The sequence below is a fragment of the Allobosea sp. CS1GBMeth4 genome, from assembly GCF_900185715.1.
In the GTDB taxonomy this organism is placed as follows: domain Bacteria; phylum Pseudomonadota; class Alphaproteobacteria; order Rhizobiales; family Beijerinckiaceae; genus Allobosea.
In genome coordinates this window covers 111083-329241 of record NZ_FYAS01000025.1, presented here as the reverse complement: position 1 = coordinate 329241, position 218159 = coordinate 111083, and the positions used below count along the sequence as shown (strand labels likewise).

Below are 218159 nucleotides of genomic sequence, written 5' to 3'. Positions count from 1 at the left end.
ACGAGACCATCCGCGACGGTGCGGTCGTGCCCGACGGTCTCGCCCGCGTGCTGGCGGCGCATCGGCCGCTGCCGGTCGCGGCGATGGCGGCGCTGGGCTGACGTTATTCCGGGGGGGCCCCTAGGGCCGCCTCCCTTCTCCCCTTGCGGGAGAAGGTGGCCCGAAGGGCCGGATGAGGGGTCGTCCAGGTCTTGAAGGTTCTGGCCATGGCCCGTTGGGATTGCGGCAGTCGTCGCGAGACCCCTCACCCTAGCCCTCTCCCGCAAGGGGAGAGGGGAGAGCGCGCGCCGGCCCATTCACGATCACTCGCTGGAAACGGACTTTTCACACCGGCGGCGGGTTCGCCTTGCGGATGCGCTCGCCGATGGCGTGAAAGAGGCCCTCGAGCGGGCGGAAGACGAAGCGCACCGTCGAGCGGCCGGGCGGCACCCTGACGGCGCGGAAGATCACGTTGGCACGCAGGAGCTCGGCCGGCCCGCCGTCGACCTCGACCTGCCACCAGGGCTGCCAGACATCGTTCAGCACGACGAAGCCGCCGCGCGGCGCGTCGACGTCGAGCAGCACCTCGGTGGTGCCGTAATTGCGGATGCGGACGCTGCCGGCCTGGGCCGGGCCGGTGGGCACGGGCGGCGGCGCCTTGTCGAGGAGGATCGTGCGGCGCGGGTCGAATCCGGCAGGCCATTGCCCGCTCGTCAGGATGGCGCCGAAATCGGCCGCCTGCGCCTCGGTGACGAGGAGCACGCGCGGCAGCGCACGCGGGTTCTCGTAGACATAAGCATCCTTCGTCCGGGCGATCTGGACGAGATCGCCCGGCTTCAGCCGCTTGTCGATCTGCTCGACGGGAACGCCGGTCGCGATGAAGCGCAGGCCGAGCATGTCGGCGAGCAGCGAGCGGTAGGACGGCATCAGCGCCGAGAAGGTCCGCTGGTCGGGCAGGGCGACATGGTCGCCGGCGCCGGTCGCGGTACTGTAGAGCCCGAGCCGCAACGGGTTGTAGCCGAGCGTGTTGTCGAGCCCGTGGACGAGGCTGGCGTTCGGCCAGTGGAAATCGATGCCGGCGAGCTCGATGCGGTCGCGCCGGTCGGGACCGGCGGTGCGGGCGGTCTCGCGCTTGAGCAAAGCGATGGTCTCGTTGCCGCTGTCGGCGCGCAGCACCTCGTAACGGCCGGCCGGCAGGGCGGTGGACTCGCTCGGGCCGTTGTTGACCGCGAGGTCGACGATCATCGCCACGGCGAGGACGATGGCCGCCGTCATGCCGGCGCCCTGCAGGGCGAGCCCGCGCGCCGCGACCAGCGCGCCCGCGACCAGCATCAGGCAGAGCCCGGCGGTGACCAGGGGCACGAAGGCGACATGGAGGCGCCCGACCGTCCAGGCCAGCCAGATCGCGAGGCAGAACGCCGCCAGCAGCAGCAGGATCTCGAGCGCGATCTGCCAGCGGCGTGGGCGGGGCGCCGTGTCGGTCAGGACGAGATGGGTGAGGTAGCCGCCGAGAATCGAGAGCAGCGCGCCGAGGATGAAGAGCGCGTCGGCCGGGCGGCGGTAGAAATCGATGCCCGGCAGATGGAAGAGCAGCGCGAAGCCCGGCGTATAGCGGCCGAGCGCATAGACCAGCACGACCAGCGCCGCGGCGCTGAGCGCGACGATCTCGCGCCGCAGCAGGGCGCCGCGGACGATGCCGACGCCGACGACGAGCAGGAACGGGAGGAGGCCGAGATAGAGCTCGCCCATATTGCGGGCGAGATAGAGGTCGAGCGGGCCGAAGCGCTTTTCCCAGGCCGGGCTGGGCGGGCCCCAGAAATTCTCCAGCGGCCCGGAGGCGCCATAGAGATTGGCGATCAGCCCGGTCAGCAGCGAGCCCGGATGCAGCGAACCCTTGCCGGCGCCGGCGAGATCGATCGCCGGCCGGTTCGATGCCTCTGCCAGCGCGGCGGTGAGCAGGATGGGCACCGTCGCGATCAGGGCGGCGCCGAGCGCGCCCAGCAGCAGCGGCATGAAACTCGCGCGCAGCGCCGCGAGCGGCTTGTCGGCCATGGCGATGGCGGCGAGCACCAGCCCCGTCAGGACGTAGACGCCGAGCAGCGCGACCTGGTCGCGCCCCAGCACCATGAAGCCGGCGGCGAGGCCGGCCGCGAAGCCGTAGCGCCAGGACCCGCGCTCGAGCGCGCGCGAGAGCAGCAGCAGCGTCACCGCGAAACAGGACAGGCTCAGCACCTGCCCGACATGCTGGATGCGCCAGGCGGCCGCGGCGCCGAAGGCGAAGGAGAGGGCGCAGACCACGGCGCCGGCGGGGTGCCAGCCGCGATCGCGGAAAGTGAGGACGAGGCAGAGCGCGCCGACGAGCAGCGAGCCGAGCAGGGCGCCGTCGCTCCAGCGGAAATCAGGCGCCGGGTTGACGAGGGCGATCAGGAAGAAGGGCGGCGAGAAGATCAGGGATTGCGGATCGGCGACCTGCGGCGAGCCCGAGAAGACGAAAGGCGTCCAGAACGGCGACAGTCCCTTGTGCAGGGCACTGGCGAGGAACTGCAGCTGCGGATGGAAATGCGCCTTGGCGTCCCAGGGCACGGTGACGGTGCCGGAGAGCCAGGGCCAGGACAGAGCGAGCCAGGCGGCGCAGACCAGCAGCGCCACCCTCGCGGTCGGCCAGGGCTGCGGCGGGGCGGTCTCGCGCCGGTCCCGATCTGGCATGGGAGCGTCGGACAGGTGAGCGTCGGACATGGAGGCTTCCTGCCCCAGGTCCGGGGCGCGATCAATCCTTCGGCGCGGCGCGCGCCATCAGCGCGTCCATGTCGATGAAATGCCCGGCGCGATCGCGCTTCGAGGCGAGATAGCGGACATTGTGGACGTTCGGGCGGCCGAGCACGCGCTGGGTCGCGGCGACCTCGAGCCCCGCCGTCCTGATCGCGCCGATCTTGAGCGGGTTGTTGGTCAGGGCCGTGACACGGCTGACGCCGAGCTGCTTCAGCATGGCGGCGGCGAAGTCGAAATGGCGCTGGTCGAGATCGAAGCCCAGCACCTCGTCGGCATCGTAGGTGTCCCAGCCCTGGCTCTGCAGCTTGTAGGCGCGCATCTTGTTGGAGATGCCGTTGCCGCGGCCTTCCTGGTCGAGATAGAGCAGGATGCCGCCCTCGTTCTCGGCCATCCACTGCACGGTCTCGCGCAGCTGGTCGCCGCAATCGCATTTCAGCGAGCCGAACAGGTCGCCGGTCAGGCAGGCCGAGTGCAGCCGGACCGGCACGGCGGCCGCGAGATCCGGCTTGCCGACGATGATCGCGACCTGGTCGCGCAGGCCCTCGCCGCCGCGGAAGACGACGAATTCGGTGTCCGGCGCGCCCTCGAGCGGCACCGGCGCACGGCCGACGATGGACAGGCGCGCGACCTGGGCCGCGCGGTAGCCGTTGATCGCCTCCGTCGTGACCGTGACCAGCGGCTCGCCGGCGACCTGCCCGGCCGCAACCGGGACGAGGATCACCGCCGGCAGCACCAGTGCGAGACGGGCCAGTTCGAGCGCGGCATCGTCGAGCGGGCCGGCCGGCCCGACCGGGGCATCGACGCGAGCATCGAGCTTCAGCGCCAGGGCCTCGACCCGGGCGAGATCGATCACCGGCATGGCGAGTACGCCCGTCTCGGTCCGGCCGGTCTCGGCGCGGCCCTTGGCGCCGAGCCGGCGCAGGCGCGCGGCGCTCAGGACGAGGTGGGCGTTGCCGGCGGAAAGACCGTCGAGCCGCCCGGCGAAGTCGGCGTCGGCGAGCTCGGCAGACAGCGCCAGTCCGAGTTCCTCGCCATGGCGCAGCAGCACGGGACGGGCCGCACGGAATTCCGCGATCGCGCGGTCGACGGTGACGAGATCGGTTTCACCCGGCCGGTCGAAGAGCTTACGCGACTTGGGCATGGGACAGTCCGTCAGATTGCGCCGGGGAGCGGCGGAGGAATTGAACTTGTTACGCGTGTCTCACCCGGACGGATGCATCCGACGCAATACAGCGCTTCTACAACGTGTCCGTTCCTGCGTGGTTCCCAGTTCTACGTGCGCGATCGGAACGCCAAGGCGGCCGGGCAACGGCCATGCGACCGGTTGCATTCTGGCCTATAAGAGCGCGAGATTGAACACCAGATGAATGCTCTCAGCAACGGACCCTGGCCTATATGGTGATCGGGAGCGCCGAAGCGCCATGACGCAGAGACATGCCCCCGGAACGACTGCGGCAGAGCGCGGTGCCGTCTATAGCCCGACGGCGCGGCGCCTGCACTGGATCACGGCCGCCGCCGTGGCCGTGATGGTCCCTCTCGGGCTCGCCATGGCCTATCGCGGCAACGTCCTCGACATCTGGGATGGCGTGACCGACGCGCTCTACTCCACTCACAAGCTGACCGGCTTCCTGCTGCTCTGGCTGAGCGCGGGCCGGTTGGTCTACCGGCTGGTGCACGGTGCGCCGCCGGACGAGCCGACGCTGGAATGGTGGCAGAAGGCCGGATCGCACCTCGTTCACTGGCTGCTCTACGGGCTGCTCCTGGCCGTGCCGCTGCTCGGCTGGATCGGCGTCTCGCTCTTCCCGGCGCTGACCCTATTCAACCTGTTCGACCTGCCGGCGCTGACCGCGCCAGACGAGGCGGCAGCCAAGCGCGTGCTGTTCGTCCATGGCGCGCTCGCCATCCTGCTGGCGCTCCTGGCCTGCGGGCACATCGCGGCGGCGCTCCTCCACTATTTCATCCGCAAGGACGGCGTGCTGCGGCGGATGCTGCCCGGGGTGAACTAGTGCCGGACGCCTCGCCTCTCACCAGTCCTGCGTTGGCGCCGTCCCGTCGATGATCTCCGTGAGGCGGCGGCGGGTGCCCGGCGTCGTCCTCTCCGGCAGGGCCGCGAGCGGGAAGAAGCGCGCCTCGGCGATCTCGCGGTCAGGCTGCTTCGGCGCGAGCTGGGTGAAGGCGCGCACGACGAAGACCGCGACATGATCGCGCACCGAGACGTGGCGGTTGAGGAAAACGCCATGCAGCGTCGCAGGGCCGCTCAGCGCGATGTTCGCCTCTTCGCGCAGTTCCTTCGTCAGCGCGTCGGCCAGGGTCTCGTTCGGCTCGACGCCGCCGCCCGGCATGTGCCAGCCGGGCGTATAGGTGTGGCGCACGAGCAGAACCGCACCGTCTTCGCCGAGCACGGCGGCGCGGACGCCGAGCGTCATGCCGCGGCTCAGGCGGAAATAGAGGTGCAGGCCCCGCCCGGCCAGGCGGCGCAGCCCGCGCGGCACCCGCTCGATTGCCGTTGCGCCGGAGCGCGGGCCCGAGAGGTCCTCTTCGCTCACGGCCGGGACGAATCCCAACAGCCGGTTAATTGTCTATGCAATGGACGCATAACAGAGCTCTGTTTGGCCTCTCGATATAACACAGGCGCGCCTTAAATAAGGAGCACAAGGATCATGTTGCCGCTGGGGAAATTACCATGCTTCTCGCCTTCATCACTGCCCGCCTGAATGCCAAGCCCCGCTTCGTCTGGAAGCCGGCGGTCACCCTGACCGATCCGCGCATCGTCTCGGAGCTGACGGGATCGGCGAACTGAGCCGATCGGCCTGCGTCATCTTCGCCCTCCGCCGCCGTCGCGCTTGACGGCGCGCGGGCGTTGAAGGCAAGCGCTGGGGCGTGTTCACGCTCGCGCATCTCTCCGACCCGCATCTGGGGCCGCTGACGAAATTCTCGCTGCGCGAGCTGATCGGCAAGCGCGCGACCGGTTATGTCAACTGGCGCCGCAAGCGACGCCACGCGCATGACATGGAGATTCTCGGGCTGATCGTCGCCGACATGCTGGCGCACAAGCCCGATCACATCGCCTGCACCGGCGACGTCTCCCATATCGGCCTGCCGACCGAGTTCAAGACGGCGCTCTCCTTCCTCGACACCCTGGGCCCGCGCGACGCCGTCAGCTTCGTGCCGGGCAATCACGACTGCTATGCCCGCTCGTCCCTGTCGGCGCTGGCGCGCGAGCTCGCGCCCTGGTGCGCCAGCGACGATGGCGAGGCCGGCTATCCCTGGTACCGCAGGCGCGGCCACGTCGCGCTGATCGGGATGAACACCGGCATTCCGACCATGCCGCTGATGGCGACCGGGCGCGTCGGCACGGCCCAGATCGCGGCGACCGAGCGACTTCTGGTGCGGGCCAAGGCAGAAGGCCTGATCCGCGTCGTGCTGATCCATCACCCGCCCTATGTCGGCGGGGCGCGGCGCACCCGCGAACTGCTCGACGCCGCCGCCTTCGAGGCGATGCTGCGCCGGGCGGGGGCAGAGCTCGTGCTGCACGGCCACAATCATCGCTTCTCGCTGGCCTGGCGGCCGGGGCAGGGGCACGACGTGCCGATCGTCGGCGTACCGTCGGCCTCGATCGGCCCGCGCGGCGGCCATGGCGAGCTCGCGAGCTGGCATCTCCTGCGCATCGAGGGGCGGCCGGCGGCGCCTCACATCAGCCTGGAACGCCGCGCCTTCGATCTCGACGGCACGGTCAAGCAGCTGCAGCGGATGCCGCTGACGGGTGGCGGGATCGTCTAGCCGCCACCTTCCCTTCTCCCCTTGCGGGAGAAGGTGGCCCGCAGGGCCGGATGAGGGGTCGCGCAGGTCTGGAAAGGTTCGGGAAAGCGCGGCGACGAGCTGACGATCAGCGTCGCGCGACCCCTCACCCCAGCCTTCTCCCGCAAGGGGAGAGGGGGCAGGTCGCGCTTCTCAGACGCAGCGGCCGCCGTCGACCGCCAGCACCGAGCCGGTCACCATCTCGGACTCGTCCGAGCACAGGAACAGGGCGGCGTTGGCGATGTCCTGCGGCGTCGAGAAACGGCCCCAGGGGATCGTCGCGGTGAAGGCCTTGCGCTTCTCCGGCGTGTCCTCGCCCATGAAGGTCGCCAGCAGCGGCGTCTCGCCGGCGACGGGGGCGATGGCGTTGACGCGGATCCGGTCGGGCGCGAGCTCGACCGCCATCGACTTCGAGATCAGGTTCGCGGCGCCCTTAGAGCCATTATACCAGGTCAGGCCGGGCCGCGGCCGCACGCCGGCGGTCGAGCCGATATTGAGGATGACGCCGCCGCCATGCTCGCGGAAATGCGGCACCGTCGCCCTGGCCATCAGGAAGATCGACTTCACGTTGACGTCGAAGACGCGGTCGAACTCGGCCTCGGTGACGTCGAGCATCGGCTGGTTGCGGTGGCTGATGCCGGCATTGTTGACGACGATGTCGAGCCGGCCGAAGCGCTTGATCACCTTGGCCACGGCCGAATCGACGCTCTTGGCCTTGCCGACGTCGCAGGCGACGGCGATGGCCTTGCGGCCGATCGCCTTGGCCGCTTCACGAGCCTTGTCGCCGTTGATGTCGAGCACCGCGACCCGCGCGCCCTCGCGCACGAAGGTCTCGGCGATGCCGAAGCCGAATCCCTGCGCCGCGCCGGTGATCAGCGCCGTCTTGCCCTTCAATCTCATGGTGCTTCCTCAAGCCTGATGTGCCCGCCGACTGTGGGATGATTTGGCGGGCCGGATAAATACGCTTTCGCGATTGGCAGGATAGCGGAATTGTATGGGCGGGGCGGCCGATCGCGCAGTTTGGCATTGTCGTCATGGTCGGGCTTGTCCCGACCATCCACGTCTCCGTCCATCGGGGGCGGTGTTCAAGACGTGGATGCTCGGCACAAGGCCGAGCATGACGGAGAGAGCGCTTGCGGCTTTACGCCCCGATCTCCTCGCGCAGCATCTCGAGCTCGAGCCAGCGCTCCTCCGCCTGCGCGATCTCGCGCGCCACCTCGTCGAGCCTGGCCGTCGCCCTGGCGAAGAGCTTGGGATCGCGGGTGTAGAGGTCGCCGGCGAGCGCGGCGTTGAGCTTGCCGGCCTCGGCCTGCAGCGCCTCCAGCTTCTTCGGCAGCGTTTCCAGCGCGTGCTTCTCGTTGAAGGAGAGCTTGCGTCTGGCGGCCGGAGCCGGCGCGGCCGCGGGCTTCGGCGCCGCTTCCGCCGGCCGCTTCTCCGGCACGGCGCGGCTCCTGGCGCCGACGCCGCGGCCGCGCTGGGCCAGCATGTCGGAATAGCCGCCGGCATATTCGGTCCAGACGCCGTCGCCATCCGAGATCAGCACCGAGGAGACGGTCCGGTCGAGGAAGTCGCGGTCGTGGCTGACGAGCAGGACCGTGCCGGCATAGTCGGCGACGAGCTCCTGCAGGAGATCGAGCGTCTCGATGTCGAGGTCGTTGGTCGGCTCGTCCAGCACCAGCAGGTTCGACGGCCTGGCCAGGGCCCGCGCCAGCATCAGCCGGCCGCGCTCGCCGCCGGAGAGGGCGCCGACCGCGGTGCCGCGCTGCAGCGGCTGGAACAGGAAGTCCTTCATGTAGCTGACGACATGGCGCGGCTCGCCGCCGACCATGACCTGGTCGCTGCCGCCGCCGGTCAGCACGTCGCCGAGTGGCGTCGCCGGGTCGAGGCTTTCGCGGCTCTGGTCGAGCGTCACCATCTCCAGGGCCGTGCCGAGCCTCACCGTGCCGGAATCGGGTTCGAGCGCGCCGGTGAGCAGGTTGATCAGCGTGGTCTTGCCGGCGCCGTTCGGCCCGACGATGCCGATCCGGTCGCCGCGGGCGATGCGCAGCGACAGCGGCTTGACGATCGCGCGCTCGCCAAAGCTCTTGGTGATCGCGACCGCCTCGATGACCAGCTTGCCCGAGGCCTGCGCCTCGCTGGCCTCGAGCCGGACGCTGCCGACCGCCTTGCGGGCGGTCCGGCGCTGGTCACGCAGGGCGTGCAGCTCGCCGAGGCGGCGCTGGTTGCGGGTGCGCCGGGCGCTGACGCCGTAGCGCAGCCAATCCTCCTCGCGGGCGATCTTGCGGTCGAGCTTGTGGCGGTCGAGCTCCTCCTGCGCCAGCACCTCGTCGCGCCAGGCCTCGAAATCGGCGAAGCCGCGCTCGATCCGGCGGGTGACGCCGCGGTCGAGCCAGACGGTGGCGCGCGAGAGATTGCTCAGGAAGCGGCGGTCGTGGCTGATCAGCACCATGGCCGAGCGCAGCGATTTCAGCTCCTGCTCCAGCCATTCGATCGCCGGCAGGTCGAGATGATTGGTCGGTTCGTCGAGCAGCAGGATATCGGGCTCGGGCGCCAGCACGCGGGCGAGCGCGGCGCGGCGGGATTCGCCGCCGGACATGCTGGCCGGGTCCTCCTCGCCGGTGAGGCCGAGCTCCTCGACGAGATAGCGGGCGCGATAGGGATCGTCGCCGGGGCCGAGACCGGCCTCGACATAGGCGAGGGCGGAGGCAAAGCCGGTGAAGTCCGGCTCCTGCGGCAGGTAGCGGATGGTGCAGCCGGGCTGGACGAAACGCTCGGCGCGGTCGGGCTCGACCAGGCCGGCGGCGATCTTGAGCAGCGTCGACTTGCCCGAACCGTTGCGGCCGACCAGGCAGACCTTCTCGCCGGCGGAGACGGCGAGCTCGGCCGCTTCCAGCAGCGGCTGGCCGCCGAAGGTGAGCGCGACGTCGCGGAGATGAAGCAGAGGAGCCATGAGGCGCGGGATAGACCGCGGCGGCGCGCCTGTCACCATGCGGGGCCTTGCGGGGCGGTCAGGCTTCGTCCACTATGAGATGCGATTTGTATCTTATGTGAGATGGCTTCGATGAGACAGCCCGCTCCGCGCAAGCCGCGCCCGGCGCGCATCGGCGACAATGGCGGCCCGCCGCTCGAGGAGAAGAAGCGCCGGCCGGACGCCGGCAAGGGCGAGATCGGCCGGATCTTCGATTGGCGCTTCGCCCATCGCAAGGCCTGGAAGAAGCCCCGCGAGATCGCGCTCAGGCGGCAGGAGCGGGCCGAGGCGCTCGGCCTGACCTATGAGGAATATACGCTCGAAGTGCTCGAGCGCGGCTATTTCCCGCAAGCCGAGCATGTCGAGACGATCGTCGCCCGGCGGCCGGAGCGCCGGCGCGACGGCGGCGTCGTCGGCCGGTCGCTGAAGGGAATGCGGCTGAAGAAAAAGTGAGCGTCGTTCTCGGACGGAGCGAAGCGCAGATCCGAGAATCTCAGGACGAGCCAGCTGGTTTCCGAGATGGTCGGGGCAAGCCCGACCATGGCGGCCTTACGCCCGCAGCGCCCGCCGCAGCATCTTCGTCATCGGCCGCTCGAACCCGTGGTAGACCACCAGCGCCGCCAGCACGGCGGCCAGCAGCGCGAGGACGATGAAGAGGCCGGTCGCACTCGGAGCGGTGTGCGCGAAGACCTCGCGCAGCGCCCGCATCGCGAAGGGGTGGACGAGGTAGAGCGCGTAGGACGCATCGCCGAGGAGCGCCAGCGCGCGCACCAGCGCCGAAGGCGCGGTGACGTTGCGGCCGCAGGCCGCCGCCGTGACCAGCAGCAGCGCCGCCGGTCCGCGCAAGGCGACGGCGCCCCAGGAGGTCTGGGCCCAGCCCTCGCCGGAGGCGATCACGAACAGGGCGATCCCGGCCGCCGCCATCAGCCAGCGCAGGCGGCCGTCGAGCCTGAGACCCTTGCGGCGGAGCAGCCCGGCCGCCATGCCGGCGGCGAATTCGAGCACGATCGGCTGGCCCCAGAAGCCGAAGGGCAGGGGCAGCGGCCCGGCCAGGAGCTGTGCTGCGACCAGGCCGGCGAGGGCAGCGCAGACGAGCGGCACCACGAGCCGTCCGGGTGCGAAGAGGGCAAGGCCGAACAGCGCGTAGAACAGCATCTCGTAATTCAGCGTCCAGCCGAGCGAGTAGATCGGCTGCAATTCGCCGATCGCGTTCGGCATCGGCCAGAACAGATAGGAGGCGGCGATCTGCGCGAAGCTCGGCGCTCCGGAGTTGACCAGCGCGGGCGAGGCGAGGAGCACGGCGAGGAACAGCGTGGTGGCGGCCCAGTAGAGCGGCACGATCCGCGCGACGCGTCGGGCGACGAACAGCCGCGCCCCGTCCGGCCGGTCGAACAGCCCGGCCGAGGAATGCACCATGATGAAGCCGGAGATCACGAAGAACAGGTCGACGCCGGCGGTCCAGGGCAAGGCGTGCGACGGCGTGAAGGCCGTTCCGGCGCGCGCGGCGAGGAAGCCGGCATCGGCCTGGACGTGATGGATCGCGACCATCAGCGCAGCAATGGCGCGCAGGACCTGGATGCCGTAGAGCTGGGGCAAGGGAGGACGCGATCTCGAAAGGGAGAGAAAGTCAGCTGATCAGGCGGCGCGAATCGCGCCGTCACTCCGTGACTTCGCGGAGCGAAGGGCCCGGGAACCCCTGAACACGACGATTTTCCAGAGGACACGGTGCTCGCCGCGCCCACTTTAGGAAGGACGTGTTCATGGGTTCCGGGCTCGACGCTGCGGGGCGCCGCGGAACGATGCTTTGTTCCCTAGCAAACGCGGGCGCTCACGCAAACCACAAGCGCGCGGGATCGTCGAGGCCGAAGCGGTGCGGTGCGGCGGCGATGGCGGCGAGGCCCTGCTCGGCTGGATCCTCGGCGGTGATCACGCTGAGCGCGAAGCGGGCAGCGAGGTCCTCGACCGGCGGCTTGCCGCAAAACACGGCGTGGATCGTCGCCTTGTCGGCGAGCGGCAGGATGCGCGGCGCGATGCCGCCGGCGAGGTAGACCCCGCCGGTCGCCTTGAAGCCGAGGGCAAGGTCGCCGGCGACGCGCGCCAGCAGCCGCCAGAAGCAGATCACCGCCATCAGCGCGGCCGGGTTGCCGTCGAGCGCGAGGGCGGTCACGTCGGCGGCGCTGACATCGGGTTCGGCGAGCTGCGACTGCCGCATCACCGCCCGGTGGAAGCGGACGAGGCCGCTGCCGCTCAGCAATTCCTCGATGGTGACGCGCGGGATGCCCTCGGCCAGAACGGGCCAGAGCTTCACCTCGGCCGGATCCTCGGGGCCGATGCCGATATGGCCGGATTCGGTCGGCACCAGCATGCCGGTGTCGCCGCGCCGCAGCAGGGCGGCGGCGCCGAAGCCGGTGCCGGGGCCGAGCACCAGGCGCGGACCTTCAGGCTCCGGGCGGCCACGGACGAGGTTGGCGAGATCGCCATCCTTCAGCACCGCCAGCGAGGCGGCGAGCGCCTCGAAATCATTGACCAGCAGGCCCTGCTCGAGATCGAGCACGCGGCCGAGCACCGGGCCGTCGAAATGCCAGTTGGCATTGGTCAGCTGCGCCCTGCGCCCGTCGAGCGGGCCGGCGACGGCGAGGATGGCCGAGCGCGGCCTGACCGTCAGCGTCGACAGCACCGCGCCGAGCGCCGCCTCCGGCGTCGGATGCGCCCCGGTGCTGATCCGCGCCAGCGGCTCGTGCGGCGCGCCGCGGGCCGGCACCAGCGAGAGCCGGCAATTGGTACCGCCGATGTCGGCGACGAGCACGGGATGGGGGAAGCCCGGGCCGCTCACGCGTGCTTCTTCCAGGGCGAGAACCAGCCGAGGCCTTCGAGCGTGCCGGCGCGCGGGCGATATTCGCAGCCGACGAAGCCGGCATAGCCGAGCGAGTCGAGCTGAGCGAACAGCGCCGGGTAATCGGGCCGCGTGCCGTCGGGCTCGTGCCGGCCCTCGGCATTGGCGATCTGGACATGGCCGACGAGCGGGTAGAGCGCCTCCAGCCGGGCGCCGACATCGCCATGGATCAGCTCGCAATGATACATGTCGAACTGCAGCTTCACGTTGGGGCGGCCGGATTCGCGGACATAGGCGGCCGCCTGGTCGAAGTCGTTGAGGAAATAGCCCGGCATGTCCTTGCCGTTGATCGGTTCGAGCAGAAGGTCGAGCCCGTGTTCGCCCAGCCTGTCGGCGGCATAGGCGATCGCGGTGCGATAGGCCTTCTGCGCGGCGGGATCGTCGGGATCGGCGTGGCCCGCCATCATGTGCAGGCGCTTGACCCCGGTCTCGTGGACATAGGCCAGGGCGGTCTCGATGCCCTTGCGGAATTCCTCCTCGCGGCCGGGCAGGGCCGCCATGCCCCGCTCGCCCCTGGCCCAGTCGCCGGGCGGGAGATTGAACAGCGCCTGCTCGAGCTTGCCGCCGGCGAGCGCGAGCCCGACCTGTTCGGGCGCGTGCTCGTATGGGAAGAGGAACTCCACCGCCTCGAAACCGGCTTCGGCGGCCGCCCTGAAGCGGTCGAGGAAGCTCCATTCGGTGAACATCATCGAGAGGTTGGCGGCAAAACGCGGCATGGGCAATCTCGTCAGTCAGGGCTTGCAGGCGCAAGCTAGCCCGTCGGGGCCGGCGCGTCATCGGTAACATGGAGAGGCGCGGCACGGTTCCGCGGCCGCAGCCCGCCCGACGACCGCTCCGCCTCGCGCGCCATCCGCTCGCGGCGCGACCACCGGAAGGATCGGCTATTTCTTCGCCTCCGGCCTGGCCGGCAGGGTCGGGTCCTTCGAGAAGTTGCGGAACACCATGTCGGGCGAGGAGGTGTTGTGCTGGGAATGGGTGGTGCGGCCCATCCAGATGTCGGTCGCCTTGCCGCCGGCGAAGGGCATCAGCCGCTCCTCGCGCCAGCCCTTGGCGCCGGGCTCGCGGATGGCGATGCGGGCGACGTCGTTGTTGAACTCGGTGACGTACATCGAGCGCAGCGCGACGAAGCCCTTGCCTCCGGTCACCGGCCTGTCGAGCACGGCGTCGAGGACCATGCGGTTCTCGTCGACGCTGCCGAGCCTGAGCGTGCCGGAGGAGCCGTCCTTGAAGCTGAGCTTGAAGGAGGTGGTCTTCGGGTCGAATTCGATCTCCCTGATGTTCACCACCGGCCGGGCGCCGTCCTGCTCGATCGGCCCGAACAGGAAGGAGGAGCCGTAGGAGGAGAAGCCGAGATGCTGCGGCGGCATCGGCCGGGCGCGCCAGTAGCCGTCCTGCGGATAGACCACGAGGACCTCGTAGGACTTGTCCTTGCCGAGCTTCCAGAGCTGGACGAGGTGCAGGCCCTTCTCGACGCGGTCGCCGACCTTGAAGGTGGCGTCGGCCGGGCGCCAGAAGGTCTCGAAGGTGTAGCCGACCAGCCAGTACTCGATGCTCTCGTAGAAGGTGACGCGGCGCGGCGGCACCGGCGCCTTGAAGACCGGATCGCCGGTCATGTCGCAGGCCGTCCAGTCGGCCTCCCAATTGTCCTTGACCAGGCCGGAGATATAGGCCGGATGCGCGGCCTCGATCTGGAAGCGCCGGACCTCGGGCGAGATCGCCTTGATGGTGACGTTGTCCTTCTCGGCGCAGAGCACCGGCTCGGATTCGTTCTTCACCTCGACGGCGATGTCGCTGGCGGCGTGGGCCGCGCCGGCGGCGAGAAGGGCGAGCGGGAGGAAGAGGGCGCGCAGCCGCGCGGTCAGGGACGTCGTCATCGTCGGTCAGCCTTGCAGAAGGGCGTAGACATCGCCCGAGTTCGCATCATGCGGCAGCTCGCGGATATAGCGAGCCATGGCCGCGGCGGGAACCGCGTCCGGGAAGCCGAGCGCCTGGCTCTCGCCGAGCGCGACGTTGAAGCTGTAGGGGCCGAGCGCTGCGAGCCGGGCGAGGCAGGCCTGCGCGACATCGCGCTGGATCGTGGTGAATTCGAAGGAGAGGGCGGGCGGCGCACGGGTGAGGCCGGCGAGGACATGCGCCTCGAAGCCCTCGACGTCGATCTTGACGAAAGCGGGGAGGCCGTATTCGCCGATCAGCGCGTCGAGCGTGGTGCAGGGCACGCTGAGCTCGCGATCCCAGACCTGCTCGCGCCAGCCCTCCTCGCCTCTCGCCGCCTCGACGAACGCGGCGGAGAGGGTGGAAACGGTCGGGTTGGCGCTGTTGATCCTGAGGGTCGCGCTGCCCGGGCTTTCGCCGCAGGCGGCCTCGACCAGGGTCACCTTCGGATCGCGGCCATGGATCAGGCGCAGCGCCCGCGCCGGCCCGGGCTGCGGCTCGAGCGCGACGACATGGGCGCCGAGCCGGCGGAACGAGGAGATGCGGTCGCCGACATGGGCGCCGATGTCGAAGGCGAGGTCGCCCGGCCGCAGGAAGCGGGCATAGAGGCCGTCCATCGCGGCCTTGCGGGCATGGTCGCCATGATAGACGCGCAGCGAGCGCGAAAGGCTCCTGGCCGTGCCTCTGGGATAGGCGACCGGCTTCATCGCGCCGCGCCTCCCTGGATCGCGACGATCTCGGCCGGCGGGTGGAAATCCTCGGGAATACCGCAGAGACCCGCACGGACGAGGAGGGCGCCGAGAGCCGGCGCCGCCGTCAGCATCGCGAAGGGGATGGCGAGCAGATAGCCGGCGGTCAGCGGCAGCGACCAGATCAGCACGGTCGGAGAGAGCAAGGCGAGCGTGCCGACGACATAGAGCCCGAAGAGGAGATGCGGCCAGAGGCCGGCGAAGGCGGTGGCGAGGGAGAGAGCGTGGGCGTCGCGCGCCTGGCCATTCCAGCCGATCCTCGCCTTGCCGAAGGCGAGGCCGATCATGAACAGCGTCGTCCGGAAGCTCGAGACCGCGCCCTGCAGGAAGGCGAAGACGATCTCGACCAGCGAGGAGGCGATGAAGCGGGCGCTGCCGCCATAACGCAGCGTGCCGCCCTTCGTCAGCAGGATGTCGGCGAAGCCGGCGAGCTTGGGCGAGAGATACATCGCGAAGAACAGCACGTAGAGGAAGGCGGCGAGACCGGCCGGATAATCGGCGATGGCACGGTCCTCGAGAGCCTTGAGCGGCAGCAGCGCGATCATCAGCGTCCAGGCGGGCAGGCCGATGAACATCAGGATCGCCCAAGCGAGCTGAAAGCGGCTCATGATCTTCAGCCCCGGGATATCGAGGATCTTGAGATATTGCAGGTTGCCGAGGCACCAGCGCAGGTCGCGCCGGGCGAATTCGAGCATGGTCGGCGGGTTCTCCTCCCAGCTGCCGGCCTCCACCGGCAGGACGCGAACCTCGTAGCCGGCGCGGCGCATCAGGGTGGCCTCGACCTGGTCGTGGCTCATGACCGGCCCGCCCAGCGGGGGCCCGCCCGGCACGACGGGCAGATGGCAATGATCGCGAAAGGGCGCGATCCGCACCATGGCGTTGTGGCCCCAGAACGGGCCGCAATCGCCGATCCACCAGGCCGAGCCCATGGTGTAGGGCCGCATGCCGTGGCGCATGCCAAACTGGAAGATGCGGGCGAAGGCCGATTTGCTCGGCATGCCGACGACGAGGCTCTGCAGGATGCCGAGCTTCGGATGGGCCTGCATCATCCGGGCGAGCTTCACGATGGCATCGCCCGACATCACACTGTCGGCGTCGAGCGGCAGCATGAGCTCGTAGCGGTCGCCCCAGCGCTCGCAGAAATCGCGGAGATTGCCGGCCTTGTAGCCGGCATTGTCGCTGCGGCGGCGATAGGTCAGGCGGCCGGGCTCGCCGATGCGTGCGGCGAAGGCGGCGGCCAGTTGGTCCTCGGCCGCGGCGACGGCCGGGTCGTCGGTGTCCGAGAGCACGAAATAGTCGAACCAGGCGCCTTCGCCGGTGGCGTCGAGGCTCTGCTTGACCACTTCGAGCCGCCGGAAGGCCCGGGCCGGAACCTCGTTGCGCAGCGTCATCAGCACCGCGGTGCGGACCGTGAGCGGGGTCGACGCGTCGCCAGCGGTGGCGAAGGGGGCGACCCGGTCGAGTCCATCCGTGACGCCGTGCAGCAGCCAGAGCCCGATCGCGGCGTTCCAGAAGCCGAGCACGGTCCACGGCGCGCCGAACAGGAAGGCTATCAAGATCGCGATGTCGGCCAGGCTCCAGCCGCCGGCCGAGAGCACATGCGCGAGGCCGCAGAGCAGGGCCGCCAGCGTCAGGAGATTCAGCGTCGCGACGAGCCAGCGCCGCGCCCGCAGGGCCTGGACCGATTGCAGCCCCGCCGGCGTCAGCCGGAAGTCCTCTTGCGCCACCGCTTCGAACGTGGTCGGAGCGGGGCGCTGGTTCATGGCGGTTTCCGTCATGGGCTCGTCAGGGCTGGCGGGGAACGGCGCGGAGGGCGATGCGTGGTAAAGCCGGCAAATGCGAATGACGCAAGGGTACAGGCGAAGGCGCTCTGGTATGCCGCCCCGCGTGAATGCGTCCTGAACGCGGAGGAGCTGGCAGGGCCCGGTCCGGGCGAATGCCGCGTCCGCACGCTCTGGAGCGGCGTCAGCCGCGGCACCGAGCGCCTGGTCTTCGAAGGCCGCGTGCCCGAGAGCGAATATGAGCGCATGCGCGCGCCTCTCCAGCAGGGTGCGTTCCCCTATCCCGTGAAATACGGCTACTGCGCCGTCGGCACCGTGGAGGCGGGGCCGGCGGACCTGCTGGGCAGGACCGTGTTCTGCCTGCATCCGCATCAGGACCGCTTCGTGGTTCCGGCCGAGCGCGTGACGCCAGTTCCCGAGAGCGTCCCGGCAAGGCGGGCCGTGCTCGCCGCGAACATGGAAACCGCGCTCAACGCGCATTGGGATGCGGGCTCGGGCCCCGCTGACCGGATCGTCGTGGTTGGCGGCGGGGTGCTCGGCCTGCTGACGGCCTTCATCGCCGGCAAGCTGCCGGGGGCGGAGGTGATCCTGGTCGATCTCGATCGAAGCCGCGCCGGGCTCGCGGAAGCGCTGGGCTGCCGCTTCGCGCTGCCGGCGGATTGTCCGCGGGATGCGGACCTCGTCTTCCATGCCAGCGCGAGCGCTGCCGGCCTCGCCACAGCGATCGGGGCGGCCGGGCTCGAGGCCCGGATCGTCGAGCTGAGCTGGTACGGCGCGGGCGACGTCGCCGTCGCGCTCGGCGGAGCCTTCCATGCCCGGCGCCTGCAACTCGTCTCCTCGCAAGTCGGGCAGGTCTCGCCTTCGCGGCGAGCGCGGTTCGGCTATGCGCGCCGGATGCAGGCGGCGCTGGCCCTGCTGGCGGATGAGCGGCTCGACGCGCTGATCACCGACGAGATCGCGTTCAGCGATGCTCCGGCGCGCCTGCCGGCGCTGTTCGCCGGCGCGGGGCTGACGGCTGTCCTGCGCTATTGACGTCGCGCACCGGCCTTCGCCAAGACTGCGCGCGCTGAAGGAGATCGCCCATGTTTTCCGTCGAAGTCCGCGACCGCATCATGATCGGCCATTCGCTGCCCGACCCGTTCTTCGGCCCGGCGCAGGCGCTGCATGGCGCGACCTTCGTCGTCGACGTCGCCTTCTTCCGCGAGAGCCTGACGCGCCAGAACGTTGTGGTCGACATCGGCGCGGCGCTGAACGTGCTCAACGAGACGCTGAAGCCGCTGAACTACAAGAATCTCGACAGCTTGCCGCAGCTCGAGGGCGTGCTGACCACCACCGAATTCCTCTGCAAATACGTGTTCGACGCGATGGCGGCCGCGGCCCGCTCCGGCAAGCTCGGCGCCGACGCCGCCGATCTTGCGAAGATCCGCGTCACCCTGCACGAGACCGACCTGGCCAGGGCGAGCTACGAGGGCGCCCTCGCGTGAGCGAGATCGTCTTCGCCATTCCCGGCGATCTGTCGCTGCCGACCGGCGGCTATGCCTATGACCGGCGGCTGCTGAAGGAATGGCGCGAGATGGGCGTCGCGGCGCGGCACCTGCCGCTGCCGGGCGGCTTTCCGAAGCCGAGCGCGGCCGATCTCGCCGAGACCGGCCGGGCGATCCTGTCGCAGCCTTTCGACAGCGTGCTGCTGATCGACGGGCTCGCCTATGGCGCCTTCCCGGAGAGCATCGCCGCCGGGCTGGCCGGGCGGGTGGTCGCTCTGGTGCATCACCCGCTCGGGCTGGAGACCGGGCTCTCGCCGGACGAGGCGGCGCAGTTCGTCAGGCGCGAGGCCGCGGCCTTGCGCCATGCGGAGGCTGTCGTCACCTCCAGCGAGACGACGAAGCGGCTGCTGGTCGCCGACTTCTCGGTGCCGGCGGAGCGGATCACCGTGGCCGAGCCGGGTGTCGACCCGACGGCGAGGGCCGCCGGCTCCGGCAGCGAGACGGTCGCGCTGCTCGCCGTCGGCTCGCTCGTCCCGCGCAAGGGCTATGACGTCCTCGTCGCGGCGCTGGAGGCGCTGGCCGACCGGCCGTGGCGACTGACCATCGTCGGCGCCGACGACCGCGCGCCGGACACCACGGTCGCGCTCAAGGCGCAGATCGCCGCGGCCGGCCTGTCCGGCCGGATCAGGCTCGCCGGCGTGCTCGGACAGGCCGAGCTCGACGCCGCCTATGCGAGCGCCGATCTGTTCGTGATGCCCTCGCTGTTCGAGGGCTACGGCATGGTGCTGACCGAGGCGCTGGCGCGCGGCCTGCCGATCCTGTGCACCACAGGGGGCGCCGCGGCCAAGACGGCCCCGGACGCAGCCGCGCTGAAGGTGCCGCCGGGCGATGTCGCGGCGCTGCGCGCCGGGCTGGCACGGTTGTTGGATGACGGGCAGGAGCGCTCCCGGCGCGCCGACGCCGCCTGGCATGCAGCCGGCGCATTGCCGCGCTGGCGCGAGACTGCGACGATCGTCGCCGAGGTGTGTGCGAAGGTTATGCCATGAGCGGATTCTCCCCCGATTGGCTCGCTCTGCGCGAGCCGGCCGACCATGCCGCACGCAATCCGCAGGTGCTGGCGGCGGTCGGCTCGGCCTTCGCGGACCGGCCGTCGCTGTCGATCATCGATCTCGGCAGCGGCACCGGCTCGAATCTGCGCGGCAGCTACGGCGCATTGCCGGCGCGCCAGCACTGGACCCTGGTCGACGCCGACCGGCGCCTTCTCTCCGTGGCGCGGCGCAAGCTCGCCGCATGGGCGGACGAGGCGCAGGAGCAGGGCGAGGAGCTGGTGCTGCGCAAGGCGGACAGGACGCTGACGGTCGATTTCCGCCAGGCCGACCTGACCAGGGAGCTCGAATGGGTGCTGGGCTGGCAGCCCGACCTGGTCACGGCCGCGGCGCTGTTCGATCTCGCCTCGCCGCGCTGGCTCGAACGCTTCGTCGCCTCGCTCGTCAGCACGGGGCTGCCGCTCTACGCCGTGCTGACCTATGACGGGCGCGAGACCTGGGAGCCGGCGCATGCCGAGGACCCGCGCATGCTCGCCGCCTTCCACCATCACCAGCGTGGCGACAAGGGCTTCGGCCCGGCCGCCGGGCCTGAGGCGACCGAGTTGCTGGCGCAGGCCTTCCGCCGGGCCGGCTGTGCGGTCACGGTCGGCGAAAGTCCCTGGCGGCTCGGCGCCGCCGAGGCCGACCTGATCCGCGAACTGGCGAGCGGGATCGCGGCCGCCGTCGCCGAGACCGGGCATATCGCGCCGGAGACCGTCGCGGACTGGCTGGAGGCCAGGCGCGCCGCGGCCTCGGTGCGCGTCGGCCATCAGGACCTCTGGGCGCGGCCGGTGTGAGGCCGGCGCCATTGCCAAGCGCGCCGAATTCGGCCATGCCGCGACCCCGACCATGACTTCGCTCCCCCTCACCATCCGCCAGGAACTGCCGGGCGATGCCGCAGCGATCGAACGGCTGCACGAGCGCGCCTTCGGGCCGGGCCGCTATGCCCGCACCGCCACGCGCCTGCGCGAAGGCGCGCCGCACGATCCGGCGCTTTCCTTCGCCAGCCATGTCGGCACCTTCCTGGTCGGTTCGGTCCGGGTGACGCCGATCGTCGCCGGCGGCGGGCCCGGCCTGATGCTCGGGCCGCTGACCGTCGATCCCGCCTTCGAGGGGCGCGGCATCGGCGCTGCGCTGATGAATACGGCGATCGAGGCGGCGCGCCGGCACGGCCACGCGCTGATCCTGCTGGTGGGCGATGCGCCCTATTACGCCCGCTTCGGCTTCAGGCCGGTGAAGCCGGGCCATCTCGTCCTGCCCGGCCCGGCCGATCCGGCGCGCTTCCTGGCGCTGGAGCTCGAGGAGGGGGTGCTGGCGCAACGCCGAGGCCCGGTGGCGGCGCTACGCTGACGATACGTCATTCTCGGCGGAGCTAAGCGCAGACCCGAGAATCTCTGGAAAGAGGGCGTCGATCGACGCCTTTTCCCGCCTGAGATGGTCGGCTCGAGGCCGACTATGACGTGCGCTCTGTCACGCCTCGCGCCTGAACTTGCGTCCGCTCTCGCCGATCCAGCCGGCGACCAGCGCTCCGAGCAGGATGGCGAGCCCGATCAGCCCGACGAAGAGCGGCGAGATCGAGACGCCGCGGACGATGCCGGAATCGCTGATGCGCAGGCCGATCCAGTCGGCGCCGGCGAATTGCCGTCCCGAGCGCACCGGCACGATGCGCGGGATGCCGACGCCCGAGCCGTTCTCCTGGCCGATCCGGCGCGAGGAGCCGCCGGTGGCCTCGGCGAGCGCCTGGAGCTTGCCGGGATCGCTGACGACCTCCATCAGCTCGCGCGGGTTCTCCGGGCCGACATTGGCGAAGGCGGTGAGGTTCTCGGTGGTGATCTTGTGCAGGCCGAACTCGCTCGCGGCCGCGCGGGCGACGAAGAGGCCGGGGCGGCCGGCCTCGAAGGGCAGGGTGCGGGTCGAGCCGTCGGGCGCGGTGACGATCGCGGGAGCGGGATTGTCGCCGAGCGTCTGGCGCTCGATCTCGATATTGCGGCCGCGGGCGCTGGCGCGCAGCGCCTCCTCCTCCAGGTCCGGCTCCTTCATCAGCCAGTGGCCGAGCCGGCGCAGCAGGTCGAGATGCGGGCCGCCGTCGCGGAAGCCGCGGGCCCAGAGCCAGGCATGGTCGGAGAGGAAGAGCGCGACGCGGCCCTTCTGCTCGCGCGCCAGCAGCAGCAGCGGGCGCTCGCCCGGCCCGGTCATCACCGCCGAACCCGAGCGGCTGCGGGCGCCGACCAGGCGCAGCCATTCGCCCCAGCGCGGCGGCTCGGTCTCCGAGCCCGGCAGGTCGCGGGTGACCGGGTGGCGCTTGCCCGGCTCGCTCACCCTGGCGCGATAGGCCTCGTCGAAGACGCTGCCATCGGGCTGCGCCGGCAGGATCTGGCCGAGCGGGGTGCGCGCCAGCGACTGGGCGCCGGAATATTCCGGCCCGGCCGCGATCAGCAGGGCGCCGCCGTCGCGGACATAGCGGACGATGTTGTCGAAATAGACCAGCGGCAGGATCGACTGGTTGGCGTAACGATCGAAGATGATCAGGTCGAAATCCTTGATCTTGACCTGGAACAGCTCGCGCGTCGGGAAGGCGATCAGCGAAAGCTCGTTGATCGGCGTGCCGTCCTGCTTCTCCGGCGGGCGCAGGATGGTGAAATGGACGAGGTCGACATTGGCGTCGGCCTTGAGCAGATTGCGCCAGGTGCGCTCGCCCGGATGCGGCTCGCCGGAGACCAAAAGCACGCGGAGCTTGTCGCGCACGCCCTCGATGGTGATGACCGCGCGGTTGTTGGCGAGCGTCAACTCGTCGTCGAGCGGCGCCGCCTCGATCTCGATCACGTTCGGGCCGCCGCGATCGATGCGGACCGGGACCTGGACCGTCTCGCCGGTGATCGCCTCGCGCCGCGCGATGATCTCGCCGTCGCGGCGCACCGTGATCGCGGCGCGGCCGGGGCCACCCTTCTCGACGACGCGCAGACGGACGTTCTGCTCCTTGCCGACGATGCCGAAGCGGGGCGAATCGACCAGCACGATGCGCCGGTCGATCTCGCGCTCGCGGCCGGTGGCGAGCACGTGCAGCGGCGCGCGCAGGCCGAGCGCCTCGGCACTGGCGGGAGCGTCGTGCGCGAGCCCGTCCGTGAGCAGGATCGCGCCGGCGACGCGCTCGGACGGGACGTCGGCGAGGCCGGAGGCGAGCGCCTCGAACAGGCGGGTGCCGTCGCCGGCGCCCTGCTGGTCGGTGACCTCGATCGTCCGCGTCTCGACCCCGGAGACGCCGCGCAATTGCCGCTCGACCTCGGCCTGGGCCGCTTGGGTCTGCTGGCTGCGGTCGGCGAGGCGGTTCGAGGCGGATTTGTCGACGACGACGGCGACGACATCCTTGACCGGCTCGCGATCCTCGAAGACGAGCGAAGGGTCGGCCAGGGCGATCGCGAGCACGGCGAGCGCCAGCGCGCGCAGGATCGCGCCGCGCCCGGCCAGCACCAGCGCGATGCCGGCGGCGACCGCGGCCAGGACGGCGAGGCCGATCAGCAGCGGCAGCGGGACGAGCGGTGCGAAGGTCAGGCTCCACATGGGTTCAGGGTCTCCTTGCCCACGGCCTGTATCCGGTCACGACGCGCGCGAACTCCCTGCAACGATGTTGCGGAAAGGATCGGTTTGCATTCTTCGGAGCGCGGGAGCCCTCCCCCCTTGTGGGAGGGGGTATCGCACCCGCAAACGCCCCTGCGCTCAGCTCGCCCAATGTCGAGGGTGGCATACCCCCCTCTCTAGCTCTCCCCCACAAGGGGGAAGAGGACAGGTCGTGGCTCCTCGTTTCAAAGCGAAATGCGGTCACTGCCCCAACCTCTCCAGAAGGGCGGGGACATGGACCTGGTCGGCCTTGTAGTTGCCGGTCAGCGCGTACATCACGAGGTTGACGCCGGCGCGCAGCGCCATCTCGCGCTGGCGCGGGTCGGAGCCGGTCATCGGCACCAGCGCCTCGCCTCTTCGCCCGACCGCCCAGGCGGCGGCGAGATCGTTCGAGGTGATCACGATCGGCGAGACATTGTCGCCGGCGCGGGCCGGGCGGCGGCCGTCCTCGCTGGCCGGCGGCAGCACCTCGACCCAGGTCGTGCCGCTGTCGTAGCGGCCGACGAAGCCGTCGAGGATGTAGAAGGTCTTGGTCAGGACGTGGTCGCGCGGGATCGGCTCGAGCTCGGGAATGTCGAGCGTCTGCAGCATGCGGCGAAGCTGGTCGCCCTCCGGCGTGGTGCCGCCGCCGGGCCGGCTGCTCATCGCGTCGCGCGTGTCGAAGATCACCAGCCCGCCGCCCTTCATATAGGCCTCGAGCTTGCGCAGCGTCTCGGCCGGGGGGATCGGCCGGCCGGCGACCACCGGCCAGTAGAGGATCGGATAGAGCGCGAGCTCGTCGCGCGCGATATCGATTCCGGCGGCTTCGCCCGGCTCCAGAGCGGTCCGCGCGCCGAGCACGATGTTGAGGCCGGCCATGCCGGCCTTCGACATGTCGTCGACCGCCCTGTCGCCGGTGAGCACATAGGCGAGCCGCGTCGCGCTCGCGGCGGTGACGAGGTCGCGTGACACCGGCGGACGCTGCTCGGCCGGCGGGGCAGGAGGCGGCGTCTGCTGCTGCGCCCTGGCGACATCCGGCGACGAGAGCGTCGCGGCGGCGAGGGCGATGACGAGCGCTGCCGGCGCCGCCCGGCGGAAGCGGGCGAGGTTCATCCGGCCGCCGAGCCACAGCGTCGCCAGCGTGTCGGCGACGAGGAGAAGCAGCGCCAGCACCAGGAGCTGCGGGCGGATGTCGCGGGCGACGGGCTGGTCGATCGGCAGCAGGGCCGCGCCGACCCCGGCGAGATCGAGCGCCGCCAGCGTGTCGGCCGGTGCCAGCGTGTTGACCGCCATGGCGCCGTCGGTCGGGCCGTAGATGCCCGGCGGATGGGCGAGCGTGGCCCGGCCCGTGAAGTTGCGGGCCACCGGCTGCGCCGTCGCCGGCGGCGAGCGGAAAGCGCCCTGGCCGTCGAGCACGCGCGTCGGCGACAGGGTGTCGACCCGGATCTCGCCGCCCTCGCCCTCGGCGGCGCTGGTGCCGGACATGGCGACGACCTTGCGCAGCATCTCGACGAAGAGGCCGGAGAGCGGCAGGCTCGACCAGGTGGTGTCGGCGGTGACATGGACCATGGCGAGCACGCCGTCGCCGCGGCGCTCGCCAGTGACCACCGGCGTGCCGTCCTCCAGCGCCGCCCAGGTCTTGCGGGCGAGGTCGGGCTCCGGCTCGGCCAGGATCTGGCGGGTGACGCGGACGTCCTCGGCGATCTGCGAACCGAAGAAGGGGCTCTCGCGGGTGAAGGGGGCGAGCTTGCGCGGCGTCTCCCAGGAGAGGCCGCCGCCGAGCGTGCGGCCGCCGCGGCGCAGGCGCACCGGCGTCAGATCGTCGGAGGACGCGGCGAGCCGGGCTCCGGCGAAGCGCAGCAGCACGCCGCCGCGCTCGACGAAGGCCGAGACCTTGGCGGCGGTGTCGCGGTCGAGCGCGCCGATATCGGCAAGGATCAGCACCGAGAGGTTCTGTGCCAGAAGCTCGCCGACCGGGTCGGTCGAGCCGGCGCGCGGCTCGCGGATCTCGGCGAAGGGGGAGAGCGCGCGCGAGACGTAATAGGTCGGCGACAGCAGCGGCTGGGCCGTGTCGGCGGTGGCGCCGGAGACGATGCCGACGCGCCGGCGCTTGGCCCGATCGTCGAGCAGGGCGACGGCGCCGGCGCTGCGTTCGCCGACGATCTCGAGCCGGGAGACGGCGTTGCGGACCTCGATCGGCAGGGTCAGCCGTGCGGAGGTCTCGCTGTCGCCGCCGCCGAAGACGAAGGGTGCGTCGCCGAGCGGCAGGCCCTTGAGATCGAGGGCACGAACCTGGCCGCTGGCCGGGGCGCTCGCCATGGCGCGCAGCACCTTCACCGTGAGGGCGCCGGCGAGGTTTTCCGGCGCGGCGAGCGCGCGCTGCCAGGCCGGGCCGGCATGGATCGAGAGACGATTGGCGCCGGCCTCCTGCTTCAGCCGGGCGAGGAAATCGGTGTCGCCGCCGCCGATGCCGAGTCCGTCGGCGACCCAGACCGTCTCGGCCTGGGGCTGGGCGCGCCAGAAGGTCTCGAGCCGCTGCAGATGGGCGCCGCGATCGGGAGCGTGCGGCTGCAGGCCGAGCGCGCGCAGACGTTCGAGCGCGGCCTGCGGCTCCGACAGGGCGATCTCGGCCGGGGCCTCGGCGAGGCCGACGACGGCGACCGGCCGGCCCTCGCGCCCGGCGGCGGCGATGCGGCTCTCGGCGATGGCCTGACGCTCGGGCCAGTCGGCCGCCGCGCCGAAGCCGTTGTCGACCAGGAGCAGCAGCGGGCCGCGCAGCGCGGCCGCGTCGCGGACCGGATTCCAGACCGGGCCGGCGACGGCGAGGATCGCCAGTGCCGCCACCGCCATGCGCAGCGCCAGCAGCCACCAGGGCGTGTGCGCCGGAGTCTCGCGCTGCGGGATCAGGTCGCGCACGATCTTCAGCGGCGGAAAGTCGATGCGCCTCGGCCGCGGCGGCGTCACCCGCAGGATCAGCCAGAGCACGGGCAGGACCGCCAGCGCGATCAGGGCCAGCGGCGCGGAGAAGGCGATCGGCAGCGATGACAGCATCGTGCTCTCCCTCAGCCGCCGCCGCGCGAGGCGGCGATCAGGCTGGCGACGCGCAGCACGCCCTCGCTCGCCGGGCGGTCGGTCCGGTGCAGGGTCAGCGTCCAGCCGGCATGGCGGCAGGCCTCGCGGATGGCGTCGCGATGCGCCTGCAGCCGGTTGCGATATTCCTCGCCCCATCGGCCGGCGTCGCCGACCCGCAGCGACAGCCCGTCCTCGAGGTCGAAGAGCTCGGCCTGACCGGAGAAGGGGAAGGTCTCCTCGATCGGGTCGACGATCAGCAGGATATGGCCCTTGGCGCCGCTGCTCGCCAGGGTGGCGATGCGCCTGGCCAGGGCGGCCGCCGGCGTCAGCCCGTCCGTGATCAGGATCGCGTCGGCGAGGCGCGGCAGGGGCTCGCCGGGCGGCAGGTCTGCGTCGCCGCTGCGGCGGTCGGCCAGGATCGCCTGTGCCAGCAACTCGACGATGCGGCGCGACGCCATCGGCCGGGTCAGGCCGAGATGGCCGACGCGCTCGCCGGCCTCGACCAGCGCCTCGGCCAGGGCGAAGCCGGCGACCAGCGCGCGGTCGATCTTGCTGGCCTGGGCGAGGGAGGAGGCGAAGCCCATCGAGGGCGAACGGTCGATCCAGAGCCAGATCGCATGCGAGGCTTCCCATTCGCGCTCGCGCACGAAGAGATGGCCGTCCCGGGCCGAGCGGCGCCAGTCGATGCGCGAGGCGGATTCGCCGGTGACCAGCGGCCGGTACTGCCAGAAGGTCTCGCCGGGGCCTGAGCGCCGCCGGCCATGGATGCCGTGCACGCTCGCCGAGACCCGCCGTGCCTCCAGCACCAGCCGGGGCAGGCGCGCGGCAAGGTCGAGCGAGGCCTTGAGGACCGGCTGGCCCGGCTGGCGCTCGGTCGGGCCGAGGACGCGCGTGCGCAGCATCAGATTGTCCTCAACCCAAGCGCTCCACCAGCCTGGCGACGATGCCCTCGACCGTCTCGCCGTCGGCGCGGGCGGCGAAGGTCAGCGCGATGCGGTGCTTCAGGACGGGAGCCGCGAGCGCGGCGACGTCGTCGACCGAGGGGGCGAGCCGGCCCTCGACGAGGGCGCGGGCGCGGCAGGCGAGGGTCAGGGCCTGGCTGGCGCGCGGGCCGGGCCCCCAGGCGAGCTTGTCGGTGATCGCCTTCTCGCCCTCGCCGGGCCGGGCCGAGCGGACGAGGTCGAGGATCGCCTCGACCACCGCCTCGCCGACCGGCAGGCGGCGCACCAGGCGCTGCGTCGACATCAGCGTCTCGGCCGTCATCGCCTGCACCGGCTTGTGCTCGCTGGCGCCGGTGGTCTCGAGCAGGATGCGGCGCTCGGCCTCGCGGTCGGGATAGCCGACGTCGATCTCGAGCAGGAAGCGGTCGAGCTGGGCTTCCGGCAGCGGGTAGGTGCCTTCCTGCTCGATCGGGTTCTGGGTGGCGAGGACATGGAAGGGCGCGGGCAGGTCGTGGCGTTCGCCGGCGACGGTGACGTGGTGCTCCTGCATCGCCTGCAGCAGGGCCGACTGGGTGCGAGGCGAGGCGCGGTTGATCTCGTCGGCCATCAGCAGCTGGGCGAAGACCGGGCCCTTGATGAAGCGGAAATGGCGCTTGCCCTCGGTACTCTCGTCGAGCACCTCCGAGCCGAGGATGTCGGAGGGCATCAGGTCGGGCGTGAACTGGACGCGGCGGGCCGAGAGGCCGAGCACGGTGCCCATCGCCTCGACCAGCTTGGTCTTGGCGAGACCGGGCACGCCGACGAGCAGGCCGTGGCCGCCGGCGAGCAGGGTGATCAGCGAGAGATCGACGACCTTCTGCTGGCCGAAGATGACCTGGCCGATTTCGGTGCGGGCGGCGCCGATGGCGGCGAGCGCGGCCTCCGCCGCCTCGACCACGCCGGAGTCGAGGTTGATCGGGGCGTTGGCATCCTGGGCACGGGCTTGCGCCACCATTGCGATCTCCTTCAGCCTCGCCGCCGCGCGGCCTTCCTGTCCGATTCGAAACTGTGGCCCCCGGATCGGACCGGCTCAAGGGGCGCAGGACGGCGGTGCACAACAGTCGGCTTCACGATTATGTAGAGTTCAAGGCGAGAGGGCGACGCAACCGGCATGCCGATGACGATAACGAGAGGTGGGCGATGAGCGGCGGCGCCATGGACCGGCTGCTGAGCGCGCTCGGCGGCGGCCAGGGGCGCGGATTGCCGCCCGTCGAGCGCTGGAACCCGCCGTTCTGCGGCGATCTCGACATGCGGATCGCGAGCGACGGCACCTGGTTCTATCTCGGCACGCCGATCGGCCGGCCCGCGCTGGTGAAGCTGTTCTCCTCGGTGCTCGTGCGCGACGGCGAGGACTACTTCCTGGTGACCCCGGTCGAGAAGGTCCGGATCACCGTCGAGGACGCGCCGCTGCAGGCGGTCGAGATGGCCGTGGACGGCGGGGGCGCGGGGCGCGGCATCGCCTTCCGGACCCGTACCGACGATCTCGTCGCCGTCGGACCGGACAATCCGCTGCGCTTCGCCCGGGCTGCAAACGAGGGGGTGAAGCCCTATGTGCATGTGCGGCGCGGGCTCTGGGCCCGGCTCACGCGGGCGCTGAGCTACGATCTGCTGGCGCTCGGCGAGATGCGCGACATCGATGGACAGGCGCAGTTCGGCATCGCGGCCGGCGGCGCCTTCCACGTGGTCGCGCCGGCCAGCGAGATCGAGGGACTGTGATGCGGCATCCGGCGAAGCGGTTCGCCCCGGCGGCGTTCTGGAACGGGAGCGAGCTCGAGGCGCTGCTGCTCGACAGCCTGCGCGCCGAGCCGCCGGCGCTGGGCGACCTGATCGCGCGGCCGCGCGGCGACCACGACCTGCAGCCGGAACCGGTCGAAATTCCGGACGAGGCGAGCGCGATCGAGGCGGCGGTGCTGGTTCCGATCGTGCTGCACCCGGACGAGCCGACGGTGCTGCTGACCCAGCGGGCCGCGGCATTGCGCAGCCATTCGGCGCAGATCGCCTTTCCCGGCGGGCGCATCGACGCGACCGACGGCTCGCCGCTGGTCGCGGCGCTGCGCGAGGCGGAGGAGGAGGTCGGGCTCGCTGCCAGCAAGGTGAGGGCGGTGGGCTATCTCGACGCCTACGTCACCGGAACCGGCTATCGCGTCACGCCGGTGGTCGGGCTGGTCGAGCCGCCGCTGGCGCTCACCATCAACCCGCACGAGGTCGAGGAGGCCTTCGAGACGCCGCTCGCCTTCCTGCTCGATCCCGCCAACCACCAGCGCCATGGCCGCGAATGGAAGGGGCGCTACCGCACCTACTATGCGATGCCGCATGGCGATCGCTATATCTGGGGAGCGACGGCCGGCATGATCCGCAATCTCTACGAGCGATTGGCCGGGCGCTGAAGACTGGACGGATTGGACACGCCCGATGCTGCGCACGCTGATCGAGGAGTTCCTGCTCTTCGTCCTGCCCTTTTGCCTGTTCGCCGGCTACTTGGTGATCCGCCGGCGCAATCCGTTCGATGTCGAGCACTGGAGCGGCCACCTGTTCTGGCTGTCGGTGACCGGGCTCGTCTTCGGCATCGCCTCGCTCATCTATGCCGGGCTGGTCGCGCCGCGGCATACCGGCGCGTTCGTGCCGCCGCATGTCGAGAACGGCCGGCTCGTCCCCGGCGAGTTCGACGATCGGCCCAGGCGATGACCGGGGTCGACCGCAGCCGCCTCGCCACGCTGCTGGCGCGCGCCGACATCATCGCGCTTCTCTCGGTGCTGAACCGCGACGGCGACGAAGCCCGCATCATCGGCGGAGCGGTGCGCAACGCGCTGATCGGCGAGCCGGTGGCGGACATCGATATCGCGACGACCTGCCTTCCGGACGAGACGGCGCGGCGGGCGAGGGACGCCGGCTTCAAGGCGGTCCCGACCGGGATCGAGCATGGCACCGTCACCATCGTGATCGGCGGGCTGCCTTTCGAGGTGACGACGCTGCGCTGCGACGTCGAGACGGACGGGCGCCGCGCCGTCGTCGCCTTCGGGCGCGATTTCCGGGAGGACGCGCTCCGTCGCGACTTCACCATCAACGCGCTGGCGCTCGACGGCGCGGGCGTGCTGCACGACTATGCCGGCGGGCTCGCGGATCTCGAGGCGCGGCGCGTGCGCTTCATCGGCGCGGCGGGAGAGCGCATCGCCGAGGATTACCTGCGCATCCTGCGCTTCTTCCGCTTTCATGCCCGCTACGGGGCCGGCGAGCCTGACCGGGCGGCGCTGCATGCCTGCATCGCCGGCCGCGCCGGCCTGGACGGGCTGTCGCGCGAGCGGGTCCGCGCCGAATTCCTCAAGCTCCTGGTGGCGCCGCGGGCGGCGGCGACGCTCCGGGCCATGGCCGGGGCCGGGCTGCTGATGCCGGTGCTCGGCGGCGCCCCGCATCTGTCGCGCTTCGCGGCTATCGCCGATGCGCGGGGCGAAACGGTGTATCCCGCCTTCCGCCTGGCGGCGCTCGCCGTCAGCGTCCGCGAGGACGCGTTGCGGCTGCGCGAGCGGCTGCGGCTCTCCAATGCCGAATTCGAGCGGCTGTCGGGCATCGCCGCGGCGCTGGAGGCGCTGTCCGGGCGGGAGGCGCGGCCGGGGCTCGCGACGCTGCGTCGCCTGGCCCAGCGCATCGGAACGGACGCGGTCGCGGGCGGGCTGGTGCTGCTCGGACGGGGCGATGCGGCGGCGGACATCCAGGCGCTGATCGCCGAGCTGGCGCGCACGCCGCCATTCCTGCCGACCGGGCGGGACGTGCTGGCGCTCGGCGTCGGGGCCGGCCCGAAAGTGGGCGAGGTGATCGAAGCCGCGCGCGCGGCCTGGATCGACGCCGGCTGCCCGGCCGGCCGGGAGGCGCAGATTGCATTGTTGGCCGAGGCTGTGGGGCGGGAAGCCAGGCGCGAGCCCGCTCGAACCTCGTGACACTCCCGGCGGAACCGCAAGGCAAGCGGGCGGCTACGGCCAGCGCACCGTCGGCGGCATCGAGGACAGGATCGAGGCGACGTTGCCGCCGGTCTTCAGGCCGAAGATCGTGCCGCGGTCGTAGAGCAGGTTGAACTCGACATAGCGGCCGCGGCGGACCTGCTGTTCATGACGCTCGGCCTCGGTCCAGGGCGTGGCGAGATTGGCGCGCAGGATGCGCGGATAGATGGCGAGGAAAGCCTCGCCCACGGCCCTGGTGAAGGCGAAATCGGCGTCCGGGTCGCCCGACCACAGATAGTCGTAGAAGATGCCGCCGATGCCGCGCGGCTCATTGCGGTGCTTCAGGAAGAAATACTCGTCGCACCAGGTCTTGAAGCGGCCGTAGTCGGCGACGCCGGCATGGGCCTCGCAGGCGCCGCGCATCGCGGCGTGGAAGGCGAGCGTGTCGGGATCGTCCTGGCTCCGCCTGCGCTCGAGCACCGGGGTCAGGTCGGCTCCGCCGCCGAACCAGGGCTTCGTCGTCACGACGAAGCGGGTGTTCATGTGCACGGTCGGCGCGTGCGGGTTCCAGGGATGGGCGATCAGCGAGATGCCGGTCGCGTGGAAACGCGGGTCCTCGGCGGCGCCGGGGATCTGGGCGGCGAATTCCGGCGCGAAGCTGCCATACACGGTCGAGACGTGCACACCGACCTTCTCGAAGACCCGCCCCGACATCAGCGCCATCACGCCACCGCCGCCGGGAGCGCCGTCATGGTTGGTGCGCTGCCAGGGCGTGCGGACGAAGCGGCCGGGCTCGCCGGCCTCGGGCGGGAAGGGGCCCGCCGCATCGGCCTCGATCTCCTCGAAGGCGGCGCAGATGCGACCGCGCAGGCTCTCGAACCAGGCGCTCGCGCGTGGCTTGAGGGCCTCGACGGTGGTGAGGTCCGGAGAGGGGTCGGCGGGTTTGGCGTCGGTTGACATGAGCTCTAATCGAGTTTCAGGGATGTTCTGGCGAGGTCCATATCGTCCTTGTAGTAGGACTTCGTGCAGTTGCCGTTGAAATCTGCAATGCCTGCGTTGTGGTTATCGACCTTGGTGTTGTAGGCCGCTTGGTCCGCTTTCAGGTTCTGCAGCCGGGTGTTGTACGCGGTGATGTCCTTGTTGTAACGGTCGACTTCGCTTTTCCTAGAGCGGTTGAGCTTGGCCTTTTTCTGCTCCAGCTCTCTCTCGCCCGCCTCCAATTCCGTTTTCGCCGCGGACAGCCTGACCTGTTCGGTCGACAGGCTTTCGCTGTCCTTGTCGAGTGTGGCAGCCTTGGTCAGGCAGGTCTTCAACTGCTCGACCGTCAGGACGTTGGGGCCATAGCTCTTGATGGCGGTGCCGCCCACGCTACGTGCGGCCGCACGCCCCGCGCCGCCGATGAGGCTGCCCAGGAAGCGGCCGCCCTTGGCTTGCGCCGGCAGGGTGATCCATGGCTCGAGCGCAAGCAATGCGATCAAGATCGACGAGACCCGTTTCTTCATAGCGTCCCCCCTTCGACTGGAGGGCATAGTAGCTACTCGCCAGCCGCCGGATAGCCGTGCAGCTGGCGCAGCGCCTCGCCCACTACCATCGCTGCGGCGACGGCGACATTGAGTGAACGCAAGTCGCGGCGCATCGGAACGTGCACGCTCGCCTCGGCCGCCGCATAGACCTCCGGCGGCACGCCGGCGGATTCACGGCCGACCATGACGATGTCGCCCGGCCGGAAGGCGAAGCCGGTATGGGTGCTGGCCCCGTCCGTCTCGGCGAGGACGAGGCGCCGGCCGGCCTCCCGCCGCCAGGCCTCGAAGGCGCGGAAGGAATCGTGGCGCGTCACCGCCGCGCGCTCGATGTAGTCCATGCCCGACCGGCGGAAGTGGCGGTCGGAGACGTCGAAGGCGGCGGGCTCGACGATGTCGACGGCGACGCCGAGGCAGGCGGCCAGGCGAATCATGGTGCCGGCGTTCTGCGGTATGTCGGGTTGGTAGAGGGCGAGGCGCAGCATGGCTGGCGTCATGTGGCGAGCGCGCGACGGCCGTCAAGCCGGGGCGCGGCCATGCTCTGGCCTTCACCCGGCGGCGGACCCATATAGCGAGGCGTCAGTCGTCGCCGCGCGGCCCGAGGAGGGCGATCACAGCTCCATGTTCGCCCCGCTCTTCCGCTTCCTCGAGAGCCGCATCGACGTATTCGCGCCCTTCGACGAGCGCGAGACGCCGCCGACCGGCGTGTTCCGCTTCATGTGGCACCACATCAAGGGCGTGAAGGCCTGGATGGCCCTGATCATGCTGACCGGCCTCGGCTTCTCCGGCATCGAGGCGGCGATGTACCTGATGGTGGGCTGGTTCGTGGACCTGCTGTCCCGGAACTCGCCGGAGCAGGTCTTCGCCGAGCAGGGCTGGCTGCTGATCGGCGCCGCGATCCTGGTCACAGTGGTGCGGCCGCTGATCTATTTCGCCAACCACGCCATCGTCGACCAGGTGGTGGTGCCGCAGATCACCAACCAGATCCGCTGGCGCAACCATGTCTACACGCTCGGCCACGCGCTCTCCTACTTCCAGAACGATTTCGCCGGCCGGCTCTCGGCGCGGGTGATCCAGGCCGGGCAGGCGATCCGCGGCGCGACGATCGAGGTGATCGACGACCTCTGGTACGCGCTGGTCTTCGCCTCGGTCGCGATCGGCTTCTTCGGCGGGGTCAGCCCCTGGCTCGCCATGCCGGTGGTGCTGTGGCTGGCGGCCTATGTCGCGCTGCTGGTCTATTTCGTGCCACGCGCCAAGAAGCGCTCGGAGGCGAACTCGCTCGGACGCTCCAGCACGACCGGCCGGATCGTCGACGCCTACACCAATATCCTGACGGTCAAGCTCTTCGCCCGCGCCGATGCGGAGCGCTCCGCGGTGCGCGACGCGCTGACGCGCTGGAATGCGTCCTTCCTCAGCCTGTCGCGGCTCATCACCGGCGTCAGCGTCATCCTGCAGACGATGAACAGCCTGCTGGTGGTGGCGACGGCCTGGCTCTGCCTGCATCTGTGGGCCCAGGGCGAGATGACGCCCGGGGCGGTCGCCGCCGCGATCGGCCTCGTGCTGCGGCTCGTGCAGATGTCGAGCTGGCTGATCCATCTGGTGCGCGGCATCTTCGAGAACATCGGCTCGGTGCAGGAGAGCATGGAGACGATCGCCAAGCCGCACGACCTGCCCGACGCGCCGGATGCGCAGCCGCTGAAGGTGACGCAGGGCGGCGTGCGCTTCGAGCATGTCCGCTTCAACTACGGCAAGCCGCTCGGCCTGTTCGAGGACCTCGACCTCGAGATCCGGCCGGGCGAGAAGGTCGGGCTGGTCGGCCCGTCCGGCGCCGGCAAGTCGACGCTGGTCAACCTTCTGCTGCGGCTCTACCCGCTCGATGCCGGCCGGATCCTGATCGATGGGCAGGACATCGCCCGCGTGACGCAGGAATCGCTGCGCAGCCAGATCGGCATGGTGACGCAGGACAATTCGCTGCTGCATCGCTCGATCGGCGACAACATCGCCTATGGCCGCGTCGGCGCGACTCCGGAGGAGATCGCCGCGGCCGCCCGGCGCGCCGCGGCGCACGAATTCGTCCTCGGCCTCACCGACCAGGATGGCCGCCAGGGCTTCGATTCGCGCGTCGGCGAACGCGGCGTGAAGCTGTCCGGCGGCCAGCGCCAGCGCATCGCGATCGCCCGCGTGCTGCTCAAGGACGCGCCGATCCTGATCCTCGACGAAGCGACCTCGGCGCTCGATTCGGAGGTGGAGGCCGAGATCCAGGCGCAGCTTTCCACATTGATGGAGGGCAAGACGGTGATCGCCATCGCGCACCGGCTCTCCACCATCGCCGCGCTCGACCGGCTGATCGTGCTCGACAGGGGCCGGATCGTGGACATGGGCAGCCATGACGAGCTGGTCCGGCGCGGCGGGCTCTATGCCAGGCTGTGGGCGCGCCAGTCCGGCGGGTTCCTGGCGCTCGCCGACAGCGACAGAATTCCGGCCTGAGCCGGCTGCACGGCGGCTTTGCTGCGATGCAGTGGGCTGCGGCACGCGCGACAGTAGACTTCGTCAAAACTGCATGCCAAAGAGCGCGGCAGGCGACGCGCCGCCGGAAGGCGGTTCCACGCCCGCGTCCCCGTCAGGGCGCGTGATTGTGTTTCAGCCGGCCAGGCCGGCAGCCGAGCAGGGAACTGGATCGTGGCGCACGCGACCGATACGACTGGCACCGAACCCACCCGCCGCGACTTTCTGATGCTGACCACCGGCGCCTTCGGCGCCGTCGGCGCCGCGGCCGTCGTGATCCCGCTGATCGGCCAGCTGGCGCCGGACGCGCAGACCGTCGCCGCCGGCGCGCCGATCGACCTCGACCTCGCCCCGATCGCGGAAGGCCAGGCGATCAAGCTGTTCTGGCGCGGCAAGCTGATCTTCGTACGTCATCGCTCCAAGAAGGAGATCGACGAGGCCAAGGCCGTCAACGTCGCGACGCTGCGCGATCCGCAGAGCGACGAGCAGCGCACCAAGGCCGGGCACGAGCAGTATCTCGTCGTCTACGGCAGCTGCACCCATCTCGGCTGCGTGCCGCTCGGCAGCTCGCCGGGCGAGCCGAAGGGCGAGTTCGACGGCTGGTTCTGCCCGTGCCACGGCTCGCACTACGATTCCTCCGGCCGCATCCGCAAGGGTCCCGCGCCGCTGAACCTGCCGGTGCCGCCCTATGCGTTCACCGCGGACACCAAGATCAAGATCGGCTGAGCCTCTCTGGAAGCAGGCGAAGACGGCATCGGGCGGATTTGAGAGAGCTTGAGGCGAGCAGCATGAGCGGTCACAGCACCTACCAACCGAAGACGGGGATCGAGCGCTGGCTCGATGCGCGCCTGCCGATCGTGCGGCTGATGCACGATGCGGGCGTTTCCTACCCGGTGCCGCGCAATCTCAACCTGCTGTGGACCTTCGGCGGCATCCTCGTGTTCATGCTGGTGGCGCAAATCATCACCGGCGTGATCCTGGCGATGCACTACACGCCGAACGCCAACATGGCGTTCAACTCCGTCGAGCACATCATGCGCGACGTGAACTTCGGCTGGCTGCTGCGCTATCTGCACTCCAACGGCGCCTCGATGTTCTTCGTCGCCGTCTACGTCCACATCTTCCGCGGCCTCTACTACGGCTCGTACAAGGCGCCGCGCGAGGTGCTGTGGATCCTCGGCGTGATCATCTTCCTGCTGATGATGGCAACCGCCTTCATGGGCTACGTTTTGCCCTGGGGCCAGATGTCCTTCTGGGGCGCGACCGTCATCACCAACCTGTTCTCGGCGCTGCCGGTGATCGGCGAGACGATCGTCACCTTCCTGTGGGGCGGCTACTCGGTCGACAACCCGACGCTGAACCGCTTCTTCTCGCTGCACTTCCTGCTGCCGTTCATGATCGCGGGCGTCGTCGTGCTGCACATCTGGGCGCTGCACCATGTCGGCCAGAACAATCCGACCGGCGTCGAGGTGAAGGACGTGCGCAAGGATACCGTGCCGTTCACGCCTTATGCGACGATCAAGGACCTGTTCGGCATGGTCCTGTTCATGCTGGTCTTCGCCTGGTTCGTGTTCTACCAGCCGAACTTCATGGGCCATGCCGACAACTACATCCCGGCCAATCCTGCGGCGACGCCCGCCCACATCGTGCCGGAATGGTATTTCCTGCCCTTCTACGCGATCCTGCGCGCCATTCCCGACAAGCTCGGCGGCGTCCTCGCCATGGGCGGCGCGATCGTGATCCTCGCCTTCCTGCCGTGGATCGACACCTCCAAGGTCAAGTCGATGACCTACCGGCCGATCGCGCGCCAGTTCTTCTGGATGTTCGTGCTGGTCTGCATCGGGCTCGGCTATCTCGGCGCCATGCCCGCGGACGAGCCCTATGTCACCATCTCGCGCATCCTGACGGTGCTGTATTTCGGCTTCTTCGTGGCGCTGGCGCTGATCGGCATCTTCGAACGGCCGGCCCAGCTGCCGACCTCCATCGCCGACTCGGTGCTCGGCGGCTCGGGCGCGCGCCTCGCCCACGCCACCGCTTCGGAACCGCAGGCCAAGGGCTGAACGAGACCATGACCAAGATGTCCCTCCGCCTGTCGCTCGCCGGCCTCGCCGCAGGCCTCGCGCTCGCCGTCGGCCCGGCCTTCGCGGCCGGCGACGTGGTCAAGCCGCCGGCGCAGAGCTGGTCCTTCTCCGGGCCGTTCGGCAAGTTCGACCAGGCCCAGCTCCAGCGCGGCTTCAAGGTCGTCAAGGAAGTCTGCGCCAACTGTCATGCGATGAGCCTGATCCGGTTCCGCAACCTGGCGCAGCCGGGCGGGCCGGGCTTCACGACCTCGCAGGTCGAGGCGCTGGCGCAGACCTACCAGATCAAGGACGGGCCGAACGATTCGGGCGAGATGTTCGAGCGCCCCGGCCGCCCGGCCGACGCCTTCCCGTCGCCGTTCCCGAACGAGCAGGCGGCGCGCGCGGCCAATGGCGGCGCCTATCCGCCGGACATGTCGGTGCTGGCCAAGGCGCGCACCTATGAGCGCGGCTTCCCGAAGTTCGTCTTCGACATCTTCACCCAGTACCAGGAGCAGGGGCCGGACTACATCACCGCGCTGCTGACCGGCTACGCCGAGCCGCCGCAGGGCTTCCCGCCGCTGCTGCCGGGGCAGAACTACAACACCTACATGCCGGGTCACCTGATCGCGATGCCGAAGCCGCTGAACGACGGCCAGGTCGAGTATCCGAAGGGGCCGGACGGCAAGTCGCCGGTGCCGGAGACCGTCGAGCAGTATGCCAAGGACGTCTCCGCCTTCCTGGTGTGGATGGCCGAGCCGCATCTCGAGGCGCGCAAGCGCATGGGCCTGCAGGTGATGATCTTCCTCGCTCTCTTCGCCGGCCTGCTCTACTTCACCAAGAAGAAGATCTGGTCGCGCCTGCCCGACCACGCCTCGGCGCACTGAGCGGCACGTGAGTTCGAGAGGGGCCCCGGAAACGGGGCCCTTTTTCGTTCGTGCGCGGAACTCTCCCGTCTTTCCGGGGCTGGCCGAGCGCCTGAGCCCGGAACCCGTGAACACTGCCTTTGCCGAACACAGCACGGCGACTACTGCGCCTTCAGGGGCGATCGTCGTGTGCCTGGGTTCCGGGCTCGCCGCGCGGCGCCCGAGAATGACGATATGGTTCCACGGCCCGGGACGACAGCGTTCGATCGCGTGCGCTGCCGTGTTACGGCTGTCACGAATCGCGATCCTTATCCGGCAATCATCGGAGACCCGACATGGCTGAAGCGGTTCTGGGCATCATCGGCGGCTCCGGCATTTACGACCTGCCGGGGCTCGCCGATTTGCGCGAGGAGCGGATCGAGAGCCCCTGGGGCGAGCCCTCCGACGTGCTCAGGATCGGGCGGATGGGAGAGACGAAGATCGTCTTCCTGCCGCGCCACGGCCGCGGCCATGCGATCCCGCCCGACGCGATCAACTACCGCGCCAATATCGACGTGCTGAAGCGCGCCGGGGTGACCGACCTCGTCTCGCTCTCGGCCTGCGGCTCCTACAAGTCCGAGCTCTATCCCGGCCTGTTCGTCCTGGTCGACCAGTTCGTCGACCGCACGGCCGGACGCGCCGGCTCCTTCTTCGGCAGGGGCTGCGTCGCGCATGTCTCGGTGGCGCATCCGGTGGGTCCCGCCTTGCAGGAGCGCATCGCGGCCGCGGCAGTCGCGGAGGATCTGCCATTCGTTCGCGGCGGCACGCTCGTCACCATGGAGGGCCCGCAATTCTCGACGCTGGCTGAATCGCTGACCTATAAGAACCTCGGCTACGACCTGATCGGCATGACAGCGATGCCGGAGGCCAAGCTCGCGCGCGAGGCCGAGATCACCTATGCCACCGTCGCCATGGTGACCGACTATGACTGCTGGCACGAGGAGCATGGCCCGGTCGACGTCGCCGCGGTCGTCGCCGTGCTGCACGCCAATGCCGACAAGGCGCGCCGGCTGGTGGCGCGGCTCGCCGCCGACTTCCCGCGCGAGCGCGAGCCTTGCCCAGCGGGCTCGCACAACGCCCTCGACTTCGCCATCGTCACCGCGCCGGAATTTCGCAATCCGGAGCTCGTGGCGAAGCTCGACGCGGTGGCCGGGCGGGTGCTGAAGATGCAGGGCTGAGCGGATCTCCCCGGCATTCCGGGGCAGGCCGACAGGCCTGAGCCCGGAACCCATGAACACCGATTTTCCATATAGGTCATAGCGATCGCCGCCTCTTCATGGGTGGCTGTCGTGTTCATGGGTTCCGGGCTCGGCGCTTCGCGCCGCCCCGGAATGACGATGTGGTTCCGTGCGCCGAGCGCTTGCGCTAAGACGGGCCGCCACAGCCTATGGACGTTTCGCGATGGACCGCAGCGCGCTCGCCGATCTGAAGAATGCGATCCGGACGATCCCCGATCATCCGGCGCCGGGAATCCAGTTCCGCGACATCACCACACTGCTCGGCGACGCGCGCGCCTTCCGCCGCGCGGTCGACGAGCTGGTGCAGCCCTTCGCCGGGCTGAAGATCGCCAAGATCGCCGGCATCGAGGCGCGCGGCTTCATCCTCGGCGGCGCGGTGGCGCACCAGCTCTCGGCCGGCTTCGTGCCGGTGCGCAAGAAGGGCAAGCTGCCGCACGCGACCGTCGCCATGCCCTATTCGCTCGAATACGGCTCCGACGAGATCGAGGTGCACAAGGATGCGGTCTCGCCGGGCGAGCGCGTCCTGCTGGTCGACGATCTCGTCGCCACCGGCGGTACGGCCGAGGCGGCGGTGAAGCTGCTCTCGCAGCTCGGGGCCGAGGTCGTCGCCGCCTGCTTCATCGTCGACCTGCCCGATCTCGGCGGCGCCGACAGGATCAGGCGGCTCGGCGTGCCGGTGCGCACGCTCGTCGCCTTCGCCGGGCATTGAGGCGATGAGGATCGGCGGGCGCCATTACCGGACGATCTGGCTCGACGCGGATGGCTGGGGCGTCGTCGTCATCGACCAGACGCGGCTGCCCTTCCACTTCGAGACGGTGAGGCTGGCGACCGCGGATGAGGCGGCGGATGCGATCCGCCGGATGACGGTACGCGGCGCGCCGCTGATCGGCGCGACGGCGGCGTATGGCGTGGCGCTGGCGCTGCGGGCCGACGCCTCCGACGCCGCCCTGGAGCAGGCGCTGGCGCTGCTGGGTGCCACCCGCCCGACGGCGGTCAACCTGCACTGGGCGCTGGCGCGGATGCGCAGGCGCCTGGCCGATCTGCCGCAGGCCCGGCGGGTCGCGGCGGCCTATGCCGAGGCGGGCGCGATCTGCGACGAGGATGTCGCGCTCTGCCGCGCCATCGGCGAGCACGGCCTCGGCCTGATCCGCGAGATCGCGGCGCGCAAGCCAGCGGGGCAGCCGGTCAACATCCTCACCCATTGCAATGCCGGCTGGCTCGCCACCGTCGACTGGGGCACGGCGCTGGCGCCGATCTACCTGGCGCATGATGCCGGCATCCCGGTCCATGTCCTCGTCGACGAGACGCGGCCGCGCAACCAGGGCGCGGCGTTGACGGCTTACGAGCTCGGCAGCCATGGCGTGCCGCATGCCGTGATCGTCGACAATGCCGGCGGCCATCTGATGCAGCACGGCGCGGTCGACATGGTGATCGTCGGCACCGACCGCACCACCGCGACGGGCGACGTCGCCAACAAGATCGGCACCTATCTCAAGGCGCTGGCAGCGAAGGACAACGGCGTGCCGTTCTATGTGGCGCTGCCCTCGCCGACGATCGACTGGACGCTTCGGGACGGGCTGGCCGAGATCCCGATCGAGGAGCGCGGCGAGCGCGAGGTCACGCATCTGTTCGGCCAGGGCGAGGACGGCCGCACCGGCTTCTTCCAGGTCGCGGCGCCCGGCAGCAAGGCGCGCAACCCGGCCTTCGACGTCACGCCGGCGCGGCTCGTCACCGCGCTGATCACCGAGCGCGGCATCGCGCCGGCGAGCGCCGAGGGGCTGGCGAAACTCTTCCCCGAACGGTCGAGCGGTATGGCGGCATGAGCGAGTTGAGACTGCGTGAAGAGATCGTCGCCGTCGCGCAGGCGATCGACAAGGCCGGCTTCTGCCCGTCGAAGTCAGGCAATGTCTCGGCGAGGTTCGGCGACGGGCTGCTGATCACGCCGTCGGGACTGCCCTATGCGCAAACGAAGGCCGAGGACCTGATCCATCTCGCGCTCGACGGGACGGTGCTGAGCGGCAGCCGCAAGCCGTCGTCCGAATGGCCGTTCCATGTCGCCATCTACAAGGCGCGGCCGGACGCGCAGGCGATCGTCCACACGCATTCGCCGCGCGCCACGGCGCTCTCCTGCGCGCGGCGCGGGATCCCGGCCTTCCACTACATGATCGCTCTCTGCGGCGGCGCCGATGTGCGCTGCGCCGACTACGCCACCTTCGGTTCCCCCGAGCTGGCGGCGAACGCGGTCGCGGCGCTGGCGGGCCGCAAGGCGGTGCTGCTCGCCAATCACGGCGTGATCGCGCTCGGTGCGACGCTCGCGGGCGCCCACACGATCGCGGCCGAGGTCGAGAATCTCGCGGGGCAGTATCTCGACCTGCTCGCCAGCGGGCTTGAGCCCGTCATTCTGGACGCAGCCGAGATGGAGCGGGTCTCGGCGAAGTTCGCCGGTTACGGAAAGGTCGGCTGATCTTGGAAACCGATCTCACCGGTTGTTAACGGCTCTCCGGCATGACCTAAGGATGAAGCTCTCGCGCTATCTGCTCGATTCGCTGGACGCCCTCGGTATCGGCGCTTGCGAATACGATGCGCAGATGCGGACCCTGTGCTGGAACCGGACCTTCCTGCAGTTCTTCCCCGAGGACGACGGCGAGATCTATGTCGGCGAACCCTATGCCGACAATCTGCTGCGCTTCTATCGCCACCGTCTCCCGCCAGAGGACATGCCCGAGATCGCACGCCATGTGGCGGAAGGCGTGGCGCGGCACGAGAACCAGACCCAGCCCTTCGAATTCATCCACAACGGCCGCAAGCTGCGGGCGTTCTCGCTGCCGTCCCCGGATGGCGGGCGCGTGCGCCTGTGGCAGCGGCAGGAGTTCGAGAGCGACGCGGACGCCGCTGCCGAGCCGGCGCTGCCGGTGATGGATGCGTTGCGCTTCATTCCGGACGGCGCGACGATCCTCGATGCGAAGGAGCGGGTGATCGCCGCCAACAACGCCTTCCGGCGGCTCTACGATCTGCCGAGCGGCACTCCGGTCGTCGGCCGTACTCTGGACGAGATCATCAGCTGGTGCTGGCGCGGGGCGCCGCCGGCCGGCGCCTGGCGCGCGGCGATCAGCAACGGACTGCGCTATGACGGCGTGCCCTTCGAGATCGAATTGCCGGGTCAGCGCTGGCTCAGGCTGATCGCCCGGCACAGCACGGGCGGCCTCAGCTTCTTCACGCATGCGGACATCACCCTCGCAAAGCGTCAGCAGATCGAGCTGCTCGAAGCCCAGGAGGCGCTGCGGCGCGCCAATGCGGCCCTGGCGGAACTCGCCGAGACGGACGGGCTGACCGGACTCGCCAATCGCCGCCGCTTCGTCGCAGGCCTTGCGGAGGAGGCGGCGCGCCGGCAGCCGCTGACGCTGATGATGATCGACGTCGACCACTTCAAGACGATCAACGATCGCTTCGGCCATCTCGTCGGGGACGGCTGCCTCAAGACCATCGCCGATGTCGTCGCCGCCCAGGCGGCGCCTGCCTCGGCGCTGGTAGCCCGGATCGGGGGCGAGGAGTTCGGCATCCTGCTCGCCGGCGTTCAGGTCGGGGTTGCCGACGAGATGGCCGCCGCCATCCGCCGGGCCCTGGCCCTGGTGCCGTGGCGCACGCTCCATGCCGACCTCACCGGCGTGACCGTATCGATCGGGATCTGCGCCGCGGAGGGACCGGTGGACGATACCGGGCTCTATGCCAGCGCCGACGCAGCGCTCTATGCCGCCAAGCGCAATGGCCGCGATCGCATCGAGAGGGCGGACCCGCCGCCGGCGATCCGGCGCATCGCCGGCTGATCAGCTGCGGCGCTCGATGAAGACGCAGCCATCGAAGCTCAGCACCGTCTCGCCCTTCTGGTTGACGCCGGTGTTGTGGTGGAAGAACAGGCCCCATTCGGGCCGCGAGAAGCTCGGGCGCTTGTCGGCGACGGCCGAGTAGTAGGTGATGCGGTCGCCGGCATAGACCGGCTTCAGCCAGCGCAGGTTCTTGAAGCCGGGCGAGGGACCGAGCCGCGGCGCGGCGCCGGGCGCGAGCGCCGCCTCCTGGCGTCGCCGGTGGCTGACCATCGCCGCCATCCAGCCGGCGGCCGTGTGCCAGCCCGAGGCGCAGAGGCCGCCGAAGGAGCTCCTGCGCGCGGCCTCCTCGTCCATGTGGAAAGGCTGCGGGTCGAAGGAGCGGGCGAAGGCGACGATCTCCTCCGGCGTGAAGACGAGGCTGCCGAGCTCATGGGTCTGCCCGATGACGAGGTCCTCGAAGAAGCGGGCAGGGGCCGTCTGCCCGGCGGGGGGCTCGACCGCGGAGGCCGCCAGCGGCGGCTCATAGGCGGCCTCGTGCTTCAGCCAGTCGCCGCGCGCCGCCTCGAAGCCGGAACCGCGACGGCCGAACATCACCCAGTTGTTCTGCTCGACCACCGGCTCGCCGCGCTGGTTCAGCAGTTCGAAGCGGAATTTCACCAGCCCCATTTCCGGGCGGGAGCGCGATTCCTTGGTCTCCAGCACGCTCCAGCGCAGGCCGAGCACATCGCCGGGCCGTACCGGGCGCAGCCATTTCACCTCCTCGACGCCCGGCGAGCCCATCGAGGTGGAGTCGAGGAGGAAGGCCTCCGCCACCAGCCGCATCAGCAGGGCGCAGCTGTGCCAGCCGGAGGCTATCAGCGAACCGACGAAGCTGGCCTTCGCCTTGTCCGGATCGATGTGGAAGTCCTGCGCGTCGAAGCGGCTCGCATAGGCGACGATGTCGCTCTGCGGCACGGCGATCGAGCCGTAGTCCGAGACGGAGCCGGTGGCGAAGTCCTCGAAGTAGAGCATCGGTCCCATCTCGTTGCCCGGGTCCGCATTCTGCTCGCCGGCTTCCGCGCGATCGAGCCGAAAACGCGCACAGTCCGGAAGCCGCCGGCGCAGGACCGGAGCGTGTCCGCTCCGGTGCCGCGGGCTCAGTTGGCGAAGCGGAAATGCAGCACGTCGCCATCGGCGACGACATAGTCCTTGCCCTCGAGCCGGAACTTGCCGGCCTCGCGCGCGCCGCTCTCGCCCTTGTGCGCGACGTAGTCGTCGAAGGCGATGGTCTCGGCGCGGATGTAGCCCTTCTCGAAATCGCTATGGATCACGCCGGCGGCCTGCGGCCCCTTGGTGCCCTTCTCGATGGTCCAGGCGCGGGCCTCCTTGGGCCCGACCGTGAAATAGGTCACGAGGTTGAGCAGGGCATAGCCGGCGCGGATCACGCGGTTGAGGCCGGGCTCGGCGAGGCCGACGGCTTCCAGATAGTCCCTCTGGTCGGCAGCCGGCAGCACGGCGATCTCGCTCTCGATCTTGGCCGAGACGACGACGGCGACCGCGCCCTCCTGCGCGGCCCGCGCCTTGACCTGGTCGGAGAAGGCGTTGCCCTTGTCGGCGCTGGCCTCCTCGACATTGCAGACATAGAGGACGGGCTTCGACGAGAGCAGGCCGAGCATCTCGAAGGCGCGGCGCTCCTCGGCGGCGAGCTGGACGAGGCGGGCGGGCTTGCCCTCGCGCAGCAGCACGAGGCAGCGGTTCATCAGGTCGACCGCCTCCTTGGCTTCCTTGTCGCCCGACTTGGCCTTCTTCTCCAGCGGCAGGACGCGCTTTTCCAGGCTTTCGAGATCGGCGAGCATCAGCTCGGTCTCGATCGTCTCGATGTCGGCGATCGGCGCGATCTTGCCCTCGACATGGGTGATGTCGCTATCCTCGAAGCAGCGCACGACATGGGCGATCGCGTCGCATTCGCGAATATTGGCGAGGAATTGGTTGCCGAGGCCCTCGCCCTTCGACGCGCCGCGGACGAGGCCGGCGATGTCGACGAAGGTCAGCCGCGTCGGGATGATCTCCTTCGAGCCGGCGATCGCGGCGAGCTGCTCCAGCCGCTCGTCCGGCACCGCGACGTCGCCGACATTCGGCTCGATCGTGCAGAAGGGATAGTTGGCCGCCTGGGCGGCCGCCGTTTGCGTCAGCGCGTTGAACAGGGTCGACTTGCCGACATTCGGCAGGCCGACGATTCCGCATTTGAAGCCCATGGTGGTCTTTCGTTCTCGAAGGTTGATCGGCAGATAGCCCGGCCCTCGCCGTGCGACAATCCCGTGATCAATCGGTCGCCTTCTCGCCGAGGCGCTTCACGGCGCCGTGGCCGCGCGCCTCCATGAACAGGTGCACCTTGTTCTGGAAGCCGGCATCGTCATGGCCGGCGAGCAGCCCGGCATTGTCGGCGCAGGCGGTGCACAGGTCCTCGACCCAGGGCTCCTCGGCCTTGCCGAAATCGTTCAGCACATAGGCGTGGACCAGAGCCTTGTCGCCGGGATGGCCGATGCCCATCCGCACCCGGCGGTAATCGTTGCCGATCGCGGCGGTGGTCGAGCGCAGGCCGTTATGGCCGGCATTGCCGCCGCCGAGCTTCACCCGCAGCTTGGCCGGCGGCAGGTCGAGCTCGTCATGGAAGACGATCACGTCGGCCGGGGCGACCTTGAAGAAGCGTGCCGCCTCGCCGATCGAGCGGCCCGACTCGTTCATATAGGTCTGCGGCAGCAGCAGCAGCGCCTTCTCGCCGCCGATCACGGCCTCGCAGGCCTGGCCCTGGAAACGGCCCCGCCAAGGCGCGGCGCGCACGGCGCGCGCGATCGCCGCCACCGCCATGAAGCCGATATTGTGGCGATTGCGGGCATAGCGGGGGCCTGGATTGCCGAGTCCGGCGAAGATCAGCATCGTTCGATATCCGCGCAATCACGCTGCATTCGGGCAACGTGATCGATTCCAGCAGTTTAGAGCCTGATTCGATCAGATTGACTCAATCCGATCGGTGAAGCCGTCTCTCGCTTTTTGCTTAGAGCCCGTTCCGATCAGCTTGCGGTGCAAGCTGATCGGAACGGGCTCCGGAGCATATCCTCAAAGCAAAACGGCCGGGCATGCCCGGCCGTCCCTTGGCTTCGCCGAGCGGCGAAGGACAGGCTCAGGCCTTGGCGGCTTCGCCTTCGGCCTCGCCGGCCGCAGGCTCCTCGGCCTCGACCGTCGGCGGCACGATGGTGACGAGAGTCAGGTCCTCGCGGGCGGTCATGGTCACGCCGGCGGGCAGCTTGACGGCCGTGCTGTGCAGCGTGTCGCCGACCTCGAGACCGGCGACCGAGACCTCGATGAATTCGGGGATGCTCTCGGGAGCGACTTCGATCTCGACCGAATGCTCGACGATCTGCAGCGTGCCGCCATTCTTCAGGCCGGGCGACTGATCCTGGCCGACGACGTGAACGGGAACCTCGACCTTGATGGTCTGGCCGGCGGCGACACGCAGGAAGTCGACGTGGATCGGGAAGTCCTTGACCGGGTCGAGCTGGTAGTCGCGCGGAATGACGCGCGTCTTCTTGCCGTCGACCTCGATCTCGAACAGCGTGGTCAGGAAGTGGCCCGCATAGATCATCAGGCGGGTCTTGTTGGCATCGAGCGCGATGGCCTGGGGCGCTTCGCCGCCGCCGTAGATGACGGCGGGCGTGAGGCCTTGGCGACGAACTTCCCGGGCGGCCCCCTTGCCGACCTGGGCGCGCGCCGAAGCCTGGATCTGCTTCATGGCGGTCATGTGTATGGTCCTTAGCTCTTAAAAGACATGGCCGCCTGCCGGCGGCCAGTGTGATCCGCGCCCCTGCCTCCAAGGGTGTCAGTGGAGCGCGGCCAAGCTCATAGGCGAAACCGCCGGCAATCTCAAGTCCGCGGCCGGTCAGGCTGCCGTGGCGGCCGGGCGCGGCATTGCGAGCGGAACCGAGCGGGCGAAGCTGCCGACGAAGGCGGCGACGGTCTCCGCCGGCATCGGCCTGGAATAGTGATAGCCCTGGCCGAGGCGGCACCCCATTGCCATCAGGCGGCGCGCCTGGCTCTCGTTCTCGATGCCCTCGGCGACGATCCGCATGCCCAGCCGGCTGGCGATGCCGATCAGCGCCTCGACGATGGCGCCGTTCTTGGCGCAGTCCTCGAGCCCGGCGATGAAGGAGCGGTCGATCTTGATCGTGTCCACCGGGAAATCGAGCAGATGGGTGAGCGATGCGAAGCCGGTGCCGAAATCGTCGAGTGCGAACAGGATGCCGCGCTCGCGCAGCGCCGCCATGGTGCGGGCGATGCCGTCGCGCCGGCCGCCCATGATGACCTGTTCGGTGATCTCGACGACGAGATGCTCGAGCGGCACCTGCGCCCGCTCGAAGGCCCTGACGATGCGCGGGGCGAGGTCGCCCTTGTGGAAGTCGGCGGAGGACACGTTGAGGCCGACATAGGGGATCGGCGTGCCCTCGCGCAGCCATTGCGCCATGTCGGCGGCGACAGCCGCCAGCATCTGGCTGGAAATGCGATAGCCGAGCTTGGGATCGAGCAGCGCGTCCTGGAACTCGCCGGCCGCCACGACGCGGCCGTCGTCGAGGCGCAGCCGCGCCAGGGCCTCCACGCCGACGACCTCCCTGCTGTCGAGCCGCAGGATCGGCTGATAATAGGGAACGAGGCGCCCGGCGCCGAGCGCGTCGTCCACCGTCCGGATCGTCTGGATGCGACGTGTCATCGAGGTGCGCAGGCCGCCCTTGAAGCGGACATAGCCGCCGCGCCGGGTCTCCTTGGCGTGGTAGAGCGCGAAATCGGCGTTCTGACGCAAGGTCACGCTGTCGGCGCCGTCTTGCCCGGCGAGGACGGCCCCGATGGTCACGCTGGGGACGAGGGTCGTTCCCTCGCAATCGACAGGAGCGTTCATCGCGGCGAGAATGCTGCCGGCCATGGCGCGCAGCCGCATCGCCCTGTCGCAGCCGGGGAGCAGGACGGCGAACTCGTCGCCGCCGATCCTGAACGCCGCGCCGTCCGGAACCGCGGCGGCCAGGCGCGAGCCGACGGTCTCGATCAGCCGGTCGCCGACGGCGTGACCCATGGTGTCGTTGACCGCCTTGAGGTGGTCGATGTCGATCAGCATCAGCCCGAAGCGGGAGGCGGGGCGGCTGGTCGCCTGGGCGATCGCCTCGTTGAAGCGGGCGCGGTTCGGCAGGCCGGTCAGCGTGTCGAAATAGGCGAGGCGATGGCTGCGCGCGGTCACCTCCTCATGCTCGATCGCGATGGCGCACAGATGCACGCAGGTCTCGACGATGCGGCGCTCGAGCGGCGTCGCGCCGCGCATCTCGCGATAGTAGAAGGCGAAGCTGCCGACGACGCGGCCGTCTCCGGCCGCAATGGGGCTGGACCAGCAGGCCCGCAGGCCGAGCGGCAGCGCGAGCTCGCGATAGCCCTCCCAATAGGGATCGCTCGCGATATCGGTCACCTCGACCGGCTCCTTGCAATAGATCGCCGTGCCGCAGGAGCCGACGCGGGGGCCGATGGGGATCCCGTCGATGGCCTCGCCATAGGCGCGCGGCAGGCTCGGCGCCGCCAGCGGCCGCAGCCTGAAGTCGCCATCGACGGCGACGACGGAGCAGACCACGCCTGGGGCGAGTGCCTCGACACGCTCGCACAGGGAGGTCATGACCGCCGCCAGAGTCTCCCCGCGCGCGATCGATTCCAGGATTGCGTTTTGCAGGGCCTGCAGACGCTCGATGGAATCCTGACGGTGCATAGCGGCACTCTGTGGGCGAAGACGTGCCATTATGCCCGTGGGACGTGAAGCCGCGGTTGCGGGCTTGGGTCGAATTGTCGGCTTTCGATTCTCAGGCCGGTGACAGGCCGATCCGCTCGTCGCGCCGCCGCAGCAGATGCATCAGCGGCAGCGCCAGCAGCACCATCCAGGCCTTGCCGATGATCTGGCCCGAGAGGAAGTCCAGGCTGCCGAAGGCGAGCCAGAGGAAGACGATGCTGTCGACGACGAGGCCCAGAATGCTGGACGCCGCCACGGCCGCGACGAAGTTGCGGCGCTGGAGCGGGGTATAGACAGCGAAGTCGGCGAGCTCGGAGAGCAGGAAGGCCGCGGTCGAGGCCAGCACGATGGCCGGCGGCGCCAGCAGCGCGGAGATCAGCGCGCCGATCGCGATCGCGCCGAGGCCGGCCATGGCGCCGAGCCGGCGCTGGACGATGTCGCGCAGGACCAGCGCGAGCCCGACCATCAGCACGCCGCTCGGTGCCTTGATTCCGGGCGCGACCGGCACGAGGCAGGGCCCGTCCGGCACGCAGACCGTGCCGACATGACCGATCAGCCAGTTGGCGAGCGGGATGGTGAGAGTAAAGAGAGTGAGGGCGACGTAGCCCTCGATCTGGCGCTGCCGATCAATCGTCATGGTTCGGTCCGCTGTCGTCCGGCGAGGCCTCATAGGCCGCAAAGCCCCTGGCCCGCAAGTCGCAGGCCGGGCAATGGCCGCAGCCATAGCCCCAGGGATGCCGTCTGGTTCGATCGCCGAGATAGCAGCTATGGCTCTCCTCGACCACCAGCTCGAGCAGGGCGTCGCCGCCGAGGGCGCGCGCCAGGGCGAAGGTCTGGGCCTTGTCGCGCCACATCAGCGGCGTGTGCAGCACGAGCCTGCGGTCGAGTCCGAGGCCGAGTGCGACCTGCATCGCCTTGATCGTGTCGTCGCGGCAGTCGGGATAGCCGGAATAGTCGGTCTCGCAGACGCCGAGGACGATGTGCCTGGCATGGCGGCGATAGGCGAGCGCCGCCGCGAAGGTCAGGAAGATCAGGTTTCGGCCGGGGACGAAGGTGGTCGGCAGGCCCGTCTCGGCGAAGGCGATCTCGCTCTCGCTGGTCAGCGCGGTGTCGGAGATCGCGCCGAGCGTCCTCAGGTCGAGCAGGTGGTCCGGGCCGAGGCGTTGCGCATAGACCGGCGACAGCCCTGGCAATCTGGCCCGGATCGTCTCGCGGCAGGCCAGCTCGATGCGATGGCGCTGGCCGTAGTCGAAGCCGACGGTCTCGACGGTCTCGAAGCGCGCGAGCGCCCAGGCCAGCGCGACGGTGGAATCCTGGCCGCCGGAGAAGAGGACGAGGGCGCGGTTCGGACCGGCCGTCATCGGGCCGCTCCGTCAGTCGAACAGGCTGGAGACGCTCGACTCGCTCGCCGTGCGCTCGATCGCCTCGCCCATCAGGCCGGCGATGGAGATGACGCGGATGTTGCGCGCCACCTTCACGGCCTCGGTCGGCATGATTGAATCGGTGATCACCAGCTCCTTGAGCTTGGAGGAGGCGATGCGCGCCACCGCGCCGCCGGAGAGCACGCCATGGGTGATGTAGGCGTAGACTTCCTTGGCGCCCTGTTCGAGCAGGGCCTCGGCGGCATTCACCAGCGTGCCGCCGGAATCGACGATGTCGTCGAGCAGGATGCAGGAGCGGCCCTCGACCGAGCCGATGATGTTCATCACCTCCGACTCGCCGGGCCGGTCGCGGCGCTTGTCGACGATGGCGAGCGGCGCATCGATGCGCTTGGCGAGCGCGCGGGCCCGGACGACGCCGCCGACATCGGGCGAGACGACCATGGCGTTCCTCCATTCGAGCCGGTCCTTGATGTCGCGCGCCATCAGCGGGGCGCCGAACAGGTTGTCGGTCGGGATGTCGAAGAAGCCCTGGATCTGGCCGGCGTGCAGGTCGAGCGTCAGCACGCGGTCGACGCCGGCATGGGTGATCAGGTTGGCGACGAGCTTGGCCGAGATCGGGGTGCGGCCGGAGGCGCGCCGGTCCTGCCGCGCATAGCCGAAATAGGGGATCACCGCCGTGATGCGGCGCGCCGAGGAGCGGCGCAGCGCGTCGACGATGATCAGCAGCTCCATCAAATGGTCGTTGGTCGGGAAGGAGGTCGACTGGATGACGAAGACGTCCTGGCCGCGGACGTTCTCCTGAATCTCGACGAAGATCTCCATGTCGGCGAAGCGGCGGACCTGGGCCCGGGCGAGCGGTACGTCGAGGTGGTTGCAGATGGCTTCGGCGAGCGGGCGGTTGGAGTTGCCGGCGACGACTTTGAAGGAGGAGGCCATGCCGGCTGCACCCGAAACACAGATAAAGGCAAGCCGCCCAAGCGGGGCGGCTCAGTTTCGAACGGCTCATAACAGCGTGATGACGCCGAGTCGACCGAGCAGGCGCGGCGTCCCCATGCAAATGCTGCACTGCACCCGAAGGCGCCACACGTTCCGCGGGAAGCCGGAAGGAGGCTCTCGTCGGAGCCGCTCCGTCATTCCCGCTCCACCTCGGGCTCTCCCTCGCGACGAGGGCGCGTGCCCTGCGACGCTCAGCGCTTCTTGTCCGGCTCGGCCTGGGCGGTGCGCGTCCTGGTCCTGGCCTCGGGCTTCGGTTCGGGCGCCGGCGCCGTCGTGAGGAAGCTCGCGATCGCGTCGGCCGATTCGGAGGCGGCCTTGGCGACGATCGTCTGGTCGATGCCGGCCCAGGGATCGGAGCCGCCGCCGCGCCGGCCGAGGCTCTCGCCCTGGACGCGCTGGGCGCGCTTCTTGCTCTCGTCATAGACGTCCCAGACGAAGGCCAGGGCGGTCTGGCCGTCCTCGGTCGGCTGGGCGGTGAGATAGCCGCGCACGCGGAAGCGGGCAGGCTTGTCGCCCGGCACGATCTCCATCTTCCGCTCCGCGGCGGCTTCGCCGAGCAGGCCGGCGAAATGCGCCGTCACCTGGTCGGGCGCGCCGGAGATGCTCTGGACCGAGACCGGCACGCCGGGGGCGTCGACCTTCGGCCGCGCGGCGGTGGTGGTTTCCTGGCAGCCTGCGAACGCAAGCGCAGCGATCGGCCCCAGAACGAGGCCGTAAGAACGAACCGACATGACGCCTCCCGCCCGCTTGTTTGGGCTCGGATTGCTCGAGCCCGTCCGGATCGGCCTGCATGTGCAAGGCGATCGGCGGTCTCGGTCTTCGAGCGGGAGGCGGCTTCGTCGAATCCGGCTCCCGGTCTTCCCTGCGGCGTTCGTTTTAGGCGCAACGATCCGTCAGGTCCAGATAGGTCAGGGCGAGGCCGAAACGGGCTTGCCGCGCCCGGCGATTGCACTGCGGCCGCTCCTTCGCCATATCACGGTCAAGGCGCATGGGGCGCCCGCCGGAGAGCTCCGATGGTCAGCACGTCCAACCGCATCCTCGACGACATCGCCCGGCTGGCGACCGATGCGGCCGGCGCGGCGCAGGGCGTGCGCCGCGAGGTCGAGACGGTGATCAAGACCCAGATCGAGCGGCTGCTGCGCGATCTCGACGTGGTGACGCGCGAGGAATTCGAGGCGGTGCGCGAAATGGCGCTGCTGGCGCGCGAGGAGAACGACAGGCTCGCGGCCCGGCTGGCCGCGCTCGAGGCCGGGTCCGAGGCGAAGCCCGAGGGCAAGACGACCGGGCCGTGAGCCGGAGCGTTCCCGCTGTGGACAGTCCCCCAGGGGGATTGAGGCCGGCGTCGAATCCGCCGAGCCTGCGTTGCGTATCGGGTGCCGAAGGGTTCCGTCAGGACCGCGCAGGTTCTGTTAGGGCTCCGGACTCGCCTGAGCTATCGTCGATGAAGAGAGGTGATTCGTCGGTGGGTCCCGTCCGGGGCCGGCCGGTGAAGCGGAGAGTGCGCAGGCGCTCTCCTGGTCGGGTTGTGTGCCTTACGCTTTTCCAGTCGCCGTGTTCCCGTTCTCGAACAGGCCGTGCCTGACATCAGTGTCGGTGGACGGCTGTTGGACCCTGGGCATGATGGACCTTGATCTGGATACCGAAACCGAACGCCCCTCGAACCCTCTCGATCTCGTCGAACGCCTCGCCTCGCTGAACGATTGGAGCTTCGATCGCGACAGCGACGACGAGCTCTCCGTCTCGGTCACCGGCGGCTGGGCCGATTACCATGTCGCGATCACCTGGCTCTCGGAAGTCGAGTCGCTCCACATCGCCTGCGCCTTCGATCTGAGGGTGCCGGATCGGCGGCGCAGCGAGGTCATGAATCTCGTCAGCCTGGTCAACGAGCAGCTCTGGCTCGGGCATTTCGACCTGTGGAGCCGCGAGAACGTGGTGATGTACCGCCACGCCCTGCTGCTCTCCGGCGGCGCGGAGCCGACCGAGGAACAGGCCGCGGGCCTGATCAAGGCGGCGATCGACGCCTGCGAGCGCTATTACCAGGCCTTCCAGTTCGTGGTCTGGGCCGGCAAGAACGCTCGCGAGGCGCTCGAAGGCGCGCTGCTGGAGACGGTCGGCGAAGCGTGAGCGCCGGTGGCGCCCGGGCTTGACCCGGGCCGCGCTTGGCGGTTCAGGTCCGTGCGCAACCGCGCACCGACCGGAGAGACGCCATGGCCAGCCCGCTTCCGCAAACGCTCACCCTCGTCGGTGCCGGCAAGATGGGCGGCGCCATGCTCGAAGGCTGGCTCCGCATCGGCGTGAAGGGCGGGGGGATCACGCTGATCGATCCGCATGTCTCGGATGCGATGCTGGCGCTCGCCGCCGCCGAGGGCATGTCGGTCAACCCGGCCGCCCCGACCCCGGCCGAGGTGGTGGTGCTGGCGACCAAGCCGCAGATGCTCGACACGGCCGCGCCCTCCGTCCAGGCGCTGATCGGGCCGAAGACCCTGCTGATCTCGATTCTCGCCGGCAAGACGCTCGGCGATCTCTCCGCCCGCCTGCCCAGTGCCGGCGCGATCGTCCGCGCCATGCCGAACCTGCCCGCCTCGGTCGGGCGCGGCGTCACCGCCGCGGCGGCGGGGGAGGGCGTCGGCGAGGCGCAGCGGCAGCTGGCCGACGCATTGCTCGCCGGCGTCGGCAGGGTCGAATGGCTGTCCGACGAGGGGCTGATCGATGCGGTCACGGCCGTTTCGGGCTCGGGCCCGGCCTATGTCTTCCACGTGGTCGAATGCCTCGCCGCCGCCGGCACCGCCGCCGGCCTGCCGGCCGAGCTCGCCGAGCGGCTGGCGCGCGCCACGGTGGAAGGCGCCGGCGAGATGCTGTTCCAGTCGCCGCTGCCGCCGGCGACGCTGCGCCAGAACGTGACCTCGCCGGGCGGCACGACCGCCGCCGCGCTGGAGGTGCTGATGGCGGAGAACGGCCTGGCGCCGCTGATGCGGCGAGCCGTCGCGGCCGCCAAACGCCGCGCCGAGGAACTCTCCGGCTGAAGCGCCCTTTCAAGCGGCCCGGCCACGCCTTAGCTTCTCTCCATCCGCTCGCGACAGGAGAGAAGCTGATGGCGCGCAAACCCGTTTCCCCCGAGGCCGAGAAGCCTGCGGCCAGGCCCGAGCCGCGGCGCGCCGTGGTCGACGCCCTGTTCCGCCTCGCCGCGACGCAGGGCTGGGACGAGATCGAGCTGCCGGCGATTGCCCGCGAAGCCGGGATCAGCCTCGCCGAGCTGCGCGGCCTCTTCCCTTCGAAGCTCGCGATTCTCGGCGGCCTCGGGCGCATCCTCGACGATGCGGTGCTCGCCGGCAGCTCCGACGATCTGCTCGACGAATCCTACAAGGAGCGTGTCTTCGACCTGGTGATGCGCCGGCTCGACGCGCTGGCGCCCTACAAGGCGGGGCTGAAGGCGCTGCTGCCGCATCTGCGACGCCAGCCGCTGGCGCTCGCCGCGCTCGGGCGCAATTCGCTGAACTCCTGGCGCTATCTGCTGTCCTCGGCCGGCATTCCGACGGAAGACGATCTCGGCTCCGTCCGCGTCCAGGGGGCGGCGCTGCTGATGGCCCGCGTGCTCGACACCTGGCTGGAGGATGACGAGCCGGACCTGTCGCGCACGATGGCGAGGCTCGACCGCGAGCTGAGGACGGCGGGGCGGATCATGGCGCGCGTCGAGGACGTCCACCGGCTGACGGCGCCGCTGCGCGGGCTCGCCCGCGCGCTCTGCTCGGGCGTCCGCCGGACGCCGCGACGGGAGCGCATGCCGGGAGAGGAGAGCGACGACTACGCGCCGGCGATCTGACCGCGGCGGCAGACCGCCGCAGGGGTCCGGATTGTGGCGGAATGGCGGCACTGTTAATCAGCCATTAGCGGCTTCTCCCGAATGTGAAGAATCACGTTCGGGAGGGGCGGCCATGTCACTGTTCAAGAAACTCGCGGAGCTGTCGATCGGCCGCTCCTTCGGCCTGGTCGCGATCCTGGCCGCGGCCATCGCCATCCTCAGCGTCGGCCTGACGCTCCGCCAGGCGCGCGTCGACATGATCGCGCTCAAGCGGGCCGAGATGAAGAATCTCGTCGAGGCCGCCGGCACGACGGTCAAGAGCTATCTGGCCCGGGCCGAGGCGGGCGAGCTCAAGGAGGACGAGGCCAAGAAGTTGGCGCTGGAGGCCATCGGCCATGCCCGTTTCGACAGCGGGAACTACTATTTCGTCGTCAACTACGACAACATCAGCGTCCTGCACGCCAACAAGAAGATCCAGTCGACGGATATGGGCGCGTTCAAGGACGCGGATGGCAAGCTCTTCGTCCAGGACATGGTCGCGCTGGTCAAGGCGCAGAACGAGGGCTTCATCGACTATGGCTGGCTGAAGGCCGGCGACAAGGAGCCCTCCCTCAAGATCGCCTATGTCGTCGGCATCCCGAAATGGCAGTGGGTGGTCGGCTCGGGGATGCACGTCCATGACGTCGATGCGGCGTTCTTCCGCACGATGACCGATGTCGCCAAGGTCCTCGTGCCGATCGGCCTCGCCATGCTCGCGCTCGTGATCTTCCTGAGCCGCCGCGCCTCCGCGATGCTGCGCGCGCTGGCGGGCACGATGAGCGAGCTCGCCTCGGGGCGTCTCGACACCACGATTTCGCATCAGGAGCGCCGGGACGAGGTCGGCAGCATGGCGCGCGCGCTCGTCGTCTTCCGCGATGCGGCGCTGACGAAGCAACAGGTCGAGGCCGAGAAGGCGCAGGCCGAGGCCGAGGCCGGCGAGCAGCGCCGGGCCGTCGATACGCAGCGCAACCTCAACGAGGCGCAGCGCGGCGAGGAGGCCAGGAAGCAGGCGATCGTCGTCGAGGCGCTCGGCGCCGGCATGGAGCGCCTGACCGAGGGCGACCTCACCTACCGGATCCAGGAGCCGTTCAGCGCCGAATACGTCAAGCTCAAGGACGATTTCAACGCGGCCATGGCGCATCTGGAAGAGACGATGCGGCAGATCGCGACCAATACCGAGAGCATGAAGGCCGGCGCCGGCGAGATCAGCCAGGCGGCCGACGATCTCGCCAGCCGCACCGAGCAGCAGGCCTCCTCGGTGGAGGAGACCGCGACCGCGCTCGACCAGCTGACCGCGACCGTGCGCCAGACCGCCGAAGGCGCGCGCCAGGCGAGCCATGCCACCACCCAGGTCAAGGCCGAGGCCGAGCAGTCCGGCGAGATCGTCCGCGACGCGGTCGCGGCGATGGGCGGCATCGAGAAATCGGCCGACGAGATTTCGCAGATCGTCGGCGTCATCGACGAGATCGCCTTCCAGACCAATCTGCTCGCGCTCAACGCCTCGGTCGAGGCGGCGCGCGCCGGCGATGCCGGCAAGGGCTTCGCCGTCGTCGCCTCGGAGGTCCGGGCGCTCGCCCAGCGCTCGGCCGAGGCGGCCAAGGAGATCAAGGGGCTGATCACCGCCTCCAGCGCCGAGGTCGAGAAGGGCGTCGCCCTGGTCGGCCAGACCGGCAGCGCGCTCGAGCGCATGTCGGGCGAGATCACCCGCGTGACCTCGCTCGTCGCCGAGATCGCCTCGGCCGCGCAGGAGCAGGCGACCGGGCTGCAGGAGGTCAATACCGCCGTCAACGAGATGGACCAGGCGACCCAGCAGAACGCCGCCATGGCCGAGCAGTCGACCGCCGCCTCGCAGGCGCTGGCGCAGGAGGCCGACAGGCTGGCGGGGCTGGTCGGGCGCTTCCGGCTCGGCGGCGACGTGGTTGCCTTGAAGGCGATGGCGGGCAAGATGGCGCGGGCTGCGGCGCCTGCGCCGCGCCCGGCGCGTGCCGCGGCGGCCGCGCCCGCCCCGAACCATGGCAGTGCCGCGCGCAAGGTCGCCAATGGTGGCGACAGCGGCTGGGAGGAATTTTGACCGAGGCTACACAGATTGCCGCGCAGATCGGCTTCGACGATTTCCTCAAGGTCGACATCCGTGTCGGCACCATCGTCGAGGCCGCTCCGTTTCCGGAGGCGCGCAAGCCGGCGATCAAGCTGGTGATCGATTTCGGCGGCACGATCGGCCGTAGGAAATCCTCGGCCCAGATCACGAAGCACTACCGGCCCGAGGAGCTCCCGGGCCGGCAGGTGCTGGCGGTGGTCAACTTCCCGCCGCGCCAGATCGGCAAGTTCATGTCCGAGGTGCTGACATTGGGCGTGCCGGATGCCGATAGCGAGGTCGTGCTGATCGGTCCTTCGCTCGACGTGCCGGATGGCGGACGCCTGTACTGAGGGCGCGGTTAGACAGCGCCGTCTCGCCGCCAGCTCCCCGTCGCCAATGTGGTCGGCGCCGGCTCCGCCTCGCCCCAGCGCAGGGGCAGGGCCGCCCTGCGCCGCCAGGCGCGCGTGATCTCGACATGCAGCAGGCGCCGGGCGCCGCCGAGCTCCGCCGGCTCCGGGCCGTTCCAGACGATCTCGGCCATGCCCTGCAGCTGCAGCAGGTCGCCCGTGGCGAAATCGATGAAGAGCAAGGCCGCCGCCGGCTCGCGCAGCAGATTGCCGAAGGTGTTGAAATAGCTGTTGCCGGCGAAGTCCGGCACGGTCAGCCGCTCGCCCTCGATCCGGACGAATCCCGGCCTGCCGCCGCGGTGCGAGATGTCGAGCCCGTCCGGCGAGCCGCTGGCGATGAAGAGCGTGTCCGACCACGCGATCAGCTCGCGTGCCGCCTCGTCCAGTCCGCCGAGCGCCTCGCTCGCCTGCGCCGGGCCCGGCGCCGCCACATGCTGCCTGAGCTGGATGTACTTGGCGCAATTGCCGAAGCTCTGGCTCACCGTGACCCTCAGCCCGTCGGCGCTGCGCGCGGCGATGACGCCGTTGGCGCGGTTGCGCCGGCGGGTGCGCAGGTCGAGCCCGAGCAGGCCGATCGGTGCGCCGCCGCTCAGCGCCGCGTCGGCCGGGTCGCCGGAATCCGGCAGCGCGGCGATGGCGAGGGCGTTCGGGGTCGGGCTGGAGACGAAGCCTTCCGGGCCGGTGAGCATGGTGGCGATCGGCCTGCCCGCCGCGTCGCGCCCGGCCGCGAACAGATAGGGGAGCAGGGCGAAGAAGTCGCGATGCTGGTCCGGCATGAAGTCGCGGATGCCGCTGCCGCGGGCGCTCTCGCCGGCCCGGGCCTGGGCCTCCAGCTCGCCCGCATGGAAGGGAGAGGCGTCCATGGGACCTCAGCCCCTCGCGGGGATCGGCGAGGGCGGGATCGGCTTGAAGAAGGGCAGGGCCTCGACGCGCTTCAGCCAGGCCCGAACCGCCGGATAGGGCTCCAGCGGGATGCCGCCTTCCGGCGCATGCGCGACGTAGGAATAGCAGGCGAGGTCGGCGAGCGTCGGATGCTCGGCCGCGAGGAAGCTGCGGCCGGCGAGATGCTCGTCCATGAAGGCGAGCAGGCGCGCGGCGATGCGCTCGGCCCGGGCCGGGTCGTCGGCGAAGCCGAACTGCGCGATCATGCGGGCGACCGCCGGGCCATGCATGACCTCGCCCGCCGCGATCGAGAGCCAGCGCTGCATCTGCGCCGCAGCCACGGGCTCCTGCGGGATCCAGTCGCTCTGCGGCGCGTAGCGCTTCGCCAGGTAGACCAGGATGGCGTTGCTGTCGGCCAGGGTGACGTCGCCGTCCTGGAGCACCGGGATCTGCCCGAGCGGATTGAGCTTGCGGAAGGCCTCGCTGCGACGGATCTCGGCCGGGGCGGGAACGAACTCGAAGCCGAGGCCGAGGGCGCGCAGCAGCAGCTCGACGCGGTGGGTATGGCCGGACAGTGCAGTGCCGTGCAGGGTGATCTTCGCCTGGGTCATCAGGGCCTCCCGGTGGTGACGGGAGGACTCTGATTGTTTCAGAAGCGGGGCAGTAGCTGGTAGTCTGGCAAATCAGAATTCCAACTGGCGGAACGACATGGATCGGCTGGACGAACTCGCGATCTTCGTGGCGATCATCGACAGTGGCAGCCTCGCCGGCGCGGCGCGACAGCTCAGGCGCTCGCGGCCGGCGGTGACGCGGGCCCTCGCCGCACTGGAGGAACGCGCCGGCGCGCGGCTGATCGCCCGCACCACGCGGCAGCTGATGCCGACCGAGGCCGGCCGCGCGCTCGCCGCCAGTGCCCGCACGATCCTCGCCGAATACGAGGCCTCGCTCTCGGGCGTGACCGATACTCCGATGCGCGGCCTGATCAGGATCACGGCGCCGACGGCGTTCGGCCGGCGCCATGTCACCCCGGTGGTCGTCGAATTCCTCGATCTGCACCCGGAGATCCAGATCGAGCTGGTGCAGGCCGACCGCAATCTCGACCTGATCGAGGAGGGCCTGCATCTGGCGGTGCGGATCGGCGCCCTGCCGAGCTCGCGGCTGGTGGCGCGCAAGGTCGGGGAGGTCCGGCGCGTGCTGGTGGCGGCGCCGGCCTATCTCGAACGCCGCGGCACGCCGCGGCGGCCCGCCGACCTCGCCGGGCACGATACCATCGCCAGCATCGCCGCCGGGCAGACCATGCTCTGGCGCTTCGCCGGCGGCGGGCGCCAATCGACCGTGGCAGTGACGCCGCGGCTGATCGTCAACGATATCGAGTCGGCCTTGATCGCGGCGCGCGCCGGCCGTGGCCTGGCGCGCGCCCTGTCCTATCAGGCCGTGCCGGACCTCGACGCCGGCACGCTGGTGCGGGTGATGCGGGACTGGGAGCCGCCGGCCTCGCCGGTCCAGCTCGTGGTGCCGGGCGGGCAGCACCTCCAGCCGAAGGTGCGGGCCTTCCTCGACCACGCCGCTGCCCGGCTGCAGCAGCTGCCGGTGATCAGGCCGGAGAGCTGAGCGCGGCGCGGGGTCAACGCTGGCTGTCGGACGACCGGAGCAGCGCCGCGTGCTTGGCGGCCTCGTCGTGGATCCAGCGCCGGAAGGCGGCGATCGCCGGCCGGTCAGCGACCGTCTCGGGGCAGACCACGTAGTATTGATAGGCGCCCGGGAGCTGCTGCGGGAACGGGCGCACGAGGCGTCCCGCCTCGAGATAATCGCCGATCAGGGCGCTGGTCGCGAGCGCGATGCCCTGGCCGGAGGCGGCGGCCTGCAGTGCGAGGAAGGTGTGCGAGAAGCGCGGCCCGTGGGTCGCGTCGACGTCGTGGACGCCGGCGAAGGCGAGCCATTGCGGCCAGCTCACATATTCCGGGATGCCCTCGGCGATCTCGTGCAGCAACGTGTGGTGGCCGAGGTCGGACGGCTCGCGCAGCGGGCGCGCCGGATCGTCGAGGAGCGCCGCGTTGCAGACCGGAAAGAAGCTCTCCGCCATCAGCAGCTCGGAACGCAGCCCGGCATAGGCGCCCTGCCCGTAGCGGATGGCGATGTCGACGTCCTCGCGGGCGAAATCGGTGAGGTGCAGCGAGACGGAGATGCGCACCTCCAGCTCCGGATGACGCTGCTTGAGCGAACCGAGCCGCGGGATCAGCCAGCTCAGGGCGAAACTCGGCATGGTGCTGACCGTCAGCACGTTCGCCGCGTCCGGCCGCAGCGCCCGCGCCGTGGCGTCGTCGAGCTGGTCGAGCACCTGCGAGATCGCGGCGGCATAGCGCTGGCCGAGGGCCGTCAGGGCGATGCCCTTGCTCGGCAGGCGGGTGAAGAGAGGGCGCTGGAGCCAGCCCTCCAGAGCCTTGACCTGCTGGCCGACGGCGCTGGCGGTGACGGCGAGCTCGTCGCCCGCCCGCTCATAGTTGAGATGCCGGGCCGCGGCTTCGAAGGCGCGCAGCGAGGTCAGCGGTGGCAAGTGGCGACGAATCATCGAGTGACCAAGCTCCGCTTGGGCTGAGGCGAAGAAGTTCTCATTTGCTTCCGAGCGCGGCAATCCCCAAATTACAGGTAGAAAAGTCGAGACAGGAGGCCGCGATGCCGGCCAGGATCGCCACAGAAAATCTTTCGTTCTCCGCGCCGCAGCATGGGCCGCACGGCCTGTCCGGGCTGTTCCTCCGCCTTGAGGACTGGCTGACGGCGCGGGCCAGCGCGCGGGCGCTCTACCGCATGGACGATGCGGCGCTGTCCGACATCGCCCTGTCGCGCAGCGACGTCGAGCGGGTCAACAGCTCGGCCCGCAAGGCCCTTTGGAGCCACTGAGCCAGCACCCGTCATTCCCGGGCCTTGCGGAGCAAAGAGCCCGCAACCCATGACCACCGGCCGTTGTCGTCGCCGCGCGGCGGTCTTCGCGCTGCGTCGAGGGCGTCGTGTTCACGGGTTCCGGACTCACGCCTTTGGCGTGCCCCGGAAAGACGGCGTGGTTCCGCGCCAGCCCATCCGTCCGCTCAGACCGGCAACCTCACGGTCGCCCGCAGGCCCCCCAGCGGGGAGTCGCCGAGGATGATGTCGCCGCCATGCGAGCGCGCGATGTCGCGGGCGATGGCGAGGCCGAGCCCGGTGCCGCCGCCGTCGACATTGCGGGCCTCGTCGACCCGGAAGAACGGCCGGAACACGTCCTCGCGCAGTTCCGGCGCGATGCCCGGCCCGTCATCGTCGACCATGACGATGAGATAGCGCGCATCATGGGTGGCGCGGATGGCGATGCGGTCGCCGAAGCGGGCGGCGTTCGAAACGAGATTGGTGAGCAGGCGCCGGATCGCGTCCGGACGGACCACGACCAGCGGGTCGCCGATGACGGCGAGCTCGGTCTGGTGGCCTTGGCGCTCGGCATCGGCCTTGAGCGTCTCGAGCAGGGCGCGGATGTCGGTCTCGACCGGCGCCTCGCCGGCATCGCCGCGGGCGAAGGCGAGATAATCCTCGAGCATGCGGCTCATCTCGTCGACATCCTTCTCGAGCGCCTCGAGATCGGGAGATCGGTCGAGCAGCGCGAGCGAGAGCTTGAAGCGGGTCAGGATGGTGCGCAGATCATGGCTGACGCCGTTCAGCATCATGGTGCGCTCGCCGATCGAACGTTCGATGCGCCGCTTCATCTCGATGAAGGCATTGCCGGCGCGGCGGACCTCGCGCGCGCCGCGCGGCCGGAACTCGGCGTCACGCCCCTTGCCGAAGGCCTCGGCCGCGTCGGCGAGGCGCAGGATCGGCCGGATCTGGTTGCGCAGGAACAGCACCGCGATGGTGAGCAGGATCAGCGAGGTGCCGATCATCCAGAGCAGGAAGATGTGGCTGTTCGAGGCATAGGCCTGGCTGCGCCGGGTCAGCACCCGCATCACGTCCTTGCCGAGCTTGATGCGGATCTCGATCAGGCTGGAGCGGCCGACCGTGTCGAGCCAGAAGGGGCGCTTGACCTGCTGGGCGAGCTCGGCCGAGAGCGCGCTGTCGAGCAGCGAGAAGAAGGGCCGTGGCCCCGGGGCCGGCAGGTCGGTGTCGGGCAGGATCTCGACATCCATGCCGAGCCGCTCCTCGGCGATCCGCCCCAGCACCGTCGCCTGGTCGTCCTGCGGATAGCTCTCATAGACGTCGATCAGCGTCGCGATCTCCGAGGAGACGGCGGAGGAGAGGCGCTGCGTCACCGTCTGCCAGTGCCGTTCCATGAAGACATAGGCGATGACCGATTGCAGCAGCACGACCGGCGCGATGACGATGACGAGGGCGCGCGGATAGAGCCCCTTCGGCATGATGCGTCCGAGGGCGCGCACCGGCCGGTTCGGCAGGCGCCGCAGCGGTGCCGACATCGCCGTGAGCGCCCGGGCGAGCTGGTTCAGGCCGGCGCGCAGCCCCGTCCTCAGCCTGCCGGCGAGCGGGATCAGCCGACGCCTGAGCGAAGCGTCCGCCATGCCGGTCAGGCCCTGTCGACGATGAGGCGGTAGCCGATGCCGCGGACGGTCTGGAGATAGAGCGGGTCGGCCGGGTCACGCTCGATCTTGCGGCGCAGGCGGTTGATCTGCACGTCGATGGTGCGGTCGTTGGCGGCCGAGCCCTGGGCGGCGAGCTGCTCGCGCGGAACGTGCTCGCCGGCGCGCTCGGCCAGGGTGGTGAGGATCTCGCGCTCGCGCTCGGTCAGGCGGATCGAGTCCTCGCCCTGGCGCAGCTCGCCGCGGGCGAGGCCGTAGACGAAGGGGCCGAAGCGGACATAGTCGGGCCGGGCCGGGCTGGCGGGCGCCTCGGGCGGCGCGCTGCGCTTCAGGACGTTGCCGAGGCGCAGGAGCAGCTCGCGCGGCTCGAAGGGCTTGGCGAGATAGTCGTCGACGCCGATCTCGAGACCGTTGATGCGGTCGACGCTGTCGGCCCGGGCGGTCAGCATCAGGATCGGCACCTGCGAGTTGCGGCGCAGGCGGCGGGCGAAGTCGAAGCCGTTCTCGCCGGGCATCATCACGTCCAGCACCATGGCGTCGAAGACGAGATGGCCGAGCCGGGAATCGGCCTCGGCCGCGCTGGCCGCCGTGGTGACGCGGTAGCCGTGGTCGCCGAGGAAGCGGGCCAGCAGGTCGCGCAGGCGGCGATCGTCGTCGATCACCAGGATATGGGGGGCCTCGTCCGGAATCGGGCTGCGCGGGCCGCTCGGCGCCATTCGGTGATCCCCTTGCGGTTGCGGTCGGGCCGGATCGCCGGCCGGAACCCGATTCTGGACCAGGACGCGGTTCAGGTCGACCCGTCCTGCGATGCCAGCAAGGTCTTGCGGGCGGCGGGGTCGATCATGGCGGCGAGGTAGCGCTGGATCGCCGGGGCCGCGTCGGGGCCGGCGGCGGCCAGGGCGCGGGCGATGCGGCGCGCCTGCAGCTCGGCCAGGCGGGTGGCGAGCTCGCTGCCGGCGGCGGTGGCATGGAGCCGGCGCTGGCGCTTGTCGCGCGCGCCGGGCCGCTGCTCGACGAAGCCGGTCTCGACCAGCTCCTTGAGCACGCGGTTGAGGCTCTGCTTGGTGATCTGCAGGATGTCGAGCAGCTCGGCGATGGTCAGCCCGGGGCGGCGCTGGACGAAATGCAGCACGCGGTGATGCGCCCGGCCGAAGCCGAAATCGGCGAGGATGCGGTCGGGGTCGCCGACGAAGTCGCGATAGGCGAAGAAGAAGAGCTCGATCAGATCGTAGGGCACCTCGGCGCGCGGCGTCTCCGGCGGGGAAGCAGAAGCTGGATGCAATACGGGGGTGCTCAACGGGGCGCTCATTTTTTATGTCAGCCTTGTTGACATATCTCAGACGCAAGATTACCGGTCAAGGACGCGGGGCGACCGATTATGTCGCGGGCGCCGGTCCCGGCGCAGCATAGATACCGCGCTTGCACGCCTTTCCGGCCTGTGGCGGAGTGCCTGCAAGAAAAACACCCTGGAGGACTGTACCATGTCTGTCATTCCTTTCGACCAGCGCGACGGCGTCATCTGGTTCGACGGCAAGCTCGTGCCGTGGAAGGAGGCCAAGGTGCACGTACTCACGCATGGCCTGCATTACGGCTCCTGCGTCTTCGAGGGCGAGCGGGCCTATGACGGCGTGATCTACAAGTCGACGGAGCACTCGCAGCGCTTCCACAAATCGGCCGAGATCATGGATTTCACCATCCCCTATTCGGTCGCCGAGATCGACGCCGCCAAATATCTCTGCCTGAAGGAGAACGGGCTGAAGGATGCCTATCTCCGCCCGGTGGCCTGGCGCGGCTCGGAGATGATGGCCGTCTCCGGCATGAACAACACCATCCATACGGCGATCGCCGTGTGGGAGTGGCCGAGCATGTTCGACATGGCGCAGAAGCTGAAGGGCGTGCGGCTCGATCTCGCGCCCTATCGCCGGCCCGATCCGGCCTGCGCGCCGGTCCATGCCAAGGCGGCGGGCCTCTACATGATCTGCTCGCTGTCCAAGCACAAGGCGGAGCGCGCCGGCTATGCCGACGCGATGATGCTCGACTGGGAAGGCAATGTCGCCGAATGCACCGGCGCCAACATCTTCTTCGTCAAGGACGGCGTGGTCCACACCCCGCTGGCCGACCGCTTCCTGAACGGCATCACCCGCCAGTCGGTGATCGAGCTGTGCAGGAAGCGCGGCTTCGAGGTGGTCGAGCGCCGCATCCGGCCGGAGGAACTCGAGGGCTTCAGCGAGTGCTTCATCACCGGCTCGGCCGCCGAGGTGACGCTGGTCTCGGAGATCGGCCCCTACAGCTTCATCACCGGCAATATGGGCAAGGTGATCATGGAGGATTATTCGGACGAGGTCCGGCAGAAGTCCCGGGCCGCGGCCTGAGCATAGCACTGCATCGTCATGGTCGGGCTTGTCCCGACCATCCACGTCTTCCTTCCCGCAAGTGCGGTGTTCAAGACGTGGATGCTCGCCCCTGGGGCGAGCATGACGGTTAGTGCCGTATCCTTTACTTCGCCACTCTCACCTCGCTGCGGAACAGGGTGATCCAGTCGTCGGGGCCGATGCCGCGGCATTCGCCCATCATGCTGAGCCCGGTCAGGACGAAGCTCGCGCCGGTCCAGGCATAGCCGCCGGCGGCGCCGCAATCGCCGAGGCCGCGGCCCTTGGAAAAATAGTCGATCCGGCCGGTCTTCGGCTCGAATTCGGCATTGACCAGCATGTTCTTCTCGCTGCCGTTCTCGGGAAAGTCGACCGGTTTGGCCGTCGCCACCGCGCCGTTCTCGACCGTCCAGAAGCCGCTCGTCGCGTTGTAGGCGCCGCGCGAGCAGGTCAGAGCGACGAGGCTGCGCCGTGCGTCCAGCGGCCAGGCCCGGTCGCCGGAGGTCGACATGTCGTCGTCCTCGCACTGATCCGGATCGCGCTGCCTGAGCTGCTTGCGCAGCGCCGCGGCGAGGGCCCTGGCGTCCTTCTCCGACAGGCTGCCGCTCGCCGGCCTCGCCGTGATCACCGGCAGGGCAGGGGCGGCCGGAGCCGTGCCGGCGCTGCCCTTGCGGATCAGGGCCGAAGGCGTGTTGAGCCGGCCCTGCTGCTCGTCGATCCAGAGCAGCGCCGCGACGGCGCCGGAGAGCGAGACCTCGGCCGACAGGCCGGGAGCGGCGACCGCCAGCTTCGTCGCCTTGCGCGCGGCCTCGACGAAGGCCGCGATGTCGGCGGGCTGGAAGGTCACGGAGGCGAGATCGCCGTCGGCGGTGGCCGGCAACGACCTGCCGGCGGCGGGGAAGGGTGCGCCGTCGAGCTTGAGCGTGACGGCCGCCGGAGGCTTCTTCCAGTCGCCGCGCAGCCGCAGGACCAGGCTTATCGCGCCATCCGGGCCGGCGGGGCGCTCGAGGCGCAGATAGGCGGTGGTGTCGGCAGCCTCCGGCGGAATCGAGAGCGCCGCGCAGCTCTTCACATTGTCGCAGCCGGCCATCCAGTCGCGGAAGCCCTTCGGCTCGGGAACCGCGGCGAGGGCGAGCGTCGGCAGGGCGAGCGCCGGCAACAATGCCAGGGCGCTGCCGCGCAGGAGGGAGGTCATCGGATCAGGAGCCCTGGTCCCAGCGTTTCGCCGCATCGTCGTCATCCGCCTTGGCCTCGACCCAGCCGCCGAGCCTGCCGTCGGCGAGGTGCTCGCGCTTCCAGAACGGGGCGCGTGTCTTGAGATAATCCATCAGGAAGTCGGCGGCCTCGAAGGCGGCGCGCCGATGGCTGGAGGCCGCGATCACCAGCACGATCTGCTCGCCCGGCCTGATCAGCCCGAAGCGGTGGATGGCGACGAGGCCGAGCAGCGGCCAGCGTGCGGCGGCCTCGGCCGCAACACGCCCGATCTCGGCTTCCGCCATGCCGGGATAGTGCTCGAGCTCCAGGGCGGCCAGCCGGCCGCTCTCGTCGCGGCACAGGCCGGTGAAGCTGACGACGGCCCCGATATCCGCGCCGCCGCGCGTCAGCGCCGCGATCTCGGCGCCGACATCGAAATCCTCGCGCTGGATGCGGACGAGCGGGGTCATCGTGGCCTCCGTCATTCCGGGGCGTGCCGCAGGCGCGAGCCCGGAACCGATGACCACGATGCCGGGTCGAGAGGGTACCATCGCCGCGGTTGCGCCTGATCGGCTGACGTCGTGGTCATGGGTTCCGGGCTCGCTGCCATGCAGCGCCCCGGAATGACGGATGCGCCTCCGCTCACCGGCTCAGCCGCCGGTCATCGGCGGGAAGAAGGCGATCTCGCGGGCGCCGGCGATCGCCGTGGCGGGCTTGGCGTGGGTCTGGTCGATGGCGGCGCGCACGATCGCTTCGTTCTCGAACGCCAGCTCGTAGCCCTCGCCGCGGGTCTTCAGCCAGCGCACGAGATCGGCGACGGTGGCCGTGCCGGAGGGCGGCGTGACGGTCTCGTCCGCGAGGCCGATGCGCTCGCGGACCCAGGCGAAATAGACCAGCCGCAGGCTGGCAGGCTCGGTGGCCGCAATCCTCATGGCCCGCGCGTATCCTCGTCGACGAGATGGCGGATGCCCGCGTTGAAATAGTCCCAGCCGGTATAGATCGTCAGCAGCGCCGCGATCCAGAGCATCACCAGCCCGATCTGGGTATTGTGCGGCAGGACCTTGTCGCCGGCGGGGCCGGCGACAAGGAAGCCGAGCGCGAACAATTGCGCCGTGGTCTTGTATTTGGCGACCCTGCTGACGGGGACGCTGACCTTGAGCTCGGCCAGGAACTCGCGCAGGCCCGAGACCAGGATCTCGCGGCAGAGGATGACGATCGCCGCCCAGATCGCCCAGCCCTTGATCGTCTCGGTATGGACGAGCATCAGCAGGAGGGCGCAGACGAGCAGCTTGTCGGCGATCGGGTCGAGCATGCGGCCGATCGCCGATTGCTGGCTCCAGGCGCGGGCGAGCCAGCCGTCGAGATAGTCGGTGACGGCGGCCGCGACATAGATCCCCAGCGCCGTCCAGCGTGCCCAGGCGTCCCAGGGCCAGAACAGCAGCGCTACCAGCGCCGGAATCGCGAGGATCCGGCCATAGGTGAGGAGGTTCGGCAGGGACCACGGTCCCCGGCGGCGGATGGCTTCGTTGAGACTCGTCACGGCAACCACCAAAACAGCGCCCTCATGACAGCGTCAACACGCAAGAGCGTGACCCCGCCATTCTCGCCGGAGAACTCTCAGCCAAAACTTCGCCGTCATTCCGGCCGCAGCGCCCGGGTCCGGCCTTCGTCCGGCCCGAGGAGAGGCGCCGCGGAGCGCCGGAATCCATCGCAAGGCTCGGCGCCCTACGATGAATTCCGGAGCGGCGGCGCTGGCGCGGCTTGTCCGGGCCGACGCCCCGATATGACCGGATCTGAGCATTAATGCTCATGGAAATGGGCATGCACCGCCTTTGCCGTCGCGGCGTTGACGCCGGGCGTCCTCATGAGGTCGTCGAGCTTGGCGCGCTGGATCGCCTTGACCGTGCCGAAATGCAGCAGCAGCGCGCGCTTGCGCGAGGGGCCGATGCCCGGAATCTCGTCGAGCGGGTTGGTCTTGATCTCGCGCTTGCGCTTGGCGCGGTGCGTGCCGATGGCGAAGCGGTGGGCCTCGTCGCGCAGGCGCTGGATGAAGAACAGGGCGGGATCGCGCGGCGGCAGCTTGAAAGGCTCCTTGCCGACCATGAAGAAGGTCTCGCGCATGGCGTTGCGGTCCTCGCCCTTGGCGATGGCGACGAGCGCGATGTCGCTCGCGCCGCACTCGGCCATGATCCTGCGCGCCGCCTCGAACTGGCCCTTGCCGCCGTCGACGATGACGAGGTCGGGGCGGGAGGGAAAGGCGGTGTCGTCGGGCTCCTCGTTCTCCGGACGAGGCTCCACCCCTCCCCCTTGGGGGGAGGGGTAGGGGCGGGGGGCGTCCGGCTGGGCGAGCGTCGGCGGAATCGAGGCGACGGCATCGGCCGAAGCGCCTTCATCGGCAAGCGCCAGCGCAACCCCGCTCTCTTTCGCCAGCCGCGAGAACCGCCGCTTCAGCACCTCGCGCATCATGCCGAAATCGTCGCCGGCGATGGTGTCGGCCGAGATGTTGAAGGTACGGTAATGGCTCTTCATGAAGCCGTCCCGCCCGGCGACGATCATGCCGCCGACGGCGTTGGTGCCCATGATGTGCGAGTTGTCGTAGACCTCGACCCGGCGCGGCGCCTTAGCCAGGCCGAAGGCGGCGCCGAGGGCATTGAGCAGGCTCTGCTGGCCGGCACTGTCGGCGAGCTTGCGGGCGAGCGCCTCATGCGCGTTCTTCCGGGCATGGGCGACGAGGTCGCGCCGTTCGCCGCGCTTGGGCGTGGCGAGCTCGACCTTGCGGCCGGCGCGGGCGCAGAGCGCCTCGGCGATCAGCTCGGCCTCGGCCAGTTCGTGGGAGAGCAGGACGAGCTTCGGCGGCGGCTTGTCGTCATAGAACTGGGTGACGACCGAAGCCAGCACCTCGGCCGGGGTCAGGCTCCTGTCGGCGCGCGGAAAGAGAGCGCGGTTGCCCCAGTTCTGCTTGTTGCGGAAGAAGAAGATCTCGACGCAGAACTGCCCGGCCTGCTCGTCGATGGCGAAGACGTCGGCCTCCTCGACCCCTTGCGTATTGATGTCCTGCCCGGCCTGCACCGCCGAGAGCGCCGCCAGCCGGTCGCGATAGCGCGCCGCCTTCTCGAATTCGAGCTCCTCGGCCGCCGCCTGCATGCGCTGGGACAGCAATTGCTTCACCGCCGTGGAGCGGCCGGAGAGGAAGTCGCGCGCCTGATCGGCCAGCGCCTGATAGTCGGTATGCGAGATCTCGCCGGTGCAGGGGCCGGAGCAGCGCTTGATCTGGAAAAGCAGGCAGGGGCGGGTGCGGTTCTCGTAATAGCTGTCCGAGCAGGACCGCAGCAGGAAGGCCTTCTGCAGCGCGTCGATGGTGCGCTCCACCGCCCAAACCGAGGCGAAGGGGCCGAAATAGTCGCCCTTGCGCTGGCGCGAGCCGCGGTGCTTGGCGATCTGCGGCGCGGGATGGTCGCCCGAGAGGAAGATGTAAGGGAAGGATTTGTCGTCGCGCAGCAGCACATTGTAGCGCGGCCTGAGCTGCTTGATCAGGTTCGATTCGAGCAGCAGCGCCTCGGTCTCGGTGCCGGTGGTGACGAACTCCATGTTCGCCGTCTCGGCGATCATGCGCGCCACCGCATTGGTGTGCGCCATGCCGCGGGCATAGGCCGAGACGCGGTTCTTCAGGCTCTTGGCCTTGCCGACATAGAGCACCTCGCCGGCACGGTCGAACATCCGGTAGACGCCCGGCCTGTTCGGCAGATGCCGGGCGAAGTCGGCGATCACCTCGATCCCGGCCTTGAGCGCGCCGGGGGCGGCCTCGCCGGGCTCGGGCGCGGCTTCGGGCGCAGGAAGGAGCTCCTCCTCGTCCTCGAATTCCTCTTCCGGCACGTCGTCTGGGCGTTCGCGATTCATGGCCTGCATGTAGGATGCCGCAGCCGCTTCGTCATGTCAGGAGTGCGGCGGAATTTGGCTTGACCTCTCCGTCGCGGCGCTGCCAAGTCGCCGCCGCCCTATTCGAGCCCTCGTCCTGAGGAGCGATCCGCAGGATCGCGTCTCGAAGGATGCTGCACCTGGTCCGGAGCCAGCTGGAGCCCTTCGAGACGCCGCTGGCGCGGCTCCCCGATATGAGGGCTGAAAGAAAGCCAGCCTCGGATCCGTGCCCATGCCCGTCTTCGCCATTCCCTTCCCGGTGATCGATCCGGTCGCGCTGCAGCTCGGACCGGTCGCGATCAAATGGTACGGGCTCGCCTATGTCGCCGGACTGCTCGGCGGCTGGTGGTATTGCCGCAGGCTGGTGGCGGCGGAGAGCCTGTGGGGCGGGCGGGCGCGGCCGGCGCCGGAGCAGCTCGACGACATGCTGCTCTTCGTCGCGCTCGGCGTCGTGCTCGGCGGCCGGCTCGGCTTCGTGCTGTTCTACGATCTCGAGCGCTATCTCGCCCGGCCGCAGGACATCGTCCAGGTCTGGCAGGGCGGCATGTCCTTCCATGGCGGGCTCGTCGGCGCGACGCTCGGCCTCTGGCTCTTCGCCAGGCGGCGCGGTTATCCGGCGCTGAGCGTCTTCGATCTCGCCGCCACCGTGGTGCCGATCGGCCTCTTCCTCGGCCGCATCGCCAATTTCGTCAATGCCGAGCTCTGGGGCCGGCCGGCGCCGGACGTGCCCTGGGCGATGATCTTCCCCGATGCCGGGCCGGTGCCGCGCCATCCGAGCCAGCTCTATGAAGCCTTCGGCGAAGGCATCGTGCTGTTCATCCTGCTCGGCCTCGTCGCGCGCTTCGGCGGGCTGAAGCGGCCAGGGCTGGTCTCCGGCCTGTTCGGCATGGGCTATGCGGTGGCGCGCATCGCCTGCGAGTTCTTCCGCGAGCCGGACCCGCAGCTCGGCTTCCTGTTCGACACCGCCGGCGGCACCGGCGGCGGGCTGACCATGGGCATGCTTTTGTCGCTGCCGCTGTTCTTCGCCGGGCTCGCCCTGGTCCTGTGGTCGCGGCGGAGGCGGGCGCAGTCGTGAGCGTGAGCAGGAGTACCTTGGCGCAGGAGCTGGCAGAGCTGGTCCGGCAGGAGGGCCCGATCAGCGTCTCGCGCTACATGGCGCTCTGCCTCGGCCACCCGCGCCATGGCTACTACATGAAGCAGGACCCGTTCGGCGCGCAGGGCGACTTCACCACCGCTCCCGAGATCAGCCAGATCTTCGGAGAGCTCATCGGCCTGTGGGCCGCGAGCGTCTGGCAGATGATGGGCGAGCCGAGGTCGATCCGCCTCGTCGAGCTCGGCCCGGGGCGCGGCACGCTGATGCAGGACATGCTGCGGGCGGCGCGGGCCTTGCCGGGCTTCCGCGAGGCGCTTTCGGTGCATCTGGTCGAAACGAGCCCGGTGCTGCGCGAGCGGCAAAGGGCGACGCTCGCCGCGAGCGGTGCGGCTCCGCACTGGCATGAGCGCATCGAAGGAGCGCTCGAAGGGCCGGCGATCGTCGTCGCCAACGAATTCCTCGACGCGCTCCCGCTCGACCAGTTCGTCCGCACACCGGAAGGCTGGCGCGAGCGGCTGGTGGGATTGGATCAGAACGGGGCGCTGACCTTTGGCTTGGCGCAATATGCCCCCTCTCCTACTGATCTCGGGCCTGCCCGAGATCAGCATCTTAAAGTGCCGAAGTCGGCAACAGCCGACTTCGGTGCGGGAGAGGGTTGGGGTGAGGGGTCTTTCGACGCTGCCAGTGCATCGCCGACAAAGGCCGCCAGCGTTTCCAACCCGAGCGACCCCTCATCCGGCCCTGCGGGCCATCTTCTCCCGCAAGGGAGGGAGGAAGACGCGGCACCAGCCGGCTCCGTATTTGAACAACCGCTGGCAGCGCTGGAGGCGGTCTCGGCCGTTGCCCGGCACGTCGCGGCCGGAGGCGGCGCCGGTCTCTTCATCGATTACGGGCCGGCCCACTCCGGCTTCGGCGACACGCTGCAGGCGCTGAAGCGCCATGCCTTCGTCGACGTGCTGGCCGAGCCGGGCGACGCCGACCTCACCGTCCATGTCGACTTCGCCCGCATGGCGCAGGCGGGGCTGGCCGCCGGCGGCGCGGCGCATGGCCCGGTGACACAGCGCGATTTCCTGCTGGCGCTCGGCCTTCGGCAACGGCTCGAGGCGCTGTCCCGGCGCGCGACGCCGGAGCAGGCCGCGTCGCTCGCGCGTGGCGTCCAGCGTCTGATCGCCACCGGGCCGACGGCGATGGGCGAGCTGTTCAAGGTGCTCGCGGTCGGCGATCCGACATTGCCGCTCCTGCCCGGATTTGACCTTCATCGCCTGCCAGAGCAGAGCTGAGCCGAAACGGATGTGCCGCCATGTTCATCACCTCTCCGGACCTCGCCCTTGAGCCCGGCATCCGCCATGCCTTCTTCACCCGCGAAGGGGGCGTGTCGACCGGAATCTATGCTTCGCTGAACGGCGGGCTCGGCTCGAACGACGACCAGCGGCTCGTCACCGAGAATCGCGCCCGCATGGCGAAGCAGATGGGTGTCGAGGCCGACCGGCTGGTCAGCGTCCATCAGGTGCATTCGGCGGATGTCGCGATCGTCACCGGCTCATGGCCGGCGGAGCGGCCGAGGGCCGACGCAATGGTCTCGATCGCGCACGGCGTCGCGCTCGGCATCTCGACCGCCGATTGTGGCCCGATCCTGTTCGCCGATGCCGAAGCCGGCGTGATCGGCGCGGCCCATGCCGGCTGGAAGGGCACCCTTGCGGGAGTGATCGGCGCGACCGTGACCGAGATGGAAAAGCTCGGCGCCCGGCGCGAGCGCATCATCGCCGTGCTCGGGCCGACGATCAGCGCCGCCGCCTATGAGGTCGGCCCGGAATTCGTCGAGCGCTTCAAGGGCGAGAACGCGACCTTCGCGCGCTTCTTCCATGCCTCGGAGCGGCCGGCGCATGCGATGTTCGACCTGCCGGCCTTCATCGCCCACCGCGCCCAGGAGGCCGGCATCGGCCGCTTCTACGATCTCGCCCTGTGCACCTATGGCGACGAGCAGCGCTTCTACAGCTATCGCCGCACGACGCACCGGCAGGAGGCGGATTACGGACGGCTGATCTCGGCGATCGCGCTGGGTTGAGCCGCAACTTCCCGGTGCATTTCCGGGAAACGAGTCGCTTCGCGTGTTGCCCCGCCACCCGTGCAGGCGCATCCTCCCTCCGCCATCCACCCTGGCTGAGGGATTGAACATGGAACAGATCCTGATGAACCTGGTCGCCGGCGCGATCGGCGGCAATGCGGCAGGCAAGGCCTCGCCGACCTTCGATATCGGCACGCTCGGCAACACCATCGCCGGCCTGGTCGGCGGCGGCGTGCTCGGTCAGCTCATCCCGATCCTGCTGCCGGCGATCTCGGCGGCGGCGCAGGGCGGCAATCTCAGCGTCGGCGGCATCCTCACCAACCTGATCAGCGGCGGCGCCGGCGGCGCGATCCTCACCGCGATCATCGGCGCCATCAAGAACAAGGCCGCGGCCTGACCCGGCCGTCTCTCTCCGGCGCCGCCCGGGCGCGGCGGCGTGTTCGCGCGGGTTGATCGTAACGATCACGACAATTGACGACGGACGCGCTTGCCGGAAGGGGCCCCGAGCGGGCACCTTCCGCTCCCTGCCCGCCCGAGGTCTCCGATGCCGCACCAGATCGACTATTACTTCACCCTGCTCTCGCCATGGACCTATCTCGGCCATGACGCCTTCACTGCATTGGCGAAGCAATACGGACTGGCGGTCCGCTACCGGCCGACGCCGCTGCGTTCCGTGTTCGACGAGACCGGCGGCCTGCCGCTGCCGAAGCGCCACCCGGTGCGCCAGCGTTATCGCGTGCTCGAATTGCAGCGCTGGCGCGCCAGGCGCGGCCTGCCGCTGACGCTGTTCCCGAAGTTCTTCCCCTATGACGTGTCGCTGGCAGACCGGGTCGTCCTCGCCCTCGTCGCGCGTGGCGAGGACCCGGCCGGCTTCGTCGGCGAGGTGCTGGCCGATGTCTGGGCCCGCGAACAGGACATGTCGCGGCCGGAATCGGTGCTCGCCGCCGCCGAGCGGGCCGGCCTCGCCACCGCGGGCCTGATCGAGGCGGCCGAAAGCGAGGCGATCGGCGAGGCCTATCGGGCGGCGATCGCGCAGGCGGTCGAGGCCGGCGTCTTCGGCGCGCCGAGCTATGTGCTCGACGGCGAGATCTTCTGGGGGCAGGACAGGATCGATCTCCTGGCCGACGCGCTCAAAAGCGGCCGGGCGCCCTATCGCGACGACGCGACGGTCTGAACCGCGTCGCCTCAGTCGACGATGTCGGGCGTGCGCCAGGCAATGTGCTGCCCGGCGTCGACGGCGATCATCTGGCCGGTGACCGCCTGGGCGCGGGCGAGATAGAGCACCGCCTCGGCGATGTCGGCGGCCTCGACCTTGCGGCCGAGCGGCGTGCCGCCCGCCTCCTCGGCCAGCCGCGCCTCGCCGTCATGCGGGTTGGCGAAGGTCGGGCCGGGCCCGACCGCATTGACGCGGATGCGCGGCGCCAGCGCCTGCGCCATCGTCGTCGTCGCCGTCAGCAGCGCGGCCTTGGTCAGCGTGTAGGAATAGTATTGCGGCGTCAGCTTCCAGACGCGCTGGTCGACGATGTTGACGATCGCGCCCTGCCGGCCGGGCGGCAGGCGGCGCGCCATGGCGCCCGCGAGCACGGACGGCGCGCGCAGGTTGATCGAGAACTGGCGGTTCCAGGTCGGCACGTCGAGCCCGAGCAGGTCGTCCACCAGAAAGCTCGAGGCGCTGTTGACGAGCAGGCCGACCGGCCCGAGCGCCGCCTCCGCCTCCGGCACGATGCGCTCGACCGCGCCCGGATCGACGAGATCGGCGGCGACGACATGGGCCCGGCCGCCGGCAGCGACGATCTGCTCCGCCAGCGAATCGGCTTCCGCGCGCGAGCTGTTGCAGTGGATCGCGACCGCGTAGCCGGCGTCGGCCAGCCGCTCGACGATCGCCCGGCCGATGCGCCGGGCGCCGCCGGTGACGAGGGCGACCTCAGCCGCCATTGCCGTTGCTACGGGCGCTGCGGCGCTGGAGCCGGCGCTCCCAATGCTTGGCGACGCGCAGATAGCGATAGAAGGCGTAGTTCATCGCCGTCATGAAACCGTAGACCCCGCGCAGCATGTGGCGGCGCCCGATATAAGCCTTGACGAAGTTCGCAGGAAACTCGGCCGCGAGCCGGAAGACCGAGAGGGTCTCGCCGCGCGCGTCGAGATCGTCGGCCTGGGCGTCGCTATAGGCGTTGAGCTTGACCATCTGCTCGCCGAGCGACCGCACCGAATAATGGTGGACGGTGCCCCTGAGCTTGCCGATGCGCGCATCCGCGGCGAGGTCGACGCGGTCATGGACGGGCGAGGGCGAATAGCGGCCCTTGTCGGCGCGGTAGAGGCGGACGGGCGACAGCGCATAGGCGAAGCGATGGGGCGCGCCCTCACCGGGGAAGATCTCGGCGATGCGGATACGATAGGCGTCGCAGGCCGGCTCGCCATGGGCGAAGAGCGCGGCGATCTCGGCGGCGAGATCGGGCGGCGTCACCTCGTCGGCGTCGAGGTTGAGCAGCCAGGGATGGCGACACTGCTCCTCGGCGAAGCGCTTCTGCGGGCCGTAGCCCGGCCAGCCGCGCTCGATCACGCGCGCGCCCAGACCGGCGGCGATGGCCTGCGTGCCGTCGGTCGAGCCGGAATCGATCACGACGATGTCATCGCTGAGGTCGCGAACCGCGGCTATGGTGCGGCCGATGCGGTCGGCCTCGTCGCGCGCGATGATGAAGATCGAAAGCGGTGGCACGGCAGGCGGGTCTCGACGAAAGGCTGGGCCCAGTCGGCTAAAGCACGCGCGCGGGCGGGCCGCAAGCACAGGGCGCATGGCCGATTTGCGCCGGCCATGGAACCCAAAGGCGTCCGCGGCGGTTATGACGTGGCCGTGCGTTGTCGCTGACGTTGCGTTAGTATTCGGTCAACCATTCACACTGTCTTAACAAAGACTAACCGGAATTGACCAATATGCCTTGCTTGTTCCGGATCGTGCCGCAATTTCGCCTCGGTCTGACCAGCAGATGTGTTCTCGCCGCAACAGACACGGCCCGCCATCAGCCTTATAACGAGGCTACTGAAATCACCCGCCGGCCAGCGCCGGAAATGCGATGACTAAGGAGTTTGTCATGAAGAAGTATCTGCTTTCGGGCGTTGCGGCCCTCGGCCTCATCGCCGCCGGCGCTGCCTCCGCTGCCGACCTGCCGAGCCGCAAGGGCCCGGTCGTCGCCCCCGTCTACGCCCCCGTCTTCACCTGGACCGGCTTCTACGTCGGTGCCAACGCCGGCTACGGCTTCGGCAACATGGACTCGGTCGGCGTCAACGCCTTCGGTGACCTCGACGGCTTCGTCGGCGGCGGCCAGATCGGCTACAACTACCAGATCGGCCAGATCGTCCTCGGCCTCGAGGCCGACTTCCAGGGCGCTGACCTGAAGGCCGGCTCGAGCTTCGCTGGCCTGGGCATCGTCAACGAGGGCAAGGTCGAGTGGTTCGGCACCGTCCGTGGCCGCGTCGGCTTCGCCTTCGACCGGTTCCTGCCGTACATCACCGGTGGTCTTGCCTACGGCAACGTCAAGACGACCCTGACGCCCGGCGTGACCATCAACGGCCTGGCTTCGGACGACAACACCCACACCGGCTGGACCCTCGGCGCGGGCGTCGAGTACGCCTTCACCAACAACCTGATCGGCGGCGTCGAGTACCTCTACGTCGACCTCGGCGACAAGAAGGTCTTCAACGGTGCTGACAAGGTCGGTGCGGACTTCTCGCTCGTCCGCGCCCGCCTCAGCTACAAGTTCTGATCCAGCCTTCACCGGCTGACAGAAGAAACCCGGTGGCTTCGGCCACCGGGTTTTTTGTTGTTTGACGCATCGAAGCGCCTGTCCGGGCAAGCCGCATGAGCGCTACTCCGGAAGCCGTCATCGCGCGGGCAAGCGAAGCGATCGGGGGAGACGTGGAACTCTGTCGCCGCTCGATTGCTTCGTCGCTGCGCTCCTCCCAATGACGGCTCGCGCAATCTGGTCCGATCGAAAAGAGCGTCAGCCCTTGAAGCGCGTGGCCTCGAAGGCCGGGACTCGCGCGGCGAAGCCGTCGAGCCAGGCGACCAAGCCCGGGTGAGCGGCGCGCCAGGACCCGGCGAAGCGCAGATCGAGATAGCCGAGGGCACAGGCGAGGGCAATTTCGCCGATCCGGGGCCGCTCATAGGCAGGCGGTGCGGCCTCGAGCGAGAGCAGGGCGCGCGCAACCTTGCCGGCCTGGTTCTCGACCCAGGCGGCGTTGCGGGTCTCGGCGGTCCGGAAGCGGGTCTCGTAGACCTGCAGCAGCGCGGCGTCGCAGATGCCGTCGGCGAGCGCCTGCAGGCGCAGCTGGGCGAAGCGGGCCTCGCCATGCGGGAAGAGCCGGCCGCCACCGGCGATGTGGTCGAGATATTCGGCGATGACGCGCGAATCGAACAATGTGCCGCCGCCCTCCAGCACCAGGGTCGGGATCTTGCCGAGCGGGTTCTGGCGGCGCAGCGGGTCGGCCGGATCGTTGGTATCGGCCGGAACGATCTCGACCTGGTCCTCCAGCCCGAGCTCGGCGATGGCGATCTTGACCTTGCGGCCGAAAGGCGAGGCCGGGGAGGAGCGCAGGATCAGCATGGGGCAGCCTTCAGTCTGGCGGGAGGGAGCGGTCAGCCATCGGGGCGAATCGCTTCGCAGCGGTAGCGCGGGCGCGGCCCCTGGGCGAGCCGTTCGCACAGGGCCGGCAGCAGAATCCCGGCCTCCTGTGCGAGCAGCCAGGGCGGATTGACGATCAGCATCCCGGTCGCGCTCAGGCCGCCGGCGGCGTCGGGCCGGTCGACGTCGATCTCGAGCCGGAGCAGGCGGCCGATGCCGGCGTCGAGAATCGCATCGAGCAACCGCTCGACGGCGCGCTCGTCCTTGATCGGATACCAGAGCGCGTAGATGCCGGTGGCCCATTTGCGATGCGCGGCCACGAGTTCGCCCGCCAGCGTGGCGAATTCGTCCTTCTCCTCGAAGGGCGGGTCGATCAGCACGAGGCCGCGGCGTTCCTTGGGCGGCACATTGGCCCGCAGGGCCGTCCAGCCGTCGATCTCGAGCGCCTTGCAGCGTTCGTCACGGCCGAGCGTCAGCGCGAGCTTGCGGTAGGTGTTGTCGTGCAGCTCCGCCGCGATCAGGCGGTCGTCGCTTCGCATGGCGTAGCGGCAGAGCCAGGGCGAGCCGGGATAGGTGTCGGCGCCGTGGCGGGAGCGGGCGGCGGCGAGCGCCTCGCGCCAGGGCTTCAGCAACGCCTCGACCGGCGGCGCGAGCGGCGCCTGGTCGAGCCTGGCGACGCCGTCACGCCATTCATGCGTCTTCAGCGCCTCTTCGGAGCCGAGATCGTAGCGGCCGGCGCCGGCATGGGTGTCGATGACCCGCCAGGGTTTGTCCTTGGCGTTGAGATGCGTGAGGATGCGCATCAGCACGACGTGCTTGAGCACATCGGCGAAGTTGCCGGCGTGGAAACCGTGGCGATAGTTCATCGGCGCTCAGCGGATCGCGTTGACGCGGACATCGCGGGCGCGGCAACCGGAACGGTCGACCTCGCCGCAGGTCCGGAAACCGCGCAGATCCTTGCCGAAGCAGATGCGGACCTCCTCCAGCACGCCGCGCCGGCAGGAGACCGACATCATGTCGCTGCGCAGGCCCGGATTGGCGGCGACGAAGGCGCGCTCCAGATCGAGCACGGTCCAGCTCCGCTCGCTGTCGGCCTTCTGCAGCGCCGGCGGGATCACGATCTTGTCGCGGGCGCGGCGGACATCGGCGAAATAGTCGGCCGGGCTGGCGCCGGAGCAGGTGCCGTGCTTGCGCCATTGATAGCGGGCGAGGCTCTCCGTCGGGAACAGGCCCTCCGCCTGCGCCATGGCGAGCCGCGACGGGCTCCGCCCGGAGGGGCCGCAATCGCTCGGATAGCCGCGCTCATATTGCGGCCAGAGCCCGTGCACGACGAAACCGAGATCGGCACCGGGCGCGCATTGCTCGCGATTGCGCCCGCGCCCGCCGTCGAGCTCGCAAAAGCCGGGCGACCAGGACAAGGCGAGCACGTAGAAGTCGAAATCGCCCGGGGTGCCGCCGCGCTCATGGTGGCCCTGCGCCCGGGCCGCTGCGCCGAGGGTGCAGAACGCCAGCAGGCCGAGAGCGATTCGGGCCAGCCGCATGTCGGCCCGGATCAGGGCCGCGCCATCTGGCAGTCGGGCGCGTAGGAGCGATGGCGGTCGAGGCCGGAGACGCACCAGTTGACGTTCCAGGTCCAGCCGAACAGGCCGAGATTCTCGCGGACGGAATAATCGACCCGGCGCAGCACGCCGTCATTGGTCAGGAGCCGCGCGGTGCAGAACCGGCGCGGGATGAAATCCTCGCCCCAGGGGCGCCAGGCGATCGGCTGCACCCGGTCGAAGCTGACGGCCTGCAGCGGCCCCCAGAACTTCGCCTCGCGCGAATTGAACCAGCTCGTGATCTCGCCCAGCACGGCGGGATCCTCGCAGGCCGGCAGGTTGCCGTACATCGGGATGATGCGCTCTTCCGCCCGGTCGGCCGGGGCGACATAGCGGCCGCCGGCAGCCTGGGCCGAGGCGCCGGTGAGGCAAAGCACGGCGGCGAGAGCGGAAAGAAGCGAAACGCGGCGCATGGGGGCCTCGTGCAGGGAAGTGAATCCGTTGCGGGCACGATGGCGGCGGGGCCGGTCGTGGTCAAGGTCGATGGGCGCCGCTCGGGCTCGCGAGCGGCGCCTGTGGCATTTCGATCCCGCCGGTGCTCAGCCGAACGAGGCCTCCAGCATCGCCAGATAATCCGAGGCGCTCGCCTGGCGCGGGTTGGTCGCGCTGGAATGGTCCCTGGTGGCCGCCTCGGCGATGGCCGGGAGGACCTCGCGCGGCACGCCCATCTGCGAGAGGCTGGCCGGCAGGCCGAGGCGCTGCGTCAGCCCGGCGATCCAGCCGGCGAGGTCGGCCCCTTCCGAAAGCCCGAGGACGCGGCGGATCTCGGCATATTTGGCGCCGGAGGCGGCTTCGTTGAAGCCCAGCACTGCCGGCAGCAGCACGGCGTTGAGCGTGCCATGATGCAGCGAGACCTGTTTCAGGCCGCCGAGCGGGTGCGAAAGGGCGTGGACGGCGCCGAGCCCCTTCTGGAAGGTCAGGCCGCCCTGCAGGGCCGCCATCAGCATCTCCTTGCGGGCCGCGCGGTCGGAGCCGTCGCGGGTCGCGCGCTCGATATGGCCGGCGGCGCGCTTCAAGCCGTCGAGCGCGATCGCCTCGGCCGGCGGATTGTCGCGCGGGCTGAGGTAGGTCTCGATGCAGTGGGTGAGCGCGTCCATGCCGGTGGCGGCGGTGAGCCAGGCCGGCAGGCCGAGCGTCAGCTCCGGATCGCAGATGGCGAGCCGGGGGATCAGGTGAGGCGAGATGAAGCCGAGCTTGCGGCCATCCTTCAGCGTGATCAGCGCGGCCCGGCCGACCTCGCTGCCGGTGCCGGCGGTGGTGGGGACCGCGATCACCGGCGCGACCTTGCTCGTGACCTTCGGGATGCCTCCGAGGATGGCGGCATAGGTCTCGAGCGGCCCGTCATGGCCGGCGAGCAGGGCGACGCCCTTGGCGAGGTCGATCGGCGAGCCGCCGCCGATGGCGACGAGCCCGTCGCAGCCCTGCTCGCGATAGAGCGCGAGCGCCGCCTCGACCGCCTCCTCGGTCGGGTTGGTCGGGGTGTCGACGAAGAGCGGGGCGTTGCCGAGCAGCGGCGAGGCGGCGCGCAGCCGCTCGATCAGGTCGGTCGCCGCCAGGCCTCGATCGGCGACGATCAGCGGCCGCGTGATCGCGAGATCGGCCAGGCCGGGCGCGATGGTCCTGAGTTCGCCGAAGCCGAACTGGACCGTGGTCAAATAGGTGATCGTCGCCATGAGTTCCTCCCGTTCAGTTCTGTTCGGCCGCGACGGCCTGCTCGGCAGTGGTCGAGGCCGCCTTGCCGGCCCGGCGCTCAAGAACCAGCAAAGCACATCCGGCGGCGATGATCAGGGCGGCGCCGAACAGCATGGCCGGCGTCGGCCAGTCGCCGAAGACGAACCAGCCGAAGACCAGCGCCCAGACGATCAGCGTATACTGGTACGGCACGACGACCGAGGCCTCCGCCAGCTTGAGCGAGCGCGTCACGCACAGATGTGCGACCATGGCGACGATGCCGAGCAGGCCGAGCAGGGCGGTGTCGGCGAGGCTCGGCGCCGTCCAGCCGAAGGGCAGGAGCAGGACGCCCATCGCCAGCGCGCCGAGCGTCTGCCAGAAGACGAGCGTGACGTCGGGGGTGCCGCGCAATTGCCGGCCGGTGATCATCATCGCCGCGAAGGAGAAGCTGCCGACCAGCGCGATGATCGCAGGCAGGGAGAGGCTCCGGCCCGAAGGGGCGAGCGCTATCGCGACGCCGACGAAGCCGGCGGCGACGGCGAGCCAGCGCCCGGCATCGACGCGCTCGCCGAGCAGCAGGGCGGCCAGCACCACGGCCCAGACCGGCGCGGCGAGCCAGAGCGTCATCGTATCGGCGAGCGGCAGATGGGCGACGGCCCAGTAGAACAGCGCCACCTCGCAGGAGCCGAGCGTGACGCGCAGCAGCTGCAGGCCCGGCCGCTCCGGCTGCAGCGTGCGGCGCAGGCCCTGCTTCACCACGAAGGGCGCGATGAACAGCAGGGCCGCGGCGGAGCGCAGCAGCAGGACCTGGCCGACCGTGTAGGTCGCGACCAGCCATTTCCCCATCACGTCGTTGAGCGAGAACAGCAGGATGCCGAGCAGCATCATCAGGATGCCGGCGAGAGGAGCGTTGCGAGTGGGCATGACGTGGTGAGGGGATGCGACAGGGCGCCCTTCATGTCCTGTCGCGCCGGCAGGGGCAAGCCGGTCGGGCGCAAGGGGGAGGGCCTGCCGCTGGAGGAGGAGTATATTTCAGTATTGACTTAATTAAGTAAGTCAATAAATATCGGTCCATGGATCGCTTCACCGCCCTTGCCGACCCGACCCGCCGCCGCATCGTCGAGATGCTCGGCATGGGGGCGATGGCGGCGGGCGAGATCAGCGCCCGGTTCGAGATGAGCGCACCGGCGATCTCGCAGCATCTCAAGGTGCTGAAGGAGGCCGGGCTGGTGAGCGTCGAGGTCAGCGGCCAGCGTCGCATCTACCGGCTCGATCCCGGGGGGCTCGATGCGTTCGAGGCCTGGGTCCGGCAGGTGCGCGGTTTCTGGACCGCCGGGCTCGACCGCCTGGAACGGGAACTCGCAAAGCCCGACGACGCGTGAGGAGAGTGGTCATGAACGAGTATGGCGTAGTTCTGGAGAGCGGCGCTGTCCGCTTCGAGCGCCTTCTGCCCGGGCCGGTCGAACGGGTCTGGTCCTATCTCGTCGACTCCGACAAGCGCGGCACCTGGCTCGCCTCGGGCCGGATCGAGCCGCGGGTCGGCGGCGCGGCCGATCTTCTGTTCAAGCATTCCGAGATCACCGGCGAGGCGCCGCCCGAGCGCTACCGCGAGATGAACGACAATGGCTGGCCCTCGCGGGGAACCGTGACGCGCTACGAGCCGATGACGGCGCTGGCGATGACCTGGCCGGGCGAGGGCGAGGCGAGCTCCGAGGTGACCTTCGAGCTCGTGCCGGAGGGGGAGAAGGTCAGGCTGGTGGTCACGCATCGCAAGCTCGCCGGCAAGGCCGAAATGGCCAATGTCTCCAGTGGCTGGCACGCCCATCTCGGGCTTCTGGAGGACAGGCTCGCCGGCAATCCGCCGCGCGGCTTCTGGTCCAGGATCGAAAGGCTCGAGGCGGAGTACGCCGAACGCTTCGCCGACCTGCCGGCCTGAGGACGAACGCGCCGCCGCGGCCGGGCGGCGGCGTCGCTCTCCCCCTCGTGACTTGGTGGCCCCCGCCGGCGCGGTTAGACTCGTGCCGTTGCAACGGGGCAAGTCCGTCATGCTGATCAGGCGCCGCGCCGGCTGGGAGATTCCCGAAAGCCAGGCCACTCCCGAAGCCGTCTTCCTCGACCGGCGACAATGGCTTGCCGGCGGCGCCGGGCTGATGGCCGCCACCGCCCTGCCGCGGGACGCGGCGGCGCAGGGACCCGATCCGACGCTCGACCTCTACCCGGCCAGGCGCAATGCCGGCTACACGCTCGACCGGCCGGTGACCGACGAGGAACTGGCGGCGAACTACAACAATTTCTACGAGTTCGGCACGTCCAAGGACGTGGTCGCCGCGGCGAAGCGCCTGCCGACGCGGCCCTGGACGATCGCGATCGACGGGCTGGTCGAGAAGCCGTTCGAGATCGGCGTCGACGAGCTGATCCGCAAGGTGACGCTGGAGGAGCGGCTCTATCGCTTCCGCTGCGTCGAGGCCTGGTCGATGGCGGTGCCCTGGACGGGCTTTCCCCTGAAGAGCCTGGTCGAGCTGGCGAGGCCGCTCTCGGGCGCGAAATACGTGCAGATGCAGACCTTCATGAACCCGCGCGTCGCGCCCGGCCAGTCGCAGCGCTGGTATCCCTGGCCCTATACCGAGGGGCTGACCATCGCCGAGGCGAGCCATGACCTCGCTCTGATGGTGACCGGCATTTACGGCAAGCCGATCCCGAACCAGCACGGCGCGCCGTTGCGGCTGATCGTGCCGTGGAAATACGGCTTCAAGTCGGTGAAATCGATCAGCAAGATCAGCTTCGTCGCCGAGCGGCCGAAAACCTTCTGGGAGGGGCTGCAGGCCTCCGAATACGGCTTCTGGGCCAATGTGAACCCGGAGGTTTCGCATCCGCGCTGGAGCCAGGCGAGCGAGCAGGTGCTGGGCTCGCGCGAACGCCGGCCGACGCTGCTGTTCAACGGCTATGCCGAGCAGGTCGCGGATCTCTACAAGGGGCTGGAGAAGGAGCGTCTCTGGGCTTGAGCTCGTTCGCGGTTCCCGGGCGGGCCGTCTCGGCTCGGCGCCGCTCCACGGCTTGTCGGGACGATCCTGAACGAGACGTCGGCAGAAACCGGGTGCCCAGCGCGCGAGCCGGAGGCTAGTCTCTCCGCATGGAACAGCAATTCTGCCTTTTCGACACCGCGATCGGCCCCTGCGCGCTGGCTTGGCAGGGCGAGCGTATCGTCGCCGCGCAATTGCCCGAGCGCGACGAGGCTGCGGCACGCCGGCGGCTGGCGAAGCGCTGTCCGGACGGGCTCGAGGCCGAGCCACCCCCCTTCGTCCAGCAGGCGATTGCCGAGATCGTCGCGCTGCTCGCCGGCGAGCGGCGGGACCTTTCCCATCTGCCGATCGACCTCTCCGCCGCGCCGGAGTTCAACCGGCGCGTCTACGCCGTCGCCCTGTCGATCCCGCCCGGTGAAACGCTGACCTATGGCGAGGTCGCGGCGCGAATCGGCGAGGCGGGCGCGGCGCGGGCCGTCGGCATGGCACTCGGCCAGAACCCGATCCCGATCATCGTGCCGTGCCACCGCGTGCTCGCCGCCGGCGGCAGGACCGGCGGCTTCTCCGCCGATGGCGGCGTCGAGACCAAGCTGAAGATCCTGACGATCGAGAAGGCGCGCACTAGCGCCGAGCCCTCGCTGTTCGACGCCCTGCCGCTGCAGGCGCGGCGGCGGTAGGCCAGCGCCTCGCGCTCGAATCGGTATCCGAAAACCGGCGTCCCGACCGCCTCGGGAATCGTTGGGCGCGGTCTGCGTCCCCGAAGGACGGCGCCGGGCTCTCCAGCAAGAAAAAAGGCCGGCGTCCCGAAGGAGCCGGCCTAGAAGTTTGAAACATCCAGCGCGAATGCGCCAAACATCTCAGAGGGGAACGGCTGGAACGAACTCGACGCCGGGAGGAGATGCGGAGCCCGTTCCGAACAACCGTGAGTGAAATATCGGGCAGGTCCTGCCTTTTTGCAATGCAGCATAGGGCGGGTCGGTTATGCGCTGGCGGCATGACTCATTGCTAGAATTCGTCACAATTGCCAGGGGGCCGCGCGTGGCGCGCATGCGCGCCCCGCGTTGGACAGGGCGCTGCCGGATTTTCCGGCAGCCCCTGCCTCTCCTTCAGTAGGTCCAGCGCTGCGCCTTCTGGATCAGGAAATCGCGGAAAACTTGCACGCGCGCGACCGATTTCATCTCTTCCGGGTAGACCAGATAGCTCTCGAGCTGCGGCATCTCGGTCTCGCGCATCAGCTGCACCAGCGGCGAGCCGGCCTCGATCAGATAGTCCGGCAGGATGGCGATCCCGGCGCCCGAATCGACCGCGCGCTTCATCGCCGTGATGTTGTTGACGGTGAGATGGATCGGGCGCGGGTTGCGCTGGTCACGGCCGAGCGTGCCGAGCCAGTGCACCGCCGTCAGATAGGACGGCGAGGAGGCGCCGAAGGAGAGCAGCCGGTGGTTGTCGAGGTCTTCATAGCTCTTCGGCTCGCCGAAGCGCTTGATGTAGGCCGGGGCGCCATAGACGTGGAAGTGCACGGTGAAGAGCCGGCGCTGGATCAGGTCGGGCTGCTGTGGCTGGCGCAGGCGAATCGCGATGTCGGCCTCCCGCATCGACAGGTCGAGCTCCTCGTCGGTGAGGATCAGCTCGACCTTGATGTCGGGATAGAGATCGAGGAACTCGGCGAGGCGCGGCGTCAGCCAGTGGCCGCCGAGGCCGCGCGTCGCTGTGACCTTGAGCTCGCCCGACGGGTGCTCGCGCGTTTCCGAGAGCTGGGCGCGCGTCCGCTCCAGGCGCTGCGTCATCTCGCGCGCCGCGCGCCAGAGCAGTTCGCCCTGCTCGGTGAGAATGAGGCCGCGGGTGTGCCGGTGGAACAGCGGCGCCCGCAATTCGCGCTCCAGCGCGCCGATCTGGCGGCTCACGGCCGACTGGCTGAGCCCAAGCCCGTCGCCGGCCTTGGTGAAGCTTCCCGATTCAGCAACCGTGTAGAAGATGCGGATGCGGTCCCAATCCACCGCTTTCCCCCCGTGTTATGCGTTCAACGCATGATGGGGGGATAGACTTGCCCGGTCAACGACTCCTTTGCCGGGACCGTTGATTTTAGCCTTTAATATCGTGCTGGAACTGATCAATTCCAGTGATGGGTCCGAGTTCGGCTACTCCGCCGCCTCGCGCACGCCGAGCTCCTGTGCCATCAGCCAGCGCTCGGCGTCGAGCGCCGCCATGCAGCCCAGTCCCGCTGCCGTCACGGCCTGGCGGTAATGCTCGTCGGTGACGTCGCCGGCGGCGAAGACGCCGGGCACATTGGTCTGGGTCGTGCCCGCGGTGACGTCGAGATAGCCCGATTCGCGCATGGCGAGCTGGCCGGCGAAGAGCTCGGTCGCCGGCTTGTGACCGATGGCGATGAAGACGCCGTCGGTCGGCAGGTCCTGCAGCGCGCCGGTCTTGAGGTTGCGCAGGCGGACATGGGTCACGGAGGGCGGCTGCGTGCCGCCGAGGATCTCGGCCACTTCCGAATCCCAGATCACCTCGATCTTGGGGTGCTTGAACAGGCGCTCCTGCATCACCTTCTCGGCGCGCAGCGAATCGCGGCGATGGACCAGCGTCACCTTGCTGGCGAGATTGGCGAGGTAGAGCGCCTCCTCGACCGCGGTGTTGCCGCCGCCAACCACGACCACCTCCTTGTTGCGGAAGAAGAAGCCGTCGCAGGTGGCGCAGGCCGAGACGCCGAAGCCCTGGAAGGCCTGCTCGGAGGGCAGGCCGAGCCATCTGGCCTGGGCGCCGGTCGCGACGATCAGCGCGTCGCAGGAATAGGTGTCGCCGCCATCGCCCCAGAGCCGGAAGGGGCGCTGCGAGAGGTCGACGCGGGCGATGTGGTCGAAGACCATCTTCGTGCCCATGTGCTCGGCCTGGGCCCGCATCTGCTCCATCAGCCAGGGCCCCTGGATGACGTCGGCGAAGCCGGGATAGTTCTCGACATCGGTGGTGATCATCAGCTGGCCGCCGGCCTGCAGGCCGGAGATCAGCACCGGCTCGAGCATGGCGCGGGCGGCATAGATCGCGGCGGTGTAGCCGGCCGGGCCGGAGCCGATGATCATGACCTTGGCGTGGATATGGGCCATTTATCGTATTCCTACAGCCGGCGGGAGCCGGTGATATCGGGATCGGGACGGCTTCATGCCAGCCCCGTCGCAGCCTTGTGACGCCGCCAGCCGTCCAGCACGGCCGCCGCGATCGTTCCAGTCGAATCTAGCGGCTCGTAAGGGCCGCCTTCAAGCTTGCCAGAGAAATGATGCACAGCGCCGTAGCGCTTGAGCGCCTCCAGGAATTTCGCCAGCTTGCCATGGCCGCCATGCGGCTCGAAGACGAGGATCGGTGCGCCGGTCGCGGCCGCTTCGCCGATCATGTTGGTCGAATCGGCGGTGACGACGATGGCGTCGGCATTGGCGAGCAGCGGCACGTAGGGATTGGCGCCGGAACCGTCCCACCACCAGCCGCCATGGCGGCGGAAGACCTCGCCCACGGCCGCGTCGAGTGCCGGCGGGGTGCGGCGCGAGCGAGAACCCATCAGCGCGACGCCGGAGCCGGCGAGGGCGTCGAGCTCGCGGGCGAAGCGCGCGATGTCGTCGGGCCGGAAGTGGTGGTGGCGGCTGTCGCCGCCGACCAGCACGGCGGCGCGGGGCGCCGGCAGTGCGGCGATGGCCGGGGGCGGCGCGGCCCGGGCCGCCGCGAGGGCATGCGGCGCGAGCCGGTGCGGCGAGGTGATCGTCACCAGCACGTTCGGGCCGCGCAGCCGGTCGTGCTCCGAGACCCAGATCAGGTCGGCGGTGCCGGCGCCGGTGCGCGGGTCCTTGAGGAAGACGGTGAAGGTCGCCCCGTTCGAGGCCTTCTTGACGGCGCGCAGATAGGCGACGGCGCGCCGCCCCGAGGCGATGACGATATCGGGGAAGGGCGGCCGGATCGGGCTGCCCGGCCGTTCGGGCCCCTCGTGCGGATCGATCGGCCCGCGCGGCATCAGCCAGCTCCAGGGCCGACGCGGAGCGATCCGGCGGATCTCCGGGACGACGCCCAGGCGCTCTGCGACGCCGAGGCACTGGACCTCGTCCCCGGCCTTGCCGTCGGTCAGTACCCAGAGGGAAGGCGCTTGTTCTGTCGGCACGGCGGCTGGCTCGGGATTGGCGTGGTCGATGCCTTGTATCGCGTCGATGGCGCGTCTACACCAGCGCATCCCGTTTTCAGGAGGATTTGTGCGCGCCAAACTCGACGAGATCGACCTCCGCATCCTCGCGGAGCTGCAGAGCGATGGGCGCATGACCAATGTCGAGCTCGCGAGCCGGGTCGGCATCTCGCCGCCGCCCTGTCTCAGGCGGGTGCGCGCGCTGGAGGAGGCCGGGGTGATCACCGGCTACCGGGCACAGCTCGACGAGCGCAAGCTCGGCATCGAGGTCGTCTGCTTCGCCTTCGTCCATCTCGCCAGCCAGGCCGAGGCCGATCTCGCCGTCTTCGAGGCGCGGATCCGTGACTGGTCGCTGGTGCGCGAGTGCTGGACGCTGTCGGGCGATATCGATTTCATCCTGAAATGCGTCGCGACCGATCTGAAGGCCTTCCAGGACTTCGTCGCCGACCTGACGGCGCTGCCGAACGTGCGCAATGTCCGCACCGCCCTGGCGCTCGACCGGGTCAAGGACGAGCCGATCGTGCCGTTGTAGGGAAGGCGTCAGGCTCGGGCCCGAACCCGAACTCCCGGAGTGGATGAAGTTCCAGCCAGCGTTTTCCGGTCAGATTCTCGCGCCTGCACGTCGCTCCGCCGAGAACGACACCTCAGCTCCCGAGCGCGCGCCTGATCCACTGGGCGTTGCCGGCGACCAGCGCCTCGATCCGGCGGCGATTGACGTCCGGGCGATACCAGGCGCCGCCATAGCTCGGCGCCATGATGGCGAGGATCGGGTAGCGGGCGATCTCGCTGCCGTTCGGGTCGATCAGCCGGGCCACGCTTTCGAGCGTGTCGTTGCCGAGCGTCACCGCCTGCCCGCCGGCATAGCTCGTCAGGTAGAGGCCGGTGACGGTGACCTCGAGGGTCGCGCCGCGCCCATCGGCGGTGCGGAGGCCGGCGAGCTCGCGCTCCAGCATCGGCTTGACCGCGGCGGCGATGGCGGCCTGGCCCTTGGCCGCGAGCGGCGCGGTGTCGACGCGAATGGCGTGGATGGCGGGGGCTGGCCGCGGCGTCGTCTGGCAGCCTGCCAGTGCGGCCGCCGCGAGGCCGACCAGGACGGTCCGGCGTGCGAGCATCAATTCAGGGGGCAAGATAGCGCCCTATCCACTGGGCGTTGTTTTCCAGCAGGGCGGCGACGCGGCGCTGGTCGACATCCGGCCGGTACCAGGCGCCGCCCGAGGAGGAAGGCAGGGTCGAGCGGATCTCGCGGCTGAACAGGACGCGGCCGCGGTCGATCACCTCGGCGACGGTGTCCATGTTGTCGTTGGTGGTGCCCTCGCCGGGGCTGCCGCCGCCGGCCGCGCTGGCGAGCCAGAGGCCCAGCACGGTGACGTGCAGCGTCGGGCCGCCGCGCCGGCGCAAGGGGCCGAGTTGGCGGGCGAGTTCCTGCTCCAAGGCGCGCGCGATCCGTGGCGCGTTCTCGCCCCAGCCCTGCGGGCCGAGGCGGCGGGCATCGACGCGGATCGCGCCGATGGCGATGCCCTGAGCCAGCGCCGGAAGCGAGGCGAGCCCGCCGGCGGCGAGCGCGGCGGAGCCGGTGAGAAAAACGCGGCGGGTGGTCATGGGGCAGTCTCCGGCAGCAGGCGGACTCCCAATCTAGGAGCTGCGGCCGGGCTGGCCAAGTCGTCCTGCCGGCAAGTCGCCACGCCGCTCAGCGGAAGGCGACGTCGACGACCTCGTAGGACTTGCCGCCGCCGGGCGTGTTGACCTGGACGGAATCGCCGACCTTCTTGCCGATCAGGGCGCGGGCGATCGGCGAGCCGATCGAGACCTTGCCGGACTTCACGTCCGATTCCGGCTCGCCGACGATCTGGTAGAGCTTCTGTTCCTCGGTGTCGTCGTCGATCAGGGTGACGGTCGCGCCGAACTTGATCGTGTCGCCGCCGAGCTTGCTGACATCGATGATGTCGGCGCGGCCGATCAGCGATTCGAGCTCCATGATGCGGCCCTCGTTGAGCGACTGGGCCTCCTTGGCGGCATGGTATTCGGCGTTCTCCGAGAGATCGCCCAGCGCGCGCGCCTCGGCGATCGCCTGGATGATGCGCGGGCGCTCGACCTGCTGGCGCTGCTTCAGCTCCGCCTCGAGAGCGGCGAAGCCGCCGGCGGTCATGGGAACCTTGTCCATCGTTCCGTCCCAGTTATGAAAAGCAAAGCGCGCGCGCCGGCTTCGCCGACCCGCCCGCTTCGCTCGATCGTCAGAAAACTACTTCGCCGCGCAGCCGGTCAGGCGGCGCGGGCGAAATAGGATTGCAGCGACCTCACTTCGAGATCGCCGCTGCAATAGGCCTTGATGCCCTCCGCCGCGGCGATCGCTCCGGCCAAGGTGGTATAATAGGGGACCTTGTGCAAGAGGGCCGCCCGGCGCAGCGAGCGCGAGTCCGCCAGCGCCTGCGGACCGTCGGTGGTGTTGAAGACGAGCTGGATCTCGCCGTTCTTGATCGCATCGACGACGTGCGGGCGGCCTTCCAGCACCTTGTTGATCTTGCTGGCGCGGATACCGTGCTCCTGCAGCAGCCTGAGCGTGCCGCCGGTCGCGACGATCTGGAAGCCGAGCCCGGCCAGGATGGCGACCGAAGGCAGGATGCGCGCCTTGTCCTCGTCGCGGACGGAGACGAAGACCGTGCCCTTGACCGGCACCTTCGAACCGGCTCCGAGCTGGCTCTTGGCGAAGGCGACGTCGAAGGAGCGGTCGAGGCCGATGACCTCGCCCGTCGAGCGCATCTCCGGCCCGAGCAGGACGTCGACGCCGGGGAAGCGGGCGAAGGGGAACACCGCCTCCTTCACGCCGACATGCTGGAGCTTCTCCTGCTTCAGGCCGAAGCCGGCGAGCTTCTCGCCGGCCATCAGCCGGGCCGCGATCTTGGCGATCGGCCGGCCGATCACCTTGGCGACGAAGGGCACGGTGCGCGAGGCCCGCGGGTTGACCTCGAGCACGTAGATCTCGCCGTCCTTGATGGCGTACTGCACGTTCATCAGCCCCCCCACATCGAGGGCGAGCGCCATCGCCTTGCTCTGGCGCTCCAGCTCGGAGATCAGCTCGGGCGAGAGCGAGCGCGGCGGCAGCGAGCAGGCCGAATCGCCGGAATGGATGCCCGCCTCCTCGATATGCTCCATGATGCCGGCGATGAAGGCTTCCTTGCCGTCGCAGAGGCAGTCGACGTCGACCTCGATCGCGTCCGACAGGTAGCGGTCGAACAGCAGCGGGTTCTTGCCGAGCACGGTGTTGATCTGCCCGGTCTTGTCGTTCGGGTACTTGGCCTTGACCTCGGAGGGGATCAGCGAGGGCAGGGTGCCGAGCAGGTAGTTCTCGAACTGGGTTTCGTCGCGGATGATCTCCATGGCGCGGCCGCCGAGCACATAGGACGGGCGCACCACGAAGGGCAGGCCGAGCTCGGCCGCGATCAGGCGCGACTGCTCGACCGAATAGGCGATGCCGTTCTTCGGCTGCTTGAGCTGCAGCTTGTCGAGCAGGCGCTTGAAGCGGTCGCGGTCCTCGGCGAGGTCGATCGCGTCGGGCGTGGTGCCGAGGATCGGGATGCCGGCCTGCTCCAGCGCATGGGCCAGCTTCAGCGGGGTCTGTCCGCCGAACTGGACGATCACGCCGTGCAGCGTGCCGTTCTGCTTCTCCGTTTCGAGGATCTCGAGCACGTCCTCGGCGGTCAGCGGCTCGAAATAGAGCCGGTCCGAGGTGTCGTAATCGGTCGAGACGGTCTCGGGATTGCAGTTGACCATGATGGTCTCGTAGCCGGCGTCGCGCAGGGCGTAGCAGGCATGGCAGCAGCAATAATCGAACTCGATGCCCTGGCCGATGCGGTTGGGGCCGCCGCCGAGGATGACGACCTTCCTGCGGTCGGAGGGCTTGGCCTCGTCGGCCGGCGTGCCGGCGAAGGGCATGGCGTAGGTCGAGTACATATAGGCGGTCGGCGAGGCGAACTCGGCGGCGCAGGTGTCGATGCGCTTGAACACAGGGCGGACCGCGAGCGCGCGGCGCAGGGTGCGGACCTCGGCCTCGCTCTTGCCGGCGACGGCGGCGAGGCGCTTGTCCGAAAAGCCCATCGCCTTGAGCTGGCGGAAGGCGACGGGCGTCTGCGGCAGGCCGTGGGCGCGGATCTTCTCCTCGGTCTCGACGATGCCGCGCATCTGCTCGAGGAACCAGGGATCGACCTTGCAGCTCTCATGGATCTGCACGTCCGTGAAGCCGGCGCGCATCGCCTGCGCGATCTGGAGGATACGGTCCGGCGTCGGTGTCGAGAGCGCCGCCTTGATCGCGTTCTTGTCGTCGCCCTGGCCGACGCCCTCGATCTCGATCTCGTCGAGGCCGTCGAGGCCAGTTTCGAGTGAGCGCAGCGCCTTCTGCAGCGATTCCTGGAAGGTGCGGCCGATCGCCATCGCCTCGCCGACCGACTTCATCGCGGTGGTCAGCGTCGGCTCGGAGCCCGGGAACTTCTCGAAGGCGAAGCGCGGGATCTTGGTGACGACGTAGTCGATCGTCGGCTCGAACGAGGCCGGGGTGGCGCCGCCGGTGATGTCGTTCTCGATCTCGTCGAGCGTGTAGCCGATGGCGAGCCGGGCCGCGACCTTGGCGATCGGGAAGCCGGTCGCCTTGGAGGCGAGCGCCGAGGAGCGCGAGACGCGCGGGTTCATCTCGATGACGATCATCCGGCCGGTGGCCGGGTCGACTGCGAACTGGACATTGCTGCCGCCGGTCTCGACGCCGATCTCGCGCAGCACCGCCAGCGAGGCGTCGCGCATGATCTGGTATTCCTTGTCGGTCAGGGTCAGCGCCGGGGCAACGGTGATCGAATCACCAGTATGGACACCCATCGGGTCGAGGTTCTCGATCGAGCAGACGATGATGCAATTGTCGGCCTTGTCCCGGACGACCTCCATCTCGTATTCCTTCCAGCCGAGGACGCTCTCCTCGATCAGGATCTCGCTGGTCGGCGAGGCGTCGATGCCGCGCTCGCAGATCTCGATGAACTCGCCCTTGTTGTAGGCGATGCCGCCGCCGGTGCCGCCCATGGTGAAGGAGGGGCGGATGATCGCCGGCAGGCCGATATCCTCGAGCGCCTCGAGCGCGGCGCCGAGCGTCTTGACGTGGTGCGAGCGCGGGGTGGAGAGGCCGATCCTGGTCATCGCTTCGCGGAAGCGCTCGCGATCCTCGGCCTTGTCGATGGCGTCGGCGGTGGCGCCGATCATCTCGACGTCGAACGCCTCCAGAACGCCCATCTTCTGCAGCGAGAGCGCGCAGTTGAGCGCGGTCTGGCCGCCCATGGTCGGCAGCAGGGCGAAGCCGCCGGGCAGGACGTTGCGCTCCTTCTCGATGATCTTGGCGACGATCTCGGGCGTGATCGGCTCGACATAGGTCGCGTCGGCGAGCTCCGGATCGGTCATGATCGTCGCCGGGTTCGAGTTGACCAGGACGATGCGATAGCCTTCGGCCTTCAGCGTCTTGCAGGCTTGGGTGCCGGAATAGTCGAACTCGCAGGCCTGGCCGATGATGATGGGGCCCGCGCCGATGATCAGGATCGTCTTGATGTCTGTGCGCTTGGGCATGGCCTCGACCGGTTCCGTGCGGGCGCGCACAGCCCGTCCGATCGCTGAGGAGCGGAGGCCGGCGAGCGCCCAAGATGAATGCTAGGCGCTCGCTATAGACGGCGCGAGCGGCGGGGGGAAGCGGAAAGCGCCGTCCTCCTGTCATGCGCGCACAGGCAGGCGAAACTCTCCCTTTGCGCAGTTGAGCGAGGCAGGGCGGGGTATAGCATCGGCCCCCGCGATGGCGTCGAGCCGGTTCGCGCAGAATCCGGCCACGCCTTCCCCAACCAGAGGAGCTTGGCCATGCGTCAGTCCGATCCGCAAAAGCTCGATGCCCTCGTGGGACGTCTCGTCGGAGACGTCGGGGCCTGCGTCACCGGCGCCCTCATCGTCCTCGGCGATCAGCTCGGCCTCTATCGGGCGATGGCCGACGGCGAGCCCGTCACGGCAGCGGAGCTCGCCGGCAGGACCGGCCTGAAGGAGCGCTATGTCCGCGAATGGCTCTCGGCCCAGGCCGCGGCGGACTACGTCGAATACGACGAGGCGAGCGACAGCTTCAGCCTGTCGCCGGAGCAGGCCATGACCTTCGCCGAGGAGGGCAGCCCGGCCTTCTTCGCCGGTGCCTTCGAGGTCGTTCAGTCGATGTGGGTGGACGAGCCCAAGGTCGAGCAGGCCTTCAGGACCGGAGCCGGTCTCGGTTGGCACGAGCACAGCACCTGTCTGTTCCGCGGCACCGAGCGCTTCTTCCGGCCGGGCTACAACACCAATCTGGTGAGCAGCTGGATTCCGGCGCTGGATGGTGTCGCGGCCAAGCTCGAGGCGGGGGCGAGCGTCGCCGATGTCGGCTGCGGCCATGGCGCCTCGACCATCCTGATGGCGCAGGCCTATCCGAGATCGCGCTTCCATGCCTTCGACTATCACGGTCCCTCGATCGAGAAGGCGCGGGACGCGGCGGAGAAGGCCGGCGTCGGCGACCGCATCGTCTTCGAGCAGGCGAGCGCCAAGGACTTCCCGGCGGCGGGCTACGATCTCGTCGCGATGTTCGATTGCCTGCATGACATGGGCGATCCGGTCGGGGCCGGCCGCCATGTCAGGGAGACGCTGGCCGAGGACGGCACATGGATGATCGTCGAGCCCTTCGCCCATGACGACCTGAAGCAGAACCTCAATCCGGTCGGCAGGATCTATTACGGCGCCTCGACGATGATCTGCACGCCGGCCTCGCTGTCTCAGGAAGTCGGGCTCGGCCTCGGGGCGCAGGCCGGCGAGATGCGGCTGCGCAAGGTCGCGCTCGATGCCGGCTTCACCCGGTTCCGCCGCGCCACCGAGACGCCGTTCAACCTGGTCTTCGAGGTCAGGGCCTGATCAAATAGTCCGATATTTGGACTTGGTCACTTCGACGACAGACCCGCGCGCCATTTGCGAGCGGGTCGAGGCAAGCCTCTGTGTTGTAGGTTCCTGCGCCTCGACGAGGGAGAAGTTAATTCGGCGCCGCGCAATCAGGCATGGCGGGCGATGAGCTCTCTCAATCGAGTATCCACTTTTACCAACGATGATGCGGCTCCATCGTTGATTGCGCGTGCTACATCCCATTGGTTCTCGGCGAACCCAGCCATCTGAGCCGCATATTCGGGCCCCTGTTCCTGACCGCTGCCTTCGTGCGGCACAATCGCCTCCCGAATGTCTCGCGATCGAGACGAGCGAGCTAGATCGATAACGTAGCGCTTCGGATTTGGAAGTGCTTCTGGGCTAGCATTCACTCTTGCAACTGGGATTCTGAGAAAATCTGCCAGCCCTTGCCGATCTGCCAGTATCCAGCTCTCCACCTCTCGAACCGCGATTCTCATGCAGAAATTATCGGTAGGTCGCACGCTAAGGCGCTGTAGCAACTCTGGTGCGCAAGCCGAATCGCGATCCAGATCACGTAGAATCAGCCAGGGAGCGCCATGTTCGGAAGCGCTTCGATATTTTTGTAACAACGGGTCTAACTTGTGCTTTCCGTGTGCGGGCCTTTCAAGGCCAGGCTCAGCTCCCGCATGAACAATTAGTCGCCGCGCGATAGCCGCGTCGACTATCCCTTCAGATGCGAAGTTTATCTTAACCACTGACGACGTCGAAAAGTGAAAGCTGATTGATGTTCTTTGGGCGAGCCATCGGCATTACGGCCTCGCCAACAGTGAATCCGGCTTCTACCATATTCATAACGTCTTTGTTGTCCGCTGCCATCTCAGCGGTTGTGCCATTTTCCCCTGGCTCTAAGCGGAACACTTCGTGAGTGCCAATTCCGGGCTCGCCTGCAATCGCTTCCGAATGAGTGGTCATGAGAACTTGTCGTCCCGAATGACGCTGCATACGAGCGATCATGGCGGGCAGCTGCCGCGCCACGTCCTCATGCAATGACAATTCAGGCTCTTCTAGGAGAAGGGGCCCTTCTCGTTCGCTCGTCGACCACAGAAATCCGATCAAACGGAGCGTCCCATCAGAAAGCTGACTTTCGTTTTGTGTTGTTGGATTCGGTCTCCAGTGCTTAAATAACACTTTCAAATGGGGGCTTCCGCGTTTGTCTACCTCTAGTTCAAGATTGACAAACTGCGGGACCGCAATCCTTAAGGCTTCCGAAATTCGCCTTAGCCGAGCGTTACGTGTTTTCGGAGGGGTAGCATTTATTCGTTCCAAAAGGTCCCCGCCATACGGGTCTTCGCCTTTTTCTAGAGCGCGTCGTGAATCGCGCATAATTTGAGGAACGATGTGTAGGTAGCGTATGGATTCAAAGAATTCGACCAGCCCGCGGAAATGAGCATTCTGACCGGCTTGCTGAATTAAAGTCTGCGCCAGCTTTTGTTGGTCATCAGCGCTGCTACGGCGTTGAGAAGCAATTTCCTCACCGTTCCGCCTTACGACTTCCTCGGTGACGCTAGCAAAATTGTCCTTACCTATCCGAGTGAAGCTGAGCCGATAAGACCACTGTAAGGGGTCCTCATCATCTCCAACATCGACATCGATTACCACGTCTGTGCGTGTTCCCCGTGCGTAAAGCGACCGGAGTTTTGGTATTCCGCCGCGTTCCTCAACGGCAGCGGCTAGCCCGCCGCCAACCGGCTTAACCAAATCACGGAGGAATCGAATCGCATCGAGCAGATTTGACTTGCCCGATGCATTCGGTCCCACAAAGATCGCGCGCTTCCCAAGCCGTACTTCGACCTCGCGAAAATTTCGCCAGTTTCTTACTTTGAGCCGAGTTAGTCGGAGTGCTGATTTTGCGCGAGGCGCCATGCCAATAGATTCCTATTCAGCGTACAGCATAGCGTTCGGATAATCGCATTCAACCATCTGGTCCCCGATCAGCGCACGGGCGGCGCGATCGCGATGGTGCTGACGCGGTCGGCCTCGCGCCTCGCTGCCCTGCGCCGCCGGATCGCGATCAGCAGCAGGGCGAGCGCGCCGAACTCGCAGGCGGCGCCGACGAAGCCGAGCTGCCAGGAGGCGCCGTGGCGCAGCACCTGCTGGCCGAGGCCGGCGCCGGCGGCGATGCCGACATAGAGTGCAGAGGCGTTGAGCGAGAGCGCGACCACGGCCGCCTCCGGTGCCATCGCCGCCAGCCGCGACATCTGCGAGGGATGGCCGGCCCAGCCGGCGCCGCTCCAGATCGTCAGGACGGCCGGCAGGACGAAGATCGCCACCGCCGGCGCCAGCGTCACCGCGACGAGCGAAGCGGCGGCGAGGGAGGTCGCGAGCAGGGTGAGCACGAAGGTCAGCGTCGGCACGGGGCCGAAGCGGTCGCTCGCCTGGCCGCCGAGCTGGTTGCCGAGGGCCGAGCCGATGCCGGTCAGGACCAGCGTCGCGCTGAGCCAGTGGCCGGTGATGCCGGCATGGGCCGCCAGGAAGGGCGCGACATAGGTGTAGAGGGTGAAGGCGCCGGTGGTCCAGAGCGCGGTGGTGCCGAGCGCCAGCAGCACGTCGCCGCGGCGCGCGACCTGGAGCCGCTCGGCGAGCGTGTTGGCGCCGCGCGGCAGGCCGGCAGGCATTTTGAACAGCAGGCCGGCGAGCGCGAGCGCGCCGAAGAGCGCGACGGTGAGGAAGGCGAAATGCCAGCCGAGCGTGGCGACGGCGGTGCCGAGCGGGACGCCGAGGATCAGCGAGACGGTCATGCCGCCGGTGACCAGCGCGATCGCCCGGGCCCGGCGCTCTGCTGGGACCAGCGCGACCGCGACGGCGTTCGCCGCCGGCATGAACACGCCCGAGCCGAGCGCCATGACGATGCGCGCCAGCATCAGCCAGGCGAAGTCGCTGGTGAAGGCGGCGACGAGATTGGCGAGGGTGAAGACGGCGAGCGAGCCGACCAGCACGAGCTTGCGGTCGAGATTGCCGAGCAGGGTCGAGAGCACCGGCGAGCCGATGGCGTAGGCGATGGCGAAGATCGAGACCAGCAGGCCGGCGCTGTCGACACTGACGCCGAAGGCGGCGGCCAGGTTCGGCAGGATGCCGGTGACGACGAGGCTGCCGGTGCCGATGGCGAAGGCGCCACCGGCCAGCAGGAGGAGACGGATGTCCATGGCGAAGGGCTCCGTGGGGAGGTGCCTGCTATTTCAATGATCGTTGAATCATGGGTGCCGGCTGACCATGAGTCAATCCTAAATTCAATGATCATTGAAACTTGTCAGGAGCGGCCGAGGCAATTAAGCCTGACGTGATGAAGAAGCCGCAGCCCTTCCATCCCGATATCGAGGACGTCGTGCCGGCCGACGTGTTCGCGGCGCTGGGCGACCCGATCCGGCTCGGGATCCTGGTCTCGCTCGCCGATTGCGAGGAGGTCGACAAGGCGCGCTGCGGCGCCTTCACCGAGCTCGCCTCCCCCTCGCTGCTCTCCTATCACTTCGCCAAGCTGCGCGAGGCCGGGATCACGCGCTCGCGCGCCGAGGGAACGGTGCGCTTCCTCAGCATCCGGCGCGAGGAGTTCGAGCGGCGCTTCCCCGGCCTGCTCGACAGCGTGATCGAGACGGCACGGCGCGACCCGTCGGTGCCGCGGGTCAAGCTCGACGTCTGATCGCGCGGCCGGGCCAAGGGGCGACGCTACGGGATGAGGATGGTCGAGCCGGAGGTCCTGCGGGCCTCGAGGTCGCGATGCGCCTGCGCCGCATCGGCGAGCCGGTAGGATTGCCGGGCCCCGACCCTGACCGTGCCCTCGGCGACGACGGCGAACAGCGCCGTCGCGGCGGCTTCGAGGTCCTCGCGCGTGGCCATGTAGGTCGCGAGCATCGGCCGCGTCACGAACAGCGAGCCCTTGCCGGCGAGCTGGCTCAGAGGGAAGGGCGGCACCGCGCCCGAGGCGTTGCCGTAGCTGACCATCAGGCCGAGCGGACGAAGGCAGTCGAGCGATGCGTCCCAGGTATCCTTGCCGACGGAGTCGTAGACCACCGGAACGCCGGCGCCGTCGGTGATCGCGCGCACCCGCTCGGCGATGTTCTCCTCGCGGTAGAGGATCGTATGGGCACAGCCATGCGCGCGCGCCAGCGCCGCCTTCTCCTCGCTGCCGACGGTACCGATCACCGTCGCGCCGAGCGCCCGGAGCCATTGGCAGGCGATCAGCCCGACGCCGCCGGCCGCGGCATGGAAGAGCACGGTCTCCCCCGACGAGACGCGGTAGGTCCGATGGATCAGGTAGTAGGCCGTCAGGCCCTGCAGCATGATCGCGGCGGCCTGCTCGTCGCCGATGGCCTGGGGCAGTTTGACCAGCGGCGCGGCCGGCATGATGCGGGCCTCGGCATAGGCGCCGGGCGGGCCGCCGGCATAGGCGACGCGGTCGCCGGGCCGCAGATGGCCGACACCGTCGCCGACGGCTTCGACGACGCCCGCGGCCTCGAGGCCGATGCCGCTCGGCAGCGGCAGCGGATAGAGGCCGGTACGCTGGTAGACGTCGATGAAGTTGAGGCCGATCGCCGTCTGACGCAAACGGACCTGGCCAGGGCCGGGGGCGCCGAGGACGGTGTCCTCATAACGCAGCACATCGGGGCCGCCGGTTTCATGGATGCGGATTTGCCTGGTCATTGCACGGTCTCGGGTTGAGCGGGTGGAGGCGGGTCGGATGCGCGAGGCGGATCACACCTCGCCGGCGGCCTCGATGTCCTTCAGATGCTGGCGGAAGCCGTAGCCGGGATTCCGCACCCGCTCCGCGAGGTATTGGTGGAAGCGCGTCTGGCTGCGGTAGCTGCGGCCCGCGCGCATCGCGGCGAGCTGGCGCGCCTCGGTCTCGCGATAGCCGATCGCCGCCGTGACGATGTCCTCGATCCGACTTTCGGGGAGGAACAGGACGCCGTTGCCGTCGGCGGCAACATAGTCCGTCTCGGCGATGCCGTGCTGGCCGACCAGCGCCTGGCGGAAGAGATCATGTGGGCGCGGATGCAGGCGCTGCGGCCCCGTCGGCAGAGCGCCGAGGCTGAAGACGGGCAGGCCGAGCTCCGCCAGCTCGCGATTGTCGCGGTGCAGGCCCCAGATCACGAAGCCGGCGATGCCGGCCGCCTTGGCTTCGAGCGCGACGATGTCGCCGATGCAGGCCTCGTCGAGGCGCCCGCCATTGTCGATCACGATCACCTCGCCCGGCGCGGCGTGCTCCAGCAGCTCGAAGAAGACGTCGATGCTGCCGACATGACGGACGGGGCGGGCGCGGCCGCGCAGTTCCATATCCGGCGCGAGCGGCCGCAGCCCAGTGGGAGCGAAGCGGATCGGCGCGCCGGCGCGCAGGCAGCCATCGGCGAGATGCGGGGTGGTGAGCGTCTTCAGTTGCGCGATCAGGTCGGGTTTCATCTCTGTCCTCCGCATCAAGTTCGAGGCCGGCCGCGCGGGCCGCTGGACAGGACGCTAGCAATGCGAGATCGTTACGAATAACGAAATGATCGCAAGTCTCGTTTCAGGATTTCTGGTCGATGGCCGCAAGTTTCGACATGGACGCGCTCCGGGCGATGGTGGTCGGCGTCGAACTCGGCAGCTTCGCCCGCGCCGCCGTGCAGCTGGGGCGATCGCAATCGGCGATCAGCATGCAGCTGAAGAAACTGGAGGAGCAGGCGCGGCGCCCGCTGTTCCGCCGCGATGGGCGCGGGCTGGTTCCGACCGAGGCCGGCGAAGCGTTGCTGCGCTATGCCAGGCAGATCATCGCACTGAACGACGAGGCCGCCGCCGCCGTCGGCAACAGCGCGGGGGCGGCGACGGTGCGGCTCGGCCTGCCGCAGGACTTCTTCGAGGACGTGATGCCGGAGGTGCTGAGGCTGTTCTCGCAGCGCCGGCCCAATTCCCATATCGAGGTGCGCGCCGGGCGCAATTATGCGCTGGAGGACGAGGTCCAGGCCGGCAGGCTCGATGTCGCGCTCGCCTTCTTCAAGGCGGGGGCGTCGACGGTCGGCGCGCATGTCGCGACCTTGCCGCTGGTCTGGCTGGCCGCGCCGGACGCCGTTCCGCTCGCCCCGGCCGAGCTGCCGCTGGTGCTGTTCGACCATCCCTGCCTGTTCCGCCAGACGGCGCTCCAGACGCTCGACCGTCAGCGCCTGCGCTGGCGGATGGCGCTGACCACGCCGAGCCTACCCGGGCTCTGGGCCGCCGTCGGCGCGGGGCACGGCGTTTCGGTGCGGACCCGCCACCGCCTGCCCGGGAATGTCGGCGATGTCGCCGCCGCCCACGGCTTGCCGGAGCTGCCGCCGATCGAGGTGCGCCTGCTGGCAGCGGAGGCGCGAACGCCGGCCGCGGAAGATCTGCTCGACATCGCCGCCGACGCCGTTCGGCGGCTGATCGCGGAGCCGGCGGCCGCGACCGGCTGATCAGGCGCAGCAAGGGCAGCCCGGCCCGAACACCGCCCGGCTGCCGAGCGCCGCCAGCTTTCCGCGCCAGCCCGGCACCTTCTCCCTGATCCGCGCCATCGTCCGCTCGCGATCCAGGCGGGTCGGGCGGCCATCCTCGACCAGGATGGCGCCGTCGACGATGCTCGTCACCACATCGCTCGCCCGGGCGTAATAGACCAGCGCGGCGTAATCGCCGTAATAGGGCTGGAGATGCGGGCGGTCGATGTCGACCATGATCAGGTCGGCCTTCTTGCCTGCCTCCAGCGAGCCGATCTCGTCCTCGAGACCCATGACCCGGGCGGCGCCGATCGTGTGTAGCTCCAGCGCCTGCGCGCAGGAGAGGGCGGTCGGGCTCCCCAGGCGCAGGCGCATGGCGTTGAGGGCGTTGCGCATGCCCTCGAACGGGTCGTTCAGCATCCAGTCGGTGGCGAAGCCGGTCGGGATGCCGCGCGCCATGATCTCCTCCAGCGGCGGATAGCGGCCGCGGCGCGGATAGATCGTCGGGCAATGGGCGTAGGCCGCGCCGCTCTCGCGGACCGCATCGAGGTCGCCCGTCCCGGCGAAGACGAGATGCGCCAGCACGACATCGGGGCCGAGCATGCCGGCATCCCGCAGGAACTCGACCGGGCCGCAGCCATGGGCCGCCCTGATCTGATCGACCTCGGCGACGCTCTGGGCGGCGTGGATGTGCATGCCGATGCCGAGCCGGTCGGCTTCGGCGCGGGCGGCGCGCAGCAACTCCGCCGCGCAGGTGTCGGTCGCATGCGTGCCGATGCGCGCGGTGATGCGGCCATCGGCGGCGCCGTGCCAGCGCTCGGCGAAGGCGACGCCGTCGCGCAGGCGCTCCTCGCCGATACCGGGATGGTGGGTGTAGTCGCCGCGCCAGAGTTCGTGCAGGCGGACGTCGAAGACCTTGTGGGCGATCTGGGCGCGCAGGCCGCAGGCCTCGACCGTCTCCGCGAGCCGGTGCGGCGCGTACCAGATGTCGTTGATCGTGGTGATGCCGGCCTGGAGCATGTCGGCGCAGCCGGCTTCCGCCAGCAGCGCCCATTCGTCCTCCGTGATGTCCTTTTCCATCCGGAAAGCGACTTCGAGCAGCGCCGCCTTGGCGGCGTGGTCGTCGGTCTGGCTGCGGAAGACCAGCGAGGCCGCGTGCGAGTGGCAGTTGACGAAGCCCGGCAGCACGGCCCGGCCGGCGCCCTCTAGCGTGCGCGCCGGCGCCCAGTGCCCCTCAGGCTGGCGCGGGCCGGCGTGGAGGATGCGCCCGCCGGCGATCGCGACCTCGCCATCGGGGATCACCGGCATTCCGGGGCTGACCGGATAGAGGAATTCGGCACGCACCAGCAGGTCGATCTCGGTCATGCGCGGGCTGCTCCATCGCCACGGAAGGGGGCGAGCTTAGGGCGCGTGCTGTGGAAGGCCAGCGACGCGCCTGCACGGCAGCCTTGCGTCCGCAATCCGCTCTCGCTATGAAATGTTACAACGTAACAAATTGAGACCCGCGATGGATGGCCGCCTTCCCGTCACCGTGCTCTCCGGCTTTCTCGGCGCCGGCAAGACGACGCTGCTGAACCATGTCCTCAACAACCGCGACGGCCGCAAGGTCGCGGTCATCGTCAACGATATGAGCGAGGTGAACATCGACGCCGATCTGGTGCGCGCCGGCGGCGGCGACCTCTCGCGCACCGACGAGAAGCTGGTCGAGATGAGCAATGGCTGCATCTGCTGCACCTTGCGCGACGATCTCCTCGCCGAGGTCGGCCGGATCGCCCGCGACGGGCGCTTCGACTACCTCTTGATCGAGGGCACCGGCATCGCCGAGCCGCTGCCGATCGCAGCCACCTTCGCATTTCGCGACGAGGACGGCTTCTCGCTCTCGGATTTCGCCCGGCTCGACACCATGGTGACGGTGGTCGACGCCGTGAATCTGCTGAAGGATTACGGCTCGCGCGACTTCCTGCGCGAGCGCGGCGAGACGGCCGGCGAGGGCGACGAGCGCACGCTGGTCGATCTGCTGGTCGAGCAGATCGAGTTCGCGGACGTCGTGGTGCTCAACAAGGTCTCCGACGCCGGTTCCGCGGCGGTGGAGCAGGCGAAACTGGTGATCCGGGCGCTCAATCCGGATGCGCGGCTGATCGAGGCCGATTTCGGAGGGGCGCCGCTCGATCAGATCCTCGACACCGGTCTGTTCGATCATGAGAAGGCGCAGGAGCATCCGCTCTGGCACAAGGAGCTCTACGGCTTCAAAGACCATGTGCCGGAGACCGAGGAATACGGCATTTCCTCCTTCGTCTATCGGGCGCGCCGACCGTTCCACCCGGGCAGGTTCAACGATTTCCTCGGACGGAGCTGGTCCGGGGTGATCCGCGCCAAGGGGCATTTCTGGCTGGCGACGCGGCCGGAATGGGTCGGCGAGATGTCGCTCGCCGGCGCGATCTGCCGGACCGAGGCGATGGGGTTCTGGTGGGCGGCCGTGCCGCGCCCGCGCTGGCCCGATCATCCGGACTGGCGCGCGCTCCTGAACCGGCACTGGCACGCGGTCTGGGGCGACCGCCGGCAGGAACTGGTCTTCATCGGCGCCGGTTTGGACGAACCCGCCATCCGCGCCGCGCTCGATGCCTGCCTCGTCGGCGAGACGCCGACCATCGCCTTCAGACCCGAGCGCTATCGCGACCTGCCCGATCCGTTCCCGACCTGGCGCCGGGCCGAAGCGGCCGCCTCATAACCCGACCACCCATCGACAAGGACCCGACGCATGCACAACATAGTCACCAGGCCCGCCCGCGCGCTCGCCCTGGTCTCGGCCCTGGCCTTGGCCGGACAGGCCGTCTCCGCGGGAGCGGCGCACGCCAGATCGTCCAAGGAGCACGATCACGCGCACGGCCACGCCCATGGCGCGAAAAGCGAGGTCTACAACGGCTATTTCAGGGACGAGCAGGTCAAGCCGCGCACGCTGGAGGATTGGGAGGGCGAATGGCAGTCCGTCTATCCCTACCTGCTCGACGGCACGCTGAACCCGGTGATGGCCGAGAAGGCGAAGCGTGGCGACAAGAGCGCGAGCGAATACCGAGCCTATTACAAGGCCGGCTACAAGACCGATGTCGACCGCATCGTCATCGCCGGAAAAAGCGTGACGTTCTTTCGTGGAAAGCAGCCCACCAAGGCCAATTACGTGCCGGACGGCTACGAGATTCTCACCTACGCCAAGGGCAATCGCGGTGTCCGCTTCATTTTCAGAAAAGAGGACGGCGACGAGGCGGCGCCGCGCTTCATCCAGTTCAGCGATCACATGATCGCACCGGACATCGCGGACCACTACCATCTCTACTGGGGCGACGACCGCGCCGCCCTGCTGAAGGAGGTCACCAACTGGCCGACCTATTATCCGGCCGATCTGACCGGGAAGCAGATCGCCGAGGAAATGCTGGCGCATTGATGGATCCCGGCGCGCCGCCGCCGCGCACGCCGTCCGGAACGAGCCGAGGCAGGCAAGGGCGCGGCATGTAGGCTTCCGTTCAGCATCCGCGGTATAGGCATCCGCGATGCTGAACCGTCTCCCCCGTCCTGCGCGCCAGGTCGTCGCCTACGCCTTCTCCGGCGGGGTGACGGCGGTCGCGCATTACGCGCTGCTGATCGGCCTGGTCGAGCTCGGCGGGGTCGATCCCGTTCCGGCCTCGCTCGCCGGCTTCGCGCTCGGCGCCGTGGTCTCCTATTCGCTGAACCGCTGGCTGACCTTCGAGGCGACGCGGAGCCATGGCGAGGCGAGCTGGCGCTTCGGCCTGATCGCCTTCGGCGGCTTCCTGCTGACCGGCGTGCTGATGCACCTCTTCGTCAAGGTCGCCGGCCTGCCCTATCTGCCGATGCAGCTCGTCACCACGCTGATCGTGATGATCTTCACCTTCGCCGGGCACAAATTCTTCTCCTTCGCCGATCGCGAAGGCGCGTGATCACGGCGTCGCGACCGCGGGCGGCAGCGGCTTCCTGGCCGAGAAGGCCATGCGGTGCGGGTTGTGGCCGAAATTCGGGCGGCGCGTGACGGCCTCGAAGCCGGCCGCCTCGACCAGCGCCGAGATGCCGACGGGGCTGTAGGTCGAGAGCCCGTATTGCGCGCGCAGCTTGCGGTAGTCCGAGAAGACCGTGCGCACCAGCCCGCCGAGGGCCGCGACGAAGAAGCCGCCGCGCCAGGCGAAGGCGAGCAATTCGGTCGCGTCGGTCAGGGGCGAGAGGTCGGGCGGGATCACGTCGGCGAGGATGAGCTCGCCGCCGGGCTTCAGCTTGGCGAGCCAGGTCGCCAGCGCCCGCTTCAGCTCGTCCTCGCTCAGATACTGGATCAGCGAATTGGCAACGACGAGGTCGAGCGAATCGTCCGGCAGGGCCTCGACCTCTTCCGGCGAGACGACCGAGAGATTGGCGAGCGCGCCGAAACGGACCTTCAGCTTGTCGCGGACGGTCGGCGCCGCCTCGCAGAGGATCAGCCGGCCGCTGGCGGTGGCGACGAGATCGGCCGAGAGCGCCTCGCCGCAGCCGACATCGAGCACCGCCGCGTCCCGGGACGGCACGGCGGCGGCGATGTCCTGCGCGATGCGGCGGTAATGCAGAGCCTTGTGGCGATCCGAGACGTAGATCGCATGCTCGCCGTTCCAGAAATCACGCCAGGACATCGGGTTTCCCGTTTCGAAACCGGCGCCGGGGCGCCGTCCGCCTAGCCCTAGAGCATGCTGCGAAGAAGTGGCACCGGTTTTTCGCATCGAGCATGCTCTAAACTCTTAGAATCGATCACGTTATCTGCATTTGGACGATGCCGTCCGATGCCGCGTGATCTGGCATGGCTGCGGCAGCTGTGGAGTCAGGTTGATTGCAGGCGCGGTTTACGGCACGTCAGGCGAGCCGATAGCCTGCGCGCGACCGACCGGAGCCTGCCCGACCATGCTGCTGTTGCCGAAACTGCTGAAGCGCTCGATCCGCAAGGGCCGGCTCACCGTCATTGCGCCGGACGGCCAGCGCCATGTCTTCGGCCCGGGCCGGACCGAGTTCGTCTTCGCCGGCAAGCCGGTCGTCGCCGGCGAGGTGACGGTGCGCTTCAAGGACAACAGGATCGAGCGCGAGCTCTTCCTCAACCCCGAGCTCGCCCTGGCCGAAGGCTACATGGACCAGCGCATCGAGTTCGAGGACGGCTCGACCATCCACGACCTCTTGACGCTGTTCTGGATCCAGCGCGGCGAATTGCGCAAGCACCCGCTGCAGGCGGCGATCCGCAAGGTCCGCTTCAAGCTCCGGCGCTGGCGGATGCACAATCCCCTCGGCGTCGCCGGCAAGAAGGTGAAGCACCATTACGACATCCCCACCGAATTCTACCGGCTCTGGCTCGACGAGACGATGACCTATTCCTGTGCCTATTGGCACAGCCCCGAGGTCGGGCTCGAAGCCGCGCAGAAGGCCAAGCTCCGGCACATCGCCGCCAAGCTGAAGATCGAGCCGGGCATGCGCGTGCTCGACATCGGCTCGGGCTGGGGCGAGCTCGCGATCTATCTCGCCAGGGCCTGCGGGGCGAAGGTGACCGGGCTCAACGTCTCGCCCGACCAGATGGCGGCCGCCCAGAAGCGCGCCGAGGCCGCCGGCGTCGGCGATGCCGTGACCTTCGTCAACAAGGACTATCGCGAGCTGACCGGAACCTTCGACCGCGTCGTCTCCGTCGGCATGATGGAGCATGTCGGCGTCGCGCATTATCTCGACTATTTCGAAAAGATCCGCGACCTCATGACCCCCGACGGGATCGCGCTCGTCCACTGCATCGGCCGCGTCGGGCCGCCCGGCTTCACCGGCCCGTTCTTCGACAAGTACATCTTCCCGGGCGGCTATGCGCCGGCGCTGTCGGAGGTCTTCGCCGCGGTCGAGCAGACCGGGCTGTGGCATTCCGACTGCGAGTTCTGGCGCCGGCACTATCACTGGACGCTGGAGGCCTGGCGAGAGCGCTTCATGGCGCACCGGCCGGAGGTGGTGACGATGCTCGGCGAGCGCTTCGCACGGATGTGGGAGTTCTATCTCTCCGCCTGCTCGATCTCCTTCGACATCGGCGGCGACATGGTCTTCCAGCTGCTGCTCGGCCCGCACAAGAGCGCCGTGCCGGTGATCCGGGACTACATCACCGAAGCCGAAGCCGAGCTGGAGCGGCGGGGCTTCTGACGATGGCCGGACAGGTGCCGATCGAGCAGGTCTCGGACCTGCTGCGCGAGGTCGCGGCCGAAGCCGTGATGCCGCGCTTCCAGCGGCTGGCCGAGTCCGAGGTCCGGGTGAAATCGCCCGGCGAGGAGGTCACGATCGCCGACGAGGAAGCCGAGCGGCTGCTCAATCTCCGCCTGCCCGCGCTGCTGCCCGGCTCGCGGGTGATCGGCGAGGAGGCGGTCTCGGCGCAGCCGGAGCTGCTGCAGGGGTTGGGCGAGGGCACCGTCTTCGTGGTCGACCCGGTCGACGGCACCGCCAATTTCGTGAAGGGCAGCCCGTGCTTCTCGATGATGGTGGCGCTGCTGCGCGCGGGCGAGCCCGTCGCCTCCTGGATGCTCAGCCCGGCGACCGGCACGCTCCATGTCGCCGAGCGCGGCTCCGGCGCCTGGATCGATGGCGAGCGCGTCTGGGCCGGGCGGCCGCCGCAATGGGCTGCGCTGCGCGGCGGTGTGCTCACCCGCTTCCTGCCCGCGGAGATGACGGCGCGGGTCACGGCCAATGGCCGGGATCTCGCCGCGATCCTGCCTGGCCTGTTTTGCGCCGGCGAGGAATATCCCGCGATCGTGCGGGGCGAGCAGAATTTCGTGATGTTCTGGCGCGGCCTGCCCTGGGATCACGCGCCGGGCACGCTCTTCCTCGAGGAGGCGGGCGGCCGGGCGGCGCGCTTCGATGGCAGCCCCTACAGGCCCGCCGAGCCGGGCTTCGGCATCCTGGCGGCGCAATCGCCCGAGCTGTGGGACGAGCTGCAGCGGCGGCTGTTCGCGGGTGATTCCTGATGGCGACGCTGAAAGAGATCGTGATCGATTGCGATGTTCCGTCGCGGGTCGCGCGCTTCTGGGCCGCGGCGCTCGATGATTTCCAGTTGCGACCCTATGACGATGCCGAAATCGCGCGGCTGGCCGCGCTCGGCCTCACCCCCGAGACCGACCCGTCGGTGATGCTCGACGGGCCTGCTTTGACCCTGTGCTTCCACTTGCGGACCGGGCCTCGTCCCGAGCGCAATCGCATCCATTTCGACATCCAGGCCGCGGACCGCTCGGCGGAAGTGATGCGCCTGACCGCTCTCGGCGCAACCCTCCTGCGCGAGGCCGAGCAATACACCGTATTGCGCGATCCCGAAGGAAACCAGTTCTGCGTCGTGGCCGCCGGTCAGAACTAGAAGCTTGTTCAAGCATCGAGGGCGGCCGAAGCGGCCTTCGCCGGTTCCTGCACCTGCGCCCAAAGGCCCCACATGCCAAGCGCCGCGACGGTTTGGAGGTGAACGCCATCCGAGGGAGGGCGCGGGGCTGAGGCGGTGTCGTAATCCAGAGCGGAGGCGAAATGCCGAAGCAGCGTCGTTGCCGGCCGCCGCTGCCATGCGCCCCGTCCGAATTCGGCCGGCCAATGCGAGCCGGTCGATGACGGCGGGCCAGCGGGGGAACTATTTACAAGGGTTCTAAGTTGAGGCCACCGGCTGGGATAATCTGGAGGCCGACATGAAGAAGATCGTTCTCGCAGCCGCCCTCGCCATGGCGCCGCTCGTCGCATTCGCCCAGACCTCGACCACGACGACCACCACCATCACGACCGAGCAGCAGAGCAAGGTCCGCGCCTATGTGATGAAGGAGAAGCCCAGCTCCGTGAAGGTGACCGAGTCGGTGACCGTGGGGGCGGCGCTGCCGTCTTCGGTGACGCTGCGCACCTTGCCTGCCGATGTCGGCGTCACGCAGTACAGTTACGCCGTCGTCAACGACAAGACGGTTCTGGTCGAGCCGGGCTCGCGCAAGATCATCCAGGTGATCGAGTAGCGCGTCACCCTCGGCGATCGTCGCGGCAAAGAGGGGTCTCCCTCTTTGCCGTCAGACCGGCCGCAACCGCTGCCTAAGTGTCCGACTGCCTGATCCCGAACTTCCGGGCAAGCTGAACGCGGTTCATGCAGGAGACGTCGTAGCTGACCTGCCGCCCCTTCAGCTCCGGGCGCTTGCCAAACTCCTTCGTCATCGATCCGACGACGCTGTCGACCCGCGCCTCGCAGGCTTCGGCGCTGGTGAAGCTCATCTCGCTGAGATGCGTCGAAGAGCAATTGGGCTCGCCCGCCACGCAGGCGACGATGACCATCGTGAATACGTCCATGAGGGAGCTCGCGTCAGAATCTGCTCGGTGGGGCGGTGAAAGGCCAGCCGGTCAGTCACACCCGCGCGCCGAGGATGATCTGACAGTCATGAGACGACCATTAAACCGTTAATCGAGGGTTAACCATGCGGCGGCCGGCCGGGCGGGCAGCCCTCATCCGCGCTCCGCGCCGCCTTTTCCCATCCGGAACGTGGTTGGAGCGTTGCCCCCGGCGCGATTCTCACCCCACCGGCATCGCCGACATGTCGGCGAAGACGGCTTCGAAGCCATGGCCGTCGGCGTCCTCGAAGGCGCGGTTGTAAAGCCAGCCCAGATCGGTCGCCGGGCGCGGATCGGCCTTGCCGCCGGCGGCGGAGGCGGCCTCGACCATGGCGTCGACCTCGGCGCGGCTCTCCAGGGTGAGCGCCAGCAGCACCTGCGCGCCGGCATGGGCGTCGGCCACGGGCTTGCTGGTGAAGGTCGCGAAATAATCGCGGGTGAGCAGGTGGAAGGTGATGGTGTCGGACCAGACCATGCTCGAAGCCTGGTGGTCGCTGAAATCCGGGTTCCGCCTGCAGCCGATCGCCTCGTAAACGCGGGTCGCGGCCGCGATGTCGGCGACCGGCAGGTTGACGAAGAGCATTTTGGGCATGGTGGTTCTCCTTGTTGCTGCGCGGTCCTCAGAGGTTCCGCTGCACGATCCGCTCGTTCGGATGGATGCAGACCAGTTCGAGCCGGCCCTCGCCGACATTCTCGAAACGGTGCGGGACGTCGGGCGCGGCCACGACGATGTCGCCGGCATGGCCGCGGGTCGTCTCGCCCCCGACGGTGAATTCGGCCTCGCCGCTCCGGACGATCCAGGTCTCGGAATAGGGATGGACGTGCAGCATCGAGCCCTGGCCCGGCTCGGCGTCGACCAGAAAGAACGAGACCGGCCCGCCGAGCGCCTGCCCCTCGAACCGCAGCGTGCGATTGGCGGCGCGCTGCTGATCCTCGGCCCGAAGAATGTTGAACATCGCTGCCTCCCTGATGCGAAAGTGAGTTATCTTCACAGGAAGATATCTAGCAGCAAGGTATCTTCCTGTCAAGATAATTATCTTTGCGCCGAGATATCTTGGCTGGCCGCCGGACGACGTGTATGTCTCGCTGCCGAGATCGTGACAGCCAAGGCACGGAGATGACGAGCGAATCCACGACAGGGGAAGGTGCGGCGCAGGACCATGTCGACCGCCTGCGGGCGCAATGGGCGCGGGAATTGCCGGATCTCGACACCGAGCCGATGGCGATCCTCGGCCGCGCCTTCCGGCTCGGCAACATGGTCAGGTCGAGCATCGAGGCGACCTTCGCCGGCTTCGGGCTCGACCGCGGCGAGTTCGACGTGATCGCGACGCTGCGGCGCTCCGGCCCGCCCTACCGGCTGACGCCGACCGAGATGTACTCGCTGCTGATGATCTCCTCGGGCGGGCTGACGCACCGGCTCGACCGGCTGGAGAAGGCGGGGCTGGTCCGGCGCGAGAAGTCGGCCCAGGACGGGCGCAGCGTGCAGGTCGCGCTGACGGAAAAGGGCGCGGCGCTGGCCGAGCAGGCCTTCCGCACCGACATGGCGAGCGAGCTCGCCTTCCTGCAGCCGCTGGATGCGAGGGAGCGGGAGATGCTGGCGGGGGTGCTGCGGAAGCTGATCCTGGGGATCGAGAAGCGCCAAGTGGAGGCGCAAAGCGTCGAGTGAAGGCACGTCATGCTCGGGCCTGGCCCGAGCATCTCAGGCCGTAAGAAGCTCCGGCCGGTGCCTTCTCGTCATGAGATTCTCGGGTCGGCGCCGGGCGCCGCCCGAGAACGACGATGGGGTCACCGCTTCAGGTTGACGATCACCACCCCGGCCAGCGCCATGGCGCCGCCGATCAGGCCGAGCGCGGTCGGGACCTCGCCGAGCCAGATGAAGCTGATCAGCATCGCCGCCGGCGGCACGCAGTACTGGAAGTTGGCGGCGCGGGCGGCCGGCAGGCGCGACAGGGTGATCGCCCAGGTGCCATAGGCGACGACGCTGGAGACCAGAGCGAGCCAGACCACCGACCAGAGCGCCTGTGCCGGAGCGGCCGGCACCTGCTCCAGCGCGCCGGGCAGGAAGGGCGCGAGGGCGAGGCCGCCGATCGCCATGTTCCAGGCCGCGACGGTGAGCGGCTTGTGTCGGGAAAAGAGCGGCTTCTGCACCACGGTCGAGACCGAGTTGCACAGGGCGGCGCCGAGGATCAGCAGCACGCTGACGCCGATGTCGAGGTCGAGCCCGTTGCCGAGCGCGATCACGCCGATGCCGGCGAAGGCGAGCGCGGTGCCGAGCCAGGCGATCAGGCTGAAGCGCTCGTTCAGCACCAGCATGGCGAGCGCCGCCGTCATGATCGGGTTGGTGTTGATGATGAAGCTCGCCGCGCCCGCCGGGACGACGCGCTGGCCGAGATTGAGGAGGATCGCATAGAGCGCGATGAAGACGATGCCGCCGGTGAGAAAGCGCCAGATGTCGGCGCGCTCGGGCAGCTTCGGGCGCGTGGCGAGCAGGAAGAGCGCCGAGACGGCGCCGGCGATGGCGAAGCGCAGCGCCGCCATTTCGAGCGCGCCGAAGCCGGCGAGCCCGGCCCGGATCGCCGGGAAGGACGAGGCCCAGGCGATCACGGTGAAGGGGATGGTGAAGAGCAGGATGGCGTCGAGCGTGGAGCCGGGCCTCGCGGGGGCTGCGGGAACAGCGGTGGTCATGACGAGCCTCTTTCGGGCGGATGACGGTTCGCTCCCGATAGACGCCTCGGCAAGCTGATTGACAAACGAGTAATTCGATGACGAGCTGTGAGCATGGATCACAGCTCCCCGCTCCCGCCGCTCGACACGCTGCGGGCCTTCGAAGCCGCCGCGCGCTCGGGCAGCTTCTCGGCCGCGGCCGAGGCACTGAACCTCACCCATGGCGCGGTCTCGCGGCAGGTCGCCAAGCTGGAGCACTGGCTCGGCCTGCGCGTCTTCGAGCGCCAGGCGCGCGGAGTCTCGCTGACGCCGGAAGGGCAGCGCCTGTTCCAGCGCACGCAGGAGGCCTTCTCGGTCTTCGCCGACAGCTCCGACCGCTGGAGCGAGCCGCGCGGGGCGGCGGTGGTGCGCTTCAGCGCGACGCCGTCGGTCTGCTCGCTCTGGCTGATGCCGCGCTGGCAGCGCCTGGAGAGCGGCGATCCCGCCTTGCGCATCGTGCTGCAGGTCGACCACCGCAAGGTCGACCTGGACGAAGAGGGAATCGACCTCGCCATCCGCTGCGGCCGGGGCGGCACGCCGGGCCGGGTCTCGGTGCAGCTGTTCGAGGAGTGGTGCTACCCCGTCGCCTCGCCGGAACTGGCCAGGGCGATCGGCGAGGGCAGGCCGGAGCGCTTCCTCGACCAGCCGCTGATCCATGATTCGGATGCCGCCGGCTGGCGCGCCTGGTTCAATGCACAGGGGCTCGACTTCCGGCCGCGTCAGCAGGACCGGCGCTTCGAGGATTACAATCTCGTGCTCGACGCCGCCGCGTGCGGGCTCGGCGTCGCGCTGGCGCGTCCGCCCCTGGCGCAGGCGCAGGTCGATGCCGGACGGGTCGTGGCGGCCGATCGGCGCACCGCGCTCAATCCCGTCTCCTACTGGCTCGATCGGCCGGTCGGCCAGCCCCGGCCGGCGGCGGCGGCGCTGGCGACGAGGATCGCGTGCGAAGCCGGCCTGCCGGCGGGCAAGCTGGCGGGCTTCCTGCGGCAGGAGGCGAAGGCCGCCTGAGATTGCGCCGGGGGTCAGCGCGCGACGAGCGCGTCCACCAGCGTCTGCGACAGCCAGCCGCGATAGCGCTCGACCGGCCAGCCGCCCTCGCAGACCAGCATGCGGTAGACGTCGCGGCTGGTGTACATCCAGAGGATCCGCCGGGCCTCGTCCAGGGACAGGCCGGCCTTCGCCTTGCCGGCCGCGAACAAGGCTCGCACGCGCGCCTCCTGCATTTCATAGCGCAGTGCCTCGAACTCCTGCTCGACCTCGCGCAGGAGCGGCGAGAAGCCGGAGATGTTGCGGAGCAGGCCGAGGTCGCGATCCTCGCTCTCGTAGATCGCGCGGGCGACCTCTGCGGTGAGCCCGATCAGCGCGACCGGATCGGTCACGCCGGCGAGGATGTCCTGGGCCGAGCGGAAGCGGCTGCCGAACAGCGCCCGCTCCATCAACGCGCGCAGGATGCCGGCCTTCGACTTGAACACGGCATAGACCGTCGAGGCGGCGACCTGGGCCCGGTCGCCGATCGCAGCCACCGTGACCCTGTCGACCCCCTTGTCGCCGAAGAGTGCCAGCGCCGCGTCGAGGATGCGCGCGCGCGTCTCCTCGGCCGATTGGGCGCGCATTTGGGAGGAATAGCTGCGTCTGCCGAGTGTTGACATAATTCGATGTAGTTTTCTATATCGGAATCAAGAGGGGTTGGCTTCGCCGCGACGGGGATGCGGCGCTACCGGGGGAGCCTGCTTTGGCAAACGTCATGAGCCAAGTCGATTTCGGCGACTGGTCGATCCGCTGCGCCTGTCTCGCGCTCGGCGCGACGGCGATCTCCTGCGTGGCGCTGATCCTCCTGCATGTCGTCAGCCCGGAATTCGAGCCGTCCTGGCGCATGGTGAGCGAATACGCCAATGGCCGCCAGGGCTGGCTTCTGGCGATCATGTTCTTCGCCTGGGCGGCCGGCTCATTCGCCCTGGCGGGCGCGCTCTGGCCGCTGTCGGCGAGCACGCTCGGCCTGGTCGGGCTCGGGCTGCTCTGCCTCGCCGGCATCGGCCAGGCCATGGGCGGGCTGTTCGACATCAATCACAAGCTGCACGGGCCGGCGGCGATGATCGGCATTCCGGCGCTGTGCGCGGCGGCCGTCGTGCTGACGCTCGCCCTGGCACGTCAGGGTGGGAACGTCGCGCCGCCGCTCTGGTCGGCGCATCTGCCCTGGCTCAGCTTCGTCGCGATGCTGGGCGCTCTCTTCCTGTTCTTCTCGGCGCTGAAGGGCGCCGGCGTCGACATGGCGGCGCAGATCGGCCCGCTGCAGGCGCTGCCGGCCGGGGTCAGCGGCTATGTCGGCTTCGCCAACCGGGCGCTGTTCCTGGCGAGCTATCTCTGGGTCGTGCTGGCAGCGCTGGCGGTGCTGCGGCGCTGAGGCATCAGGGCGCCGCCGCCTCGTATCGCTCAGGCTTTGCCTCGATTGCCGGGCGGCTGTCCCGGTCGAGACGCGCCCGCATCTCCTCGGCCAGGGCGAAGAAGCGGTCGCGCACCGGGCGGGCATGCGGGTTGGCCTGCTCGATGGCGAGGAAGACGGCGGGGCTGTCATGGCGGACCATCTCGGTCGCCTGCATCAGGAGATCGAAACTCGCCGTGGTCATGCGGCGCGGCAGGGGCTCCATCCGGACCAGGATCTTGGCGATGAGATGGGTCAGTCCCTGGACCAGCGCGGCCTCGCGGTCGTGCGCCTCCGGCGTCGTCATGATGACCTCGAGGCCAAGCACCCGGCGCAGGAAGGCGGCGATGCGCCAGGCGCTGGCGCCGCGGATCGGGCAGATCGCGATCTTGAGACCTTTGATGCCGTCGCGCCCGCTCTGCGGGCCGAAGAGCGGGTGGGTGCCGATGATCTCGACGTCCCCGGGCAGCTCCGCCAGCATGGTCCGGGCCGGGCCGATCTTGACCGAGCCGACATCGACGACGATCGCCCCGCGACGCAGATGCGGCCGCAAGGTCGCGATCGCCCCGGAGAGGGCCGCGACCGGCACGGCGAGGATGACGATGTCGCAGGCGGCGATCTCGGCCGGATCGGCGGCGATGATGCCGCCGGCGGCCATATCGGCCGGCAGTGCCGGGTCGAAGGCCAGGAGGCGGCAATGCGGCTCGAGATGGCGGGCGATCAGGCGGCCGAAGGCGCCGAAGCCCATCAGGCCGACGGAGGGATGGGCGGTGTTCAGGACAAGCATCGCGTTTTCCTTCGGGAGGGGCCGCGATGCCGGGTGACTGCCTGATTTCAACCGCCAGCGCGGCGGTTGAGACATGAAGATGCCACCGCCTCTATGAGGACGGGGCGTAATAGTCGCGGGCGAGCAGGCAGGGACCAGTCATGGCCCGCTTAGAGCGCGCGCGAACGGGCCTGTCAATCCAGGGAAGTTTTGTGAACCAGTTCCGTGTCGTCCCGGCCGAAGCGTAGCGAAGAGCCGGAATCCATTCCTGAACCGTTCCGGAATGGATCCCGGGCCTCCCTTCGGTCGCCCGGGATGACCGCGCATTCTTGATGTAAGCTGCAGAAAACGAGCCGCCTCAAGCCACCTTCTTCGCCTTCTCCGTCTCCATCAGCTCGACGAAGCGGGTGAAGAGGTAGTGGCTGTCCTGCGGGCCGGGCGAGGCTTCCGGATGGTGCTGGACGCTGAAGGCCGGGCGGTCGGTGAGCGCGATGCCGCAATTGCTGCCGTCGAAGAGCGAGACATGGGTCTCGGTCGCGTTCGCCGGCAGCGTCGACGGATCGACGGCGAAGCCGTGGTTCATCGAGACGATCTCGACCTTGCCGGTGGTCTTGTCCTGGACCGGATGATTGGCGCCGTGATGGCCCTGCTTCATCTTCATGGTCTGGCCGCCGATGGCGAGGGCGAGCATCTGATGGCCGAGGCAGATGCCGAAGGTCGGGATCTTGCGGTCGAGCAATTCCTTGATGACCGGCACGGCGTATTCGCCGGTCGCGGCCGGGTCGCCCGGGCCGTTCGAGAGGAAGACGCCGTCGGGATCGAGGGCGAGGATGTCCTTGGCGCTCGCGGTCGAGGGCACGACCTCGACCTCGCAGCCGGCCTTGGCGAGCAGGCGCAGGATGTTGCGCTTGACGCCGTAATCGATGGCGACGACGCGGTGCGCCGCGCTCTCGCGCTTGCCGTAGCCGCGCGGCCATTGCCAGGGCGTCTCGTCCCAGTCGTAGCGCTGGGTCGCGGCGACGAGCGGCACGAGGTCGAGCCCGGCCATGTCCGGCAGGGCAGCAGCCTCCTTCTTGAGGCGCTCGATGTCGAACTTGCCGGCCGGGTCGTGAGCGATGACCGCGTTGGGCATGCCCTTCTCGCGGATCAGCGTGGTCAGAGCGCGGGTGTCGACGCCGCAGATGCCGACGATGCCCCGCGCCTTGAGCCAGCCGTCGAGATGCTTCGCCGCGCGCCAGTTCGAGGGCTGGGTCACCGCTGCGTGCAGCACGACGCCGCGCACGCCGGAGGAGGCGGCGGCGTTGACCGTTTCGGTGTCGTCCTCGTTGACGCCGACATTGCCGATATGCGGGAAGGTGAAGGTGATGATCTGTCCGGCGTAGGAAGGATCGGTGAGGATCTCCTGATAGCCGGTCATCGCCGTGTTGAAGCAGACCTCGCCGGGCGCCTCGGCGACGGCGCCGAGGCCGAAGCCTTCGAGCACCGTGCCGTCGGCGAGCACCAGCACGGCGGTGGGGCGCGGCTCGGCCCAGCCCTCTTGTGTGCCCCCTTGCCAGCCTTGCGCGGCGGGGTTTCCTTCGTGAGCGGTCATGTCTATGTCTCGTCCAGGCCGCTCGAAGCTTGCGGCAAGCGTGAAGGCTGCGCGCGTCATGGCGCCGCCGGTCTGGAGCGCGAGCCTTAATCGGCCGCCCGCGCCCCGTCAATGAACGAAGAAGGTTCGTAACATCATGTCCAGCCTGCGCGAGCAGTTCACCGCCGACCTCAAGACCGCGATGAAGGCCGGAGAGAAGGGCAAGGTCGCCGCCATCCGCCTGATCCAGTCGGCGCTGAAGGACAAGGACATCGAGGCGCGCGGCGCCGGCAAGGGCGAGGCCTCGGCCGACGAGATCCTCGCCTTGCTGCAGAAGATGATCAAGCAGCGCCAGGAATCGATCGCGATCTACGACGCGAACGGCCGGCCCGAGCTGGCCGAGGGCGAGCGCGCCGAGGTCGCGGTGATCTCCTCCTATCTTCCCAAGCAGATGAGCGACGAGGAGATCAAGGCGGCGATCGAGGAGGTCATCGCCGAGACCGGCGCCGACACGATCAAGGACATGGGCAAGGTCATCGGGGCCCTGCGCGGCGCCTATGCCGGCCAGATGGACTTCGCCAAGGTCTCGCCGATGGTGAAGCAGTTGCTCGGCGGCTGATCAGCCGGAGCGGCGGCAGGCGCGCCGCGGTCCGATTTCTCGTCATTCCGGACAGGCCGCATGGCGGCGCAGTTCCGGTGTCCATCGCAGAGTTCGGCGCTCTACGATGGATTCCGGCGCTCTGCTTCGCTGCGGCCGGAATGACGGGGTGAGGTTCTCACGGCGAATAGCTCGTGCGCCGCAGCACCCGCTCCTCGATCGCGCCGACGAGGCGGCCATGCTCGGCGGCCGTGCGCTCCTTGATCGCCGCCCATTCGGCGTCCTGCATGAAGCGGGCCCAGCTCTCGCGCATCGTCGCCTCGTCGGGCCAGCGCAGCACGTAGACGAACTCGGTGCGGTCCTTGGCCTTCGCCTCCCACATCGCCGCGATCTCGAAGCCGTAGCGCTTCATGATGCGGGCGGCGTGGTCGCGGAAACGGGCGTGGAAGGCGGCCTTGTTGCCGTCGAAGATCTCGTAGATTCGCAGTTGCTCGATCATGGTCGCTCGTTCGGTTGCGCGGGTCGGGATGGTGAAAAGGGCGGCCGCGGTCAGGGCCGCGGCGATCAGGCCCCATCGTCGCAAGCGGCGTGGCATGGCGAAGACTCTCTCGCTGTTGCTGTCGAGGAGAGGCTGCCAGCCAAGACGGCGGCGGTAAAATATATTGTTGGTTTCAGTTTGATATCATCTGCATATCGCGCGCAGCCTGCCGCAGCATGGCGAGGACATTGTCGCGCGGCAGCGATCGGCGCGTGGCGTCCCAGGCGGCGATCAGCTCGACATGCGTCATTTCCGGCGGCGCCTCGACGGCGATCGGCCGGAAGGCGACGCCGGCGCGCGGCATCAGCGCCAGCGAGGCCGGGATCAGCGCGGCGCCGAGCCCGGCCGCGACCAGGCTGGCGACGGTCTGCATCTGACGGGCCTCCTGGACGATGCGCGGCGAGAAACCGGCGAGGCGGCAGAGGCCGATGATCTGGTCGTGGAAGCCGATGCCGAGCCGACGCGGCGTGCCGATGAATGCGTCGCCGGCGAGAGCGGCGAGCGGAACGCGATCACGCTCAGCGAGCCGATGATCGACCGGCAGCGCGGCCAGGATCGGCTCGCGCAGCAGGGTTTCGCTGGCGAGCTGCGCGCTCATGATGCCGGGCCGGCGCATCAGGCCGATATCGGCCTCGCCGGCGGCGATCGCCGCGATCTGCTCGGCGGTGGTCGCCTCGCGCAGGACGAGCTCGACGCCGGGGTACTCCGTGCGGAAGCGGCGCAGCGCCGCCGGCAGCAGGTCATGGGCGGTGCCGACGAAGGTGATCGAGAGGCGGCCCGCCCGGCCGGCGGCGACGGCCTGCGCTTCCCGGATACCCTCGTCGATGAGGGCGAGAACGCGCCGGGCGCTGCCGACGAAGGCCGCGCCGGCGGGCGTGAGCGCGACGCTGCGGTTGCTGCGCTCGAACAGAGGCAGGCCGAGCGCATCCTCGAGCTTGCGGATCGCCTGGCTGAGCGGCGGCTGGGCCATGTGCAGGCGCTCGGCGGCGCGGTGGAAGTTCAGTTCCTCGGCGACGGCGATGAACTGGCGCAGCAGCCGTGTCTCGACCGCGGGCGGCATCAGGCCCGCTCGATATCGGTCTGGGTGAAGTCCTCGCCCTTGTAGAGCAGGGGCCAGCCGCGCGACCTGGCGAGCGCGTAGGCGGCGCAGTCGCCCATGTTCAGCTTGGCGGGATGGCGGCCCTTGCCGTAGCGGCGATAGGCGTCGAAGGCGAGATTGGAGAGCTCCTCGTCGAAGGGGACGACATGAACTGCGTAGTCCAGCAGAAAGTCGTCGATCAGTTCTGCGGGCAAACCTTTCGTAAAGGTTAGCACCAGGCGCGCTTCCAGGAGGTTCATTGCCGAAAAGTCGCGTTGCGTGGCGAGCTGGAGACTGTCGATGAAAGCCATTCGCTCCGGCTCGCCGGCCAGGCAGGCAACGACCGCTGAGGTGTCGATGACGAGTTTTACCGCATCCCGTTCTCGTCATACCCGATCGCGTCGTCCATCTCCTGCTTGGTCATGCTGTGGTCTGTCGGCTCGATGCCATACTTCTTGTACAGGGCTTCCAGCCTGCGCCGTCCCTCCGCCACCCGCCGCGCCTTCTCCTCCTCGGACAGTTCGTCCTTGTCGAGCTCGCTCCTGACAGCCAGGCGCACGGCCTCGGTCAGGCTGAGCCCGCGCCGGCGCGCGAGCTGGCGCACCGCCTTCTCCGTCTCCGGGTCCTTGATGTTGAGCGCCACGGCTTTCTTCCTTTTTCGCGATTTTCTTTATCATATGGGGCTTGCTGTGGATATGGACCATAAGCCCGGCGACCGCGGTTTCCGCGGTTGGCAAGCGGGCGCGCAGCGGCCAGATAGGAAGCCATGAAGTTCCCGCCCTCCGTCCTTGAGGAGATCAAGGCGCGGCTGCCGGTCTCGGCGGTCGTGGGCAAGCGCGTGCGCCTCGCCAAGGCCGGGCGGGAATGGAAGGGGCTCTCGCCCTTCAACGCCGAGAAGACGCCGTCCTTCTTCGTCAACGACCAGAAGGGCTCCTTCTTCGATTTCTCTTCGGGCAAGAACGGCGACATCTTCAAGTTCGTGATGGAGACCGAAGGGCTCTCCTTCCCCGAGGCGGTCGAGAAGCTCGCCTCGGAGGCCGGCGTCGCCCTGCCGAAAGTCTCGTTCGAGGCGCAGGCGCAGGAGGAGAAGCGCAAGGGGCTGCACGAGGTCGTCGAACTCGCGGCGCGCTTCTTCGAGGCCGAGCTGCAATCCGAGCGCGGCGGGCTGGCGCGGCGCTATCTGTCGGGGCGCGGGCTGGAAGGGAAGGCGCGCCAGCTCTTCCGCCTCGGCTACGCCCCGCCCGACCGGTTCGCGCTGCGCGACCATCTCGCCGGCAAGGGGGTGAGCGCCGAGCTGATGATGGAGGCCGGGCTCCTCGTCCATGGCGAGGAGATCGCCGTTCCCTATGACCGCTTCCGCGACCGGATCATGTTCCCGATCCACGATGCGCGCGGGCGGGTGGTCGCCTTCGGCGGCCGGGCGATGAGCGCCGACGTGCCGGCCAAATACCTGAACTCGCCGGAGACGCCGCTCTTCCACAAGGGCGCGCTGCTGTTCAACCACCACAATGCCCGCAAGGCCGCGCACGATAGCGGCCAGGTGATCGTGGTCGAGGGCTATGTCGACGTGATCGCGATGACGCTCGCCGGCTTCCCGCAGGTGGTGGCGCCGCTCGGCACGGCGCTGACTGAGGATCAGCTTTCCCTGCTCTGGCGCATGGCCGGCGAGCCGGTGATCTGCCTCGACGGCGACAAGGCGGGCCGCAAGGCGGCTGGGCGGGCGATCGACCTCGCGCTGCCGCTGCTCGAGCCCGGCCGCTCGCTCGCCTTCGCGCTGCTGCCGGAAGGGCAGGACCCGGACGATCTCGCCCGCTCGGGCGGCAAGCCGGCGATCGCCGAGGTGATCGGGGCGGCGAGGCCGCTGGTCGACATGCTCTGGGCCCGCGAGTTCGAGGCGAGCCAGCTCGACACGCCCGAGCGGCGCGCCGCCTTCGAGCGCCGGCTGAGGGAGCCGCTCGGCCAGATCCGCGACGAGGCGACGCGCCGGCACTACCGCCGCGAGATCGACGAGCGCCTCGGCCAGCTCTTCGCGCCGCCGCAGCAGGAGCGCTTCGAGGGGCGGCGACAGAGCGGCTTCGGCGGCGGTTCGCGCGGCGGGCGCGGCGCCTGGCGCGGCAACGAGCGGCCACCGCTTTCGCTGGTGCGGCCGAGCCCGCAACTCGTCAGCTCGCCGCTGCTGCAGCGCCGGCATGGCGAGAACCCGCGCGAGGCCTTCATCCTGCTGGCGCTGGCGAGCCATCCCGACCTCGTCATGCGCTGCGTCGACGAGATCGCCGATCTCGCGCTCGACGGGCCGGCGGCGGAGCGCTTCCGCCAGGCGCTGCTCGACGCGGCGATCGAGGGCAGCTTCGACCAGGAGTCGTTCGGGCGCAGGCTGGAGCAGACGCGCGTCGCCGAGGCGCAGGCGGCGCTGCTCGCCGTCACCCAGCCGGCCGAGCGGCTGAAGCTCGCGCAAACGGCTGATCCGGAATCGGTTTTTGATTCGATTCGGCAGGCTCTCGTCTTGCATCATCGCGCACGCACGCTACATAGCGAGCTGAAGGCAGCCGAACGCGCATTGGCTGACGAACCAACGGAAGCCAATTTCGCCTGGATGAAGGACGTCAAGGCCCGGCTCGAGACGATCGAGGGGACCGAGGCGAATTCCAACGACTGATCAGGCAGGGCGCGTTGCTTTTCGTCGGCAGTTTCGGAGATCGCTTTTAGGATGGTGCACGATTCATCAACGATGGTCGGCGCTATCTGCGAGGATCGAGTTGGGTGGGTGCGCGGCAGCGACAGCAGCCGCGGCGCCCTTTTCTGCGTCGGAGCGGCAGCGCCGGCGCGCAAGATGGCGGAGCGCTGATTGATGGCGACCAAAGTGAGCGAGCGGGACAAGTCCGAACCGGGGTCCCCGGAAGCGCCCCCGAGCACGGACAGCCCGCTCCTCGACCTGACCGATCAGGCCGTCAAGCGGATGATCAAGCTCGCCAAGAAGCGCGGCTATGTCACCTATGACGAATTGAACGAGGTCCTGCCCTCGGAGGAGTTCACCTCCGAGCAGATCGAGGACGTGCTCGGCCAGCTCAGCGAGCAGGGCATCAACGTCGTCGACAACGAGGATCCGGAGGCGGCCGGCGAGGAGCGCGCGGCACGCGGCAAGGACGATGGCGAGGACGAGGCCGAAGGCGGCGATCTCGTCGAGGCCTCGCGCTCGGCCCTGCCGGTCGAGACCAAGCGCAATCTCGAGCCGACCGAGCGCACCGACGATCCGGTGCGGATGTATCTGCGCGAGATGGGCTCGGTCGAGCTGCTCTCGCGCGAGGGCGAGATCGCGATCGCCAAGCGCATCGAGGCCGGGCGCGAGGCGATGATCGCGGGGCTCTGCGAGAGCCCGCTGACCTTCCAGGCGATCATCATCTGGCGCGACGAGCTGATGGAGGGCAAGGTCCTCCTGCGCGACATCATCGACCTCGAGGCAACCTATGCCGGCCCGGACGGCAAGAACCCGGCGCAGCTGCCGGGCGAGGGCGAGGAAGGCGAGGGCGAGGAGCCGGCCGAGGCCGCCGCCGACGGCGCGCCGCCCGAAGGCATGGACGACGACGACATGGAGAACAACGTGTCGCTCTCGGCCATGGAGGCCGAGCTGAAGCCGCGCGTGCTCGAGACCTTCGATTCGATCGCGAGCAACTACACCAAGCTGCGCCGCCTGCAGGACCAGGACATCGCCAACCGGCTGGAGAACGCCAAGCTCACGCCCTCGCAGGACCGCAAGTACAAGAAGCTGAAGGACGACATCATCGTCGCGGTGAAGTCGCTCTCGCTCAACAACAACCGCATCGAGGCACTGGTCGAGCAGCTCTACGACATCAACAAGCGCCTGATCTCGCACGAGACCCGGCTGCTGCGCCTGGCCGAGAGCTATGGCGTCGCCCGCGACGACTTCCTGAAGCAGCATATCGGCGGCGAGCTCGATCCGAAATGGCTGCTGCGCGTCTCCAAGCTCGGCTCGCGCGGCTGGAAGGAGTTCGTCGCGCAGGAGAAGGAGCGGATCAAGGACCTGCGCGAGGACATCCATACGATGGCCTCGGAGACCGGCCTGGAGATCCAGGAGTTCCGCAAGATCGTGCTGATGGTCCAGAAGGGCGAGCGCGAGGCCAGACAGGCGAAGAAGGAGATGATCGAGGCGAATCTGCGCCTCGTCATCTCGATCGCCAAGAAGTACACGAACCGCGGCCTGCAGTTCCTCGACCTGATCCAGGAAGGCAATATCGGCCTGATGAAGGCGGTCGACAAGTTCGAGTACCGCCGGGGCTACAAGTTCTCGACCTACGCGACCTGGTGGATCCGGCAGGCGATCACCCGCTCGATCGCCGACCAGGCCCGCACCATCCGCATCCCGGTGCACATGATCGAGACGATCAACAAGATCGTCCGGACCTCGCGCCAGATGCTGCACGAGATCGGCCGCGAGCCGACCCCGGAGGAACTGGCCGAGAAGTTGGCGATGCCGCTGGAGAAGGTGCGCAAGGTCCTGAAGATCGCCAAGGAGCCGATCTCGCTGGAGACCCCGATCGGCGACGAGGAGGACAGCCATCTCGGCGACTTCATCGAGGACAAGAACGCAATCCTGCCGATCGACGCGGCGATCCAGAGCAATCTGCGCGAGACGACGACGCGCGTGCTGGCCTCGCTCACGCCGCGCGAGGAGCGCGTGCTGCGCATGCGCTTCGGCATCGGCATGAACACCGACCACACGCTCGAAGAGGTCGGCCAGCAGTTCTCGGTGACGCGCGAGCGCATCCGCCAGATCGAGGCGAAGGCGCTGCGCAAGCTCAAGCATCCGAGCCGGAGCCGGAAGCTCAGGAGCTTTTTGGACAACTAGTCGACCGGACCGGTCCGGAGAGTGCAGAAGGGCGGCGCGAGCCGCCCTTTTTCGTTGGCGCTCAGCCTGTCGGCGCGACGATCATCGCCGTCAGCCGGCGCGCCACCGGCAGGGCCAGCAGCAGCACCGGGAAGGCTACCAGCCAGGAGAGGCCCCAGGCGCTCGGCCAGCTCTGCAGGAAAGCGGGCGTCGGGCCGAGCACGCGCAGCGTCGAGATCCCCGAGACGATCAGGGTCATCAGGCCGGAGAGGATCAAGGGCGTGACGAGCGCGCCATAGCGCGCCGGCAGCTTGCGGACAGGGATCATCGGAAAGGTTCCTCAGGCAGGCGGCGCCGTCCTTAGCGTCTGGCATCCGGACGGCGTAAAAGCCGGGTGGATGCGTTGCCTGACGTGAGACGCTTACGGCCGTCCGAGGGGACGCCTGCTGCCCTTATGGTCGAGCTGTGCCCGGGGCAAGCAAAATCGGTTCAGGCCGCCACAGTTCCGCAGGAGCATGCTGCCAAAAAGCGGCAATGGTTTTTCGCAGCGGGCCTGCTCTAAACTCTGAGAATCGATCACCTTATCCAAGGTAAGCCCGATGATCGGGGCTTCCCCGGAGGAGCACAGATGACCGGTATCCCGACTGCCGCCGAGATCGAGGCCGCCAGGGCGGCGCTGCAGGCGAATCTCCCGCTCCAGCCGAAGAAGGACGCGGAAGGCTCGACCTCCGGGGATGCGATCGGCGGCGCACTCGACATCGCCGGCAATGTCATGGTCGAGGGCGTCGGCGAGGTGGTCGGCGCCGTCGTCGGCGCCGTGATCGAGGGCGCGGGGACCGCGGTGGCCGCGACCGGCGCGGCGGTCGTCAGCGTCATCGGCGGCATCTTCGAGGGGCTGGGCTAGCAAGGCGCCTGCGAGCGCGGTATCGATGCGGCTCCGACATCGTCGCAGGGCGCGGAGCAACCCATGTCGCCAGAATTCCTGCTGACCTCGCTGATCATCGTCGCTTCGCCCGGCACGGGCGCGATCTACACCATCGCCGCCGGGCTGACGCGGGGAGGCCAGGCGAGCGTGCTCGCCGCCTTCGCCTGCACGCTCGGCATCGTGCCGCATCTGATCGCCGCGATGATGGGTCTGGCGGCGCTGCTTCACGCGAGCGCGCTCGCCTTCGAAATCGTCAAATATGCTGGCGTCGCCTATCTGCTCTGGATGGCCTGGCAGACGCTGAAGGAGCAGGGCGCGCTCAGCGTCGAGACCGGAAGCGACAAGCGTTCGACCTGGCGCGTGCTGGTCGACGGCGTCGCGATCAACGTGCTGAACCCGAAGCTCTCGATCTTCTTCGTCGCCTTCCTGCCGCAGTTCATCGCGGCCAACGAGGCGAGCCCGCTGGCGCGCATGCTCGAGCTCTCGGGCGTGTTCATGGCGATGACCTTCGTCGTTTTCGCGCTCTATGGCCTGTTCGCCGCGGCGATGCGCGACAAGGTGGTGAGCCGGCCGGCGGTGATGGCCTGGCTGCGGCGCAGCTTCGCGGCGGCCTTCGTCGCGCTCGGCGCCAGGCTGGCGCTGACCGAGCGGTGAGGCAGACCCGCCTGACGGTCGAGACGCGCGGGGCCGGGCTCTACGAATTCACCGATGCCGCCGTGCGCTTCGTGCGCGAGGCTGCGGTCGAGGCCGGCCTGCTGACGCTGTTCGTGCGCCACACCTCCTGCTCGCTCCTGATCCAGGAGAACGCCGATCCGGATGTCCGGCGCGACCTCGCCGCCTTTTTCGCCCGGCTGGCGCCGCCGGCGGACGATCCGGCCATGGCCTACCTGACCCATCGCGCCGAGGGGCCGGACGACATGCCGGCCCATATCAAGGCGGCGCTGCTGCCGGCCTCGCTGTCGATCCCGGTGAGCGGCGGCCGGCTCGCGCTCGGGACCTGGCAGGGCCTCTACCTGTTCGAGCACCGCGACCATCCGCACCGGCGCGAGGTCGTGCTGCATCTGGCATAGCCCAGGGTCGCGCCGTCATTCCGGGGCGCTGCGTAGCAGCGAGCCCGGAATCCATGACCACCAAGGTTCACGAGAAGGCGCGTCGGCGCCGCGCCTCTTTCGGACGCTCCGTGTTCATGGATTCCGGGCTCAGACCCGCGGCCCGCTCCGGAATGACGGCGGATACACCAGCCGCATGAAGGTGCCGTAGCAATCGTGCAGCTCCTGCGGCGACAGGCCGAGGTCGAGCTGCTGGAAGCCGATGAAGGCGGCGTATTCGATGCGGGCCAGTGCACGCGCCTCCGCCGGGGCGAAGCACCGGCTCTCGCCGTGGAGCTTCTCGAGATAGGCGATGCGCTCGCGGTCGACCGCGGCACAGGTCGCGGCGACGCCTGCGTCGAGCTGGGCGAGGCGGCGCATGCCCTGCTCGATGCGGCCGTCGAGGGCGAGCGCCATCCGGTCGAGCGCGAGCAGCCTGTCGCGCGGCGCCTCGCCTCTGTCGGCCTCCTGCATCAGACGGAGCGTAAAGGTCTCGCGCCAATGCCCGGCGAGCGCCGAAAGATAAGCCTCGATCGCCGGAAAATGCGCGTAGAAGGAGCCCTTGGTCTTGCCGGCGCGGCGGCAGAGCGCCTCGATGGTCAGCCCGGCCGGCCCCTGCTCGGCGAGCGCGGCGAGGCCGAGCTCGAGCCAGTCGTTCCGGCGGAAGCGCAACGGGGCAGGGGTGGTCACGGCCACAGGCCGATCGCACCGCTGAGCGCGATCGCCGCGAACAGCGCCCATTGCGGGAAATGCGCGATGCGCAGGCCGAACAGCCCGATCATGGCGAGGCTCCACAGGCCGAACAGGGCCGCGCCGCCCGTGGCGAAGAGCGCGAGGTCGCGGCTGCCCTGATCGGTCGCGACGAGGCCGAAGGCGAGCGCCAGCGCCGCGAGCACGATGGTCACCAGGTGCCAGCAATAATACAGCGTGAACTTCGGCACGGCATGCAGCCGTTCGGCCGCCAGCAGGGGCGCGGCGATCTCGCGGCCGCCGAGGAGGGCATGGATCAGCGTGGTCGCGGCCGCGAGCACGGCGGCAAGGGCGAGCCAGGCGTTCAAGGGCACCTCCAAAATCATACCATCTAGTATGGTACTATTTTCTAGGCACCGTGCAAGTGCCCTGTCTGCGACGGTGTGGGGAGGGGGGCCTTCGCCCGCGCGGCGAGCCGCCGGCACCTCGGCGCCGGGCCCTCAACGGCCGGCATAATGCTCCGGCGGCGGAGGCTCCCAGGACCGGCCAGTGGCGACCAGGCAGCTCATCCCATGCGGCAGGGGCGGGGAGGGCGCGGGCGCTCCACCAGAGGTGCCGGGGCCCTTGGCGCAGCCCGCCGCATCTGCGCTATACACCACCAGTCAGACGGAGTGCGCCATGTCCTTCCTCAAATCCCTGTTCGGCCGCAAGGAGCCCAAGTCCGCCGGCCCGGCCGCGCCGCTCAAAAGCACCGAGTACAAGGGCTTCACCATCCATGCGACGCCGTTTCCCGAAGGCGGGCAGCAACAGCTCGCCGGCGTGATCGAGAAGGAGATCGACGGCGAGCTGAGGAGCCACCGCTTCATCCGGGCGGACCGGTTTCCGGGGGCGGAGGAGGCGGCGGACTTCGCCATCGTCAAGGCGAGGCAGTTGATCGACGAGCAAGGCGAACGCTTGTTCAAATAGAATTCCAGCGTCATCTCTAGTTCGTCGCGGCGATGCTTCCAGTTCCCGCTGCGCCGGCAAAGCTATAAAAGTTTATAATTAGGCAGCGATTTGGTTTTCCTTGGGGTATCGGCGGATTTTGAGTCAAATTATACCATACTCTGAATTTCTTCCTTTGCGATCGAAGCGGCGATTTCGTCCTGCGGTCGAGACTGGTCCCTGCCATTTAAAACTTTATTCGGCTTTTGCGGCTTTGATGTCGCTACTGAGTTCGCCGGTGTCGAGATCAATTGCATGCCCCTGAATGCCGCTGGCAGCAAGATGCCGGATGAAGCCGAGGATGCCGGGTCAGGCTGCGTCGACGACAGGCGGTTTCGCGAGATGGTCGCGCGGCTGCCATTGGCGCTGTACACGACCGATGCGAGCGGCCGCGTGACCTATTTCAACCCGGAGGCGGCGCGGCTCGCCGGACGCGAGCCGCGGCTCGGCGAGGACCGCTGGTGCATCAGCCACCGCCTGTTCCAGCTCGACGGCTCGCCCCTTGCCGCCGAGGACTGCGCGCTGGCGATCGCGCTGCGCGAGCGACGGGAGATCCGCGGTGCCGAGGCGCTGCTCGAACGCCCCGACGGCAGCCGCGTGCGGATCATGCCGCTGGCCTCCCCGCTCTATGATTCGCGGGGCGGACTCTGCGGCGCGATGAACCTCATGATCGACCTCTCCGCCCTGGCGCAGGCCGCGCCGGGCGTGGCGGCGGCCCGGCATCATCTCGCCGAGGACCTGGAGACGGCGATCACGCGAAAGCAGCTGCATCTGCATTATCAGCCGGTATTCTCGGCGGCCGGGCAGCTGACCGGCTTCGAGGCACTGGCGCGCTGGGTCCATCCGGAGCGGGGCGTGATCTCCCCGACGGACTTCATTCCCGCGGCCGAGGAGAGCGGCCTGATCCTGCCGCTGGCACGGGAACTGCTGCTCCAGGCCTGCACCGAGGCGGCGCGCTGGGAGAAGCCGCTGCGCATCGCCGTCAACGTCTCGCCGCTGCAGTTCCGCCATGGCGACTTGCCCGGGCTGATCGACGAGGTGCTGATCGAGACCGGGCTCGAGCCCGAGCGGCTCGAGCTCGAGATCACCGAAGGGGTGATGATCACCGATTTCGACCGCACCATGCTGGTGCTGCACCGGATCAAGGCGCTCGGGGTGCGCATCGCGCTGGACGATTTCGGCACGGGTTACTCCTCGCTCTCCTATCTGCACATGTTCCCGCTCTCGACGCTGAAGATCGACCGCAGCTTCGTCGCCAATCTCGGCGTCGCCTCCGAGGCGGCGGCGATCACGCGGGCGGTGATCGCGCTCGGCCACGCGCTCGACATCGAGGTGGTGGCGGAAGGCGTCGAGACGCGCGAGCAGCTCGATTTCCTCATCGACGAGGGCTGCAACTACATGCAGGGCTATATGCTCGGCCGGCCGCTTCCGGGGGAGCAATATGCCGACCTGACCGGGCGCAAGGGCTGAGCCGGCCGCGGCGTTCCGACGCGGAAACGGATCGCGGTCCCGGCCGTTCCCTGAGCTGAGCCAGCAACCAGGGAGAGAGCCATGGCCTCGTTGAACGGCAAGTCGATCCTCATCCTCGCCACGCACGGCTTCGAGCAATCGGAGCTCGAGGTGCCGCATGCGAGGCTGAAGGAAGCCGGCGCCACCGTGCATGTCGCCTCGCCCGAAACCGGCGAGATCAAGGGCTGGGACAAGAAGGACTGGGGCCGGCCGGTCAGGGTCGACAAGAGCCTGGACGAGGTCCGCGCCGACGCCTACGACGCGATCGTGCTGCCCGGCGGGCAGATGAACCCCGACACGCTGCGCGGCAACGACAGGGCGATCGCCCTGATCAAGGAGTTCTTCGCCCAGGGCAAAGTGGTCGCCGCGGTCTGCCATGCGCCCTGGCTGCTGATCGACAGCGGCATCGCCAAGGGGCGCAGGCTGACCTCCTACAAGACGATCAGGCAGGATCTGGTGAACGCCGGAGCGCAATGGGAGGACAGCGAAGTCGTCGCCGACAAGGGCGTCGTCACCTCGCGCAATCCCGGCGATCTGCCGGCCTTCGTCGCCAAGATCGTCGAGGAGGTCAACGAGGGCCGGCACGAGCACCGCGCCGCCTGACCTTTCAAGGGCGCGATGCGCCCTCGTGCAGCTCCGCCAGCAAGGCCTCGCCACTCCAGCGCGGCGGGGCCTTCTGCCTTTCGGCCGCATGGACGAGAGCCGTCAGGCGGGCATTCACCGGCGCCTGCCGCCCGAGACGCCCGGCGAGCCGCACCACCTCGCCGTTGATCCAGTCTATTTCGGTGGGGCGGCCGGCGGCGAGGTCGTCGGCCATGGAAGAGCGCGCCGTGGGGTCGATCGCCAGCATGCCGCGGGCGAGACGGGCGAAGAGCGCGTCGGGCAGGCGCAACAGCAGCGGAATCCAGCGCGCCGGCAGCGGCGTCAGTCGGGCCGGCCGGATGCCGGCCTGCGCCATGAGGTCGAGCGCCTCGCTTTGGGCGAGGGCGAGGCAGCGGCGATAGTCGCGCTGCGCCAGCTCCCGTTGCAGGGGCAGGCCAGAGAGGGCGTTGACGGCATTGTTGAGGTTGAAGAGCAGCTTCGCCCATTGCACCGGCAGCATGTCCCGGTGGCGGCGCAGGGCGAAGCCGGCGCGGCCGAAATCGGCGAGGAAAGGCGCCAGTGCCGACGCGTCCTCGACCTCGGACTCGCCCTCCGACGCCTGATGGAAGGCGCCGGGGCCGCGCCCGACGACGTTGAACGGCACCATGCCGGGAAGCACGGTCCGGCCCGGCAAGGCGGCGCGCAGGGTTTCGGTGTTGCGCAGGCCGTTCTGGAAGCTGATCACCAGGGCGGCCGGGCGAACCACTTCCGCAAGCTCGGCAGCCGCCTGCGTGGTGGCGCCGGATTTGACGGTGACCAGGACGAGATCGGCGGCCGCGGCCGCCTCGGGGCCGGTCGAGAAGGCGATGGCTTCCGGAGCGAGGCGCCAGTGCCGGCCGTCGTAATGCGAGAGCGTCAGCCCGTGACCTCGAAGCTCCGCGCCGAGGCCGGGGCGGCCGACGAAGGCGACCTCTGCGCCGCCGGCGGCGAGCCGGCCGCCGAGATAGCAGCCGATCGCGCCGGCGCCGTAGATGCAGATCCTGGCCATCGCCCCTCCGGAACAGGCTGGTTCAGCATGCCGAGGACGCCGCTCCGATGGCAAGCAGCCCCGGGCGGGGACGCCGGCCGGGACCCCCCATCGGCGCCGCATCGCCCCGCGACGCGCGCCCTTGTGGCCGTGTCGGGCGCTGCCTAAAGCTCAGGCACGGAGACGATTATTCTCCGCCGGTCGGTGAGGACACATGAACGCTCAGGATGCGCGCTACGCGCCGGATTCGGCCTATGCCTGGATGAGGCTGGCGCTTGCCCTGCTGATCGGCACGGTCGCCTGCGTCGGTTCCTGGTCACCGGTCGTGGTGGTGACGGCGGTGCAGCAGGAGTTCGGCGTCCTGCGCGCCGACGCCTCGCTGCCCTATACCTGCGCGATGATCGGCTTCGGCATCGGCAACATCGCCATGGGCCGGCTGGCCGACCGGACAGGCATCGTCACGCCGATCGTGCTCGGGGCGCTGCTGCTCGGCGGCGGCTACGCGCTGGCCTCGATCGCCGGCTCGCTCTGGCAGTTCGCGCTGGCGCACGGCTTCCTGATCGGGCTCGGCGCCGCGACCGGCTTCTCGCCGCTGATCGCCGACCTGTCGCACTGGTTCCGGCGCTATCGCGGCCTCGCCGTCGTCTTCGGGGCCTCGGGCAGCTATCTCGCCGGCATGTTCTGGCCGCAACTGATCAACTGGGGCGTCGAGACCCATGGCCTGCGCACGACGCATCTGTGGCTCGGCATCGCCTCGCTGGTCGTGATGCTGCCGCTGGCGCCCCTGTTCCGGCGCCGGCCGAGCGCCGCGGCGATCGCCGCGGCCGAGGCGGTGAGCGCCGGGGCGCGCGGCAGCCTCGGCCTCTCGCCGAACCAGCTGCAGCTGCTCCTGGTCGTCGCCGGCTTCTGCTGCTGCGTCGCCATGTCGATGCCGCAGGTCCATATCGTCGCCTATTGCAGCGACCTCGGCTACGGTGTGGCGCGCGGCGCCGAGATGCTCTCGGTGATGATGGCGCTCGGCATCGTCAGCCGGATCGGCTCCGGCTTCGTCGCCGACAGGATCGGCGGCACGGCGACGCTGGCGCTGTCCTCGCTGATGCAGGGCATGGCGCTGTTCCTCTATCTCTGGTTCGACGGCTTGAGCTCGCTCTTCGTCGTCACCGGCATCTTCGGCCTGTTCCAGGGCGGGATCGTGCCGATGTATGCGGTGGTGATCCGCGATTACATGCCGCCGCGCGAGGCCGGCGTGCGCATCGGCGTCGTGATGTCGGCGACGGTCTTCGGCATGGCCTTCGGCGGCTGGGTCTCCGGGCTGATCTTCGACGCCACCGCATCCTACCGGCTCGCCTTCCTCAACGGCCTCGCCTGGAACCTGATGAACCTCTCGATCGTCTGCTGGCTGATGCTGAAGGCGCGGCCGAAGCTGGCGGCGGCGTGAGGCTGTCGCGGGCCCCGCGAGCGTGGCGAAGCGGGACCAGGAAGGCCCGCTCGGCTTTCCGGAGCGCCGTCTCGCCGACGCCGGTCGCGATGACGGCTGGAGTCAGCCCGGCTCGGCGCCCGGCCGGTAGGTGCCGAAGCACCAGACATGGCCTTCCGGATCCTTGCAGATGAAGTCGCGGCTGCCATAGGGCTGGTCGGTCGGCTCCATGCAGATTTCCGCTCCGGCCGCGCGAGCCCGCTCGCAGAGCGCGTCGATCTCCGTCGTCGCGACATAGGGCGAGGCGGTGGTGCCGCCGAGCTCGGCCGGGCGCGAGACGAGCTTGCCGAATTCGTTGTTCTCTGACGAACCGAGCATGACGAAGCTCTCGCCCATGCGCAGCTCGCCATGGAGCAGCGTCCCGCCATCCTCGGAATAATAGGCGGCATGCTTCTCGAAGCCGAAGGCTTCGATCAGCCAGTCGTACATGCGCGGCGCATCGGCATAGCGCAGCGAGATGCAGATCATCGGCGGTGGCGTGCTCATCGCGCTCCTCCTTCGGCGGCCTGACTTGACGCAGCATGCGCTCTCGTCAATCTCGGCTCAACCACGGGGGAAACGCCATGCTTCTGACCACGCTCGCCGGCAGCCTGCCCAAGCCGATCTGGCTCGCCGAGCCGGAGCGGCTCTGGGCGCCCTGGAAGCTGGAGGGCGAGGCGCTCGAGGCGGGCAGGCGCGACGCCACCATTCTGTCGGTCAAGCTGCAGGAGGATGCGGGGCTCGACATCGTCGGCGACGGCGAGCAGGCGCGGGTGCATTTCGTGCACGGCTTCCTCGCCAATCTCGACGGCATCGACTTCGCCAAGAAGACGATCATGGGCATCCGCAACAATCGCTACGAGGCGGAGGTGCCGACCGTGACCGGGCCGATCCGGCGCAAGGGGCCGGTGCACAGGATGGAGGCGCAGGCGGCGCGGGCGCACACGACACGCAAGCTGAAGTTCACCCTGCCGGGGCCGATGACGATCGTCGACACCATCGCCGACGAGCATTACGGCCGCCGCGAGGACCTCGCCATGGCCTTCGCCGCGGTGCTGAACGAGGAGGCGAAGGAGCTGCAGGCGATCGGCGTCGACGTCGTCCAGTTCGACGAGCCGGCCTTCAACGTCTACATGGGCGCCGTCGCCGACTGGGGCATCGCCTGCCTGGAGCGGGCGGCGCAGGGGCTCTCGGTCACCACCGCCGTGCACATCTGCTATGGCTACGGCATCAAGGCCAATATCGACTGGAAGGCGACGCTCGGGGCGCAATGGCGCCATTACGAGGAGACCTTCCCGGTGATCGCGAAGAGCACGATCGACCAGGTCTCGCTCGAATGCCGCAACTCCAGGGTGCCGCTCGAGCTGATCCGCCTGCTCGACGGCAAGGACGTGCTGGCCGGCTGCATCGACGTCGCCAGCAACGTCGTCGAGACTCCCGAGGAGGTGGCCGCGACGATCCGCGCGGTGCTCGCTCATGTCGCGCCGGAGAAGCTCTATCCCTGCACCAATTGCGGGCTGGCGCCGATGCCGTTCGACGTCGCCTATGGCAAGCTCGCGGCGCTGGCCGCCGGCGCCGCCCTGGTGAGACGCGAACTCGGCGTCGCCTGAGCGCCGATGCGCGAGCTCCGCTTCGAGCGCCGCCATGAGCGGCTCGCCCCCTTCCGGCGCTTTGTCGTGCGCATGGGCCGGGCGGTGCTGCTCTGGCTGGGGCTCACCCTGGTCGGGCTCGCGATCGGCATGGCCGGCTACGCCGCCAGCGAAGGCATGAACGCCACCGACGCCTTCGTCAACGCGGCGATGATCCTGTCGGGCATGGGGCCGGTCAGCGAGCTGAAGACGCAGAGCGGCAAGCTCTTCGCCGGATTCTACGCGATCTTCTCCGGCCTGTTCGTGGTGATCGCCACCGGCTTCGTGCTGGCGCCGATCCTGCATCGCGTGCTCCACTCGTTCCACATCGAGGAAGGGAAGGACAAGGATGACTGAGCCCGGCGTCGACCCTGTCGAGGAACCGTGCGGCACGCTGACCGTGCGCACCATCGCCATGCCGGCGGACACCAACGCCAATGGCGACATCTTCGGCGGCTGGGTGATGTCGCGCATGGACCAGGCCGGCGGCATCGCCGGCGTCGACCGGGCGCAGGGGCGCGTGGTCACGGTCGCGGTCGAGGCGATGACCTTCATCCGCCCGGTCAAGGTCGGCGACGTGCTCAGCGTCTACACCTCGGTCCGCTCGGTCGGGCGGACCTCGATGAAGATCCAGGTCGAGGCCTGGGCCAAGCGCTTCCGCACCACCCTGCACGAAAAGGTCACCGATGCGACCTTCACCTTCGTGGCGATCGACGACGAAGGCCGGCCACGGCCGGTGCCGCCCTTGCCGCAAGGCTGAGCCGGAGCGCAGATCCTAACGGACCGTGAATGCGCCCCGAGGCTGAGTGATTCAGAAGAATCCGGCAACTTAAACGTTCTTTAAGCGGACCGCCGCAATTCTGCCGTCGATCGGTCCATCGGGGCCGGTCGGCCAGGGGGCTGGGAGGTTCCTGCATGATCGATCGCCGTCGCATGCCGGCGGAGGTGCTCCGGCGCGCGCCGCGGCCGGCGCCCGATTGCGCCCGGCCGGCGGGCCTTCGCCCCGCACTCCTCCGCTCACGCCCCTTCAACGGCTGACCCGCGTCGGCCGCCGCCCTCGTCCGCGATCCGCTACCGGCCGGCGCCGCGCCGCCGGACATGCCTTCAGGAGTACCGCGTCAATGTCGAAGACTGGGAAGCCTGCGCGCCAGAAGGCGTCGCGTATCGGGATCGCCGCGCGCATCTATGCGGCGCTCGGCGTCCTGACGGTGCTCACCATCGCGGCCTCGCTGGTCGCCTGGTTCTCCTATGGCCGGGTCGGCAGCACGGTCGAGGACATGGTTGAGCGCAAGATGCCGGTGGTCGAGCTGGCGCTCGAGCTCTCCCAGGCGGCGACGGCCTCGACGGCGCTGGCGCCGCGCTTCATGGAGGTCCAGAGCGTGCGTGAGCGCGCGGCGCTCACCGGCGAGTTCGACAAGGTCGAGGCCCGCCAGTTCGACCTCGTCCGCAAGATCGGCCAGCAGGGCAATGTCGACAACAAGAAGGCGCAGAGCGCGCTCGACAGCCTGTCGCGCCAGATCAACGACATCAACGACCTGACCGGCGAGCGCCTGCGGAACGCCGCCGAGGCGACGGCCGCGCTGGAGCGGCTCGGCAAGGCCTACGACGCCTTCGTCAAGGCCGCCAGCGGCGAGGCCGAGCAGGCCAAGTTCGCGGTGACCTTCGGGCTCGACGATCTCGGCGTGCTCTCCGGCGACGCGCTGACCGGCGCGGTCAAGACGCTGATGGACCGCGACTTCGCCATCTTCGACCTGGCGCGCACGCTGCAGGCCAATGTCAACGAGATGGTCGGCGTGCTGCGCGAGGTGGCGCAGATCAACGACAAGGAGAAGCTGGCCCTGGCGCGCGAGCGCTTCAACGGCATCGCCTATCGGCTGCGGACCCTGCTGGCCGACGCCGAGAAGATCACGCCCAACAAGGCGCGGGCGAGCACGGTCGAGGCGCTGATCGCGGTCGGCGAGGGCACGGAAGGCCTCGTCGACATCCGTAATCGCGACATCACCACGCGCGAGGGGATCAATCGCGGCCTCAGGGAGGTCGACCAGGCGGCGGCGGAACTGCGCCGCGAGGTCGACGGGCTCGTGCAGGGCGCACGCGGCGACGCCCAGGCCGCCGCCGGCTCGACACGCGAGCTGATCGAGACCAGCAAGCTCTGGCTCGGCGTCATCGGCCTCGGCTCGCTCGTCGTCGCGCTGGCGTTGTCGCTGCTCTATGTCCGCCGCCAGATCGTCGGCCGCCTCAACCGGCTCTGGGCCGCGACCAGGGCGATCGCCGACGGCCAGCTCGACACCCATGTCGAGACCAGGGGCAACGACGAGATCGCCGACATCTCGAAGAGCGTCCTGCTGTTCCGCGACAATGCGGTGGCGCTGCGCGCCGCCGAGCAGGCCAAGGTCGAGGACGAGGAGCGCGCCCGCGCGCAGCGCCGGCAGATGATGCAGGAGCTGAGCGAGGCCTTCGGCGAAGTCGTCGCCGCCGCGGCGCAGGGCGATTTCAGCCGGCGCGTCGCGGCCAACTTCGCCGACGCCGAGCTCAACGCGCTCGCCGGCTCGGTCAACGATCTGCTGGAGACGGTGCAGACCGGCCTGTCGGAGACCTGCGAGGTGCTCGGCCAGCTGTCCGACGGCCATCTCGCCGCCCGCGTCGAAGGCCTCTATCAGGGCGCCTTCGCCGAGCTGAAGAACGGCACGAACAGCCTCGCCGGCGAGTTCGAGAGCACGCTGGCGCGGCTCTCGGAGACCGTCTCGGCCGTGCGCAGCGCGACGAGCGAGATCCTCGACGGCGTCACCGACCTCGCGGAGCGCACCAGCGAGGAGAGCAACGCCGTTTCGATGGCGACCAACCAGCTCGGCGCCTTCGCCAGCAACGTCCAGAAGACCGCCAAGGACGCGGCCGAGGCGGTCGGCATGGCGCAGAGCGCCGAGGAGCGGGCGCAGCAGGGCGAGCGCGTCGTCGCCTCCGCCCTGGAGGCGATGCAGCGCATCCGCACCTCGTCCAGCAAGATCTCGGAAGTGATCTCGATGATCGACGAGATCGCCTTCCAGACCAATCTGCTGGCGCTCAACGCCGCAGTCGAGGCGGCCCGGGCCGGCGACGCCGGCAAGGGCTTCGCCGTCGTCGCCAGCGAGGTGCGCAGCCTCGCCAAGCGCTCGGCCGACGCCTCGAACGACGTCAAGAAGCTGGTCGAGGCGGCGCATGGCGATGTCAAGGTCGGCGTCGGCCTGGTCGAGGAGACCTCGGCCGTGTTCGAGAGCATCCTGACCTCGGTCAACGACCTCTCGACGCTGATGAACGGCATCTCGCAGACGGCGCGCGGGCAGGCCAGCGACGTCTCCACGATCAACAAGGAGATCGACGGCATCGGCACCATGGCGCACCAGAACGCGGCGCTGGTCGAGGAGACGAACGCCGCGCTCGCCCTGACCGACGAGCAGACCCGCGCGCTGAAGGAGCACATCGCCCGCTTCAGCTTCCGCGAAGGCGAGGGGGCCGAGCACGGGACGGAGCAGGCGAGGGCGGCCTGACGCCGGCGCCCCTGCCTCCGCCGACGATGTGGACGCCCTCCGCCGCAAGGCGGGGGGCGTCGCGTCTGGGACGGCTTGCGCAGAGGCGGCCGGGTCTGCTAATTTAGAATAATTCCAATCTTTGTCCGCATGACCGGATCGTCATCCGGGGCAGGCGGCGGCCGCCGAGCCTGCCCGGCGTGAGCGCCCGGGTCCCAGAGCCCCCCAGGAGATCACGATGCTGTCCTCGTTCCTTCCCGCGGGCTTCGGCGGCCGGCGCCGCTTCGACAGCCTGAGCGAGCGCGAGATCCTGGCGCTGGCGATCGCCTCCGAGGAGGAGGACGGGCGCATCTACGCCGTCTATGCCGAGCGGCTGCGCAAGGACTATCCGGCCTCGGCCGCGGTGTTCGACGGCATGGCGGCGGAGGAGGACGAGCACCGCCGGCGCCTGCTCGAGGACTACCGGCGCCGCTTCGGCGAGGTCGTGGTGCCGATCCGGCGCGAGCATGTCGCCGATTTTTATCAGCGCCGCCCGGTCTGGCTGGTCGAGACGCTCGGCCTCGAGCGCATGCGCGACGAGGCGGCGGCGATGGAGCGGCAGGCGCGCGATTTCTACATCGCCGCCGCCGGCCGCAGCACGGATGCGCAGACGCGCAGCCTGCTCGGCGACCTGGCGCGGGCGGAAGCGGGACATGAGAGCAGGGCGGGAGAGCTCGCCGAGGACCATCTCCAGGGCGAGGCCAGGTCGACGGAGGACGCCGCCGCGCACCGGCAATTCCTGCTGACCTGGGTGCAGCCGGGCCTCGCCGGGCTGATGGACGGCTCGGTCTCGACGCTGGCGCCGATCTTCGCCACCGCCTTCGCGACGCAGAATCCATGGACGACCTTCCTGGTCGGCCTCTCGGCCTCGGTCGGCGCCGGCATCTCGATGGGCTTCACCGAGGCCGCGCATGACGACGGCAAGCTCTCCGGGCGCGGCTCGCCGCTGAAGCGCGGGCTCGCCTCGGGCGTGATGACGGCGCTCGGCGGCCTCGGCCACGCTTTGCCCTATCTGATCCCGTCCTTCTGGACCGCGACGGCGATCGCGCTGGCGGTGGTCTTCGTCGAGCTCTGGGCGATCGTCTGGATCCAGAACCGCTACATGGAGACGCCCTTCGCCCGTGCGACCTTCCAGGTCGTGCTCGGCGGCGCGCTGGTGCTGGCGGCGGGCATCCTGATCGGCGGGGCGTGAGGGCGTTGCCGCTGCGCCCGGCGGATGCTAGGCCTGCCGCGGGCCGGTAGCTCAATGGTTAGAGCTCGCTGCTCATAACAGCGCCGGTGCCGGTTCGAGTCCGGCCCGGCCCACCAGCCTTCGCTCTTCCGATTGCGGGCCGCGCGCAGGAGGCGGGAGCACGGAACCGGCACCCCTCGGCAGAACGGCCTCTTCAGAACCTAGGCCAGCACATCCGCAACGCGGCGTCGGGGCGAGAACGGCAGTTCCGGCCCGTAGCCGAAACGCATCACGAGATCGGGCCGCGTCCCCGCTTCGCCCACCAGGGCCGCGAGCTCGGGCCTGAGCGGCGCCACCTCGACCGCCTGGTTGATGAAAGCGTGCTTCAGGCCGAGCGCCGTCGCCGCCAGGGCGAACCGCTGGCAGGCGCGCCCCACCGCAATCCAGTGCGCCTGGCTCTCCTGCTCGGCGAGGAAGACGGCGATGCCGGCCGAGCTGTCGATCTGCCGGGCGCATTTGTCGCTCTCGGCCTTGGCGGAGAAGACGGTGTCGAAAGCGAGACGCCCGAGAATCCCGGGCATGACGGGATTGCCGGTGCAGGCGGCAAACAGGCCGTCCCCCGTTTCCATCGCGGCATGCGGGTTGAAGCGCAGCCAATGCTTCAGCTCGGCCAGGAAGGCCGGATCGCGCATCTGCGCGTCGTTGCCGGCGACGACGAGATCGCGCAGCCGGTCGATCCGCGCCCGCTCGCTCAGCAGCACGAGGCGGACGCCGGGGACATCGGCGGCTCGCCGCATCGTCTCGATGTCGGCCGCGGGGACGGGGCGGCCATCATAGTCGGTGCGCGTCGACTGGCGCCGTGGCAGGGCGGCGAAGAGCGGGTCGGAGCGGGCTGCCCCGTGCGAATGGACGAAGCGGATACCGCTTCGGGCGCCGGGCTGCAGCTCGCCCGGGCGCCCGGTCGCGCCAGCCGCGACGGCAAGGTTCTCGGCGGCGCAGCCGAGGCTGACGAAGAGATGGTGGTCGTCCGGGTCGACGACGGGCGTCGCGCGGGAAAAATCCGGCAGAATGTCGATGGCGCTGCTCCCGATGCGGAACCGCCATGGCTGCGTGTTGTGGCTGTTGGCGGCGAGCGTCGCATAGCGGACGAGGTCGCCCGCCGCCGGCTCGGCCGGAAGCGGGGCGCGCGCAGCACCGCTGCGGCCGGCGTAATCCGACATGGACCCGACGGAGCGGCGCCACCCATAGGTCCCCAGGGCGCCGAGCAGAAGTGCCCCGCCGGCGCCGGCGAGGAAGTGCCGCCTTGCCATCGGCTTCTCCTCTCTTGGCCGATGTTCGCCGGACGGGAAAGCCACGTCCAGCTCCCGGCAGGGGCGCGGCCCGAGATGCCCGGCCGTCCGTCGCTATCGCCGCACATCGAGGCTTGCCAGCCCGGCCCCAATCGCTAGCTTTGACGCGATGATTGTCGCGCCGGTTCCGCCGGCATTCGCCCGACCGTCCATAAGAGGCGGCGAGGTTCAATCGTTTCAAAAGGGAGGAAACCGATGACGAGACTGAGCCGTGCAGCCTTGTGTCTCGCAGCCGCGACGGCGCTCACCGCGCCCGCCGCCGCTGCCGAACTGCGTTTGATGACCGGCCCGCAGGGCGGCGTCTGGGTGCCGCTCGGCGGGCAGCTCAAAGATCTCTGGGAGAAGGCACTGCCCGGCACCAGCATCCAGGCGCTGCCCGGCGCCGGCATCGCCAATGTCAGGGCGATCGAGGAGAACAAGGCGGAGATCGGCTTCGGCAACTCGATCTCGACCGTCGACGGCCTGGCCGGCAATGCGCCCTTCACCAAGAAGCACGCCAATATCTGCAATATCGCGACGCTGTATCCGCAATATTTCCAGATGGTCGTGCCGGCCAATTCCGGGATCAACACGGTCAAGGACCTGAAGGGCAAGGCGATCACCACGCAGCCGCGCGGCAATACTGGCGAGCTCATCACCGGCCAGCTGCTGAAGGTGCACGGGATGAGCTACAGCGACGTCAAGGTCTCCTTCGTCTCCTATACCGACTCGGTGCAGCAGATGCAGGACGGGCAGGCCTCGGCCTTCTCGCTCGGCACGGCGATCCCGGCCGGCTCGATCATGGACCTCGCCTCGTCGCGCGACATCAAGCTGCTCGACCTCAGCGCCGATCTCGAGGGGATGAAGAAGCTCAACCCGGGCTACACGCTGGTGACGGTGCCGAAGGGCACCTATCCGAAGCAGGACAAGGACGTGAAGGTGATCGGCTACGCCACCCATCTGGTCGCTTCCTGCAAGCTGCCGGCGGAGCAGGCCTATGCGATGACCAAGGCGGTGGCCGAGAACGTGCCGGCGCTGGCGGCGACCAGCAAGGCGCTCGCGTCCCTGACCGTGAAGGAGATGGCCGAGGATATCGGCGTGCCGTTCCACCCGGGCGCAGCCAAGTTCTACAAGGAGAAGGGCGTCACCGTCGCGACGCAGTAGCCCGCTCGGATCGAGCCCGCCCCGCCTCCGGCGCGATCCTGCCGGAGGCGCATCCCCGTTCTCCAGAGCGGTCCCGGTGACATCCCATGCAGCGTCTACGTGAGCTCCCCGCGAGCCAGCTGATCATCGCCGCGCTCGCCGTGGCGATGTCGCTGTACCATGTCTGGGTCATCGTCGCTGGCCTGCCGGAGGCGGTGATCTTCCGCGGCACCCATCTGCTCTTCGCGCTGGTGCTGACCTTCCTGCTCTTCCGCGCCAGGCTGAGGCAGGAGGGCGGGCCATCCTGGCTCGACTATGGCTGGGCGGCGGTCGGCAGCGTGCCGATCCTCTACCTGTTCCTGAACTACGACTACCTGGTCAACCGCATCTACTATGTGGACGACCTGACGCTGGCAGACATGGTGCTCGCGGTGCTGCTGATCGTCGTCGTGCTGGAGGCGACGCGCCGGGTGATCGGCTGGGCGCTGCCGGTCACCGCGCTGGTCTTCCTCGTCTATGCGCTGTTCGTCGCCAGGGTCGAGCCGATGCGGCTGCTCGACCAGCTGTTCATGACGACCGAGGGCATCTTCGGCATCCCGCTCTCGGTCTCGGCCGCCTACGTCATGATCTTCGTGCTGTTCGGCGCCTTCGTCGAGCGCACCGGCACCGGGCGACTGTTCATGGACTTCGCCATGAGCCTCGCCGGCGGCAGCGCGGGCGGCCCCGGCAAGGTCGCGGTGATCTCGTCGAGCCTGTTCGGCACGATCTCGGGCAGCGCCGTCGCCAATGTCATGGTCACCGGGACGATGACGATCCCGCTGATGAAGCGCACAGGTTTCCGCGCGCCCTTCGCCGGCGGAGTCGAGGCCGTGGCCTCGACCGGCGGGCAGATCATGCCGCCGATCATGGGCGCCGCCGCCTTCGTCCTGGCCGAGTTCCTCGGAGTCTCCTATGCGCAGGTGACGATCTGGGCGCTGATCCCGGCGCTGCTGTTCTACATCGCCTGCTTCGGCGCGGTCCATTTCGAGGCACGGCGGCTCGGCCTCGCCGGGCTGCCGCGCAGCGAACTGCCGCGGCTCGGCACCGTCTTCCGCGAGCAGGGACACCTGTTCATTCCGGTGCTCGTCATCCTGGCGATCATCTATGCCGGCTACAGCGCGCCGATGGCGGCGCTGGCCGGGACGCTGGCCTGCTTCCCGGTGGCGGCGCTCCGGCGCAGCACGCGCGGCAACGTCACCCTCGGCAATCTGGTCGGCGCGCTGATCGACGGCGCCAAGGGTACGCTGGCGGTGGCGCTCGCCTGCGCCTGCGCCGGAATCGTCATCGGGGCGATCTCGCTGACCGGCGTCGGAATCGTCTTCACGCAGGCCGTGGTCGCGCTGGCGGCGCAAAGCCTGCTGCTCGCGCTGATCCTGACCATGGTGGCGGGCATCCTGCTCGGCATGGGCATGCCGACGACACCGGCCTACATCATCATGACGGCGCTGCTGGTGCCGGCGCTGATCAAGCTCGGCGTGGTCGCGCCCGCGGCGCACATGTTCGCCTTCTACTTCGCCATCCTGTCGGCGATCACGCCACCGGTCGCGCTCGCGGTCTATGCCGCGGCGGGGCTGGCGAGGTCGGATCTGTGGGATACCGGCTGGGCGGCGGTGAAGATCGGCGCGGCCGGCTTCATCGTGCCCTTCATGTTCGTCTACGAGCCGGCCCTGCTGATGATCGGGGACTGGCCGCGCATCCTCGGCTCGGCGCTCTCCGCCTCGATCGGCGCGCTGCTGCTCGCGGCCGGGCTGCACGGCTTCCTGCTCGCCCGCGCGACCTGGCTGGAGCGGGCGATGCTGCTGGCCGCGGCGCTCACCCTCATCAAGCCGGGCTGGATCACCGACCTGGTCGGACTGGTGCTGGTCGCCGCGGTCCTGGCCCTGCAATGGCCGCGGCGGGAGCGCGCGCCCGCGCCGGGCGGCGCCAGCGCGCTCGCCGAGCCTCCTGCGGTGCAGCCCGACACCGTGAAATAGGGCGGCTGCCGAAGCGGCCGCCCGGTTCGCCTCTATTTGAACGCGATCACGACGCCGTCGGCACCGATCGTCGCCTGCAGCCCCTGGCGGCGGGTGTCGAGGCTGATGGTCACGCCCTTGTCGTTCTTCAGCCAGAGGCGGCCCTGTCCGGCCCGGCCGAGCGCCCAGCCTTCCTTGAGCTGGACATAGGCGCCGGCGAAGTCGGCGCGATCCGTCAAGCCGTAGACGCGCCCGCTGGCGAGGACGCGCGAGGCGCCGATTCCGCCGATGCCGAGCCCGCCGACCGAGATCGGGTAGGTGCGGCCGCGCCAGGTGAGGGTGCCGCCGCCGAGTTCGCCCGAGGCGAGGAAGGCGACGGAGATCTGCTCGATCCGGACCGTGCCGGTCTGCGGGCCGAGCGTGCGCGGCTGGGCGAGCGCGGGGGCGGTGACCAGCATCAGCGCCGCAGCGCCGGCGAGGAGGGACTTGATGGCGGGCACGGCAATACTCCTTGGTGATGCAACGGAGTCTAGAACCGCCGGGAAGCTTGGCAGTTCCGTCCAGCCGCCCTGAATGATCCCATCGCGACTCAGCGGGGCGCCCAAAGTCCCTCCCTGTCGCGGGAGGGACCTGCACGCAATCTTACGCCCCCTCCAACTCTTCTCCACGGGGGAAGGGGAGGTGACCGCGCGACGGGCGTCGTTCACCGGAACGGCGGGGAATACTGGATGCCGCCCTTGCTCCAGAGCTCGTTCGGCCCGCGCGCGAGCTTCAGGCGCGAATCCTTGCCGAGATGGCGCTCGAAGCTCTCGCCGTAATTGCCGACGGCGGCGATGATGCGCACGACCCAATCGTTGCTGACGCCCATCGCCTCGCCCATCTTGCCGTCGAGGCCGAGGAAGCGCTTCACCTCCGGATTGGAGGATTTCAGCATCTCCCTGACATTGGCTTTGGTGATGCCGAGTTCCTCGGCGTTGATCAGCGCGAGCACCGTCCAGCGCACCAGGTTGAACCAGGTCTCGTCGCCGGTGCGGACCCAGGGGCCGAGCGGCTCCTTCGAGACCACCTCCGGCAGGATCACGTGACTGTCGATCTGCTGCAGCTTCATGCGCGCGGCCGAAAGCGCCGAGATGTCGGTGGTGTAGGCGTCGCAGCGCCCCGACTCATAGGCCTTCAGGGCCTCCTCCGAAGTACCGAAGGCGGCGGCCTCGTACTTCACGCCGAGCTTGCGGAAATAATCCGCGAGGTTGAGCTCGCTCGTCGTGCCCTGGGCGACGCAGACCGAGGCGCCGCCGAGCTGGGCGGCGGAGGAGACGCCGAGCTTCTTCGAGACCATGAAACCCTGGCCGTCATAGTAGTTGACGGTGGTGAAGGTGACGCCCTGGCCGGCATTGCGCGACAGCGTCCAGGTGGTGGTGCGCGGCAGCACGTCGATCTCGCCCGCCTGCAGCGCGATCAGCCGGTCCTTCGACGTCAGAGAGACGAAGGCGGCCTTCTCGGTGTCGTCGAAGATGACGGCGGCGAGCGCCCGGCAGATGTCGATGTCGAAGCCCTCCCAGCGGCCGTTCGCGTCCTGGGTCGAGAAGCCGGCGACACCCGGGCTGGTGCCGCAGACGATCTTGCCGCGCTCGCGGATGGTCTTGAGCGTGTCGGCGGCGAAGGCTGGCGCGGCGAGGCCGGCGGTGAGTGCGAGCGTCGCGGCCAGGCGAAGCAAGGTCGGTTTCATAGGCATCTCCCCTGTCGTTGTGGTTGGGCAGGCTCTCCCGGCGCGGCGGAGGCGTTGCCCCGCCGCGATCGTCGTCTCCAGGCTCCGGGCTCAGGCGACCCTGGCGGCTGCCGGCCGTTCCAGCGCGGCGAGCAGGGCGTCGAGGTCGTTCCAGAGATCGTCCTCGGCCTCCAGGCCGATGCTGATGCGCAGGACCATGCCGTCGTCGGTCCATGGCGTGACCGTGCGGTCGTCGGCGATCGCCATCGGCGCGATCAGGCTGCGCGTGCCGCCCCAGGAGGCGCCGATGGCGAAGACCGCGAGCGCGGAGAGCGCCGCTTCGAGCAGCGCGTGCGGCGCCGGCTTCAGCACGATGCTGAACACGCCGGAGGAGCGGCCCATGTCGCGTCGCCAGAATTCGTGGCCGGGACAGGAGGGCAGGGCGGGGTGCAGCACCCGCTCCACCGCCGGCGAGCGCGCGATGCGGCGGGCGAAGTCCTCGGAGACGCGGCCGATATGGGCGAGCCGCAGCGCCATGGTCTCGATGCCGCGCAGGGCGAGCTGGCATTCGTCGGGCGAGACGCCGACGCCGAGGCCGCGCAGCGTCTCCTTCAGCATCTGGCGCAGGCCGAGATCGGCGACGGTGATCGAGCCGAGCAGCAGGTCGGAATGGCCGCCGACATATTTGGTCAGCGCCTCGCAGGCGAAATCGGCGCCATGGGCGAGCGGCTTGAAGATCAGCGGGGTCGCCCAGGTGTTGTCGCAGCCGACGAGCACGCCCCTGGCCTTCGCCGCCCTGACGATGGCCGGGACGTCCTGCACCTCCATCGTGCCGGAACCCGGCGACTCGACCCAGACCAGCTTGACGGCGTCGTCGATCAGCCCGGCGATATCGGCGCCGATCAGCGGATCGTAGACGCCGTAGGCGATGCCGCGCGGCGCGAGATGCTCCTCGCAGAAGCTGCGCACCGGCGGGTAGACATGGTCGGGGATCAGCACCTTGTCGCCCGGCAGCAGCACGGACAGCATGACGATGGCGACGGCCGCCTGGCCGGACGGAACGAGCACGGTGCGCACCCCGCCATGCAGGGCGGTGAGCTGGGCTTCGAGCGTGCGCGTCGTCGGCGTGCCATGAAGGCCGTAGGTGTAGCCGTCGAAGCCGCGATGCCTGCGGGCGAAGAAGCTCGCCGCGTCGGGGTAGACGATGGTCGAGGCGCGGTGGGTCGGCACCGTCAGGCTGGCATAGCCCTCCTCGTCGACGGCAGGATGGTGAACGGTGCGGGTTGCGTCGTGCATGGCGGGCTCCTGTCGGGAGGAGGTTCCCGCGGCGCGCCGCCGGCGACAATCAGCCGGGACTCATGGTTCGATGCCCGGCCGTTATGATCAGCGCACCTCCATCAGGCAGTCGATGAAGTCGCGCACCAGCTGCGATTTCGGCCGGTCGAGCGGCAGGATCAGCAGGCTGCGGCTCTGCACCTTCGGCTCGAAGGGCCGCAGCACCAGCCGCGAGGCGTCGGCGCCGGCGACGGCGTAGGGGCTGACCAGGCCGATGCCGACCCCTTCGGCGACGAGGGCGCAGACGGTGGCGGCATAGATGGTCTCGACGACGATGCGCGGCCTGGCGCCGGCATCGGCGAAGATCCGGTCGAGACGCTGGCGGGCGCGGTCCTCCGGCACATAGGCGATGAAGGGCGTCTCGTGCAGATCGGCCGGGCCGATCAGCTGCTTCTCCGCGAGCGGATGTCCGAGCGGCAGGGCGCAGAGCAGGCGCGGCTGGACGAAGGGCTGGTGCAGGACGCCGGAGACGTCGATCTCGTCGGCGGCGAGGCCGATATCGAAGACGCCGGATGCGACGCCGTCGCGCACGTCGCGCGAGGGCAGGACCATCAGCGTGACCGCGATCTCCGGCCGCCTGTCGCGGAAGCGGCGCACCGCCCTCGGCACCAGCGAGGAGCCGAGCGCCGAGAGCGAGCCGACCCGCAACTGCCCGGTGCCATGATCGCGGATGCGGGCAGCCGCGGCGCGCAGCGTGTCCATGCCGAGGAAGGAGGCCTCGACCTCGGTGTAGAACAGCTTGCCCTCGGGCGTCGCGACGATGCGGTTGCGGATGCGGTCGAAGAGCCGGAAACCGAGCGAGCGCTCGAGCTCGGCGATGGTCCGGCTGACGCCCGGCTGGGTGACGCCGAGCAGCTCGGCGGCGCGCGAGATCGTGCCGGCCTTCATCACCGCGGCGAAGGTTTCGAGCTGTCGGCTGTTCAAGCGGCCCCTGCCCAATCTGTCGTTGCGCGGCCAGCCTAGCCGCGGCGCCGGGGGGAGGGAACCGCCGCCGGCGCGCCTGCGCGCGCAGAAATCCCGCTTAACCGTGGCTTTACCCTGTTCTTTTAGGGTCGACGGGCAGAACTCCAAGATGGAAGCGCCGCAGCGATGCACGCCCTGGCCCTCAAGCTGCCTGATCCCGCCTATGAGGATGCGCCCGGGGCGGAGGCGGCCGCGCGGGCCGTGCTCGACATCGCCGAGCGCTTCGGCAAGCTCAGCGCCGAAATCACCGACATCTCCGGCCGGATCGGCGACGTCAACACCGAGCTCGAGCGGCAGACCGACGGGCTGCACCGCGTCGTCGCCTCGGTCGAGCAGGTGTCGCGCTCCAATCAGGGCATCCAGCAGGCCGCCGACGCCGCCCAGCAGGCGGCGTCCGTGGTCAAGAGCGGGCTCGAGCGCGTCACCGGCGCGGTGCGGCAGGGGCTGAACGCCGCGCAGCACGACATCGCCGAGTTGTCCGAGGGCGCGCAGTCGATCTCGCAGGCCCTGACCGAGGCGGTGGCGCGGGCGCACAAGGTGCGCGAGGCGAGCGAGGCGATCCAGACGATCACGCGCGAGATCCAGCTGCTCTCGATCAATGCCGGCGTCGAGGCGGCGCGCAGCGGCGCCGCCGGGCGCGGCTTCGCCGTGATCGCCGCGGCGGTGAAGCAGCTCGCCGAGCAGACGCGCGACGCGACCTCGGCCAGCGCCAGGCAGCTCGACGCGCTGGTCGCGTCCGTCGACCAGTTGGCCAAGCAGAGCGAGGCGAACGCGCAGGCGGCGCGGCGTGCCAGCGAGGAGAGCCTGGGCATCTCGCAGCAGATCGGCGAGCTCGACCATTTCGGCCGCTCGGTGGTGGGCCTGATCGGCGAGATCGACTCGATCTCCGCGCCGGCGCGCGAGAACGCCGCGGCCTTCGCCCAGGTCGGCGGCGAGCTGCGGGATCTCGTCGCGGGGGTCGACCAGTCCGGCCGCAATCTCGAGGTCGCGGCGCGGCGTGCCAGCTCGCTGGTCTCGACCAGCGAGGCGATCCTCGGGGCGATCGCCGGCTCCGGCGTGCGCACGCCGCAATCGGAGATGATCGAGATCGCGACCGAGACTGCAGCGACGATGGCGGCGCTGTTCGAAGAAGCGCTGGCGAAGGGCGAGGTCAGCCCCGCCGACCTGTTCGACGAGGCCTACCGGCCGATCGCCGGCAGCGACCCGCAGCAGTTCATGACGCGCTTCACCGCGCTGACCGACCGGCTGCTGCCGCCGGTGCAGGAGAGGCTGCTGTCGGCCAACAAGCGCATCGTGTTCTGCGCGGCGGTCGACCGCAACGGCTACCTGCCGACGCACAACCGCAAATACTCGCAGCCGCAGGGGGCCGATCCGGTGTGGAACAACGCCAATTGCCGCAACCGGCGGATCTTCGACGACCGGACCGGACTCGCCGCGGCGCGCAACCAGAAGCCGTTCCTGCTGCAGACCTACCGGCGCGACATGGGCGGCGGCAATTTCCTGGTGATGGAGGACCTGTCGGCGCCGATCTTCGTCCGGGGCCGGCACTGGGGCGGGGTCAGGTTCGGGCTCAGCGTCTGAGAGGCGGGACGGTCGCTCCCGGAGTTGTGTCGAGTACGGGTCCCGAGTCGCAGACATGCATATCGCGCCATCCTTCCCCAACCTGTCGGTGCTGCTGATCGATCCCAGCCCGCACTATCGGCGCATCATCCGCACCATGCTGTACCAGGCGCAGCTGCAGCGGGTCTTCGAGGCGGCCGATCTCGCGACGGCGGCGACGACCTTCATCCAGAAGCAGCCCAACATCGTCATCCTCGACTGGGACCTGCCCGACGGCGACAGCGTGAAATGCCTGGCCTCGATCCGCTCTTTCAAGACCTCGCCCTTCGCCAAGGCGCCGGTGCTGGTGATGATGGAGAAGCCCGATCGCCGCGCCGTGGTGCAGGCGGCCAAGCTCGGAGCCCACGAGATCATCGTGAAGCCGATCTCGCCGAACAATCTCTGGCTCCACCTTTCGGGCATCATCAACATCCCGCGCAAGTACAAGGAAGTGAACGGCAGCATCTCGCTGGTCCCGCGCGCGATCAGCAACAACCTGTTCTGACGGGGAGCGGCCGCCGCGGAACCGTCACAATCCTTGCGGCGGCGCCGGCGGGTTTAGCGAAATTTTTACCAATCGCCGGGATGCTTCCCAGTCACCAGTCACAGGGCGCGCCGCCGTGGTCATCACCGTCTCCCTTCCGCCTTTCCTCGGCCGTTCAGAGGCCGCGGCCTTCCGCAACCAGCTGCTGGTCGCGCTGGAGCAGAAGGAAAGCATCGCGGTGGAGTGCGCCGAGGCCGGGCCGTTCCCGAGCCTGTGGATCCAGCTCCTGCATGCGGCCGCCAGCAGCGCCAAGGCGCGCGGCCTCAGCGTCACGCTCAAGGCGGTGTCCGACGAATGCCGCCAGTCCTTTCAGGCGATCGGGTTCGACCCGGCGCAAAGCGCTCTCGTTCTGGAGTGATCCCGCGATGAAGATCCTCGCGATTGACGACACCAAGACGCTGCTCAGCCTGCTCAGCATGACGCTGCGCAATGCCGGCCATGAGGTCGCGGAGGCGGAGAACGGCGAGGAGGGGCTGGCGCGGTTCGACCAGTTCAAGCCCGATCTCGTCATCACCGACCTCAACATGCCGATCATGGACGGCATCGAGTTCACGCGCGCCTGCCGCGCCCGCCCGGCCGGGCAGAACACGCCGATCATCGTGCTGACCACCGAGAACGGCGCCGAGATCAAGGCGGAGGGCCGCCGCGCCGGCGCCAGCGCCTGGATGGTCAAGCCGTTCGAGCCCAATACCCTGCTCGGCCTCGTCGCGCGCTACCAGAACTGAGGCTGTCCATGGATCCGCTGGCGGAACTCAAGCAGACCTTCTTCCAGGAGTGCGAGGAGCTCCTCGGCGCCCTGGAACAGAAGCTCCAGGCCCTCGACGAAGGCTCGAGCGACCCGGAAGACGTCAACGCCGCCTTCCGCGCCATCCACTCGATCAAGGGCGGCGCGGGGGCTTTCGGCTGCACCGAGCTCGTCGGCTTCGCCCATGTCTTCGAGGCGGCGCTCGACCATCTGCGCTCCGGCCGCGTCGCGCTGGAAGACGCGCCCTTCACCCTGTTCCTGCGCTGCTCGGACGCCGTCGCCGATCTGGTCGCCGCCGCTCGCAACGACGAGACCGCGCCGGTGCGCCCGGACCTGCTGGCGGCGCTCGAGCAGGTCGGGCAGGCCAAGCCCGCCGCTCCGGCCGCTCCGCCTGCGGTCGTTCCGCCCGCGCCGGCGGCGCCCGTGGCCGCTCCTGCGGCCGACGCCCCGCCCGGCATCGCCGCGCTCGGCAACCTCCTCGCCATGGTCGACGCCAAGATGGGGGCGCCGGCGCCCGCGGCTCCGGCTGCGACCGCGGCCAATGACGGCTGGGACGACGACGAGCCGGCCGCCGCGGCGCCGGTCCGCCGGCCCGGGCGCGACGTGCGCGTGAAGATCACGCCGGAGGCCGACCTGTTCCGCCGGGTGATCGAGCCGCGCGTAGCGATCGGCATCCTGCCGGCCGACGAGGTCGTCTCGGTCAGCTGCGATCTCAGCCAGGTCCCGCCGCTCGAGACGCTCGACGTCACCGATTGCCATATGCGCTTCACGGTGATGCTGCGCACCGAGCTTTCGGCCGAGGAGATCGTCTCCAAGTTCGACTTCACCCTCGCCAACGAGGAGTTCGAGGTCGAGGTGCTCGGCGAGGCCGTGCCGGAAGCCGCGCCGGTGCCCGCGCCAGCGGCCGCGCCGGAAGTGCCGCAGACCGTCGCGGCCGACCTCTCGGCGATCCTCGCGCGGCTCGGGCCGGCTCCCGAGGCCGCGCCGCAGCCGGACATCCAGCCCGCAGCCCCGGCAGCGGCCGCGCCGGCCGCAGCTCCGGCTCCGGCGCAGCCGCGCCCGCCGGTGCGCCCGGCGGCCAACGACGCCGCTGCGCGCCAGCGCCAGGCCGTGAGCGTGCGTGTCGACCTCGACCGCATCGACCGGCTGATGAACCTCGTCGGCGAGATCGTCATCACCCAGTCCATGCTGGTCGAGTGCGTGCGCTCGCTGCCCTACGACGTCTACGCCAAGACCGCCGAAGGCATCCTGACCCTGTCGCGCCAGACGCGCGAATTGCAGGACCATGTCATGGCGGTGCGGGCGCAGCCGGTGAAAGCGGTGTTCCAGCGCATGCCGCGCCTGGTGCGCGAGCTGGCGCAGGCGCTCGGCAAGGAGGCCAAGCTCGTCCTCGAAGGCGAGAACACCGAGGTCGACAAGACGATCATCGAGGAGCTCGCCGACCCGCTGACCCACATGATCCGCAACTCGATGGATCACGGGCTGGAGACGCCGGACGAGCGGGTCGCCGCCGGCAAGCATCCCGAGGGCACGATCAAGCTGGTCGCGGAGCATCGCGCCGGGCGTATCGTCATCAGCGTCACCGACGACGGCCGCGGCATCAACCGCGAGCGCCTGCTGAGCAAGGCCCGCTCGCGCGGGCTTGTGGGCGCCGACGAGAGACTCGCGCCGGAGGAGATCGACCAGCTGATCTTCGCCGCCGGCCTCTCGACCGCGGACGCGGTCAGCGACATCTCGGGGCGCGGCGTCGGCATGGACGTGGTGCGCCGAAACGTCGAATCGCTCGGCGGCCGCATCAGCGTCGATTCCGAGCCGGGCCGCGGCTGCAAGTTCACGCTCGCTCTGCCGCTCACGCTCGCCGTGCTCGAGGGCATGGTGATCCGCTGCGGCGACGACCGCTACGTCATCCCGATCGCGAGCGTGATCGAGACGCAGCACCTCGCCAACACGCCGATCGAGCACCTGACCTTCGGCCAGGAAGTGCTGCGCTGGCGCGGCGAGATCACGCCGCTCCACCGGCTGGGCGCGGTGATGGGCTCGGCCGGCGCACGCGACGAGAACATCATCATCATCGCGGAGACGGAGCGGGGCGGCAATGTCGGCATCGCCGTCGACGAGATCGTCGGCCAGCAGCAGGTCGTCGTGAAGAGCCTCGAATCGAACTACGGCGCGGTCGCCGGCGCCTCGGCCGCGACCATCCTCGGCGACGGCCTGGTCGCGCTCATCCTCGACGTCGACTCGATGCTGCGCGTGGCGGCTTCGGGCGCCCGTCACCCCGCTCCCGAACTCAAACTGGCTGGATGAACCATGTCCCTGCAACTCGGCGAGAAGCACTTCACCTCGGCGCAGCCTGAGTCCGCCGCGCGCCGCATCGTCACCTTCCGGGTCGGCGACCGCACCTTCGGCATCGACGTCGGCATGGTCCGCGAGATCAAGGGCTGGCAGGCGACGACGCCGCTGCCGCATGCGGCCCCGCATGTGCGCGGCGTGCTCAACCTGCGCGGCGTCATCCTCGCGGTCTACGACCTGCGCACCGCGATCGGGCTCGGCACCACGGAGGCGACGGCGACACATGTGATCGTGGTCGTCGATGTCGAGGACAAGACCGCCGGCCTGCTGGTCGACTCGGTCTCGGACATCGTCGACGTGCCGGTCAGCGCGGTCAGACCGGCGCCGGACCTGGAGCGCGACGAGCACGGGCTGATCGAGGGGCTCGTCCTGCTCGACACCGAGATCGTCGCCCTGCTCGACCTCGCCGCGGTGATCCGCGACGGCGGCGACAACCAGGACAAGCAGCTGCGCGTCGCCTGAGACTCCGGCGGCCATGTCCGGCCGCGCCCAGCCGGAGTCCCGAAGGATGCCCCGGATCGCCTGAGAGAAACCAGAACACCTGATGAGCCAGCTGGGCGCCTTCTCGAAACTCTCGGTCAAGCTGCCGGCGCTGTTCGCCGGCGGCGCCGCCGTTTCGGGCGGGCTCGTCGCGTTCGCCGCGCAGCAGAGCGCGGCCGCCCGGCTCGGCGCCCTCGGCCTGTCCAGCCAGCAGGCCGACGCCGCGCTGTCCGGGCTCGCCGGCGCGGCCCTGCCTTTCGGCGCGGCCGGCATCGCCCTCGCCGCCGGCCTGGGCTGGTTCGTCGCCCGCTCGCTGGCGCGGCCGGTCACTGCGCTGCGCGAGGGCATGGAGAAGCTCAACGGCGGGGCGGCCGACGCGGTGCCGGACCTCGCCCGCCGCGACGAGATCGGCGAACTGGCGCGGGCGCTGCGCCAGGTCCAGGAGAGCGCGATCGAAGCCGGGCGCATCCGCGCCGCGCTCGACGGCTGCCGGACCGCGATCATGGTCTGCGACGGGCAGGGCCGCGTCGTCTACGTCAACAAGTCGCTGCTCGCATTCTTCAGCGAGGCGCAGGAGGATTTCCGCGCCGCCTTCCCCGGCGTCTCCGCCAAGGACATGCTCGGCAAGGTGCTCGAGCTGTTCGCCGGTCCGCACGGTGTTCCCGAGGCACGCACGATGCGCGTCCCGCTCGGCCGGCGCATGGTCGCGCTGACGCTGACGATCATGACTCAGGCGGACGGGCAGCGGCTCGGCGCGACGATCGAATGGCGCGAACTGACCGAGGAGCTGCGTGCGGCCGAGGAGGTCGCGGCCGTGGTCGCCGCCGCCGCCGGGGGCGATTTCTCGCAGCGCGTGCCGCTCGCGGGCAAGCCGGAGGGCCTCCAGCGCATCGCCGAGGGCGTGAACGAGATCAACGCGATCGTCGAGGCCGCCACGGGCGAGCTCGCCGCCGTGCTGTCGGGCCTCAGCGAGGGCGACCTGAGCGGGCGCGTCGACGGTGCCTATGACGGGCGGCTCGGCGAGCTGAAGAGCGGGCTCAACCAGACCCTGGCGCGGCTGACGCAGACCGTCTCCGGCATCCAGGATGCGGCGGCGCATATCGCCGCGGCCGCCGTCGAGATCAAGGCCGGCGCAAGCGACCTGGCCGGGCGCACCGAGCAGTCCGCCGACAGCCTGGAGGCGACGGCGGCGACGACGGCCCAACTCGCGGCCTCGATCGGCACCAGCGCGGCGCGCTCCCGCGCAGCGACCGAGCTCGCCGGCGAGGCGATGGCGGTGGCCGGCAGAGGACAAGAGGCCGTGGCCGAGACGATCGAGGCGATCGGACGGATGGAGCAGTCCTCGGCGCGCATCGCCGAGATCGTCTCCGTGATCGACGGCATCGCCTTCCAGACCAATCTCCTGGCGCTGAACGCGGCGGTCGAGGCCGCGCGTGCCGGCGAGGCCGGCAAGGGTTTCGCGGTGGTGGCGAGCGAGGTGCGCACCCTGGCGCAGCGCTCGGCGACGGCCGCCAAGGACATCAAGGGCGTGATCACCCATTCCAGCGCGCAGGTCGCCGAGGGTGTGCGGCTGGTGCGCCGCACCGGCGAGACGCTCGGCCGGATCGTCACGGCGGTGGAGCAGGTCTCGGCGACGGTGGCCGAGATCTCGCAGGCGAACGCCGCCCAGGCCGGCGACGTCGCCGCGGTGGGCCGCTCGGTCGCGGCGCTGGACGAGACGACGCAGCAGAACGCGGCGCTGGCCGAGCAGAGCGCCGGCGCGGCCGCGGGCCTCGCCGGGCAGATTCAGGCGCTGCGCGATCTCGCAAACGTCTTCCGGCTCGAACGGCCGCCGGTTCCTGCGCGGCCGCTGCCGGCGGAGCCGGCCGGCCTGCGCCAGACGGCCGCGCCGGCGAGCGAGCCGCGGCGCCTGCCGAACCGCCAGGACACCCGTTCAACCGAAGCCCGCCCCGTCACTCCGCGCCGCCGCGTCGCCGGCGGCGGCCGGATGGACGAATGGGCGGAGTTCTAGTTTCGTCACGTCAGGGCCCGAGCATGCTTGCGCCGCAACCCGTCCAGTCGGACACCTCGCTGAGCCGGGAAGACATGGGCTTCGTGGCCAAGCTGGTCTACGAGCATGCCGGCATCGTCATCCGCGAGCACAAGGAGGCGATGGCGCGCGGGCGGCTGGCGCGGCGCGTCAAGGTGCTGGGCCTGGGCTCGATCGCGGAATACTGCGCCTATCTGCGCACCCCGGCGGCGGCCGACGAGATCCCCGAGCTGATCAACGCCGTCACCACCAACCACACCGCCTTCTTCCGCGAGCGGCACCATTTCGACCATCTGCGCAAGGACGTGCTGCCGCATCTGGTGCAGGAGCGCGCCGGGCGGCGCGGGCGCATCCGGATCTGGTCGGCGGCCTGCTCGTCGGGCGAGGAGCCCTACAGCATCGCCGCGATCGCGCGCGACGTGATCGGCCACCGCGGCGATCTCGACTTCAGGATCCTGGCGACCGACATCGACACCGACATCCTCGACCGTGCGGCGGCCGGGCAATATCCGGCCGAGCAGTTCGAGCGGCTGCCGCCGGATCTGCGCCCGCTGCTCAAGCTGGAGGGGCAGAACGCCCGCGGCGAGGTCCGCATCGCCGAAGACCTGAAGCGGCTGATCGCCTTCAGGCGGCTGAACCTGATCGAGAGCTGGCCGATGAAGGGGCCGTTCGACGTGATCTTCTGCCGCAACGTCTTCATCTATTTCGACACGCCGACCAAGGCCGCGATCCTCGACCGCTATGTCGCCCTGCTGCAGCCAGGCGGCTTCCTCTATCTCGGCCACTCCGAATCCCTGCCGCAGCCGCATCCCCAGCTCAGGCTGATCGGCCGGACCATTTACGAACGTACGCCATGAGTCTCGTTCCATGAGCCTTGCCCGATCCTCACGGCGCTATTTCGATCCGCGCTTCAACGCGACCATCATCACCGTCGCGCCGGGCGAGCACGAGATCACCTCGGCCAAGGACGAGATCGTCGCCACCGTGCTCGGCTCCTGCGTCTCGGTCTGCCTGCGCGATCCGCAGGTCGGCGTCGGCGGGCTCAACCATTTCCTGCTGCCGAAGAACAATGGCGGCGCCGATGCCAGCGCCGGCGAGCGCTATGGCGACACCGCCATGGAGGTGCTGATCAACGGGCTGATGAAGCGCGGCGCCAGGCGCAGCAACCTCGAGGCCAAGGTCTTCGGCGGCGCGCGGGTGCTCTCGGGGGCGACGATGCTCGCGATCGGCGAGGGCAACATCAACTTCGTCAACGACTTCCTCGCGCGCGAGGGGATTCCGGTGGTCTCCAGGGATGTCGGCGGCACGCGCTCGCGCCGCATCCACTACCAGCCCTCGACCGGGCGCGCCTGGGTCCAGCACGTCCAGCAGGCGGCGCGCGATCCCGAGCGCGAGCAGGAGATCGCTTACCTCAACCGTCTCAAGACCCAGCCGGTCGCCGGTGAAGTGGAGATCTGGTGATGAGCTCAATGACACCGTCCGCCGGCCCGGTGAAGGTCCTCGTCGTCGACGATTCCGTGCTGATGCAGAAGCTGATGACGCAGATCGTCAACTCGACGCCGGGCTTCCAGGTGATCGGCGTCGCCGGCAGCGCCGAGGAGGGCTGGGACGCGATCCAGGAGTTGCGCCCGGACATCCTGACGCTCGACCTGGAGCTCCCCGGCCGGCACGGTCTCAAGCTGCTGGCGCGGGTGCTGAAGCAGGACCCGCTTCCGGTGCTGATCGTCTCGGCCTTCGGCGGGCCGGGCGCCGACAACACCATCCAGGCGCTGGAGCTCGGCGCCATCGACTTCATCGAGAAGCCGGACGGGGCGACGCATACGCTCGAAGGCTTCATGAAGCATGTCGCCGCGGCGCTGCAGCGCGCCTCGGCGAGCCGGCGGATGCTGGCGGCGGCGCGGGAGCTCGCCGTCCAGCAGCGGACGGCGGCGGCCGCACCTGCGCGCCCGATCGCCGCGCCAGTCCCGGCGGCCCATGGCAAGGTCTCGCTGATCGCGATCGGCGCCTCGACCGGCGGCGTGCCGGCGGTGCAGACGGTGATGCGCGACGCCGCGCATCTGCGCCTGCCGATCGCGGTGGTCCAGCACATGCCGGCGGGCTACACCGCCAAGTTCGCCGCCAGGCTCGCGGCCGCGACCGGGCTCGATGTGCGCGAAGCCAGCGACGGCGACCGGCTGCGCCCCGGCATGGCGGTGGTGGCCCCGGGCGGCTCGAAACATCTCGAGATCGAGGAGCGGCGCGGCGAGCTCGTCTGCCTGCTCAGGGAAGCGCCGCTGGTCAGCGGTCACTGCCCGTCGGTGGACGTGATGTTCCATTCGGTCGCCCGCTCGGCCGGCGCGCAGGCGATCGGCGTGCTGCTCACCGGCATGGGCCGGGACGGCGCAGACGGTTTGTTAGCCATGCGCAAAGCCGGGGCCGCGACGTTAATCCAAAGTGGCGAGACCTGTGTGGTAAACGGGATGCCGAAAGCCGCGTTCGAATTGGGCGCCGCCGAAAGGGTCATACCGCTCGACCAGATCGGAGGAGCCATCGCGGGGTTGCTGGGCGAACGTCCGCAGCAGCGCACCGCATAGATCGTCGCGCGCCCGAACGGACGCGGTCACGATGGTCTATCGCATTGTTATCGCATCGGATCCTTCCGAGGGATGGATTCCACTTTTCGGTCCGATGCCGAAGGAGAGTGCCATGTCAAAGGCGAGAAGCGACTACCGCATCCTCGTGGTCGACGACCAGAAGAGCATGCGCGGGCTTGCGACCTATTTCCTCAAGCAGATCGAGTTCCAGGACATCGACGAGGCGGAGAACGCCCGCGAGGCCCTGATGAAGATGCAGACCAAGCGCTACGATCTGCTCCTGCTCGACTGGAACATGGACGGGATGAGCGGCATCGACCTGCTGCGCGCCATCCGCTCGGTGCCGGAGCTCAACCAGATCAAGATCATCATGGCGACCTCGGAGCGCTCGGTCGACAAGATGGACGAGGCGACCAGCAACGGCGCCGACCATTACGTCGTCAAGCCCTACGAGCTGCGCGACCTCGAAGTGCGGGTGAAGAAGGTGCTGGCCTGCTGAGCCGGGCTGCCTCGCGACGACGATCGACGCCCCGGCCGCCACCGGGGCGTTTCCGTTTCCGCTCGCGGATATCTTACTTTGCGGGGAGCGCCGTAAAGGGCTAGCCTGACGCAGCCGCGGAGCCCGCCCATGCGCTTCCATCGTCGCCAGTTCCTCGCCTCCCTCGTCCTCGCCCCCGCCGCTCCGGCGCTCGCCGCGCAGGGCGACGGCAACGCTTATTCCTTCAGCTTCGACCGGGCGGAGGGCGGGCGCATCCCGCTCTCGGCCTATCGCGGCAAGCCGGTCCTGATCGTCAACACGGCGACGCAATGCGGCCTCGCCGGGCAGTTCGCCGGGCTGGAACAGCTCTGGCTGCGCTATCGCGAGCGCGGCCTCGTCCTGATCGCGGTGCCGAGCAATGATTTCGGCGGGCAGGAGCCGCTCGACGGCGCGGCGATCGCGGCGGCGGTGCGGCAGAGCCATGGCGCGAGCTATCCGATCACGCAGAAGAGCGCGGTGCGCGGGCCGCAGGCCCATCCGTTCTATCGCTGGGCCGCCAGCCAGCGCCCGAGCGAGCTGCCGAGCTGGAACTTCCACAAATACCTGATCGGGCGCGACGGCAGCCTGGTCGGCAGCTTCGGCTCGCGCAGCGATCCGCTCTCGCCCGAGCTGATCCGCGCGATCGGGCAGGAGCTGGAGAAGGGCTGAGCCCTATCCGTCATTGCGAGCACAGTGAAGCAATGACGAAGCGGCAAACGCCCTCACTTGCGGGCGTAGACGTCCTCGATGCGGACGATGTCGTCCTCGCCGGTATAGCTGCCGACCTGGACCTCGATCAGCTCGAGCCCGATCTTGCCGGGGTTCCTCAGCCGGTGCGTGCAGCCGATCGGCAGGTAGACCGACTCGTTCTCGTGGACGAAGCTGACCTTGCCGTCGAGCGTGACCTCGGCGGTGCCGCGGACGACGACCCAGTGCTCGGCGCGGTGGAAATGCTTCTGCAGGCTGAGCTGGCCGCCTTCCTTGACGTGGATGTGCTTGACCTGGAAGCGGGCGCCGATGTCGATGCGCTGATACCAGCCCCAGGGCCGGTAGATGCGCAGGTGCTCGCTGGCCTCGGGGCGGCCCTCCGCCTTCATCTGCTCGACGAGCGTCTTGACCTGGCCGGACGCGGCCATCGAGGCGACGAGCACGGCGTCGCGGGTCGAGACCACGACGACGTCGTCGAGGCCGATCACCGTGGTCAGCACCTCCTCGCTGCGGATCAGCGAGCGGCGGGTGTCGAGCGCGACCGCCGGGCCCTCCAGCACGTTGCCGTTCTCGTCCTGCGGCTTGATGGCGTGGATCGAATCCCAGGAGCCGACATCCGACCAGTCGAAGGAGGCGGCGAGCATGCCGGCATGGGCGGTGCGCTCCATCACGGCGTAGTCGATCGAGATCTTGGTCGCCTTGGCGAAACTCTCCGGATCGAGCCGCAGGAAGTCGAGATCGCGGCTGGCCTTGTCCACCGCCGCCTCGGCGGCCGAGAGGACGGCCGGCGCGTAGCGGGCGAGCTCCTCGCGCATCGTCCGGGCGGAGAACAGGAAGTTGCCGCTGTTCCAGAGATAGCCTTCGGCGAGGTATTGCGTCGCGAGATCGAGCTTCGGCTTCTCGACGAAGCGCGCGAGGCGGCTGGCGCCCGGCTCGGACAGGGCCTCGCCGGGAGCGAGATAGCCATAGGCGGTCGAGGGATGGGTGGGCTTGATGCCGAGCGTCATGATCAACCCGGTCGCGGCCAGCGTCGCGGCGCGCTGGCAGTCCCGGCGGAAGGCTTCGGCGTCGCCGACGACATGATCGGACGCGAGCGCGACGCAGACCGCCTCGGGATCGCGCCTGGCCGCCATCACCGTGCCGACCGCGATCGCCGCGGCCGAATCGCGCCGCTCGGGTTCGAGCACGATCTCGCCCTTGATGCCCAGCGTCAGCATCTGCTCGGCGGCGATGAAGCGGAAATCGTTGTTGGTGATGACGATCGGCGCGCCGAAGGCCGGACCGACCAGGCGCTGCAGCGTCGCCTGGAAGGTCGAGAGGCCCTCGTCCAGCAGCGGGATGAACTGCTTCGGCATGGTGTCGCGCGAGAGCGGCCAGAGCCGCGTGCCGGAGCCGCCGGCCATTACGAGGGGAATGATCTTCGAAGCCATGAAGCTGTTCCGGCGGACACTGATCCGCCGAGTCCTACCGCACCGAAGCTACCATCCGATAAACGCTCATTGGGGAGGGTCGTGGTATCGGTCGAGGTATTGTTCACCCTTTCGGCTTCTGCCCCGGCCGGAACGCCGCGACCACCGCCGGGTCGGTCTCCAGATACGGACCCTCGATCAGGTCGATGCAATAGGGGATGGCCGGCATCACCGCGTCGAGGCATTCGGCGATGGCGCGCGGGCGGCCGGGCAGGTTGACGATCAGCGTCCTGCCGCGGATGCCGGCGAGCTGGCGCGAGAGGATCGCGGTCGGCACCTTGGCGAGGCTGACCTGGCGCATCAATTCGCCGAAGCCGGGCATCGGCTTGTCGATCACGTCCTCGGTGGCCTCGGGCGTGACGTCGCGCGGGGCGGGGCCGGTGCCGCCGGTGGTGACGATCAGGCAGCAGCCTTCCGCGTCGGCGAGCTCGATCAGGGTCCGCGCGATGCCCTCGCGCTCGTCGGGGATGATACGCGAGACCGCCTCCCAGGGGCTCACCAGCGCTTTCGTCATGTAGTCGACGATCGCCGGACCGCCTTCGTCGGCATAGATTCCGGCCGAGGCGCGGTCGGAGACGGTGACGATGCCGATCTTCGCTGGTGACGCCATGGCTGGTCCTCAAACCTGGTAGAAGTCGCGATACCAGCGCACCATGCGGCCGATGCCATCGGCGAGCGGGGTATGCGGGCGGAAGCCGACGGCCGCCTCGAGCGCCGAGACGTCGGCGGCGGTGCGCAGCACGTCGCCGGGCTGGCGCGGCTTCATCTCCATCACCGCCTTCCGGCCGACCGCCTGCTCGATTGTCGCGATGAACTGCATCAGCGGCACGGGGGCGGAATTGCCGATATTGTAGAGCCGCCAGGGCGCCGATGAGGTCGCGGGGCCGGGCTCGTCGCTCGACCAGGCGGGGTCGGGCGCGGCGATGTGGTCGAGCACGCGCACGACGCCCTCGACGATATCGTCGACATAGGTGAAGTCGCGCTCGTGGCGGCCTTCGTTGAAGACCTCGATCGGCTCGCCGGCGATGATCTTCCGGGTGAAGATCATCGGGGCCATGTCGGGCCGGCCCCAGGGGCCATAGACGGTGAAGAAGCGCAGGCCCGTGGTCGGCAGCCCGTAGAGATGGCTGTAGGCGTGGGCCATGCCCTCGTTCGCCTTCTTGGTCGCGGCGTAGAGGCTGACCGGGTGGTCGACATTGTCCTCGACGCGGAAGGGGGTTCGGGTGTTGGCGCCGTAGACCGAGCTCGACGAGGCATAGACGAGGTGCTCGATGCCATTGCGCCGGCAGCCCTCCAGCACATGGCCGAAGCCGGTGAGGTTGGAATCGAGATAGGCCTGCGGATTGTCGATCGAGAAGCGCACGCCGGCCTGGGCGCCGAGATGGACGACGCGCTCGAAGCGCCCCTCGGCGAAGAGCCTCGCCATGCCGTCGCGGTCGGCGAGGTCGAGCTTCTCGAAGCTGAAGCGGTTGTGGCCGGCGAGCCGCGCGAGCCGCGCCTGCTTCAGGGCGGGATCGTAATAGTCGTTGAGGTTGTCGATGCCGACGACCTCGTCGCCGCGTTCGAGCAGAACCCGGGCTGTCTCGTTGCCGATGAAGCCGGCAGCCCCCGTCACCAGAACGCGCATGATCCTCCTCGCGCCGCTCGCGCCGTTTCGTCCATCGTCTATCGAGCAGCGCGCGGCCCCGGTCAACGCGGGGGCTCGCGGGCCGCGCCACGATCTGCTAGCGCCGCGGCATGCCCGCCGCGTCGACCACGCCCGTCCTGGACCAGCCCATCCGCGGCCGTGGCTTCGCGGCGACCTTCGCCGCGGCCGTCGCGGGCGTGCTGCTGTCGACGGCCGCCGCGACGGTCTGGCGCGACCCGTTCTGGATCTTCCGCGCCGCGCCGCCCTGGACACAGGACGGGGCCGGGGCGAGCCGCCTGCTCGACACGCAGATGCGCCGCGTCAAGCCGCTGCAGATCGCCGGTCTGCGGCCGGGCACGCTGCTGATCGGCTCCTCGGTGGTCTATCGCGGGCTCGATCCGCGCGACCTCGAGCCGGGGCTGCCGCAGCCGGCCTACAATGCCGGCCTTTCGTCGCTGATGGGCGAGGAACTGCCCGTGCTGGCGGCGCTCGCGCGCGACGTCGGGAGCATCCGGCGTGTCGTCATCGGGCTCGACTACTTCATGTTCACGCGGCTGGTGCCGCCTCCGCCGCTGCGGCCGGAGATTGCGAGCGCGCTGGGGCGGGCCGAGATGCGCCTGAAGCTGATGTTCAACTCCGAGGCGCCGGAGAACCTGCTGGGCGGCGGGCAGCGGCGCAGCGAGCCCGGTCTCTGGCGCAGCGACGGCTTCAAGTCGACGCCGGATTTCGACGCCGCGCTGACCCGCAAGGTCGCGGCGGCGCAGGACATCGCCGCGATGGCCTATGAGCCCGGACGGCTCGCGGCGCTCGACGCCGCGCTCGGCCGTCTGCGCGGGCTCGACATCGCACTCTATCTCTCGCCTGTGAGCGGGGCGCAGCTCGTCTTGCTCGCGCAGGGCGGCCGGCGGGCCGAGTTCGAGCGCTGGCGGGCGGATGCCGCCGCGTTGGCGCGCCGCCACGGCTTCGTTCTGCACGATCTTTCGACCGGCCACCCTTTCACCGATTTCGACCCGGAGATGGGCTCGTCGCGCTTCTGGATCGACAATGTCCACTTCAAGCCGGAGGTCGGGCGCTGGGTGCTGGCCCGGCTCGGCCTCGCCTCAGGCGCGGTCGCGCCAGCGCCTTAGCCGCCTACGCGCCGAGGCCGCGAGCCTGGGCAGGAACGCGGACGCGCCGGCGAGCGCGACGATGGCGTTCGCCATGTCCTGGCGCTCGGCCCAGGGATAGGCGGACGGGTCGACCCGGTCGCCGGCGCCGCTGTCGAGACGGAACGGGCGGCCGGCGGCGAAATCGCTGCGCAGCATCTCGATCGCCAGCGCTCGGCCGGGCGAGAGCCTGGCCTTGCCCTCGTCATAGGCGATCTTGAGGAAATGCGCCTGCCCGGCGAGGTCGAGCAGCAGGCCGCCGGCGATCGGCGCTCCGTCCAGCCGGAGCAGGTCGACGCGGACCGCGTCCGCTGCGGCGAAGTTGCGGACGATCGCGCGGATATAGCCGGCGTCGCGCGGCAGGTTCGCGAGCGCGGTGCCGCCGCGCCCCTTCCAGCCGGCGGCCTCGAGCGCGAGGAACTCATCCAGTGCGGCGAGGGCGTCCTCGCCACGATGGCGCTGATAGAGCAGCGCACCGGCCCTCTCGAGCTGGCGATGCTGCTGCATGCGCTTCTTGTGGCCCTGGCCGAGGGCGCGGCGCAGATAGCGCTCGGCATCCTCTCCCGGTCTCGGGACGAGCAGCGGCCGCCGCCACCGCTCATAGAGCGCAATCGTGCTGCCGGTCACGGCCAGCGCGGCCGCGATGGCGGCGTAGACCGGACCCTGCACGGGAAGCAGCGGCAGCTTCAGGATCTTCGGCAGATCGGGCGCGTCGACGATGGCTCGCAGCAGCGCCACGGCGGCGTCCCCGGCGCGCTCGCGGTCGAGAACCGGGGCCGAGGAGACCTCGTAGAGCGGCACCAGCGGCGCTTCGAGGACCGGCACGAGCCCGCTGCGCAGGCCGCGCGCGCGGCGCAGCGCCCAGAGGCCGAGCAGGCGTTCGTCCTGCGGGTCGTGGGCCGCGAGGACGACGATGTCCTCGCTTGCGACGCCGAAGCTCGGCGCGGCGGCGACGGCCGCAGGCGCCATGTGCAGATTGGGCGCATCGGCGCGGCGGCAGAGATCGGCGAAGGTTTCGGCATAAACTGCGCCATAGGTCCCGGCCGGGAGGCGGCGGACCGAAACGGATGCGGTCATGGCTGTGGGCCGCCGGCCCGGCGGCGCAGGCCGAGCACGAAGGCGATCACCTGCGCGGTCGCGAGATAGAGCTCCTCGGGAATGGTGTCATCGAGCTCGACGGCCGAGAGCGCCTGCGCCAGCGCGGCGTTCTGCTCGACCGCGACGTCGTGCTCGCGCGCGGTCTCGACGATCTTCTCGGCGACCACGCCATGGCCCTTGGCGGTGACGCGCGGCGCGCCCTGGCCGTCATATTCGAGCGCGACCGCGAGTGGCAGGGGCTGGCTCACGAGCGGCGGTCCAGGAACTGGCCGGCGCTCGCCCTGGCGGGCTGCGGATGGCCGGTGAAGACCTCGAACTCGGCGCTGTCGAAGCGCGACCGGAGCAGCGAGGTCTCCAGTTCGGGCGTTGCCTGGCGCAGCAGGCGGCTGGTGCCCTCGCGCTCGGCCCAGAGGGAGACGCCGACGGCGCGGCCCTGCAGCGTCACCACGCCCTGGAGTGCGCCGAGCGGCTCGACATCGAGCGCGAAGCGCACGCGCCAGAGCGGCGCCTCGGGCGCGGCGGAGCCGGATTGCGGCGGATCGCGCTCGATCTCGAGCGGCAGCACGGCGGTGCCGGTGGCGAGGGCGAGCGGAATCTCGGTGAGCCAGCGCACCGGGGGCTGCTGATCATGGCGGGTGGCATCCGGCGGCAGCGAGGCGTATTGGGCGAGCGCGATGCGATCGAGCGCCGCCTCGGCCTGGCCGAACAGCGCCTGCGCGATCGCGGCCGGCCGCGCCGCCGAGCTCAGGCTCGGCTCGGCCGCGGGTTGCGGTGTCAGCAGCCCGTCGCGCGGCGGGGCCGGGCGCGCCCTGGCCGGGGCCGGTGCAGCCCCATCCTGCCCGGCGGCGGCAGGCGTAGCCGGAGGCCGCAGCGGCGGGCCCTCGCGCGTGGCCTCGCCCGGTAGCGGCGACCGCGTCGCCGGCGCGGCCTCGACGGCGGGCTTCAGCAGATCGCGCAGGCTCAGCAGGGCGGCCTTCAGGTCGCTCCGGGGTGTCGGGGCCTCGCCGGCCGCCTGCCGGGCCTCGAGGAAGACGCCGGAGCGGGCGATGGCCGCCCTCAGCGCTTCGGCGGTGACGGGTCTGGTCCCGGCCGGCAGGCGCTGGGCGAGAATCTGGTCGACCAGTGCCATCAGCGGCTTCGGCAGGGTGAGCGCGACCGTCCCCTGCGCCAGGCTGCCGAGATTGGCGAAGAGCGGGGCGAGGCTGTCCTGCCGCCCCAGCGCCGCGCCGAGCAGCGGGCCGGCGATGGCGCGGGGCGAGGCGGCAAGGGCGGCCTGGGGCGCGACGGCCGGCGACGATGCGGAACGGCCGGTCAGCGCGGGACCGCTCCCGGCCGCCTGAGTCGCGGTGGCGGTGGCCGTCGCCGGCCCCGGGGACGAAGGGCTCCCCGGCGGCGGAGCGGCGGCCGGCTGCCAGTCCGGCGTTGCCATGGCGATGCCCTCGGCCGGCGCCGGACGAATGCCGACCAGGGTCGCCTGCAGCGGCGCGCCAGGCTCGGCGGGCGGGGCGAGCCTGAGCTGAAGCCCCGCGCCCGGCTGCAGCGCGGCCTGCCTGGCCTCGGGGCCGGCGAGGACGAGCGCGACCTTGACGCCGTTGACCAAAGCGGTGGCGTTGCCGTCGCCGTCGAGCGAGACGAGCCTGGCCTCGACGGTCTTGCCGGCGGCGAGGCCGCCATTGCCGCCCAGCGCCGCGAGCAGGGTCGCGAGGCTCTGGCTCTTGGCGAGCGCGGCGAATTGCGCCGGATCGGGCGTGATGGCGGCCATCGCGGCAGCCTGCCACGAAATGTTAAGGATTTTCTTGCGCCGGGCAGCATTGCGCCTGCGGCGCTGGTGCGGGAGCCGGCTCTGCGGCAGGCTCGCCCGGCTGTTCTGGAGACATCGCCATGGATTATCGCGCGCTCGGCCGCTCCGGCCTCAAGGTTTCGCCGCTCTGCCTGGGCACGATGATGTTCGGCGCACAGACCGAGGAGGCGCAGGCGCGCGCGATCATCGACAGCGCCGCCGAGGCCGGCATCAACTTCATCGACACCGCCGACGTCTATGCGGAAGGCCGCTCGGAGGAGATCACCGGGCGCGCCATCGCCGGCAACCGCCATGGCTGGGTGCTGGCGACCAAGGCGGCGAACGCGATGGGCGACGGGCCGAACCAGCGCGGCCTCTCGCGCAAATGGCTGCTCGAGGCCTGCGACGCCAGCCTGAGACGGCTCGGCACCGATTTCATCGACATCTACTACCTGCACAAGGAGGACCACGAGACGCCGCTCGCCGAGACGGTACGCGCGATCAGCGACCTCGTGCGGGCCGGCAAGATCCGCTATTTCGGCGTCTCGAACTATCGCGGCTGGCGCGTCGCCGAGATCTGCCGGCTCTGCGACGCGCTCGGCATCGACCGGCCGGTGGTGAGCCAGCCCTATTACAATGCGATGAACCGCATGCCCGAGGTCGAACACCTGCCGGCCTGCGGCTATTACGGGCTCGGCGTCGCCAGCTATTCGCCGCTGGCGCGCGGCGTGCTGACGGCGAAATACGAGCCCGGCCAGGCGCCGCCGGAAGGCACCCGCGCCGGCCGCGCCGACAAGCGGATCATGCAGACCGAGTGGCGCGAGGAATCGCTGGTGATCGCCCGCACCATCCGCGACCATGCCGCGGCGCGCGGGCTGACGCCGGTGCAGTTCGCGGTCCGCTGGGTGCTGAACAACACGCTGCTGACCGCGGCCGTGGCGGGCCCGCGCACCATGGAGCAGTGGCAGGGCTATCTGTCGGCCCTCGACGCAGATTTCACCGCCGAGGACGAGGCTCTGGTCGATTCTCTGGTGCCGGCGGGCCACCCCTCGACGCCGGGCTACAGCGACCCGGCCTATCCGCTGGAAGGGCGGGTGGCGCGGACGGGGTGACGATCGGACCGCACCTGCCCGTCATTGCGAGGAGCGTAGCGACGAAGCAATCCAGGGAGCGGCAGGGCGCAGTGGCAAGTCCCACTGGATTGCTTCGCTGCGCTCGCAATGACGTACGCCGCCTTCAAGGATGCAGCTTCAGCCCCTTGATCGCCTTGTCGACGCCCTTGCGCTCGCCATGCAGCGCGATGCCGACGAGGTCGAGCGCCTCCGTGGGCACGGCCTCGACCGCGGCGCGGTTGGCCTCGTCATGGCCGGTCGCGAACAGGTCGCGGGTGTAGAGCGAGGGCGTGAGGCCCGCTTCGCCGGCCCGCCGCAGCACGCGGGCGAGGTCGGCGGAGGTGGCGGCGAAGATCAGGATCGGCTGGCGCACCAGCGGGCCGTAGACCTTGCCGGAGGCGTCGCGGTAGGCTCGCCCGCCGAGCTCCGGCGCGGCGGCGACCAGCCCGCCGGCGAGGAAGGCGGTGACGTTGAGCTTCTGCCAGGCGGCGAGCTCCTCATGGACGACGATGGCGATCTTGGTGTCGAAGCGCATGCCGACAGCGATAGGACCCGATCCGGCGGCCGGTCTTGAACGTTCGTGCGCGACCGTCTCGCCCGGCGACTGGATCCGCGGCGCGCCGGACGGGCAGGGGCCGGAGCGGATCGAGGCCTTCTTCAGCGGCCATGCCTATGACACGCACCGGCACGACACCTATGCGATCGGCTACACGATCAGCGGGGTGCAGAGCTTCGACTATCGCGGCGCACAGCGCGATTCGACGCCGGGCGACCTGATCGTGCTGCATCCGGACGAATTGCATAACGGCCGGGCCGGGATCGAGAGCGGCTTCCGCTATCGCATGGCCTATGTCGAGCCCGGGCTGATCATGGCGGCACTCGCCGGGCGGGCCGCCGCGATGCCCTTCATCGGCAACGCCGTCTGCCGCGACGGCAGCCTGATGCGGGCTCTGGTCGCCCTGCTGGGCGATGTCGAGCACGCGCTGGAGCCGCTGGAGCGCGATGCCGCGGTCGGCGCGCTGGCGGAGGCGCTGCTGCGGCTCGATCCGTCCTGCGCGCTCGATGGCGCGGAGACGCCGGCGATGCGGGCCTGCGAACGCGCGCGCGATTTCCTGAGCGAGAGCCGGGACGAGGCGGTCGATTCCACCATGCTGGAGGCGGTCACCGGGCTCGACCGCTATGCGCTGGCGCGGCAGTTCCGCCGCCGCTACGGCACGAGTCCGCATCATTACCTGGTGATGCGCCGGCTGGAGCGGGCGCGACTGCTGATCCGGCGGGGCGAGACCCTGGCCGAGGCCGCGGCAGCCAGCGGCTTCGCCGACCAGAGCCACATGACCCGGCATTTCCGCCGTGCCTATGGCCAATCGCCCGGACGCTGGCGGGCGATGCAGGTGGGCGGCGTGCCGGCAGCCGCCTGAGCCCGGCTCAGTTCATCACGCAGAAACCGCCGACCACCACCTGCGAGCGGCACCAGATGCGCGGCTCCGCCGGCTCTCCGCGGCGCAGGCCGCTCGCTTCGGCCGCAGCAATGGCTGCGGGAGAGGCGATATGGAGAGGCTGGGGTGTGGCGGCGGCGCTCTGCGTCTGGCGGCTGCGCAGCGTCGGCGTCATCACGGCATGAGAGCCGTCACGCTGGGGCTGGGTTGCGGTCGCGCCATGCGAGCGGCCGCCGCCGGAGCGGAGCTTGGCGGCTTCGGCGCTCGCCGGCAGCAGGATGGCGGCGAGGAGGGCGGCGGCGAGAGGGCGGATCATGCCAGGCTCCATGGCTCGGCCCGACTGTGCCAGAGCGAGCCTGCCCAGCCCAGCAAAGCCTCGGATCAGGCTGAGCAAGGGATTAAGCGGATGTCCGTCGAACCGGGCGTCCTTCCGGGCTCAGGCCTTCGGCCTGCCCCGGAAAGTCGGTGCGGTTCCCTTCGCGGGATATGCGCTTTCTGTCGGCATCCCCGTCAATCCGTCCCAGGCCGCCATCGCTCCTTGCGCCACCGCCTCGAGTTCGGCGCGGGTGGCGCCGTCGCGGGCGCGGATCGACATGCCCTGCTGCACCGTGACGTAGAAGGAGGCGATGGCGGCGGGATCGCAACTCGCCGGCAATTCGCCCCGGCCGATCGCGGCGCGCAGCCGCGTCTCCAGAATCCCCTGCATCTCGGCGCGGACGTCGCGCAGGGCACGGCTCGCCTCCTCGCTGGTGCCGGCGGCGTGGACGACGGAGAGCACGACCATGCAGCCGGCCGGCTTGCCGGGGCGGGTGAAGAGCGCGGCCGAGCGCATCAGATAGGTCCCGATCGCCTCCCGGACGCTCGGCGCAGCGGCGATGGCGGCGGCCAGCTCGGCGCCGTCCCCTGCCTCGTAGAGCGCCATCGCCTCGCGGTAGAGCGCCTCCTTGCTGCCGAAGCAGGCGTAGAGGCTCGGCGCATTGATGCCCATCGCCGCAGTGAGCTCGCTCATCGCGGCGCCCTGGAATCCCTTCTCCCAGAACAGCAGCATCGCCTGCCGCAGGGCCTGTTCCCTGTCGAAAGCGCGCGGGCGGCCACGCTCGGCCATGGTTCTCACCTTTCTGTATCGAGCGATAAATAAATCCCTTGACGCTCCGGGGCAAGCGCGCCACCTATATATGTATCAATCATTACAAATATAGGTGATGCATGACGAGACTGGCGGGCAAGACGGCCCTGGTCACCGGTGGAAGCCGCGGCATCGGCGCGGCGACGACCCTCAGGCTGGCGCAGGACGGGGCGGATGTGGCGCTGACCTATGAGCGCGCCCGCGACAGGGCCGAGGCGGTGGCTGCGCAGGTCGGGGCGCTCGGCCGCAGGGCCGTGGTGCTGCAGGCGGACAGCGCCGACCCGGCGGCGCTGACGGCGGCCGTCGACAAGGCGGCGGCCGAGCTCGGCGGGCTCGACATCCTCGTGAACAATGCCGGCATCTGGCACTATGGCGAGGTCGGCAGCTGGGGTCTCGACGAGATCGACAAGGTCATCGCGGTGAATGTCCGGGCCGTGATCGTCGCCTCTCAGGCGGCGGCAAGGCATCTGCGGGATGGCGGGCGGATCATCACCACCGGCTCGTGCCTCGCCGAGCGCGTGACGGAGCCGGGCATCGCGCTCTATGCGATGAGCAAGGCGGCGCTGATCGGCTTCACCAAGGGCCTCGCCCGCGATCTCGGCCCGCGCGGAATCACCGTGAACATTGTCCATCCCGGCTCGACCGACACCGACATGAACCCGGCCGACGGCGACCATGCCGAGGCGCAGCGCCGGCGCATGGCGATCCCGCGCTTCGGCGAGGCGCGGGATATCGCCGGCCTCGTCGCCTATCTCGCGAGCGAGGAGGGGCGCTTCATCACCGGCGCGGGGATCGCGATCGACGGCGGGGTGAATACGTAAGCGGTCGCCTTCGACCCACAGCCTGCGGCTGCCCCTCGGGGCGCGATCTCGGGAGGGGAGACGGGTCTCAGTGCCCTGGCAGGACGATGATCGTCGGCTTTGCCGGGAGCGTGGCCTTCGACAGCACGATCTCCGCCCGCTCGCGGCGCTCGACCGGCCAGAGGTCCTGCGAGCGCGCCAGGAAGCGGTTGAGCGTGCCGCCGCCGAAGAAGTGCATCGGGATCATCACCCTAGCCTGCAGCGCCTTCAGCACTTCGAGCATGCCGTCCTGGTCGAGCGTGTAGCTGCCGTCGACCGGGAAGAGCACGATGTCGACGCGGCCGAGCGCGCGCAGATGGCCGGGCTCGAGCGGGTGATGGAGATGGCCGAGATGGGCGATGCAGAGCTCGCCGATCTCGAAGACGAACATCGAGTTGCCGTCATAGTCGGTGTCGCCGCCATAGGAGCGGATATTGGTCGGGACATTGCGCACGCGCATGTCGCCGAGCGTCACGTCATGGCGGGCGGCGCCCCGGCCGGACGGATCCCAGCCGGGCAGCACCTGCTTGATCGCCGGATCGGGCGCGCGCGAGTTGTGCGTCGAATGCGCCTTGTTCATCGTCGCGATGTCGGGCGTCGCCGGCGGGCGGACATAGTCGTTGTAGTCGGTCGCCGCCTTCACGCCGCCCGGCGTCTCGATCAGGAAGGTGGCGTGGCCGATGAAGGTCAGCCGGACCTCGTCCTTGGCGAGGTTCACGCGCTGGATCGGCAGGCGATAACTCGCCATTTCCGGCCGACAGCCGGGCTCGTTCGCCTGGGCGAGGGCGGGCGACATGAACGCGGGCGTCAGCAGCAGCGCCAAGCCCGCAACGGCTCGGGATAGAATACCCATCGTTTCCGCTCCGGCCTCTTTCGGTTGTCGCAGGCTGAGGCAAAAGCCGCGCCCGAGGAAGGCTCGATCTGCAGGACTGGCGGAGTTGTGAGCGATGCTGCCTCGCAAGGTTGCGGCTCGCCACCCGGCTCGCTACATACGCGGCACATTTCCCGAAAGCCTCAGCGCCCCAGTCCGAAGCGGAGTCCGCACGCCCCATGTCTCGTCAGTTCATCTACCATATGCGCGGCCTGTCGAAGACCTATCCCGGCGGCAAGCAGGTTCTGAACAACATCCACCTCTCCTTCTACCCGGACGCCAAGATCGGCGTGCTCGGCGTCAACGGTGCCGGCAAGTCGACCCTGCTCAAGATCATGGCCGGCTACGACAAGGAGTGGACCGGCGAGGCCTGGGTCGCCGAGGGCGCGCGCGTCGGCTACCTGCCGCAGGAGCCCAAACTCGACGAGAGCCTGACGGTCCGCGAGAACGTCATGCTCGGCGTCGCCCCGCAGAAGGCGATCCTCGACCGCTACAACGAGCTCGCCATGAACTATTCGGACGAGACCGCGGACGAGATGACCAATCTCCAGGACGAGATCGAGGCCAAGGGCCTGTGGGATCTAGACTCCAAGGTCGACCAGGCGATGGACGCGCTGCGCTGCCCGCCGGACGACTGGGAGGTCGGCAAGCTCTCCGGCGGCGAGCGCCGCCGCGTCGCCATGTGCAAGCTGCTGCTGGAGCAGCCCGAGCTCCTGCTGCTCGACGAGCCGACCAACCATCTCGACGCCGAGACCACCGCCTGGCTGGAAGGGCATCTGCGCACCTATCCCGGCGCGATCCTGATCGTCACCCACGACCGCTACTTCCTCGACAACGTCACCGGCTGGATCCTCGAGCTCGATCGCGGCCAGGGCATCCCCTATGAGGGGAACTACTCGTCCTGGCTGGTGCAGAAGCAGAAGCGCCTGGAGCAGGAGGGCCGCGAGGACGTGGCCCGCCAGAAGACGCTCGCCCGCGAGCAGGAATGGGTCAACGCCTCGCCGAAGGCGCGCCAGGCCAAGAACAAGGCCCGCATCCAGCGCTATGACGAACTGGTGCAGAAGGCGTCCCAGAAGGGGCCGGACACCGCGCAGATCATCATCCCGATCGCCGAGCGGCTCGGCAACAACGTCGTCGATTTCGACGGGTTGTCCAAGGGCTTCCAGGACAAGCTCCTGATCGACGATCTCAGCTTCAAGCTGCCGCCGGGCGGCATCGTCGGCGTGATCGGCCCGAACGGCGCCGGCAAGACCACGCTGTTCCGGATGATCACCGGCCAGGACAAGCCCGATGCCGGCACGATCACCATCGGCGAGAGCGTGCAGCTCGGCTATGTCGACCAGAGCCGCGACTCGCTCGACGACAAGAAGACCGTCTGGGAGGAGATCTCGGGCGGCAACGACATCATCTACCTCGGCAAGAGGGAACTGAATTCAAGGGCTTACTGCTCGGCCTTCAACTTCAAGGGCGGCGACCAGCAGAAGAAGGTCGGCATGCTCTCGGGCGGCGAGCGCAACCGCGTCCACCTCGCCAAGATGCTGAAGAGCGGCGCCAATGTCCTGCTGCTCGACGAGCCGACCAACGACCTCGACGTCGATACGCTGCGGGCGCTGGAAGAGGCGCTGGAGGACTATGCCGGCTGCGCCGTGATCATCAGCCACGACCGCTGGTTCCTCGACCGCATCGCCACCCACATCCTCGCCTTCGAGGGCGACAGCCATGTCGAATGGTTCGAGGGCAATTTCGAGGATTATGAAGAGGATAAGAAGCGGCGCTTAGGGATCGATTCAACGATTCCGAAGCGGATCCAGTACAAGAAGTTCACGCGCTGAGAGCTCTCGTCGCTTCGCGCCGGATTTCGTGTTGGCTAGGTTAGCTAATCCCGCAATCCACTGCCGAGACGAAAGTGACCGTCGTCAATGTCCACGAGGCCAAGACCAATCTGTCGCGCCTGATCGAGCAGGCGCTGCGGGGCGAGGAGGTCGTGATCGCGCGCAACGGCGTGCCGGCGGTCAGGCTGGTCCAGGTCGAGGCTGCTGCCGAGCCGAAGCCGAAGCGCGAGCCGGGGCAGTTGGCCGGTCTGTTCGTCGAGATCGACCCGGACTGGTGGAAACCGGACGACGAGCTGGCTGATCTTTTCGAAGGCAGCGCGAAGCACGAGCTTCACGATCCGTCTCGGCGCAGCGGGTCAAGGTGAAGCTGCTGCTCGACAGCAACGCCTTGCTGTGGTGGACGGGGCTTCACCATGGCCGGCTGACCGATGCGGCCAGAAAGTCCATCGCCGAGGCCGATCAGCTCTTCGTCAGCGTCGCCACGATCTGGGAACTCGAAATCAAGCGCGGGATCGGTAAGCTGGACTTCGCTGGAGCGGGTCGAGGCGCTGGGGATGTCATGGCTCCCGATCGAACGCGATGACGCCATCGACGCGGGACGTCTGCCGTCGCTGCATCGCGATCCATTCGACCGGATGATCGTGGCGCAGGCGATGCGGCGCCAGCTCACTCTCGTGACATCCGACAGCTCGCTGGGGGCCTATGGCGTGGCGCTCCTGAGCGCTTGAGGGGCGTCCGCGGCGCAGCGCCTCACGCCTTCCCCTTCACCAGGATGTTTCCGTCGACGTCCTGGATGTCGCGCTTGCCGCAGAGGGCCATGGTGATGTCCATCTCCTTGCGGATGATGTCGAGGGCGAGCTTGACGCCGTCCTCGCCCATGGCGCCGAGCCCGTAGAGGAAGGCGCGGCCGATCAGGACACCGCGGGCGCCGAGCGCCACCGCCTTGAGCACGTCCTGGCCGGAGCGGACGCCGCCGTCCATCCAGACCTCCATGCGCCCGCCGACCTGCTCGACGATGCCGGGCAGGGCCGCGATCGCCGAGACGGCGCCGTCGAGCTGGCGCCCGCCATGGTTGGAGACGATCAGGGCATCGGCGCCGCTCCCCGCCGCGAGCTCGGCGTCCTCGGCGTCGAGGATGCCCTTGAGGATCAGCTTGCCGCCCCAGCGGTCCTTGATCCATTTGACGTCGTCCCAGCTCAGCGTCGGGTCGAACTGCTCGGCGGTCCAGGAGGAGAGCGAGGAGAGGTCGCCGACGCCCTTGGCGTGGCCGACGATGTTGCCGAAGGTGCGCCGCTTCGTGCCGAGCATGCCCATGCACCAGCGCGGCTTGAAGGCGAGGTTGATCAGGTTGGCGAGCGTCGGCTTGGGCGGGGCGGAGAGGCCGTTGCGGATGTCCTTGTGGCGCTGGCCGAGGATCTGCAGGTCAAGCGTCAGCATCAGCGCCGAGCAGCCGGCCGCCCTGGCGCGGTCGATCAGGCGGCCGATGAACTCGCGGTCGCGCATCACATAGAGCTGGAACCAGAACGGCGCGTCGCTGTTGGCGGCGACGTCCTCGATCGAGCAGATGCTCATGGTCGAGAGGGTGAAGGGCACGCCCGCCTTGGCCGCGGCCTTGGCGGCGAGGATCTCGCCGTCGGCGTGCTGCATGCCGGTGAGCCCGGTGGGGGCGAGCGCGACCGGCATCGAGACGCTCTGGCCGGCCATGGTCGTCGCCAGCGTCCGGTTGGTCATGTCGACGGCGACGCGCTGGCGCAGCTTGATCCTGGCGAAATCGCTCTCGTTCTCGCGATAGGTGGTCTCGGTCCAGGCGCCGGAATCGGCATAGTCGTAGAACATTCGGGGGACGCGGCGCTTCGCCAGAAGACGGAGATCTTCGATGGTCAAAGGCTGGGCCATGGTCGTGTCGTCCTGCGTTGCTCCGCCGTGCGAGGTCGCATGGAACGGAGCGTGAGGCAACCGGCCGCTCACGTCACGCCGAGATAGCGCCCCGGCCGGTGGTTGATCGCCAGGTTGAGGTTGAGCGCGACGGCACCCAGCAGCGACAGGGCGACCCGGTCGAGCGGCAGCACCAGAGCGGCGGCCGCCAGGATGACGATGTCGATGCCGAGCTGGAGCCAGCCGGCGCGCAGGCCGTGCCGCTCCTGCAGCCAGGCGGCGAGCACATTGACGCCGCCGAGCCCGGTGCGGTGGCGGAAGAGCACGAGCATGCCGATGCCCATCAGCGAGCCGCCGGCGATCGCGGCGTAGACCGGATCGACCGCCTCGATCCGGATGAGACGAGGCGTCGCCCAGCTCAGGCCGGAGACGAGGGCGACGGCGATGAAGGTCCGCAGCGTGTAGGCGCGCCCCATGCGCTGCAAGGCCAGCCAGTAGAAGGGCAGGTTGGCGAGAAAGAAGCCGACCGAGAAGGCTGGGCCTCCGGCGGCCTCGAGCAGCAGGGCGAGGCCGGCGACGCCGCCCGTCACCAGCGTCGCCTTGCCGTAGAGCGCGACTCCGAGGCTGACCAGCATGGCGCCGAGCAGCATCGCCAGGGCGTCCTCGTAGAGGCGGTGCCGGGCCGCCGTGGCCATGTCGGTCGTCCTGTGCACCATCCGCCGCCCCGCCTGCTTCAGCTCACGTTCATCGCCTGCCGGCAATGCAATGGTTGAGCCGTCCGCGCCGATCCTGTACCGGGCGCCCGACCTTCCGAGCAAGCACAAGGCTTCGACATGATTCGGCGGCTCGTCGCTGCACTCCTTTTCTGCGGTCTTGCCGGCGTCGCCCTGGCGCAGCAGCAGGTCGGCTGGAAGACCGGGCGCGAGGCGGCCGAGATCGAGCGCAAGATATCGGCGCTGCTGAAGCAGATGACGCTGGAGGAGAAGGTCGGCCAGCTCCACCTCTCCGGCCGCGGCGAGGGCTTCGACATCGAGCAGGTCAGGACCGGCCGCATGGGCGCGGTGATGAACTTCGTCGTGCCGCAGGAGATCCGCCAGGTGCAGGAGGCGGTGCGGCAGTCGCGCCTCAGGATCCCGCTGATCATCGGTCTCGACGCCGTCCATGGCTTCTCGACCTATTTTCCGCTGCCGCTCGGCCAGGCGTCGAGCTGGAACCCGGCGCTGATCGAGCAGGCGGCCTATTGGACCGGGCGCGAGGCGCGCGCCGCCGGCGTCAACTGGACCTTCGCGCCCATGGTCGACATCTCGCGCGACCCGCGCTGGGGCCGGGTGCTGGAGGGCGCGGGCGAGGATGCCCATCTCGCCAGCGTGATCGCGGCGGCGCGCACCCGCGGCTACCAGCGCGGCGGCGTCGCGGCGACGGTGAAGCATTTCGTCGGCTACGGCGCCGCCGAGGGCGGGCGCGACTACAACTCGACCTGGATCCCGACCAGCCAGCTGCACGATCTCTTCCTGCCGCCGTTCAAGGCCTCCTTCGATGTCGGCGCGATGACGGCGATGGCGGCGTTCAACGCCCTGAACGGCATGCCGGCCACGGCCCATCGCGGCATGCTGACCGATCTCCTGCGCGGGCAATGGGGCTTCCGCGGCTTCGTCACCTCGGATTTCGGCTCGATCACCGAGCTGCGCCTGCACGGCATCGCCAGGGACGACGCGGAAGCCGCCCGCAAGGCGCTGCTCGCCGGCATCGACATGGACATGATGGGCGACGTCTACCACAAGCACCTCGCGGGCGAGGTGAAGGCGGGCCGGGTACCGGCGAAGGCGCTCGACGAGGCGGTCCGGCGGGTGCTCAGGGTCAAATTCCATCTCGGCCTGTTCGAGCGGCCGGATGTCGACGTCGCCGCCGCGCCCTCGCTGATGCAGACCGAAGAGGCTCGCAAGGTCGCGCGCCAGGCGGCGCGCGAGGGCGTGATCCTGCTCAAGAACGAGCGCCAGGTGCTGCCGATCGCGGCCTCGGTCAAATCGGTCGCGGTGATCGGCGCCATGGCGGTGCCGGAGGACGAGCGGGTCTGGACCGATCCGGCCGGCCTCGGCCGCCGCGTCGTGCAGCCGCTGCCGGACGCGCTGCGCGAGCAGCTCCCGGCCGGGGTCGAGGTGACCTACCAGCCCGCCTTCAGCAGGAATTGCGGGACCGAGTTCAAGGACAAGGAGGCCGCGCTGAAGGCGGCGGCCGCCGCCGACCTCGTCGTGACCATGCTCGGCGAGGATTGCGAGTTCATGGGCGAGGGCGCCTCGCGCACCGATCTTCGCCTGCCCGGCGTGCAGCAGGAATTGCTCGAGGCGCTGGTCGCGACCGGCAAGCCGGTGGTGCTGGTGCTGGCGACGGCGCGGCCGCTGGTGCTCGGCTGGGCCGACAGGCATGTCGCGGCGATCGTGCAGACCTTCCATGGCGGCACCGAAGGGCGGGCCGCGATCGCCGAGGTGCTCGCCGGCAAGGTCAACCCGTCCGGGCGCACGCCGATGAGCTTCCCGCGCTCGGTCGGCCAGATCCCGGTCTATTACGACCAGCTGCCGACCGGCCGGCCGCAGAAGATCCGCCAGCGCTATGAATCGATCTACATGGACGAGGCCAACGAGGCGCTCTATCCGTTCGGCTTCGGCCTGTCCTACAGCCGCTTCGCCTATGCCGATCCCAGGGTGACGAACGCCAGGGTGCCGTTCGACGGGGCGACCGAGGTCGCGGTCGACGTGACGAACCAGGGCGAGCGCGATGGCCAGGAGGTGGTACAGCTTTATATCCGCCAGCCGGTGGCCGAGCGCTCGCGGCCGCTGCGCCTGCTCAAGGGCTTCGAAAAGGTCTTCCTCAAGGCCGGCGAGACGAAGACGGTCAGGTTCAGGCTGGAGGGCAGGGCGCTCGGCGGCCATGACGATACCGGGCGCTACCAACTCGATCCAGGCATTATCGAGGTCTATCTCGGCGGCTCGTCCCTGGCCGCGGCCAGGACGCAGTTCGAGCTGGTGAAGCGTTAGAGCCGGATCGGCCGGCCCGAAGCAGCCGGATCGCCGAATTCGTCTTGCGTTTAGTTGAAGGATCGCTTTTCCGGGCGGCCGCTGTTGCGTTTCCATCTGGAGGCGAAGCGCGGACGCAACGGCAACTGCCGCAGCTTCCATCTCGACAAGCTTGCGTTTTCGGTCAATCCTTGCTGCGCGGGGCCTTTTCGACATGTTGCCGAGGGGGCTCCGTTGCGACCACGGATGCTCCAAGGGATGCGGCGATGGCGACCGGAACCGTGAAATGGTTCAACACTGAGAAGGGCTACGGCTTCATTCAGCCTTCCGACGGCGGCAAGGATGTGTTCGTCCACATCACGGCCGTCAAGGAAGCGGGGATGATGTCCCTGACCGAAGGGCAGAAGCTCTCCTTCGAATTGAAGACCGAACGCGGCAAGACCGCGGCAGGGGACCTGAAGCTGCTCTGAACGCGGCTTGAGGCATGGTAGGCGTGACGAAGGCTGCGGGCCTGCGGTTGTGAGGGCTGTGCCCGGTGCCGGCCGGGCTCGCCGCCGGATCGACGACCGGCTCCGACCGGCGTGTCGAGTGCGCGCTCGCGACGATGCGCGTCGCAGGTCCCGATCGTGACATGGACCGAATGCTCGGCGGCCGGCGGTGCCGCGGTTGCGCACGCTCCCGAGCGGCTCATGCGCTCTCTCCGCAGCCCGGGCTCTCCGTCGCGCGGCTCGCCGCAACACCAGCAAGGTCCCGGATGATCCCGATCTATCGCGCGTAGCGCCGCGCCCCGGCGACGCAGAGGACGACGGCGACCGAGGTCGCGACCATCTGCCAGCCGACCGTCTCGCCGAGCAGCAGCGCCGCCAGCGCCAGCCCGAAGAAGGGCTGCAGCAATTGCAGCTGCCCGACGGCGGCGATGCCGCCCTGGACCAGTCCGCGATACCAGAAGACGAAGCCGATCAGCATGCTGAACAGCGAGACATAGGCGAGGCCGAGCCAGGCGCCGCCGCCGACCTGCCCGAACGAGGCCGGCAAGGTCAGCAGCGTGAGCGCGGCCATGATCGGCAGCGACAACACCAGCGCCCAGGAGATCACCTGCCAGCCGCCGAGACGGCGCGAGAGGCGCGCGCCCTCGGCATAGCCCAGCCCGCAGGCGGTGATGGCGGCGAGCATCAGGAGGTCGCCGAGCGGGGAGGCGGCGAAGCCCTGCGTCCAGGCGAAGCCGACGACGCAGAGGCTGCCGAGCCCGGCGAAGAGCCAGAAGGCCGGGCGTGGCCGCTCGCCCCCGCGCAGCACGCCGAAGATCGCGGTCGCGAGCGGCAGCAGTCCGACGAAGACGATCGAGTGGGCCGAGGTGACGTGCTTGAGCGCGAGCGCCGTCAAGAGCGGGAAGCCGACGACCACGCAGAGCGCGACCACGGCGAGCGGCAAGAGGTCGGCGGGCTCCGGCCGCTTCTGCCTGAGCGCGAGCAGGAGGGCGAGCCCGAGCAGGCCGGCGATGGCGGCGCGCGCGACGGTGAGGAAGACGGGATCGAAATCTGCGACGGCGACGCGGGTCGCCGGCAGCGAGCCGCTGAAGATCAGGACGCCGATGAAGCCGTTGAGCAAGCCGTTCGCGGTTCTGTCCATGGTGCCTCCTGAGTGTTTGCATGCGGTGAGGCTTGGTCGATTTCCAGAGACAGTCCGATACAGTTCGGGCAAAGTGTCCTGATGTTGGAAGCGGTACAGATTAACGATTCCGGCGAAGTCGCGGCGGGCGCCGACACGCTCGTCGGGCGCGTCATGGCGACGATCCGGCAGCGGATCGCCGGGAGGACGTTGGCGCCGGGCGCCAAGCTGCCCTCGATCCGCGGCCTCGCCGGGAGCATGGGCGTGTCGAAGTCGACGGTGGTCGAGGCCTATGAGCGGCTGGCGGCCGAGGGGGCGATCCAGGCGCGGCGCGGCTCCGGCTTCTATGTCCGGCGCCTGCCGCCGCTCTCGCTCGCCGATGTCGCGCCGAAGCTCGACCGCGCGGTCGACCCGCTCTGGATCTCCCGGCAGTCGCTCGATGCCGACGCGCAGAGCCTGCGGCCCGGCTGCGGCTGGCTGCCGCCGGACTGGATGCCGGAGGCCGCGATCCGCAAGGCGCTGCGTCGCCTCGGCCGGGCGGAGGCGGCGACGCTGGCGGAGTACGGGACGCCGCTCGGCCTGCCGGCGCTGCGCCAGCTCCTCGCCCATCGTCTCGCCGAGCGCTGCGTCGAGGCCGCGCCCGACCAGATCGTCCTGACCGAGTCGGGCACGCAGGCGATCGACCTGGTCTGCCGCTTCCTGCTCGAGCCCGGCGACACGGTGCTGGTCGACGATCCCTGCTATTTCAACTTCCAGGCGCTGCTGCGCGCCCATCGCGCCCGCATCGTCGGCGTGCCCTACACGCCGTCCGGGCCCGATCTCGGCCTGTTCGCCCAGGCGCTGGCCGAGCACCGGCCGCGGCTCTACGTCACCAATTGCGGCCTGCACAACCCGACCGGCGCGACGCTCTCGGCCGCGACCGCTCACCGCCTGCTCAAGCTCGCCGAGCAGGCCGGGCTGACCATCGTCGAGGACGACATCTTCGGCGATCTCGAGCCGGAGTTCGCGCCCCGGCTCGCCGGGCTCGACGGGCTGGAGCGGGTGATTCAGATCGGCAGCTTCTCGAAGACGTTGTCGGCCTCGGTGCGCTGTGGCTTCATCGCGGCGCGGCAGGACTGGGTGGAGGGGCTGGTCGACCTCAAGGTCGCGCTCTCCTTCGGCGGCGGGCGGCTCGCGGCCGAGCTGGTGCTCGACCTGCTGAAGGACGGCAGCTATCGCCGGCATGTCGAGGGGCTGCGCCAGCGCCTGGGACGGGCCATGGCGGAGACGGGCGGCCGGCTTGCCGCGCTTGGCATCGAGCCCTGGCTGACGCCGCGCGGCGGGCTGTTCCTGTGGTGCCGCCTCCCGGGGGATATCGACGCGGCCGAGATCGCCCGGCATGCGCTCGGGGAAGGGATCGTGCTGGCGCCGGGCAACGCGTTCAGCCTGTCGCGGACAGCGCGGCATTTCATGCGCTTCAACGTGGCGCAAGCCGCCGATCCCAGGATCTTCGGCGTGCTGCGCGAGGCGATGCGGGCGAGTGCGTCGAGCAAGCCTGCGTAGGAGGGGACGCCGAGCCATTCTTCAGCGTGGAGGGGCGTGCTCGCGTTTGTTTGATCCGTCGACGCTGACCGGAATATCGGACAAGCGGGCTTGCCATTCTGGTCAAGCTGACATAAAGATATCTTTATATCTTTCACAGATGTCGAGGCGCTCCCAGGTGACCCGCCGCTTCCATCATTCGCTGCCGACCCTGCTGGCCTCGCTGCGCGCGGCGGGCGAGGAGACGCGGCTGCGGATCCTGGCGCTGCTGGCCGAGGGCGAGCTCTCGGTCTCCGATCTCACCGACATTCTCGGCCAGTCGCAGCCGCGCATCTCGCGCCATCTCAAGCTGATGGCCGAGGCCGGGCTGCTGCGGCGCTCGCGGGAAGGGGCCTTCGCCTTCTTCCGGCTCGACGATGCGACCCCGGGCGGCGCGCTGGCCCTGGCGCTCGCGCGCGATCTCGACCCTGCCGACCCGGTGCTTGCGGCCGATCGCGAGCGCCTCGCGGCCGTGCGCGCGTCCCGGGCCGCGGCGGCGCAATCCTATTTCGCCAATGTCGCGCGCGAATGGGACCAGCTGCGCTCGCTGCATGTGCCGGATGCGGCCGTCGAGGCGGCGGTCGAGGCCGCGGTGGGCGACCAGCCGCTGCAGGCGTTGCTCGATCTCGGTACCGGCACCGGGCGCATGCTGGAGCGGCTGGCGCCGAAGGCGGCGCGCGCGGTCGGCGTCGACGCGAGCCACGCGATGCTGGCGGTGGCGCGCGCCAATCTCGAAAAGGCCGGGCTGTCGCGGGTCGAGCTCCGGCAGGGCGACATCTACGCGCTGCCCTTTGCGCGCGGCTCCTTCGATCTGGTGATCGTGCACCAGGTGCTGCACTTCCTCGACGATCCGGCCCGGGCGCTGCGCGAGGCCGCGGCGCTGCTCTCCCCGGGCGGGCGCCTGATCCTGGTCGATTTCGCGCCGCACGAAATGGAGTTCCTGCGCACCGAGCACGCCCATCGCCGGCTCGGTTTCGAGAAGGACGAGATCGTCGCCTGGTTCGGCGAGGCGGGCCTGGAATGCGACCTCGCCGAGGAGATCACCGCGCCCGACGGGGCTTCCGGTCAGCTCGGTGTCATGCTCTGGCGCGGGCGCGACCGGCGCCTCCAGGGCGATTTCCCGCTTCGCCAGTTCGATCGTGAGGTTGCCTGATGAGCGCGTTCCGTCCCAGCCGCCACGGCTCGCGCCGTCCGCGCGTCTCCTTCGAGTTCTTCCCGCCGAAGAGCGCGGAGATGGAGGCCAGCCTGTGGGAAAGCGTGCGCCGTCTCGAACCGCTGAAGCCGGCCTTCGTCTCGGTGACCTATGGCGCCGGCGGCTCGACACGCGAACGCACCCACAACACCGTCAAGCGCATGGTCGATGAGACCCATCTCCGGCCCGCGGCGCACCTGACCTGCGTCTCCGCCTCCTGCGCCGAGGTCGACGACGTCATCCGCTCCTACTGGGCGGCGGGGGTGCGCCATATCGTGGCGCTGCGCGGCGACCCGGCGGGCGGGCTCGGGACGATCTACGAACCGCATCCCGACGGCTATCAGCAGACCTGCGACCTCGTCGCCGGCATCCGCAGGATCGGCGATTTCGAGGTCACCGTCTCGGCCTATCCGGAGAAGCATCCGGAAGCGGCCTCGCTCGACGCCGACATCGAGGCGCTGAAGAAGAAGGTCGATGCCGGCGCGACGCGGGCGATCACCCAGTTCTTCTTCGATAACGACGTCTATTTCCGCTATCTGGACAAGGTCCGCTCGCACGGCATCGAGATCCCGATCCTGCCGGGAATCGTGCCGGTGCAGAACTTCAAGCAGACCGCCGGCTTCGCCCGCAAGACCGGGGCGAGCGTGCCGCAATGGCTGGCCGACCGCTTCGAGGGGCTGGAGGACGACCCGGCGACGCGCCGGCTGGTGGCAGCCGCCGTCTGCGCCGAGCAGGTGCTCGACCTCGTCGATCGCGGCGTCTCCGACCTGCATTTCTACACGATGAACAAGGCCGACCTGGTCTACGCGATCTGCCACCTCGTCGGCCTGAAGCCGGAGACGGCGCCGGCGCCGCAGGTGGCGGCGGCGTGACTTCGTCAATGCGAGCCGAGCGAAGCAATCCAGGAGTGGCAGAGCCCACGTTCCTCTGGATCGCGTCGTCGCTCCGCTCCTCGCAATGACGGGAAGGGCGCCACCAGCGCTGCAAAGAACCGAGACGAAAGCGTGACGATGTCAGAGTTCACACCAGTCCCCGTCGACGGCGCCGAAATCGAGCGCGTCCTGCGCCAGGCCGCCTCCGAACGCATCCTCGTGCTCGACGGCGCGATGGGGACGCAGATCCAGAACCTGAAGCTGAGCGAGGCCGATTTCCGCGGCGAGCGGTTCAAGGGCTGGAACCGCGATCTCAAGGGCAATAACGACCTGATCGCGCTGACGCTGCCGGAGGCGCTGCGCGACATCCATCTCGCCTATTACCGGGCCGGCGCCGACATCGTCGAGACCAACACTTTCTCGGCTACCGCGATCGCCCAGGCCGATTACGGCATGGAGGCGCTGGTCTACGAGCTCAACGTCGCCTGCGCCCGGATCGCGCGCGAGGCCGCCGAGATCGCGCGGAGCGAGGATGGCCGGCGCCGCTTCGTCGCCGGCGCGATCGGCCCGACCAACCGCACGCTGTCGATCTCGCCCGACGTCAACAATCCCGGTTTCCGCGCCGTCACCTTCGACCAGGTCCGCGAGTCCTATGCGGAGCAGGTGCGCGGGCTGATCGACGGCGGCTCGGAGCTGCTGCTGATCGAGACGATCTTCGACACGCTCAACGCCAAGGCCGCGATCGTCGCGATCCAGGAGGTCTTCCGCGAGAAGGGCGTGAGACTGCCGGTGATGATCTCCGGCACGATCACCGATCTCTCCGGCCGCACGCTCTCCGGCCAGACCGTGGAGGCCTTCTGGAACGCCGTGCGCCATGCCGATCCGCTGACGGTCGGCCTCAACTGCGCCCTCGGCGCGCGCGAGATGCGCGCCCATATCAAGGACATGTCGCGCGTCGCCGGAACCCTGGTCTGCGCCTACCCGAACGCCGGCCTGCCCAACGAGTTCGGCCTCTATGACGAGCGGCCGGAGGCGACCGCCAGGATGCTGGCCGAGTTCGCCGATGCCGGTTTCGTCAACGTCGTCGGCGGCTGCTGCGGCACCACGCCGGAGCATATCCGCGCGATCGCGGAAGCCATCGCCGGCAAGGCGCCGCGCATCGTGCCGGAGCCGAAGCCCTATCTCAGGCTCGCCGGGCTCGAGCCGTTCACGCTCGACGAGACCATTCCCTTCGTCAATGTCGGCGAGCGCACCAACGTCACCGGCTCGGCCAGGTTCAGGAAGCTGATCACCGCCGGCGACTATGCCGCGGCGCTCGACGTCGCGCGCGACCAGGTCGCCAATGGCGCGCAGGTCATCGACATCAACATGGACGAGGGCCTGCTCGATTCCGAGAAGGCGATGACCGAGTTCTGCAACCTGATCGCCTCGGAGCCGGACATCTCGCGCGTGCCGATCATGGTCGATTCCTCGAAATTCCATGTGATCGAGGCCGGCCTCAAGACGATCCAGGGCAAGCCGATCGTCAACTCGATCTCGATGAAGGAGGGCGAGGAAGCCTTCCTCGAACATGCCCGCATCTGCCGGCAATATGGCGCCGCGGTGGTGGTCATGGCCTTCGACGAGAAGGGCCAGGCCGACACCTATGAGCGCAAGATCGAGATCTGCACCCGCGCCTACAGGCTGCTGACCGAGGTCGCCGGCTTCCCGCCCGAGGACATCATCTTCGATCCCAACATCTTCGCGGTGGCGACCGGGATCGAGGAGCACGACAATTACGGCAACGATTTCATCAACGCGACGCGTACCATCCGCGAGACGCTGCCGCACGCGCATATCTCCGGCGGCGTCTCGAACCTGTCCTTCTCCTTCCGCGGCAACGAGAAGGTCCGCGAGGCGATGCATTCGGTCTTCCTTTTCCATGCGATCCGGGCCGGCATGGACATGGGCATCGTCAATGCCGGCCAGCTCGGCTCCTATGACGACCTCGATCCGGAGCTGCGCGAGCTCTGCGAGGACGTCGTCCTCAACCGCCGCAAGGATGCGACCGAGCGGCTGCTGGAGGCGGCGCCGCGCTTCAAGGGCGACGGCTCGGCCGCCACGTCCGGCAAGGATCTCGCCTGGCGCGACGCCCCGGTGCAGAAGCGGCTGGAGCATGCGCTGGTCAACGGCATCACCGAGTTCATCGAGGCCGACACCGAGGAGGCGCGGGCGCAGGCGGCGCGGCCGCTCGACGTGATCGAGGGCCCGCTGATGGCCGGGATGAACGTGGTCGGCGACCTGTTCGGCGCCGGCAAGATGTTCCTGCCGCAGGTGGTGAAGTCGGCCCGCGTGATGAAGCAGGCGGTCGCCTACCTGATGCCGTTCATGGAGGAGGAGAAGCGCCTCAATGGCGGCGCCGAGCGCTCGGCCGCCGGCAAGGTGCTGATGGCGACGGTGAAGGGCGACGTCCACGACATCGGCAAGAACATCGTCGGCGTCGTGCTCCAGTGCAATAATTACGAGGTGATCGACCTCGGCGTGATGGTGCCGACGCAGAAGATCCTCGATACGGCACGCAAGGAGAAGGTCGACATCATCGGCCTCTCCGGCCTGATCACGCCCTCGCTCGACGAGATGGTCACCGTCGCCTCCGAGATGGAGCGCGAGGGCTTCGACATCCCGTTGCTGATCGGCGGGGCGACGACCAGCCGGGTGCACACCGCGGTGAAGATCCACCCGGCCTACAACCAGGGCCAGGCGGTCTACGTCACCGACGCCTCGCGCGCCGTCGGCGTGGTCTCCAGCCTGCTCTCGCAGGATCTGAAGCCGGCCTATGTCGAGGGCATCCAGGCCGAGTACGAGAAGGTCGCCGCCGCCCATCGCCGCTCGGAGGCGGACAAGCAGCGCCTGCCGCTGGCGAAAGCCCGCGCCAATGCCTTCAAGCCGGATTTCGCGAGCTACCAGCCGCCGAAGCCGAGCTTCCTGGGCACCCGCATCTTCCGCAGCTACGACCTCTCCGAGCTCGTGCCGCTGATCGACTGGACGCCGTTCTTCCAGACCTGGGAGCTGAAGGGCCGGTACCCTGCGATCCTGGAGGACGAGAAGCAGGGCGAGGCGGCACGCCAGCTCTGGGAGGATGCGCAGGCGATGCTGAAACGCGTCGTCGAGGAGCGCTGGTTCAACCCGAAGGCGGTGATCGGCTTCTGGCCGGCCAATGCGGTCGGCGACGATATCCGCCTCTATACCGGCGAGAGCCGGCAGGAGACGCTCGCCACCTTCCACGGCCTGCGCCAGCAGCTCTCCAAGCGCGACGGCAAGCCGAATCTGTGCATCTCCGACTTCGTCGCGCCGGAAGGCGTCGCGCCCGACTATGTCGGCGCCTTCGTGGTGACCTCGGGGGCGGAGGAGGAGCGCATCTCCGAGCGCTTCGCCCGCGACAACGACGATTACCGCTCGATCATGGTCAAGGCGCTGGCCGACCGCATCGCCGAGGCCTTTGCCGAGCGCATGCATCAGCGCGTGCGCACCGAGTTCTGGGCCTATGCCCCGGACGAGGCGCTCGACAACGAGGCGCTGATCCGCGAGGCTTATCAGGGCATCCGCCCGGCGCCGGGCTATCCGGCCCAGCCCGACCATACCGAGAAGGCGACCTTGTTCGACCTGCTCCAGGCCGAGCGCCGCGTCGGCGTCAAGCTGACCGAGAGCTATGCGATGTGGCCGGGCTCCTCGGTCTCCGGCCTCTATCTCTCGCATCCTGACGCCTATTATTTCGGCGTCGCCAAGGTCGAGCGCGACCAGGCCGAGGACTATGCGCGGCGCAAGGGCATGGACGTGCGCGAGGTCGAGCGCTGGCTGGCGCCGATCCTGAACTACGAGCCGGGCGCCTACGCGCTCGAGGCTGCGGAGTAGGCGCGGACCTCTCGCCCGGCGCGCTCCGCGCCGGTGCCGGCAGAACCTTGCCGGCGCGCCAGGGCCGCTCTGCGGCAGCGCAATCGACGGGGGGCTTGCAGGCTCCGCTGCGGCGCAGCAAGTCTCTGCGACTCCTTCATCCAGCCAGAGAGCGCCTCATGACCAGGATCGTGATCGTCTTCCATTCCGGCTACGGCCACACCAAGCGCGCCGCCGAGCATGTCCGGAAGGGCGCCGCCGCGACCGGGGCGAGCGTCGACGTCCTCGAGATCGATGCCGAAGGCAACCTGCCGGAGGGCGGCTGGGAGGCGATCAAGGCCGCCGACGGCGTGATCTTCGGCTCGCCGACCTATATGGGAGGGCCGTCCTGGCAGTTCAAAAAATTCGCCGACGCCTCGAGCAAGCCCTGGTACACGATGGACTGGAAGGGCAAGGTCGCCGCCGGCTTCACCAATTCGGCGACGCTGAACGGCGACAAGTTCTCGACGATCTCCTACCTGATCACCCTGGCGATGCAGCACAAGATGCTGTGGACCGGCAGCGGCATGCACCCGTCCAACGCCAAGGCGCATGGCCGCGACGACCTCAACCATCTCGGCGGCTATAGCGGCCTGCTGGTGACCTCGCCCTCCGATGCCAGCGTCGACGAGATGATCCCCGGCGACCTCAGGACGGCGGAAGCCTTCGGCAAGAACGTCGCCGAGGTGGTGAAGTCGGTGAAGGGCTGAGGCCGGCGGGGCGCTGCCGCTAAGCCGCCGCTTCGCCGAGCTCGAAATGAAACACCTTGGCGATCACGCGCCAGCGCCCGTCGAGCCTGATGAAGCTCAGCAGGTCGGTGAAGCGCTTCTCGCCGATGGCGCATTCGACGCGGGCGAGGGCGGTCACCGGCCCGGCGAACTCGATCGAGAGGATGCGGTCGCGGCGGGGCTCGCCGCGGCTCGCGGGCGAAGGCCGCTTCGCCACCACCGGCAGGTACCGATCCATGGTGAGGTGGGTCAGCCTGCCCTCCGTCCCGCAGGCGTAGATCGCCTGCGGGTGGAAGAGCGCACCGAGCCTGTCGGCGTCGCTGTGATGAAGCCCGTCGAAATAGTCGCCGAGCGCCGCGACGATCTCGGCAAAGCGCGGATCGGCGCTCACGGGATCAGCCCCTCGGCGCGCATCGCGTCCCGGACCGTGGCGCGGGTGGCGATCCGTTCCATGAAGGCCTGCACCTTCGGCCAGCGGTCGAGCGGGAAGCCGACATGGCCACCCCAGTTCGCCACTGTGAAGAGATAGCCGTCAGCGACGCTGAAGCGCTCGCCCAGCAGATGGGGGCGGCCGTCGGCGAGCTTCGCCTCGACATCATCGAAGCGGCGCGCCAGCTTCTCCCTGGCCGCCTCCTTGTTTCCGTCGCTGTCGGCGGCGTTGAACAGCGGGGCGAAGCCCTTGTGCAACTCGGACGAGACGAAGTTGAGCTCTTCCTGCAAGCGGGCGCGAGCGAGCGTCGCCGGTTCGGGCGCGAGGCCGGCCTCGGGATTGAGGTCGGCGACATACTGGACGATCGCCGCTCCTTCGGTCAGCACCGCCCCGTCGTCGAGTTGCAGGGCCGGCACGTAGCCGCGGGGATTGATGGCGTAAAAGTCGGCGCCGCTTTCCGTTGTCTTGGTCCTGGTGTCGACCTTTTCCAGCGTGAAGGGCAGGCCGGCCTCGCGCAGGGCGATATGAGGCGAAAGCGAGCATGCGCCCGGGGCGTAGAACAGTTTCATGGTGATCCGTCTCTTGGTTGGCGGGTCGCCAGAGCTAGGAGACGAGATAACTTTTGTATACCGAGTAACTTATGGTAGTTGAATTTTCCGGTATCCATCCGGTAACCGGACAATTCGCCTCATGGCTCTGAAAATACGAAAGAATCGGGCGAAGAATCCGCCGCCGACCTGCGCGGTCGGCACCTGCATGCAGCTGCTCGGCAAGGCCTGGACGCCGAACGTGATCTGGTATCTGAGCGCCGGGCCGCGCCGCTTCGGCGAGCTGCGCCACGACATGCCGCTGATCTCGGCGAAGATGCTGAGCGAGCGATTGCGCGATCTGGAGAGCAAGGGGGTCGTCGAGCGGCGCGTCATGCCGAGTTCGCCGCCCTCGACCGAATACAGGCTGACCGAGCTCGGTCTCGAGCTGATGCCGGCGATCGAGGCGATCGTCGCGGTCGGCGCGCGCCTGAAGGCGCGCATGGGACAGGCGGCCGCAGCCGCCTGAGATTTCTTTGACGCAATTCCGGACGCGAAACCGCTTCGCACTTTCGCTGGAATGGCTTTAGCCCTTCGCCGCGGCTTCCAGCCCGCCGAGGTCGAGCTTGACCATCGTCAGCATCGCCTCGGCGACGCGCCTGGCCTTGGTACGGTCGGGATCGCGGATCAATTCGCCGAGGCGCTTGGGGGTGATCTGCCAGGACAGGCCCCAACGATCCTTGAGCCAGCCGCACTGCTCGAACCTCCCTCCCTCGCCAAGCGCGTCCCAGAGCCGGTCGATCTCGGCCTGCGTCTCGCATTCGACCACGATCGAGAAGGTGTGGTTGAAGGCGTCGGAACGCGCGGCCTCGAAGGCCTGGTAGCGCTGGCCGCCGATGGTGAAGGAGGCGATCCTGACGCTGCCGGCCGGGCCGCTCGGCGATTCCGCCGGCAGGGCGCTGGTCCATTCCAGCGCCGAATCCGGGATCAGCGAGGTGTAGAGGCCGATCGCAGCCTCCATGTCCTTCTCGAACCAGAGATTCTGGGTGACTTTCATCGCCGTGCTCCTCGTTGCGTCCTCGGCCGGATCATGGCCGTCCTGCCGAGGACGATGGAAGGGCGAGCGTTCCGACAGGGCGGGGCGTTTTTTTGGCGCCACGTCGGGGCCGGCTCGATCGTCGGCCGGATGGGCGAGGTACGAACGCCTCGGCCCGGGCCGGCGTGTGAGCCGGCCTACCGGGCGTGCTCCGCCCTGGGTCCGGCGTCCTCCGTCGCCGCCTCGGCCTCCACCGGATCGCCGAACAGGCGCAGGCAGTTGCGGCCCGCGGCCTTGGCGACATAGAGCGCCGAATCCGCCTCGGCGAAGCGGCGCTCGGGATCGTGCAGCAGTCCCGGGCGCAGGACAGTGGCGCCGATCGAGGCGCTGATCTCGATCGAGGTCCCGCGCCAGGCCACCGGGCGCGCCAGCGCCTCGCGTGCCTCGCCCAGCCGGTGGAGCAGATAGGGCCGGCCAGCGGCGGAGCAGAGCAGGAGGCCGAACTCGTCGCCACCGATGCGGGCGATGATCGCGGCGTCGCTCAGCGCGGTTTCCAGCCGCATGGCGATCTGGCGCAGGCATTCGTCGCCGGCGGCATGGCCGAGGCGGTCGTTGATCGGCTTGAGGTTGTCGAGATCGACGATGGCGAGGACGCCGAGCGCGCAGCCGTCGCCGGCGTGGCGGCGCAGCTCGGAGAGCTGCATCTCGAAGGCGCGGCGGTTGGCGAGGCCGGTCAGCGGGTCGCTGTAGGCGAGCCGGCGCAGCCCCATCCACATGTCCTTCTCGCCGGTGATGTCCTGCTTGGCGCCGTGGATGCGGACCGGCCGGCCGCGCTCGTGGGTGACGGCGGCGGAGAGGCGCATCCAGCGCTCACTGCCGGCGGCGGTGCGGATGCGGGCGTCCATGACGAAGCCCTGGCCGCTGGCGATCAGCCGCTTGCGCAGATGCTCCATCTCGGCGCGGGACTCGTCATGGTAGAGGTCGACGATCGAGGGCCGGTGGATCGCCGCGCCTCGCGGCAGGCCGAACAGGTCGTAGATGCCGTCGGTCCAGCTCAGGCGCGCATCCGCCAGCCGGCATTCCCAGGCGCCGATGCATGCCATCAGCGCGGCCTGGTCGTAGAGGCGTCTGGCTTCGGCGTCGGAGAGCGGCATGGGCAAGGAGGTTCGTGCGGCGGGAGCAGCGCTCCCCCATGGTAATTTCGCAGACGTTAACGAAGGCTTGGCGGGGCCGGACTCATTCGCGCCTGAGCGCCTCGATCGGATCGAGGCGGGCGGCCTGGCGCGCCGGATAGAAGCCGAAGAAGACGCCGATCAGGCCGGAGACGCCGACGGCGACCAGGATCGTCTGCGGCGCGATCACGAAGGGCCAGCCGGCGAAGCGCGCGATCGCGGTCGCGGCGCCGATGCCGAGGGCGACGCCGACGGCGCCGCCGATGGTGGCGAGCGTCGTCGCCTCGATCAGGAACTGCGAGAGCACGTCGCGCTGGCGGGCGCCGACCGCGAGGCGCAGGCCGATCTCGCGGGTGCGCTCGGTCACCGAGACCAGCATGATGTTCATGATGCCGATGCCGCCGACCAGGAGCGAGACGCCGGCGACGGCGGCCAGCAGCCAGGAGAGGGTGCTGGCCGCCGCGGTGGCGGTGTTGGCGATCTCGGTCAGGTTGCGGATGGTGAAGTCGTCCTCCTGCTCCTCCGGCAGGCGGTGGCGCTGGCGCAGCAGGGCGCGGGTCTGCTCGATGCCGGGATTGATCGCCGCCTCGCTGGCGAACTTGACCATGATGGTCTGCACCGAGCGGTCGCGGGCGTAGTTGCGGCCGACGATGCGGCGGCGGCCGGTGTCGAGCGGCACGAAGATGACGTCGTCCTGATCCTGGCCGAGCGCCGACTGGCCCTTGCCCGCCATGACGCCGATGACCTTGAACGGCACGTTGCGGATGCGGAACATCTGGTCGAGCGGGTCGCTCTCGCCGAAGAGGTTGCGCGCCACGGTCTGGCCGATGATGGCGACGATCTCGCCGCGGCGCAGCTCCTCCGGTTCGAACAGGCGGCCCTCGGCCAGCCCCCATTCGCGGGCGGTGAAGAAATCGAGATCGGTCGCGGTGATCGTCGTCGACCAGTTGGTGCCGGCATAGACTGCCTGGGCCCGGGTGGTGATCACCGAGGCGGCGGCGGCGACGTCCTCGACCTCGGCCGCGACAGCCCTTGCATCCTCGTCGGTCAGGGTCGAGGAGGCGCCGGCCCCGAGCCGGACGCCGCCCTGCGTGACGTTGCCGGCCTGGATGATGGCGAGATTGGCGCCGAGCGACTTGATCTGGCTGTCGACGCGCTCGCGGGCGCCGGAGCCGATCGCGACCATGGCGATGACGGCGGCGACGCCGATGATGATGCCGAGCATGGTCAGCGCCGAGCGCAACGCATTGGCGCCGATGGCGGAGAGGGCCGAGCGGATGGCTTCGAGGAGGCTCATTCGGCGGCCTCCGTCAGGGGCGCGGCGGCGTCGTGCGCCGCGAGCGCGGCGCGCGCATCGGCCGGCGCCTGACGGGCGTCGGCGATGACATGGCCGTCGCGGAAGCGCACGACGCGGCGGGCATGGCGGGCGACCTCGGCGTCATGCGTCACCAGAACGACGGTGACGCCCTCGCGGTTGAGGTCCTGGAACAAAGCGAGGATCTCCAGCGCGGTGCGGCTGTCGAGCGCGCCGGTCGGCTCGTCGGCGAGGAGCAGGCGCGGCTGGTTGACCAGCGCGCGGGCGATGGCGACGCGCTGCTGCTGGCCGCCGGAGAGCTGCATCGGCCGGTGATGGGCGCGCTCGGCCAGGCCGACCCGGGCGAGGGCGGCGAGCGCGCGCTCGCGCCGCGTCCGGCCGTCGAGCCCGGCATAGACCATGGGCAATTCGACATTGGCGCAGGCATCGACGCGCGGCAGCAGGTTGAACTGCTGGAAGACGAAGCCGAGCTTGCGGTTGCGCAAGGCGGCGAGGCCGTCGCCGGAGAGCGTCTCGACCGCGACGCCGTCGAGGCGGTAGTGGCCGCCGGTCGGCCGGTCGAGGCAGCCGATCAGGTTCATGAAGGTCGACTTGCCCGAGCCGGACGGACCCATCACCGCGACGAGCTCGCCGGCCTCGATCTCGAGCGAAACCCCGCCGAGCGCGGTGACGCGGCCGGAATCGAGGTCATAGACCCGCGAGAGATCGCGCACCTCGATCAGGGGCATGGCGCGCCTGCCCTGTCACGGCGGGAGTGCTGCGGCTGCCGCTGCGCCACAATGATCCGCGGCGGGCCCTCACCCCTACCCCTCTCCCATCCGGGAGAGGAGATGCCGCGCTTGTTCTTGTCTGCGGATGAGCGCTTCATCACCCGCACCCTCAGAACAGCCTTGGCCCGCGCGGAGCCGGCCCGCGGCCGGCCGGCGCGGGCTCGGCACTGCGCGGGCCGCCGCCGACCACGACCTGGGTCCCCTCGGCGATCTCGGCTCCCGGCAGAACCTGGGTGAAGGCGCCATCGCTCGGGCCGAGCCTGACCGCGACCGACCGGGGCTGGCCCTCGCCGTCGAGGACATAGACGCGGCCGGGCACCGCCTCGGACTGAACCGCGGGCCGGCTCTCCTGCATCAGCGCCTCGAATTTGGCGCGGCGCTCGGGGTCGAGCACGGCGGCGATCCTGCCGCGCAACTCGGCGCGGGCGGCGCGAAGGGCGACGCGGCGCTCCTCCTCCGACAGCCCGGCCGCGACCTGGCGGCTGCCTGCACGCTGCTCGGCCATGATCGCCGCGATCGCCTGCTTCTGCTCCGGCGTCGGCCGGACCTCCGCCTCGATGCGCTCGCGCAGCGCGCCCGCGGCGCGGCCGCCGCCGGCCATGCCTCCGCCCGCGCCCGCGGCCGGAGCCGGGGCGGGCAGGGCGGCCGGCCCGCCGAGCGGGCGGAAGCGCAGCGCCGCATTGGGCACGCGCAGCACGTCGCGCCGGTCGTCGGTGACGATCTGGAGATTGGCGGTCATGCCCGGCAGCAGAGCGAGGTCACCGTTCTCGACGCGCACGACGCCGGTATAGGTGACGACGTTCTGGATGGTCTGGGCGCCGAGGCGCACCATCTGCACCTTCCCCTGGAAGGTGCGGTTCGGATAGGCGTTGACGCTGAACGAGACCTCCTGGCCGACCTTGAGGCGGCCGACATCGGCCTCGTCGATATTGGCGTAGATGTCGATGGTGCGCAGGTCCTGGGCGATCTGGAACAGGGTCGGGGCCGACAGCGAGGCGGCGACCGTCTGGCCGAGATCGACCTGGCGCTGGACCACGACGCCGTCGACCGGGGAGCGGATGTCGGTGCGCTCGAGATCGATCAGGATGTCCTTGAGCCTGGCGTCGCGCTGGGCGATCGCGGCCTCGCCGGACTGGAGCTGGCCCTGGGCGAGGAGGATATCGGCGTCGAGCCCGCCCATCTCCGCCTGGAGCGAGGCGATCTGGGCCTCGTTCGAGGCGAGCGCCGCCGTCTGGATGTCGACCTGGGTGCGGGCGCTGTCGAGCGCCTGCTGCGCGCCGGCCCCGCGCGAGAACAGTTCGTTCTGGCGCTCGAAGGTGCGGCGGGCGTCGGCGAGCTGGGCGCGCGTGCGGTCGCGCTGGGCCTCGAGGTCCTTGAGCGTCGAATTGGCCTTGCTGCGCGCCGCCCCGGCCCGGTCGAGCTGGGCGCGCTTGACGAGGAGGTCGGCCCTGGCCTGCTGGAGATCGGCGGCGGCGGCGTCGCGCCGGGTCCTGATCTGGTCGCTGTTGAGGCGCGCCACGATCTGGCCGGCCTTCACCTGCGAATTGTAGTCGGCGAGGATCTCGACGATCTGGCCGGAGAGCTGCGAGCCGACCAGCACGGTGGTGACCGGCGTCAGGGTGCCGGTGGCGCGCACCGAGGCGGTGATCCGGCCACGATCGATCGCAGCGGTGCGATAGGCCGCGTCGCTGGCGGCGCCGCCGGTCGGCCGCAGCGCCCAGTAGCCGCTTGCGACGGCCGCGGCCCCGAGCCCGGCGATGATCAGCCATTTTCGCAAGGTCTGCTCCCTTCGCGGCCGGCCGCGGACACGCGATCCCATGCCGCGAAACATGCCAGAATTCAGGATGATAAGCGAATTAACTTACGGCAATGTGGCGGTGAACCGCAGTTCGGACGGGGTGTCCGGGGCCGCAGGCCAACACGCAATCTTTACGCCGCTGCTGCAGAAGGGGTGGATGCCCAGTCACGACGGCCGGGCGCTCGCCCCGGGAGACGTCGACGTGCTGATCCGCATCCTCGCGCTGGTTGCCATCGCCCTCGCAGCCTTGCCGAGGGCCGCCATGGCCCAGGCGCCGGCAGCCCCGATCCGTGTCGCGTCGGGCGTGCACTACGAATTCCTGGCGCGCTGGGACGTCGACCAGCTCAACCGCATCCTGACGGTCGACACCCCGAAATTCGCCGGCATCACGGTGACCTACAGCCCGGCGCGGAACGCCGTCAGGCTCTACCGGGTGAGCTACCCCTCGGTCATTCCCGAGCGCGGCAACAGGCCGACTGTCGCGACGGGGCTGGTGGCCGTTCCCGATACCGGTGGGGCGAGCTTTCCGATGGTGTCCTACCAGCACGGGACGGTCTACGGAAAGCAGGAGGTCCCTTCCTTCCCCGAGCAGTCGCCCGAGACGCAGCTCATGCTCGCCCAGTTCGCCGGCCAGGGCTACGTCGTCGTCGGCGCCGACTATTTCGGCCTGGGCGGATCCGCGGAGCCGGAAGGGTACATGGTCAAGGGCAGCCACCAGCAGGCGACCTACGACATGCTGATGGCGGCCCGGGCCGTGCTGGCGGATCTCAGGATCACGACGCCGAAGCTCTTCCTGAGCGGCTGGTCGCAGGGCGGCTTCGTGACGCTCGCCATGCTCGAAAAACTGGAGAGCGCCGGCGTTCCGGTGCAGGCGGCCGTCACGGCCAGCGCGCCCGCCGACGTCTTCGTCGCCCTGAACGGCTTCCTCAACTTCCCTCGGAAGATCGATGCGAGCTGGGTGCCGACCCTGTTCATCCTCTCGAGCTTTTCGTTCGAGAACTACTATGGCGTGCCGGGCCTCGCCCGCTCGGTGCTGACGGACGATTATTTCGAGCTGTCGCGCAAGGCCTATGAGCGGCTGCCCTTCGACGCCGGCGCCGTGCCGACCGAGCTCCGCAAGATCATCCGCCCCGAGTATTTCGACCCGCAGTTCTTCGCGAACTCGGCCTATGGCCGGCTCGTGGCGGCCGCGCAGGCCTATCGCTGGGTGGTAAAGACGCCGGTCAGGACCTTCTATGGCGAGACCGATGAGGCGATCCGGACCGAACTCGGTCAGTTGCCGATGGCCTATCAGAAGACCATCGGGAACGATCGCGTCGAAGCGGTCTCGACGGGCGACACGAGCCATCGCGGCACCTTCGCCAAGGCCGTGCCGCAATGGAAGGCCTGGTTCGACGGGCAGTGATCGCGGCCGCGCCCGGCGGCGCGTCATCAGCCGGTGCGCGCCTGCTGCGTCAGCGCCAATAGATCGCGCAGGGTGGTGATGGTCGAGCCGTCGGCGACGCCGTCGATCTTCGCCGGCCGCCAATGGCGCTGGAAGGCGGCGACGACCGCTTCGAAGCGGTCGTCGAAGACGCCGTCGACCGAGACGCCGTAGCCGAACATGGCGAACATGGCCTGCAGCGCCTCGACCGGCGGGCCGGCGTCGCCGCGGGCGAAGAAGCGGCCGCCCCGGATCGGCGCCGGCTCGGTCCAGAGCCCGACGCCCGCCTCGGCGAAGCGGCGCCAGGGAAATGTCTCGCCCGGATCGATCTTGCGGCCGGGCGCGATATCGGAATGGGCGAGGACCCGCTCGGGTGGGATCCGCCAGCGCTCGCAGATGTCGCGGCACAGGTTCAGCGTCGCGGCGAGCTGCGTCTCCGGGAAATCCGGCAGGCCGCCGGGATGGCCGGGATTGGCGATCTCTATGCCGATCGAGGCGGAGTTCAAATCGGTCTCGCCGGCCCAGTGCGAGGCGCCGGCATGCCAGGCGCGGCGCGCCTCCGGCACGAGCTGGAGGACATGGCCGTTCTCGAAGACGAAATAGTGGGAAGAGACCTGCGAGGCCGGGTTGCACAGCCATTGCAGCGCCTCGCCGGCATCCGGCATGCCGGTGTAGTGCAGGATCAGGCTGTCCGGGCGGCGGCCGGCCGAGCCGTCGCGATGCTTGCGCTCGCCATGGTTGGGCGACGGGAAGACCTTGGCGGCGAAGCGGCTGTCGGGGGTGAGGGCGAGGCTCACGCCGGCTCCACCTGCTTGCCCTGGAGGCCACGCTCCTTCGCGATCGCATCCCAGGCGGCGTTGATGGCGGCGAGGCGGCGGGTGGCGATGCAGACCGCCTCCTCGGGCAGGCCGCGCGCGATCTCGCGGTCGGGATGGTTCTCGACGACGAGCCGGCGGTGGAGCTGCTTCAGCTCGGCATCGCTCATGTCGCGATCGGCGCCGAGCACGAGATAGGGGTCGTCGCGGCGACGCAGATGACGCGCCTCGATGCGGGCGAAACCCGCCTCGTCGATCCTGAAGATCGCGGCGACGTCGCGCAGATAGGCGTGTTCGCGCTCGTGGACCGCGCCGTCGGCCGCGGCGATCAGGAAGAGGCCGTCGAGCACGTCCTCCAGGAGGGCGGGCTCATCGCGGAAGCTCTCGGCGATCTGCTGCGCATAGGCCTCGAAGCCGGCGCTGGTCTGCTTGGCCAAGTCGAACAGGCGCTCGACCTGGGCCTTCTGCTCGGCCGGAACGGTGACGATGCGCTCGAAGGCGGCGACCTCGTCTCGCGTCACCACGCCGTCGGCGCGCGCCATCTTGGCGGCGAGGGCGACCAGGCCGGTGGTGAAGATGAGCTGCCGGGGGGCGGGGCCGAACAAGGCCCCCTCGCGGTCGATCAGGACATGGCCGGCAAGCGCGCCGACGAGGGCGCCGAGCGGTCCGCCGAGGGCAAAGCCGAGACCGCCGCCGCCCAAAATCCCCCAGAAAGACGACGTCATCGCTCGCTCCGCCATGGCCCGGCGGGCCATGGCTTCTGCCTAGAACGGTCCTCGCTCAGCGGCAATAGAGCCGGCCGTAATAGTCGCGGTAGTAGCCGTAGGGGCAGCCGCCGTAATAGCCGTCGTAATAGTAGCCGCGGCGGTAGGGCGAGGTGGCGGAGCCGATCAGGGCACCACCGGCCGCGCCGATGACGCCGCCGGCGACCGCGCCGCCGGCCCGCCCCGTGGCGAGGCCGCCGATCACCGCGCCGGTCGCCGCACCGACCAGGGCGCCGCCGCCGACGCGCTCCTCATGCGGGGTGCAGGCGCTGAGAGCGAGCCCGACGGCCGCGATTGCGATCAATCTCTTCATCTCGTTTCCCCTTCTCGGGTCGTGCGGCGCAGCGGAAGCCCGGCTGGAACCGGCTTTTTGCATTGCGAACGGCAATTGCGGTCGCAATGGGGCGATGATTTGGCCCGACGCCGCGACTGCGTCAACGCCCGCGACGATGAATCGTTCCGGCGCTCAATACATGATGATTGCTTCTATCGAAATGAGGCTAAAGTAATCATGCTAATAGCAGGTTCGAATCGAATTCGTTCGTATCGGACAGATTGTCGTCACATTCATCTATCATTTCGCCGCGCCGTTTCCCGACGCCGCAATAGATGAGGCTCTTCCTGCATGAACAAAATCTCCGGTAGCGGCTGCGCCGCCTTCGCAATTTGCCTGGCCTTTCTTCAGCCTGCTTCTGCCCAGGTGAATGCCGAGACCGACGCCCGCGCCTTCATCGTGCGGGAAGCCGAAATCCGGCGCCAGGCAGCCGCTGCCGAGCAGGGCCAGGAGCCGCAGAAGGCGGGGTCCGAGACCGTCGAGGCGAAGGACGAGCGCAAGGGCCGCGCCAAGGCCGCCAGGGCGGGACGGGACGGGCGCTCGCCGCTCGCGGCGCCGGCCGGATCCGAGGGCCTGCGCGCGCTGGTCGCCCGCCACGCCGCCGCCAACGGTGTGCCCTTCGCGCTGGCCGACGCCGTGGTCCGCATCGAGAGCCGCTACAATCCTCGCGCGGCCCATGCCGGCAATTTCGGGCTAATGCAGATCCGCCACCAGACGGCGCGCGGCGTCGGCTACGGCGGCGGCGCGGCCGGCCTGCTCGACGCCGAGACCAACGCCCGCTACGGCATGAAATATCTCGGCCAGGCCTACAAGCTCGCCGGCGGCGACACCTGCCGCACCGTGATGAAATACCAGAGCGGCCATCTGGCGAGCCGCATGAGCGGCGCCAACCGCACCTATTGCGCCAAGGTCCGCAGCATCACTGCCAGCAGCGGCACGGTGACGGCGAGCAACTGACGCGGCATCCGGCGGTTCGCCCGCCGGACGCTACGCGATGCTCTGCGCGATCGCCTATGCGCTTGACGCTCGCGGCCCGAGAGCGCACATCGGGCCGGCCAGTCGGCCGGACGGCCGCTCCTGCTTCGGCAGGGGAGGAAAGTCCGGGCTCCACGGAAACACGGTGCCGGATAACGTCCGGCGGGGGCGACCCCAGGGAAAGCGCCACAGAGATCGAACCGCCTCGCGCCGGAGAGCTTCGGCTTTCCTGGCGAGGTAAGGGTGAAAAGGTGCGGTAAGAGCGCACCGCGGACCCGGCAACGGGGACGGCATGGCAAGCCCCACCGGGAGCAAAACCGAATAGGGACGATGCTCGCCCGCGAGGGCGAGGGGCCGGTTTCCAGGCCCGGTCGTCCGGGTTGGTTGCTCGAGGCGCGCAGCGATGCGCGTCCCAGAGGAATGGCCGTCACGCCGGGGGAGCGATCTCCCGGCCATCCAGAACCCGGCTTACAGGCCGGCTGGCCCCCTTCGTTGATTGCATTGAAAAGGGCCGGGATCGCTCCCGGCCTTTCGTCATTCCGGTCCCTCAATTCTTCACGCCGTCATCCCGGACAAGCCACGATAGCGGCGCCGATCCGGGATCCATGCCTGAACCGGCGACCGGAGTTTTCTGGAGCCGGTGATAGGCTGGACCGCTCAGGCAACCTTGAGCTCGACGTCGATATTGCCCCGGGTGGCGTCCGAATAGGGGCAGACGATGTGGGCCTTCTGGACGAGGTCCTCGAGCTGGGCCTTGTCGATGCCGGGTGCCGAGATCGTCAGCGTGACGGCGATGCCGAAGCCCTTGCCGTCGTCGCGCGGGCCGATGCCGACATCGGCGCTGACGCGGGCATCGTCGGGGATCTTCACCTTCTCCTTGCCGGCGGCGAACTTCAGCGCGCCGAGGAAGCAGGCGGAATAGCCCATGGCGAAAAGCTGCTCGGGGTTGGTGCCGTCACCGCCGCCGCCGCCGAGCTCCTTCGGCGTGTTGAGGACGAGCTTGACGTTGCCGGTGTCGGTGGCGGCCTCGCCTTCGCGGCCGCCGGTGGCGGAACCATGGGCGGTGTAGAGGATCTTCATCGCTGCTCTCCTTGGCTGGCGGTCCATCCGCCTTGGTCGATGCGAGGTAAATTGTGCACAATTGAATTGCTGGCAATTCAAAAACTCGTGAACGGGGCGACGCGGGGTGCGATGAAGGAGTATCTTTGGTTCGTCGCGGGGGAGACTGTTTCAGGGGCGGGTTGTTCCAGCCCGACCGGATCGCTCCTGCTGCCCAAGGAGCGATGATGCGGGCAACTGACGGCAAGACCATGACAGAGAAAGCAAAGGCGACAACGGTGCGCGGACTCGACGAGCAGATCTGCTTCGCGGTCTATTCGGCCGCCCATGCCTTCAACCGGGCCTATCGGCCGTTCCTGGCCGAGCTCGGGCTGACCTATCCGCAATATCTCGTCATGCTGGTGCTGTGGGAGCTGGACGGGCAGAGCGTGAAGGCGATCGGCGAGCGGCTGATGCTCGATTCCGGCACCTTGACGCCGCTGCTCAAGCGCCTCGAGGCGAGCGGGCTCATCCTGCGCAAGCGCGGCCGCGAGGATGAGCGGCAGGTGCTGGTCGAACTGACGGCGGCGGGCCGGAACCTGCGCGACAAGGCGGGCCGGACGCCCAATCCGGTGCCTTGCGCGGTGGGCGATAGCGGGGTCCCGCCGGGGCGCCTGCTGGACGATGTCCGGCTCCTGCGCGAGGCCCTGTTGCGCAAGGCGTCGGCAGGGGAGTGAACCTGGCCGGGCAGGGCGGGCGACGCCGCGAATTTTTCTTCCTGGCTCGGCCGGGGCGGCCAGCCGTCAGAGCTGCCGTCCCGCCACATGGCTTCAGCCAAAATCCTCGTCTTTACGGATGGTTAACCTTAACGGGCTGTGATGCTCGCAGGCTCGGGCAGCACCGCGTCTGCAGCGTTGGATCCGTTGACGCCCATATTATCCCATGGTATCCCAAATCATCCCGTCGAGACCGACAGGCGAGCAGCAAGTCAGAGCCCGTGTGCCGCGCGGGTTTTGGCTGACGGCGCCGCCATGTCGGGATCGACGGGAGTATCGATGGCCGGTGCCGGCCGGCGCGCTTCGCGCCGTCATCATCCGACTGGAAGCCCGACCCGGAGGCGGCGTTGACGGACCGCTTCGTCTCCCATTTCACCAACAGGCTGGATGCCAAGGGGCGGGTCTCGATCCCGGCCCCGTTCCGGGCCGTCCTGGCGAAGGACGGCTACGAGGGGCTCTACGTCTATCCGGCGCTCGACCAGGCCAGCCTCGACTGCGGCGGCCACGCGCTGCGAGCGACCATCGACGAGATCCTGTCGCGCTTCTCGCCATTCTCGGAGGAGTGGGAGTCGCTCTCGACGGCACTGAACGGCACCTCCGAGGTGTTGAAGGTCGACCCGGAAGGGCGGATCATGCTGAGCGATGCGCTGAAGGCCCATGCCGGGATCGGCGACACCGTCGCCTTCGTCGGGCAGGGCCACAAGTTCCAGATCTGGGAGCCGGAGCGCTTCAAGGCGCATCTCGAGGCGGCGCGGGCGAAGCTGCGCGACGTTCGCCGCGCGCTCGGCGGGAGACCGGCGGCATGACGGGCGAACCGCATATCCCGGTGCTGATGAACGAGGCGCTCGATGCGCTCGCCCTCGAGCCCGGCGGCCGCTATCTCGACGGCACCTTCGGAGCGGGGGGCTATTCGCGCGCCCTGCTGGAGCGCGAGCCGACCGCGCAGCTGCTGGCGCTCGATCGCGATCCGACGGCCATCACCGGCGGCGCCGGCCTCGTCGCGGCGATGGGCGGGCGGCTGACGCTGGCGCAGGCCCGTTTCGGCGCTCTGGCCGAGGAGGCCGAACGCTTCAGGATGGCTCCGCTCGACGGCGTGGTGCTCGATATCGGCGTCTCGTCGATGCAGCTCGACCAGGCCGGGCGCGGCTTCTCGTTCCGCCAGGACGGGCCGCTCGACATGCGCATGGAAGCGGGCGGGCAGAGCGCGGCCGAACTCGTCAACGAGGCCGATGAGGGCGTGCTCGCCAACATCATCTATCATTACGGCGAGGAGCGGCGCTCGCGCGCCGTGGCGCGCGCCATCGTCGAGGTGCGGCGCAAGGCGCCGATCACGACGACCAAGCAGCTGGCCGACCTGGTCGCCGGCATCGTCCGGGCCGAGCCCGGCGGCGCCCATCCGGCGACTCGGACCTTCCAGGCGCTGCGGATCGCGGTGAACGACGAGCTCTGCGAGCTGGTCCGGGCCCTGCACGGCGCCGAATCCGTGCTGAAGCCGGGCGGGCGGCTCGCCGTCGTCACCTTCCATTCGCTCGAGGACCGCATCGTCAAGCATTTCTTCGCCGAGCGGTCGGGGAAGGTCCCGTCAGGCTCGCGCCACGCGCCGGCGATGGCGGCGCCGCAGGCGACGTTCAGGCTCGTCACCAAGGGGCCGGTCTCGCCGTCGGAGGCGGAGATCCGGGCCAATCCGCGCGCCCGCTCGGCCAAGCTGCGGGCCGCCGAGCGCACCGAAGCGCCGGCCCGGGCCCCCGATCCCGATCTCGTCGGGCTCGCCGTCGTGCCCGCGCCGCAAACCCGCCGGAGGAGCTGAGCGTGATCAAGCTCTTGCACATCATCGCCATCGGCGCGCTGGTCTCCTCGGCGCTCTACGCCTATTCGATCAAATACGAGTCGACGCTGCAGGCCGAGCAACTGCAGAAGCTCAAGGCCAAGGCCCAGCGCGAGCGCGACGCCATCGCCGTGCTGAAGGCCGAATGGCAGTTCCTCAACCGGCCCGACCGGCTGCAGGCGCTCGCCGACAAGCATCTCGACCTGCAACCGCTGGCGACGACCCAGATCGTGCGCCTGTCGGACATCCCCAATCGCGGGCCGAAGGTCGACTCGATCGGCCGCAAGCTCGAGGATCTCGGTCTCGGCCTGCCGACCGAGACGCCGAGGGACCGCAAGAGCAACACCGCGACCACGCCGGGAGGCCGCCCATGAGCCAGGAGGCCAATCCGCCGGTCACGGCTCCCGAGATCGCCGCCCCCGCTGCCGCCGTAAAGCCGAGATGGCGCCTGCGCACCGAATGGCTGCGCGACATCTTCCGGATGAGCGGAGAGAAGAGCGAGCCGCGCGTCGGGCTGGTGATCCTCGGCTTCAGCGGGCTGTTCCTCGCGATCGTCGGCCGGCTGGTCATGCTCGGGGCCTTTCCGAGCGACCAGGTCGGCCTGCGGCGGGCGACGTCGAACGCGATCTCGGCGGCGCGTCCCGACATCCTCGACCGCAACGGCATCCAGCTCGCCACCGACATCCGCACCGTCTCGGTCTTCGCCGAGCCGCGCAACATCCTCGACAAGGACGAGGCGACCGAGCTCCTGACCGCCGTCCTGCCCGATCTCGACGCCAAGGAGCTGCGCGACAAGCTCGGCACCAAGAAGGGCTTCGTCTGGGTCAAGCGCGAGATCACGCCGCGCCAGCAGGCCGAGGTCCACCGCCTCGGCATCCCCGGGGTCGGCTTCGTGCCGGAGAACAAGCGCGTCTACCCGAACGGCAATGTCGCCGCCCATGTGCTCGGCTTCGCCAATGTCGACAATGTCGGCATCGCCGGGATCGAGAAGTACATCGACTCGCAGGGGCTCCAGGACCTGAACGGCGCGGGCTTCGCGGTGCAGGCCTCCGACCTGAAGCCGGTCCAGCTCTCGATCGACATGCGCGTCCAGCACCTGCTGCGCGACGAGCTGGTGAAGGGCATGGCGAAATACCGGGCGATCGCGGCGGCCGGCGCCATCATGGACGTCAACACCGGCGAGATGATCGCCCTGGTCTCGCTGCCCGATTTCGACCCCGGCAACCCGGTCGACGCGCTGGAGAAGGACCGGATCAACCGGATGAATGTCGGCGTCTACGAGATGGGCTCGACCTTCAAGGCGCTGACCGTCGCGATGGCGCTGGATTCCGGCAAGGCCAACATCAATTCGAGCTACTCGACCGCCGGCGGCATGATGCGGTTCGGTCGGCAGGTCATCAAGGAATACCACGGCACCGGCCGCACGCTGACCGTGCCCGAGGTGTTCCTGCACTCGTCGAACATGGGCTCGATCAAGATGGCGCTCTCGGTGGGCGTCGAGGGCCACAAGGCCTTCCTGAAGAAGATGATGCAGCTCGACCGGATGACGACCGAGCTGCCGGAGAGCGCGGCGCCGATCGTCCCGCAGCGCTGGGGCGAGATCAACACCGCGACGATCGCCTTCGGCCACGGCCTCGCCGTCGCGCCGATCCAGGCGCTGGCCGCCGTCGGCGCGCTGGTCAACGGCGGCTACCTGATCAAGCCGACCTTCCTGAAACGCTCGGAGGAGGAGGCGAAGAAGGGCGCGCCGCGCGTCATCAAGCCGGAGACCTCCGAGGCGATGCGCTTCATCATGCGCCTCAACGGCGAGAAGGGCTCGGCCCGCAAGGCCGACATCCCCGGCTATTTCGTCGGCGGCAAGACTGGCACGGCCGAGAAGGTCATCAACGGCCGCTACGCCAAGAACAAGAACTTCACCACCTTCACGGCGATCGCGCCGTCGGACAAGCCGCGCTATGTCTTCCTCGCCATCTATGACGAGCCGAAGGGCTATGCCGAGAGCGGCGGCTACTCGACCGCGGCCTGGAATGCCGGTGTGACCACCGGCAAGGTGATCGAGCGGGCGGCGCCGATCCTCGGCCTGGCGCCGCGCTTCGAACCGCCGCAGGCGCCGTTCCCGCTGATGGCCAAGCTCGGCGCCTGGGGGTCTCGATAGGGCAGGGTGGATGCTTTATCCAGCTTGCGCCGTCATTCCGGGGCAGCACCGAAGGTGTGCAGCGCCGGAATCCATCGTAGAGCGCTGCCTAGGATGGATTCCGGCGCTCCGCTTCGCTGCGGCCGGAATGGCGGCGTAGTATCGATCATGGCGCGCCAGAGAATCGTGAAGGACAGATGACTCACTCCGGATTCAGCCTCGGCCAGCTCTTTCCGGGTGCGTTTCCGGAGGCAAGAGAACGCCGCGTCGGTGGCGTCGCCTTCGACAGCCGCAAGGTCTCGGCCGGCGACGCCTTCGTCGCGCTCGCGGGGGCCAGGGCCGACGGTGCCCGCTTCATCGCCGATGCGGTGCAGCGCGGCGCGATCGCGATCGTCTCCGGCGGGCCGCGTCCCGCCGAGCTGCCCGACGCCGTCGCGCATGCCGAGGTGGCCGATCCGCGCCGCGCGCTGGCGCTGGCCGCCGCGACCGTGCACCCGCGCCAGCCGGGGACGGTCGTCGCCGTCACCGGCACCAGCGGGAAATCCTCGGTCGCCGAGTTCACGCGCCAGATCTTCAAGGCGCTCGGCCACAAGGCGGCGAGCGTCGGCACGATCGGCATCGTCACGGAAGCCGGAGCCGATTACGGCTCGCTGACCACGCCGGACCCGCTTTCGCTGCATGCTTCGCTCGACAGGCTGGCCGGGGACGGCGTCACGCATCTCGCGATGGAAGCATCGTCGCACGGGCTCGACCAGCGCCGGCTCGACGGGGTCAGGCTCGCCGCCGGCGCCTTCCTCAATCTCGGCCGCGACCATCTCGACTACCATCCGAGCGTCGAGGACTATCTGTCGGCCAAGCTGCGGCTGTGGGAGCTGCTGCCGGCCGGCGCGCCCGTGGTGATCAACCGCGACGAGCCCTATGCCGACCAGGCCGAGGCCGCGGCCAAGGCGGGCGGTCATCCGGTGATCGGCATCGGCAGGCAAGGCGATCGCCTGAGGCTGCTGGACCTGGCGCGCGAGGGCTTCTCGCAGCGCCTGACCGTCGAGATCGACGGCGCTGAAGCCGAGGTCCTGCTGCCGATGGTCGGGGACTACATGGCGGGCAATGCGCTGGTGGCCGCCGGGCTCGCGATCGCGACCGGCGAGGACCCCGCTGCGAGCGTCCAGGCGATCGCCGGGCTCAAGGGCGTGCCGGGCCGGCTCGACCGCGTCGGCGAGCACAAGGGCGGGCTCGTCGTGGTCGACTATGCCCACAAGCCCGATGCGCTCGCCGCGGTGCTCAAGGCGTTGCGGCTCTATGCCGGCGGCCGGCTGATCTGCGTGTTCGGCTGCGGCGGCGACCGCGACCGCGGCAAGCGGCCGCTGATGGGCAGGATCGCCGCCGACGGCGCCGACATCGCGATCGTCACCGACGACAATCCGCGCAGCGAGGACCCCGCCGCGATCCGCGCCGAGGTGCTGGCGGCGGCGCCGGGCCGCCTCAGGGAGATCGGCGATCGCGGCGAGGCGATCATGGCCGGGGTCGCCATGCTGCAGCCCGGCGACGTGCTGGTCGTGGCCGGAAAAGGCCATGAAAGCGGCCAGATCATCGGCGATCGGACGCTGCCGTTCTCGGACCATGAGGTGGTCCGCGAGGCGATCGCGGCATTGGCTGGGGGAAGACGGGGATGACCGAACCGCTCTGGGGTGGCGCGCGCCTGATCGAGGCGATGGGCGCCCGTTCGCGAGGCCCCGTTCCGGCGGCCGTGACCGGCGCCTCGATCGACACGCGCACGCTCGAGCCGGGCGACGCCTTCTTCGCCATCAGGGGCGATGCGCGCGACGGCCACGACTTCGTCGCGGCGGCGCTCGACAGGGGCGCGGCGCTCGCCGTGGTCGACGAGGCGCATGCCGGCGCCTTCCCGGCCGATGCGCCGCTCGCCATCGTCCCGGACGTGCTGCGCGCCATGGAGCGGGCCGGCATGGCCCGGCGGGCCGAGCTCTCCGCCAGGATCGTCGCGGTGACCGGCTCGGTCGGCAAGACCGGGACCAAGGAGGCGCTGCGGCTCGTGCTGTCGCGCCAGGGCAAGACGCATGCGCCGGTCGCCTCCTACAACAACCATTGGGGCGTGCCGCTGACGCTGACGCGGACGCCACGCGACGTGCGCTACGGCGTCTACGAGATCGGCATGAACGCGCCCGGCGAGATCCTGCCGCTGGCGAAGATGGTCCGGCCCGAGGTCGCGATCATCACCACGATCCAGCCGGTGCACCTGGCCGCCTTCGAGTCGCTCGAGGGAATCGCCCGCGAGAAGGCGGCGATCTTCGGTGGGCTCGAAGCGGGCGGCACCGCTATCATCAACGCCGACATCGCGCAGGCCGGCCTGCTGCGGGAGCTGGCGCTCGCCGCCGGGGCCGGGCGTGTCGTCTCCTTCGGCGAGAGCGAGCAGGCGGATGTGCGGCTGCTCGGCTGCTCACTGAAGGCGGACGTCTCGACCGCCGATGCCAGCGTGATGGGACGGCCGGTGACCTACAAGCTCGGCAGCCCGGGCAGGCACATCGTCCTCAACTCGCTCGCCGTGCTCGCGGCGGTCGAGGTGCTCGGCGCCGATCTCGCGCTGGCCGCGCTGGCGCTCGCCGACCTGACGCCGCCGTCGGGCCGCGGCGCCAGGCAGGTGCTGCATGCCCCTTCCGGCCCGTTCACCCTGATCGACGAGAGCTACAACGGCAATCCCGCCTCGATGCGGGCCGCGATCGAGAATCTCGGCCGCATGCCGGTCTCCGGCAGGGGGCGGCGCATCGCCGTGCTCGGCGACATGCTCGAGCTCGGCGAAACCGCGCCGGAGCTGCACAAGGGGCTGGCCGACGCGGTCACCGGCAACGGCATCGACCTCGTCTTCGCCTGCGGCCCGCTGATGAGAACCCTGTACGACGCCTTGCCTTCGCACCGCCGCGGCGCTTATGCCGCACAGGCGAGCAGCCTCGAGCCCTATGTGCTCGACGCGGTCCGCGCCGGCGACGTCGTGACGGTGAAGGGCTCGCTCGGCACGCGCATGGGGCCGATCGTCAAGGCGATGACGGCTCGCTTCCCGGTCGTCCCGGCCGACGACTGACAAGGAACGGAATTTCGATGCTGGTCTGGCTTGCCGAGTTCGCGGGGACCTTCCCGGTCCTCAACGTCTTCCGCTACATCACCTTCCGAGCCGGCGGAGCGACCGCGACCGCGCTGCTCTTCGTCTTCTTCTTCGGGCCGGCGGCGATCTCCTGGCTCAGGATCAAGCAGGGCAAGGGCCAGCCGATCCGCAGCGACGGGCCGGAATCGCATCTCGCCAAGCGCGGAACGCCGACCATGGGCGGGCTGATGATCCTGACCGGGCTGTTCGTCGCGACGCTGCTCTGGGGCAATCTGCGCAATCCCTACGTCTGGATCGTTCTCGGCGTCACCGCGAGCTATGGCGCGATCGGCTTCTATGACGACTATCTCAAGGTGACGAAGCAATCGCACAAGGGCTTCTCCAGCAAGGCGCGCCTGGCCCTCGAGGTCGCGATCGCGCTGGTGGCCTGCACCGCGATCATGCGGATCAGCCCGCCCGCGATCGCCAGCGGCTTCGCCATGCCGTTCCTGAAGGAGCTGATGATCCCGCTCGGCCTCCTGTTCCCGCTGGTCACCGCCTTCGTCGTGGTCGGTGCCGGCAATTCGGTGAACCTGACCGACGGGCTCGACGGGCTCGCCATCGTGCCGGTGATGATCGCGGCCGGCACCTTCGGCTTCATCGCCTATCTCGCCGGCAACGCCATCTTCGCCAACTACCTGCAGATCCACCATGTCCCGGGCGTCGGCGAGCTCGCCGTGCTCTGCGGCGCGATGATGGGGGCGGGGCTCGGCTTCCTCTGGTTCAACGCGCCGCCGGCGCAGATCTTCATGGGCGACACCGGCTCGCTCGGCCTGGGCGGCATGCTCGGCACCATCGCGGTCGCGATCAAGCACGAGGTCGTGCTCGCCATCGTCGGCGGCCTGTTCGTGGTCGAGGCGCTCTCGGTGATCATCCAGGTCGCGGTGTTCAAGCGCACCGGCAAGCGCGTCTTCCTGATGGCGCCGATCCATCATCATTTCGAGAAGCTGGGCTGGACCGAGCCGCAGGTGGTGATCCGCTTCTGGATCATCTCGGTGGTGCTGGCGCTGGTCGGCCTCGCCACGCTGAAGCTGCGCTGAGGATATATTGACATCTGTCGGATCGTTCTTGGTCGGACCCACCTTTGTCATTCCGGGGCTTCGCGTAGCGAAGAACCCGGAACCCACGACCGGGCAAGGTGCCTTCGACTGGGCCTCTGATATCTCACCTGATCGTGGGTTCCGGGTTCGCGCCTGCGGCGCGCCCCGGAATGACAAAGAGGGCGTGCGCTGGCTCATGAAAGCGAGAACATCATGACCCCGATCACCGTCTTCGCCGGCAAGACCCTCGCCCTGTTCGGCCTCGGCGGCTCGGGGCTGGCGACGGCGCGTGCGCTGATCGCCGGCGGTGCCAAAGTCGCCTGCTGGGACGATCAATCCGCGAGCCGCGACAAGGCGGCGGCCGAAGGGCTCGACGTCGTCGACCTCGCCGGCGCCGACTGGCCCGGCTTTGCCGCCTTCGTGCTCTCGCCGGGCGTGCCGCTGACCCATCCCGCACCGCACTGGACGGTCGAGAAGGCCAAGGCCGCGAATGTCCCGGTGATCGGCGACATCGAACTCTTCTTCCTCGAACGGGCGAAGATTGCGCCTGCCGCGCCGGTGGTCTGCATCACCGGCACCAACGGCAAGTCGACCACGACGGCGCTGATCGCGCATGTGCTGCAGGCCGCCGGGCGCGACGTGCAGATGGGCGGCAATATCGGCACCGCCGTGCTGGCGCTGGAGCCGCCGGCTCAGAACCGCATCCATGTCGTCGAGTGCTCGACATTCCAGATCGATCTGGCTCCCTCCATCAAGCCCACGGTCGGCATCCAGATGAACCTGACGCCGGACCATCTCGATCGGCACGGCAGCTTCGAGGCCTATGGCGCGATCAAGGAGCGGCTGGTCGCCGCCTCGGATCTCGCAGTGATCGGGGTCGACGACGAGCCGTCGAAGCAGATGGCGCGCCGGCGTGCCGCCTCGGGCAAGCCGCTGGTCAGGATCAGCGGCGAGCAGCCGCTCGACGAAGGCGTCTTCGCGGGCGTCACCGCCAATGCGGGCCAGCTCGACACGCGGATCGTCGCGGTCAGGGACGGCAAGCCGAAGGTCGTCGCCAGTCTCGCCGGCATCGGCTCCCTGCGCGGCAGCCACAACGCGCAGAATGCCGCGGCTGCCTTCGCCGCCTGCGCCGCGCTCGGCCTCTCCGACGCGGAGATCGCCGCGGGCTTCCGGAGCTATCCCGGGCTGAAGCACCGGATGGAGGAACTCGGCCGCATCGGCCGCGTCGTCTTCATCAACGATTCCAAGGCGACGAACGCGGATTCGACCGAGAAGGCGCTGACCTCCTTCCGCGAGATCTTCTGGATTCTCGGCGGCAAGGCCAAGGAGGGCGGCATCGAGTCGCTGCGCCGCTATTTCCCCAACATCGCCCGGGCCTATCTGATCGGCGCGGCGAGCGACCTCTTCGCCGCGACCTTCGAGGCTGACGGCCGCGTCGCCTACGAGCGCAGCGGCACGCTCGACGTCGCGGTCGCCGCAGCGACGAAGGCGGCACTGGCGCAGGAAGGAACCGGCGAGATCGCTGTGCTGCTCTCGCCGGCCTGCGCGTCCTACGACCAGTTCCCGAATTTCGAGGTGCGCGGCGACGCCTTCCGGGCGCTGGTCCAGGCGCTGCCGGGCTTCGAGGCGGCCAGCAAATAGACTCAAGGCCCTCGCAGGAGCGAGGCCGGGTGTCAAGCGTCAATTGACGCATGACATGCATCGCGTTAATCTCCGCCCATGGAGATCGCGGGCATCAGGCACAAAGCGCTTCGACAGTTCGCGGAAACCGGGAAAGGCAAAGGCCTACCCGGCAATCTCGTCGATCGGCTGCGAAACATGCTCGCCTATCTGGCTGCGATCGATGCTGCCGAGGAGCTCAAGAACCCGCCGAACTACGGGGCTCATCAGATGACGGGCGACCGGGCGGGCGAATGGTCGCTCATCGTGACGAAGAATTGGCGCACGACGTTTCGCGTCAATCAGGCTCTCGCGATCGAGGACATCGATCTGGAGGATTATCACTGATGGCCATCAAGCTTCATCCGAGCTTCGCCGTTCATCCCGGAGCGTGGTTGCGGACTGAAATCGTCGAACCTTATGGTTTGAGCGTGACGGTCGCGGCCGAGAAACTGGGCGTGACGCGGCAGGCGATGAGCAATCTCCTCAATGGCAAGGCCGCCTTGTCGGCCGAGATGGCGATCCGGTTCGAAAAGGCGTTCGGCATCCGGGCCGAGACGATGCTGCGGATGCAGGCGGCCTATGACCTGGTCGAAGCCCGCGCCCATGAGGACGAGATCAAGGTGGAGCGCGTCGCGGCGCTGGTCTAGCGACCTGCTCTGCGGCGGTGCCAAGTACCGGAGCATCCTTATGCCCAAGGTCGACGTTGCCGCTGTTCCCGAACGCCAGGGCTCGGGCTATCCGAAGCCCTTCGATGCTCCTTGCGCCGAGCGCATCCGCAAGCGCCTCGGCGAGGCCGGCGGCCTCGGCGATTTCGGCGTCAACCTGATGCGGCTGCCGCCGGGCGGCTGGTCGAGCCAGCGGCACTGGCATTCGCACGAGGACGAGTTCGTCTACCTGCTCGAGGGCGAGGTGGTGCTGATCGAGGACGAGGGCGAGACCGTGCTGCGCGCCGGCGATTGCGCCGCCTTCGCCAAGAACAGCGGTAACGGCCATCACATGATCAACCGCTCGGACCAGGTCGCGGTCTACCTCGAAGTCGGCAGCCGCTCTGCCGACGACCTGATCACCTGCTCCGACATCGACATGATGAGCCCGAGCAGGGACGGGCGTTTCCTGCACAAGGATGGCAGGCCTTATGACGATGCCCGATGATCATGGTCGCCATCCCGAGAGCCACGCGCTGCTCGACCGCTGCCTACAGGCGGATGTGGGCTGGATCGAACTGATCAAGGAGATCCGAAGCCGCTGCGAAATGAGCCTTCCCGAAGCTCAGGAATTAGCCCTGTCTCATGAGGGGTGGCGGCGCTGGGTTGCGAGGAGATTGAACATCGATCCGCGTTGCAGGAAGCAGGCGTCGCGACATATTCGCGATCATGGAGCGGCATCTTTTTTCGTGCAGCGAGGCGACCGGATAGAGCTCCGCTGAGCTTGCAAGGCCGCATTGCTACAAGTCTCCGAGCACACTAGCCCCTTGGGGGCAAAGCTCGCCTCGGAATCAATCGGTTAACCATTCATTGACAGAGTGATTCGTCGGAGCGGGCGCCCCCATCTGCCTGCTCGGTACGGAGCCTTGGAACGATGGTCTCGCGCGCGGAACCCAGCCTGAGCGGCCGCTGGTGGTGGTCGATCGACCGCGTCATCCTGACGACGCTGGTAGCGCTCATGGTCTCCGGCGTGGTGCTGCTGATGGCGGGCGGGCCGCCCGTCGCCGAGCGGCTGGGCCTCTCGACCTTCCATTTCGTCAACCGCCAGGTGGTCTATCTGCTGGTGGCGCTGGCGATCTTCCTCTCGACCTCGCTGCTGGCGCCGCGCCAGGTGCGCCGGATCGCGCTGATCATCTTCCTGATGTCGCTCGCCGGCGTGGTCGGCACGCTCTATTTCGGCGTCGAGGTCAAGGGCGCCAAGCGCTGGCTGACGCTCGGCCCGCTCGGCTCGGTGCAGCCCTCGGAATTCCTCAAGCCGGCCTTCGTCGTGCTCGCCGCCTGGGCCTTCGCCGAGGGGCACCGCCGGCCCGACCTGCCGGGCACGATCATCGCCTTCCTGCTCCTGCCGATCACCATCGTGCCGCTGGTGCTGCAGCCCGATTTCGGCCAGACCATCCTGATCACCCTGGTCTGGGCCGGGCTGTTCTTCGTCGCCGGATTGCACTGGTTCTGGGTGATGGGGCTGGGCGGCATCGGCGCCGTCGGCCTGTTCATCGCCTATGAGCTCGTGCCGCATGTGCGCGCCCGCATCGAGCGCTTCATGGACAAGGGCTCGGGCGACACCTTCCAGGTCGACACGGCGCTGGAGAGCTTCGCCCAGGGCGGCTGGTTCGGCAAAGGCCCGGGCGAGGGCACGGTGAAGCGCATCCTGCCCGACGCCCATACCGACTTCATCTTCGCGGTGACGGCGGAGGAGTTCGGCATCGTCGTCTGCATGGTGCTGGTGCTGCTCTTCGCGATCATCGTGCTGCGGGCGCTGTTCGTGGCGCAGCGCGCCGAGGATCCGTTCGTGCGCCTCGGCGTCACCGGCCTCGCCTTGCTCTTCGGCATCCAGGCGGCGATCAACATGATGGTGAACCTGCACATGATGCCGGCCAAGGGCATGACCTTGCCGTTCATCTCCTATGGCGGCTCCTCGCTGATCTCGCTGGCGCTCGGCACCGGCTTCCTGCTGGCGCTGACCCGCAAGCGGCCGCGAGCGGAAAGCCTCAGCGAGACGGGGCGCCGCCCATGAGCGCCGGGGGACAGGCGCCGCTCGTCATGCTCGCCGCCGGCGGCACGGGCGGGCATCTCTTCCCGGCCGAGGCGCTGAGCCATGCCCTGCACGGCCACGGCGTCAGGGTGGCGCTGATCACCGATACGCGCGCCGCCGACTATGCCGGCAATTTCCCGGCCGAATCGATCCATGCCGTGCCGGCGGCGACGCCCTCGGGCAAGTCGCCGGTGGCGATGGCGAAGGCCGCGCTCGTCCTGCTGCGCGGCGTGCTGGCGGCGCGCCAGGCGATCAAGCGGCTGAAGCCCGCCATCGTCGTCGGCTTCGGCGGCTACCCGACGGTGCCGCCGGTCTTCGCCGCAACGCTGATGGGCGTGCCGGCCATGGTGCACGAGCAGAACGCGGTGATCGGCCGGGCCAATCGCTTCCTCGCCGGCCGGGTCAGAGCGATCGCCACCGGCTTCGCCGAGGTCGGCGGCCTCACCCCCGCCCAGGCGGCCAAGTGCACGCAGGTCGGCAACCCCGTGCGCCCGGCCGTGATCGCGGCGGCCTCGCCCTATCCCGCGCCGGAGGGGCGGCTCAACCTCCTCGTCTTCGGCGGCAGCCAGGGCGCGCGCGTGATGGCCGACATCGTGCCCCCCGCCATCCAGTTGCTCTCGCCGGAGGAGCGGGCGCGGCTCTCGATCGTCCAGCAGGCGCGCTCCGAGGACGACGACCGGGTGCGCAAGATCTACACCTCGCTCGGCATCCGGTGCGAGATCGCACCGTTCTTCAAGGACCTGCCGGCGCGGATGGCGGCATCGCATCTGGTGGTCGCGCGCTCCGGCGCCTCGACCGTCGCCGAGCTCTCGGTGATCGGCCGTCCGTCGCTGCTGGTGCCGCTGCCGGGTTCGCTCGACCAGGACCAGGCCGCCAACGCCGCCGTGCTCGCCAGAGCGGGCGGGGCGATGATGATTCTGCAGAGCGATTTCTCGCCGCGGCGCCTCGCCGGCGAGCTGTCCGCACTCCTTGCCGAGCCGTCGCGCTTGACGGCGATGGCCGAGGCCGCCAAGAGCGCGGGCATACCGGATGCGGCCGACCGCCTGGCGCGGCTCGTGCTGCAGACCGCCCAACACTGACTGTCTCGGGACGCGACACATCATGAAGCTGCCGCCGAAGCTCGGCTCCATCCATTTCGTCGGCATCGGCGGCATCGGCATGTCCGGCATCGCCGAGGTGCTGCACAATCTCGGCTACGAGGTGCAGGGCTCGGACGCCTCCGACAACGCCAATGTCCGCCGCCTCGCCGACAAGGGCATCAGGACCTTCGTCGGCCATGCCGCCGGCAATATCGGCGAGGCCGAGGTGGTGGTGGTCTCGACCGCGATCAAGCGCGACAATCCGGAATTGATGGCGGCGCGCGAGAAGCGCCTGCCGGTGGTGCGCCGCGCCGAGATGCTGGCCGAGCTGATGCGGCTGAAATCCTGCGTCGCCATCGCCGGCACGCATGGCAAGACGACGACGACCTCGCTGGTCGCGACCCTGCTCGAGAAGGGCGGGCTCGACCCGACCGTGATCAATGGCGGCATCATCAACGCCTACGGCACCAATGCCCGCATGGGCGAGAGCGACTGGATGGTGGTCGAGGCCGACGAATCCGACGGCACCTTCCTGAAGCTGCCGGCGGACGTCGCGATCATCACCAATATCGACCCGGAGCATCTCGACCATTTCGGCTCGTTCGATGCGATCAAGGCGGCCTTCCGCTCCTTCGTGGACAACCTGCCTTTCTACGGCTTCGCGGTGATGTGCATCGACCATCCGAGCGTGCAGGAGCTGGTCGGGCAGATCGAGGACCGGCGCGTCATCACCTATGGCGAGAACCCTCAGGCCGATTTCCGCCTGCTCGACATCGACCTGACCGGCGGCCGGTCGCAGTTCACGCTGCTGATCCGCGACCGCAAGCGCGGCCGCGAGGAAGTGGTGCGTGACCTCGTCATGCCGATGCCGGGCCATCACAACGCGCTCAACGCCACGGCGGCGGTCGCCGTCGCCTATGATCTCGGCGTGCCGGTGCAGACGATCCGCGAGGCGCTCGCCGGTTTCGGCGGCGTGAAGCGCCGGTTCACCAAGACCGGCGAATGGAACGGCGCGCTGATCTTCGACGATTACGGCCACCACCCGGTCGAGATCGCGGCCGTGCTCAAGGCGGCGCGCGCCTCGACCAGGGGCAAGGTGATCGCGGTGATGCAGCCGCATCGCTACAGCCGGCTGTCGAGCCTGTTCGCCGACTTCGCCGCCTGCTTCAACGATGCCGATACGGTGATCGTCGCCGACGTCTACGCGGCCGGCGAGCAGCCGATCGCGGGCGCCGACCGCGACTCGCTGGTGGCGGCGATCAAGGCGCGCGGGCATCGCCACGCCCTGCCGCTCGAAGCCTCCGACAAGCTCGCCGGCATGGTCGCGGCGCTCGCCGGTCCGGGTGATTACGTCGTCTGCCTGGGCGCGGGGAACATCACGCAATGGGCCTATGCCCTGCCGGGCGAGCTCGCCTCTCTTCCTTCTCCCCTCGGGGGAGAAGGTGGCAGCGCGAAGCGCTGACGTCTTGCCTCTTGCTTCCCTTCTCCCCTTGCGGGAGAAGGTGGCGCGATAGCGCCGGATGAGGGGTCGCGCGACGGTTACGGCCAACGGCGTGCGGCATTCTCGACTTTCGGAAAAACGGACGGCGCGACCCCTCATCCGACCCGGCTTTGCCGGGCCACCTTCTCCCGCAAGGGGAGAAGGGTCAGCGCGAGCTTTGCCATGCCGTTCCCTGATCTGACCCCCGACATCCGCGCCGCCGCGCCCGAAACGCGCGGGCGGCTGCTCGCCAATCAGGAGATGGCGGGGCTGACCTGGTTCCGCGTCGGCGGCCCGGCGCAGGTGCTGTTCACCCCGGCCGACGAAGACGATCTCGCCTATCTGCTCGGCAGGCTGCCGGCGGAGGTCCCGGTCACCGTGGTCGGGCTCGGCTCGAACCTGATCGTGCGCGACGGCGGCATTCCCGGCCTGGTCATCCGCCTCGCCGGCAAGGCCTTCGGCGAGATCGCCCGCGAGGATGGCGACCGGCTGCGTGCCGGCACGGCCGTTCCGGACGTGAAGGTGGCGCGCGCCGCGGCTGACGCCTCGCTCGACGGGCTCGCCTTCTATCGCGGCATTCCCGGCTGCATCGGCGGAGCGCTGCGCATGAACGCCGGCGCGCATGGCGGCGAGACCACCGATGTGCTGATCGAGGCGCGCGGCGTCACCCGCAAGGGCGAGATCGTGACGCTCTCGCATGCCGATATGGGCTTCGCCTACCGCAACTCGGCGGCGCCGGGCGACATCGTCTTCACCTCGGCCCTGTTCCAGGGGCGCCCGGGCGACCAGGCGGCGATCCTCGCCGAGATGGAGCGGGTGACGGCGGCGCGCGAGGCGGCGCAGCCGATCAAGGAACGCACCGGCGGCTCGACCTTCAAGAATCCGGAGGGCGGAAAGGCCTGGCAGCTGATCGACGCGGCCGGTTGCCGGGGTCTGCGCGTCGGCGGGGCGCAGGTCTCCGAGATGCACTGCAACTTCCTGATCAACACCGGCGGCGCGACGGCCGCCGATATCGAGGGGCTGGGCGAAGAGGTCCGCCGCCGCGTCAGGGAGAATTCAGGCTACGAGCTGCACTGGGAAATCAAGCGGCTCGGCGTCGCGGCCTGAGCCGGAGCGACCGGCGCAGCCGGCCTGCGCCGCGACAGCATGATGCCGGCGACGGTCGAGCCGAAGACGATGGCGATGCCGAACCATTGCCGGGG

224 protein-coding genes, 1 tRNA gene and 1 other RNA gene (2 of these 226 running past the window's edge) are annotated in these 218159 nt (G+C 69.3%); 121 read left to right on the top strand and 105 right to left on the bottom strand.

Translation table 11 applies throughout. The annotated features are described in order from the left end of the window. Window positions 1-101: the 3' portion of a TIGR01459 family HAD-type hydrolase gene (locus CS1GBM4_RS15350; RefSeq protein ID WP_186419592.1), read on the top strand. Its footprint begins 760 nt before the window's first position; 101 of the gene's 861 nt are visible here — the last part of the coding sequence; its start codon lies beyond the left edge, outside the window; it ends in the stop codon at window positions 99-101. Between the two features lie 223 nt (window positions 102-324). Here CS1GBM4_RS15350 and CS1GBM4_RS15345 read toward each other — a convergent pair whose 3' ends face one another. Together CS1GBM4_RS15345 and ribA are read right to left on the bottom strand one after the other, a co-directional pair. After that, window positions 325-2715 carry a glycosyltransferase family 39 protein gene (locus CS1GBM4_RS15345; protein ID WP_244607242.1) on the bottom strand — a complete coding sequence of 797 codons (2391 nt, stop codon included), beginning with the start codon at window positions 2713-2715 and terminating at the stop codon, window positions 325-327. Between the two features lie 31 nt (window positions 2716-2746). Next, window positions 2747-3889 (bottom strand): GTP cyclohydrolase II RibA, encoded by a 1143-nt coding sequence (gene ribA / locus CS1GBM4_RS15340; RefSeq protein ID WP_186419591.1) that lies wholly within the window; start codon window positions 3887-3889, stop codon window positions 2747-2749. 280 nt (window positions 3890-4169) lie between these two features. Here ribA and CS1GBM4_RS15335 point away from each other — a divergent pair, with 280 nt between their 5' ends. Then, window positions 4170-4754, top strand: a complete 585-nt coding sequence (locus tag CS1GBM4_RS15335; RefSeq protein WP_186419590.1) for a cytochrome b — start codon at window positions 4170-4172, stop codon at window positions 4752-4754. An 18-nt stretch (window positions 4755-4772) separates the two neighbouring features. Here CS1GBM4_RS15335 and CS1GBM4_RS15330 read toward each other — a convergent pair whose 3' ends face one another. Then, on the bottom strand, window positions 4773-5240 hold the full coding sequence (locus CS1GBM4_RS15330) for an NUDIX domain-containing protein (RefSeq protein WP_244607258.1): 468 nt from the start codon (window positions 5238-5240) through the stop codon (window positions 4773-4775). A 388-nt stretch (window positions 5241-5628) separates the two neighbouring features. On the opposite strand from CS1GBM4_RS15330, the gene CS1GBM4_RS15325 reads away from it, so the two are divergent. Then, window positions 5629-6528, top strand: coding sequence for a metallophosphoesterase (locus CS1GBM4_RS15325; RefSeq protein ID WP_186419589.1), 900 nt, complete (start codon window positions 5629-5631; stop codon window positions 6526-6528). A 171-nt stretch (window positions 6529-6699) separates the two neighbouring features. Here the strand turns inward: CS1GBM4_RS15325 and CS1GBM4_RS15320 are convergent, their stop codons facing one another. Then, on the bottom strand, window positions 6700-7446 hold the full coding sequence (locus CS1GBM4_RS15320; RefSeq protein WP_186419588.1) for a glucose 1-dehydrogenase: 747 nt from the start codon (window positions 7444-7446) through the stop codon (window positions 6700-6702). 241 nt (window positions 7447-7687) lie between these two features. Further along, window positions 7688-9496 (bottom strand): ATP-binding cassette domain-containing protein, encoded by a 1809-nt coding sequence (locus tag CS1GBM4_RS15315; protein ID WP_186419587.1) that lies wholly within the window; start codon window positions 9494-9496, stop codon window positions 7688-7690. Window positions 9497-9607: 111 nt separating this feature from the next. On the opposite strand from CS1GBM4_RS15315, the gene CS1GBM4_RS15310 reads away from it, so the two are divergent. Continuing rightward, a complete protein-coding gene (locus CS1GBM4_RS15310; RefSeq protein WP_186419586.1) occupies window positions 9608-9967 on the top strand; it encodes a hypothetical protein in 360 nt (119 codons plus the stop codon). Window positions 9968-10063: 96 nt separating this feature from the next. Here the strand turns inward: CS1GBM4_RS15310 and CS1GBM4_RS15305 are convergent, their stop codons facing one another. The 6 genes from CS1GBM4_RS15305 to mdoH form a co-directional block, all read right to left on the bottom strand. After that, on the bottom strand, window positions 10064-11110 hold the full coding sequence (locus tag CS1GBM4_RS15305; RefSeq protein ID WP_244607241.1) for an acyltransferase: 1047 nt from the start codon (window positions 11108-11110) through the stop codon (window positions 10064-10066). Window positions 11111-11342: 232 nt separating this feature from the next. Beyond that, window positions 11343-12347 carry a glucokinase gene (locus CS1GBM4_RS15300; protein ID WP_186419585.1) on the bottom strand — a complete coding sequence of 335 codons (1005 nt, stop codon included), beginning with the start codon at window positions 12345-12347 and terminating at the stop codon, window positions 11343-11345. Next, complete coding sequence (gene otnI, locus CS1GBM4_RS15295) at window positions 12344-13123, bottom strand: 2-oxo-tetronate isomerase (protein ID WP_186419584.1); 780 nt, start codon at window positions 13121-13123, stop codon at window positions 12344-12346. Before otnI ends, CS1GBM4_RS15300 begins: the two co-directional genes overlap by 4 nt. Before the next feature lie 165 nt (window positions 13124-13288). Further along, window positions 13289-14281 (bottom strand): hypothetical protein, encoded by a 993-nt coding sequence (locus CS1GBM4_RS15290; RefSeq protein WP_186419583.1) that lies wholly within the window; start codon window positions 14279-14281, stop codon window positions 13289-13291. 6 nt (window positions 14282-14287) lie between these two features. Next, a complete protein-coding gene (locus CS1GBM4_RS15285; protein WP_186419582.1) occupies window positions 14288-15046 on the bottom strand; it encodes an FkbM family methyltransferase in 759 nt (252 codons plus the stop codon). Further along, the gene (gene mdoH / locus CS1GBM4_RS15280) at window positions 15043-16851 is read right to left on the bottom strand and encodes a glucans biosynthesis glucosyltransferase MdoH (RefSeq protein WP_186419581.1); all 1809 of its coding nucleotides are present in this window, start codon (window positions 16849-16851) and stop codon (window positions 15043-15045) included. Before mdoH ends, CS1GBM4_RS15285 begins: the two co-directional genes overlap by 4 nt. Window positions 16852-16908: 57 nt before the next feature. On the opposite strand from mdoH, the gene CS1GBM4_RS15275 reads away from it, so the two are divergent. The 5 genes from CS1GBM4_RS15275 to CS1GBM4_RS15255 are packed head-to-tail and all read left to right on the top strand — an operon-like array spanning window position 16909 to window position 20788. Next, window positions 16909-17901: a zinc-binding alcohol dehydrogenase gene (locus CS1GBM4_RS15275; RefSeq protein ID WP_244607240.1), complete on the top strand. Its 993-nt coding sequence runs from the start codon at window positions 16909-16911 to the stop codon at window positions 17899-17901. Between the two features lie 50 nt (window positions 17902-17951). Then, window positions 17952-18353: a 6-carboxytetrahydropterin synthase gene (locus tag CS1GBM4_RS15270; RefSeq protein ID WP_186419580.1), complete on the top strand. Its 402-nt coding sequence runs from the start codon at window positions 17952-17954 to the stop codon at window positions 18351-18353. Continuing rightward, window positions 18350-19399 carry a glycosyltransferase family 4 protein gene (locus CS1GBM4_RS15265; RefSeq protein WP_186419579.1) on the top strand — a complete coding sequence of 350 codons (1050 nt, stop codon included), beginning with the start codon at window positions 18350-18352 and terminating at the stop codon, window positions 19397-19399. The genes CS1GBM4_RS15270 and CS1GBM4_RS15265 overlap by 4 nt, the downstream gene beginning before the upstream one ends. Beyond that, a complete protein-coding gene (locus CS1GBM4_RS15260) occupies window positions 19396-20235 on the top strand; it encodes a class I SAM-dependent methyltransferase (protein WP_186419578.1) in 840 nt (279 codons plus the stop codon). Before CS1GBM4_RS15265 ends, CS1GBM4_RS15260 begins: the two co-directional genes overlap by 4 nt. 52 nt (window positions 20236-20287) lie before the next feature. Beyond that, a complete protein-coding gene (locus tag CS1GBM4_RS15255) occupies window positions 20288-20788 on the top strand; it encodes an N-acetyltransferase (RefSeq protein ID WP_186419577.1) in 501 nt (166 codons plus the stop codon). Window positions 20789-20908: 120 nt separating this feature from the next. On the opposite strand, the gene CS1GBM4_RS15250 is transcribed toward CS1GBM4_RS15255, so the two are convergent. The 4 genes from CS1GBM4_RS15250 to CS1GBM4_RS15235 all read right to left on the bottom strand — a co-directional run bounded on the left by CS1GBM4_RS15250 (window position 20909) and on the right by CS1GBM4_RS15235 (window position 28036). Beyond that, the gene (locus CS1GBM4_RS15250; protein WP_186419576.1) at window positions 20909-22996 is read right to left on the bottom strand and encodes a hypothetical protein; all 2088 of its coding nucleotides are present in this window, start codon (window positions 22994-22996) and stop codon (window positions 20909-20911) included. A 258-nt stretch (window positions 22997-23254) separates the two neighbouring features. Next, window positions 23255-26080 (bottom strand): DUF4159 domain-containing protein, encoded by a 2826-nt coding sequence (locus CS1GBM4_RS15245; protein ID WP_186419809.1) that lies wholly within the window; start codon window positions 26078-26080, stop codon window positions 23255-23257. A gap of 14 nt (window positions 26081-26094) precedes the next feature. After that, window positions 26095-27006 (bottom strand): DUF58 domain-containing protein, encoded by a 912-nt coding sequence (locus CS1GBM4_RS15240; RefSeq protein ID WP_186419575.1) that lies wholly within the window; start codon window positions 27004-27006, stop codon window positions 26095-26097. Window positions 27007-27016: 10 nt separating this feature from the next. Next, a complete protein-coding gene (locus tag CS1GBM4_RS15235) occupies window positions 27017-28036 on the bottom strand; it encodes a MoxR family ATPase (RefSeq protein ID WP_244607239.1) in 1020 nt (339 codons plus the stop codon). A gap of 188 nt (window positions 28037-28224) precedes the next feature. Here CS1GBM4_RS15235 and CS1GBM4_RS15230 point away from each other — a divergent pair, with 188 nt between their 5' ends. Genes CS1GBM4_RS15230 through CS1GBM4_RS15215 form a run of 4 tightly spaced genes read left to right on the top strand, consistent with a single transcriptional unit; the run spans window position 28225 to window position 31016 of the window. Further along, window positions 28225-28800, top strand: a complete 576-nt coding sequence (locus CS1GBM4_RS15230; protein WP_186419573.1) for a DUF1285 domain-containing protein — start codon at window positions 28225-28227, stop codon at window positions 28798-28800. Beyond that, window positions 28800-29471: a CoA pyrophosphatase gene (locus CS1GBM4_RS15225; protein WP_186419572.1), complete on the top strand. Its 672-nt coding sequence runs from the start codon at window positions 28800-28802 to the stop codon at window positions 29469-29471. Before CS1GBM4_RS15230 ends, CS1GBM4_RS15225 begins: the two co-directional genes overlap by 1 nt. 25 nt (window positions 29472-29496) lie before the next feature. Next, window positions 29497-29769, top strand: a complete 273-nt coding sequence (locus CS1GBM4_RS15220; protein ID WP_186419571.1) for a DUF6111 family protein — start codon at window positions 29497-29499, stop codon at window positions 29767-29769. Continuing rightward, window positions 29766-31016: a CCA tRNA nucleotidyltransferase gene (locus CS1GBM4_RS15215; RefSeq protein ID WP_186419570.1), complete on the top strand. Its 1251-nt coding sequence runs from the start codon at window positions 29766-29768 to the stop codon at window positions 31014-31016. The genes CS1GBM4_RS15220 and CS1GBM4_RS15215 overlap by 4 nt, the downstream gene beginning before the upstream one ends. A 33-nt stretch (window positions 31017-31049) precedes the next feature. On the opposite strand, the gene hemF is transcribed toward CS1GBM4_RS15215, so the two are convergent. Genes hemF through CS1GBM4_RS15200 form a run of 3 tightly spaced genes read right to left on the bottom strand, consistent with a single transcriptional unit; the run spans window position 31050 to window position 33021 of the window. Beyond that, a complete protein-coding gene (gene hemF / locus CS1GBM4_RS15210) occupies window positions 31050-31976 on the bottom strand; it encodes an oxygen-dependent coproporphyrinogen oxidase (protein WP_186419569.1) in 927 nt (308 codons plus the stop codon). A gap of 5 nt (window positions 31977-31981) precedes the next feature. After that, on the bottom strand, window positions 31982-32518 hold the full coding sequence (locus CS1GBM4_RS15205) for a hypothetical protein (protein WP_186419568.1): 537 nt from the start codon (window positions 32516-32518) through the stop codon (window positions 31982-31984). A gap of 32 nt (window positions 32519-32550) precedes the next feature. Continuing rightward, on the bottom strand, window positions 32551-33021 hold the full coding sequence (locus tag CS1GBM4_RS15200) for a TrmH family RNA methyltransferase (RefSeq protein ID WP_186419567.1): 471 nt from the start codon (window positions 33019-33021) through the stop codon (window positions 32551-32553). Between the two features lie 136 nt (window positions 33022-33157). Between CS1GBM4_RS15200 and CS1GBM4_RS15195 the strand changes: the two genes are divergently transcribed. From CS1GBM4_RS15195 to CS1GBM4_RS15155, 9 genes are all read left to right on the top strand, one after another. Then, on the top strand, window positions 33158-35023 hold the full coding sequence (locus tag CS1GBM4_RS15195; RefSeq protein ID WP_186419566.1) for an ABC transporter ATP-binding protein: 1866 nt from the start codon (window positions 33158-33160) through the stop codon (window positions 35021-35023). A 192-nt stretch (window positions 35024-35215) separates the two neighbouring features. Beyond that, window positions 35216-35767 carry a ubiquinol-cytochrome c reductase iron-sulfur subunit gene (petA, locus tag CS1GBM4_RS15190; protein WP_280177721.1) on the top strand — a complete coding sequence of 184 codons (552 nt, stop codon included), beginning with the start codon at window positions 35216-35218 and terminating at the stop codon, window positions 35765-35767. Between the two features lie 62 nt (window positions 35768-35829). Beyond that, on the top strand, window positions 35830-37101 hold the full coding sequence (locus CS1GBM4_RS15185; protein WP_186419565.1) for a cytochrome b/b6: 1272 nt from the start codon (window positions 35830-35832) through the stop codon (window positions 37099-37101). A gap of 8 nt (window positions 37102-37109) precedes the next feature. Next, window positions 37110-37985 carry a cytochrome c1 gene (locus tag CS1GBM4_RS15180; RefSeq protein ID WP_186419564.1) on the top strand — a complete coding sequence of 292 codons (876 nt, stop codon included), beginning with the start codon at window positions 37110-37112 and terminating at the stop codon, window positions 37983-37985. 314 nt (window positions 37986-38299) lie between these two features. Further along, a complete protein-coding gene (locus CS1GBM4_RS15175; RefSeq protein ID WP_186419563.1) occupies window positions 38300-39181 on the top strand; it encodes an S-methyl-5'-thioadenosine phosphorylase in 882 nt (293 codons plus the stop codon). 223 nt (window positions 39182-39404) lie between these two features. Beyond that, window positions 39405-39950 carry an adenine phosphoribosyltransferase gene (locus CS1GBM4_RS15170; RefSeq protein WP_186419562.1) on the top strand — a complete coding sequence of 182 codons (546 nt, stop codon included), beginning with the start codon at window positions 39405-39407 and terminating at the stop codon, window positions 39948-39950. Between the two features lie 4 nt (window positions 39951-39954). Further along, entirely contained in the window at window positions 39955-41064 is a 1110-nt protein-coding gene (mtnA, locus tag CS1GBM4_RS15165; RefSeq protein ID WP_186419561.1) for an S-methyl-5-thioribose-1-phosphate isomerase, read from the top strand. Beyond that, complete coding sequence (locus CS1GBM4_RS15160) at window positions 41061-41705, top strand: class II aldolase/adducin family protein (protein ID WP_186419560.1); 645 nt, start codon at window positions 41061-41063, stop codon at window positions 41703-41705. The genes mtnA and CS1GBM4_RS15160 overlap by 4 nt, the downstream gene beginning before the upstream one ends. Before the next feature lie 52 nt (window positions 41706-41757). Beyond that, the gene (locus tag CS1GBM4_RS15155; RefSeq protein WP_186419559.1) at window positions 41758-43065 is read left to right on the top strand and encodes a diguanylate cyclase; all 1308 of its coding nucleotides are present in this window, start codon (window positions 41758-41760) and stop codon (window positions 43063-43065) included. Here the strand turns inward: CS1GBM4_RS15155 and CS1GBM4_RS15150 are convergent, their stop codons facing one another. From CS1GBM4_RS15150 to CS1GBM4_RS15110, 9 genes are all read right to left on the bottom strand, one after another. After that, on the bottom strand, window positions 43066-44076 hold the full coding sequence (locus tag CS1GBM4_RS15150; RefSeq protein ID WP_186419558.1) for a MaoC family dehydratase: 1011 nt from the start codon (window positions 44074-44076) through the stop codon (window positions 43066-43068). Between the two features lie 125 nt (window positions 44077-44201). Further along, window positions 44202-45299 (bottom strand): redox-regulated ATPase YchF, encoded by a 1098-nt coding sequence (gene ychF, locus CS1GBM4_RS15145; RefSeq protein WP_186419557.1) that lies wholly within the window; start codon window positions 45297-45299, stop codon window positions 44202-44204. A gap of 67 nt (window positions 45300-45366) precedes the next feature. After that, entirely contained in the window at window positions 45367-45981 is a 615-nt protein-coding gene (gene pth / locus CS1GBM4_RS15140) for an aminoacyl-tRNA hydrolase (protein ID WP_186419556.1), read from the bottom strand. A 244-nt stretch (window positions 45982-46225) separates the two neighbouring features. Continuing rightward, window positions 46226-46843: a 50S ribosomal protein L25/general stress protein Ctc gene (locus CS1GBM4_RS15135; protein ID WP_186419555.1), complete on the bottom strand. Its 618-nt coding sequence runs from the start codon at window positions 46841-46843 to the stop codon at window positions 46226-46228. Window positions 46844-46981: 138 nt separating this feature from the next. Further along, window positions 46982-48838: an EAL domain-containing protein gene (locus tag CS1GBM4_RS15130; protein WP_280177720.1), complete on the bottom strand. Its 1857-nt coding sequence runs from the start codon at window positions 48836-48838 to the stop codon at window positions 46982-46984. Window positions 48839-48929: 91 nt separating this feature from the next. Continuing rightward, entirely contained in the window at window positions 48930-49493 is a 564-nt protein-coding gene (locus CS1GBM4_RS15125) for a VUT family protein (protein WP_186419553.1), read from the bottom strand. Next, window positions 49483-50217 carry a 7-cyano-7-deazaguanine synthase QueC gene (gene queC / locus CS1GBM4_RS15120; RefSeq protein WP_186419552.1) on the bottom strand — a complete coding sequence of 245 codons (735 nt, stop codon included), beginning with the start codon at window positions 50215-50217 and terminating at the stop codon, window positions 49483-49485. Before queC ends, CS1GBM4_RS15125 begins: the two co-directional genes overlap by 11 nt. Window positions 50218-50229: 12 nt before the next feature. After that, window positions 50230-51174: a ribose-phosphate pyrophosphokinase gene (locus CS1GBM4_RS15115; protein WP_186419551.1), complete on the bottom strand. Its 945-nt coding sequence runs from the start codon at window positions 51172-51174 to the stop codon at window positions 50230-50232. A 251-nt stretch (window positions 51175-51425) separates the two neighbouring features. Further along, on the bottom strand, window positions 51426-51965 hold the full coding sequence (locus CS1GBM4_RS15110; protein WP_186419550.1) for a hypothetical protein: 540 nt from the start codon (window positions 51963-51965) through the stop codon (window positions 51426-51428). 282 nt (window positions 51966-52247) lie between these two features. On the opposite strand from CS1GBM4_RS15110, the gene CS1GBM4_RS15105 reads away from it, so the two are divergent. From CS1GBM4_RS15105 to CS1GBM4_RS15080, 6 genes are all read left to right on the top strand, one after another. Further along, window positions 52248-52526, top strand: a complete 279-nt coding sequence (locus CS1GBM4_RS15105) for an accessory factor UbiK family protein (RefSeq protein WP_186419549.1) — start codon at window positions 52248-52250, stop codon at window positions 52524-52526. 325 nt (window positions 52527-52851) lie between these two features. After that, a complete protein-coding gene (locus CS1GBM4_RS15100) occupies window positions 52852-53358 on the top strand; it encodes a YbjN domain-containing protein (RefSeq protein WP_186419548.1) in 507 nt (168 codons plus the stop codon). 83 nt (window positions 53359-53441) lie between these two features. Further along, entirely contained in the window at window positions 53442-54257 is an 816-nt protein-coding gene (gene proC / locus CS1GBM4_RS15095; protein ID WP_186419547.1) for a pyrroline-5-carboxylate reductase, read from the top strand. Between the two features lie 68 nt (window positions 54258-54325). Then, complete coding sequence (locus CS1GBM4_RS15090; protein ID WP_186419546.1) at window positions 54326-55054, top strand: TetR/AcrR family transcriptional regulator; 729 nt, start codon at window positions 54326-54328, stop codon at window positions 55052-55054. Between the two features lie 112 nt (window positions 55055-55166). Next, a complete protein-coding gene (locus CS1GBM4_RS15085; protein WP_186419545.1) occupies window positions 55167-57143 on the top strand; it encodes a methyl-accepting chemotaxis protein in 1977 nt (658 codons plus the stop codon). Next, the gene (locus CS1GBM4_RS15080; protein ID WP_186419544.1) at window positions 57140-57499 is read left to right on the top strand and encodes a tRNA-binding protein; all 360 of its coding nucleotides are present in this window, start codon (window positions 57140-57142) and stop codon (window positions 57497-57499) included. Before CS1GBM4_RS15085 ends, CS1GBM4_RS15080 begins: the two co-directional genes overlap by 4 nt. 8 nt (window positions 57500-57507) lie before the next feature. Here CS1GBM4_RS15080 and CS1GBM4_RS15075 read toward each other — a convergent pair whose 3' ends face one another. Together CS1GBM4_RS15075 and CS1GBM4_RS15070 are read right to left on the bottom strand one after the other, a co-directional pair. Beyond that, window positions 57508-58419: a pyridoxamine 5'-phosphate oxidase family protein gene (locus CS1GBM4_RS15075; protein ID WP_186419543.1), complete on the bottom strand. Its 912-nt coding sequence runs from the start codon at window positions 58417-58419 to the stop codon at window positions 57508-57510. Between the two features lie 6 nt (window positions 58420-58425). Further along, complete coding sequence (locus CS1GBM4_RS15070) at window positions 58426-59049, bottom strand: glutathione S-transferase (protein ID WP_186419542.1); 624 nt, start codon at window positions 59047-59049, stop codon at window positions 58426-58428. Window positions 59050-59146: 97 nt separating this feature from the next. On the opposite strand from CS1GBM4_RS15070, the gene CS1GBM4_RS15065 reads away from it, so the two are divergent. After that, a complete protein-coding gene (locus CS1GBM4_RS15065; protein ID WP_186419541.1) occupies window positions 59147-60049 on the top strand; it encodes a LysR family transcriptional regulator in 903 nt (300 codons plus the stop codon). Between the two features lie 13 nt (window positions 60050-60062). On the opposite strand, the gene gcvA is transcribed toward CS1GBM4_RS15065, so the two are convergent. Further along, on the bottom strand, window positions 60063-61007 hold the full coding sequence (gene gcvA, locus CS1GBM4_RS15060) for a transcriptional regulator GcvA (protein WP_210201585.1): 945 nt from the start codon (window positions 61005-61007) through the stop codon (window positions 60063-60065). Window positions 61008-61111: 104 nt separating this feature from the next. Here gcvA and CS1GBM4_RS15055 point away from each other — a divergent pair, with 104 nt between their 5' ends. After that, on the top strand, window positions 61112-61336 hold the full coding sequence (locus tag CS1GBM4_RS15055; RefSeq protein ID WP_186419540.1) for a DUF1127 domain-containing protein: 225 nt from the start codon (window positions 61112-61114) through the stop codon (window positions 61334-61336). 185 nt (window positions 61337-61521) lie between these two features. Here CS1GBM4_RS15055 and CS1GBM4_RS15050 read toward each other — a convergent pair whose 3' ends face one another. From CS1GBM4_RS15050 to CS1GBM4_RS15040, 3 genes are all read right to left on the bottom strand, one after another. Beyond that, window positions 61522-62868, bottom strand: coding sequence for an ATP-binding protein (locus tag CS1GBM4_RS15050; RefSeq protein ID WP_186419806.1), 1347 nt, complete (start codon window positions 62866-62868; stop codon window positions 61522-61524). A gap of 107 nt (window positions 62869-62975) precedes the next feature. Further along, window positions 62976-63704, bottom strand: coding sequence for a response regulator (locus CS1GBM4_RS15045; protein WP_186419539.1), 729 nt, complete (start codon window positions 63702-63704; stop codon window positions 62976-62978). A gap of 71 nt (window positions 63705-63775) precedes the next feature. Beyond that, on the bottom strand, window positions 63776-64297 hold the full coding sequence (locus tag CS1GBM4_RS15040; RefSeq protein ID WP_186419538.1) for a helix-turn-helix domain-containing protein: 522 nt from the start codon (window positions 64295-64297) through the stop codon (window positions 63776-63778). A gap of 172 nt (window positions 64298-64469) precedes the next feature. Between CS1GBM4_RS15040 and CS1GBM4_RS15035 the strand changes: the two genes are divergently transcribed. Next, complete coding sequence (locus CS1GBM4_RS15035) at window positions 64470-65360, top strand: branched-chain amino acid aminotransferase (RefSeq protein ID WP_186419537.1); 891 nt, start codon at window positions 64470-64472, stop codon at window positions 65358-65360. Between the two features lie 124 nt (window positions 65361-65484). Here the strand turns inward: CS1GBM4_RS15035 and CS1GBM4_RS15030 are convergent, their stop codons facing one another. The 5 genes from CS1GBM4_RS15030 to uvrC form a co-directional block, all read right to left on the bottom strand. Then, window positions 65485-66552 (bottom strand): DUF1176 domain-containing protein, encoded by a 1068-nt coding sequence (locus CS1GBM4_RS15030; protein ID WP_186419536.1) that lies wholly within the window; start codon window positions 66550-66552, stop codon window positions 65485-65487. A gap of 4 nt (window positions 66553-66556) precedes the next feature. Beyond that, window positions 66557-67021, bottom strand: a complete 465-nt coding sequence (locus CS1GBM4_RS15025) for a molybdenum cofactor biosynthesis protein MoaE (protein ID WP_186419535.1) — start codon at window positions 67019-67021, stop codon at window positions 66557-66559. 180 nt (window positions 67022-67201) lie between these two features. Next, a complete protein-coding gene (moaD, locus tag CS1GBM4_RS15020) occupies window positions 67202-67453 on the bottom strand; it encodes a molybdopterin converting factor subunit 1 (protein WP_186419805.1) in 252 nt (83 codons plus the stop codon). 26 nt (window positions 67454-67479) lie between these two features. Continuing rightward, the gene (gene pgsA, locus CS1GBM4_RS15015; RefSeq protein WP_244607238.1) at window positions 67480-68091 is read right to left on the bottom strand and encodes a CDP-diacylglycerol--glycerol-3-phosphate 3-phosphatidyltransferase; all 612 of its coding nucleotides are present in this window, start codon (window positions 68089-68091) and stop codon (window positions 67480-67482) included. 260 nt (window positions 68092-68351) lie between these two features. Then, window positions 68352-70448: an excinuclease ABC subunit UvrC gene (uvrC, locus tag CS1GBM4_RS15010; protein ID WP_186419804.1), complete on the bottom strand. Its 2097-nt coding sequence runs from the start codon at window positions 70446-70448 to the stop codon at window positions 68352-68354. Between the two features lie 250 nt (window positions 70449-70698). Here uvrC and lgt point away from each other — a divergent pair, with 250 nt between their 5' ends. From lgt to CS1GBM4_RS14985, 5 genes are all read left to right on the top strand, one after another. Continuing rightward, entirely contained in the window at window positions 70699-71541 is an 843-nt protein-coding gene (lgt, locus tag CS1GBM4_RS15005) for a prolipoprotein diacylglyceryl transferase (protein WP_186419533.1), read from the top strand. A gap of 77 nt (window positions 71542-71618) precedes the next feature. After that, window positions 71619-72839, top strand: a complete 1221-nt coding sequence (locus CS1GBM4_RS15000) for an SAM-dependent methyltransferase (protein WP_186419532.1) — start codon at window positions 71619-71621, stop codon at window positions 72837-72839. A 20-nt stretch (window positions 72840-72859) separates the two neighbouring features. Then, window positions 72860-73624, top strand: a complete 765-nt coding sequence (gene pgeF / locus CS1GBM4_RS14995; RefSeq protein WP_186419531.1) for a peptidoglycan editing factor PgeF — start codon at window positions 72860-72862, stop codon at window positions 73622-73624. 109 nt (window positions 73625-73733) lie between these two features. Continuing rightward, complete coding sequence (locus CS1GBM4_RS14990; protein ID WP_186419530.1) at window positions 73734-74021, top strand: hypothetical protein; 288 nt, start codon at window positions 73734-73736, stop codon at window positions 74019-74021. A 147-nt stretch (window positions 74022-74168) separates the two neighbouring features. Then, window positions 74169-74798 carry a 2-hydroxychromene-2-carboxylate isomerase gene (locus CS1GBM4_RS14985; protein ID WP_186419529.1) on the top strand — a complete coding sequence of 210 codons (630 nt, stop codon included), beginning with the start codon at window positions 74169-74171 and terminating at the stop codon, window positions 74796-74798. An 11-nt stretch (window positions 74799-74809) separates the two neighbouring features. Here CS1GBM4_RS14985 and CS1GBM4_RS14980 read toward each other — a convergent pair whose 3' ends face one another. Both CS1GBM4_RS14980 and CS1GBM4_RS14975 read right to left on the bottom strand, forming a co-directional pair. Further along, entirely contained in the window at window positions 74810-75559 is a 750-nt protein-coding gene (locus tag CS1GBM4_RS14980) for an SDR family oxidoreductase (RefSeq protein WP_186419528.1), read from the bottom strand. Continuing rightward, entirely contained in the window at window positions 75549-76340 is a 792-nt protein-coding gene (locus CS1GBM4_RS14975) for a glycosyltransferase family 2 protein (protein WP_244607237.1), read from the bottom strand. The genes CS1GBM4_RS14980 and CS1GBM4_RS14975 overlap by 11 nt, the downstream gene beginning before the upstream one ends. A gap of 373 nt (window positions 76341-76713) precedes the next feature. Between CS1GBM4_RS14975 and CS1GBM4_RS14970 the strand changes: the two genes are divergently transcribed. Continuing rightward, window positions 76714-77385 carry an outer membrane protein gene (locus tag CS1GBM4_RS14970; RefSeq protein WP_186419526.1) on the top strand — a complete coding sequence of 224 codons (672 nt, stop codon included), beginning with the start codon at window positions 76714-76716 and terminating at the stop codon, window positions 77383-77385. A gap of 237 nt (window positions 77386-77622) precedes the next feature. On the opposite strand, the gene CS1GBM4_RS14965 is transcribed toward CS1GBM4_RS14970, so the two are convergent. The 6 genes from CS1GBM4_RS14965 to CS1GBM4_RS14940 form a co-directional block, all read right to left on the bottom strand. Then, window positions 77623-78225 (bottom strand): glutathione S-transferase, encoded by a 603-nt coding sequence (locus CS1GBM4_RS14965; protein ID WP_186419525.1) that lies wholly within the window; start codon window positions 78223-78225, stop codon window positions 77623-77625. A 32-nt stretch (window positions 78226-78257) separates the two neighbouring features. Then, the gene (gene rlmJ, locus CS1GBM4_RS14960; RefSeq protein ID WP_186419524.1) at window positions 78258-79109 is read right to left on the bottom strand and encodes a 23S rRNA (adenine(2030)-N(6))-methyltransferase RlmJ; all 852 of its coding nucleotides are present in this window, start codon (window positions 79107-79109) and stop codon (window positions 78258-78260) included. Between the two features lie 6 nt (window positions 79110-79115). Next, window positions 79116-79784 (bottom strand): ribonuclease T2, encoded by a 669-nt coding sequence (locus tag CS1GBM4_RS14955; RefSeq protein WP_186419523.1) that lies wholly within the window; start codon window positions 79782-79784, stop codon window positions 79116-79118. 11 nt (window positions 79785-79795) lie between these two features. Further along, window positions 79796-80254: a hypothetical protein gene (locus tag CS1GBM4_RS14950; RefSeq protein ID WP_186419522.1), complete on the bottom strand. Its 459-nt coding sequence runs from the start codon at window positions 80252-80254 to the stop codon at window positions 79796-79798. A gap of 126 nt (window positions 80255-80380) precedes the next feature. Further along, on the bottom strand, window positions 80381-81514 hold the full coding sequence (locus CS1GBM4_RS14945) for an iron-containing alcohol dehydrogenase (RefSeq protein ID WP_186419521.1): 1134 nt from the start codon (window positions 81512-81514) through the stop codon (window positions 80381-80383). 13 nt (window positions 81515-81527) lie between these two features. Continuing rightward, window positions 81528-82436 (bottom strand): DMT family transporter, encoded by a 909-nt coding sequence (locus CS1GBM4_RS14940; RefSeq protein WP_186419520.1) that lies wholly within the window; start codon window positions 82434-82436, stop codon window positions 81528-81530. 149 nt (window positions 82437-82585) lie between these two features. Between CS1GBM4_RS14940 and CS1GBM4_RS14935 the strand changes: the two genes are divergently transcribed. The 4 genes from CS1GBM4_RS14935 (at window position 82586) to CS1GBM4_RS14920 (ending at window position 85209) form a co-directional block, all read left to right on the top strand. Further along, window positions 82586-82894: a metalloregulator ArsR/SmtB family transcription factor gene (locus CS1GBM4_RS14935; RefSeq protein WP_186419519.1), complete on the top strand. Its 309-nt coding sequence runs from the start codon at window positions 82586-82588 to the stop codon at window positions 82892-82894. A gap of 11 nt (window positions 82895-82905) precedes the next feature. Next, complete coding sequence (locus CS1GBM4_RS14930; RefSeq protein WP_186419518.1) at window positions 82906-83448, top strand: SRPBCC family protein; 543 nt, start codon at window positions 82906-82908, stop codon at window positions 83446-83448. Between the two features lie 109 nt (window positions 83449-83557). Further along, the gene (gene msrP / locus CS1GBM4_RS14925) at window positions 83558-84514 is read left to right on the top strand and encodes a protein-methionine-sulfoxide reductase catalytic subunit MsrP (protein ID WP_186419517.1); all 957 of its coding nucleotides are present in this window, start codon (window positions 83558-83560) and stop codon (window positions 84512-84514) included. A 128-nt stretch (window positions 84515-84642) separates the two neighbouring features. Continuing rightward, entirely contained in the window at window positions 84643-85209 is a 567-nt protein-coding gene (locus CS1GBM4_RS14920; RefSeq protein WP_186419516.1) for a methylated-DNA--[protein]-cysteine S-methyltransferase, read from the top strand. A 429-nt stretch (window positions 85210-85638) separates the two neighbouring features. Here CS1GBM4_RS14920 and CS1GBM4_RS14915 read toward each other — a convergent pair whose 3' ends face one another. From CS1GBM4_RS14915 to CS1GBM4_RS14905, 3 genes are all read right to left on the bottom strand, one after another. Beyond that, window positions 85639-86529: a LysR family transcriptional regulator gene (locus CS1GBM4_RS14915; RefSeq protein ID WP_186419515.1), complete on the bottom strand. Its 891-nt coding sequence runs from the start codon at window positions 86527-86529 to the stop codon at window positions 85639-85641. A 141-nt stretch (window positions 86530-86670) separates the two neighbouring features. Next, a complete protein-coding gene (gene trxB, locus CS1GBM4_RS14910) occupies window positions 86671-87636 on the bottom strand; it encodes a thioredoxin-disulfide reductase (RefSeq protein ID WP_186419514.1) in 966 nt (321 codons plus the stop codon). A gap of 53 nt (window positions 87637-87689) precedes the next feature. Next, a complete protein-coding gene (locus CS1GBM4_RS14905; protein ID WP_244607236.1) occupies window positions 87690-88673 on the bottom strand; it encodes a mitochondrial fission ELM1 family protein in 984 nt (327 codons plus the stop codon). Window positions 88674-88761: 88 nt separating this feature from the next. Here CS1GBM4_RS14905 and CS1GBM4_RS14900 point away from each other — a divergent pair, with 88 nt between their 5' ends. Then, window positions 88762-89223: an Lrp/AsnC family transcriptional regulator gene (locus CS1GBM4_RS14900; protein ID WP_186419512.1), complete on the top strand. Its 462-nt coding sequence runs from the start codon at window positions 88762-88764 to the stop codon at window positions 89221-89223. 112 nt (window positions 89224-89335) lie between these two features. On the opposite strand, the gene CS1GBM4_RS14895 is transcribed toward CS1GBM4_RS14900, so the two are convergent. The 4 genes from CS1GBM4_RS14895 to carB all read right to left on the bottom strand — a co-directional run bounded on the left by CS1GBM4_RS14895 (window position 89336) and on the right by carB (window position 94283). After that, on the bottom strand, window positions 89336-89818 hold the full coding sequence (locus CS1GBM4_RS14895; protein ID WP_186419511.1) for a hypothetical protein: 483 nt from the start codon (window positions 89816-89818) through the stop codon (window positions 89336-89338). Beyond that, window positions 89808-90290, bottom strand: coding sequence for a hypothetical protein (locus CS1GBM4_RS14890; RefSeq protein ID WP_186419510.1), 483 nt, complete (start codon window positions 90288-90290; stop codon window positions 89808-89810). Before CS1GBM4_RS14890 ends, CS1GBM4_RS14895 begins: the two co-directional genes overlap by 11 nt. 88 nt (window positions 90291-90378) lie before the next feature. Beyond that, complete coding sequence (greA, locus tag CS1GBM4_RS14885) at window positions 90379-90852, bottom strand: transcription elongation factor GreA (protein ID WP_186419509.1); 474 nt, start codon at window positions 90850-90852, stop codon at window positions 90379-90381. A gap of 98 nt (window positions 90853-90950) precedes the next feature. Then, a complete protein-coding gene (carB, locus tag CS1GBM4_RS14880; protein WP_186419508.1) occupies window positions 90951-94283 on the bottom strand; it encodes a carbamoyl-phosphate synthase large subunit in 3333 nt (1110 codons plus the stop codon). Window positions 94284-94565: 282 nt separating this feature from the next. Between carB and CS1GBM4_RS14875 the strand changes: the two genes are divergently transcribed. Next, the gene (locus CS1GBM4_RS14875) at window positions 94566-95627 is read left to right on the top strand and encodes a class I SAM-dependent methyltransferase (protein WP_186419507.1); all 1062 of its coding nucleotides are present in this window, start codon (window positions 94566-94568) and stop codon (window positions 95625-95627) included. 732 nt (window positions 95628-96359) lie between these two features. Here the strand turns inward: CS1GBM4_RS14875 and CS1GBM4_RS14870 are convergent. Both CS1GBM4_RS14870 and CS1GBM4_RS14865 read right to left on the bottom strand, forming a co-directional pair. Next, a complete protein-coding gene (locus CS1GBM4_RS14870) occupies window positions 96360-97535 on the bottom strand; it encodes an AAA family ATPase (protein ID WP_186419506.1) in 1176 nt (391 codons plus the stop codon). Window positions 97536-97603: 68 nt separating this feature from the next. After that, on the bottom strand, window positions 97604-98815 hold the full coding sequence (locus CS1GBM4_RS14865; RefSeq protein WP_186419505.1) for an MFS transporter: 1212 nt from the start codon (window positions 98813-98815) through the stop codon (window positions 97604-97606). Between the two features lie 137 nt (window positions 98816-98952). On the opposite strand from CS1GBM4_RS14865, the gene CS1GBM4_RS14860 reads away from it, so the two are divergent. After that, window positions 98953-99306, top strand: a complete 354-nt coding sequence (locus CS1GBM4_RS14860) for a helix-turn-helix domain-containing protein (RefSeq protein WP_186419504.1) — start codon at window positions 98953-98955, stop codon at window positions 99304-99306. A gap of 26 nt (window positions 99307-99332) precedes the next feature. Here the strand turns inward: CS1GBM4_RS14860 and CS1GBM4_RS14855 are convergent, their stop codons facing one another. Together CS1GBM4_RS14855 and CS1GBM4_RS14850 are read right to left on the bottom strand one after the other, a co-directional pair. Continuing rightward, window positions 99333-100307 (bottom strand): quinone oxidoreductase, encoded by a 975-nt coding sequence (locus CS1GBM4_RS14855; RefSeq protein WP_186419503.1) that lies wholly within the window; start codon window positions 100305-100307, stop codon window positions 99333-99335. 51 nt (window positions 100308-100358) lie between these two features. Continuing rightward, window positions 100359-101063, bottom strand: coding sequence for an RraA family protein (locus CS1GBM4_RS14850; RefSeq protein WP_186419502.1), 705 nt, complete (start codon window positions 101061-101063; stop codon window positions 100359-100361). A gap of 119 nt (window positions 101064-101182) precedes the next feature. On the opposite strand from CS1GBM4_RS14850, the gene CS1GBM4_RS14845 reads away from it, so the two are divergent. Then, window positions 101183-102067: a LysR substrate-binding domain-containing protein gene (locus CS1GBM4_RS14845; protein ID WP_186419501.1), complete on the top strand. Its 885-nt coding sequence runs from the start codon at window positions 101183-101185 to the stop codon at window positions 102065-102067. On the opposite strand, the gene CS1GBM4_RS14840 is transcribed toward CS1GBM4_RS14845, so the two are convergent. Continuing rightward, complete coding sequence (locus CS1GBM4_RS14840) at window positions 102068-103450, bottom strand: amidohydrolase family protein (RefSeq protein ID WP_186419500.1); 1383 nt, start codon at window positions 103448-103450, stop codon at window positions 102068-102070. It lies immediately after the preceding gene. A 142-nt stretch (window positions 103451-103592) separates the two neighbouring features. Here CS1GBM4_RS14840 and zigA point away from each other — a divergent pair, with 142 nt between their 5' ends. The 3 genes from zigA to CS1GBM4_RS14825 all read left to right on the top strand — a co-directional run bounded on the left by zigA (window position 103593) and on the right by CS1GBM4_RS14825 (window position 106035). Further along, a complete protein-coding gene (gene zigA / locus CS1GBM4_RS14835; protein ID WP_186419499.1) occupies window positions 103593-104813 on the top strand; it encodes a zinc metallochaperone GTPase ZigA in 1221 nt (406 codons plus the stop codon). Window positions 104814-104843: 30 nt separating this feature from the next. Further along, on the top strand, window positions 104844-105524 hold the full coding sequence (locus tag CS1GBM4_RS14830; RefSeq protein ID WP_186419498.1) for a metal-binding protein ZinT: 681 nt from the start codon (window positions 104844-104846) through the stop codon (window positions 105522-105524). 106 nt (window positions 105525-105630) lie between these two features. Further along, window positions 105631-106035: a GtrA family protein gene (locus CS1GBM4_RS14825; RefSeq protein ID WP_186419497.1), complete on the top strand. Its 405-nt coding sequence runs from the start codon at window positions 105631-105633 to the stop codon at window positions 106033-106035. Here CS1GBM4_RS14825 and CS1GBM4_RS14820 read toward each other — a convergent pair whose 3' ends face one another. Beyond that, complete coding sequence (locus CS1GBM4_RS14820; RefSeq protein WP_186419496.1) at window positions 106036-106749, bottom strand: class I SAM-dependent methyltransferase; 714 nt, start codon at window positions 106747-106749, stop codon at window positions 106036-106038. A 265-nt stretch (window positions 106750-107014) separates the two neighbouring features. On the opposite strand from CS1GBM4_RS14820, the gene CS1GBM4_RS14815 reads away from it, so the two are divergent. From CS1GBM4_RS14815 to CS1GBM4_RS14800, 4 genes are all read left to right on the top strand, one after another. Beyond that, window positions 107015-108271, top strand: a complete 1257-nt coding sequence (locus CS1GBM4_RS14815; protein ID WP_186419495.1) for a cyclopropane-fatty-acyl-phospholipid synthase family protein — start codon at window positions 107015-107017, stop codon at window positions 108269-108271. 2 nt (window positions 108272-108273) lie between these two features. Then, on the top strand, window positions 108274-109086 hold the full coding sequence (locus tag CS1GBM4_RS14810; protein WP_186419494.1) for an inositol monophosphatase family protein: 813 nt from the start codon (window positions 108274-108276) through the stop codon (window positions 109084-109086). Continuing rightward, window positions 109086-109469 (top strand): VOC family protein, encoded by a 384-nt coding sequence (locus CS1GBM4_RS14805; RefSeq protein ID WP_186419493.1) that lies wholly within the window; start codon window positions 109086-109088, stop codon window positions 109467-109469. Before CS1GBM4_RS14810 ends, CS1GBM4_RS14805 begins: the two co-directional genes overlap by 1 nt. 316 nt (window positions 109470-109785) lie before the next feature. Further along, window positions 109786-110097 (top strand): DUF1236 domain-containing protein, encoded by a 312-nt coding sequence (locus tag CS1GBM4_RS14800; protein WP_186419492.1) that lies wholly within the window; start codon window positions 109786-109788, stop codon window positions 110095-110097. Between the two features lie 73 nt (window positions 110098-110170). Here the strand turns inward: CS1GBM4_RS14800 and CS1GBM4_RS14795 are convergent, their stop codons facing one another. From CS1GBM4_RS14795 to CS1GBM4_RS14785, 3 genes are all read right to left on the bottom strand, one after another. Then, complete coding sequence (locus CS1GBM4_RS14795; protein WP_186419491.1) at window positions 110171-110422, bottom strand: hypothetical protein; 252 nt, start codon at window positions 110420-110422, stop codon at window positions 110171-110173. 220 nt (window positions 110423-110642) lie between these two features. Beyond that, on the bottom strand, window positions 110643-111053 hold the full coding sequence (locus CS1GBM4_RS14790) for a VOC family protein (RefSeq protein ID WP_186419490.1): 411 nt from the start codon (window positions 111051-111053) through the stop codon (window positions 110643-110645). A 28-nt stretch (window positions 111054-111081) separates the two neighbouring features. Beyond that, on the bottom strand, window positions 111082-111417 hold the full coding sequence (locus tag CS1GBM4_RS14785; protein ID WP_186419489.1) for a cupin domain-containing protein: 336 nt from the start codon (window positions 111415-111417) through the stop codon (window positions 111082-111084). Between the two features lie 161 nt (window positions 111418-111578). On the opposite strand from CS1GBM4_RS14785, the gene CS1GBM4_RS14780 reads away from it, so the two are divergent. Beyond that, the gene (locus CS1GBM4_RS14780; protein ID WP_186419488.1) at window positions 111579-112127 is read left to right on the top strand and encodes a MarR family transcriptional regulator; all 549 of its coding nucleotides are present in this window, start codon (window positions 111579-111581) and stop codon (window positions 112125-112127) included. Window positions 112128-112246: 119 nt separating this feature from the next. On the opposite strand, the gene CS1GBM4_RS14775 is transcribed toward CS1GBM4_RS14780, so the two are convergent. After that, window positions 112247-113146, bottom strand: a complete 900-nt coding sequence (locus CS1GBM4_RS14775) for a DMT family transporter (RefSeq protein ID WP_186419487.1) — start codon at window positions 113144-113146, stop codon at window positions 112247-112249. Window positions 113147-113239: 93 nt separating this feature from the next. On the opposite strand from CS1GBM4_RS14775, the gene CS1GBM4_RS14770 reads away from it, so the two are divergent. Next, a complete protein-coding gene (locus CS1GBM4_RS14770; protein WP_186419486.1) occupies window positions 113240-114172 on the top strand; it encodes a LysR family transcriptional regulator in 933 nt (310 codons plus the stop codon). A 14-nt stretch (window positions 114173-114186) separates the two neighbouring features. Here CS1GBM4_RS14770 and CS1GBM4_RS14765 read toward each other — a convergent pair whose 3' ends face one another. After that, window positions 114187-114777 carry a TetR/AcrR family transcriptional regulator gene (locus tag CS1GBM4_RS14765; protein ID WP_244607235.1) on the bottom strand — a complete coding sequence of 197 codons (591 nt, stop codon included), beginning with the start codon at window positions 114775-114777 and terminating at the stop codon, window positions 114187-114189. Between the two features lie 131 nt (window positions 114778-114908). On the opposite strand from CS1GBM4_RS14765, the gene CS1GBM4_RS14760 reads away from it, so the two are divergent. After that, window positions 114909-115565 (top strand): DUF998 domain-containing protein, encoded by a 657-nt coding sequence (locus CS1GBM4_RS14760; RefSeq protein WP_186419484.1) that lies wholly within the window; start codon window positions 114909-114911, stop codon window positions 115563-115565. A 4-nt stretch (window positions 115566-115569) separates the two neighbouring features. On the opposite strand, the gene CS1GBM4_RS14755 is transcribed toward CS1GBM4_RS14760, so the two are convergent. Both CS1GBM4_RS14755 and carA read right to left on the bottom strand, forming a co-directional pair. Next, entirely contained in the window at window positions 115570-116370 is an 801-nt protein-coding gene (locus tag CS1GBM4_RS14755) for a prephenate dehydrogenase (protein WP_186419483.1), read from the bottom strand. A 337-nt stretch (window positions 116371-116707) separates the two neighbouring features. Continuing rightward, window positions 116708-117940: a glutamine-hydrolyzing carbamoyl-phosphate synthase small subunit gene (gene carA / locus CS1GBM4_RS14750; protein ID WP_186419482.1), complete on the bottom strand. Its 1233-nt coding sequence runs from the start codon at window positions 117938-117940 to the stop codon at window positions 116708-116710. A 136-nt stretch (window positions 117941-118076) separates the two neighbouring features. Between carA and CS1GBM4_RS14745 the strand changes: the two genes are divergently transcribed. After that, on the top strand, window positions 118077-118538 hold the full coding sequence (locus tag CS1GBM4_RS14745; protein WP_186419481.1) for a GatB/YqeY domain-containing protein: 462 nt from the start codon (window positions 118077-118079) through the stop codon (window positions 118536-118538). 157 nt (window positions 118539-118695) lie between these two features. Here the strand turns inward: CS1GBM4_RS14745 and CS1GBM4_RS14740 are convergent, their stop codons facing one another. The 4 genes from CS1GBM4_RS14740 to CS1GBM4_RS14725 all read right to left on the bottom strand — a co-directional run bounded on the left by CS1GBM4_RS14740 (window position 118696) and on the right by CS1GBM4_RS14725 (window position 120776). After that, window positions 118696-119016, bottom strand: coding sequence for an NIPSNAP family protein (locus tag CS1GBM4_RS14740; protein ID WP_186419480.1), 321 nt, complete (start codon window positions 119014-119016; stop codon window positions 118696-118698). A 172-nt stretch (window positions 119017-119188) separates the two neighbouring features. Then, entirely contained in the window at window positions 119189-120115 is a 927-nt protein-coding gene (locus CS1GBM4_RS14735; protein WP_186419479.1) for a LysR substrate-binding domain-containing protein, read from the bottom strand. Then, on the bottom strand, window positions 120115-120492 hold the full coding sequence (locus tag CS1GBM4_RS14730; protein ID WP_186419803.1) for a type II toxin-antitoxin system VapC family toxin: 378 nt from the start codon (window positions 120490-120492) through the stop codon (window positions 120115-120117). Before CS1GBM4_RS14730 ends, CS1GBM4_RS14735 begins: the two co-directional genes overlap by 1 nt. Window positions 120493-120500: 8 nt before the next feature. Then, entirely contained in the window at window positions 120501-120776 is a 276-nt protein-coding gene (locus tag CS1GBM4_RS14725) for a type II toxin-antitoxin system VapB family antitoxin (RefSeq protein WP_186419478.1), read from the bottom strand. A gap of 123 nt (window positions 120777-120899) precedes the next feature. Between CS1GBM4_RS14725 and dnaG the strand changes: the two genes are divergently transcribed. Continuing rightward, entirely contained in the window at window positions 120900-122789 is a 1890-nt protein-coding gene (dnaG, locus tag CS1GBM4_RS14720) for a DNA primase (RefSeq protein ID WP_186419477.1), read from the top strand. A 192-nt stretch (window positions 122790-122981) separates the two neighbouring features. Beyond that, window positions 122982-124997, top strand: coding sequence for an RNA polymerase sigma factor RpoD (gene rpoD, locus CS1GBM4_RS14715; protein WP_186419476.1), 2016 nt, complete (start codon window positions 122982-122984; stop codon window positions 124995-124997). 61 nt (window positions 124998-125058) lie between these two features. On the opposite strand, the gene CS1GBM4_RS14710 is transcribed toward rpoD, so the two are convergent. Then, window positions 125059-125304 (bottom strand): DUF2798 domain-containing protein, encoded by a 246-nt coding sequence (locus CS1GBM4_RS14710; RefSeq protein ID WP_186419475.1) that lies wholly within the window; start codon window positions 125302-125304, stop codon window positions 125059-125061. A 300-nt stretch (window positions 125305-125604) separates the two neighbouring features. Between CS1GBM4_RS14710 and CS1GBM4_RS14705 the strand changes: the two genes are divergently transcribed. The 3 genes from CS1GBM4_RS14705 (at window position 125605) to CS1GBM4_RS14695 (ending at window position 126971) form a co-directional block, all read left to right on the top strand. Continuing rightward, entirely contained in the window at window positions 125605-125880 is a 276-nt protein-coding gene (locus CS1GBM4_RS14705; RefSeq protein WP_186419474.1) for a hypothetical protein, read from the top strand. 63 nt (window positions 125881-125943) lie between these two features. Continuing rightward, the gene (locus CS1GBM4_RS14700) at window positions 125944-126555 is read left to right on the top strand and encodes a LysE family translocator (protein ID WP_186419473.1); all 612 of its coding nucleotides are present in this window, start codon (window positions 125944-125946) and stop codon (window positions 126553-126555) included. Then, complete coding sequence (locus tag CS1GBM4_RS14695; RefSeq protein WP_186419472.1) at window positions 126552-126971, top strand: secondary thiamine-phosphate synthase enzyme YjbQ; 420 nt, start codon at window positions 126552-126554, stop codon at window positions 126969-126971. The genes CS1GBM4_RS14700 and CS1GBM4_RS14695 overlap by 4 nt, the downstream gene beginning before the upstream one ends. A 129-nt stretch (window positions 126972-127100) precedes the next feature. Here CS1GBM4_RS14695 and CS1GBM4_RS14690 read toward each other — a convergent pair whose 3' ends face one another. Both CS1GBM4_RS14690 and CS1GBM4_RS14685 read right to left on the bottom strand, forming a co-directional pair. Further along, window positions 127101-127679 (bottom strand): TetR/AcrR family transcriptional regulator, encoded by a 579-nt coding sequence (locus CS1GBM4_RS14690; protein ID WP_186419471.1) that lies wholly within the window; start codon window positions 127677-127679, stop codon window positions 127101-127103. Then, window positions 127676-128047 (bottom strand): hypothetical protein, encoded by a 372-nt coding sequence (locus CS1GBM4_RS14685; protein WP_186419470.1) that lies wholly within the window; start codon window positions 128045-128047, stop codon window positions 127676-127678. The genes CS1GBM4_RS14690 and CS1GBM4_RS14685 overlap by 4 nt, the downstream gene beginning before the upstream one ends. Window positions 128048-128357: 310 nt before the next feature. Between CS1GBM4_RS14685 and CS1GBM4_RS14680 the strand changes: the two genes are divergently transcribed. From CS1GBM4_RS14680 to CS1GBM4_RS14670, 3 genes are all read left to right on the top strand, one after another. After that, a complete protein-coding gene (locus tag CS1GBM4_RS14680; protein ID WP_186419802.1) occupies window positions 128358-128645 on the top strand; it encodes an HlyU family transcriptional regulator in 288 nt (95 codons plus the stop codon). A 273-nt stretch (window positions 128646-128918) separates the two neighbouring features. Then, entirely contained in the window at window positions 128919-130133 is a 1215-nt protein-coding gene (locus CS1GBM4_RS24835) for an EAL domain-containing protein (protein WP_348522327.1), read from the top strand. A gap of 81 nt (window positions 130134-130214) precedes the next feature. Then, on the top strand, window positions 130215-130775 hold the full coding sequence (locus tag CS1GBM4_RS14670) for a type 1 glutamine amidotransferase domain-containing protein (protein ID WP_186419469.1): 561 nt from the start codon (window positions 130215-130217) through the stop codon (window positions 130773-130775). A gap of 4 nt (window positions 130776-130779) precedes the next feature. On the opposite strand, the gene CS1GBM4_RS14665 is transcribed toward CS1GBM4_RS14670, so the two are convergent. After that, on the bottom strand, window positions 130780-131802 hold the full coding sequence (locus CS1GBM4_RS14665) for a 2-dehydropantoate 2-reductase (RefSeq protein WP_186419468.1): 1023 nt from the start codon (window positions 131800-131802) through the stop codon (window positions 130780-130782). 193 nt (window positions 131803-131995) lie between these two features. Between CS1GBM4_RS14665 and CS1GBM4_RS14660 the strand changes: the two genes are divergently transcribed. After that, the gene (locus CS1GBM4_RS14660) at window positions 131996-133219 is read left to right on the top strand and encodes an MFS transporter (RefSeq protein WP_186419467.1); all 1224 of its coding nucleotides are present in this window, start codon (window positions 131996-131998) and stop codon (window positions 133217-133219) included. A gap of 102 nt (window positions 133220-133321) precedes the next feature. Here CS1GBM4_RS14660 and CS1GBM4_RS14655 read toward each other — a convergent pair whose 3' ends face one another. Continuing rightward, window positions 133322-133744, bottom strand: coding sequence for a VOC family protein (locus CS1GBM4_RS14655; RefSeq protein WP_186419466.1), 423 nt, complete (start codon window positions 133742-133744; stop codon window positions 133322-133324). Window positions 133745-133821: 77 nt separating this feature from the next. Here CS1GBM4_RS14655 and CS1GBM4_RS14650 point away from each other — a divergent pair, with 77 nt between their 5' ends. The 6 genes from CS1GBM4_RS14650 to CS1GBM4_RS14625 all read left to right on the top strand — a co-directional run bounded on the left by CS1GBM4_RS14650 (window position 133822) and on the right by CS1GBM4_RS14625 (window position 139715). Next, entirely contained in the window at window positions 133822-134847 is a 1026-nt protein-coding gene (locus tag CS1GBM4_RS14650) for a methionine synthase (RefSeq protein ID WP_186419465.1), read from the top strand. 6 nt (window positions 134848-134853) lie between these two features. Further along, the gene (locus CS1GBM4_RS14645; RefSeq protein ID WP_186419464.1) at window positions 134854-135222 is read left to right on the top strand and encodes a hypothetical protein; all 369 of its coding nucleotides are present in this window, start codon (window positions 134854-134856) and stop codon (window positions 135220-135222) included. Then, on the top strand, window positions 135215-135625 hold the full coding sequence (locus CS1GBM4_RS14640) for an acyl-CoA thioesterase (protein ID WP_186419463.1): 411 nt from the start codon (window positions 135215-135217) through the stop codon (window positions 135623-135625). Before CS1GBM4_RS14645 ends, CS1GBM4_RS14640 begins: the two co-directional genes overlap by 8 nt. A 361-nt stretch (window positions 135626-135986) precedes the next feature. Further along, window positions 135987-138389 carry a methyl-accepting chemotaxis protein gene (locus tag CS1GBM4_RS14635; protein WP_186419462.1) on the top strand — a complete coding sequence of 801 codons (2403 nt, stop codon included), beginning with the start codon at window positions 135987-135989 and terminating at the stop codon, window positions 138387-138389. 217 nt (window positions 138390-138606) lie between these two features. Continuing rightward, window positions 138607-139599, top strand: coding sequence for an iron exporter MbfA (gene mbfA, locus CS1GBM4_RS14630; protein ID WP_186419461.1), 993 nt, complete (start codon window positions 138607-138609; stop codon window positions 139597-139599). 40 nt (window positions 139600-139639) lie between these two features. Next, a tRNA-Ile gene (locus CS1GBM4_RS14625) sits at window positions 139640-139715 on the top strand. Between the two features lie 84 nt (window positions 139716-139799). On the opposite strand, the gene CS1GBM4_RS14620 is transcribed toward CS1GBM4_RS14625, so the two are convergent. Next, window positions 139800-140888 (bottom strand): nitroreductase family protein, encoded by a 1089-nt coding sequence (locus CS1GBM4_RS14620; RefSeq protein WP_186419460.1) that lies wholly within the window; start codon window positions 140886-140888, stop codon window positions 139800-139802. 234 nt (window positions 140889-141122) lie between these two features. Here CS1GBM4_RS14620 and CS1GBM4_RS14615 point away from each other — a divergent pair, with 234 nt between their 5' ends. Then, window positions 141123-142070 carry a TAXI family TRAP transporter solute-binding subunit gene (locus tag CS1GBM4_RS14615; RefSeq protein ID WP_186419459.1) on the top strand — a complete coding sequence of 316 codons (948 nt, stop codon included), beginning with the start codon at window positions 141123-141125 and terminating at the stop codon, window positions 142068-142070. 86 nt (window positions 142071-142156) lie between these two features. Next, a complete protein-coding gene (locus CS1GBM4_RS14610) occupies window positions 142157-144061 on the top strand; it encodes a TRAP transporter fused permease subunit (RefSeq protein ID WP_186419458.1) in 1905 nt (634 codons plus the stop codon). Between the two features lie 32 nt (window positions 144062-144093). Here the strand turns inward: CS1GBM4_RS14610 and CS1GBM4_RS14605 are convergent, their stop codons facing one another. The 4 genes from CS1GBM4_RS14605 to CS1GBM4_RS14590 form a co-directional block, all read right to left on the bottom strand. Then, window positions 144094-144540, bottom strand: coding sequence for a hypothetical protein (locus tag CS1GBM4_RS14605; protein WP_186419457.1), 447 nt, complete (start codon window positions 144538-144540; stop codon window positions 144094-144096). Window positions 144541-144743: 203 nt separating this feature from the next. Then, window positions 144744-145766, bottom strand: coding sequence for an amino acid ABC transporter substrate-binding protein (locus CS1GBM4_RS14600; RefSeq protein ID WP_186419456.1), 1023 nt, complete (start codon window positions 145764-145766; stop codon window positions 144744-144746). A 90-nt stretch (window positions 145767-145856) separates the two neighbouring features. Further along, the gene (locus CS1GBM4_RS14595) at window positions 145857-147041 is read right to left on the bottom strand and encodes a PLP-dependent transferase (protein ID WP_186419455.1); all 1185 of its coding nucleotides are present in this window, start codon (window positions 147039-147041) and stop codon (window positions 145857-145859) included. Window positions 147042-147128: 87 nt separating this feature from the next. Further along, window positions 147129-148004 carry a LysR substrate-binding domain-containing protein gene (locus tag CS1GBM4_RS14590; RefSeq protein WP_186419454.1) on the bottom strand — a complete coding sequence of 292 codons (876 nt, stop codon included), beginning with the start codon at window positions 148002-148004 and terminating at the stop codon, window positions 147129-147131. A gap of 165 nt (window positions 148005-148169) precedes the next feature. On the opposite strand from CS1GBM4_RS14590, the gene CS1GBM4_RS14585 reads away from it, so the two are divergent. The 12 genes from CS1GBM4_RS14585 (at window position 148170) to CS1GBM4_RS14530 (ending at window position 159548) form a co-directional block, all read left to right on the top strand. After that, window positions 148170-149624 carry a methyl-accepting chemotaxis protein gene (locus CS1GBM4_RS14585; RefSeq protein ID WP_186419453.1) on the top strand — a complete coding sequence of 485 codons (1455 nt, stop codon included), beginning with the start codon at window positions 148170-148172 and terminating at the stop codon, window positions 149622-149624. Window positions 149625-149679: 55 nt separating this feature from the next. Beyond that, window positions 149680-150147 carry a response regulator gene (locus CS1GBM4_RS14580; protein WP_186419452.1) on the top strand — a complete coding sequence of 156 codons (468 nt, stop codon included), beginning with the start codon at window positions 149680-149682 and terminating at the stop codon, window positions 150145-150147. 115 nt (window positions 150148-150262) lie between these two features. After that, window positions 150263-150544: an STAS domain-containing protein gene (locus CS1GBM4_RS14575; protein ID WP_186419451.1), complete on the top strand. Its 282-nt coding sequence runs from the start codon at window positions 150263-150265 to the stop codon at window positions 150542-150544. Window positions 150545-150551: 7 nt separating this feature from the next. Beyond that, a complete protein-coding gene (locus CS1GBM4_RS14570; RefSeq protein ID WP_152012417.1) occupies window positions 150552-150911 on the top strand; it encodes a response regulator in 360 nt (119 codons plus the stop codon). An 8-nt stretch (window positions 150912-150919) separates the two neighbouring features. Continuing rightward, on the top strand, window positions 150920-153235 hold the full coding sequence (locus CS1GBM4_RS14565; RefSeq protein ID WP_186419450.1) for a chemotaxis protein CheA: 2316 nt from the start codon (window positions 150920-150922) through the stop codon (window positions 153233-153235). A gap of 3 nt (window positions 153236-153238) precedes the next feature. Further along, complete coding sequence (locus tag CS1GBM4_RS14560; protein WP_186419449.1) at window positions 153239-153742, top strand: chemotaxis protein CheW; 504 nt, start codon at window positions 153239-153241, stop codon at window positions 153740-153742. A gap of 82 nt (window positions 153743-153824) precedes the next feature. Next, complete coding sequence (locus CS1GBM4_RS14555; protein ID WP_186419448.1) at window positions 153825-155771, top strand: methyl-accepting chemotaxis protein; 1947 nt, start codon at window positions 153825-153827, stop codon at window positions 155769-155771. Between the two features lie 23 nt (window positions 155772-155794). Further along, window positions 155795-156646: a protein-glutamate O-methyltransferase CheR gene (locus CS1GBM4_RS14550; RefSeq protein WP_244607233.1), complete on the top strand. Its 852-nt coding sequence runs from the start codon at window positions 155795-155797 to the stop codon at window positions 156644-156646. Window positions 156647-156656: 10 nt separating this feature from the next. Then, window positions 156657-157250, top strand: coding sequence for a chemoreceptor glutamine deamidase CheD (locus CS1GBM4_RS14545; RefSeq protein WP_186419447.1), 594 nt, complete (start codon window positions 156657-156659; stop codon window positions 157248-157250). Beyond that, on the top strand, window positions 157250-158362 hold the full coding sequence (cheB, locus tag CS1GBM4_RS14540) for a chemotaxis-specific protein-glutamate methyltransferase CheB (RefSeq protein WP_186419446.1): 1113 nt from the start codon (window positions 157250-157252) through the stop codon (window positions 158360-158362). The genes CS1GBM4_RS14545 and cheB overlap by 1 nt, the downstream gene beginning before the upstream one ends. Before the next feature lie 112 nt (window positions 158363-158474). Continuing rightward, complete coding sequence (locus CS1GBM4_RS14535) at window positions 158475-158861, top strand: response regulator (protein ID WP_057190857.1); 387 nt, start codon at window positions 158475-158477, stop codon at window positions 158859-158861. 129 nt (window positions 158862-158990) lie between these two features. Beyond that, the gene (locus CS1GBM4_RS14530) at window positions 158991-159548 is read left to right on the top strand and encodes a glutathione peroxidase (RefSeq protein ID WP_186419445.1); all 558 of its coding nucleotides are present in this window, start codon (window positions 158991-158993) and stop codon (window positions 159546-159548) included. Between the two features lie 53 nt (window positions 159549-159601). Here the strand turns inward: CS1GBM4_RS14530 and CS1GBM4_RS14525 are convergent, their stop codons facing one another. The 3 genes from CS1GBM4_RS14525 to CS1GBM4_RS14515 form a co-directional block, all read right to left on the bottom strand. Continuing rightward, complete coding sequence (locus tag CS1GBM4_RS14525; RefSeq protein ID WP_186419444.1) at window positions 159602-161017, bottom strand: mannose-1-phosphate guanylyltransferase/mannose-6-phosphate isomerase; 1416 nt, start codon at window positions 161015-161017, stop codon at window positions 159602-159604. Window positions 161018-161120: 103 nt separating this feature from the next. Beyond that, window positions 161121-161666: a molybdopterin adenylyltransferase gene (gene mog, locus CS1GBM4_RS14520; protein ID WP_186419443.1), complete on the bottom strand. Its 546-nt coding sequence runs from the start codon at window positions 161664-161666 to the stop codon at window positions 161121-161123. Between the two features lie 9 nt (window positions 161667-161675). Continuing rightward, a complete protein-coding gene (locus tag CS1GBM4_RS14515) occupies window positions 161676-162683 on the bottom strand; it encodes an NAD-dependent epimerase (RefSeq protein ID WP_186419442.1) in 1008 nt (335 codons plus the stop codon). Between the two features lie 110 nt (window positions 162684-162793). On the opposite strand from CS1GBM4_RS14515, the gene CS1GBM4_RS14510 reads away from it, so the two are divergent. Beyond that, window positions 162794-163810, top strand: a complete 1017-nt coding sequence (locus tag CS1GBM4_RS14510; protein WP_186419441.1) for a hypothetical protein — start codon at window positions 162794-162796, stop codon at window positions 163808-163810. On the opposite strand, the gene CS1GBM4_RS14505 is transcribed toward CS1GBM4_RS14510, so the two are convergent. The 3 genes from CS1GBM4_RS14505 to CS1GBM4_RS14495 are packed head-to-tail and all read right to left on the bottom strand — an operon-like array spanning window position 163784 to window position 166688. Beyond that, a complete protein-coding gene (locus CS1GBM4_RS14505) occupies window positions 163784-164905 on the bottom strand; it encodes a GNAT family N-acetyltransferase (RefSeq protein WP_186419440.1) in 1122 nt (373 codons plus the stop codon). The genes CS1GBM4_RS14510 and CS1GBM4_RS14505 overlap by 27 nt on opposite strands. Next, window positions 164902-165174, bottom strand: coding sequence for an EscU/YscU/HrcU family type III secretion system export apparatus switch protein (locus CS1GBM4_RS14500; RefSeq protein ID WP_186419439.1), 273 nt, complete (start codon window positions 165172-165174; stop codon window positions 164902-164904). Before CS1GBM4_RS14500 ends, CS1GBM4_RS14505 begins: the two co-directional genes overlap by 4 nt. Further along, a complete protein-coding gene (locus tag CS1GBM4_RS14495) occupies window positions 165171-166688 on the bottom strand; it encodes a flagellar hook-length control protein FliK (protein ID WP_186419438.1) in 1518 nt (505 codons plus the stop codon). Before CS1GBM4_RS14495 ends, CS1GBM4_RS14500 begins: the two co-directional genes overlap by 4 nt. Window positions 166689-166807: 119 nt before the next feature. On the opposite strand from CS1GBM4_RS14495, the gene CS1GBM4_RS14490 reads away from it, so the two are divergent. Continuing rightward, complete coding sequence (locus CS1GBM4_RS14490; RefSeq protein WP_186419437.1) at window positions 166808-167818, top strand: aldo/keto reductase; 1011 nt, start codon at window positions 166808-166810, stop codon at window positions 167816-167818. A 124-nt stretch (window positions 167819-167942) separates the two neighbouring features. On the opposite strand, the gene CS1GBM4_RS14485 is transcribed toward CS1GBM4_RS14490, so the two are convergent. Continuing rightward, window positions 167943-168353: a DUF2000 family protein gene (locus CS1GBM4_RS14485; RefSeq protein ID WP_186419436.1), complete on the bottom strand. Its 411-nt coding sequence runs from the start codon at window positions 168351-168353 to the stop codon at window positions 167943-167945. On the opposite strand from CS1GBM4_RS14485, the gene CS1GBM4_RS14480 reads away from it, so the two are divergent. Further along, on the top strand, window positions 168352-169236 hold the full coding sequence (locus CS1GBM4_RS14480) for an AraC family transcriptional regulator (RefSeq protein WP_186419435.1): 885 nt from the start codon (window positions 168352-168354) through the stop codon (window positions 169234-169236). The two genes, CS1GBM4_RS14485 and CS1GBM4_RS14480, sit on opposite strands and share 2 nt — an antisense overlap. A gap of 7 nt (window positions 169237-169243) precedes the next feature. Here the strand turns inward: CS1GBM4_RS14480 and CS1GBM4_RS14475 are convergent, their stop codons facing one another. Continuing rightward, window positions 169244-169570 (bottom strand): hypothetical protein, encoded by a 327-nt coding sequence (locus CS1GBM4_RS14475; protein WP_186419434.1) that lies wholly within the window; start codon window positions 169568-169570, stop codon window positions 169244-169246. Between the two features lie 120 nt (window positions 169571-169690). Next, on the bottom strand, window positions 169691-170359 hold the full coding sequence (locus CS1GBM4_RS14470; RefSeq protein ID WP_186419433.1) for a TetR/AcrR family transcriptional regulator: 669 nt from the start codon (window positions 170357-170359) through the stop codon (window positions 169691-169693). A 101-nt stretch (window positions 170360-170460) separates the two neighbouring features. On the opposite strand from CS1GBM4_RS14470, the gene CS1GBM4_RS14465 reads away from it, so the two are divergent. Beyond that, the gene (locus CS1GBM4_RS14465) at window positions 170461-171201 is read left to right on the top strand and encodes an SDR family oxidoreductase (protein ID WP_186419432.1); all 741 of its coding nucleotides are present in this window, start codon (window positions 170461-170463) and stop codon (window positions 171199-171201) included. A gap of 67 nt (window positions 171202-171268) precedes the next feature. Here the strand turns inward: CS1GBM4_RS14465 and CS1GBM4_RS14460 are convergent, their stop codons facing one another. Beyond that, a complete protein-coding gene (locus tag CS1GBM4_RS14460) occupies window positions 171269-172072 on the bottom strand; it encodes an MBL fold metallo-hydrolase (protein ID WP_186419431.1) in 804 nt (267 codons plus the stop codon). A gap of 197 nt (window positions 172073-172269) precedes the next feature. Between CS1GBM4_RS14460 and ettA the strand changes: the two genes are divergently transcribed. The 4 genes from ettA (at window position 172270) to CS1GBM4_RS24460 (ending at window position 174650) form a co-directional block, all read left to right on the top strand. Then, window positions 172270-173922 (top strand): energy-dependent translational throttle protein EttA, encoded by a 1653-nt coding sequence (gene ettA, locus CS1GBM4_RS14455; protein WP_186419430.1) that lies wholly within the window; start codon window positions 172270-172272, stop codon window positions 173920-173922. 74 nt (window positions 173923-173996) lie between these two features. Next, window positions 173997-174287 carry a type II toxin-antitoxin system prevent-host-death family antitoxin gene (locus CS1GBM4_RS14450; protein ID WP_186419429.1) on the top strand — a complete coding sequence of 97 codons (291 nt, stop codon included), beginning with the start codon at window positions 173997-173999 and terminating at the stop codon, window positions 174285-174287. Further along, window positions 174284-174505, top strand: coding sequence for a hypothetical protein (locus CS1GBM4_RS24465; RefSeq protein WP_210201584.1), 222 nt, complete (start codon window positions 174284-174286; stop codon window positions 174503-174505). The genes CS1GBM4_RS14450 and CS1GBM4_RS24465 overlap by 4 nt, the downstream gene beginning before the upstream one ends. Next, window positions 174477-174650, top strand: coding sequence for a PIN domain-containing protein (locus CS1GBM4_RS24460; protein WP_210201583.1), 174 nt, complete (start codon window positions 174477-174479; stop codon window positions 174648-174650). The genes CS1GBM4_RS24465 and CS1GBM4_RS24460 overlap by 29 nt, the downstream gene beginning before the upstream one ends. Before the next feature lie 22 nt (window positions 174651-174672). Here the strand turns inward: CS1GBM4_RS24460 and CS1GBM4_RS14440 are convergent, their stop codons facing one another. After that, window positions 174673-175818 carry an alpha-hydroxy acid oxidase gene (locus CS1GBM4_RS14440; protein ID WP_186419428.1) on the bottom strand — a complete coding sequence of 382 codons (1146 nt, stop codon included), beginning with the start codon at window positions 175816-175818 and terminating at the stop codon, window positions 174673-174675. Between the two features lie 68 nt (window positions 175819-175886). After that, window positions 175887-176492, bottom strand: coding sequence for a YitT family protein (locus tag CS1GBM4_RS14435; protein ID WP_244607232.1), 606 nt, complete (start codon window positions 176490-176492; stop codon window positions 175887-175889). A gap of 138 nt (window positions 176493-176630) precedes the next feature. Between CS1GBM4_RS14435 and CS1GBM4_RS14430 the strand changes: the two genes are divergently transcribed. Both CS1GBM4_RS14430 and CS1GBM4_RS14425 read left to right on the top strand, forming a co-directional pair. Further along, window positions 176631-178829: a glycoside hydrolase family 3 N-terminal domain-containing protein gene (locus tag CS1GBM4_RS14430; RefSeq protein ID WP_186419426.1), complete on the top strand. Its 2199-nt coding sequence runs from the start codon at window positions 176631-176633 to the stop codon at window positions 178827-178829. Between the two features lie 245 nt (window positions 178830-179074). Next, on the top strand, window positions 179075-179278 hold the full coding sequence (locus CS1GBM4_RS14425) for a cold-shock protein (RefSeq protein WP_186419425.1): 204 nt from the start codon (window positions 179075-179077) through the stop codon (window positions 179276-179278). 295 nt (window positions 179279-179573) lie between these two features. Here CS1GBM4_RS14425 and CS1GBM4_RS14420 read toward each other — a convergent pair whose 3' ends face one another. Beyond that, on the bottom strand, window positions 179574-180437 hold the full coding sequence (locus CS1GBM4_RS14420; protein ID WP_186419424.1) for a DMT family transporter: 864 nt from the start codon (window positions 180435-180437) through the stop codon (window positions 179574-179576). A gap of 81 nt (window positions 180438-180518) precedes the next feature. Here CS1GBM4_RS14420 and CS1GBM4_RS14415 point away from each other — a divergent pair, with 81 nt between their 5' ends. From CS1GBM4_RS14415 to CS1GBM4_RS14395, 5 genes are all read left to right on the top strand, one after another. Next, window positions 180519-181958 (top strand): PLP-dependent aminotransferase family protein, encoded by a 1440-nt coding sequence (locus CS1GBM4_RS14415; protein WP_186419423.1) that lies wholly within the window; start codon window positions 180519-180521, stop codon window positions 181956-181958. A gap of 157 nt (window positions 181959-182115) precedes the next feature. Beyond that, window positions 182116-183129: a metalloregulator ArsR/SmtB family transcription factor gene (locus tag CS1GBM4_RS14410; protein ID WP_244607231.1), complete on the top strand. Its 1014-nt coding sequence runs from the start codon at window positions 182116-182118 to the stop codon at window positions 183127-183129. Next, window positions 183129-184040 carry a methylenetetrahydrofolate reductase [NAD(P)H] gene (metF, locus tag CS1GBM4_RS14405; RefSeq protein ID WP_186419421.1) on the top strand — a complete coding sequence of 304 codons (912 nt, stop codon included), beginning with the start codon at window positions 183129-183131 and terminating at the stop codon, window positions 184038-184040. Before CS1GBM4_RS14410 ends, metF begins: the two co-directional genes overlap by 1 nt. 138 nt (window positions 184041-184178) lie before the next feature. Then, window positions 184179-187931 carry a methionine synthase gene (metH, locus tag CS1GBM4_RS14400; RefSeq protein ID WP_186419420.1) on the top strand — a complete coding sequence of 1251 codons (3753 nt, stop codon included), beginning with the start codon at window positions 184179-184181 and terminating at the stop codon, window positions 187929-187931. 158 nt (window positions 187932-188089) lie between these two features. Next, the gene (locus tag CS1GBM4_RS14395; RefSeq protein WP_186419419.1) at window positions 188090-188659 is read left to right on the top strand and encodes a flavodoxin family protein; all 570 of its coding nucleotides are present in this window, start codon (window positions 188090-188092) and stop codon (window positions 188657-188659) included. Window positions 188660-188678: 19 nt separating this feature from the next. Here the strand turns inward: CS1GBM4_RS14395 and CS1GBM4_RS14390 are convergent, their stop codons facing one another. Then, on the bottom strand, window positions 188679-189068 hold the full coding sequence (locus tag CS1GBM4_RS14390; RefSeq protein WP_186419418.1) for a nuclear transport factor 2 family protein: 390 nt from the start codon (window positions 189066-189068) through the stop codon (window positions 188679-188681). Then, window positions 189065-189676: a glutathione transferase GstA gene (gstA, locus tag CS1GBM4_RS14385; RefSeq protein WP_186419417.1), complete on the bottom strand. Its 612-nt coding sequence runs from the start codon at window positions 189674-189676 to the stop codon at window positions 189065-189067. Before gstA ends, CS1GBM4_RS14390 begins: the two co-directional genes overlap by 4 nt. 121 nt (window positions 189677-189797) lie before the next feature. Here gstA and CS1GBM4_RS14380 point away from each other — a divergent pair, with 121 nt between their 5' ends. Further along, on the top strand, window positions 189798-190163 hold the full coding sequence (locus CS1GBM4_RS14380; RefSeq protein WP_186419416.1) for a helix-turn-helix domain-containing protein: 366 nt from the start codon (window positions 189798-189800) through the stop codon (window positions 190161-190163). Between the two features lie 57 nt (window positions 190164-190220). On the opposite strand, the gene CS1GBM4_RS14375 is transcribed toward CS1GBM4_RS14380, so the two are convergent. The 5 genes from CS1GBM4_RS14375 to CS1GBM4_RS14355 all read right to left on the bottom strand — a co-directional run bounded on the left by CS1GBM4_RS14375 (window position 190221) and on the right by CS1GBM4_RS14355 (window position 195704). After that, on the bottom strand, window positions 190221-190691 hold the full coding sequence (locus CS1GBM4_RS14375) for a VOC family protein (protein WP_186419415.1): 471 nt from the start codon (window positions 190689-190691) through the stop codon (window positions 190221-190223). A 176-nt stretch (window positions 190692-190867) separates the two neighbouring features. Beyond that, the gene (locus CS1GBM4_RS14370; protein WP_186419414.1) at window positions 190868-191824 is read right to left on the bottom strand and encodes a sensor domain-containing diguanylate cyclase; all 957 of its coding nucleotides are present in this window, start codon (window positions 191822-191824) and stop codon (window positions 190868-190870) included. Between the two features lie 82 nt (window positions 191825-191906). Beyond that, window positions 191907-193139, bottom strand: a complete 1233-nt coding sequence (locus CS1GBM4_RS24615) for an ABC transporter permease (protein WP_186419413.1) — start codon at window positions 193137-193139, stop codon at window positions 191907-191909. Further along, window positions 193136-193885, bottom strand: coding sequence for an ABC transporter ATP-binding protein (locus tag CS1GBM4_RS24610; RefSeq protein WP_186419412.1), 750 nt, complete (start codon window positions 193883-193885; stop codon window positions 193136-193138). The genes CS1GBM4_RS24615 and CS1GBM4_RS24610 overlap by 4 nt, the downstream gene beginning before the upstream one ends. Before the next feature lie 151 nt (window positions 193886-194036). Further along, window positions 194037-195704 (bottom strand): efflux RND transporter periplasmic adaptor subunit, encoded by a 1668-nt coding sequence (locus CS1GBM4_RS14355; RefSeq protein WP_186419411.1) that lies wholly within the window; start codon window positions 195702-195704, stop codon window positions 194037-194039. A gap of 283 nt (window positions 195705-195987) precedes the next feature. On the opposite strand from CS1GBM4_RS14355, the gene CS1GBM4_RS14350 reads away from it, so the two are divergent. Beyond that, the gene (locus CS1GBM4_RS14350) at window positions 195988-197130 is read left to right on the top strand and encodes a prolyl oligopeptidase family serine peptidase (RefSeq protein WP_244607257.1); all 1143 of its coding nucleotides are present in this window, start codon (window positions 195988-195990) and stop codon (window positions 197128-197130) included. 26 nt (window positions 197131-197156) lie between these two features. Here the strand turns inward: CS1GBM4_RS14350 and CS1GBM4_RS14345 are convergent, their stop codons facing one another. The 3 genes from CS1GBM4_RS14345 to CS1GBM4_RS14335 are packed head-to-tail and all read right to left on the bottom strand — an operon-like array spanning window position 197157 to window position 199040. Then, complete coding sequence (locus CS1GBM4_RS14345; RefSeq protein ID WP_186419409.1) at window positions 197157-197945, bottom strand: N-acetylmuramoyl-L-alanine amidase; 789 nt, start codon at window positions 197943-197945, stop codon at window positions 197157-197159. Next, window positions 197942-198688, bottom strand: a complete 747-nt coding sequence (locus CS1GBM4_RS14340) for a TerB family tellurite resistance protein (RefSeq protein ID WP_186419408.1) — start codon at window positions 198686-198688, stop codon at window positions 197942-197944. Before CS1GBM4_RS14340 ends, CS1GBM4_RS14345 begins: the two co-directional genes overlap by 4 nt. A 55-nt stretch (window positions 198689-198743) precedes the next feature. Then, window positions 198744-199040: a glycine zipper domain-containing protein gene (locus CS1GBM4_RS14335; RefSeq protein ID WP_186419407.1), complete on the bottom strand. Its 297-nt coding sequence runs from the start codon at window positions 199038-199040 to the stop codon at window positions 198744-198746. 312 nt (window positions 199041-199352) lie between these two features. Between CS1GBM4_RS14335 and CS1GBM4_RS14330 the strand changes: the two genes are divergently transcribed. Next, window positions 199353-200018, top strand: coding sequence for a lytic transglycosylase domain-containing protein (locus CS1GBM4_RS14330; protein WP_186419406.1), 666 nt, complete (start codon window positions 199353-199355; stop codon window positions 200016-200018). 98 nt (window positions 200019-200116) lie between these two features. Beyond that, window positions 200117-200523: RNase P RNA component class A (rnpB, locus tag CS1GBM4_RS14325), an RNA gene on the top strand. A gap of 170 nt (window positions 200524-200693) precedes the next feature. On the opposite strand, the gene CS1GBM4_RS14320 is transcribed toward rnpB, so the two are convergent. Continuing rightward, the gene (locus CS1GBM4_RS14320) at window positions 200694-201116 is read right to left on the bottom strand and encodes an organic hydroperoxide resistance protein (protein WP_186419405.1); all 423 of its coding nucleotides are present in this window, start codon (window positions 201114-201116) and stop codon (window positions 200694-200696) included. A gap of 230 nt (window positions 201117-201346) precedes the next feature. Between CS1GBM4_RS14320 and CS1GBM4_RS14315 the strand changes: the two genes are divergently transcribed. The 17 genes from CS1GBM4_RS14315 to murB all read left to right on the top strand — a co-directional run bounded on the left by CS1GBM4_RS14315 (window position 201347) and on the right by murB (window position 218064). Continuing rightward, a complete protein-coding gene (locus CS1GBM4_RS14315) occupies window positions 201347-201811 on the top strand; it encodes a MarR family transcriptional regulator (RefSeq protein WP_186419404.1) in 465 nt (154 codons plus the stop codon). 386 nt (window positions 201812-202197) lie between these two features. Then, complete coding sequence (locus CS1GBM4_RS14310) at window positions 202198-202656, top strand: division/cell wall cluster transcriptional repressor MraZ (protein WP_186419403.1); 459 nt, start codon at window positions 202198-202200, stop codon at window positions 202654-202656. Continuing rightward, window positions 202653-203657, top strand: coding sequence for a 16S rRNA (cytosine(1402)-N(4))-methyltransferase RsmH (gene rsmH, locus CS1GBM4_RS14305; protein WP_186419402.1), 1005 nt, complete (start codon window positions 202653-202655; stop codon window positions 203655-203657). Before CS1GBM4_RS14310 ends, rsmH begins: the two co-directional genes overlap by 4 nt. A gap of 2 nt (window positions 203658-203659) precedes the next feature. Further along, the gene (locus CS1GBM4_RS14300) at window positions 203660-204049 is read left to right on the top strand and encodes a hypothetical protein (protein ID WP_186419401.1); all 390 of its coding nucleotides are present in this window, start codon (window positions 203660-203662) and stop codon (window positions 204047-204049) included. Next, window positions 204046-205830, top strand: a complete 1785-nt coding sequence (locus CS1GBM4_RS14295; protein ID WP_186419400.1) for a penicillin-binding protein 2 — start codon at window positions 204046-204048, stop codon at window positions 205828-205830. Before CS1GBM4_RS14300 ends, CS1GBM4_RS14295 begins: the two co-directional genes overlap by 4 nt. Before the next feature lie 176 nt (window positions 205831-206006). Further along, entirely contained in the window at window positions 206007-207479 is a 1473-nt protein-coding gene (locus CS1GBM4_RS14290; protein ID WP_186419399.1) for a UDP-N-acetylmuramoyl-L-alanyl-D-glutamate--2,6-diaminopimelate ligase, read from the top strand. Next, the gene (locus CS1GBM4_RS14285; RefSeq protein ID WP_186419398.1) at window positions 207476-208900 is read left to right on the top strand and encodes a UDP-N-acetylmuramoylalanyl-D-glutamyl-2,6-diaminopimelate--D-alanyl-D-alanine ligase; all 1425 of its coding nucleotides are present in this window, start codon (window positions 207476-207478) and stop codon (window positions 208898-208900) included. Before CS1GBM4_RS14290 ends, CS1GBM4_RS14285 begins: the two co-directional genes overlap by 4 nt. 17 nt (window positions 208901-208917) lie before the next feature. Continuing rightward, window positions 208918-210000 (top strand): phospho-N-acetylmuramoyl-pentapeptide-transferase, encoded by a 1083-nt coding sequence (mraY, locus tag CS1GBM4_RS14280; protein ID WP_186419397.1) that lies wholly within the window; start codon window positions 208918-208920, stop codon window positions 209998-210000. A 213-nt stretch (window positions 210001-210213) separates the two neighbouring features. Then, a complete protein-coding gene (murD, locus tag CS1GBM4_RS14275) occupies window positions 210214-211641 on the top strand; it encodes a UDP-N-acetylmuramoyl-L-alanine--D-glutamate ligase (RefSeq protein ID WP_186419396.1) in 1428 nt (475 codons plus the stop codon). Window positions 211642-211719: 78 nt separating this feature from the next. After that, complete coding sequence (locus CS1GBM4_RS14270) at window positions 211720-212007, top strand: type II toxin-antitoxin system RelE/ParE family toxin (RefSeq protein ID WP_186419395.1); 288 nt, start codon at window positions 211720-211722, stop codon at window positions 212005-212007. After that, window positions 212007-212309: a HigA family addiction module antitoxin gene (locus tag CS1GBM4_RS14265; protein WP_186419394.1), complete on the top strand. Its 303-nt coding sequence runs from the start codon at window positions 212007-212009 to the stop codon at window positions 212307-212309. The genes CS1GBM4_RS14270 and CS1GBM4_RS14265 overlap by 1 nt, the downstream gene beginning before the upstream one ends. Window positions 212310-212349: 40 nt before the next feature. Next, a complete protein-coding gene (locus CS1GBM4_RS14260) occupies window positions 212350-212814 on the top strand; it encodes a cupin domain-containing protein (RefSeq protein WP_186419393.1) in 465 nt (154 codons plus the stop codon). Then, window positions 212798-213088 carry a hypothetical protein gene (locus CS1GBM4_RS14255; protein ID WP_186419392.1) on the top strand — a complete coding sequence of 97 codons (291 nt, stop codon included), beginning with the start codon at window positions 212798-212800 and terminating at the stop codon, window positions 213086-213088. Before CS1GBM4_RS14260 ends, CS1GBM4_RS14255 begins: the two co-directional genes overlap by 17 nt. 152 nt (window positions 213089-213240) lie before the next feature. Beyond that, window positions 213241-214380: a putative peptidoglycan glycosyltransferase FtsW gene (locus CS1GBM4_RS14250; protein WP_186419391.1), complete on the top strand. Its 1140-nt coding sequence runs from the start codon at window positions 213241-213243 to the stop codon at window positions 214378-214380. After that, on the top strand, window positions 214377-215477 hold the full coding sequence (gene murG, locus CS1GBM4_RS14245) for an undecaprenyldiphospho-muramoylpentapeptide beta-N-acetylglucosaminyltransferase (RefSeq protein WP_186419390.1): 1101 nt from the start codon (window positions 214377-214379) through the stop codon (window positions 215475-215477). Before CS1GBM4_RS14250 ends, murG begins: the two co-directional genes overlap by 4 nt. Window positions 215478-215499: 22 nt before the next feature. Next, window positions 215500-216939, top strand: coding sequence for a UDP-N-acetylmuramate--L-alanine ligase (murC, locus tag CS1GBM4_RS14240; protein ID WP_186419389.1), 1440 nt, complete (start codon window positions 215500-215502; stop codon window positions 216937-216939). Window positions 216940-217140: 201 nt separating this feature from the next. Further along, window positions 217141-218064: a UDP-N-acetylmuramate dehydrogenase gene (gene murB / locus CS1GBM4_RS14235; protein ID WP_186419388.1), complete on the top strand. Its 924-nt coding sequence runs from the start codon at window positions 217141-217143 to the stop codon at window positions 218062-218064. Here murB and CS1GBM4_RS14230 read toward each other — a convergent pair. Next, window positions 218019-218159 carry the 3' end of an EamA family transporter gene (locus CS1GBM4_RS14230; RefSeq protein ID WP_186419387.1) on the bottom strand. 780 nt of this gene lie beyond the right edge of the window, so only the last 141 of its 921 coding nucleotides appear in the window; its start codon lies off the right edge, out of view; its stop codon occupies window positions 218019-218021. The two genes, murB and CS1GBM4_RS14230, sit on opposite strands and share 46 nt — an antisense overlap.

Coding starts and splice junctions, on each gene's coding strand:
- CS1GBM4_RS15205 (WP_186419568.1), bottom strand. CDS start 32,518: ATGAAGAAACGGGTCTCGTCGATCTTGATCGCATTGCTTGCGCTCGAG.
- CS1GBM4_RS14935 (WP_186419519.1), top strand. CDS start 82,586: ATGGATCGCTTCACCGCCCTTGCCGACCCGACCCGCCGCCGCATCGTC.
- proC (WP_186419547.1), top strand. CDS start 53,442: ATGGCCAGCCCGCTTCCGCAAACGCTCACCCTCGTCGGTGCCGGCAAG.
- CS1GBM4_RS15285 (WP_186419582.1), bottom strand. CDS start 15,046: ATGAAGCCGGTCGCCTATCCCAGAGGCACGGCCAGGAGCCTTTCGCGC.
- CS1GBM4_RS14585 (WP_186419453.1), top strand. CDS start 148,170: ATGCACGCCCTGGCCCTCAAGCTGCCTGATCCCGCCTATGAGGATGCG.
- CS1GBM4_RS14810 (WP_186419494.1), top strand. CDS start 108,274: ATGGCCGGACAGGTGCCGATCGAGCAGGTCTCGGACCTGCTGCGCGAG.
- CS1GBM4_RS14875 (WP_186419507.1), top strand. CDS start 94,566: ATGCGTCAGTCCGATCCGCAAAAGCTCGATGCCCTCGTGGGACGTCTC.
- CS1GBM4_RS14290 (WP_186419399.1), top strand. CDS start 206,007: ATGACTCACTCCGGATTCAGCCTCGGCCAGCTCTTTCCGGGTGCGTTT.
- CS1GBM4_RS14515 (WP_186419442.1), bottom strand. CDS start 162,683: ATGCGCGTTCTGGTGACGGGGGCTGCCGGCTTCATCGGCAACGAGACA.
- CS1GBM4_RS15000 (WP_186419532.1), top strand. CDS start 71,619: ATGGCGCTCTGCCTCGGCCACCCGCGCCATGGCTACTACATGAAGCAG.
- CS1GBM4_RS14790 (WP_186419490.1), bottom strand. CDS start 111,053: ATGCCCAAAATGCTCTTCGTCAACCTGCCGGTCGCCGACATCGCGGCC.
- CS1GBM4_RS14980 (WP_186419528.1), bottom strand. CDS start 75,559: ATGGCGGCTGAGGTCGCCCTCGTCACCGGCGGCGCCCGGCGCATCGGC.
- CS1GBM4_RS14870 (WP_186419506.1), bottom strand. CDS start 97,535: ATGGCGCCTCGCGCAAAATCAGCACTCCGACTAACTCGGCTCAAAGTA.
- otnI (WP_186419584.1), bottom strand. CDS start 13,123: ATGCCGCGTTTTGCCGCCAACCTCTCGATGATGTTCACCGAATGGAGC.
- CS1GBM4_RS15270 (WP_186419580.1), top strand. CDS start 17,952: ATGTTTTCCGTCGAAGTCCGCGACCGCATCATGATCGGCCATTCGCTG.
- carB (WP_186419508.1), bottom strand. CDS start 94,283: ATGCCCAAGCGCACAGACATCAAGACGATCCTGATCATCGGCGCGGGC.
- CS1GBM4_RS14465 (WP_186419432.1), top strand. CDS start 170,461: ATGACGAGACTGGCGGGCAAGACGGCCCTGGTCACCGGTGGAAGCCGC.
- mog (WP_186419443.1), bottom strand. CDS start 161,666: ATGGCGTCACCAGCGAAGATCGGCATCGTCACCGTCTCCGACCGCGCC.
- CS1GBM4_RS14650 (WP_186419465.1), top strand. CDS start 133,822: ATGCTTCTGACCACGCTCGCCGGCAGCCTGCCCAAGCCGATCTGGCTC.
- CS1GBM4_RS15185 (WP_186419565.1), top strand. CDS start 35,830: ATGAGCGGTCACAGCACCTACCAACCGAAGACGGGGATCGAGCGCTGG.
- CS1GBM4_RS14865 (WP_186419505.1), bottom strand. CDS start 98,815: ATGGACATCCGTCTCCTCCTGCTGGCCGGTGGCGCCTTCGCCATCGGC.
- CS1GBM4_RS15155 (WP_186419559.1), top strand. CDS start 41,758: ATGAAGCTCTCGCGCTATCTGCTCGATTCGCTGGACGCCCTCGGTATC.
- CS1GBM4_RS15335 (WP_186419590.1), top strand. CDS start 4,170: ATGACGCAGAGACATGCCCCCGGAACGACTGCGGCAGAGCGCGGTGCC.
- CS1GBM4_RS15230 (WP_186419573.1), top strand. CDS start 28,225: ATGAGCGGCGGCGCCATGGACCGGCTGCTGAGCGCGCTCGGCGGCGGC.
- CS1GBM4_RS14760 (WP_186419484.1), top strand. CDS start 114,909: ATGAGCCAAGTCGATTTCGGCGACTGGTCGATCCGCTGCGCCTGTCTC.
- CS1GBM4_RS14645 (WP_186419464.1), top strand. CDS start 134,854: ATGCGCGAGCTCCGCTTCGAGCGCCGCCATGAGCGGCTCGCCCCCTTC.
- CS1GBM4_RS14285 (WP_186419398.1), top strand. CDS start 207,476: ATGACCGAACCGCTCTGGGGTGGCGCGCGCCTGATCGAGGCGATGGGC.
- CS1GBM4_RS14680 (WP_186419802.1), top strand. CDS start 128,358: ATGTCCTTCCTCAAATCCCTGTTCGGCCGCAAGGAGCCCAAGTCCGCC.
- CS1GBM4_RS15050 (WP_186419806.1), bottom strand. CDS start 62,868: ATGTCGGCACCGCTGCGGCGCCTGCCGAACCGGCCGGTGCGCGCCCTC.
- CS1GBM4_RS14265 (WP_186419394.1), top strand. CDS start 212,007: ATGGCCATCAAGCTTCATCCGAGCTTCGCCGTTCATCCCGGAGCGTGG.
- CS1GBM4_RS15025 (WP_186419535.1), bottom strand. CDS start 67,021: ATGACCCCGCTCGTCCGCATCCAGCGCGAGGATTTCGATGTCGGCGCC.
- CS1GBM4_RS14490 (WP_186419437.1), top strand. CDS start 166,808: ATGGATTATCGCGCGCTCGGCCGCTCCGGCCTCAAGGTTTCGCCGCTC.
- CS1GBM4_RS15320 (WP_186419588.1), bottom strand. CDS start 7,446: ATGAGATTGAAGGGCAAGACGGCGCTGATCACCGGCGCGGCGCAGGGA.
- CS1GBM4_RS14620 (WP_186419460.1), bottom strand. CDS start 140,888: ATGGCAAGGCGGCACTTCCTCGCCGGCGCCGGCGGGGCACTTCTGCTC.
- CS1GBM4_RS14255 (WP_186419392.1), top strand. CDS start 212,798: ATGACGATGCCCGATGATCATGGTCGCCATCCCGAGAGCCACGCGCTG.
- CS1GBM4_RS15160 (WP_186419560.1), top strand. CDS start 41,061: ATGAGCGAGTTGAGACTGCGTGAAGAGATCGTCGCCGTCGCGCAGGCG.
- CS1GBM4_RS14800 (WP_186419492.1), top strand. CDS start 109,786: ATGAAGAAGATCGTTCTCGCAGCCGCCCTCGCCATGGCGCCGCTCGTC.
- CS1GBM4_RS14320 (WP_186419405.1), bottom strand. CDS start 201,116: ATGAAGATCCTCTACACCGCCCATGGTTCCGCCACCGGCGGCCGCGAA.
- metF (WP_186419421.1), top strand. CDS start 183,129: ATGAGCGCGTTCCGTCCCAGCCGCCACGGCTCGCGCCGTCCGCGCGTC.
- CS1GBM4_RS14570 (WP_152012417.1), top strand. CDS start 150,552: ATGAAGATCCTCGCGATTGACGACACCAAGACGCTGCTCAGCCTGCTC.
- CS1GBM4_RS15200 (WP_186419567.1), bottom strand. CDS start 33,021: ATGCTGCGCCTCGCCCTCTACCAACCCGACATACCGCAGAACGCCGGC.
- CS1GBM4_RS14595 (WP_186419455.1), bottom strand. CDS start 147,041: ATGCACGACGCAACCCGCACCGTTCACCATCCTGCCGTCGACGAGGAG.
- dnaG (WP_186419477.1), top strand. CDS start 120,900: ATGAAGTTCCCGCCCTCCGTCCTTGAGGAGATCAAGGCGCGGCTGCCG.
- CS1GBM4_RS14780 (WP_186419488.1), top strand. CDS start 111,579: ATGACGAGCGAATCCACGACAGGGGAAGGTGCGGCGCAGGACCATGTC.
- CS1GBM4_RS14775 (WP_186419487.1), bottom strand. CDS start 113,146: ATGACCACCGCTGTTCCCGCAGCCCCCGCGAGGCCCGGCTCCACGCTC.
- CS1GBM4_RS15175 (WP_186419563.1), top strand. CDS start 38,300: ATGGCTGAAGCGGTTCTGGGCATCATCGGCGGCTCCGGCATTTACGAC.
- CS1GBM4_RS14840 (WP_186419500.1), bottom strand. CDS start 103,450: ATGACCGAGATCGACCTGCTGGTGCGTGCCGAATTCCTCTATCCGGTC.
- CS1GBM4_RS14330 (WP_186419406.1), top strand. CDS start 199,353: ATGAACAAAATCTCCGGTAGCGGCTGCGCCGCCTTCGCAATTTGCCTG.
- CS1GBM4_RS14705 (WP_186419474.1), top strand. CDS start 125,605: ATGACCGGTATCCCGACTGCCGCCGAGATCGAGGCCGCCAGGGCGGCG.
- CS1GBM4_RS15045 (WP_186419539.1), bottom strand. CDS start 63,704: ATGGCGCCGAGCGGCCCGCGCAGCCCGATTCCGGACGAGGCCCCCCAT.
- CS1GBM4_RS14350 (WP_244607257.1), top strand. CDS start 195,988: ATGGCCCAGGCGCCGGCAGCCCCGATCCGTGTCGCGTCGGGCGTGCAC.
- CS1GBM4_RS24610 (WP_186419412.1), bottom strand. CDS start 193,885: ATGCCCCTGATCGAGGTGCGCGATCTCTCGCGGGTCTATGACCTCGAT.
- CS1GBM4_RS14765 (WP_244607235.1), bottom strand. CDS start 114,777: ATGCGCGCCCAATCGGCCGAGGAGACGCGCGCGCGCATCCTCGACGCG.
- CS1GBM4_RS14495 (WP_186419438.1), bottom strand. CDS start 166,688: ATGGCCGCCATCACGCCCGATCCGGCGCAATTCGCCGCGCTCGCCAAG.
- CS1GBM4_RS14370 (WP_186419414.1), bottom strand. CDS start 191,824: ATGCCGCTCTCCGACGCCGAAGCCAGACGCCTCTACGACCAGGCCGCG.
- CS1GBM4_RS14335 (WP_186419407.1), bottom strand. CDS start 199,040: ATGAAGAGATTGATCGCAATCGCGGCCGTCGGGCTCGCTCTCAGCGCC.
- CS1GBM4_RS14820 (WP_186419496.1), bottom strand. CDS start 106,749: ATGTCCTGGCGTGATTTCTGGAACGGCGAGCATGCGATCTACGTCTCG.
- mdoH (WP_186419581.1), bottom strand. CDS start 16,851: ATGAACCAGCGCCCCGCTCCGACCACGTTCGAAGCGGTGGCGCAAGAG.
- CS1GBM4_RS14785 (WP_186419489.1), bottom strand. CDS start 111,417: ATGTTCAACATTCTTCGGGCCGAGGATCAGCAGCGCGCCGCCAATCGC.
- ychF (WP_186419557.1), bottom strand. CDS start 45,299: ATGGGCTTCAAATGCGGAATCGTCGGCCTGCCGAATGTCGGCAAGTCG.
- CS1GBM4_RS14755 (WP_186419483.1), bottom strand. CDS start 116,370: ATGCTTGTCCTGAACACCGCCCATCCCTCCGTCGGCCTGATGGGCTTC.
- CS1GBM4_RS15240 (WP_186419575.1), bottom strand. CDS start 27,006: ATGCTGCGCACGCGCGTCCTCGGCCCGACCGAGCGCCAGCCGGGCCAG.
- cheB (WP_186419446.1), top strand. CDS start 157,250: ATGAGCTCAATGACACCGTCCGCCGGCCCGGTGAAGGTCCTCGTCGTC.
- CS1GBM4_RS15225 (WP_186419572.1), top strand. CDS start 28,800: ATGCGGCATCCGGCGAAGCGGTTCGCCCCGGCGGCGTTCTGGAACGGG.
- CS1GBM4_RS14485 (WP_186419436.1), bottom strand. CDS start 168,353: ATGCGCTTCGACACCAAGATCGCCATCGTCGTCCATGAGGAGCTCGCC.
- CS1GBM4_RS14665 (WP_186419468.1), bottom strand. CDS start 131,802: ATGGCCAGGATCTGCATCTACGGCGCCGGCGCGATCGGCTGCTATCTC.
- zigA (WP_186419499.1), top strand. CDS start 103,593: ATGGATGGCCGCCTTCCCGTCACCGTGCTCTCCGGCTTTCTCGGCGCC.
- CS1GBM4_RS15070 (WP_186419542.1), bottom strand. CDS start 59,049: ATGACCCAGGCGAAGATCACCCTGCACGGCACTGCACTGTCCGGCCAT.
- CS1GBM4_RS14930 (WP_186419518.1), top strand. CDS start 82,906: ATGAACGAGTATGGCGTAGTTCTGGAGAGCGGCGCTGTCCGCTTCGAG.
- CS1GBM4_RS14830 (WP_186419498.1), top strand. CDS start 104,844: ATGCACAACATAGTCACCAGGCCCGCCCGCGCGCTCGCCCTGGTCTCG.
- CS1GBM4_RS14985 (WP_186419529.1), top strand. CDS start 74,169: ATGCCGCACCAGATCGACTATTACTTCACCCTGCTCTCGCCATGGACC.
- murC (WP_186419389.1), top strand. CDS start 215,500: ATGAAGCTGCCGCCGAAGCTCGGCTCCATCCATTTCGTCGGCATCGGC.
- CS1GBM4_RS15135 (WP_186419555.1), bottom strand. CDS start 46,843: ATGACCGCCATGAAGCAGATCCAGGCTTCGGCGCGCGCCCAGGTCGGC.
- CS1GBM4_RS15065 (WP_186419541.1), top strand. CDS start 59,147: ATGGATCGGCTGGACGAACTCGCGATCTTCGTGGCGATCATCGACAGT.
- CS1GBM4_RS14545 (WP_186419447.1), top strand. CDS start 156,657: ATGAGCCTTGCCCGATCCTCACGGCGCTATTTCGATCCGCGCTTCAAC.
- CS1GBM4_RS14530 (WP_186419445.1), top strand. CDS start 158,991: ATGCGCTTCCATCGTCGCCAGTTCCTCGCCTCCCTCGTCCTCGCCCCC.
- CS1GBM4_RS14270 (WP_186419395.1), top strand. CDS start 211,720: ATGGAGATCGCGGGCATCAGGCACAAAGCGCTTCGACAGTTCGCGGAA.
- CS1GBM4_RS14525 (WP_186419444.1), bottom strand. CDS start 161,017: ATGGCTTCGAAGATCATTCCCCTCGTAATGGCCGGCGGCTCCGGCACG.
- CS1GBM4_RS15180 (WP_186419564.1), top strand. CDS start 37,110: ATGACCAAGATGTCCCTCCGCCTGTCGCTCGCCGGCCTCGCCGCAGGC.
- gcvA (WP_210201585.1), bottom strand. CDS start 61,007: ATGATTCGTCGCCACTTGCCACCGCTGACCTCGCTGCGCGCCTTCGAA.
- CS1GBM4_RS14420 (WP_186419424.1), bottom strand. CDS start 180,437: ATGGACAGAACCGCGAACGGCTTGCTCAACGGCTTCATCGGCGTCCTG.
- CS1GBM4_RS15345 (WP_244607242.1), bottom strand. CDS start 2,715: ATGTCCGACGCTCACCTGTCCGACGCTCCCATGCCAGATCGGGACCGG.
- CS1GBM4_RS15315 (WP_186419587.1), bottom strand. CDS start 9,496: ATGGCTCCTCTGCTTCATCTCCGCGACGTCGCGCTCACCTTCGGCGGC.
- metH (WP_186419420.1), top strand. CDS start 184,179: ATGTCAGAGTTCACACCAGTCCCCGTCGACGGCGCCGAAATCGAGCGC.
- greA (WP_186419509.1), bottom strand. CDS start 90,852: ATGGACAAGGTTCCCATGACCGCCGGCGGCTTCGCCGCTCTCGAGGCG.
- CS1GBM4_RS14860 (WP_186419504.1), top strand. CDS start 98,953: ATGAAGAAGCCGCAGCCCTTCCATCCCGATATCGAGGACGTCGTGCCG.
- CS1GBM4_RS15260 (WP_186419578.1), top strand. CDS start 19,396: ATGAGCGGATTCTCCCCCGATTGGCTCGCTCTGCGCGAGCCGGCCGAC.
- CS1GBM4_RS15075 (WP_186419543.1), bottom strand. CDS start 58,419: ATGGACGCCTCTCCCTTCCATGCGGGCGAGCTGGAGGCCCAGGCCCGG.
- CS1GBM4_RS14340 (WP_186419408.1), bottom strand. CDS start 198,688: ATGACGTCGTCTTTCTGGGGGATTTTGGGCGGCGGCGGTCTCGGCTTT.
- CS1GBM4_RS14415 (WP_186419423.1), top strand. CDS start 180,519: ATGTTGGAAGCGGTACAGATTAACGATTCCGGCGAAGTCGCGGCGGGC.
- CS1GBM4_RS15215 (WP_186419570.1), top strand. CDS start 29,766: ATGACCGGGGTCGACCGCAGCCGCCTCGCCACGCTGCTGGCGCGCGCC.
- CS1GBM4_RS15115 (WP_186419551.1), bottom strand. CDS start 51,174: ATGGCCTCCTCCTTCAAAGTCGTCGCCGGCAACTCCAACCGCCCGCTC.
- CS1GBM4_RS14480 (WP_186419435.1), top strand. CDS start 168,352: ATGCCGACAGCGATAGGACCCGATCCGGCGGCCGGTCTTGAACGTTCG.
- CS1GBM4_RS14565 (WP_186419450.1), top strand. CDS start 150,920: ATGGATCCGCTGGCGGAACTCAAGCAGACCTTCTTCCAGGAGTGCGAG.
- murG (WP_186419390.1), top strand. CDS start 214,377: ATGAGCGCCGGGGGACAGGCGCCGCTCGTCATGCTCGCCGCCGGCGGC.
- CS1GBM4_RS14375 (WP_186419415.1), bottom strand. CDS start 190,691: ATGAAAGTCACCCAGAATCTCTGGTTCGAGAAGGACATGGAGGCTGCG.
- CS1GBM4_RS14550 (WP_244607233.1), top strand. CDS start 155,795: ATGCTTGCGCCGCAACCCGTCCAGTCGGACACCTCGCTGAGCCGGGAA.
- CS1GBM4_RS14555 (WP_186419448.1), top strand. CDS start 153,825: ATGAGCCAGCTGGGCGCCTTCTCGAAACTCTCGGTCAAGCTGCCGGCG.
- CS1GBM4_RS15040 (WP_186419538.1), bottom strand. CDS start 64,297: ATGAGCGCCCCGTTGAGCACCCCCGTATTGCATCCAGCTTCTGCTTCC.
- CS1GBM4_RS14890 (WP_186419510.1), bottom strand. CDS start 90,290: ATGACCACCCGCCGCGTTTTTCTCACCGGCTCCGCCGCGCTCGCCGCC.
- CS1GBM4_RS14460 (WP_186419431.1), bottom strand. CDS start 172,072: ATGGGTATTCTATCCCGAGCCGTTGCGGGCTTGGCGCTGCTGCTGACG.
- CS1GBM4_RS15195 (WP_186419566.1), top strand. CDS start 33,158: ATGTTCGCCCCGCTCTTCCGCTTCCTCGAGAGCCGCATCGACGTATTC.
- ettA (WP_186419430.1), top strand. CDS start 172,270: ATGTCTCGTCAGTTCATCTACCATATGCGCGGCCTGTCGAAGACCTAT.
- mtnA (WP_186419561.1), top strand. CDS start 39,955: ATGAGGATCGGCGGGCGCCATTACCGGACGATCTGGCTCGACGCGGAT.
- uvrC (WP_186419804.1), bottom strand. CDS start 70,448: ATGAATCGCGAACGCCCAGACGACGTGCCGGAAGAGGAATTCGAGGAC.
- ribA (WP_186419591.1), bottom strand. CDS start 3,889: ATGCCCAAGTCGCGTAAGCTCTTCGACCGGCCGGGTGAAACCGATCTC.
- CS1GBM4_RS14745 (WP_186419481.1), top strand. CDS start 118,077: ATGTCCAGCCTGCGCGAGCAGTTCACCGCCGACCTCAAGACCGCGATG.
- gstA (WP_186419417.1), bottom strand. CDS start 189,676: ATGAAACTGTTCTACGCCCCGGGCGCATGCTCGCTTTCGCCTCATATC.
- CS1GBM4_RS14610 (WP_186419458.1), top strand. CDS start 142,157: ATGCAGCGTCTACGTGAGCTCCCCGCGAGCCAGCTGATCATCGCCGCG.
- CS1GBM4_RS14970 (WP_186419526.1), top strand. CDS start 76,714: ATGAAGAAGTATCTGCTTTCGGGCGTTGCGGCCCTCGGCCTCATCGCC.
- CS1GBM4_RS14505 (WP_186419440.1), bottom strand. CDS start 164,905: ATGACCGCATCCGTTTCGGTCCGCCGCCTCCCGGCCGGGACCTATGGC.
- CS1GBM4_RS14655 (WP_186419466.1), bottom strand. CDS start 133,744: ATGAGCACGCCACCGCCGATGATCTGCATCTCGCTGCGCTATGCCGAT.
- rsmH (WP_186419402.1), top strand. CDS start 202,653: ATGACGGGCGAACCGCATATCCCGGTGCTGATGAACGAGGCGCTCGAT.
- CS1GBM4_RS15100 (WP_186419548.1), top strand. CDS start 52,852: ATGATGGACCTTGATCTGGATACCGAAACCGAACGCCCCTCGAACCCT.
- CS1GBM4_RS14435 (WP_244607232.1), bottom strand. CDS start 176,492: ATGGCCACGGCGGCCCGGCACCGCCTCTACGAGGACGCCCTGGCGATG.
- CS1GBM4_RS15090 (WP_186419546.1), top strand. CDS start 54,326: ATGGCGCGCAAACCCGTTTCCCCCGAGGCCGAGAAGCCTGCGGCCAGG.
- CS1GBM4_RS15250 (WP_186419576.1), bottom strand. CDS start 22,996: ATGTGGAGCCTGACCTTCGCACCGCTCGTCCCGCTGCCGCTGCTGATC.
- CS1GBM4_RS15255 (WP_186419577.1), top strand. CDS start 20,288: ATGACTTCGCTCCCCCTCACCATCCGCCAGGAACTGCCGGGCGATGCC.
- CS1GBM4_RS14615 (WP_186419459.1), top strand. CDS start 141,123: ATGACGAGACTGAGCCGTGCAGCCTTGTGTCTCGCAGCCGCGACGGCG.
- CS1GBM4_RS14850 (WP_186419502.1), bottom strand. CDS start 101,063: ATGAAACCCGACCTGATCGCGCAACTGAAGACGCTCACCACCCCGCAT.
- CS1GBM4_RS14315 (WP_186419404.1), top strand. CDS start 201,347: ATGACAGAGAAAGCAAAGGCGACAACGGTGCGCGGACTCGACGAGCAG.
- lgt (WP_186419533.1), top strand. CDS start 70,699: ATGCCCGTCTTCGCCATTCCCTTCCCGGTGATCGATCCGGTCGCGCTG.
- mbfA (WP_186419461.1), top strand. CDS start 138,607: ATGCTGTCCTCGTTCCTTCCCGCGGGCTTCGGCGGCCGGCGCCGCTTC.
- rlmJ (WP_186419524.1), bottom strand. CDS start 79,109: ATGAACTATCGCCACGGTTTCCACGCCGGCAACTTCGCCGATGTGCTC.
- CS1GBM4_RS15030 (WP_186419536.1), bottom strand. CDS start 66,552: ATGACCTCCCTCCTGCGCGGCAGCGCCCTGGCATTGTTGCCGGCGCTC.
- CS1GBM4_RS14395 (WP_186419419.1), top strand. CDS start 188,090: ATGACCAGGATCGTGATCGTCTTCCATTCCGGCTACGGCCACACCAAG.
- carA (WP_186419482.1), bottom strand. CDS start 117,940: ATGACCGCTCACGAAGGAAACCCCGCCGCGCAAGGCTGGCAAGGGGGC.
- CS1GBM4_RS14805 (WP_186419493.1), top strand. CDS start 109,086: ATGGCGACGCTGAAAGAGATCGTGATCGATTGCGATGTTCCGTCGCGG.
- CS1GBM4_RS14855 (WP_186419503.1), bottom strand. CDS start 100,307: ATGACCAGGCAAATCCGCATCCATGAAACCGGCGGCCCCGATGTGCTG.
- pgeF (WP_186419531.1), top strand. CDS start 72,860: ATGTTCATCACCTCTCCGGACCTCGCCCTTGAGCCCGGCATCCGCCAT.
- CS1GBM4_RS14535 (WP_057190857.1), top strand. CDS start 158,475: ATGTCAAAGGCGAGAAGCGACTACCGCATCCTCGTGGTCGACGACCAG.
- CS1GBM4_RS14940 (WP_186419520.1), bottom strand. CDS start 82,436: ATGCCCACTCGCAACGCTCCTCTCGCCGGCATCCTGATGATGCTGCTC.
- mraY (WP_186419397.1), top strand. CDS start 208,918: ATGCTGGTCTGGCTTGCCGAGTTCGCGGGGACCTTCCCGGTCCTCAAC.
- CS1GBM4_RS15130 (WP_280177720.1), bottom strand. CDS start 48,838: ATGCACCGTCAGGATTCCATCGAGCGTCTGCAGGCCCTGCAAAACGCA.
- CS1GBM4_RS14640 (WP_186419463.1), top strand. CDS start 135,215: ATGACTGAGCCCGGCGTCGACCCTGTCGAGGAACCGTGCGGCACGCTG.
- CS1GBM4_RS15085 (WP_186419545.1), top strand. CDS start 55,167: ATGTCACTGTTCAAGAAACTCGCGGAGCTGTCGATCGGCCGCTCCTTC.
- CS1GBM4_RS14950 (WP_186419522.1), bottom strand. CDS start 80,254: ATGCGCCGCGTTTCGCTTCTTTCCGCTCTCGCCGCCGTGCTTTGCCTC.
- CS1GBM4_RS14510 (WP_186419441.1), top strand. CDS start 162,794: ATGCCCGCCGCGTCGACCACGCCCGTCCTGGACCAGCCCATCCGCGGC.
- murD (WP_186419396.1), top strand. CDS start 210,214: ATGACCCCGATCACCGTCTTCGCCGGCAAGACCCTCGCCCTGTTCGGC.
- CS1GBM4_RS14440 (WP_186419428.1), bottom strand. CDS start 175,818: ATGGCCCAGCCTTTGACCATCGAAGATCTCCGTCTTCTGGCGAAGCGC.
- CS1GBM4_RS14260 (WP_186419393.1), top strand. CDS start 212,350: ATGCCCAAGGTCGACGTTGCCGCTGTTCCCGAACGCCAGGGCTCGGGC.
- CS1GBM4_RS14295 (WP_186419400.1), top strand. CDS start 204,046: ATGAGCCAGGAGGCCAATCCGCCGGTCACGGCTCCCGAGATCGCCGCC.
- CS1GBM4_RS24615 (WP_186419413.1), bottom strand. CDS start 193,139: ATGAGCCTCCTCGAAGCCATCCGCTCGGCCCTCTCCGCCATCGGCGCC.
- hemF (WP_186419569.1), bottom strand. CDS start 31,976: ATGTCAACCGACGCCAAACCCGCCGACCCCTCTCCGGACCTCACCACC.
- CS1GBM4_RS14845 (WP_186419501.1), top strand. CDS start 101,183: ATGGCCGCAAGTTTCGACATGGACGCGCTCCGGGCGATGGTGGTCGGC.
- CS1GBM4_RS15110 (WP_186419550.1), bottom strand. CDS start 51,965: ATGTCGGTTCGTTCTTACGGCCTCGTTCTGGGGCCGATCGCTGCGCTT.
- CS1GBM4_RS14470 (WP_186419433.1), bottom strand. CDS start 170,359: ATGGCCGAGCGTGGCCGCCCGCGCGCTTTCGACAGGGAACAGGCCCTG.
- CS1GBM4_RS15310 (WP_186419586.1), top strand. CDS start 9,608: ATGAGACAGCCCGCTCCGCGCAAGCCGCGCCCGGCGCGCATCGGCGAC.
- CS1GBM4_RS15150 (WP_186419558.1), bottom strand. CDS start 44,076: ATGCTCTACTTCGAGGACTTCGCCACCGGCTCCGTCTCGGACTACGGC.
- rpoD (WP_186419476.1), top strand. CDS start 122,982: ATGGCGACCAAAGTGAGCGAGCGGGACAAGTCCGAACCGGGGTCCCCG.
- CS1GBM4_RS14990 (WP_186419530.1), top strand. CDS start 73,734: ATGGAACAGATCCTGATGAACCTGGTCGCCGGCGCGATCGGCGGCAAT.
- CS1GBM4_RS14560 (WP_186419449.1), top strand. CDS start 153,239: ATGTCCCTGCAACTCGGCGAGAAGCACTTCACCTCGGCGCAGCCTGAG.
- CS1GBM4_RS14945 (WP_186419521.1), bottom strand. CDS start 81,514: ATGGCGACGATCACCTATTTGACCACGGTCCAGTTCGGCTTCGGCGAA.
- CS1GBM4_RS15220 (WP_186419571.1), top strand. CDS start 29,497: ATGCTGCGCACGCTGATCGAGGAGTTCCTGCTCTTCGTCCTGCCCTTT.
- pth (WP_186419556.1), bottom strand. CDS start 45,981: ATGCTGATCTTCGCCGGACTCGGCAATCCAGGCCCCCGCTATGCCCGC.
- CS1GBM4_RS14580 (WP_186419452.1), top strand. CDS start 149,680: ATGCATATCGCGCCATCCTTCCCCAACCTGTCGGTGCTGCTGATCGAT.
- CS1GBM4_RS14475 (WP_186419434.1), bottom strand. CDS start 169,570: ATGATCCGCCCTCTCGCCGCCGCCCTCCTCGCCGCCATCCTGCTGCCG.
- CS1GBM4_RS14635 (WP_186419462.1), top strand. CDS start 135,987: ATGTCGAAGACTGGGAAGCCTGCGCGCCAGAAGGCGTCGCGTATCGGG.
- CS1GBM4_RS24460 (WP_210201583.1), top strand. CDS start 174,477: ATGTCATGGCTCCCGATCGAACGCGATGACGCCATCGACGCGGGACGT.
- CS1GBM4_RS14670 (WP_186419469.1), top strand. CDS start 130,215: ATGGCCTCGTTGAACGGCAAGTCGATCCTCATCCTCGCCACGCACGGC.
- CS1GBM4_RS15055 (WP_186419540.1), top strand. CDS start 61,112: ATGCCGGCCAGGATCGCCACAGAAAATCTTTCGTTCTCCGCGCCGCAG.
- CS1GBM4_RS14735 (WP_186419479.1), bottom strand. CDS start 120,115: ATGCCGCCCGCGGTCGAGACACGGCTGCTGCGCCAGTTCATCGCCGTC.
- CS1GBM4_RS14815 (WP_186419495.1), top strand. CDS start 107,015: ATGCTGCTGTTGCCGAAACTGCTGAAGCGCTCGATCCGCAAGGGCCGG.
- CS1GBM4_RS14740 (WP_186419480.1), bottom strand. CDS start 119,016: ATGATCGAGCAACTGCGAATCTACGAGATCTTCGACGGCAACAAGGCC.
- CS1GBM4_RS24835 (WP_348522327.1), top strand. CDS start 128,919: ATGCCCCTGAATGCCGCTGGCAGCAAGATGCCGGATGAAGCCGAGGAT.
- CS1GBM4_RS15105 (WP_186419549.1), top strand. CDS start 52,248: ATGGTCAGCACGTCCAACCGCATCCTCGACGACATCGCCCGGCTGGCG.
- murB (WP_186419388.1), top strand. CDS start 217,141: ATGCCGTTCCCTGATCTGACCCCCGACATCCGCGCCGCCGCGCCCGAA.
- trxB (WP_186419514.1), bottom strand. CDS start 87,636: ATGGCCCATATCCACGCCAAGGTCATGATCATCGGCTCCGGCCCGGCC.
- CS1GBM4_RS14770 (WP_186419486.1), top strand. CDS start 113,240: ATGGATCACAGCTCCCCGCTCCCGCCGCTCGACACGCTGCGGGCCTTC.
- CS1GBM4_RS14955 (WP_186419523.1), bottom strand. CDS start 79,784: ATGCGGCTGGCCCGAATCGCTCTCGGCCTGCTGGCGTTCTGCACCCTC.
- CS1GBM4_RS14965 (WP_186419525.1), bottom strand. CDS start 78,225: ATGCTGATCCTGCGCTCCTCCCCGGCCTCGCCTTTCGGCCGCAAGGTC.
- CS1GBM4_RS15170 (WP_186419562.1), top strand. CDS start 39,405: ATGGACCGCAGCGCGCTCGCCGATCTGAAGAATGCGATCCGGACGATC.
- CS1GBM4_RS14430 (WP_186419426.1), top strand. CDS start 176,631: ATGATTCGGCGGCTCGTCGCTGCACTCCTTTTCTGCGGTCTTGCCGGC.
- CS1GBM4_RS14795 (WP_186419491.1), bottom strand. CDS start 110,422: ATGGACGTATTCACGATGGTCATCGTCGCCTGCGTGGCGGGCGAGCCC.
- queC (WP_186419552.1), bottom strand. CDS start 50,217: ATGACGGCCGGTCCGAACCGCGCCCTCGTCCTCTTCTCCGGCGGCCAG.
- CS1GBM4_RS14920 (WP_186419516.1), top strand. CDS start 84,643: ATGGAACAGCAATTCTGCCTTTTCGACACCGCGATCGGCCCCTGCGCG.
- CS1GBM4_RS14600 (WP_186419456.1), bottom strand. CDS start 145,766: ATGAAACCGACCTTGCTTCGCCTGGCCGCGACGCTCGCACTCACCGCC.
- CS1GBM4_RS14825 (WP_186419497.1), top strand. CDS start 105,631: ATGCTGAACCGTCTCCCCCGTCCTGCGCGCCAGGTCGTCGCCTACGCC.
- CS1GBM4_RS14700 (WP_186419473.1), top strand. CDS start 125,944: ATGTCGCCAGAATTCCTGCTGACCTCGCTGATCATCGTCGCTTCGCCC.
- msrP (WP_186419517.1), top strand. CDS start 83,558: ATGCTGATCAGGCGCCGCGCCGGCTGGGAGATTCCCGAAAGCCAGGCC.
- CS1GBM4_RS14250 (WP_186419391.1), top strand. CDS start 213,241: ATGGTCTCGCGCGCGGAACCCAGCCTGAGCGGCCGCTGGTGGTGGTCG.
- CS1GBM4_RS14425 (WP_186419425.1), top strand. CDS start 179,075: ATGGCGACCGGAACCGTGAAATGGTTCAACACTGAGAAGGGCTACGGC.
- CS1GBM4_RS14660 (WP_186419467.1), top strand. CDS start 131,996: ATGAACGCTCAGGATGCGCGCTACGCGCCGGATTCGGCCTATGCCTGG.
- CS1GBM4_RS14710 (WP_186419475.1), bottom strand. CDS start 125,304: ATGATCCCTGTCCGCAAGCTGCCGGCGCGCTATGGCGCGCTCGTCACG.
- CS1GBM4_RS15125 (WP_186419553.1), bottom strand. CDS start 49,493: ATGACGATTGATCGGCAGCGCCAGATCGAGGGCTACGTCGCCCTCACT.
- CS1GBM4_RS15035 (WP_186419537.1), top strand. CDS start 64,470: ATGTCTGTCATTCCTTTCGACCAGCGCGACGGCGTCATCTGGTTCGAC.
- CS1GBM4_RS15290 (WP_186419583.1), bottom strand. CDS start 14,281: ATGACGACGTCCCTGACCGCGCGGCTGCGCGCCCTCTTCCTCCCGCTC.
- CS1GBM4_RS14380 (WP_186419416.1), top strand. CDS start 189,798: ATGGCTCTGAAAATACGAAAGAATCGGGCGAAGAATCCGCCGCCGACC.